This is a genomic window from Herbaspirillum sp. CAH-3 (assembly GCF_009668275.1).
Lineage (GTDB): Bacteria > Pseudomonadota > Gammaproteobacteria > Burkholderiales > Burkholderiaceae_D > Herbaspirillum > Herbaspirillum aquaticum.
In genome coordinates this window covers 169,550-371,558 of record NZ_VSWE01000003.1, presented here as the reverse complement: position 1 = coordinate 371,558, position 202,009 = coordinate 169,550, and the positions used below count along the sequence as shown (strand labels likewise).

Below are 202,009 nucleotides of genomic sequence, written 5' to 3'. Positions count from 1 at the left end.
GAGGGGGGGGGCATCGCAGCTAGTGCGACATTTGAAATGTAGCTGACAAAAATTACTCTTACTGTTCGTTACCGAACATATAGAATTTCTTAATAATTTAGATTTTATTTTTCTCTGTATGAGACCGCACAGACTGGGCAGATAGGCTGCGGCATATTCGATAAAAATGCACATCGCTGCTCGAGCGTGGAGCTGTGTCGTGACATTTAAAGCTCTTTGAGGCGCAATTCAAGAACGAATGAAATGCTAATCATTCGTAAATATTTTAGTTTCGATCATCCGGGCTAAACTCTAAGCATTCCTTCAAGACGTTGTTCGCCTTCACATCCTGTCGGAGGAAATCATGGGAATTATGTTGATCAAAGCTAAACCGGATCCTAAATCATCTGACGTCGACTTACGTTTTTACTTTGATTATCCGCCGCATCATGAAGCTGGCTTCGTTTTGCTTAAAACGGGCTCTCATATGTGCCTAGAAGTGACGAGCGGCCTCGGCAGCGCACGTTTAATAGGTGAATTTCGTATTTGCTTCGTGCCGTCAGAGGAGAATCTTAGGATTCAAATTTGCCGCCAGGCTATTGCACAATTTATACGTGACATTGCGTCAAGTCATGGTCAGCTAGTGGCGAACTTCGATGAAAAATCCGCAGTGTGGAATGGGGATCTATACCCTGTTTCAAAAAAAATGCAGCGACTCTCTGCCGGCGAAAAATAGCCTGTGACCTTGGCTTGGTCAATCTTCAGTCCACCATATCCCTCACGCCAACGAAAGTATGATTACTCCGTAACGCCGCTTGATTTTTACCAGCGGCTGCTTCGATAAGTTGGGGCCTGGATTAACTAGGGGGCTGCTGACGCCAATTTGGCGGGTTGAAATTTATTCTAGGGCACCAACGGACCTCATAATTCCGATCTCTGCTGCACAAGCATATCGATTACTGGAATAGTTGATATGACCAGCTTTATACGCCGTACTCAGAATGAATAGAATCCACCGCATTTTTTAGGCGCTCATAGGAAAGCTCGGCTTCGGTTGCTGATGCGTTCTTTGGGGCAGGATACTCAAATATAACTTCTGGCCTTAGAGATGTGGTTAATTCCGCAATCACTTGTTCAGCATCAATAACGTCACTGGTGAACTCCAAAATTGATACATAGGGTTCATGGTATAGCTTGTATTTAACAATGCATCGCATCTATTCCTTGTTTTTCTGATTAGCGATCATCCTAATATGTCGCCTGTAATTGAAAATACCCTTCGCTCAGGACTCGGGGGTAGTGAAAATTGATAACAACTAGATAGCCTATTAATGACTAGGTAGTTGTAAGTGCGGAGTAAAAGATTTTCACAAGAGAACTCTCTCGCGTGCAACTAATCCAAAAAATTCTTCTTGATCTCGATTCTTGGGGATCGATATCTGACCATAGATTTTTAAGTTACAGAAAGCCGATCGATAACATTGCATACTCCAGGCGTTCCCCAAACTGCATTAGTGACCAGGTCTCGTTCCGCCAAATTATGTACAGACCCTGTTAACACTACCTCCGATCCACTAACATCAACAGAAATAGCTTTTGCTTCTTCATGAGCACGTCGTTTTAGAGTGGCTTCTATTTCATGCTTGAGGGATGCTACCGATACCGCTTCCCTGATTCGAATGTGACTAATGACGCCTACAACTCCCATAAGATCCCGTACTGCAGAAACTGCTCCGCGCCGCTCAAAATCCCATCTAACCTCTCCAGTTAAAGTAATCCAACCGTGCTCAACCAATACCTGAAGGTTGTCATAGGGCACATAAGTAGACCACGAAAGCACATTAGACGCCGTACGTGCAATATCGGCGTCTTCACGGTGACTGGAAAGAGGTAGCTTTACGGCTATTGCAATGGCGACACCCTTAACACCTATAACCCGCTGTGCAGCGCGCTCTGCTGCTACCTTTTCAGAGTGGCTCCCAACATGACCGAAAAGAGTCACGATGCCAGTTGAAACCTCGACTCCTATATCGGTTGCGATAACAGAGGGATCCCACTTCAGTTCTTCGTATACGGCCTCCTGAATTTGCGCATCGGATTTCATAAGATCTCCTTTTGAAATATGAACATTGATTCTGGTCTCTAGCCTTAAGGATCTCTGTTCGTTATCGAACAGACTCTAGATGCGTAGGAATTTAAATTGGAACGGTGTCGATTTGTTCGCAGATTTGCCACAAACCGTCTTCACTTATTTCTCAGAGATAGGGAGGGAACGGATTCCTGCTTTAGACGAATGGGCTTGTGTACTGGCAATGAGCAGACAGCACAAAGAGCCGGTCACCTAAACAGGCAGGCGCGGCGACATCTCCATTAGCAGCATCGATGTCAGAGCTGCAGTTGATACTGTCCACAATCAATACCGGCGATGCCGCTCAAGGAAATTCAGCATCAGTCGGCTCGCGTCCGGTCCTTGTGCGTTACGGGACATCGCGTCATCGCCCCCGCTCCACGCGTGGCCAAGATCATTACCGAACGGATCATCACTTTACGCCCGATGGTATGATCGTTGATCGTGAACCTGCGCTGCATCGGCGCATTCCTCGAAGCCCGGCCGAACCTTCTTTCCTTGGTCGGCATTGCAGTTAGAGCTAATGTCCGGTTAAGACTCACGAACTGCTCCACCAATTGGCGCTGGTTAACTGACCGTACGGTCTTTTCAATGTCACCACCGATCAGAATAGCTGGCATTGTCTACATGCGCGGCAAGCGTACAAGCAGTTCATCCATGGCTCCCCCTGGATGTCCGCTTCCATGCTGCATCACCCTGTATGCACCGGCCGCGCTGTTGCAAGCGCCAAAGACGGGGCTAGAATGCAGGCCAACGGCTGCTACCAGCGAAGGATGCATCAACGCAAGGATGTGCGCCATGGCCGCCCCCGCGGAAATCCCGCAGACATAGATGCGCTGCCGATCAATGGCATGAGAAGAGACGACATCTTCGATCAATGCTGCCAGCGTCGCGACATCCCAGCCCCCTTTTTGAGTCGTCTTGTCGTACCATTTCCAGCATCGCTGCGGATGAGCGCGTAGCGGCTGCTCTGGTTAGAGAACGGCGTCCCCCCTTTTCGCCGCATGCACGTTCAGGTCCGTCCCTTGTGCGAACTCAGCAGCGTTCTGCTGACAACCGTGCAGCATCACGACCAGCGGCATAGCGGCATAGCGGCTTCTGGTCTACAAGGCAGGAATAGCCGATAGTGGATACGTTGCGTCAGGCCGGAACCATGACGGAGATGACCGCTGACCCATGCGCCGATTGGTTTGGAAGCATCGGAGGGGGGGGTGGCAGATCGCCTCTCGGCTTTGGTCGTCGTGGATGGATTGGTTCGAAACACTTTCAAGATCGTTTCGATGCGCTTGCGTTGCGCGCTTGTGGCCTTCTTCATCTCTGAGAACCACAGGCGTTTTAGTTTCTTCAACATGGCGCATTCCGTTCTTGATTTCGCCGGCCTTAACACCTGGACGGCAAGTGACTAGTAGGGCCAAAGGCAGACCTCACGCCAAGGCGTCGTGGTCCAATTCAAGCTGTTCTGCCAACGCTTCGGCCAATTGCTCCAGTAGCTCATCTACGTGGGCGGTGTCTACGGCGGCCAAGCGGAAATCGTCTTCACAGTTGAGCTGGACCTCGGGGGAGTTCCACCTTTTCGCTCACTATGTTGGCGATTCCTAGCCCGAGGACGGGCCAACAGATACGATACTGATCACGCAGGAAATCAGTAACCAGCAGATTGGCAGCCAGCGGCATCAATGCCTCCTCTCCGTCGACGATTATCACCGCATCATATAGCGTCGACGGGGCGGCCAACAGTGTTATCTCGACGTGAAACGGCGTGCTCTTCGCGCAGATCGCCACGTCCAGCTGCTGGCCGCACGGTGACTTGCTGCCGCAGGTATACGTAGATCACCGTCAGCTTCGTGCCGTCCACGCCGTGGGTGAGCACAACACGACACGTTTGGCGGCAATCCAGCTCTCGTCTTTATAAGCGCTTAGCGGGAGGGCAGAAGAGTCGGCATATTTGGTGGCGTGTCGAACAGCCGGGGGCAGCTTCTCGCACTCCGAATCCCAGCCCTTAGGCGACTTACTGCGCCAGTATCAGGTCAGGTCAACATTGTTCAGCAGCGATATTACGCGTTAGCATGAGGGCTGGAATCTGCATCCGTATGAGCCCGAAGTGGAAGGCACTGAAGATGAGGAGCTGCTCAGCCAGTGTTTTTCTCTTCCAGAACAGCTTGGATTGCCAATGGCAATCGGCGAACCGCTCCGGGTTAGCATGGGCAGCCGCCGCCCAGCAGCTTAGCTCATAGGTCGAGCGGCCCCGGTTGATAGCCTGGCGGTGCATACCATTGCGCTGATTGTTGTGTGTCTTGCGTAGAGACGAGTCAATCGGGATCTCTTAGAAGTTGGCCTCGTCCAGGCGACTGGTCTGCCTATCCAGATAGGAGTGGATGCGCCCTTGCAACAGGGAATCGTTGGTGAAGCCGAGACCAGGGATACGATGCGCAGTACAACAGGCCGCTTTTTCGGTCTCGGCGAAGAAGTTATCAGGATTTCGCTTGAGTAGATGGCGCTCTGGCGTCCTAATGTCAATCTCCGATTGATGGTCCTCTCAAGTTGTTCTTTCCGTCAGTTCGTAACGGCTTCCTAGCCCTTCCGCCCCGTTGATTTACTGGCCATTAAGGGCCTCGTATGTTCGTTAACGGACGGTGACAAATATACAAAAGGGTCATACTCCATTCATTGAAACGGCATCACGGCATTCGCCGTGCCTACTTTTTTGGCCCTATTACCTGAGAGATGAATTGGAAAATGACCAGAACCATATTATCGCGTCACTATCCCAAACCGACCGGTCACACCTGTTAAAGCAATGCACTTTGATTGACCTGCAGGCTGGTCGAATCCTATCGACGCCCCGTGCCAGTTTGATTTATTTTCCAATCAATGGCTTGATCTCCATTCTTTCGCTGGGCGATGCAACGCCGAACTTCGAAGTCAGCATGGTCGGTCGGGAAGGCATGTACGGGATTCCCTTCGCGCTGGGATTGAAGTCCACCGAGTTCCACGCCTCGGTACTCTATCCGGGCCGAGCATGGAGTATTTCCACCGCAGCTTTCCGCACTGAATTGAACCAAAATAAGGGACTACAGCTAGTGCTGAATCGATACATCAACATCGTCATAGAGCAACTCTATAGCACATGCCGCTGCATCAAATTCCATACCCTCTCCGAGCGCCTCGCAAAGTGGCTACTAATGAGTCAGGATCGCTCCAATGCCCAAGAATTTTCAATCACCCAGGAAACACTGGCATCGTTGTTGGGAGTGCGACGTGTTGGTATCACTGCCGCGGCCACCCAATTGCGGAGCAACGGTATTATCGAATACAGCCGCGGCCACGTGACCATTCTCAACCGAAAGCACCTTGAAAAGCAGGCGTGTTCTTGCTACATCGACGAAACTAAGCTCTATACAAAGACGCTATAGCAAGCTTACGCTGCGTCCGCCGTGCACTGGCGCGCTAACCGACGGTGACAAGACTCTCTGGAACTTTCCGCCCAGGCATAAACGCGTGTCAGCGCTCAAGCGGTGACAGGATTTGAGCAAGATGGCCAGATCCGACTGCGAATCCGCTCCGATGAATCCATAAAGATCCCCGTGCTGGTCGCCGATTGCAACCGCCACATCGTTCTCCTACATGGCTGAAATCTTGACGTTACGTAGTTCAAGTTACTCCATCAAGTTGCCGTCGAAATCGCTGCTGATACCGCCACCGATTAGTGCGCTTGTATTCATACTGCCTCCCGATCCAGAGCCGGCCGGCTTCAAGGAAGTACTATGCCATTACCCCCCATTCTATTGCCTTAACAGTCGGTTATCTGTTCGTTACCCAACTTAGCGGAACCCAGATCGACGATACTTCTCGACTTTGGGGAGGTCATCTGACGTCTAAGTGCCTGTAAGCTCGCCGTGCACTCCGCGCTTCTCTATTTCGGAGTGTGCGCGTACGAACGCGTACTGAAAGGCCATTGCGGAGGAGCGTGCCCGCAGGTCAACCCATTGCGCAAAAATGACATCGCCCCCAGTCGCTGAAATCCTGGCAAATCGCCGTATATTGGTAAATACGCAACAATCCTCTGCGTAACGAGTTACCGTGACCTCGATCTGAAATCCCTTGAAGAACTTGATGCGGCTGGTGTGCATGCCTGAACTCCCGCAATCGCCTCCGTGCTCAAGATGAGCGCCATCTACCGGCCATGGGCGCGCCGACAAATTTGATATTCCTCTTAAATCCGATCGTACCCATGACCTCGCGTACGGTCGGTGCGCTACGTAACCAAAGCTGCTTGACCAAGCTGCCGAGTTCCAGCCATTCGACAAGCTACGCGCGCAGGCGCTAGATCGAAGTGTTAGCCTCATCAACTTTCGAAGCGGGTAGGCGGTAACAAGCGTTGGGTTTCCTTTCTGACCACCGCGTAGCATTCGCAGCACAGCTCTTCCAGTCTGGGTCTGTTCAGCACTGTCAGCCGCCCCCTGCTGTACTCGATTACACCCTGCCGTTGCAGCTTGCCAGCTGCCTCGGTGACGCCCTCGCGCCGCACTCCAAGCATGTTGGCGATAAGCTCTTGCGTCATGGTCACCTGGTTGCCCGACAGTCGGTCCAAAGATAACAATAACCACCGGCACAACTGCTGGTCGATGGAATGGTGGCGATTGCAGACGGCGGTCTGCGCCATCTGCGTCAGCAGCGCCTGGCTGTAACGCAACATCAGATGAAGCGTACCAGTATCGCGATGGAATTCTTCCTTGAAGCGGCTGGCAGAAAGACGATAAGCGCTACCGCCACTCTGCACGATCGCTCTGCTGGGAGTACTTTCTCCTCCCATCAAAATGGCGATGCCAATAAAACCGTCGTTGCCAACTACGGAAATTTCTGCCGACGCACCGTCTTCCATGACATACAGCAGGGACACGATGGAGTCGGTCGGGAAATAGACATGCTGCAACGTATCGCCCGATTCGTAGAGCACCATCCCCAAGGGAAGAGAAATCCATTCCAGCTGGGGAAGCAGGCGATGCTGCACGTCCGGTGCCAACGCGGCCAGAAGATGATTCTTTAATGGAAGATTTGAATTAGACATGCTGCAATCCAATTGGGGCAAGGGAGATTGAGTGCCGATCGGAAAATAACGATAGACTTGGGATTCACAGATGTTCGATACCGGACACATGGAAGCGTTCAGCATAAAAAAACTGCCCGCATGGGCAGTTTCAAAGTTCTTCCGCTTTGCCTTTTATACCGGCACGAGGCCGGTCGAATTTGCCCCATGCATCTTCGATTTGCGACGATGGCGCAAGGCAGCGAAGCCGACCATGCCAAGCCCAGCCAGCATCATTGCCACAGTGGAATTCTCCGGAACCGCGGCCACGCTGATGTTGCCTCCGAAGCTTCCGCCACTAGTACCCGTGACCTTGCCGATTGCTGATAGGGTGTACAGCCCGGAGGTAAGATTGGAGGCATGCAAGGTCCATGTCTGCAAGCCTGTGCTGGAAGTCAGATGCCCAGTCGCGGTCACGCCGTTTCCGCTCAGAGTGAAGCTGCTGATGTTGAGCCCCGACATGGAGTCCAGTGCGATCGAGATCACCGCGGACGAAACGTTGAAGACGGTACCCTGTGCGAAAGTGAAATTCTCGGTGAAAGTCTTGCCGCTGGTGCCGTCTCCATATGAGGCACCAATCGACGAGCTGGGCCCGTTGAAAGTGATCGTGGAAGTGTTGTTGATGTCGGTCGATGCATGGACAGCGGCGCTGGACAGCATCAAGGAAGCGGATAGGAATACCCCTGAAATGACATTTTTCATTGAGTGACCTCTAGGTTGAATGTGGCAAAGATAGTGGAAAGCGAACTGCTACGATTTGATTCTTCTTGGAGCCTTGGGAATATCCAGGAACGACGCGCTTATCTGAATGAACAGTGCTGACGCCGTTGCAAGCCATACGCCATTCACGCTTACTGCAAGACGAAGCATCGCCTGCTCGGACATTCTTAATCTGTTCGCCACCGAACATTAAGAAAGAATTTTTATATTTTTTCCACGAGCATCTTTTTAATTCTTTGAGCTCATATATGCGAGCTAACGTATGGGCTGCCACGCTTTATCGATAGACGAAAAAAGTGCCGCGGTGACCAGGGGGCATAAAGACAGCGAGCTCCTCTGAAGAGCGACGAGCGTTTCTACGGTCGATATCCCGTCGCGATTCAACATTCACGATAATCCATAAAAAGCTTTTGGTATGTGCGCTGACAACCATAGAGGATGCAGTTCCATATCCCTTACGAACCAATGGCGTAAACGAATTTACGCATAGCCTGTATGACTACAGCGACATAAGCCTTGCACCTACATCCGCTGAATTTTAATAGGAACAGCATGTCTCATCGTCGGCGTAGCGATATTAGAAGCGCAGACGAATTGCCAACCGACACTCAAGGAGAAATGACATGTCTAGCAAAAATCAACGCAGCAAAGACACCAGCACTTATCAAAAATTGGCGGTCGCGGGAGAGAGTAGCGGCAAGACCGTCAAGTCCAGCCGCGATAACGACGGCGACCCGGTCGCAGGCGGCCAATATTCGACCATGACGAAGAAGCAAGGGCACTCGACATCTCACAAAACGGATGGCAAGAAATCGTAGATGAGGTTAAAGGGGTGAGGACAAGAGGGTCCCTTCTTTTGAACGTGGCATTCTATGGATAGCCCAATGGCCCGCCTATTCTACCGATAGCCATACCGCAAGCGAGCACATAGGTGTCCAAAGAAAAGCTCTACTCAACGCTGCAAGAAATGCGGAGCTGGATGATGCCTTTGGACGCAACTTTTCGTTTTCGAAAGGAGAAAATCGAATTGATTCTTGGGTGATTCTCATCTGGCAACCGGCCGGAATAATTCGTAAAAACATGGGGAAAAGAAACCTGGATGGCAAGGAATGAGCGGTCCAATCAAGGTAACTGCCCGTGAGAATTCCTGTATTCGCTCCAACTCAAAGCTCCAAGCGTGAAACTGCTAACAATGGCCTCGCAACTATTGATTCCGTAGGCAATGGCTAGCGCCTCTGTACGATAAACAGTCTTTGGCCCGCGCTTCAACAGTATCGATTCACCGCCTCGTTTCACCAGCATGGACTCGAGAAACCAGCCAGCATCACACTGCGAGTACTCCAATCGGTAGCAGAAGCTACCATCGCTACCAGCAGTTTCGTAAGTGAGCATATGAACTCCTTGTCGAACAGATGAAGACAGACGGGACTGGATTCGAGACTTCCGGACAAGCTCTTGCCGACTTTGACTAGAAGGGAATTGATTGAACAGATGTTCAGTAGATTAAGGTAACGATTTGGCTTGTACCGAACTGTTCGGTACCTAACATAGAAAAAACATCTCTATGAGTTTGTTCTGCATAGTTGTATGAGCAGATTGACGTATGGCTTTTCGGAGGTCTCTTAAGCCAAAACTATCCGATGTGTTGGTTTCCTCGCAGAACTGGCCCTCTCCTGGATTACCAGCCCCCTAGGCTGGACCAGGATGATTGAGGAATTCATTTACTTCAAATAGGAGTCAACTTGGACGCAACTCAAGAAACAGGCATCTTATAGAGCAGCCATCCGCATAATAGCGAGAGCAAAAACGCCAAGACCGCCAGTGCAAATATAGCCCTTAGAGCACGTCCGAAAGATGCGTCCTTTTCAATGCAAGCCGGACATCCAAGTTGATGTTGCACTCTTTCACTGTGTGCTTTCACCACCTCTGGTACCGCAACCGGACCTGCTTTGGCAGCACCAGCCGAAATCCATTCCTCTAGCGTTTCTTTCACGGTCGAATAATGCTCAATCGGGAGCTCGCGGAAATATCGAATTCCAAAGTCTTTCATAAAGACCTTATAAATTTCGACTTCCTTTTCACCGGAAATAGCAGACCATTCTTTCACCAATACGTTGATTCTTTTCCGCTGGAATTCAGTGATCCGTTGGGGATCTTCCACGTCTATTACTTCACTCGAATCCCGAGTGCCAATGGTCGTTGGGCCGCTGATATTATGCACATTCCCATTTATGAGCTGAGAAACGTTTCCCCGAATATTAATTCTTCCTACCATTACCACCCTACTCGCTAAAAATAACCCGTAACGCAGCCATCTATCACATAGAAGAGGCACTGCTCAATTTCATGACTTCTTCTTGGACGGGGCTTTGACCATTTGAGGACCAACGACCTTTTTAAAGATCTCCCCGTGAATTTGTTGACCGACGCCGCCGTGAATGGTTATGTTCGCTCGGCCTTTTGGTGCGGGCGCGGGTGGATCTGTATCGCTCGCTCCTTCGATCACGCCAAGAACTCGAGCCTTAGCGCGCAAATCAAGTTTGCGATAGCCTGCCAGTAACTCCCTCTCATCTTCCGTCAGGCTATCTGAGGACGGCGAGCCATAGAGGACGTAGTGAACATCTACCCCGATTTCAGAAATCGCCAAAAGATATTCGGCGGTAGGAGATCGCTTGTCTTGCTCATAGTTAATCTGGGTATTTTTCTCGACCTTGCCAACCAAGGCAAAGTCGGGCTGCGTCATACCCAAACGCTTTCTTTCTTCTTTTAACCGCTGGCCGAAAGTCATCAAATTTCTACACTTATGATTGCAAAGTAAAAATATTTGTACTAAAGTGCCGCCATTGCTAAGTGACGTGTACAACCAATTATCCCATATGCCTACTCTCTCCAAGCACGTATCCCGCCCCCATACCGATACTTCGGTGGCCGTTACCTTCCGCCTTGAAGCTGATGAAGAGCAAAGACTGGCTGAGCTGGCACGCCAGGATTTGCGCACGCGCTCTTCGTTTGTGCGCCTGCTGATCTTGCGCGGCATGGCCGCCTACGACAACGACGTCAAAGCCGGACGGGCTTGAGCATCGGAGACCGCCATGTACGACGATCCCCGCAAAATCCGTCACCGCCGCATCGTAGTGCGCGTCAACGACGACAATTACGACATCATGAAAGCGCTTGCGCAGTATCAGGGTGAGAACTTGGCCACGCTGGCCCATGATCTGCTGATGCATCAGGCCATCGCCCTGGCGCAATCCTATTCGATGCCGATCTTATCCGAGCAGAACGTGCAAGCCAAGGCGCTCACGAGCCACTTTTCAGTGCCTCGCAATGCCTGATATCGAATTACCGTTCACTAATCCTGCGTTAGTCGAAGCCCTGGAAGTGATCATGATGCGTGAGGGCTTCGACACGATTGAACAAGCGGCCGAGTTCGTGCTGGCCCAGTCTGTTCGAGAAGGTATCAAACGTGTTACTGGCAAGGGGCGTGCACTCTATGCCATCAAGGGAAAGAAAACAACATGCGTGTAATCAGCCTGCCGTGCCCTCATTGCCAAAGCCCAGTGCGTGCAGCCAAAAGCCGAACCATGTCTACGCTGATGAAGGAAATCACCTATCGATGCCAGAACGTCGATTGCGGCCATACCTTCGTTGCCACGCTGGAGATTTCTCGTACCGTTTCCCTGTCGGCCATGCCCAATCCCGAGGTGAGCCTTCCCATCTCGCCCCGTGCCTATCTCGCGCCTCAAGGAACAGGTACTGCCTGACTTGCTGCTGACCGCCTAGTCGGTCGCTGAACCCCAAATTGACTAAGACCTGTCGTGCGCCGTTTGGCGCACGCGGGATTCGCTCACCCTAAAGAAACCTCACATGGCTCTCGACCAGCAACAGACAACGCTTGCCCTCGCCTCGCTGCGGCTTCGCATGGGCGACGATATCAAAGAATTTCAGTGCGCCCAGCGCATGCTGCTGCGCAAAGCCGTGCTGCAGGACGAACTGCAGTGGAATGTGATCTGGCAAGGGAAATCTGCCATTGCACATCGCCTTGGCCAGCGTCTGCAGCGTCTCGGCGGCCTGATGGGGGCATGGTAATGCGTACGGTGATCGCTCATGGCATCGCTGCTCTGCTGTTGCTTGCACCATCTCTTCTGGCGGCTCTCGGGCTGGTGCGGGGGTGATGATGCGCGGTGCACGAATTAAGGACCATGCGTCATTCCGTCCGGCGTCGGACCTGCTGCGCGAGCGCGCGGCATGGGTGCCCACGCCTCCGGGCAATGAAGCCGCTAAAGCTGAGCTAGAGAAATCCATTTCGCTGCTGCGCAACCGCCAGCGTCCCAATCTCCAAACCGGGATTGCCTATTCCTGGGCGGCGATGCCCAGGCCAGTGCGTCGACACATCCTGACCCTGGCGGGATTCTCGGCGGACCGTTGGGAATGCCCTATTCACTCCTTCACTGAAGCTGAACGCCTGGCCATGCGCCATGCGGTGCTGCGTGCCATTACGACGTATGAAAGAGCTCTCAATGCAGTCTAGAACAGTCGATGCGAAGACACGGCGTCGGCATCGGGCTTTCGTCGAGTCGCGCCAGTTTGCCGGGGAACTGGCACGTATTCCGCTGAAGTGGCGCGGACGTGTTGTCAGCCAGGCACTGGAACTGATGTCGGTATGGCACTGGAACAAGATTTTTGAGCCGGTTGCGGTTCAGTTCGTCCGGGAATTCGCTGAGCAGTATGTGCCGGCCGGAGTAGATCTGTCGCAGGATGATGCTGATATTTGCACCACGGCCGAGAAAGCCGCCGAGAACGTCAAGAAGGTCTTGTGGAAGGCGATTTCTGATACCCACGCACGGGACCTTATCGAGCAGGAGTGTAGCGACTACGGCATTGATATGCCTGAAGTAGATGATGACGATCTGCGCGCCATCATTGCGCGTGTCGTGGATCCGCGCTGGTGGCGTCGGCAACTGCGCAAGGTGGTCGGCCGTGCGTTTGAGGGTGGCAATATTCGCTTGGGCTATGTGCACTATCACGGCGAGCCCTATGCCAGTAATGACGCCGTACTCTCTCGGCTGGCGCAGAACAGAAGAAATGCCGCCGCTCTGGAAGCGACCATTGTGCGCAATGAGGCTGGCCAGGAATTCAGCATTGCTGAACTGGCCGAAAAGACTACCGCAAACAAGACCATTCGTCGCGGCGAACTCATGCTGCGCATCAATGGTTTCGAGGTCATTGCAAAGGAGTGCAACGATCAAGGGCTTTTCCTCACCTGGTCGTGCCCATCGCGCTTCCATGCCACGCTGCATACGGGCAAGCCGAATCCGAAATATGACGGCTCCGACCCGCGCACCGCCAATAAGTACCTCGGCAAGATGACCGCGCTGGCTCGCTCGGCGTTGGCTCGTCGCGGCATCGGCCTGTACGGATTCCGGATCGCTGAACCGCATCACGATGGGTGCCCGCACTGGCACATGCTGGTGTTCGTGCGCGCCTTGCCGGACTACACCACGCCGCACGTCAAGGACGTGGCCAGCCGCGCCATCCGCATCATGAAGCGATACGCCTGGCGCATGGATCGCGGCGAGCCTGGCGCATTCAAGCGCCGGCTTGACGTGAAACGCATTGATTGGGCGAAAGGTAGTGCTGCTGGCTATATCGCTAAGTACGTTGCCAAGAACATCGATGGCGTGGCCGACCACAAGACCAAAGAAGGCTACCTCATCACCACCGATATGGCGGGGGATCGGGAGCTGACACCCTCAGCTCGCGTGGAAGCTTGGGCAGCCCGCTGGGGCATTCGTCAATTCCAGCAATGGGGTGGAGCTCCCGTGAGCGTTTGGCGCGAACTGCGCCGCGTGCCGGCAGACATGGTCAAACAGGCTCCCCCGGCCATGGCCGAGGCCTGGGATGCCGTACAAAAGGTCGAGGGCGAGAAGCGTGCATGCTGGGCGAGCTACCTGCGTGCGCAGGGCGGCGCGCTGGTGAAGCGCGACGATCTCATGGTCACTCTGGCGAAGGAAACTAAGACTGTGACTGGCCGCTATGAAGAGTGCGAGCGAGTGATGCCCTATGGCGTCCAGTGTCGCCAGATGGCCGGGGTGGTGTTCAAGTCCGTTCGGCATACATGGACGCCAGTTCAAGGGCACGGCGCCCGCGCATCGGCGGGTCCGGGGTTCCCTTGGACTCGTGTAAATAACTGTACGCAGCCCGCCGGGCCTGACTTTGCGGCGGATGTGTCCTTTGAGCCGAAGAACGCACCGGCGCCTGTCACGTTCCAGCCGGACCAGGCAGCACAGGTTGAGCATGCCTGGCTTGCCCTGGGCGCATGCCCCTGGCCTCGGCCGGCGGTCGATGACAGGCCGGCGTGGCCAGCGCCTGACATGACGGCCGACGAACAGCGCCGCGCGCTCGCCGACTGGGATGCTATCAAGGCATGCCCGTGGCCGCGCATGGCCCCTGTGCCGGACAGTTCCCCGCGCCATGGAACGCCGCGCCAGGTCGCAGACTGGCGCGCCGGCCGGCTCGATGTCAGCGAACTTCCGATTGATCCCAACCCAACGAAAGGGAACGCCCCATGACTGCGTTTCGCGTCGTCGTGCGCACTGCCAGCGCACGCCATTCCTACACCGCCATCGCAGCCCATAGCTGCGACGTGATCGCCGCCGCCGTCGATCGCTTTGGCGTGTGTTCTGTTACGGCCACTCTGGAGAAGAACCAATGAAAGCAACCACCACCGCTGCCGTGTCCTATGGCGCCGACCGCTACGCCGCCAAGTATTTTGCAAAGCGGCCGAAACAGCGTGATTTCGTCATGGAGCCGCCGCGCCCGCTGGACCGCATCACGTTCAACACTCCCGACGATGGCATGCTGACTGGCTATGTGTCGGTCATTCGTCAGCACCTGGGTAACGGTGAGCGATTCGCCTGGGTGGAGCTGGACAACGAGCTGGCGGGGCAATTTCGAGGAGTGCCGCTGGCGGACATCCTCACTTGCGATGATGCGGGAAGCCTGCGCCGCAATATGCCGAACCACGAAGCCAGACGTCTGTACCTGAGCGACTACAGCGAAAAATTGAAATCAGCGCCTCTGCGGGCAGCTTCTACAGATGCTGGCCGAGCGGTTACATCCTAAACACAATCTACATCCGGCATTATGAAGGCGATGATCTATACAAGCTCTAAACAACAATCCTATTTTGTTGGGCAGTTTCTTTGTGACATCAATCACGTTAGTGACGAAATGCATCGCAAACACAATGCTCTGAACGATTGCCTCAGCTGGGGAACCTATCGAATCTCCATTTCACGTCTCAACAAATTGCTTCAAAAGCTGAGGAACAGTCTGCGCAACGAAGGTGTGGTATGAAGGCACAAATGTTCTTAGTAATGAAATACGAGCGCATGACGATGACACTGGCCGAAGTCTGCGAGGAAATCAGCTTGGAGGTCGGCACCGCTCACAATAAAATCTCAGCAGGAACATTTCCTATCCCAACGCGGAAGGAGGGCAGGAACCGCGTGGCTGATGTACGTGACGTTGGCGACTACCTAGACAGGCAACGCCAGGAAGCCAAGGAAGCGTATGAAATCCGGCATTGATGCCTAACCGGCTCAAGCTGAAAGGCCTGAGCCCAATACAATACCGAACTCAGGCCTTCGCTGACTAGCTTTTAAACCGTCCAACTTTACTGGTTTAATTCAGCCGCGGGATTTTTGTGTCAAGTGAATGGCAGCTTCCGGCCAACACCGGCCGCTCAGGCGCGCCGCGAAGATGCTCGACAATAGGGGTTTCAATCGAACATTGACTCGATAACGGGTCAGTTAGCGACGCAACTCAACATAAACTAGCTCTAGTTAAATTTATCCTGCCAATCCCTCAACTCGACGTTACGGGCGAAAACCATCGGTCGCATCGGCATTTTCTCAAGAGGAGGCCACTCGCCTGTATGCTTGGTGGCAGGAGCTCCTTCCAGAACAAATTGAAGCACACTATCGGAAAACGCGGTTGTAATACCGTTCTTCACTTCGATAGGAAAGTCGTCAAACATTGGCGCTCTCTGCCAATTTTTCTGGTCACGGAAGAAGAACGGCAGTTCCAGGCAGTGGCAAGCATGCACGTGTGGTTGGGGCGAGGCTAAGTCGAATCGGTAAAGGTAGGTCGGCGAGCTATGTTGCTTGAGGGCTTGCGCCAGTGCCAGCGTGCCGAGATGGAACAACTCATCTGACATAAAATCCACCAACACCAGGTAAGGTGAGGCCTGACCGCGTCTTGCCAAATAGGCGGCATAGCGCCCCGCTGCATTCTCGACCTGCTTGTCCTGCATGATCTCGATGACCTGTTCCTGGCTGATGGTCAGCAGATCAGGACGGCTGCCTAGGAAGCTGCTCATTTCCTCGCGGGTGGTGCCGATCAGTACGGGCTTGCCGGCAAAGCGACGGGCCGCTTCTTGCGCAATATTCTCAGGGACCAGGGCGTCGATCACGGCCATGAAGGTCTGCGGTACGTCGGCCACGGCGCCTTGCGCGCGCAGCATCTTGACCTGGTTGAGCAGCAGGTCGGCCACCGGCAGGTCGCGCAGTGCATCGGCCGAGGGCAACTGTGCCAGGTGACAATACTGCTGTGCCAGTGCAAGCGCGGCGTCTTGCTGCAAGGGGGGGACGTCAGGCAGACTCATCATGAGCGCCCGCTGGATGCGTTCGGACACGCCGGGGATGGCCATCATCAATTGGGTATACCAGGCGCCGGCGGATTGCCCACCGACCGTGATGGACTGCGGATCGCCGCCGAAGCTGGCGATATTGGCAGTCACCCAGTCAAAGGCGGCCAGCAGATCCTGTACTGCCATATTGCCCGCAGCGATGCCGGGGTAGTAGAGATTGCCCAGGATACCCAGGCGGTAGTTGACCGAGACCACGACCACCTGGCCGCTGCGCGCGAGCGCTTCGCCGTCATAGCAGGGCAGGGCACCGCCGCCGCTGAGGAAGCCGCCGCCGTGTATCCAGAAAAGTACCGGCAACCGTGCGCTGGTGGAGGGCGTCCAGACGTTGAGACGGAAGGCGTTTTCGGATTGGGCCAGACCGGCTTCGCGTGGCCCCATGACGAAGTCCAGCCGGCTCGGCAATTGCGGGAAGATGGCGCCGCGCTGCTGGGCCTGGCGCACACCGCTCCAGGTCAGCGGCGGACGGGGCGGCTGGAATCGCTCGTGGGATGCCAGGTCGGCGGCATAGGGAATATCCATGAAACGGCTGACGCCTTTATGTAGCAGACCGCACAATGTGCCTTGCTGGCAATGGACCAGGATATCTTCAGGTGCGGCGGGGTGAAGCGGGAGAGTCATTGATGCATCCTCTTAACAGGTTGAGGTGGAGAGTTCGGCCTGGTCGCTTTGGCGCTGGCGCAGCAACTGACGATGCAGGGCAAGCAGCATGATCACCGAGGCCAGCAGTAGCAGCGACGAGGACGAGAAAATCTGGGGATAGGAAAAACCGGCCTGGCTGGCCGCGCCCACGATGAAGGCTCCGGCAATGGCGCCCAGGCGACCGCAGGAGACGGCTACGCCACTGCCCAGTCCGCGCAAGGCGGTCGGGTAATAGACCGTGGCCAGGGCATTGACGCAGATGATGGGGCCGCCGAGGAACAGGCCGCTCAGGAAGATGATGGCCGGGAAGTAGGCCGAGCTCTGTCCCAGCGTGAGTGCGGCAATGGCCACAACGCCCAGCACGTAGCTGGCTCCGGCCACCACTGCCCCATGATGACGGCGCGTGAGCCAGACACAGCATAGCGACCCCAGCAGGCTACCCATCTGGAACAGGCTGGCCATGCGTGCTGCCTGGGCCGGGTTGTAGTCGGCACTGGCGAGATAGCTGGGCAACCAGTTGGAGAGCTGGTAGAACACGTAATAGGCCAGCAACTGGATGGCCCAGATCAGCAGCGAGCCGATGCGGTAGCGCGGTACGACCAGCTCACGCCAGGGCTTGCCTGTACGCGGTGCTTCGCCGGCACCAAAACTGCAATCGGAAAAGTCGGCGGCAGGATAAAGACGCTGCATGACGGCCGCAATTTTCTCGCGCCCCTTGCCAGCCACTGCCATGAACATGGCGGATTCATCGGCCACCAGCACGAACAGCAGGATGACCGCCAGCGGCGCAATGCCGCCGACCAGCAGCAGGCCGCGCCAGCCGATATGGACCGATAGGGCGCCGGTAGAAAGGCCGGCGGCCATGGCGCCAAAAAGGAAGCCGCAAAACACCAAGGCCAGCATCGAGGTGCGATAACGCGCTGGACAGTGTTCGGCCACCATGTTGGCCACCGGCGGCATGGCCGCTCCGATGCCCAGGCCGGCCAACAGACGCAGGAAGATGAACAAGCCAGGCTGGTTGATCAGGGTGGAGACGATGCAGCACAGGCCGAACCAGCAGACCGCAAAGGCCAGCACCTTCTTGCGGCCCAGGCGATCTGCAAGTATGCCACCGACCGGCGCGCCTACCAGCAGGCCGATCATGCCGATGCCGATCAGCAGCGCCACGTCATCCTGCGCAATGAGACCGTCGCGCAGGATCTGCGGGGCGATGAAGCTGATGATGGCGGTGTCGAAACCTTCCAGCGCGATCAGCAGAAAGCACAGGGCGAACACAATGCGCTGCAAGCGACCCACCGGTTGATCGTCGATGTACTGGCTGACGTTGATTGATTTTGTGTAGGGATTTTGCATGGCGGTTCAGAAGCAGGGTTGGCAGGAAACAGCGATCGGGTCATGCAAAGGCAGCCGCTGCATCCGTTGTTGCAGGTTTTCCGGTGGCCAGTGACATTGGCAGCGCCAGATACGGATAGCGGGCGATCCTTCATCTGATTTAATATAACTGCGCCATCCGCGCCTGCTGTACTGAATCCGGCGCCCTGCGACTTCACCAAAATTCATACCTTCGACAGACCCATGAACAAATTACAGAGCCGGCTGCAGGTACGGCACATCTCGGTGGTGCTGGCCATCGCCCGCCTGGGTAGTATGCAAAAGGCGGCGGAGTCCTTGCACCTGAGCCAGTCGGCGGTCTCCAAGTCGCTGGCCGAAATCGAGGAGATCGCCGGTGCGCAACTGTTCGAGCGCACGCCATTCGGTACCCGGCCGACCATCTTCGGAGAGACGCTGGTGCACTATGGGCAGATGATTACGGTGGATCTGCAACGCGCCAGCGAAGAACTCGATACGCTCTTGCGTGGTGATGCCGGTCATCTGACCATCGGCATATTCTCGGCGCTGAGCTGGTGGGATCTGATCGGTGAGTGCATCCTGGATTTCCAGGCCAAGGCACCCAAGCTCACCATTTCCATCGTGGAGCAACCGATGGAGGAGTTGTTGGACGCCTTTGATGAGGGAGCGCTGGATGTGGTCATCGGGCGCCTGCCCAAGAGTCATGAGAAACCGAACTACCTCATCAATCCGTTGTGCGAGTCCAAGTCCTATTTCGTGGCCCGGGCCAGTCATCCCATCTTTGCCACGCAGGCAGGACTGGCGCAGGTGGTGGCCTATCCCTGGGTGTTGCCGCCGGCGGCCAATTATGCTCGCCGGCAACTGGAACTGGTGGTGCACCAGGCAGGCTTGAGCGTGCCGCACGACATCATCGCCTCGCAGGCATTTCCATTGAGCTTTCGCCTGGGCCAGCAGAAGGATGCACTGGTGCTCATTCCGGGTTGCATTGCACCGGCCGTAAAGGACCTCTATGGCTTGCGCCGGGTGCCGTATGACCTGCCATTGCAGTTGGGGCCGTTGGTGGGCATCAGTCGCACTGACCGCAAGAATTCGGTCTATCCCGGCATGTTCCTGACCCATCTGACATACCTGGCTACACAAGAGGAGCAACTGCTCAATCCATGAGAACCAGCTTGTGCAGGTGGTGCTCGGGTCCATCGCCGCTTGTGCCTGCCTATTGGTAATAATGATTTAGAGTATTTCGGCTCGGTCCATCTGCGTTCTTCTTTCTTCCGTTTTCCTTCCCCGCCTGCGCACTTCTTGTGCGCTCTTTGTCCCGCTTGCACAAGCATGTTGCATCGTGCACCAGTGCTGCGTGCGGTATGAATTCTGCTCAAGCGGGCCTCCGCGAGTTTCCCTATCTGCCCCGGCGGGGCCGCCGCTATAGTCGCTGCGTGTGTCCTGGTGTTCGTCCAACACGACATTGGATCTGGCACCGGAGAGGAAGGCAGCGGCTATTCGTCGACAGTGCTCCATGGCGCAGCCGGGCTATTGATAGAACAAACAAGAATGGATCGATTCATGAACACTGGCAACAAGATTTTCCTGGGGCTTCCAACTTCCTTGCTGATGGCGGCGGTGACGCTTCCCTGTGCAGCCCAGAGTAGCGTACAACTGACCGGACTGCTGGACTCGGGCGTGACCTACCTGGGCAACCAGGGCGGCAAGTCCAATACCTACGTCAACAATGGCGTGATGCGACCCAGTACGCTGGTGCTGCGTGGCAATGAAGAATTGGGCGGCGGTACGTCGGCTATCTTCTACCTGGGTACCATGTTCAGTCTCGGTACGGGCGCCCTGCTGGGTAGTCCGGGAACCTTGTTTACGCGCGAATCCTATGTGGGCCTGAGCAATGAGATCGGCACCCTCAGCGTCGGTATGCAGCGCGATTTCATGTTCGATACGCTATCCCTGAATGGCTATTCGGGCGCGTTCTATCACGGCTGGTTCGGTTCGCACCAGGGCCCCTTTGCCAGCTTTGGCGTGCCCTACAATACGCAGGGCTCGATCGATCATGACCGCATCAATGGTGAAGCGGTGTCCAATGCGATCAAGTTCAGCAGCAAGAATTTCTCGGGCCTGAGCTTTGGCGCGCTGTATGGTTTCGGCGAGACTGCCGGCAACATGTCCACCAGCAATGCGGTCAGTGCCGGGGTCAACTATGAGTTCGGCAACGCCGGCGTGGCTGCGGTCTATAGCAAGGTCAAGTATCCGGGATTTGCCAATGGCACCCAGGGCATACAGAACGCCGGCCTCGGCCTGAAATACAAGTTCGAGGATCTGACCTTGGCAAGCCTCTATACGCTATCGAACAACACCCTCAACAAGGCCCGCATCAATACCCTCGACCTGACCGCCAGCTATCGCCTGACAGCGGCCTGGAACATGGCTTCCACCTATACCTACATGAAGGGGAACAGTGTTCTCAATGGTGACAAGGCCAATCAGTTGGCGGCGACACTGAGCTACCATTTCTCCAAGAGCACCATGATCTATACCAGCATCGCGCATCAGATTGCCAGCGGGTCGAAGGCCGTGGCTCGCATCGCCTCAGCAATGGGACCGGCGAACGGCACATCGCAGACTGCGGTAACGATCAATATGCAAAAGATATTTTAAGAAAAATTCGTTCGCTGGTTGCAAGCGATCCGATACTTTTTCAAGTAACTATCGGCTTCGAGCAACTCCAAAAGGCCGCGTCGCTCGCTTGCAATCTACCGTCTTTCCCTTAGTTAGGAGTTGCGGCCTGTTGATTTACTCGCAGAATTGACCATCCCAATCTGATCCGCCTTCCCCTGCTTCCGGAGGCAGCGATTCGGCCATACGCCCTCTTATAGCCTAACTCCTTAAGGTTCAGGAATATCTGTTTCAGGGTTCGTCTTTGCTTGCGAGATCTGATTGCGTCAGCGCTCAACCAGGCGGTGAGTTGGGGCGCGAATTCGTCCATCGAACTCGATGATTTCCTGCTCGGATAGCAAGGTTCAATCGCATCCGATCGAATGTAGCGCCGAACAGTGTTTCGGGAAATGTCGAGCCTGCGGGCGATTTCCCTAATCGATATGCAGTCTCTGATGTACCAGAGTCGATTGATTCCAAGTACGGCTACTTCTACCGAACTCAGGCCTTCGCTGGCTAGCTTCTAAGCCATCCAAATTTACGGATCAGTTCAAAATTCCGAGCCGCCCGTTCAACCCAGGCCGGGATCCCGGCCTGCTAAACCTCAGATTTCATTGCCGCCGCGATCGCCCTTACCGCGATCGGATATCCCCCCGCGCCCAGGCCGCAAATCACGGCAGTAGCCGCCAACGAAATCAGCGAATGCCGGTGCGCTGCGTCGCGCTGATGGATATTACTGATATGCAGCTCGATCACGGGCATGGCAATCAGCTTGACCGCGTCGAGTACAGGAAAGGAAGCGAACGAAAAGCCGGCCGGATTGATGATCACGCCGGCGTCCCGCTCGAACGCCTCCTGCAGCCATTCCACCATCACACCTTCATGATTGGTCTGCCGGAATTCGCACTCCAGGCCCAGCGCGCCGGCTTCGGCCAGCGTGCGAGCGCGGATCTCTTCCAGCGTGGTCGTCCCGTAGATATCTGGCTCTCTTTTACCGAGCATATTCAAATTGGGACCATTCAAAACGTAGATCAGCTTGGACATGAGATTTGCAATTGGTTGATGATGATTCTTACAAGGTCGAATGGGAATGGGTTACGGGGTTGGCAAGGTCTGGCCAGCCCCAGTCTTTCCTAAGTACCGTGAAAACGTGAGAAACGAAGGCCAAGCGCCGCACAACGGTGGCGGCCTTGTATTTGGCACTCCACTCGTCCCTTATCGTTATCAGGTCGGTATTGCGGATTCGGTCAATCGGCCGCCCAGCCAAGCGGGTACGAAGCCAGGTCCTACCGATGGACTGCTCGGTGGCTAGTCCTTTCTTCGAGGGAGAGACCTCGGTGAGGTAGCGATGGATGGCGGATGTGAGTGTGGGAGCTACTTGACGGCGCAGACGCATAAAATGCCGTCAGGATACATTCATGTTTCAGATGGTGTAATTTTGTTTCTTCTGCTGTAATTCTGAGATAAATCATTTATCGCACTATTTCAGCCGAATTTATCGCGCGCCGCTTCAGAGGATGGGGGGTGGCGTAGCCCTGCGGCACACCGGCACAGGCCAGGCTGCCGTAGAGCTGGACGCCCGGCAGGCTTTGTTGCAGCAACTCGCGCATGGCCAGCAGTTGGATCAGGTCGATGCCGCTGTGATAGTGCAGGCTGTCGAGCATGAAGATCAGGTCTTCCGTGGCGATGTTGCCGGACGCCCCCGGCGCATGGGGACAGCCGCCGATGCCTCCCAGGGTGGCATCGAATTCGCGGATGCCATGCTCCAGTGCGATCAGGGTATTGGCCAGTCCCAGGCCCCGCGTATCGTGGAAGTGCGCAATGGCCAGCTTGTCCCCGGCGACCTGGCGGACCGCCCTGAGCACATCGTCTGCCTGGCCGGGTGTGGCGTGGCCGGTCGTATCGCCCAGTGCCAGCAGATCGCAACCGGCTTGCAGCACCAGCCGCGACACCTGCACGACCTCATCCACCGGCACTTGCCCCTGCAGGGTGCAGCCGAAGGCGGTCGACAGTCCTGCGATCAGGATGGGCTTGACGGGCGCCTCGTCGGTCAGCAGACGAATGCGGTGCAATTCCTCCACCATCTCCTGCGGGCTCTTGCGTACATTGGCCTGGCTATGGGCCGCGCTCACCGAGACGGGCGCGACGATGCGATGCACGCCCGCCTCCAGCGCACGCTGCGCGCCCTTCAGATTGGGCACCAGGGCCGTCACGGTGAGGTCGGGATAGCTCAGCGCATGGGTGATGACCTCATGCGCATCGGCCATCTGCGGCAACAGGCACGACGGCACGAATGAGGCTGCTTCGATGTGGCGCACGCCAGCGGCGTAGGCGGCGTCGATCCAACGTTTCTTGTCGTCGGTGGCCATGATCTGCGAGAGGCTTTGCAGCCCGTCGCGCAATCCGACTTCTTGGACGATGACCTTGTTGCCGCGGCTGTTCATGCTCTGATTTCCTTCACTTGCTTGGTTACTTGGAGAGTTCTTCCAGGCAAACGCCATTGGTCTTGGGACCGAAGAAACCGATCGAGATCATCACCGCCAGCATCGCAGCAGTGATGCCGGCAAACACGCCGGTGACACCAAAATCACGCAGGAAGAAGGCGATCAGGAACCCGGACAGCATGGCGCCGATACGGCTGGAGGAATACACGATGCCCACCGCCTGGCAGCGGATGGGGGTCGGGAAGAGCTCGGTCTGATAGGCGTGGTAGCTCACCGAGATCATCGATCCGCACAAGCTGATGAGGATGCCGAGAACGGTGAGTGGAATCGCCGAGGTCATCTGCGAGAAACTCAGGCCAAAGATGACTACCGCTCCCGCACCACTGACGATGAGCCATTTGCGCTGGATCTTGTCGGCCACGGTCATGACCAGCAAGGGACCGATGGGACTGGCAAAGGCGATGATGAAGGAATACAGCAGGCGCTTGGTCACCGTGATGCCTTGCGCGATCAGCAGGGTCGGCACCCAGTTGGCGAAACCATAGAAGGCGATGGCCTGGAAGAAGTTGAACACCAGCAGCATGAGGAAGCGGCCACGGTAAGGCGCTTGCCACAGTTCGCCAAAGGAGGCCTTCTCTTCCACCGGCTGTTGCACCACGGCTTGGGGCGCAGGCAATTCGTGGCCGTAATCGCGCTGGGCATTGGCCTCGATACGCTGCATCGCTGCCTCGGCTTCGGCAAAGCGTCCCTTCTGCGCCAGCCAGCGCGGGCTCTCCGGCACCGAACGGCGGATGAACCAGACCAGCACGGCACCTACCGAACCAATCACCACCACCCAGCGCCAGCCATCGATACCGTAAGGCGCCAGCGGCACCAGCCAGTAGGACAGGATGGCGGCGGTGGGTGCGGCCATGAACATGGCTGCCTGGTTGAGCGACATGGCGCGTCCGCGCATATGCTGCGGCACGATTTCGGTGATGTAGCTGTCGATGGTGACGATCTCGATACCGACGCCGATGCCAGTCAGGAATCGCCATAGCAGCAAGCCTTCCGAAGTGGTCTGGCAGGCCATGATGAGCGAGCCGATGGAATACCACAGGAGCGAGACGGTGAAGATGGCGCGCCGGCCGTATTTGTCAGGCAAGAAGCCGAAGAAGAAAGTGCCGACGAACAAGCCGGCGAAGGTAGCGGCGATGAAGGCACCGATGCCTTGCGAACCAAAAATGTGCGGTGGTGGTGCTGAGCAGGCCGCTCTTGACCATGCCCGGCGCGATGTAGCCAGTGAATACCAGATCATAGATTTCGAAGAACCCGCCCAGCGAAATCAGCAGCACCAGAATCCACGCACTGCGGGTCACGGGCAGCCGGTCCATGCGGGCGATGATGTCGGAAGCGGAGCCGGCCACGGTCACGGTGGCGGCATTGGCGTGGAAGGGCAACGCCGAGGAAGGTGTACTCATCATGTTCTCCTGGCCTGCACGTGCAGGCTCGATGGTGGATTCGTGGCGACGGCTTTAGTGGACCGAGGCCGTAACGGCTGCCGAAGAAGACAATGAGGGCGATAAGCTGGGATGGGTCACTGCGTGTCTCCTGTTGTGTTTCGCCGGTGCTGCCGGCGAGCTGTTTTGGGTGGCGTTCTCGATGGCCCGCTGAGCGTCGTGGATCACGGGACGAGGCCTGAACAGGATTCTAGACTTCTCCAAAATGATTTACAGCGTTATATTTGAAGCTCTGAAATTCCGAAATGGAAAGGCACATGCGAGACCTGGATCTGACGACGTTGCGATTGCTGGTGGCAGTTTGCGAGCAACAGAACATGGCACGGGTGGCCGAGCAATCGCACATTGCCGCCTCCGCGATCAGCAAGCGCATTGCGCAGCTGGAATCGAACCTGGGCGTGCGCCTGCTTGTGCGCACCCGGCGCGGCGTGCAGCCGACCCCGGCGGGTCTGGCTTTGATCGATCATGCGCGCACGATGCTCTTTGCGGCCGAGCGCATCGAGACGGACGTGACCGCATTCGCTGGCGGCATCAAGGGCAAGGTCCGCATTCTGGCCACACCATCGGCGATGGCGGAATCGCTGCTGGAGGATATTTCGTCCTTCATGCGCGAGCCGGTCAACAGCGAGATCAAGGTCGACATCGAGGAGTGCCTCACCAATGATCTGTTGCGCAACATGCGCGAAGGCAGGACCGCCATCGGGGTGTGCTGGAACCATGCCGACCTGGGGGAATTGCAGCAATCGCCGTATCGCCAGGACCGCCTGGCCCTGGCGGTGCACCGCGACCATCCATTGGCGCGGCGCAAATCGCTGCGCTATGAAGACACGCTGGACTACGAACACGTGGGCATGCGGCCGGACAGCGCGGTGGTGGTCATGTTGCAGCGGGCAGCGGCGCAGATCGGGCGGCCGGTGCGCTATCGGGTGATAGTCTCCAATTTCGATGCGGCCTTCCGGGTGGTGGCAGCTAATCTCGCGGTCGGGGTGATCCCCTTTGAGATAAGTACTCTTTATGCATCAGCATCGCAAGTAAAAATGATCCCGCTGGAGGATGCTTGGGCACAGCGAGAATTCTGCATTTGCTTCCGTGAATGGGAGAGCCTGAGCGTTCCAGCTCGGCGTCTTGTGAAGCATCTGGAGAGCCCCCCCCCCTCGGTGGCGGCTCCCGAAGCTCGCCAACCGCACTAAATGATCGTAATGGCCAGAAGCGGACTTCTGACGCTTATCCCCGCCTTGGTAACGGCCGCCCCTGTCCAGCACATTCCAGTTTGACTTTCTAATTCAACCCGACCCGTGTGCCTGCAGGCCTTCCAACTATGCAAATTCTGCGCGTCGTGGACATAAATTGGACAAAAAATACCAGCAACCCATTACTGATAGGACATCTAGACCTAATTCGCTCCAGTCCATCATGGGCGCAACCGACAAGGTACGGGGAGGCAGGGATGTCTTCATAAACTGACGAAATACTTCATTAAAGTTCCGGGCTGTATACCGGAAAACCAGGCAACAAGCGCCTGCTTGGCAGTCGAGGTGAACAAGCTTTCATTGTCCCGTTTCAGCACCGAAGATCGGCCGTCACCGCAAATAGAAAGCCCGCAAGGCTTGCGCGTTGCGGGCTGGTGTCCCCTCTATCCTCTTCGAGATAGGATTTTTCGTACAGCGGACACGATTCTGCACCACAATCCGGCAGCCGTCATTTCGCATTGCACAAAAACAGCGCAACCCACACTGTTTTGGGACAAACGTTCATCTCACACAACGTTCAACGGAAACAAAGGGACTGAATTCACTTCGCCCGACAGGCTCAACACCGCCATCATCGGGACTTCACGCCAAAAGGCAAAAAAAAAGCCCACAACCGAAGTTGCGGGCTTGAATCCAATTCTTTAGGAGGAAATTGGAGGAGACAGGTGTAACTATATGGCAGTGCATCATGGCTGTCTGCTTTTTTGTGCTGATATCAGCTATTCACAAACCTGATATCACCACCAGTCCAGCCTGCCTTTTACCGCTCCCCACTGCAGGCAGTCCCATCAAGGACCGCCCTTCCCTGCTATTGAATCAAATGGATTCTTCGCGCGACGCCTTCTTGCGCTCGTGTTCCTTCAGGTGACGCTTGCGCAGGCGGATGCTCTTCGGGGTCACTTCGACCAGTTCGTCGTCTTCGATGAATTCCACCGCGTATTCCAGCGACAGTTCGATCGGCGGCACCAGGCGCACTGCTTCGTCGGTACCGGAAGCACGCACGTTGGTCAGCTGCTTGCCCTTGATCGGGTTGACGACCAGGTCGTTGTCACGCGAGTGGATACCGATGATCATGCCTTCGTACACCGGGTCGTTGTGGCTGACGAACATGCGGCCGCGATCCTGCAGCTTCCACAGCGCGTAGGCCACGGCAGCGCCGTCGTCCTGGGAGATCAGCACGCCGTTGCGACGGCCGGCCAGTTCGCCCTTGCTGGTATCGACCGGCTTGTAGTCGTCGAAGACGTGGCTCATCAGGCCGGTGCCGCGGGTCAGGGTCATGAATTCACCCTGGAAGCCGATCAGGCCACGTGCCGGGATGTGGTATTCCAGGCGCACACGGCCCTTGCCGTCCGGTTCCATGTTCTGCAGGTCGCCACGGCGGCGGCCCAGTTCTTCCATCACGCCACCCTGGTGGGTTTCTTCGACGTCGACGGTCAGGTTTTCGTACGGTTCTTCACGCACGCCGTCGACCATGCGGAACACCACGCGCGGACGCGAGACGGCCAGCTCGAAGCCTTCACGGCGCATGTTTTCGATCAGAATGGTCAGGTGCAATTCACCACGGCCCGACACTTCGTAGGTCGAGTCATCGTTCTCGGCCTGCACCACGCGCAGGGCCATGTTGGACTTCAGTTCCTTTTCCAGGCGGTCGCGGATCTGGCGGGTGGTGACGAACTTGCCTTCGCGGCCAGCCAGCGGCGAGGTGTTGACCATGAAGTTCATGGTCAGGGTCGGCTCGTCCACCTTCAGCATCGGCAGGCCGTTGGGCGCGTCCGGGGAGCAGATGGTGGAGCCGATGCCGATTTCTTCGATACCGTTGATCAGGACGATGTCGCCAGCCAGGGCTTCATCGACCAGCACGCGCTCGAGGCCCTTGAAGGTCAGCACCTGGTTGATGCGGGCCTTGGTGGGCTTGTCTTCGGGACCATTCATCCAGACCACGTCCTGACCGCCCTTGACGCGGCCGGCCAGGATGCGGCCCACGCCGATCTTGCCGACGTAGGAGGAGTATTCCAGCGAGGTGATCTGCAGTTGCAGCGGGGCGTCCGGGTCATCCTTGCGGGCCGGGACGTACTTCAGGATGGCGTCGAACAGCGGTTCCATGTTGCCGTCGCGCGCTTCCGGATCCAGGCTGGCGTAGCCGTTCAGGCCCGACGCGTAGATCACGGGGAAGTCCAGCTGCTCTTCGGTGGCACCCAGCTTGTCGAACAGTTCGAAGGTGGCGTTGATGGCCCACTCGGCGCGTGCGCCCGGACGGTCGATCTTGTTCAGGACGACGATGGGCTTCAGGCCCAGGGCCAATGCCTTGCGGGTCACGAAGCGGGTCTGGGGCATCGGGCCTTCCTGCGCATCCACCAGCAGCAGCACCGAGTCCACCATCGACAGCACGCGCTCGACCTCACCGCCGAAGTCGGCGTGGCCCGGGGTGTCGACGATGTTGATGTGGGTGCCCTTGTATTCCACCGCGCAGTTCTTCGACAGGATGGTGATGCCGCGTTCCTTTTCGATGTCGTTGGAGTCCATCACGCGGTTGTCCACTTGCTGGTTGTCGCGGAAGGTGCCGGACTGGCGCAGCAGCTGGTCCACCAGGGTGGTCTTGCCGTGGTCAACGTGGGCGATGATGGCGATGTTGCGAATTGCGCGGATATTGTTTGACATGGTGAATGTGGTTGGGAATGCCGAATCTCGGGAGGCGCGCATTATAGCATGTTGCGACGCATGAACTTTGGAAAAACCTGTGTTATCAACGGCTTGCCGAGCCCTGCGGGCTATCCCGGAAGGCCAGGCTGCAAGCCGTTTTGACGCTATCTGTCCTCAGGCGGTGGACACCAGCCTTTCGGGGGCCAGGATGGCGTATTCCTGCAACAGTCCGGTGCCCAGCAAGGCGGCGTCCGAACTGCGATAAACACGTACGCGGCCGGCCTGCTCCGGCACGGCCACCCCTTCCTTGCCCAGCGGCAAGCGCTGGCCGTGCAGGAAGCGGCGTGCCAGCTCGTCGCTGAGCTGCACCGCGGGGAAGCTGCGCAAGAGGCCGTCCACCGGCAGCAACAGGGCCTTGCGGGCCTCCAGCTCGCCGGCGGCATCGAACGCCTCAAGCGTGACCGAACCATCGAGCGTGAGAGCGCCGACCCCAGTGCGCCTGAGGGCATTGAGGTGGGCCCCGCAGCCCAGTACTTCGCCAATATCTTCACCCAGCACGCGGATATATGTCCCTTTGCTGCAAGTGACACGGATGCGCAACAAGGGGGCCTGGTAGTCCAGCAGTTCCAGGGTGTGGATGATGACGTTGCGGGCTTCGCGCTCCAGCGTAATGCCGGCGCGGGCGTATTCGTACAAGGGCTTGCCGTCGCGCTTCAAGGCCGAGTGCATCGGCGGGACCTGGCTGATGGGGCCACGGAACTGCGCCAGCGCGGCTTCGATCTGCGCCACGCTGACCTCGACGGCGCGCTCGCTGATGACCTGGCCTTCGGTGTCGCCGGTGTCAGTGCGCACGCCCAGGTGGACCAGGGCTTCGTAGGTCTTGTCGGCTTCCAGCAAGTCCTGCGAGAACTTGGTGGCCTCGCCGAAACACAGCGGCAAAAGCCCCGTGGCAAACGGATCCAGGGTGCCGGTGTGCCCGGCCTTGGGCGCGTTGAGCATGCGCTTGGCGCGGATCAGGGCGTCGTTGCTGGACAAGCCGACCGGCTTGTCCAGCAACAGCACGCCATGCACCGGCACGCGCGGGGGACGCGCCGGGCGTGCCTGCTGGCTGCGCTTGGCACGCGGCTGCTGCGGTTCAGGGGAAGCGGAGACAGTGTCCGCCGTCGTATCGTCGGCCATGAAATGCAAGACCGGCCCACGCCCCGCTGAAGGGAAACGCAGACCGGTATGAAAAGTATGAAGAAAACTACAATGCAACGGGAAAAGAAACGCCCGTCTTCAAGCCTCGTCGTCCGAATCCTTGGCGCGGGTAGCGTTGGCTTCGTCGATCAGGCGCGACATTTCAATGCCGCGTGCGGTCGAGTTGTCATGCACGAAATGCAGTTCCGGCAGGGTGTGGATGGTCAACCGGCGGCCCAGCTGGGTACGCAGGTAACCGCCCGCCTTGCGCAGGCCGGCCAGGGTGTTCTTGATCGCGTCCGGGTTGTCCACCAGCGTGGTGAAGAAGACCTTGGCGTGCGCGTAGTCCGGGGTGACCTGCACTTCGGTAATGGTGATCATGCCCACCCGCGGATCCTTCAGCTCGAAGGCGATCAACTCCGACAGGTCGCGCTGGATCTGGTCGGCGACGCGCAAGCCGCGTCCGGGAATGGATTTGCTGTGTTTTGCCATGCTTTAAAAAAACAATCCGCCGATGGCGTGGCGGGAGGATTCCCGCGTTGCTGCGACGGATCTTGCCAGTGAAGCCGGCGCATCGCGAACGATACGCCGGCGTATTGCATTACAGGGTACGGGCGACTTCCTGGACTTCGAAGATTTCGAGCTGATCGCCCACTTCGATGTCGTTGTAGCCCTTGAGCGAAAGACCGCACTCGAAGCCCGACTTGACTTCCTTGACGTCGTCCTTGAAGCGCTTGAGCGAGTCCAGTTCGCCAGTCCACACCACCACGTTGTTGCGCAGCAGGCGCACTTGCGAGCCACGCTTGACCAGGCCTTCGAGCACGTAGCAGCCGGCGATCGAACCGACCTTGCTGACCACGAACACCTGGCGGATTTCCACCAGGCCCAGCGCCTGTTCGCGCTTTTCCGGGGACAGCATGCCCGACATCGCGGCCTTCACCTCGTCCACCGCATCATAGATGATGTTGTAGTAACGGATGTCCACGCCAGCGGCTTCTGCCAGCTTGCGCGCCGACGCGTCGGCACGGGTGTTGAAGCCGATGATGACTGCCTTCGAAGCCACAGCCAGGTTGACGTCGTTTTCGCTGATGCCGCCCACTGCGGCGTGCACCACCTGGACGCGCACTTCGGCGGTCGACAGCTTCTGCAGCGACTGCACCAGAGCTTCCTGGGAACCTTGCACGTCGGTCTTGATGATCATCGGCAGGTTCTTGACCTCGCCTTCGGTCATCTGGTCGAACATGTTTTCCAGCTTGGCGGCCTGCTGCTTGGCCAGCTTCACGTCGCGGAACTTGCCCTGGCGGAACAGGCCGATTTCGCGCGCCTTGCGCTCGTCGGTCATGACCACCACTTCTTCACCGGCGGAGGGCACTTCGGTCAGGCCCTGGATTTCCACCGGCAGGGACGGGCCTGCCTCGGCGATGTTCTTGCCGTTTTCGTCCAGCATCGCACGCACACGGCCGTAGGCCGAACCGGCCAGCACGACGTCGCCGCGCTTCAAGGTACCGGACTGCACCAGGATCGTTGCCACCGGGCCGCGGCCCTTGTCCAGCTTGGCTTCGATCACCAGGCCACGGGCCGGCACATCGACCGGTGCCTTCAGTTCCAGCACTTCGGCTTGCAGCAGGACGTTTTCCAGCAGCGAGTCGATGCCTTCGCCGGTCTTGGCGGAGACGGGGATGAACGGGGCATCGCCACCGTATTCTTCCGGCACCACTTCTTCGGCGATCAGTTCCTGCTTGACACGATCCGGGTTGGCACCCGGCTTGTCGATCTTGTTGATGGCCACCACCAGCGGTACACCGCCGGCCTTGGCGTGGGCAATCGCTTCCTTGGTCTGGGGCATGACGCCGTCGTCGGCGGCCACCACCAGGATCACGATGTCGGTTGCCTTGGCACCGCGGGCACGCATGGCGGTGAACGCCTCGTGGCCCGGGGTATCCAGGAAGGTGATCATGCCGCGCGGGGTTTCCACGTGGTAGGCACCGATGTGCTGGGTAATGCCGCCGGCTTCACCGGAGGCCACCTTGGTGCGGCGGATGTAGTCCAGCAGCGAGGTCTTGCCGTGGTCGACGTGACCCATGACGGTGACCACCGGTGCGCGCGGGGTCGCTTCGGCGTCAGCGTGTTCTTCGCCTTCGACCAGCAGGGCTTCCGGATCGTCCAGCTTGGCGGCGTGGGCGCGGTGGCCCATTTCTTCCACCACGATCATCGCGGTTTCCTGGTCCAGCACCTGGTTGATGGTGACCATCTGGCCCAGCTTCATCAGGTGCTTGATGACTTCGGAGGCCTTGACCGCCATCTTGTGGGCCACTTCGGCCACGGTGATGGTTTCGGGCACGTAGACGTCATGCACCACGGCTTCGGTCGGGACCTGGAAGTTGCTTTCACGCTGGTCATCGCCATGCGAGTGACGACGGCCCTTGGGGCCGGCACGCCAGCCGTCACGGCCGCCACCACCGGTGGCGCCACGCGACTTCATGCCGCCGGCACCACGCTTCTTGGCATCGTCCTGCCAGGTGGAGGAGACATTGGCTGACTTGATCGACTTCTTGTCTGCGGCCACGGCGGGCTTCTTGTCATCCTTCTTTTCGCCCGGCTTGGCAGCGGTAGCAGGCTTGTGCAGCGTGCCTTCCGAGGTCTTGGCCGGTGCCGGTGCGGGTTCCGGTGCCTTGATGACGCGACGCGGCGCATTCATCATGGCCTTGATCTGGGCCACTTCGTCTTCTACGGCCTTGCGCGCACGGTCAGCGGCGGCAGCACGGTCAGCGGCTTCCTTGGCGGCAGCTTCTGCCTTTTTCTTCGCTTCTTCAGCAGCAGCGCGCTTCTTTTCTTCCGCAGCCGGATCCACGGCGGGGGCCGGTGCGGCAGCCGCAGCAGGCGCCTTCGCGCTGGCCGCAGCAGCGGCCTTGGCCTTCTCGGCTTCAGCTGCCGCAGCGGCGGCTTCAGCTGCCTGGCGCTTGGCTTCGGCTTCGGCTTCTTCACGGGCACGTTGCTGTTCCAGCTCGGCGGCCTTGGCCTGGGCGGCGCGTTCGGCCTCCAGTTGCGCCAGGCGTTCTTGCTGGGCCTTCAGTTCAGCCTGACGGCGAGCCTCTTCCTGCTCACGTTCCTGCGCTTCGATGGCCGGGTCGCGCTGAGGCGCCGCAGCACGCGCTGCGGACTCGTCGGCACCGGGCTCGTCACGCTTGATGAAGGTGCGCTTCTTGCGCACTTCCACCTGGATCGTGCGCGATTTGCCGGTTGCATCGGCCTGCTTGATCTCGGTGGTTTCCTTGCGGGTCAGCGTGATCTTCTTCTTCTCGCCTTCCGGCGCGGCTCCGCGCGAACGGCGCAGGTGTTCAAGCAGGCGGTCCTTGTCTTCCTTCGACAGGGAGTCGGATGCAGAGCTCTTCTCGACACCGGCCGAACGCAGCTGGGTCAGCAGCAGGTCAGCGGGCATCTTAAGCTCGGTGGCAAATTGGGCAACGTTGTTACTCGCCATTCAGTCCTCTTTTCTATGTGGCTCGGCAGATGATGTGGAGACGCTCCGCTTCTCAGCGGCCTTCGACTGCGCTCCATGCCTTGGCCTGCAGGGCCTTGGCGCGCTCATCGTATTTGGAATCGATGAGCTTCATTTCATCGTCGGTCACATCTTCAAATGCATTTTCAATCAGTTGGCGCGCGCGCTCGGAAGGCAGGGCCAGGATCGCGCCGAATTCGTCATAAGCCAGGCCGGCGAAGGCCGGCAGCGTCTTCACGCCTGCCAGGCCCAGCTTGCCGGCCAGCACACGGTCCAGGCCTTCGAAGTTGATCAGCTCCTCTTCCATGCCTTCCAGGCCTTCTTCGGAGGCGATCGCTTCGGTCACCAGGGCGTCGCGGGCGCGGTTGCGCAGCTCATTGACGGTCTCTTCGTCGAACGATTCGATCTCCAGCATCTCGGTGATCGGCACGTAGGCGATTTCTTCCAGGGTCGAGAAACCTTCCTCGACCAGGATGTCGGCCACTTCCTGGTCAACATCGAGCTTTTCCATGAACAGCGTACGGATCAGCGCGGTCTCGGCCGCCGACTTGTCGGCCGATTCCTCGGCCGTCATGATATTGATCTGCCAGCGGGTCAGCTCGGCTGCCAGACGCACGTTCTGGCCGCCGCGGCCGATGGCGATGGCGAGGTTTTCTTCATCCACCACCACATCCATGGCGTGTTTTTCTTCATCGACGACGATGGAGGTCACGTTGGCCGGGGCCAGCGCGCCGATGACGAACTGGGCCGGGTCTTCCGACCACAGCACGATGTCCACGCGCTCGCCGCCCAGCTCACCGGTGACGGCCTGGACGCGCGAACCGCGCATGCCCACGCAGGTACCGATGGGGTCGATGCGCTTGTCGGCGGTGTAGACCGCGATCTTGGCGCGCACGCCCGGGTCACGGGCAGCCGACTTGATTTCCAGCGAGCCTTGTTCGATTTCCGGCACTTCCAGTTCGAACAGCTTCATGATGAATTCCGGCGCGGTACGCGACAGGATCACCTGCGGGCCACGGGCACCACGGTCCACGCGCAGGATGTAGGCACGCACGCGGTCGCCGATACGCAGGTTTTCCTTGGGGATCATCTGGTCGCGCGGCAGGCGGGCTTCGATCTTGCCGGACTCGATGATGGCGTCACCGCGCTCCATGCGCTTGATGGTGCCGGTCACCAGGGCATCGCCACGGGCCAGGAAGTCGGCCAGGATCTGTTCGCGCTCGGCGTCGCGGATACGCTGCAGGACGACCTGCTTGGTGTCTTGCGCGAAACGGCGGCCGAATTCGACGGATTCGATCGGATCTTCGATGTATTCGTCGACTTCGATATCGGGGAACTGATCCTTGGCTTCGAACAGCAGCACTTCCTGGTCGGGCAATTGCAGACCGGCTTCGTCGGGCACCACGTGCCAGCGGCGGAAGGATTCGAACTCGCCGCTTTCGCGATCGATCGAGACGCGAATGTCGACCTCGCCTTCATAGCGCTTCTTGGTAGCCTGCGCAAGCGCATGCTCCAATGCGCCGAAGACGACTTCCTTATCGACGTTCTTTTCGCGCGCCAGCGCATCGACCAACAACAAAATTTCGCGACTCATCCTTTGCGACTCCTAAAATCGACCTGCGGCACCAGGTGTGCCTTATCCACATCGGCCAGCGTGAAATTCAACACGGCAGCCGACCCATCGTTTGCTTCAAATTCCAATACCAGTTCCTCGCCTTCCGGTTCGCGCAGCACGCCTTCATAGGTCTTGCGGTTGGACGTACCGGGCAGCGGCACGCGCAACTTGACGACGGCTTCGCAATCCACGAAGCGCACGAAGTCAATGAACTTCTTCAGGGGGCGGTCCAGCCCGGGCGAGGAGACTTCCAGGCGTTCATACAGCACGTTTTCCACGGTGAAGACGTGCAGCAGCTGATGCGTCGCCTTCTCGCAATCCTCGACAGTGATCGAACGCGCTTCTTCTGCTTCAGGGTCGAACGGGAAATCGATGAAGACGCGCACCAGACCGCGCGGTGCCTTCTCGAACTCAACCAGTTCGTAGCCCAGGCCCGCGAGGGTGGATTCGATCAGTTCCAGCAATTGCAAGACTATTTCTCCATCAGGATGCCGCCTGGCCAGCAAGGGCAGGCGGACATCTAAAATTGATCAGCAAAAAAAAAATGGGCATCTGCCCATCTTTTGTTATCCCACGCAACGCGAGATCACACATCACGCGAACCACCGCACTTCCATCCATCGTGGCGCAGGCGGATCTATCAATGATTTATCACATATGCGATTCGCGGCAGGTTGCGTTTAACTAACACATTATAACCGATTCAGCTATTCACAGCAAATCCGGAATGATGTCAATTGTGATCGAAGCGCCAAAAACGTTCATAAAAAACGTCATCGGTGCATTTCACGCGCCACCGACCAGGCTGGGAAGACCTTGCCCGCCGCAACATTGCCGGCGAGCAAGGAAGAACATCAGCGACCGCCGCGACGGCGATTCATGCCCGGCAGGCCGCCCAGCATGAAGTTCGCTGCAGTATTGCCTCCGCGCTGCGGACGATTGCCGCGACGCTGGTTGCCGGCGTCAGGGAAGCCCAGTGCGGTCTGCAGCGGATCGGGCTGGCGGCTCTTGGGCTGACCGCCCTTGTTGCCGCCACCGTAGTTGCCACCGTTGCCGTAGTTGCCACCACCGTTACCACCCTGGCCAAAGCTGCCGCCCTGGCGACCCTTTTGCGGACCCTTGTTCTGCATGCCGTTGCCGCGCGGACCATTGCCCTGGCCACGGCCGGCCTGGCCGGCGTTGCCGCCATTGCCGGACTTGGCTTCCCCGGCCTGCTTTTCCAGACCACAGGCGGCCATCAGGTTGCGCACGGCGTTTTCTTCCAGCTCTTCCCAACGACCACGCTTCAGGGTCTGCGGGAGGGTCATGGCACCGTAGCGGGTACGGATCAGGCGCGACACGGTCAGGCCGACCGCTTCGAACATGCGGCGCACTTCACGGTTGCGGCCTTCGCCGATGGTCACGCGATACCACTTGTTCACCCCTTCACCGCCGCCATCGGCGATGCGCGAGAACTGGGCCGGGCCGTCATCGAGCTCCACGCCCGACAGCAGCTTCTGGCGCATGCCTTCCTCCAGCTCGCCCAGGGTACGCACGGCGTATTCACGCTCGATGTTGTAACGCGGGTGCATCAGGCGGTTGGCCAGGTCACCGGAGGTGGTGAACAGCAGCAAGCCTTCGGTATTGAAGTCCAGGCGGCCCACGGCCAGCCACTTGCCGGCCTTCATGGTCGGCAGGCGGTCGAACACCGAGCTGCGGCCTTCCGGGTCGGCGTGGCTGACGATCTCGCCCGAAGGCTTGTGATAGACCAGCACGCGCGGCGGGCGCTTGCTCACCTTGCGCTGGATCAGCTTGCCGTTGATGCGCACGGCGTCAGTGGGCAGGATGCGCTGGCCGATGTGGGCCGGCTCGCCATTGACGGAGACGCGACCGGCCACGATCAGCTCTTCCATATCGCGGCGCGAACCCAGGCCGGCGTCCGCCAGCACCTTGTGCAGCTTGGGCGCGTCGTCCTCGGCGGTCAGGTCGCGGCGGCCGTTCTTGCCGCGCATCTGGTGCGGCTGGCGGCCACCAGCCTTGGCACCTTCGTCGCGGTCATACGCTTCGGAGGTCACGTAGGAGAAGATGTCGTCGACCGGTTCGGCTGAGCGCAGGCCCAGTTGCGGGGCCTTGGGCTTCTTGCCGTTCTTCTCGAAATTCTTTTTGCCTTGCTGGCCAGGCTGGCCATTGTTCTTGCCGAACTGGCCACGCGGCTGGCGCTCGGTAGCAGCAACGGGAGCGGCGTCGCCCTCGTTCTTGCCATGCACCGATGCCGCATCGCCCCCACCAACGGCAGCGGCACGCTGGGCGGCGCGATTGTTGCGCAGGGCACGCGGACCACGCACGCCACGGCGGGCGGGCTTGGCGCGATTCGGATCAACCGGCGCATCCAGCAGCACCGGCGGCGCCACCACTTCTTCACCAACGGTGACGATGACCTTCGGCAATTCGGGCGCAGCCGCTGCAGGTGCAGGCGCTGCCGCTTCGGGTGCAGCAGCCTTGGGCTTGGCCGCACGCTTGGGCTTGGCCACAGCGACAGGCGCGGGCTCCATGGCCAGGCTCATCTGGGCCGGCGCCTCGGCGGCCGGGGCGTCTACCGCCACGTCAGCCTTCTTGGCGCGCGGCTTGGCAGCGCGCGGCTTCTTTTCGGCAACCGGCGCGGACTCGACGACGGCCGCAGCCGGGGCCGGTGCAGCTTCATCGGCAACAGCCTTCTTGGCACGCGGTGCGCGCTTCTTCGGCGCAGCCTCGTCAGCGGCCGCTTGCGGCGCGGCAGCGACTGCCTCGGCCGGTGCGGCGCTGGCCGCAGGCTTGCGGGTACGCTTTTTCACCGGCTTGTCGGATGCGGCGGCATCGGCCGCGGCCAGGTCGACCTGGGTCTCGTCTTTGGAACTAGTTGGCTTCATTCTTCGAATCTGGATGTGGCGGACGCGCGTCATCTTCCCGCTGATCGGCCCGCTCGGTGGTGTCGTTGTGCTCGCCTGCCGCTTCGCCGGCGGCTTCGGTGGCGTCCGTGCCAGTTACGGCAACGTCTTGCTCAAAAGGTTCTTGCGCTTCTGGGGAAGCGTCTTCACTGCCTGCAGCGCGCTCTTCCCCGGCGGCGGCTGCTTCGATATCGGTTTGCTGGAGATCCCCTGCGGCGACCTCGCCGGCCTCGGGCACTTCAGTATCGGCGGCTGTTTCATCCTGCGCCGGCACCTCTTCCCCTGCGGGTTCAGTGGCGTCAGCGGCTTCAGCAACTTCCGTTGATTCTGCAGTGGCGGCGGACTCAGACGCTTCGTTCGCGCCTGCATCCTCGCCCTCTTCCTGCTCGGCTTCTGCCAGGGCAGCCACACCGCCCTCCAACGCCTGCAATTCCAGCAGCGCGCCCTGGGCGGCCGCTTCGCCACTGACCTGCTGCAGCGGCGGCAATTCTTCCAGCGAACTCAAGCCCAGGTCATCCAGGAACTTGCGGGTCGTGGCAAACAGCGCCGGCCGGCCCGGTACGTCGCGGTGGCCGATCGATTCGATCCAGCCCCGGTCTTCCAGCATGCGAATGGTCTGGGTATTGACCGCCACGCCGCGAATCTCTTCGATGTCACCGCGCGTGACCGGCTGGCGGTAAGCGATGATGGCCAGCGTTTCCAGGGTGGCGCGGGTGTATTTCGGCGGCTTTTCCGGATTCAGGCGCTCCAGGTAGACCTTCATCTCCTTGCGGCTTTGGAAGCGCCAGCCGGTCGACAGGCTGACCACTTCCACCCCCTTGTCGGCCCATTCGGTGCGCAGTTCATCGAGCATCTGCCGGATCATCTCGGCATTGATGTCGCTGCTCTCTTCGCTCTCGGGATCGACGTACAGCTTCTTCAGATCATTGATCGACAGGGGCTCATGCGTGCAAAGCAATGCAGTTTCGAGGACTTTCTTGGCCTCAGCAATATTCATGTACCACTCTTGTGCGTCTTGTTGTTAACAAAGTTCAGCTGGCAGCTGGTCCGGCGCTACGGCTGCAGCCAGTCCGGCCTGCAGCGAAAGCTGAAACGGGCCAGGTACGGCAAGTCTTGCGCAGTGCTGTATGCGGCGGCGCTGCCTTCCGGTGTTTGGAGATTGAATGAGCTGGAATCTAAGACCCGGGCAAATCGGCGTCGCGGAGGACTCGCGCTTTCGCAAAGCCGTCATGTCGCGGGGTTGCGGACGGCCGACCTGCACCTTTTCAACTACCGGCCTTGCGTCATGGAGCCTTTGTTGGCCGCACAGGCTGCGGCGGTCGGGGCGCAAGGCATCAAAAGTACTGCGCGGAGTGTAGCACAAAGATTTGCGCCGATGCAGCCTGTTGCAGCCTGCGGACAATTATTTGCATGACCATTACCGACCCGTTCCCGCCTGCCGGGTCAGCCAGGCCGTGAAATCCTCCACCGTCATGGGCTTGCCGAAAAAGTAACCCTGCACTTCATCACAGGCATTTTCCTTCAGGAAAGCATGCTGCTCTTCATCCTCCACCCCTTCGGCAATGACGCGCAGGTTCAGGATGTGGGCCAGCGAGATGATGGCCTTGACGATGGCCGCACTGTCGGCATCTCGGACAATGTCCCGCACGAAGGACTTGTCGATCTTCAGCGCATCCACCGGGAAGCGGCGCAGGTACGAGAGGCTGGAATAGCCGGTGCCGAAATCGTCGACCGAGATCTGCAGGCCCAGGCGCTTGAGGGCATGCAGGGTTGCTACGCTCTTTTCGGCATCCTTCATGACCACGTTCTCGGTAATCTCCAGCTCCAGGCAGGAGGCGTCCAGCCCGCTCTGCCTGAGCACATCGGAGACGAACTCCGGCAGGCTCTGGTTGAGCTGGCGCGGCGACAGGTTGACCGCCACGGGAATTGTGGGCAAGCCGGCCTGCTGCCAGCGCTTGTTCTGGTGGCAGGCGGTGCGCAACACCCACTCCCCGATGGGCAGGATCAGGCCGGTCTCTTCGGCGAACGGGATGAAGCGGTCCGGCGGCACCATGCCCTGCTCCGGCGACTGCCAGCGAATCAGCGCCTCGGCGCCGATCACGCTGCCATCCTTCAAGCTCAGCTTGGGCTGGTAATAGAGCTTGAATTCTTCCTGATCCAGCGCGCGCCGCAAATTGATGAGCATTTCCAGGCGATTGCTGACCTGGGTATCCATCCATGGCGCAAAGAACTGGAAGTTGTTGCGCCCCTGCTCCTTGGCCCGGTACATGGCGGAATCGGCCTGTTTCAGCAGGGTCTCGACGTCCTTGCCGTCGACCGGATAGCGGCTCACCCCGATACTGGCGGTGACCTGGAATTCGCGGTCGCCGGCCTGCCAGGGCCGCGCCACGGTGGCCAGGATGCGCTGCATCACCTCGGCGATGCCCAGCTCGCCCCCGGTCTGGTTCTGCAGCACCAGCACGAATTCGTCGCCACCCTGGCGCGCCACCATGTCGGTGTCGCGCAGGCAGGCCTGCAGGCGCTGCGCCACGGTCTTGAGCAATTCATCGCCCACCTGGTGGCCCAGGCTGTCATTGATGAACTTGAACTGGTCCAGGTCCAAGAAGGCCACTGCCGTCAATCCGCCCTTCTGCCGCGCCACCTGGATAGCCCGCTGCAGGTGCTCGTGGAGCATGTTGCGGTTGGGCAATCCGGTGAGCGCATCATGGGTGGCGTGGTGGCGCATCTCGGCTTCATAGAGCTTGCGCTCGGTGATGGCCTCGACCGTGCCTTCGTAGCAGACCAGCTTGCCGCTGTCGTCATAGACGGCGCGGGCGTTCTCGGAAATCCAGATGATGTCGCCATCGCGCCGGTACACCCGCGACTCGAAATTGGAAACCGACCCGTGCTGTTCCATCAGGCGCATGAATTCCGTGCGCCGTTCCGCCTCCACATACAGTTGATGGCTGATGTCGCGCAAACCGACGATCAGGTCTTCCGGCGAGTGGTAACCGTAGATGCGCGCCAGCGCAGGGTTGACGGCGATGTAGGTGCCATCGGGCGTGGTCTGGAACACGCCCTCGATGGCGTTCTCGAAGATGCTGCGGTAACGGCGCTCCGCCTCCTGCAGGGCCTGGGCCGCCTCCTTGCGCTCGGTCACGTCCTGCAGGAAGCCTTCCATGGCCTCGACCTTGCCGGCCGCGTTGTACAAGCCCACGCCGCGCTCCCACACCCAGCGCACGCCGCCGTCGGCGTGCAGAATGCGATATTCGATGTCGATGCGGCGCCGCTCGCGCATGCAGGTGTCGATATGGCTGCGCACCATCGCCCGGTCTTCAGGATGCGTCAGTTGCAGGAAGGAGATGCGGCTGTTGAGCAGCAGGTCTTCGGGCGCATAGCCGGTCAAGGCGTGGCAGCCTTCGCTGACGAATTCGAGGGTCCAGTGGGCGTCATCACGGCAGCGGTAGACCATGCCGTCCAGGTTGGCCAGCAGGGTTTCCAGCAGCCGTGGCGGACGCGCCATGGCCACTACCGCCTCACTCTGTGCACCCTCGTGACGGCACAAGGCCCGCGCGGCAGGCCGCAATGAGGAGGAGGAAGAGGCAGCCGCTGCGCCTCGTGAAGCAACTGTTTTCATAACGACATCGGTCTCTCGCCTTTGTGTGCAGGCGCGCTGTGGTTGTGGAGTTCGCTCAGGCGACGGTTCCCCACGGCGCCTGGCTGGAGGAGTCTTCAAAGCAATAAGGATGCCACTGTGCAAGCAGCGGGCCTGCAGGCCAGTACCGAGGCCAGTCCACCCAAATCGGCAGGAAAAACCCTTCACTTCGTCGCGCACGACTGTTGAGCCCGGACGGTAGAATCCCAGCATTCCCGCCCACTGGCCCACCGGCCGGTGCCGGTTCCATCCTGACAACTAGCGGACTCTTCTATGTGGGCAAATCGGTATTTCGTGTTCTGGGCGGTGACGGCGCTGACCGTCGGCTTGCTGGTGCTGGCGGCCACCCATGGCCTGAGCTGGGGCTGGGCGCTCATCCCCCTGGTGCTGACCGTGATCGGTATCCATGACATGGTGCAGCGGCGCCACGCGGTCCTGCGCAACTATCCCCTGATCGGCCACTTCCGCTTCATCTTCGAATCCATCCGTCCGGAACTGCGCCAGTATTTCTTTGAAGATGAGATGGATGGCCGCCCCTTCTCCCGCAAGAAGCGCAGCATCGTCTACCAGCGCGCCAAGGCCGAGGTCGACAGCCGCCCCTTCGGTACCGAGCTGGATATGCAGCAGGCCGGCCATGAATGGATAGGCCACTCGCTTTCCCCGACCAAGATCGCCAGCCACGATTTCCGCGTCATCGTCGGCGCCGACCGGGCGCAGCCGTATTCGATGTCGGTCTTCAACGTCTCGGCGATGAGCTTCGGCTCGCTCTCGGCCAACGCCATCCGCGCGCTCAACCAGGGGGCAAAGAAAGGCAACTTCGCCCACGATACCGGCGAGGGTTCGGTCTCGGAATACCATCGCGAATTCGGTGGCGACCTGGTGTGGCAGATCGCCTCGGGCTACTTCGGCTGCCGCAATGCAGATGGCAGCTTCAATGAAGAAAAATTCACGGCCCAGGCGCAGTCGCCGCAGATCAAGATGATCGAGGTGAAGCTTTCGCAAGGCGCCAAGCCCGGCCACGGCGGCGTGCTGCCGGCGGCCAAGATCACGCCGGAAATCGCCGCCACGCGCGGCATCCCGATGGGGGTGGATTGCATCTCGCCAGCGGTGCACTCGTCCTTCTCGACGCCGGTCGGGCTGCTGGAATTCATCGAGAAACTGCGCGGCCTCTCCGGCGGCAAGCCGGTTGGCATCAAGCTCTGCGTCGGACACCCCTGGGAATTCTTCGGCATCGCCAAGGCCATGCTCAAGACCGGTATCGTGCCCGACTTCATTACCGTGGATGGCTCCGAAGGCGGCACCGGCGCAGCCCCGCTGGAATTCGTCGACCATGTGGGCATGCCCCTGCAGGAGGGGCTGGTGATGGTCCACAACACGCTGACCGGTATTGGCCTGCGCGACAAGGTCAAGATCGGCGCCAGCGGCAAGATCGTCACCGCCTTCGATGTGGCGCGCACGCTGGCGCTGGGGGCGGACTGGTGCAATTCGGCGCGCGGCTTCATGTTCGCGCTGGGCTGCATCCAGTCGCAAAGCTGCCACACCGACCGCTGCCCCACCGGGGTGGCCACCCAGAACGCCCAGCGCGCCCGTGCCCTGGTGGTGCCGGACAAGGCCGAACGCGTCTACCGCTTCCACCAGAGCACCCTGCACGCCTTGCAGGAGCTGGTGCAGGCGGCCGGCTTGCCGCATACCTCGGCGCTGCGCCCGCATCACATCGTGCGCCGCATCAATGATCACGAGATCCAGCTGATGTCCAACGTGCTGAAATACCTGCAACCCAACGATTTGCTGGAAGGCAATTATCGCTATCGGGTCTATGAAAAGTTCTGGCCGATCGCCCGGGCAGAGAGCTTCCATCCGGAGTTCTGAAGCGATCTTCACATAGCGCCGCGCCAGACGACAAAAAACCCGCAGTTCATCCGAGCTGCGGGTTTTTGGTTTTTTCAATGCTGCCAGCCTGATCTTTCCGGGATGGACAGGGGTGCTGCTTATTTGCGCTTCATGAAGAAGATGAACTCGTGTTCATCATTCTGCGATTGCTCCAGCAGATCATTGCCGGTCTGCTTGGCAAAGGCCTGGAAATCGCGCACCGAACCGGTATCGGTGGCGGTCACCCTGAGCACCTGCCCGCTGGCCATATCGGCCAGGGCTTTCTTGGTCTTGAGGATGGGCAGCGGACAGTTCAGCCCGCGCGCATCAAGTTCCCGGTGAAATTGTATGGCCATTACTTCGACTCAAAATGGATCACGACGAAAACGATTTTACTGCAAAATGCGCCGACTTGATGCGTTGCACAAGTTCTGTTGTTTTCGCCGCACTAGGCTTGTGCAAAAGCAAGAAAATCATGGTCCAAGATGGAACGCAGCGTCTTGCCTGCACACGTCTTACTTGAGGACCTGGGGCGCCTCGATGGGCGTGGTGGAACCGGCGAATTCGACGTACTGCACGGCCAGTCCACGCTGGCGCATCCAGTCAGCTACCGCATGGCCGGTCCCGGCCGGCCACGGACGCAAGTCGGCCGGTGCGCTCAGGCGGTATTCCACCAGTTCCGGGGAGAGCTTGATGGTGCCGCTCGCCTTGACGTAATAGGCGATGATCAGCTCGTTCTTGCGCATGAATTCATAGACGCCGATCAATTCGATCTCCTGGGCGTCCAGGTCGGTCTCTTCCTTCAGTTCGCGGGCGATCCCTTGTTCAGGGGTCTCGTCGCGTTCCATGAAACCGGTGATGAGCGCGAAGCGCCCTTCGGCCCAGGCGGCGTTGCGCGCGGTGAGCATCTTGCCGTCGATCTCCACCAGCGCAGCCAGCACCGGCAGGGGGTTGTCCCAATGCGTCCAGTGACCATCGGGACAGGCCAGCCGCACCTTGCTGGCCTCGCCTTCATCGGCGCGCAGCACCAGGGATGCTGCGCAGACCGGGCAAAACTTGAATTCGCTCATGTGCGCTCCGGGCCAGGGCCTGTGGGGATTACAGCTTGGCCTGGACCCAGCCCGCCACGCCTTGCAGCGCGCCCGGCAGGGCTGCCGGTTCGGTGCCGCCGGCCTGTGCCATGTCCGGGCGGCCGCCACCCTTGCCGCCCACCTGCTGGGCAACGAAGTTGACCAGCTCACCGGCCTTGACCTTGGAGGTAGCATCGGCAGTGACGCCCGCGATCAGGCTGACCTTGCCATCCTTGACGCTGCCCAGCACGATGGCGGCGGTCTTGAGCTTGTCCTTCAACTTGTCCATGGTCTCGCGCAGGGTGGCGACGTCGGCGCCTTCCAGCGTGGCCGCCAGGACCTTGATGCCGTTGATGTCGACCGCCTGGTTGACCAGTTCGTCGCCCTGGCTGGAAGCCAGCTTGGACTTCAGCGAAGCCAGTTCCTTTTCCAGCGCCTTGACCTGGTCCTGCACCTGGCCGATGCGCGGCAGCAGTTCTTCCGGCTGGGTCTTCAGGGCCGCAGCGGCTTCGGCCACGCGGGTCGACAGCGACTGCACCAGCGCCAGTGCGCCTTCGCCGGTGACGGCTTCGACACGGCGGATGCCGGCCGCGACACCGCCTTCGGAGACGATCTTGAACAGGCCGATGTCACCGGTACGGGTCACGTGGGTCCCGCCGCACAGTTCGGTGGAGGTGCCGATGGACAGCACGCGCACCTGGTCGCCGTACTTTTCGCCGAACAGCGCCATGGCGCCCGCGGCGATCGCATCGTCGTAACCCATCAGCTGGGCGCCGGTGGCGACGTTGGCCAGCACTTCACGGTTGACGATGTCTTCCACGCGGCGGATTTCGTCGGCAGTCATCGGGGCGTTGTGGCTGAAGTCGAAACGGGTCTTGTCGGCATCGACCAGCGAACCCTTCTGCGACACGTGCGAACCCAGCACTTCGCGCAGGGCCTTGTGCATCAGGTGCGTGGCCGAGTGGTTGCGCATGGTGCGGGCGCGCTGGTCGGCATCGACCTTGGCCTCGACGGCGTCGCCGATGGCCAGGCTGCCCTTGATCAGTTGACCGTGATGACCGAACACCTCGGCCTGGATCTTTTGCGTGTCGGCCACGGCAAACAGGCCATTGGCTGCTTCCAGGGCGCCGGCGTCACCCGACTGGCCGCCGGATTCGGCGTAGAACGGGGTGGTGTCCAGCACCACGATGGCATCCTGGCCGGCCTCGATCTTCTGCACCGGGCTGCCGGCCACGTACAGGGCCACCACCTTGGCCGACTGCGCCAGGGATTCGTAGCCGACGAAGCGGGTCTTGTCACCGGTGTATTCGATGGCAGCGGCCATCTTGAACTTGCCGGCGGCGCGGGCGGCGCTCTTCTGGCGTTCCATGGCGGCGGTGAAGCCGGCTTCATCCAGCTCGACATTGCGTTCGCGGCAGATGTCGGCGGTCAGGTCCAGCGGGAAACCGTAGGTGTCGTACAGGGTGAAGGCGGTTTCACCATCGAGCTTGCTGCTGTTGGCGGCCAGCGCGGCTTCCAGGATCTTCATGCCGTGTTCCAGCGTTTCGCCGAAACGTTCTTCTTCCTGCTTCAGGACCATCTCGACGCGCTCGGCGGCTTCCGGCAGTTCCGGATAGGCCGCGCCCATCTGCACCACCAGGTCCTTGACCAGCTTGTGGAAGAACGGCTTGGTCTGGCCCAGCTTGTGGCCGTGACGCAGCGCGCGGCGGATGATGCGGCGCAGGACGTAGCCACGGCCTTCATTGCCGGGGATGACGCCGTCGACGATCAGGAAGGAGGTCGCACGGATATGGTCGGCGATCACGCGCAGCGAGGCGTTGGACAGGTCGCTGATGCCGGTTTCGCGGGCAGCGGCCTTGATCAGCGCCTGGAACAGGTCGATCTCGTAGTTGCTGTGGACGTGCTGCAGGATCGCGGCCAGGCGCTCCAGGCCCATGCCGGTATCCACGCAAGGCGCCGGCAGCGGGGTCAGGGTGTATTCACCGGTGGCCGGGTCGAGCTGGCGGTCGAACTGCATGAACACGTTGTTCCAGATCTCGATGTAGCGGTCGCCGTCGGCGTCGGGGCTGCCCGGGGGGCCGCCCCAGACGTCCGGGCCGTGGTCGTAGAAGATTTCGGAACAGGGACCGCAAGGGCCGGTCTCGGCCATCTGCCAGAAGTTGTCGGAGGCGTAGGGCGCGCCCTTGTTGTCGCCGATGCGCACCACGCGCTCGGGCGGCAGGCCGATTTCCTTGGTCCAGATGTCGTAGGCTTCATCGTCGGTCTGGTAGACGGTGGCCCAGAGCTTGTCGGCTGGCAGGCCATAGACCTGGGTCAGCAGTTCCCAGGCCCACTTCAGCGATTCGCGCTTGAAGTAGTCGCCGAAGGACCAGTTGCCCAGCATTTCGAAGAAGGTGTGGTGGCGCGCGGTGTAACCGACGTTTTCCAGGTCGTTGTGCTTGCCACCGGCGCGCAGGCAGCGCTGCACGGAGGCCGCGCGCACGTAGTTGCGCTTGTCGGTACCCAGGAACACGTCCTTGAACTGAACCATGCCGGAATTGGTGAACAGCAGGGTCGGGTCATTGCCCGGCACCAGGCTGGAGGAACGGACGATGGTGTGTTCTTTGGATTCAAAGAATTTCAGAAACTTGTCGCGAATTTCGGCTGAGTTCATGTTCGAAGACGGATAAATGGGCCTGATGCCGCCGCTTGCGCGCAGATCCGGCCCGGATGGGAGTCGGTGCAAAAAACGATTGCGAACCAATGATTATACGTGATCCCGGCCCGGATACGCAGGCTTGCCCACCGCGCTCCAATGGCCTGCGGCCCTGCCTGCCCGTGCGGCGGCAGTGCGCTGCAGGCGAAAAAAAACCCGCCGGGAAAATCCCGCGCGGGTTACAGGTTCGGCTGACCCGGCATGGCGCGCTATCCTGCGCCGCCGGACCTTAACTGTGCCAGCCGAACCTTCCGGTAAAACCAAGTGCGGGCCGCGCTGTGCGGGCCGCCGCCAGAAGACCGGGGAATCAGGCGCCCTTGTTGGCCGGCACCGGATTGTTCTTCTTGGCCTTCTTGTGCTTGTGCTTCTTGGCCTTCTTCGCATGCTTCTTGTGCTTCTTGTGAGCGGGCTTGGCAGCCGGGGCTTCAGCGGCGGGTGCGCCAGCCGGAGCCGGTGCGGGCTGGGCCAGGACCGGCATGGCGAAGGCGGCGACGAGTACGGCAGCCAGCAGTTTGTTGATCTTCATCGTTTTCCTCTATCTCTCAGTGTTGTGTGCTTCCACAAGTCCACCGGCGTGCTCACGGGCGCCGGCCTTGTGCTTCCTTAACGCAAGATTTTCGCGACGCGTTGACAACAACTGTCGACTGCCCTCCAGTTATTGTTGTCCGCATGCAAATCATAGCTATCGTGTGAGGATTCAGTCCGCCGGTAAGAGCGTAATTTGCCGTTCATTTCCACGCTGCGCGACGTGAACAATGCGGGCAGCGTGGGGGAGGATGTCTTACCAGGCGTCGGCCGCGATGAGATCGATGCGATCGGTACAGAAGGCGTCCACGCCCCACTGGCGGATTTCCTCTGCGCGCGCCATGTCGTTGACGGTGTAGCAGAAGAGGCCATAGCCGGCGCCTTTCACGGCAGCCGCCAGGGCCGGGGTGAGGTGCTTGTGGTTGGTGTGCAGCGCGACGGCCTGCAACTGTTCCAGGCGCACCTGCCAGTCTTCGGGAATCACATCCACCAGGTAGCCGCGCGGCAGGGCGGGCGCCGCGTTCTTGGCCGCCAGCAATGCTTCGTAGGAGAACGAGGACAGCACCGGCAGCGCTGCCCCGCTCTTGCCGGTGAAGCGGCGCGCCACGGCCTGGGCGGTCAGCTCCCCGGTGCGGCGGGCGAACTCGGCGGCGGCGGGCTTGATCTCGACGTTCATCCAGATCCCTTCGGCCAGGCAGAAATCCAGCCCCTGTTCCAGCGTGCAGAGGCGTTCCCCGGCGAAGCGCGCATCCAGCCAGGCACCGGCCTCCAGGTCGCGCAGATCGGCCCAGTCGGTCTCGGCGATCTTGCCGGTCCCTGGCAGGGTGCGGCCGCGCTGCGGATCGTGCATCAGGATGGGGACCTCGTCGCGAGTGAGCATGACGTCGAATTCGGCGGCGCGATAGCCGTGTTCCAGGCCGCAACGAAAGCCGGCCAGGGTGTTTTCCGGTGCCAGGGTGCCGCCGCCGCGATGGGCGAGGATGCGGGGATAGGGCCACATGATGTTCTCTCCGAGGGTAGGCCTTGCAGAAGGGTCAAGGCGGTCGGCGCATAAGGTAGTGCAGATCACGCCGCGCCACAAGCCGTTGGCACCCGCCAAACCACCGCCGGTCGCAAGCGGCTCGCCGGCGGCGGCATGACGGCGCATGCTTGCGCCATCATTCAACCGACCACTGCGAGGCCATCATGCGCGACACTGCCCACTCCTCCCTTTCTGACCAGAATCTTCATATCAGCGCCGCCTCGCCCGAGGAGCTTGCCCGCGCCGAGCGGCGGGTCGCGCGCCAGGTCGGCTTTTTCCATCATGTCGGCATTTACCTGGCGGTCAACGCCGGCCTGATCCTGTTGAACCTGATGGGCCCGCACCGCCACTGGTGGAGCCTGGGGCCTCTCCTTGGCTGGGGAATCGGGGTACTATTCCACGCCTTGAGCGTATTCAGGCGTTTTCCCGCCGGCTGGAAGCAGGCGCTGATCGCCCGTGAACTGCGCCGCCGCTAGCCACCAAAGAGGGCCCGGTACGCCGGGCCGCTTGCTTGCTTCATCCCTGGAAACGCATGACCCAACACGATACCGCCCTTCCGCCCCGCCTGATCGTCCTGCTGCGCCAGCTGGCGCTGGCCTTGCTGCCCACGCTGGCCATCAACCTGCTGTGCGCGCTGGCCGTGACGTACCTGATGCGCATCGGTGGCACCTTCTACGAAAACCTGCAGGTCTCGATGTGCATCGGCCTCCTTGCCATGCTGTTGATCAACGGCACGCGGCTGGCGATCTGGGGCGATGGCGAGCCCAACAAGCTGGGTTTCCTGGTGATCATCGCCGTGATGGCCCCGCTGGCCGTGCTGCTGGGACGCATCCTGGCCAGCCTGCTGATGGACCAGCCCATCCTCAACCTGGTCCCGGAACAGAGCGACAACATCATTGCGGTGATCGTGCTGACCCTCCTGGTGTGCTTCGGCGCGACCGTCTTCTTCTGGAACCGCCAGAAGATGGCCGCCCTGCAAGCCCACGCCAGCCAGGTCGAAAAGCAGGCCGTGCAGGCGCAGCTGCAGATGCTGCAGGCCCAGATCGAACCGCACATGCTCTTCAACACGCTGGCCACACTGCAGTCGCTGATCAGCACCGACCCGCTGCAGGCCGAGCTGATGCTCAACCAGCTGGTGCAATACCTGCGCACGACCTTGTCGGCCTCGCGGGCTGACAGCACCTCGCTGCAAAAGGAATTCGACCTCATCAAGGCCTACCTGGGATTGATGTCGCTGCGCATGGGGCTGCGCCTGTCGTACACCTTGCAGCTGCCGGAACACCTGGGCAAGCTGCGCCTGGCCCCGATGCTGCTGCAGCCGCTGGTGGAGAACGCCATCAAGCACGGCCTGGAGCCCAAGGTGGCCGGCGGCAACTGCACCGTGCGGGCCGCCATCCACAATGACATGCTGGTCTTGAGCGTGCTCGATACCGGCGTGGGCCTGCCCACCAGCGTGAGCCTGAACCAGCCGCCCGCGCAGAAGGAACCGGTGATCGGCATGCACTTCGGGCTGGACAACATCCGCGAGCGCCTGGTGACGCTCTACGGGCCGCTGGCCGAACTCATCATCACCCACAACGTACCGGCCGGCGCGATGGCGCAGATCACCATCCCGCTCAAGGCCTTGAAGGCGGCGCACCGCACCAGCAAAACCAGCCGCCTGATGGATCATCACTGAGCCCCTGCCGCCTTCTCCGGAGTCCACCATGGCCGCGCCCACTGCCCTGATTGCCGAAGACGAACCGCTGCTGGCCAACGCGCTGCGCCAGGCCCTGGCGCGCTGCTGGCCGGAATTGCCCGCGCCGCATCTGGCGGCCAATGGCGATGAAGCGCTGGCGCAGGCGCTGGCCCTGCTGCCGGATGTGCTGTTCCTGGATATCAAGATGCCCGGCCGCAGCGGGCTGGAGGTGGCCGGCGACTTGGCCGAGGAATGGCCGGCGGGGCGCCCCTTCCCGCTCATCGTCTTCGTCACGGCCTACGACGATTACGCCCTGCAAGCCTTCGAGCGGGCAGCCATCGATTACCTGCTCAAACCCGTCAGCCAGGACCGGCTGGCCGTGACGGTGGCGCGCCTGCAAGGACTGCTGGCCCAGCGCGCCGGCAGCGGCCAGGACAGCCACCTGGAACGCGCATTGGCGCAACTGCGTGCGCTGTCGGCGCCCACCGTGGATGACGCGCCACCCCGGCTGGACTACATCCGCGCGGCGGTCGGCAACAAGGTGAAGATGATCCCGGTGGACGAGGTGATCTATTTCGAGGCCACCGACAAGTATGTGAATGTGGTCAGCGCCGAAGGCAGCGCGCTGATCCGTACCAGCCTGCGGGAATTGATCCCCCAGCTCGATGGCCGCCAGTTCTGGCAGATCCATCGCGGCACCGTAGTCCAGGTGCGGCAGATCCAGGCGGCCATGCGGGAGGAGAGCGGCAAGCTCTTCGTGACCCTGCGCGACCGCCCGGAGAAACTGGCGGTGAGCCGCCTGTTCGCCCATCTGTTCAGGCAGATGTAGCGGGGCGCTGCCCGGCCATCAACGGCCATAGTAATAACCGGGACCGTAATAAGGACGGTAGTAATGCGGCTGCGGCGGGCCCACCGGCACCACCACGCAGGCCGACAGCGTGGCAGCGGCCACGGCGGCAGCAACGATCAGCTTGATCCAACGGCTCATGATGCACTCCTTGTGTCTTGGCGTTTTTGTTCACTGCGCCCGGCGGGATGCCAGGCCACGCTCGCAGAGTGCCAGCCGCAATGCCTGACAGGTAATGCATGGACGTATCTTCTGTAACAAGAACCGGTAAAAAAACTTCATATCGGCTCCAGCCGCGTTGTCAGCGGGCAAAAATTCCCGCAGGAACGGCCGCAACGCCCGTGGAAGCGGGCAGCTGCGGTAAAATGCTTGCCATCTGAATAAACAGGCATTCCTCCCGATTCATCCCATGAGCAACGAACTGAAAAACGGTCACACCCCTGCCCCCTCCACCAATTTCCTGCGCGGCATCATCGAATCCGACCTGGTCTCGGGTACTTATGCCGAGCGCAGCAGCCAGGATGGCGAGGCCCTGCCCCAGGTGGTCACCCGTTTTCCGCCCGAGCCGAACGGCTACCTGCACATCGGCCACGCCAAGTCGATCTGCCTGAACTTCGGCCTGGCCGCTGACTACGCCGGCCGCTGCCACATGCGTTTCGACGATACCAATCCCGAGAAGGAAGAACAGGAATACGTCGACACCATCCTGGACTCGGTCAAGTGGCTGGGCTTCTCCTGGGAGCATGAAGGCAAGTCGCACCTGTACTACGCCAGCAACTATTTCGACGTCATGTACGCCTGTGCCCAGGCCCTGATCCGCAAGGACCTGGCCTATGTGGACGAGCAGAACGCCGAACAGATGCGCGAAAACCGCGGCACCCTGACCGAACCCGGCAAGAACTCGCCGTGGCGCGACCGCCCGGTGGAAGAATCGCTGCGCCTGTTCGAGGAAATGCGCGACGGCAAGCATCCGGATGGCTCCATGATCCTGCGCGCCAAGATCGACATGGCCAGCCCCAACATGAACCTGCGCGATCCGGCCATCTACCGCATCCGCCACGCCACCCACCACAACACCGGCGACAAGTGGCGCGTGTACCCGATGTACACCTTCGCGCACCCGATCGAAGATGCGCTGGAAAACATCTCGCACTCCATCTGCACCCTGGAATTCGAAGACCAGCGCCCGTTCTACGACTGGCTGCTGGAGCAACTGGCCGGGGAAGGTTTCTTCAAGAAGCCGCTGCCGCATCAATATGAATTCGCCCGCCTGAACCTGACCTACATCATCACCAGCAAACGCAAGCTGCGCCAGCTGGTGGATGAAAAGATCGTCTCCGGCTGGGATGACCCGCGCATGCCGACCATCGTCGGCCTGCGCCGCCGTGGCTACACGCCCGAGGCGATCCGCCTGATGTGCGACCGCACCGGCGCCTCCAAGAACAACAGCTGGATCGACTTCAGCGTGCTCGAAGGTGCGCTGCGCGAAGACCTGGATCCCAAGGCCCCGCGTGCAGTGGCCGTGCTGCGCCCCTTGAAGCTGATCATCGACAACTTCCCGGAAGGCGTGTCCATCGATTGCAGCGCCCCGGTCTATCCGCCGGCGCATCCGGAGCACGACACCGCGCACCGCCACTTCCCGATTACCAAGGAACTGTGGATCGAGCGCGAAGACTTCATGGAAGAACCGACCAAGGGCTACTTCCGTCTCTTCCCCGGCAACAAGGTGCGCCTGCGCTACGGCTACGTGGTCGAATGCACCGGCTGCGACAAGGATGAACACGGCAACGTCATCGCCGTACACTGCAACTACTTCGAAGACAGCAAGAGCGGCACCGAAGGCAGCTCCAACTACAAGGTCAAGGGCAACCTGCACTGGGTCAGCGCCGAACACGCCCTGGCCACCGAAGTGCGCCTGTACGACCGCCTGTTCTCGGACCCGCATCCGGATGCCGGCGGCAAGGACTTCCTCGCCGCCCTGAATCCGAACTCCAAGGAAGTCATCACGGCCTACCTGGAGCCGACCCTGAAGGCCGCCAAGCCCGGCGAGATCTACCAGTTCGAACGCCACGGCTACTTCGTGGCCGACCGCGTCGATTCGACCGAGGGCCAGCCGATCTTCAACCGGGCCGTGACACTCAAGGACAGCTGGGGCAAGTAAGCCCGAACAGCTAACGTCGGCCCCGGGAGGGTCCGGCCAGGGGAATACGGCCGCATGGCCACGCGGGCGGCAGTGCGCCAGCCGCCCGTGCCAACGGGATGGCGCAGCTTGATGGCCAAGGCCACAAGCGCAGCAAGGGGAACGCATGTTCGAGCAGATCAAGATCCAGCGCCTGTCGATGTCATCCATCTACAAGCTGCTGGCCGTGGGGACCACGTTTTCGCTGGTGCCGTTTTCGACGCTGATGGGCGTGCTCTCGCTGTTCGGCGCACAGACCATCACCTGGGACGGCAAGCACCTGATCGGCTATGACGGCCTGATTGCCTCGCCCTTCATCGGCCTGTTCCTGTCGGCCTTCATCACCCTCTTCCTGGGCACCATGTGCTGTATCGGCCTGTGGCTGTATTCGCTGTGGCGTCCGCTGTCGCTGAAGGTGGAGCCGGTGGACAACCTGGACATCGACAAGCTCATTCGCGAGAGCGAAGAAGCGATGGCCACGCGCGACTGAGCAGCGACGCGCAGGGCCGCCACCGCAGCCGCCCGGCTGCGGTTCGGACGGTCAGGGCATCAGAAGATCTTCATCCACTTCAGGAAGGCCACGGTCGCAACGCCCAGGCCGCCCATCAATCCCATCACGATCCAGAACGATGTCTCGTCATGCAGGCCCGGCAGACCTGCCACGTTCATCCCGAAAATCCCCGATACCAGCGTGGCCGGCATCAACAGCGCGGTCAGGATGGAGAGCGCCATCAGGTTGCGGTTCATCTGCTCCGACATCTGTGAGGCGATCTCTTCCTGCAGCAGCTTGGCGCGTTCATAGACGGCTTCCACGGTGGAATGCAGCTCGTTGAGTTCATCAAGCGCATGGGTCAGGTCTTCCAGCGCCTCGCGCGGTACCCAGGCCGGGCGCAGGCGCTGGAACTGCGCCAGGATGCGGCGTTCCGGCGCGATGAAGCGGCGCAGTTCGGCCAGTTGGCGGCGAATGCCGGAGAGCTCGGCACGGTCTTCGGCACGGCGGTCCGAAAGCACCGAGAATTCGATGTCGTCGACCTTGTCGTTGAGCTTGTCCAGACGCGCATTGAAGCCGTCGGCCAGGCAGCGCAGCAGCTCGGCAAACAGGTCCATGGGATTGTCGAAGTCGCCGCCATCGAGCACCTTCTGGCGCAGCATGTTGGTCGAGATCAGCGGCTGGGTGCGCAGGGTCAACAGGCGCGTGCGATCCAGGTAGAAGTGCAGCGCGCCCTTCTCGGTGCCGGTGTCGCCGATCTCCATCTTCATATCGGTCAGCGTGCCATAGACCCCCTCGGGGGTGGCATGCAGGCCCGGATGGGTGTCGCTGCTCAACAAAAATTCAGTGATGTACTCGGGAATGTCGCTGTGATGGGCCAGCCATTGCTGGATCTTCACATCGGCCGTCTTGACGTGCAGCCAGGTGAAATCCGGCGTACTCGGATGATAGTCGATGACTTCATTCCAGTTCATCTGGCGCGCATGGCCCTCTTCGAAGCGGAAAGCGCAGATGAATCCGGCCGGCTCATAGAGCAGGTGCAGGGCTTGCGGGGTGTCCGGCGGATTGTGCATGGGCGGGCGGGTCGGGAATGGGCCAGGGGCAATGAACGACCCCGCATTCTAACGACCGGTTTTGACAAATTTGTGACAGCGCCATGACGGGCGCCGGGTGCCGGCCGCTTCCCGCAGACTCGCCGGCTCAGTAATTGAAGTTGCGGTTGCCCCAGGCTTCGCGGGCAGCACCGCAGACCCGGATCTGCGCCTCGTTCATGCCGGACGTGCCGTTCAACTGGCACTGGTCGGAGACCGATTTGGCCTCCTCGATATTCTTGCGGAAATAGGCGTAATCCTTCTTGCCGGCCACGGCGTCACAAGCCGAGAGCAAAGGCAGGGCGATGCACAGCAGCGCTGGCAGGCGGAGGGCGGAGTTCATGCGGTGATTCCCCTGAAAGGCGGGCCAGGCCCGCGACAGGCAGCGGCTGGAATGCGCTTCCGGCCGGCCCTTCCCCGGGGCCATGGCGGCGGCGCTGCGCTGCAACGCGACAGAGTATAGACAGCCACTGAGGATTGCTCAACGGAAATCTTCACTCTCCTCACATCATGGTAGAACAAAAAAGGCCGGTCACCAGGACCGGCCTTGCCGCTGTTGCATCGGCGTCTTGTCAGGATGAAATCATCCGCGACGCTTGAGCAGGGCGTGCAGGATGATGGCACCGAAGGTGGCGGTCCCGATGCCACCCAGCGCGAAGCCGCCCATCTTCAGCGTGAAGTCGCCGGCGCCCAGCACCAATGTAACGGCGGCCACGATCAGGTTGGTATTGTTGGAGAAATCGACCTTGTTCTCGACCCAGATGCGGGCACCCGACACGGTGATGAGACCGAACACCACGATCGACACGCCGCCCAGCACCGCGCCGGGAATGGTCAGGATGACCGCGCCGAACTTGGGCGAGAAGCCCAGCAGGATGGCAATGACGGCTGCCACCACGAAGACCAGGGTGGAGTAGATCTTGGTGACGGCCATCACGCCGATGTTCTCGGCATAGGTGGTCACGCCGGTACCGCCGACACTGCCCGAGAGCATGGTGGCCAGGCCGTCGCCGATGAAAGCACGGCCGATGTAGCGATCCAGGTTCTGGCCGGTCATGGCCGAGACGGCCTTGATGTGGCCCAGGTTCTCGGCCACCAGGATGATGGCCACCGGTGCCAGCAGTGCCATGGCGCTGCCTTGGAATACGGGCGCTGCGAAGTGCGGCAGGCCGAACCAGGCGGCGTTGGCCACGGTGGAAAAGTCGATCGGCTTGCCCAGGCCCATGCCGTTGGTCAGCACGGCGTAGAGCACATAGGCCAGCAGCAGGCCGATCAGGATCAGCAGGCGCTGCAGCATGCCGCGCGTGAATACCGCCACGAAGCCCACGCACAAGATGGTCGCCAACGCCATCCAGCTGTCGAAGCTGCTGCCAGAGACGCCCTTGACCGCGATCGGTGCCAGGTTCAGGCCGATCACCGCCACCACCGCGCCGGTCACCACCGGCGGCATCAGGGACTCGATCCAGCGGGTGCCCACGCCGGAGACGATCAGGCCGATCACCGCATACACGGCGCCACAGGCGATGATGCCGCCCAGTGCCACGCCCAGGTTGGCGTTGGGCCCGGAGCCGGCATAACCGGTCACGGCGATGACCAGGCCGATGAAGGAAAAGCTCGACCCCAGGTAGCTCGGCACGCGGCCGCCCACCAGCAGGAAGAACAGCAGGGTACCGACGCCCGACATCAGGATCGCCAGGTTGGGATCGAAGCCCATGAGCAAGGGTGCCAGCACGGTCGAGCCGAACATGGCCACCACGTGCTGCACGCCCATGGCCAGCGTCTGCGGCGCAGGCAGCCGCTCATCGGCGGCGATCACGGCCCCCTGGCCGTCGTTGGTGCTTTGGCGCAGCCGCCATTGGGGGAAATACGAACCCGACATGGAGATCCCTTTCGTTGTGGATTTGTTTTGATTTGTACGTGGATGTGGAACGGGGGCTAGTGTATTGAGCGCTCGCACAAATAACAATTGCTGCGGCGCTGCACCGCCAAAAAAATCCGTAAAAGATTTCGGCCGGCCCGCGTGCTGCCGCCCGGCGGTGCAAAAACGGCGGCCATGCCCGCCCCTTGCCCCAAAACAGATCGCCCGTTTGCGCAAACGCGGGCGTGCTTTCCCGGGCATGTTTCTTGCGCCTCGGGAGCGGTTAGAATCACGCCCCCGATTGTTCCCTGCCATGTCGATGATCAACCTCACCACCCCTGCCCTGCTGTTTCCCGCGACCTCGCTGTTGCTGCTGGCCTATACCAACCGCTTCCTGGTGCTGGCCCAGCTGATCCGCAACCTGCAGAACCAGGGCCAGAACGATGAACGCGGGCTGGTGATCCGGCAGATCCTCAATCTCAGGAAGCGCATCGTGCTGACCCGCTACATGCAGGCGCTGGGGGTCTCCAGCTTCATCATGTGCGCCGTCTCGATGTACCTGATCTTCGTGGACCTCAATCGCTGGGCCGAGGTGTTCTTCGGCATCAGCCTGATGTTGCTGGTGGCCTCGCTGCTGGTATCGCTGTGGGAAATCATGATCAGCACGCGCGCCATCGAAATCACGCTGGAAGACATGGCGCAGAAGCTGGAAAAGCGCGGCATCCTGGTCGAATGAAAGTTTTTCAGGCAGGCGCCGATCCGGTTGAAAGCCCGGTTCGGGCGAACATGTGATAATCGAGCCGCCCGGCTTGCGCCGGGCACCCCTCGACTATGCACTGGAGACCTACATGATCCTGGAACTGGCGGACATCCGCATCCAACCCGGCAAGCAAGCAGAATTCGACGAAGCCATCCAGCGCGGCCTGGCGCAGACCATCAGCAAGGCCCGCGGTTATCTCGGCCACAAGGTCCAGAAAGGCATCGAATCGCCCGAGCGCTACCTGCTCATGGTCTACTGGGCCACCCTGGAAAACCATACCGTGGATTTCCGTGAATCGCCCGCCTTCACCGAATGGCGCGGCATCGTCGGCCCCTTCTTCGCCGGTGCACCGGTGGTGGAACACTTCGCACTGCTGACCGAATCGGCCTGAGACCGCAAGCGCGCCATCGGCGCCGACGCCACACCGCGCACCGGCAGCGCCACCCGGCCCGGCGCTGCGGAACGTTTGCCGCCCGCCCCTGACTAAAGGGCAGGCCCTGGGGGCAGGCTGAACCGGCCGCCCCCACACGCAGCAACCCGATGAAGCGCCGCCATGACAACAGCGCCGGTCCGCACCGCGCGCAGGAACACCAGAATGACCACACTGCCCCGTTTAGCCTCCCCCTCCGCTCGCCCCCTGCGCGCCGGCGCCTGTGCGCTGGGTCTGCTGCTGGCGCTGTCCGGCTGCAACAACTTCAGCGGCGACGAACAGCAGCAGGCCGAGGTCATCGGCAATTTCTATCGCATCCACCTCAAGAACCACGCCCCGGGCCTGCCCTCGGCTGAAGAACTCAAGCAGTTCGAACCGCTGGTCAGCCGTGCCCTGTACTCCCTGCTGACCCGCGCCGAAGCCGCCGACGTGCGCTACCACAGCTTGGCCGGTCCGCAGGCCGCACCCATCATCGAGGGCGACGTGTTCACCTCCCTGTATGAAGGGGCGACCTCCTTTGCCGTCCAATCCTGCGACAGCGAAGCCGACCGGGCCTCGTGCCAGGTCGCCTTCCGCTACCAGAAGGAAGGCGCCGACGAATCCTGGAATGACAAGATCCTGCTGGTGCGCGAAGAGCGCCAGTGGCGCATCGACGATATCGAGTTCATCGGCAACGACCAGTCCTCGCAGCGCGAATACCTGAGCGACAACCTCACCGACGCCATTGCCCAGGCCCAATGAGCCGGCGCGGCTCGCCGGCGACGGCGCGCTGCGGAATTGGCGGCTTTTTGGCGGTGTGTTCCCGCTCTACCTGCTCTGCCGTAACGCGTAAGATGCGGCTCTGTCAGGCTGGTCGTATTGCGCCCCTCGGGCCCCGCTGTGCACCGGTCGGCAGAACATATCAAAATGACAACGGCATCATGGAACAACACGCCAGCGCGCACGAGCGGCTGGTCCAGGGAGAATCGGATTGAAGCGGATCGGTAAGACACTCATCGTCGCCGCCAGCCTGCTGCTTGCAGCATGCTCGGCCAATGAAGAGGGCAAGGCCAAGGAGCTGGTGACGGAGTTCTACCAGACCCATGCCTCGAACCGTCCCTCCGGCGCCCTGACGTTGAAGGAACTGATTACCTTCCGCCGCTTCCTGTCGGTGCCGCTGTTCGACCTGTTGAAGGATGTCTCGGTGGCGCAGGAAGCCCGCGCCGCGCAGTCCGCGGCCGAACTGGCGGCCGATCCCGATGCCGATCCCTTGCCGCCGCTGGTGCAAGGTGACCTCTTCACGGGCAATCCCAATGGCGCTTCCACCTTCCGCGTGCTCCAGTGCGAAGCGCAGGAACGCGAGGCCAGTTGTTCCGTGGAACTGATCTATAGCGACGCCAAGCTGCAGTCGCCGGCCAAGTGGACCGACAAGATCCTGATGACCCGCGATGCGCGCGGCTGGATCATCGACAACATCCAGTACGCCGGCGGCAACGCCCCCATGCGCAGCGGCACGCTGCAGGACGCCATGCGCACGCTCTTGAAACGCGACGCGGCCCCCATGGTGCCGCTGGCACCGGCCGCTCCCGCTGCGCCAGCCAAATGAGGACAGGCCGGCAACGGCCCTGTCAGGCGCGGCGCAGCAGGTCGAAATAATCCGGCTTCATCACCCGGCTAGCCCCTTGGCGCGGCGGCAAGGACGGCACAAGGCTCTATAATCGCGCGATTCCCTTAGAAGCCGTCCGCGATGTCCAATCACACCTTCCTCTGGCACGACTACGAAACCTTTGGCGCCGTGCCGCGCCGCGACCGTCCCTCGCAGTTCGCTGCCGTGCGCACCGATGCCGAGCTCAACGAGATCGGCGAGCCCATCATGCTGTACTGCAAGCCGGCTCCGGACTACCTGCCCGACCCGGTATCCTGCCTGATCACCGGCATCACCCCGCAGCACTGCCTGGAGCACGGCGTCCCCGAACATGAGTTCGCCGCCCGCATCGAGCAGGCACTGGGCGAACCCGGCACCATCGGCGTGGGTTACAACACCATCCGCTTTGACGATGAAGTCACGCGCTTCATGTTCTGGCGCAACCTGATCGATCCGTATGCCCGCGAATGGGCCAACGGCTGCGGCCGCTGGGACCTGCTCGACGTGGTCCGCCTGACCTATGCGCTGCGTCCGGAAGGCATCCAGTGGCCGACCAAGGAAGACGGCAGCGTCAGTTTCAAGCTGGAGCATCTGTCCAAGGCCAATGGCCTGGTGCATGAAGCGGCGCACGATGCACTCTCCGATGTGCGCGCCACCATCGCCCTGGCACGCCTGATCCGCCAGAACAATCCGCGCCTGTTCGATTTCGCGCTGGCCTTGCACAAGAAGGACAAGGCCGCGGCCGAAATCGGCTTGCCGGCGGCCAAGCCCTTCCTGCACGTCTCCGGCATGTTCCCGGTGGCCAACGGCTGCCTGGCGCTGATGTGGCCGCTGGGCATGCATCCGACCAACAAGAATGAAGTGATCGCCTGGGATCTGGCCTACGACCCGAGTGAACTGGCAGGCATGGATGCCGCCAGCGTGCGTGAACGCATGTTCACCAAGCGCGAGGAGATGCCTGAAGGCATGGTCCGCCTGCCGGTCAAGAGCATTCACCTGAACAAGTCGCCGATGGTGGTCGGCAGCCTCAAGACACTGTCTGCCGAGCGCGCCGCGCAACTGAACATCGATGTCGACCTGGCCCTGCGCCATGCGGAAAAGGCTGCCGCCCTGCCCGACCTCGGTCCGCTGTGGCGCGAGGTCTACCAGCGCGAGCAGGAGGCGTCGCCGGACGTGGATGAAGATCTGTACGGCGGCTTCATCGGCAACGGCGACCGCCGCCAGCTGACCCAGCTGCGTGCCTTGCCGCCGCAGGCGCTGGCCGGTGCCAGCGTGGCCTTCGACGATATGCGCCTGAATGAAATCCTGTTCCGCTATCGGGCACGCAATTTCCCCGGGACCTTGAGCCCCGAGGAAGCGCAACACTGGGAAGAACACCGCGCCGCGCGCCTGTTTGAAGGCGCTGGCGGTGCGCGTACCGTCGCGCAACTGTTCGAGCAGATCGACCAGTTGCAGGAAGAGGCGGACGACGAACGCACCCAGGAGATCCTCGGTGCGTTGTATGACTATGCGGAGATGATTGCACCGGCCAACCAGTAAGGTCCGGCGCGCGCCTGTCCTATTCGGGGGCGGCTTCGCCCTGCGCTGCGGCAGCTGCCTTGCCCTGCGATTTCAGCTTCATGATGAAGTCGCGCAAGGCCGGCTGGATATCCTCGAACAGCGGATGCTTGCGATTCTTGAGCATCACCTCCGAAAACAGTTTCAGGCCCAGCGCCAGCTGCGCGCTGGTGTCGCTGTCGAACTGCCCGTTGCCACGCAGGCGGGCGACGATACTGAAGATATCGTCATGGTTGCCCGCCTCGAAACTCAGGGGCGCATGCAAAGGCTGGCCCTCCGAGGCCGTGGCCAGGTGCTCCAGGGTGATGCGGTAGCGATGTTCTTTCATGTGAAGTTCCTTTCCAGAATCCCTGATCCGCGGATCAGGTGCGTTCCACCGCCACGGCGGCGCGGTCGATGATGTCGATGATGGCATGCAGTTCTTCCTTGGCCAGCTTGCCCTTGGCCAGGCGCGTATGCAGGGCCATGCGGAAATTCTGTACGGCGCGGCGCAGTTCGGGCGAATCGGCGTCGGGACGCTCCTGGCGGCGCAGCTCGAACTTGCGCAGCACCTGCTGCAGCAACTCGGCGTTTTCCTTTTCTTCCAGATAGGCTTGGCCCTCGGCACTGAGGGTGTAGAGCTTCTTGCCGCCGTCCTCGCCCTGCACCGAGGCATGGCCCATTTCTTCCAGCAGTGTCAGGGTCGGGTAGATCACGCCGGGGCTGGGGCTGTAGCCGCCGCCGACGAGCTGCTCGATGGCCTTGATCATGTCGTAGCCGTGGCGCGGCTTTTCTTGCAGCAGATGCAGCATCACGATGCGCAATGCGCCCTGCTCGAACATGCGCGCGCCGCGTCCGCCGCCGCCTTCACGGCCGCCGGGGCCATGATGGCCGCGCGGACCGCGGGCGTCTTCGTCGTCGAAGAGGCCGCCGCCATGATGCCCACGGTCGTGGCGCTGGTGCTTGGGGCCGTGGCCGGGCTGGCCGGGGTGATTGAATAAATGCTTGAACATGGTGTTTCCTTCTTGTCAGGTGGCTGAGGCAGCGACTGACGCACGCTGCGTGTCGATCGATATAGCCAAGATATATCTTAATTCGCGGTATTTCAAGATATATCTTAATAATATTTTAGAAGGGTTTCCAAAAAGAAATCTGAAGCAAAAAGCTTCACCGTCAGTCCGGCGACATTGGCGACGGGCCGGAAGTGCTATGGTTTTGACGCTGCATCGACAATAAATGAACAAGGAGACACGCATGACCCAATCTACCGCGTCCAATGCGCCCATTGGCCGCTTCCCCATCCCCGATCTTCATGGGCTGCCGGAGGACATCCGCAGCCGCATCCTGGCCGTGCAGGAAAAGTCCGGATTCATCCCCAACGTGTTCCTGGTGCTGGCGCATCGCCCGGATGAATTCCGCGCCTTCTTCGCCTATCACGATGCGCTGATGGACAAACCCGGCGGCCTCACCAAGGCCGAGCGCGAAATGATCGTGGTGGCCACCAGCAATGCCAACCAGTGCCAGTACTGTGTGGTGGCGCATGGTGCCATCCTGCGCATCCGCGCCAAGGATCCGCTGCTGGCCGACCAGGTCGCGATCAATTACCGCAAGGCCGACATCAGCGCGCGGCAGAAGGCCATGCTGGACTTCGCCATGAAGGTGTCAGCCAGCGCCTGGGCTGTGAATGAAGAAGATTTCGCCACGCTCAAGACGCATGGCTGGGCAGAGGAAGATGCCTGGGACATGGCCGCCATCGCGGCCTTCTTCGGGATGTCGAACCGACTGGCCAATGTGACCAGCATGCGGCCCAATGAGGAGTTCTACCTGCTGGGACGCCTGCCCTAGGGCCTGTTCACATTAAATCTGCGAGTGCGAGAGGTCGCCAAGCGTTGACTGCCTAGGCGCAGCGACGCGCCGTGGTGGTGCCACGGCAAGGAGCTGCAACAACGGCAGGCGACGCTTGGCGGCCTCTCCCGGAGGGTTGCCCCCAGAAGGCGCGCTGGCCGCGTTGCACGTCGGGGCTGGTGGCACCACCACCAGCCCCGACGCGCGCCTTGCCACCACGCCTTCTGGGGGCAACGCATCTCGCAGATTTAATGTGAACAGGCCCTAGCAGTGAGGCGGAAAAGCAGCGGCGATCAGCGCTGGCCCGCGTGCCAGCGCGCCACCCGTTGCAGGCAGTCGTGCAGGCCGTCCTGCACCAGCTCGGCGGCATGCGCCAGCATGAGGTTGCGCGGCAGGCCGAAGTCCTCGATGAACATGCCGGCATGGCAGACACCCGGCTCGGCCTGGGGCACCTGTTGCAGCAAATCCTGCGCAGGCGTGTTGTAGCACCATACCTTCTTGCCGCGTCCGACGGCATAGCCGATCTCGAAGACTGTGCCCGAGTCCGGCTCATGGCCACGGAAATCGCACACATTGGCCACCACATAATCGGCCGAGTCGATCAGCGCGATGTTGATCTCGTAGATGCGGCGTGCGACCTCGGCCTTGCTGTCGCCGCTGACCTCGTCATCACCGGGACACAGGGCGACCAGCCCGAGTTCGGCGCACCACTGCTTGATCTGCTGTTTGTGCTGCGCATAGTCGCGCTGGAAGACATCGGGGCCGGCCATGTAGATGCGGGGCTGCGGGGTCATGGTTCATCCTGTGGAATACGCGGGAACCGGCAGGATAACGCAAACCTTCATATCGCTAAGAACGCAGCTGCGCCACGATCTCCGCACGGTCGAAATCTGCAGCGAAATCATCCACCTGCACGCTCTGGTCGCCATAGTGGGCGAAGGCATCGAGCGCGTCCTTCTCCTGCTGCGAGATCAGTTGGCGTTCCAGCGCCAGGGCGCTCCAGGCCGGCACTTCCAGCAGGCTCTGCGGCATCGGCGGCAGCTTGCCTTCCTTGATGTCGGACTTGAGGCGATGTTCCAGCTGCTGCACCACCGGCGCGAGCACGAAGGCTTTCTCGCCGCAGGCCAGCGGATCGCCCTCGCGCGGCAGGTAGGCATCGGCCACCAGGCGGTTGCGGCTCTCCCCCGGGGTCTGCATGGCCTGGGCCACGCGCGTGGCGAGCACATCGGAAGGCTTGCGGTAGGGAAGGCCCAGCGGGAAGATCAGCACCCGCAGCAGCACCGCGATGATCGGATTGGGGAAGTTGTGCAAGACATCGAGGATGGCGTCCTGGGCGCGATGCAAGGCATCCTGCACCGACCAGTCCACATAGGGCAGGTCCTCTTCCTGCCGACCCTCATCCTCGAAACGCTTCAGTACCGCCGAAACCAGATAGAGCTGCGAAACCACATCACCCAGCCGCGCCGAAATCCGCTCACGGAACTTGAGCGTGCCGCCCAGCACGCCCATGCTCACATCGGTGAGCAGCGCAAAGGCCGACGACAGATGCACCACCGCACGGAAATAACCGCGCGTGGCGCGTGCGGCATGGCTGGATGAAGGCAGCAGCCAGCCCCGGCTGATGCCGCCCACGAAGCTGCGTGCCGCATTGGCAGCCACGAAGGAGAGATGCCCGAAAAGCAGGCGGTCGAACTCCTGCACGGCGCGCTCGCGGTCTTCATCGGCGGCGGTGGCCAGTTCCTGCAGGACGTAGGGATGGCAGCGGATCGCCCCCTGCCCGAAGATGATGAGGCAGCGGGTCAGGATGTTGGCCCCTTCCACCGTAATGGCGATGGGCACCTGCTGGTAAGCCCGCGCCAGGAAGTTGCCCGGTCCCATGCAGATACCCTTGCCGCCGATCACGTCCATGCCGTCATTGACCACCATGCGCCCGCGCTCGGTGACGTGATACTTGGAGATGGCCGAGATGACCGAGGGCTTCTCGCCCGCATCCACTGCCAGCGCCGACAAGCGGCGCGTGGCATCCATCATGTAGAGATGCCCGCCCATGCGCGCCAGGGCTTCCTGCACGCCTTCGAACTTGCCGATCTCGATCTTGAACTGGCGCCGCATGGCGGTATAGGCACTGGTACCGCGCACGGCCAGCTTGGAAAAACCGACGCTGGAAGAAGGCAGCGAAATCGCCCGCCCGGCCGCCAGGCATTCCATGAGCATGCGCCAGCCGCGTCCGACCTGCTCGGCACCGCCGATCACCCACTCCATCGGAATGAAGACATCGCGCCCCTCGGTCGGACCGTTCTGGAAGACCGCATTGAGCGGCCAGTGACGGCGTCCGGTGATCACGCCCGGATGATCGGTCGGGATCAGGGCGCAGGTGATGCCGGGTTCGGCGTTGCTGCCCAGCAGCCCCTCCGGATCGCGTACGCGGAAGGCCAGGCCCAGCACGGTGGCAATCGGTGCCAGGGTGATGTAGCGCTTGCTCCAGGTGACGCGGAAACCCAGCGTCTCGCGACCCTCATGCTCGCCCTTGCAGACAATGCCCACATCGGGAATGGCGGCCGCATCCGAACCCGCATAGGGACTGGTCAGCGCGAAACACGGAATCTCCAGCCCCTGCGCTAGGCGCGGCAGGTAATGATTTTTCTGGGCCTCGGTGCCGTAATGCAGCAGCAATTCAGCCGGACCCAGCGAGTTGGGCACCATCACCGCGATGGCGGCCGCCGAACTGCGTGAGCCCAGCTTCATCACCACCTGCGAATGCATGTAGGCCGAGAACTGCTTGCCACCATATTGGCGCGGAATGATCATGCCCAGGAAACCCTTGTCCTTGATGAACTGCCAGGCTTCAGGCGGCAGGTCCTGGGTCTTCACGCTGGTGTCCCAGTCGCTGACCATGGCGCACAACTGCTCGACTTCGTTGTCGAGGAAAGCTTGTTCCTCCGGTGTCAGGCGCGGCGCAGGCAGGTCGAAGAGGCGCTTCCAGTCCGGCTTGCCGGAGAACAGTTCGGCGTCCCACCAGACGGTACCGGCCTCGATGGCATCGCGTTCGGTGGCGGACATGCGGGGGGCGATCTTGCGGAACAGATCCAGTGCCGGACGCGTCATCAAGGACTGCCGCACGGACTTGATGGCCACCAGCAGCGTGGGCGTGAAGAACAGGATGGCCAGCAGCACCAGCACCGGCAACTCGATATCAGCCAGGCGCGCACCCAGCCAGATCAGCACTGCTTCAGCTACCAGCCAGACCCACGCGCTGGCGCGCATCATCATGAGGGCCAGCGCGCTGGCGATGAGAAGAATGAGCCAGATGATCATGTCGCCTCCTGTACTGTTGTCATTGTGAGGATGAGCAATGCAGGCTGCCCGATACAGTGTGGCACCGATTGCCGACAGCGCCAAGCCACTCCGCCTGATCACCCTCCTGCTGCCCTACCCTACACCGTCAGCTCATCCGGCGGAATCGGACAGTGCAACCTGGCCCGGTCAGACAACGCCCGACATGCCCCGGCCGATGGCATCCATTACAATCGCGCCATTGCAGACAGCAGTACCGGAGAACAGATCATGAAATGGGAAGGCAATCGCGAAAGCGACAACGTGGAAGACCGCCGTGGCGAGGATGGCGGCGGGGGCGGCGGCTTTGGCTTCGGCGGGCGCTCCATCGGGCTGGGCACGGTTGCAGTGGCCCTGGTGGCCTCCTATTTCCTGGGCATCAATCCGCTGACCATGCTCAACCTGCTCTCGGGCGGTGGCTCGCCAGCGCCGGTGCAGCAGCAGGCGCCCTCCCACAAGCCTTCGCCCAACGACCAGATGGCGCGCTTCGTCTCCACCGTCCTGGCCGACACCGAAGATACCTGGGGCCAGATCTTCGCCAGCAATGGCAAGCAGTACGTGCGGCCCAAGCTGGTGCTGTTTTCCGGCAGCACGCCGACGGCCTGCGGTACCGGCCAGACCGCTACCGGCCCCTTCTACTGCCCCGGCGACCAGAAGGTGTATATCGACCTGTCGTTTTATGAACTGATGAAGCAGCGCTTCAAGGTGTCCGGCAATTTTGCGCAGGCTTACGTGATCGCGCATGAAGTCGGGCACCACGTGCAGCACCTCATGGGCATCTCCGACAAGGTCGACGCCGCCCGCCGCAACGCCACCGAAAAGCAGGCCAACGCCATGTCGGTGCGGCTGGAGCTGCAGGCGGACTGCTTTGCCGGGGTCTGGGCCTATCACGCCAACCAGGCGCGCCACATCCTCGAAGAAGGCGACATCGAAGATGCCTTGAATGCCGCCTCGGCCATCGGCGACGATGCCCTGCAACGCCAGGCGCGCGGCGTGGTCGTACCGGATTCATTCACCCATGGCAGCTCGGCGCAACGCGTGACCTGGTTCAAGCGCGGCATTTCCGAAGGCAAGGTCAGCGCCTGCAACACCTTCGCCGCCAAGGAACTTTGATTCACTGACCACTGACATCACAACGAGGAGACCTCCCGCATGACCCTATCCTACTGGTGCATCCTGATTGCCGGCCTGATGCCGGTCTTCACCATCGCCGTGGCCAAGTACGGCCGGCGCGACTTCGACAATGCCGAACCGCGCGCCTGGCTGGACAAGCAGACCGGCGTGCGCCGCCGTGCCGACTATGCGCACCGCAACCATTTCGAGGCCTTCCCCTTCTTTGCCGCCGCCGTGCTGGTAGCGCAGCAAGTGGGCGCTCCGCAGGGACAGATCGATGGCGCCGCGCTGGTGTTCATCGTCGCCCGCATCCTCTACACGGTGCTCTACCTGACCGACAAGCCCTCGCCCCGTTCAGCGGTGTGGCTGGTCGGCTACCTGAGCGTGATTGCGCTGTTCGTCATCGCTGCGCGCGCCTGAGCGAGGAGCCGGCCATGCCCCATCCCGCCGCCAACCAACTGCCCGCCATGCGCACTGCCCTGGAAGCCCTGCGCTCAGGCCAGGGGGACATCGCCTCCCTGTGCCGTACCTGGCGCGCCCGGGAAGATGTCTTCACTGCCCTGCCGCCGCGCTATCGCCAGGTAGCCGAAGACCTGCTGGGCCGACTCGAGGCAGGCAGTCTCTTTACCGAAGAAAGCTGCTCCTTCAGCCAGAAGGACCTCACCGACAGCCTCTCCACCTGGCTGGACAAGGCGCAGCAGACGCTGGAGTCCGCCGCCTGAACACCGGGACGGCTGGACAAAAGTGCGCGCCGGGCGTACCGTACCGTACCGCTCCCCCGACCCGCCTGTTGCGGCCGGGGTTTCCGAAAGAAAGCACATGCAAAAGATCACCTTCCCGCTGCAAGGCCATCCCTATGTCGAGCTGAACCAACTGCTCAAACTCTGCGGCCTGTGCGACAGCGGCGGCGCCGGCAAGCAGCTGGTGGCCGATGGCCAGGTCAAGGTCGACGGCAAGCTGGAGACCCGCAAGACCTGCAAGATCACCGTCGGCCAGAAAGTGACGCTGGGCGACGTGCAGATCACGGTGCTGGCCGAATGAGTCCGCACGCCAGCGCCGAAGAGGTACTGGATTTCTGGTTCGGTACCGGATGGGACCAGCTGCCCGCGCACCAGGTCGCCGAACGCCAGAAAAAGCTGTGGTGGAGCAAGAACCCGGACATCGACGCCCAATGCCGCACCCGCTTCGAACCCCTGGTGCAACAGGCGGCCGCCAACCAGCTCGACGACTGGACCGAGTCCCCGCGCAGCATGCTGGCGCTGATCCTGCTGCTGGACCAGATGCCGCGCAACATCTACCGCGATACCCCGCAAGCCTTCGCCTTCGATGAACTGGCGCGCCAGTGCAGCCACCTGGCGCTGGCCATGGGACTGGATGCGGCATTGCCGCCGCTGGCCCGGGTATTCGTCTACCTGCCGCTGGAACACGCCGAAGACCTGGACGACCAGGAGTACGTGGTGCAACTCATGCGCAGCCTGGCCAAGTCGGCCAGCGGCGAGGACAAGCCGGCCTTCGATGATTATGCCGACTATGCGCGGCGGCACCATGCCGTGATCGAACGCTTCGGGCGCTTCCCCCATCGCAACCGCATCCTGGGGCGGGAAAACACTCCGGAAGAAGCCGAATTCCTCAAGCAGCCGGGTTCCTCCTTCTGAAGTTTTCGATAGTGGCAAACTGATTCGGCGTTTTGCTGGAGCGTCATTTTCTTTTTCCCTAGACTCGCGGGCTTTCCTTTGCAGGATTTGCCATGCGTGCTCGCTCCCGTGGTTTTTCGATGATGGAGGTGCTGGTGGCCATGCTGGTCATCGGCACCGGTGCCCTGGCCATTGCCATGCTGCAGCTGCATGCCCTGCGCAGCGGCCAGGACAGCAGCCTGCAAGCGCGCGCCACCCTGATGGCCCAGGAACTGGCGGAATTGCGCGCGGCCCTGCCACCGCCGTCCGGCGCCACCGATCCGACGCTCTTTTCCCTCACTCCCGGCCGCCCGCCACAGTCCCCGGTCGATTGCGAACAGGCCGCCTGCGGCCCGCATGATTTCACCCAGGCCGTACTGGCGGACTGGAGCGGCCGGCTGGTCCGCGATTTCCCCCAAGCACGCGCCACCGTCTGCCGGGATGCACAACAAACACCACATCCGGACTGGAACTGCGATGGGCTGGCCATCAGCCCGGTCGTGCTCAAGCTGGCCTGGCGCCGCCCCGGTGCGGCCAGCGCGTCCGCAGTCGCCGCCGCACCGCTGCTGACCCTGGTCCTGGGCCATTGACCATGTGCCGCCGGTACTCGCTCTCCCGTCGCTTGCGCCTGCCTGGCCAAGGCGGGCTGACCCTGGTCGAACTGATGATCGCGCTGGCCGTGGGGCTGCTGGTGGTGCTGGTGGCCGGCACGCTGTTGCAGCAGGCACGCAGCGCCTACCAGGAAATGGACGACGCCGCCCGCGTCGAGGAAACCGGCCGGCTGGTGCTCGACCACCTGCAACTGGCGCTGCGCCAGGCCAGCCACCTGCCAGTGGAAATGCTCACCGAGCACCCTGCCCCGTTGCTCGTGCCCGGCTTGCGCGGGCTCGACGACAGCCGCCAGGCCGAATCGCTCGATCCCGCCCGCGGCGTCTTCGGCAGCAGCACCGGTGATGGCGTCAATCACAGTGACCTGCTGATGCTGGGCTTTTTCGGCGCACCACGGGGCAGCCGCGCCCAGGTCGGCAATTGCAGCGGCGCCGATGCCGCAACGGGACCACAGGAGGAAGCCGCGCGCAACTGGGTGATCTATTTCGTCGCCCCCGGTACTGGCGACGAGCCCGAACTGCGCTGCCGCTACCAGGGCAAGAACGGCAACTGGACCTCGGATGCCATCGCGCGCGGCGTGGAGGCCATGCAGCTGCGCTACGCCATCGACAGCGACGGCGATGGCCGTCCGGACCGCTGGCTGGACGCCTCGGCCATGCCGGCTGCGGCCTGGCGCGACGTGGTGCTGGTGCGCGTGGCGCTGCTGGTAAGGGGCTTGCAGCGACGTCCCGCCAGCCATGACGCCGCGCCGCGCAGCCATGACCTGTTCCTGCAGGGCCGGCGTAGCGAGGCCACCTGGCGTTTCACCGAACAGGAGCAGGAACAGCGCCGCCGGGCGGTGTTCCAGGGCACGGTGATGTTGCGCAATCTTGCAGCAGCAAGGGAGAGCCGATGAAGATCCTGCACTCCAGCCGCCATCAGCACGGCGCCACCCTCATGATCGCGCTCATGCTGCTGGCCCTGATCCTGCTGCTGGGCGCGGCCACGACTTCGCTGCTCCTGCTGGAAGAACGCGCGGCGCGCAACCATCGCGAACATGCGCAAGCCCGCCTGGCCGCCCAGGCCGCGCTGGAAGACGCCTGTGATGACATCGGCGAGCGGCGCCACATCGATGCCGGGCAGTTCAGCACGGCCCCCGGATGCCGCAGCGATGCCGCCGGTACCGGCCTGTGCCTGGGCAAGCATGAGCGCAGCGGCTGGGAGCCCGCGCAGTTGCACGGGCCACAAGCCATCTCCGCAACCTACGGCCAATTTACGGGACGCCGCTTCCGTGCCGCGCCCGGCATGGCCGCGCCCCGCTATCTGATCGAACGCCTGCCGCCCGCCGCCGGGAAAGAATCCGCCAAGCCCTCCCCTGACAAACCCTCTTCCGCCCTCTATCGCATCAGCGCCGTCGGCTACGGCCGGCATGGTGCCGTCGCCGCGCTGCAGGCGCTGGTGCAATGGCCGGCCTCACGCTCCGGCGCCATGGCGAGCTGTCCGCTGCTGGCCTGGCGTCCTCTTTATCTACCCAACCCGGAATGAACATGAACTCACTCTCCCTTCGCTCCCCGTCAAGCGGCTTCACGCTGCTGGAAATCCTGGTCAGCCTGGCCATCGTGATCCTGCTGGCCGGTCTCGGCTGGAACGGCTATCGCCATGTCGTGCAAAAGGCCCGTCGCGCCGAAGGACGCGCGGCCGTGCTGCAGGTGCTGCTGCAGCAGGAGCGGCAGCACGCCTACCAGCATCGCTACAAGGCCTTCCAGCCGGGCAGTACGGGGCATGGTTTCAAGTGGTATTCCGGGGCGACCCCGCAAGCCAGTGCCTATGCCCTCTCCGCCCGGGCCTGCGAGGACGAGGACCTCTCCAGCTGCGTACTGGTCATGGCCACGCCCGGCGGGAGCGGCGTCAACACCGCCTACGAGGATGAGCGATGCGGCGTGCTGCAGGCCGACAGCCGTGGCAACCGCCGCGCCGGCGGCCCTGATTGCTGGTGACCCCATGCAGAGCAAAGGATTTACGCTGATCGAGCTGATGGTGGTCTTGCTCATTGCCGCCCTGGTGCTGGGCGCAGGCATCCCCGCCCTGCAGAACCTTTCCAGTGAACACCAGTTGGCCGCGGCCGGCAGTGACTTCTTCCACAGCGTGCAACTGACACGCTCCGAAGCCCTGCGCGCCGGCCGCCGGGCCGAGATGCGCCCCAGCGATGGGCGCGACTGGCAAAGCGGGTGGGAGATCCGCGTCGGCCAGCAGGTCGTTTCCCGCCATCCATCGCTGGAGATGGGCATCGCGGTGGCCTATACCAACGGTGCCGACATCGTCGCCTATCAGCCGGACGGGCAACCGGTCACGCGCGGCACCTGGTATTTCAGCAGCGGCACCAATGCGCGGGCGGTGGTGATCAATTTCCTGGGGCGGGTAAGGATCTGCAACCCGATCATCGATGACCAGTGCAGCCGGGCCGTCATCGAGTGAAGTACCAGGGGCAGCCATACGGGCGTTCGTGCAAAGCCGTGTATATTGACGGGCATCCGGCCCCGCCCCTGGCGGGCCTCGCTGCCTTTACCGTCTTTGTACACCATGACTTCCACCGCAGATCCGCTCTACCAGTTCGATATCGAGAATGACCAGCAAGCCATGGCGCTGGCCTTGCTGCAGGCCGGTTTCGGCATGCTCGACACCACACCCAACCCGCGCGTGGGCTGCGTCATCGTCAAGGAGCGGCGCATCATCGGCGCCGGTTTCACCCAGCCACCCGGAGGCAACCATGCCGAGATCCAGGCCATGGCCGACGCGGCTGCGCGCGGACACGACGTACGTGGCGCCACCGTCTACGTCACGCTGGAACCCTGCAGCCATTTCGGCCGCACCCCGCCCTGTGCCGATGCGCTCATCCGCGCTGGCGTGGCGCGGGTGGTGGCGGCCATCGCCGACCCCAACCCGCTGGTGGCCGGGCAGGGTCTGTCCCGGCTGCAGGCGGCCGGCATCGAGGTCGCCTGCGGACTGCTGGAAGAAGAGGCCCGCGAGATCAACATCGGCTTCCTGCATCGCATGCGCACCGGCCGCCCCTGGGTGCGCATGAAAAGCGCCGCCAGCCTCGACGGCAAGACCGCCCTGCACAATGGCGTGAGCCAGTGGATCACCAGCCAGGCCGCGCGCGATGACGGCCACATCTGGCGCGCGCGCGCCTGCGCCATCATGGCCGGTATCGGCACCATCCAGAAGGACGACGCCCAGCTCACCGTGCGCGCCATCGAGACCCCGCGCCAGCCGCGCCGCATCGTGGTCGACAGCAAGCTGATCGTCTCGCCCGAGGCGCGCGTGATCCAGGGGGGCAATACCTGGGTCTTCACGGCCACCGACGACCGCGAAAAACGCGCCGCGCTGGAAGCCGAGGGGGCCGAAGTGATCCTGCTGGACAACGCCGAGGGCAAGGTCGACCTGCCGGGCCTGGTGCGCGAACTGGGCCAGCGCCAGATCAATGAATTGCACGTCGAAGCCGGCGCCAAGCTCAATGGCGCGCTGATCCGTGCAGGCTGCGTGGATGAACTGCTGGTCTACCTGGCCCCGGCGCTCATCGGCGATGGCCGCAACATGTTCGAGTTGCCGCCTCTGGAAGACCTGTCGGGCAAGATCGGCATCCACTTCCACGAGGTCAAGCAGGTCGGGCCGGATTTGCGTATCCTTGCCCGCTTCGACTAAGCGTTTTTTGGTTTTTTCTTTCAGATTTTCGTATCAGGACTGAATCATGTTTACAGGAATCGTTGCCGCCGTCGGCACCATCACCTCCGTCACCCCCCTGGCAGCCGGCCCTGACGCCGGCGTGCGCCTGAGTATCGATGCGGGCAGCCTGCCCATGGCCGATGTCGGCCTGGGCGATTCGATCGCCCTCAATGGCGCCTGCATGACCGTGGTCGAGAAGAGCGAGCGCGGCTTCACCGTCGATGTCTCCCGTGAAAGCCTGCGCCTGACGGCCGGCCTGGACGCCCCCGGCGAAGTCAACCTGGAAAAAGCCCTGACCCTGGCCGAGCGCCTGGGCGGCCACCTGGTCTCTGGCCACGTCGATGGCCTGGGACAGGTGCATTCCTTCGAGCCCGTGGGTGAATCGCGCGAGCTGATCGTCGATGCCCCCAAGGCCCTGGGCAAGTACCTGGCCTACAAGGGGTCGATCGTGGTCAATGGGGTGTCGCTGACGGTCAACCGCGTGGAAGACCTGGCCGACGCCTGCCGCTTCTCCATCAACCTGATCCCCCATACCGTGGAAGTGACCACGCTCAAGCACCTGAAGGCGGGCAGCAAGGTCAACCTGGAGATCGACCTCATTGCGCGCTATGTGGAGCGCATGCTGTCTTCGGCCCAGGCCTCTCCCGCCACCACCCCGGCCTGAGGCCGGCTCAGGCCGGCTTGCCGGTACGCCGGGCCACCAGCTCGGCAATATGGCGCCGGATCTTCTCGCCGGCGGCCGGACCTTCAGCGATGATGTGCGTGGCCGCCGTGATGGGCTTGCCGGTCTCGGCATCCACCATCAGCGGGATGGCCTGCTTGCCGGTCTCGATATCGGTCAGGATCACGCTCTGCCCTTCCGGCGCGAAATGGCTGTTGCCCCACTGCAGCAGGGCCAGCAGCACGGGCCGGAAATCCCGGCCGCGCGCAGTGAGGTGGTATTCGTAACGGGGCGGCCGCTCAGAATACTGCACCTTCTCCAGCAAGCCCTCTTCCACCAGCCCCGCCAGGCGGCGCGTGAGGATGTTGGGGGCGATCTCCAGGTGCTTCTGGAATTCATCAAAGCGCGTGAGTCCGTAGAAAGCATCACGCAAGATCAGGATGCTCCACCACTCGCCCACGCGATCGAGCGAGCGGGCAATCGGGCACTGCATGTCATCAAATCGCTTGCGTTGCATGTCTTGCTCTCCATTCCATGGCTCTACCATCAGCGACTGCCTGGCCGTCTGGCCGGCCCTGCAGCGCGACCCGCATTGTGCCATGCCCCGGCGCCTGCGCGCGGCTCAATGCGCATCGGCCGAGGCTGCCTTGGGCGGCGCCACCTTGCGCATGAGCGGCACCATCAGCGTAGCGATCACGAAGCAGCAGCCCACGGCGAGGAAGGCATCCGCAAAAGTCATGGTCAAGGCCTCGCGATAGGTGAGCTGCCACAGCTGGCGCAAAGCTGCTGCCCGGCCTGCCAGCACGTCGCCAAGCTGCGCCGTGAAATCGCCGCCCAGAGTCCCCTGCCATTGCAGCATGGCTTCATTGACGCCGTTGAGATGCTCGGCCAGCCGCATGAAGTGCAGGTTGGTCCGGTCATTGAGGATGGTGGCACACAGGGCGATACCGATGGCGCCCCCCAGGTTGCGCATCAGGTTGAACAGCCCCGAGGCGAACTTCAGCCGCGCAGGCGCCAGGCTGCCCAAGGTCAGCGTCACCGTCGGCGGCACCGCCAGCTGCTGGGCAACGCCGCGCAGGGCCTGCGGCAGCAGCAGCTGGTCCCAGCCCCAGTCATGCGTGATGGGAACGAACTGCCACATCGACAGCGCAAACAGCGCCAGGCCGATCATCATGATCCAGCGCAGCTCGAGAATGCGTGTCAGCCAGGCATAGAGCGGGATGGACATGATCTGGAACAGCCCGGTGGAAAACACCGCCAGCCCGATCTGCAGCGCACTGAAGCCGCGCACCCGGCCCAGGAACAGGGGCGTAAGGTAGATGGTGGCGAAGATGCCGATGCCGGTGACGAAGGAAAAGAAGCATCCCAGCGCGAAATTGCGTTCCTTCAGCGCCCGCAGGTCCACCACCGGCTCGGCCGCAGCGAGGCTGCGCCAGACGAAGAGCACGCCCGAGACTGCCGCCACCCAGGCGGTGGTCGCGATTACCGGATCGCTCATCCAGTCCCAGCGCGGACCTTCTTCCAGCGTGTATTCCAGGCAACCGAGGAAAAGCGACATGAGCAGGATGCCCGGATAGTCCGCCCGCCGGAACAGCGACCAGTCCGGCAGGTCGATGCGCACCAGGCGCGGCACGGTGAGCGTGATGAAGATGCCCGGCAGCAGGTTGATGAAGAACAGCCAGTGCCAGCTGTAGTGGTCGGTGATCCAGCCGCCCACGGTGGGGCCCAGCGTCGGTGCCAGCGAGGCGATGGCACCGATGGTGGAGGCGGCGATCACGCGCTGCTTGTTGTCGAAGAAAGCAAAGGCCGTCGTGAACACGGTAGGAATCATCGAGCCGCCCAGGAAACCCTGCAGGGCCCGGAACACGATCATGCTCTGGATATTCCACGCCAGGCCGCACAACAGGCTGGTGAGGGTGAAACCGGCCGCCGAGAACGCAAACAGCCAGCGCGTGGACATGGTGCGCGTCAACCATCCCGAGAGCGGGATGACGATGATCTCGGCGATCAGGTAGCTGGTCTGCACCCAGGTCGTCTCATCATTGCCGGCCGAGAGCCCGCCGCCGATATCGCGCAGCGACGCCGACACGATCTGGATATCCAGCAAGGCCACGAACATGCCGATGCACATCACGCCAAAGGCGAATACCTTGGAAGAGGTGCTCATCTGCGACGGCTGGATCAACTGCCCCGCCGCTGCACTGGCGGCGTTCATGAGCCCTGGCCCCGGCGGTCCACCCTGGCCACCACCGACAACCCCGGCCGCAAGGCGTCGAGCACGCCATCGGCGCTATCGAGCAGGATGCGTACCGGCACCCGCTGGACGATCTTGGTGAAGTTGCCGGTGGCGTTCTCCGGGGGCAGGACGCTGAACTGGGCACCAGTCGCCGGCGCCACGCTGGCCACATGGCCATGGAAGACCCGGCCGGGAACCGCATCGGCCTCGACCGTGGCGGCATTGCCGGGACGGATCCCGGCCAGCTGGCTTTCCTTGAAATTGGCATCGATCCACAGCCCGCGTGCCGGCACGATCACCATCAGCTGGCTGGCCGTGGCGGCATAGGCCCCGGGACGGGCGCGACGATTGCCCACCACGCCATCGATGGGCGCGCGCAATTCGGTATAGCGCAGGTTCAACTGCGCCGCTTCGCGCTCGGCCCGGGCCTGGGCCAGCCCGGCCTCGGCCTGCTGGCGCCGGGTCTGGATCACCTCCAGCTCGCGGGTTGCCACGGCCAGGCCGGCCTGCGCCTTCTGGCTGTTGGCGGCGGCCTGGCGGTAATCGGCTGCGGCTTTCTGCGCACTCTGTACCGACACGGCAGCACGGTCGACCAAGCGCTCGAAGCGGCGGTCATCGTCCTGCGCCCGTACCAGCTCGGCCTGGCTGGCATCGACGCCGGCGCGCGCCTGGGCGATCAAGGCCGTCTGCACGGCGCGGGTGGCGTCCAGGTTGGCGATCTCGGCCTGCCGTGCCGCCACCCCGCCTTCGGCACGCGCCAGGGCGGCGCGGTAGTCGCTGTCATCGAGCTTGGCCAACAACTCGCCGGCATGCACGAACTGGTTGTCGGTCACCTGTACGGCCGCGATGTAGCCCGGCACCTTGGCACTGATGACGGTGATGTCGCCGCCCACATAGGCGTCATCAGTGTCTTCCATGAAGCGCCCGTGCTGCCACCAATGCCATCCATAGAAGCCCAGCGCGATGGCCGCCGCCGCTCCCAATGCCAACCCCGCATGCAGGCGCCCCGCCATGGGCTTGCGGACCGCCTGGGGCGCGGGATCGGGTGAGGTGGGGGTCGCCATGGCAGAGCTCCTTGCAAAGATCGATGGATAAGAAAACCAACGGCGGCGCGGCCCATCAATGCGCCACGCCGACGTGCTTCGGAACCAGTTACTTTTATTTTGCAAGTTACTATACGCAACAAACTATCGTTATGCAAGTTACCAAGCCTGGCTGATCGACAATGCGACAGGAACGCGGGGCCAGCCCTGGCACAGCGGATTGGGCAGATTGGGAAGAGGCTGGGGGAGTGGGACCGGAAGACGGGGAATAGCGTTGCGAACCGGACGGCAGGAATGAAGGCAGGGAGGGTCCGCGTCAACGGGCGCTGATATCGCCTGCCCGCCAGCTTGGGGGATGATGCGGCAGCAGTTCACGGTGGATGGGCGCGGATCCCCTCCCCGCGCCTGGCCCATCCACTCAGCGGGCTGGCTGCCGCCGGCTCCTCATCCCTTCATCATCGCCAGCACGTTCATGGTCAATGGATGAGAAGCATCGTTGAATGCTTCCGGCACTTCGAAGTGGTTTTTCCCGCGCAGGACGAACTGCGCACGCAAGCGGCCCATGCCAGACAGCGCCTCGGCAAACACGTTGGCCTGGCGCTTGAATTCCGGACTCTCCTGGTCGCCATGGACCACGATCACCGGACACGCAATGCGATCAAGATGGCGCATCGGACTCAACGCCTCGACCTCCGCCGCGGAGACCTTGACGTAGCCGCTGCGCGAGGACAGCAGCACCGGGTAGAGCTCCATCATGCCGCTCATCACCACGCCGCCCTTGATCAGATCCGCTGGCGCGCCCAGGCTCTTCCAGTCGGTAGCAAGCAAGGTCGCCGCCAGATGCCCCCCCGATGAATGGCCGGAGACGAAAATCCGTTGGGGGTCGCCGCCCAAGCGCGCAATGTTGGCGCGTATCCACAGCATCGCCAGCCGGCACTGGGATGCCATGTCCGGCAGCCGCACCGCAGGAATGTTGGCGAAATTGAGCGCAACGTAAAGACAGCCATGCTCGACGAAGCTGGACACGGGTGCCGCCGAATCATCCTTGCTCAAAGCGCGCCACGCGCCGCCATGGACAAACACCATCACCGGCAAGCCACGCGCACCAGCGGGCGCAAAGATATCCAGGGTCTCGGCCTCGCTCTGGCCATAACGCTCGGTGCGCGGCGGATACTTCGCACGTGCGGCGATGCTGTCCGTGCTGTAGCGCTTGATGACTTCGCCCGCATTGGCGGCCCAGTTGCGCTGATCGTAGGCTTTGTCCAGATCATCCTGGCTGTAATCGAGGAAGACGGTATCCGCGGCAGCAACGGCCTTGAGCGGCGCAAGCAAGGCGCTGGCCAGTGCCAGCGAGAAATGGCGACGATTCATGCAATTCCTTGTGATGGCGACAGCGAAGAACTGATGCGGGTGGACGGACTCAACCGAGCATTTCCTGAATCACCGCGCGGCACACCGCACTGCCACCATCGGCCAGCGGGAACAGCACCGTGTAATGATGCGTCTGCGGCACCACGTGATGCGCCACCACCTGCGGCCAGCAGTTGGCCATCACGGCGGCCTGCAGGTGGAACTGCGCGGTCTCCAGTTCCCCGATGATGGTGTGCACGCGCGTGCCCGCGGGCCCGGCCTGCAGCACCGGCGAGAGCGCATTGGCGCGCGGCTCGTCGAGCGTGAGCGCCTTGTTGAGCGAAGTCGGAACCAGCGGCACCAGATCAAACACGCCACTGATGGCAAAGACGGCCTGCACCGGCACCGCGCCCCCTTGCGCGGCAACGAAGGCCGCCAGGTGACCGCCTGCCGAATGCCCCATCAGCGAGATGCGCTTGAGGTCGATGCCCAGTTGATCCGCCTGCTGCGCAAGGGTGGCGAGAAAGGCCTGGACCTCTTCCACCATGTCCTCGATGCGCGCCTGGGGTGCCAGCGAATAATTGATCACCGCCACGCTGATGCCCGCCTTGACGTAGGGCGCGGCAATGAAGCCGATGTCGCGCTTGTCCCCGCCCTGCCAGTAACCACCGTGGATGAACACCAGCAAAGGCCGCTGCGTCCCTGCGGCACGATAGAAATCAAAACGCTGCAGCGGCCCATCCCCATAGGCGATGTCGGACCCGGTCAGCAAGGTATCGGCAATGGCGGCCGTGGCCTGCTGCCACTGCTGCAGCACCTGCGGAAAATCCGGAAAGGCGGCCTTGAGGTTGTAGCCCGCTTCGCACTCGGCGACGGGACAAAGAACGCGGCGAGCGTCGCTCTGGACTTGATTGGGGAGCATTCAGTTTTCCTTAACGCTGTTTGCAACAGCATTAAACCTGCGTTAATGGATCAGTATCGGTGCAACAAGCGCCTTACACGCTCAGGTACTGATCCCACAATTCCGTCTGCACCGACAGCTGCGCCGAATCGCCCTGCCAGACCACCTTGCCTTTCTCGAGGATGGTGTGCTGGTCGGCAAAGCCGATCAGGCGCTTGATGTACTTGTCGATGACGATGATGGTCAGCCCGTATTCGCGCAAGGCCTTCAGGCAAGACCAGATTTCTTCCCGCACCAGCGGCGCCAGGCCTTCGGTGGCTTCATCAAGAATCAGCAGATGGGGATTGGTCATCAGCGCACGGCCGATAGCCAGCATCTGCTGCTCGCCGCCCGAGAGCTGGCCGCCGCCATTGTGGCGACGCTCCTTGAGGCGCGGGAACTGTTGATAAATCTTTTCCAGCGTCCACGGATTGTCGCGGCCATTGCGGCGCGCCGCGAAGGCGGACAGATTTTCTTCCACGCTCAGGTTCTTGAAGATCTGCCGCCCCTCCGGCACGATGGCGATGCCGCGCCGGGCAATCGCATCGGCACTGGCGCTGTGGATGGCTTCGCCACGAAAGCGCACCACGCCGCCGGTCGGACGATTCAATCCGAGGATGGTGCGCAGCGTGGTGGTCTTGCCCATGCCATTGCGGCCCAGCAGGGTCACCACTTCGCCTTCCCTGACCTGCATGTCGATCCCGAACAGGACCTGGCTCGCGCCATAGCCACCAGTCAGGCCTTCCACTTCCAGCAATGCACTCATTGCGTTTCCTCCTCGCCCAGGTAGGCCAGCTTGACCTCGGCATTGGCACGGATCTCCTCCACGCTGCCGGTGGCCAGCACCGCCCCCTGCACCAGCACCGTCATGCGGTCGGCCAGGGCGAAGACGGCCTCCATGTCATGTTCCACCAGCACCACCGTCAACTCCTCTTTGAGCGACTGGATCAGCGCGATCATGTCGCCGGATTCCTCATGGCCCATGCCCGCCATCGGCTCATCCATCAACAGCACGCGCGGACCGCAGGCGATGGCCAGGCCCACATCCAGCCTGCGCCGCGCCCCATGCGAGAGCTGCGACGAGCGCTGATGCACGAGCTTCTCCAAGCCGACGCGGCGCGCCACCGTCATGGCCGCATCACGCGCGTCGCGATCACTCGCGCTGGCATGGAAGAAGCCATAGCTGCGATGCTGCTGGCGCTGCACGGCCACCTGCAGGTTTTCCAGCACGCTCAATTCATCGAAGACGCTGGTGATCTGGAATGAGCGCACCAGCCCCGCTGCCACGCGCGCCTGTTCGGCATGGCCATGCATGGGCTGGCCGAACAGGTAGACCTCGCCCGCATCCGCGGCCAGCGCACCGGAGAGCAATGAGAGCAAGGTGGTCTTGCCCGCGCCATTGGGACCGATGATGGCGTGCACGTGGCCCGCCGCGATCTCCAGGTCGACATCGCGCGTGGCCGCCAGGCCGCCGTAGTTTTTCTTCAGGCCCTTGACCGAGAGGGCTACCGCTGCCTGTTCACGCCCCATGCTGCTCTCCCTGCTTGAGTGTCTTGCCGATGGTGGCCAGCGAGCTCACGCCGCGCGGGGCCACCATGACCACCAGCAAGAGGATCAGGCCGACATAGATCTGCCAGTATTCGAAATGGGTGGACAGCACTTCTTCAAGCAACAGGAAGGCCGCCGCGCCCAGCAGGCCACCGTAGAAATACCCGACCCCGCCCAGCGCCACCATCACCAGCAGGATGCCCGACTGCGACCAGTGCAGCAGCTTGGGGCTGGCAAAGAGATTGCTCATGCCGATGAGGCTGCCGGCCAGGCCCGCGATGACGGCCGCGATCACGAAGGCTGCCAGCTTGTAGCGCAGCGCCGGATAGCCGATGGCCTGGGCGCGCCGCTCGTTCTGCCGGATCGCATTCAGGGCCAGCCCGAAGCGCGAGGCCAGCAGCCGCTGCAGCAGCACGAAGCTGGCCACCAGCCAGGCCAGCACGACCCAGTAGAACGCGTTGTCGCCGCTCATGTCGAGACCGAAGCCCAGCAGCGGACGCGCCGTCACCTGCAGGCCATCGTCACCGCCGTAATACCGGAAGCCGACGAAAAAGTAGTAGAACAATTGCGCCAGCGCCATGGTGATCATGATGAAATACACCGCCCGCGTGCGCAGTGCGATCACGCCGATCACCAGACCGACCAGGGCCGTCACCAGTGCGGCCAGCAGCCAGATCAGCCAGGCGCTGGTGACGCCATGGAAACTGGCGATGGCCGTGACATACGCACCCAGCCCGAAGAACACCGCATGACCAAAACTGACCATGCCGCCGTAGCCAAGAATGAAATTGAGGCTGGCCGCCACCATCGCGAAGATCAGGATGCGGGTGACCACGCCGATGTAGTACTCCATCCCGCTGGCCTGTGCCAGCAGCGGCAGCAGCACCGCCAGGACGAGCAGCAGGGGAACGAACAGACGTTGCATGGGACTCCTCAGGTACGGGCAGGGAACAGACCGCTGGGGCGCCAGAACAGCACCGCGATCATCACCAGGTAGATCATCATCGAGCCCAGCGCCGGACCGACCGAGGCGGCCGCATCGGCACTGAGGAAGAGCGCGAAGAGCTGCGGCAGCAGGCCGCGCCCCAGCGTATCGACCACGCCCACGATGAGCGCGCCGATGGCCGCGCCCGGCACCGAACCAATGCCGCCGATGACCACCACCACGAAGGCCAGGATCAGCACGTCATCGCCCATGCCGGCCTGCACCGCCACCAGCGGCCCCAGCATGATGCCCGCCAGCGCTGCCAGCAGCAGGCCGAAGCTGAACACCAGCCGGAACAGCAGGCGGATGTTGATGCCCATGGCCGTGACCATCTCCAGGTTGTTGGCGCCGGCGCGCACCCACATGCCGATGCGCGTGCGGTTGATGAGGAAGTACAGCGCCACGGCCACCACTACCCCCACCGCCATGACCAGCAGGCGATAGCTGGAATACGGTAGCCCGAACAGGTTGACCGGTCCGGCAAAGGCCGCCGGCATGTTCAGCGGCAGCGGCTGCGGGCCCCAGATCATGCGCACGCCATCGTTGAAGATCAGGATGAAGGCGAAGGTGGCCAGCACGTGCACCATGTGGTCCTTCTTGTAGAGCCGCCGGAACACCAGCCACTCCAGCAGGAAGCCCAGCGCCGCCGTGGCCGGCAGGGCCACCAGCAGGCCCAGCCAGAAGGAACCGCTGGCCCCGGCCACCACCGCCGCCACGTAGGCACCGATCATGAAGAAGCTGCCGTGCGCCAGGTTCACGAAGTTCATCACGCCAAAGATCAGCGTCAATCCCGAAGCGATCAGGAACAGCATGACGCCGAACTGCAGGCTGTTGAGCACCTGCTCGAAGATCAGATTACCCAAGGTGCACCATCCTCAAGGCATCTTGCATTGACCGACGTAGGCGTCGACGTGATCGGGCAGCAGCGTCTGGGTCATGTTGTTGACGTACTTGCCGTCAGCCGCCTTGGTCACCACGCGCGCGTACTGGTTCTGGATCGGGAAATGATTGGCCGCGAACTTGAAGCCACCGCGCACCGACTTGAAGTTGGCCGCCTTGATGGCCGCAATGAGCGCCTCGCGATTCTCGACCTTGCCGCCGATGGCCTTGACGGCGCTGTCGATCAGCATGGCGGCGTCATACGCCTGGGAAGCGAACATCGACGGCTGGTGGCCGTATTCCTTGACGTAGGCCGCCACGAAGGCGCGGTTCTGTTCGTTGGGCAGGTCGGCCGACCACTGGCCGGTGTTGGCCACGCCCGCGATCAGGTCGCCGTTGGAGAGCATCTGCTGGTCCGCATCATAGGCGGGCATCACGCGCACGATCTTGGGGTCCATGCCGGCGGCCGCATATTGCTTGACGAAGTTCACGCCCATGCCGCCCGGCAGGAAGAAATACAGGGCATCGATATTGGCAGCGCGCAACTGCGCAATTTCAGTGGCGAAATCGAGCTGGCCCAGCTTGGGGAAAAGTTCGAGTGCCGGGTCCTTCTTCAGGAAGCGCTTGAAGCCGGCCGAGGCATCCTTGCCCGCCGGATAGTTGGGGGCGATGATGGCCACGCGCTGGTAGCCCTTGTCGGCCATCAGCTTGCCCGCTGCCTCGTGGGTCGCATCGTTCTGGTAGCTGGCGCTGAAGAAATAGGGATTACAGCCCGCACCGGCCAGTTGCGCCGGACCGGCATTGGCGCTGACCACCACGGTCTTGCTGGCGAAGGCGGCGGGTGCCACGGCCAGCAGGATGTTGGAATAGACGAAGCCGCTCAGGATATCGACCTTCTCGCGCTTGATGAGGCGGTCTGCGCCCTGCTTGGCGGCGTCGGGGCTGAATTGGTCATCGACCACGATGACTTCGGCGGGCACGCCGCCGAGCTTGTTGCCCAGCATCTTCATGGCCAGCATGAAGCCTTCGCGTTCGTCCACGCCGGGCGCACTGGCCGGGCCGCTCAGGGTGGTCAGGAAGCCCACCTTCACCACGTCGGCTGCCTGCGCGGACAGGCTTGCACCCGCCGCCATCGCCATCATTACCGCACCTGCCACTTTAGTGAGTCGATTCATGCCTGGATTCCCCTCTAGATTCTTTGGTTTGAATTCGGTGTGAAGCTGAAAACGCAGCGGCGCGTGAAACCGGGATTTCACTGCGCGCCCCGGCTGGAATAACTATTTCCGCAGGTCTGCTTTCGAGACGAAGGCATCCGCAAAGAAAGCCGTCCCGGGCAGGCCGCAGCTGGCCGTAAAATCGCGCCGCGCTGACTCTACCACGACCGGCGCGCCACAGGCATAGACCTGATATGACTGCATCGCCGGCACATCCTGCATCACGGCCTGGTGGACCAAGCCAGTGCGTCCGCTCCAGCCGCTGGCAGCATCGGCCTCCGAGAGTACCGGCACGTAGTCAAACCACGGCAGGCTCGCCGCCCAGTCGCGGCACAGTGCATCCAGATACAGGTCGGCGGCACGGCGGCCACCCCAGTAAAGACGCATCGCACGCGTGCTGCCGGTAGCGATGGCCTCTTCCACCAGTGCCTTGACCGGAGCAAATCCTGTGCCACTGGCCAAGAGGATCACCGGCTGGGTACCCTCGCGCATGAAGAAGCTGCCGGCAGGTCCTTCGAGCGAGAACGGCTGCCCCGGCTGCATGCCGTTGAAGAGGCGGTCCGTGAACAGTCCGCCGGGCAAGTGGCGTACGTGCAGCTCCAGCAGGTCGCTGCCGTCCCTGGCATAGGTCGCCATGGAATAGCTGCGGCGCTGGCCGTCTTCCAGCAGCAGGTCGATGTATTGGCCGGCGCGATAGGACAAGGGCGCCGCACAGCGCAGGCGCAGGATCGCCACATCCGGGGCAGCGCGCGTGATGCCTTCCAGCGTGGCCTGCACTTGCTGCAATGCCGGTGCGGCACTCGCTGCAGGGGCGGCATCACCCTCGGCACCCACGCCGATCTCGACCCGGCCTGCCACCACGCGCACCGGGAAACTGCGCACCGCCTCGGTCACCGGTGCACAGCGCGGTGCACCGCTGCGAATGTCGAACAAGCCCTGGTGCAGCGGACACTCGACGCAACCATCCTCGACATAGCCATCGGAGAGCTTGGCATTGCCATGGGTGCACAAGTCCTTGAGCGCGAAGATTTCCTCGCCCAGGCGGAATACCGCCACCGCCTGGCTGCCCGCGCGGGCTGCGGCCACTTCGCCTTCGGCGAAATCATCGGCAAGGCCGACATCGAACCACTCGCTCATGGCCGCCTCAGATCGGGGTAGCCAGGAGGGTCGCCACGCGCAGCGTGTCGTAGACCACGCGGCGGCGGGCATAGCGCCAGCCTGCCTCGGTCTTGACCACGCGGTCCTCATAACGGCCGGCTTGGTAAACGAAGGACTCGCCGTTCTGCAAGGTCTGCACCACGACGTAGCTCGATTGCGCATCCACCGACCCGTCGGCGTTCTGCGTGAACACCAGTCCCGAGGTCATGTGGCGATAGGTGTGCGCCTCGTAGATGTTGGCGTGGCGCAGCGAGAGCACGCGATCCTGCAGCATCTTCTTGCTGTCGCAATAGATGATGCCGATGGGCAGGCCGGCATCGGCGTTCTCGCGCGGCACGATTTCATACAGGCAATCGTCGGTGAAGAAATCCGGCCACTGCTCCAGGCGGTCATTGTCGAGCGCATGCACATAGCGCTCCTGCAGTTGGTGCAGCTCGAACCACAAGCTCATCTGTTCCATGTTTTGCATCTGCTTTGCCTCGCTCATGCCTTCTCGATGGACGGGAAGCCCATCAGTTTCTGGTAGCCCATCCAGAACTTGCGGATCAGGCTTTCGGTAATCAATGTGTCTTCCTGGTCAGGGTTGTCGCGCGCCATGTCGATCACCGAGCAATGGTCAGGATCGCGGGCGGTACCACGCTGTACCAGTTCGGTCGCCTCGGTGTCTTCCATCGAGATGTAGCCGGCCGGGCCCACCAGGTTGGCCTGCTTGATGCGCAGGGCGCGCAGCTCGGGGGTGTCGTCCTCGTAGCCGAAGAAGTGGAAGACCAGCTCGAAGTTGCTCGGGCCCTTGGGCAGCAACTGGCGCGCCACCAGGGTGTTATGGATCTGCTGCACCACCAGCTGCGGGAAGATGGGCTGGATGTGGTTGGTGGTCAGTTCCTCGAATTCCTTGATCTGGCCCAGCACCGACGGATCCTGCAGCGAGAAGCCCTCGTCGAAGGAGCGGATCTCCTGCTGCTTGTAGGCGTCCGCCGTCTCCACTTCATTCTTGGTGGCGGTGATGATGCTGTGCAGGCCGTGATGCTTGTCGGCCAGCGAGCGCGCCTTCATGCCCACGCGGAAGATGTTGAAGGTGGTGTGGAACAGGTGCAGCAGGCTGGCGTGATACGGATCCTTGACGTTTTCCAGGTAGAGCTTCCAGTTCGACTTGGAATACTGGCGCGTGCAACCGAGGTAGACGATGGGCTTGTGGAAGATGCGGTCGATCCACGGACGCATCTCGGCGCCGATGTAGTCCGGCAACGATTCCACGGTTTCGCTGAAGGTGGCGAAGACCAGGCCCTTGTAGCTGTCCACGCGCAACTGGCGCAGGCCGTGGCACTTGGGATCGAAATCCTTGGCCATGCCGGTGGCGCCCTTCTGGCCACGGCGGAAGGGGACGCCCAGCAGGTTGCCGCGCGAATCGAAACTCCACTGGTGATAAGCACAGCTGTGCGAACTGGCATTGCCGCGCGGGGTACGGCAGACGATGGCGCCACGGTGCGAGCACTTGTTGACCCAGGCGGCCAGGGTGCCATCTTCGGTGCGGGTGACTACCACCGGGGTATCGCCGACGAAGGTGCTTTTGTAATCGCCGTTGTTGGGGATCTCGGCCTCCAGTGCCAGGAAGCTCCAGGTCTCGCCACGGTAGATGCGTTCCTGCTCCAGGTCATAGACTTCCTTGGAGCTGAATACCTTGTAGGGCGTGCGCGCACCATCGGTGCGGGGGAATTGCACCAGCGGTGCATAGCCTTGCTGATCGAGTTGGGTGGATGTGCTCATGCGAAGTCCTCATCGTTGGATGCCAGGCGGGACCTGGACGATGAGCCATCTTAGGCAGGCTGCACAAGGACGAATATCCGCCATTTGCATAGTTGGAGGGCAGTATTGTCCGTTTTTTGCATACCCTGACGTTATACCCAAAAGGTATGCAGCATGCCCGAATCGGTCTTGGACACCCGGGCGGCTTTGTTTCTATCATCCAGTCCAAGTCAGCACTTGTCAGCTTTCGCCCTCTTTTTCTACACGGACTGCATCTTGAATTCCACCCTGCCCGCCACCTCCATCGAAACCGTCGAGGTCCTGCTGCTGGACGTTCCCACCATCCGCCCGCACCGCCTGTCCATGACCACCATGCACCGCCAGACCCTGGTGCTGGTGCGCATCACCGGCAACGATGGCGTGGCCGGCTGGGGCGAGGCCACCACCATCGGCGGCCTGGCCTATGGCGAAGAAAGCCCGGAGAGCATCAAGGTCAACATCGACACCTACATCACGCCGCTGCTGCTGGGTGCCGATGCCAACCAGGTCGCCGCGCGCATGCATCACATTGCCGAGCACGTACAAGGCAACCGCTTCGCCAAATGCGCGATCGAGACGGCGCTATCGGATGCGCTGGCGCGCCGCCTGGGCGTGCCGCTGTCCACGCTCTTCGGTGGCCGCGTGCGCGAGAGCCTGCCCATCGCCTGGACCCTGGCCAGCGGCGACACCGCGCGCGACATCGAGGAGGCCGAAAAGATGCTGGCCCAGCGCCGCCACAACATCTTCAAGCTCAAGATCGGCGCGCGCACCGTGCAGCAGGATTGCGCCCACGTGGCCGCCATCAAGCGCGCACTCGGTGATCGCGGCAGCGTGCGGGTCGATGTGAACCAGGCCTGGACCGAGACCGAGGCCATGCTGGGCATGCAGCTGCTGGCCGATGCCGGCGTGGACCTGGTGGAGCAGCCCATCGCCGCCACCAACCACGACGGCCTGTATCGCCTGCGCCAGAAGAACCGTATCGCCATCATGGCCGATGAAAGCCTGCATGGTCCGCAGGATGCCTATCAACTGGCCCGCGTGGGCGCAGCCGATGTGTTCGCCGTGAAGATCAACCAGTCCGGTGGACTGGCCGGTGCGCAGCAGGTGGCCGCCATCGCCGCTGCCGCCCAGGTCGAACTGTATGGCGGCACCATGCTCGAAGGCGCCATCGGCACCATGGCCTCGGCCCAGTTGTTTGCCACCTTCGGCACGCTGGCCTGGGGTACCGAACTGTTCGGCCCGCTGCTGCTGACCGAAGAAATCCTGGCCACGCCGCTGCGTTACCGCGACTTCGCCCTGGAACTGCCGAGCGGTCCCGGCCTGGGCATCAGCCTGGATGAAGATCGCGTCAACGCGCTGCGGCGTGACCGCAAGACCCCGCTGGTCTCCGTAGCCTGATCCATCGGCCCGGACCGACTGCACCCACCCCCACACATATCCAACCAGAGACAGGAGAGACAACGTGGACAAGAAAGCCATCGACGCCGTACTGCAAAAAATCGAAAGCACCGAACTCGCGGAGGGCAACCAGCGTGTCAAGACCATCGTCAACCGCCTCGTGCGCGACATGTTTTATACGATTGAAGACCTGGATGTGCAGCCGGAAGAATTTTGGGCTGCCGTGGATTATCTGACCTCGGCCGGCAAGTCGGGCGAGTTCGGCCTGATCGCCGCCGGCCTGGGTTTCGAGCACTTCCTCGACCTGCGCATGGATGAAGCCGAAGCCCGCCGCGGCGTGCAGGGCGGCACCCCGCGCACCATCGAAGGTCCGCTGTACGTCTCGGGCGCGCCCGAGCAGAAGGGCTTTGCGCGCATGGACAAGGATCCCCAGCCGGGCGATACCCTCTTCATGCAAGGCCAGGTCTTCGATGAACACGGCAAGCCGCTGGCCAATGCGCTGGTGGAAGTCTGGCACGCCAACCACCTGGGCCGTTATTCCTTCTTCGATCCGGAGCAGAGCCCGTTCAACCTGCGCTGCTCCATCCGCACCGATGAACAAGGCCGCTATCGCTTCCGCAGCCGCGTACCGGTCGGCTACAGCGTGCCGCCGGGTGGCGCCACCGACCGCCTGCTCAACAAGCTGGGCCGTCACGGCAGCCGTCCTGCGCACATCCACTTCTTCGTCACGGTACCGGGCTATCGCAAGCTGACCACGCAGATCAACATCGCCGGCGATCCGTACCTGTGGGATGACTTCGCCTTCGCCACCCGCGAAGGCCTGGTGCCGGAACTGAAGCACGTCACCGATCCGGCCGAGATCCGCAAGCATGAAGTCGATGCGCCCTTCTATGCCATCGAGTTCAACTTCAACCTGCTGCCGGAACAGAACGACCTGCCCAAGGCCGACATCAATCGTCCGCGCCTGGCGGCCTGATCCTGCGCTGACCTGAACGACGACGGGCCATGCGATTGCATGGCCCGTGTGCATTGCATCTCGTCCATTGAACACCTGCGATCAGGCGTACTCCTCGGCATGCATGCGTGCAATCGAGGCCGCTGTCGCCCGCAATGTTTGCAGCAGCAGCGAGCGGTCATTGGCGCGGAAATTCATGATCACCGGCGAATGCACGCCCTTGTTCGACAGCGGCCGGTACACCACATCCGAACGGTGCAGCCCCTGCACCGAACGCGGTACCAGGGTCACGCCCACGCCGGCGGCGACCAGGCCGATGGCAGTCTGCATCTCGTTGGCTTCCTTGACGATGGCCGGCCGCAGGGCGCGGCTGGAAAAAATGTCCAGCACCTGGTCCGCATAGCTGGGACGCGGCTTGGCGGGATAGAGAATGAAGCGCTCCTCGGCCAGCTGCGCCAGCGTCACCTTGCTGCGCGCCAGCAGCGCATGGCCCAGCGGGAACACCGCCACCAGCGGCTCTTCCACGATGGTCTCGCAGAGGATGTCGGGGTCGCTGATGGGCAGGCGTCCGAAGCCCACATCGATGCGTCCGGACTTGAGCGCCTCGATCTGTTCCATGGTCACGATTTCGGAAAAACCGATTTCGATTTCCGGCATGTCGGTGCGAAAACGCTTGATCATCTCGGGCAGCAAACCATACAGCGCCGAGGGGACGAAACCGATATTGAACCAGTGCTGCTGTCCACGGGCGATGACGCGCGTGCCTTCCTCGATCTGTTCCAGCCGGGACAATACCTGCAAGGTCTGTTCATAGAAAAACTTGCCTGCCATGGTGAGCGCAATCGGACGCGAGGCGCGGTCGATCAGCTCGGCCCCGAGCATGTCCTCGAGTTGGCGGATCTGCCGGCTCAGGGGCGGCTGGGCGATGTGCAGCAGTTCGGCCGCACGGCTGAAACTGAGCGTGCTGGCGACGGCATTGAAATACTTGAGATGACGCAGTTCCACTATACCTCCGAGGCATACCATGATGCTGATTTGATATTGTACGTTCATCCGCCGACCGCATAGAATCGACCCTCAGCCGGCCGCAGAGCCGTGCCCCGGAGCAACGAGGCCCGCGTCCACGGCAGCAGGGCCCGTCCAGAAGACCGTAGAGGAGACCGACATGTACCCACCCGCCCGCGCAGGCCTGCCCTGCCCCGCCCACCTTCGACGATGCCCGCTGGCGGGCATGAAACTTGCAACTTCGCGTTAGCAAATGCGGCATGCACTGGCTGAGGGAAAGCAGGCAGCGCACAGCCCGTTCGCATCGTCCATGAAGGTGCAAGGCAGACCGGCAGCGCCGCCGTCTGCATGCAGCAGCACCCCTACCCGGTCTCACCGTCCTTCCGCCACCGGCCCCGTGCGGAGGGACAGCGTTAAGAGGTTAACATGCTCAACACTGTCCATGCGCTCAGTCTGGAGCCCTTGTATCGCCGTCGCGTTTTCCAGTCCACCCGCAAGGTCGACTGCCACGCCCAGGTCGCCAACGAACTCTCGGAACATGACCTGTTCTGGAAAGGCGACGATGTCGATACCGTGCTCTTCAAGGCGGCGATCCAGCAGTTGCAGATTTTCATGCTCAAGTATGGCGCCGAGGTCGTCGTGCGTCCGCGCCTGTTCAACGGTTTCGCGCTGGTCCACATGACGCTCTCGGGCAGCGCCGAGATCGAATCCGATGGCCGCAAGGTGTGCATCCCGCAAGGCCACACCGCGCTGATCGCACCAAAACGGAATCTGCGCCTGTGGTGGCAGGCAGGTTCCGAGCAACTGATCCTGAAGGTGCCGCTGGCCCTGTTCGACGAATTGCGCGCGGTTGGCCAGCGCGGCCCGCTGGATGTGCCCTCGGTGTTCCTGCTGCCGCAGCAGGCGGCACCCTATTGGGACCTGCTGATCCAGTCGCTGCTGCGCGTACTGGCCCTGCCCGGCCAAGGTCAAGGCCAGGGGGAATGGGTGCAGCATTTCGAACGCAGCGCTGCGCAATTCCTGCTCTCGCAACTGACGACCACGGTCGATCCCGTGCATGCCTCCAGTAGCGGGCAACGTGCTGCCAGCGAATCGGCCGACAGCCTGGTCGGTGCCGGCAAGCTGCAGCGCCTGGACATGCTGGAGCGCTACATCCGCAGCCGCCTGTGCGCGCCGCTGGCGCTGGCCGACCTGGCCGGTGCGGCCGGCGTGAGCGTGCGCGCGCTCAATGCGCTGTGCCACCAGCAATATGGCGTGGCGCCCATGGACCTGCTGCGCAACATCAGGCTCGATGCCGTGCGCGAGCGCCTGCTCACGCATCCCGGCGCCAACATCACCGATACCGCTTTCGAGTTCGGGTTCGGGCATCTGGGACGTTTCTCGGCTTACTATCGCGAGCGCTTTGGCGAATTGCCCAAGCAGACGCGCAGCGTCACGCGCTGACTTTCCGGAGCGCCGGAGTTTCCACCGGCAGTCTCGACAATGGCATTGGCACGGTGCCATTTTTTTCGTCCCTGCACCACGCGGCGGCATCTTCGTTCTCCCCTGCACCAGCGCGCAGCAAGGCTCACGCCACGCGGCTGCGCTGTGAAAAAAACGGATAAGCCTGCAGCTGCATGATGCAAGCGGCGGATATTTTTCGGTCCCTTCCTTCACTAAGATCGCCGCAGCAAGCACTGGCATGCGCGTGTCCACACACGCTGCCTGTCGGGAAATTCATCCGTGCTTGTTACCACCGCACTTCAGGATCGGTGTCCCGGTCAACCCGGTGTGCGCAGCCCTGAAGACTCAATCATCAGCAAATGGGGAAGAACATGAAGAAATGGGTCGCAAGCGCCATGGCGCTCACGGCAATGGCTGGTACGCAGCAGGCCTTGGCGCAGAGCCAGGTCAGCATCTACGGCATCATCGATACCGGTGTGGTCTACACCAACCACGCCAACGCAGCCGGCAATTCGGTCCTGAAAATGCCGAGCCTGACCTCGTCGTTCCCCTCCCGGCTGGGCTTCAAGGGGACCGAAGACCTGGGCGGCGGACTGCAGGCGATGTTCGTGCTGGAGTCGGGCTTTTCGGTCGATACCGGCGCCATGGGACAGGGCAATCGTCTCTTCGGCCGCCAATCCTATGTCGGACTGAAAGATAGCTGGGGCAGCCTGATGCTGGGACGCCAGGTCAACATGACTTACCTAGGGCCTGTTCACATTCAATCTGTGAGATGCGTTGCCCCCAGAAGGCGTGCTGGCAAGGCGCGCGTCAGGGCTGGTGGTGGTGCCACCAGCCCTGACGTGCAACGCGGCCAGCGCGCCTTCTGGGGGCAACCCTCCGGGAGAGGCCGCCAAGCGTCGCCTGCCGTTGTTGCAGCTCCTTGCCGTGGCACCACCACGGCGCGTCGCTGCGCCTAGGCAGTCAACGCTTGGCGACCTCTCGCACTCACAGATTGAATGTGAACAGGCCCTAGTCACGGCCAAGTCGGATGTGATGGGACCCAACCTCTTCTCCATCAGCAGCATCGACGCCTACATCCCCAATGCGCGCAGCGACAACGCCATCGGCTACCTCGGCAGCTTCAGCGGTTTCACGCTGGGTGCCACCTACAGCTTCGGGCGCGACACCTCCACGGCCGGCGGCGCCAGCGCCACCGGCTGCCCGGGCGAAGTGGCCGGCAATGCCAAGGCCTGCCGCCAGGTGACCGCCATGCTGGCCTATGACAGCAGCCGCTATGGCGTCTCCGGTTCCTACGACATCCTGTACGGCAATACCGGCGCAGCCAGTGGCCTCACCAGCAGTGACAACCACGACCAGCGCGTCACCCTCAACGGCTACGTCATGCTCGGCAACAGCAAGATCGGCGGTGGCGTGATCGACCGCAAGACGCGCGCGGCCACCGGCAATACCGATTCCGACCTCTACTATCTCGGCTTCTCCACGCCCCTGTCGGCCGCGCTGGTATTGGACGCGCAGATGGCACGCCTGAACATCAAGGGCTCGGCCAATACCTCCACCTTGTCGGTCGCACGCCTGACCTACAACCTCTCCAAACGCACGGCGCTGCATACGTCGCTGGGCTACATGAAGAACGCGGGCCGGGCCGCCATCCCGCTGGATGTGGGTGGCACCGTCGGTGCCGGCATGAATCAGCTGGGGGTGATGACGGGAGTGCGGCACACCTTCTGAGTCGGCCGGAGGTGGCGCGGTCCCGCTGCACGAGGGCCGGACCGCGAAACCCTGTCTTGACTCAGCTGGCCGACTCCACGGCCTGCATCCATTCCCTGCAGGCCGCCAGCGCCGTGCCCTCAGCCGCCGCGATGGCGTGCTGGAGTTCGACGCTGCGCGCTGCCAGCTCATCCAGTCCCATCGCCTGCAGCCCGCCCTGCAGACGATGCAGGATGCGCAGCACGCGTTTATGTTCGCCGTTATCGATGGCCCGCTGCAGCTTGTCTTTTTCCACCGGCCAGCTCTGCCGGAAAGCCTCCCGCACTACCCGTTCAAACGGATCGACCGGCGCCGCCTGCACTGCCGGCACCGCTGGCGCAGGCGTCGTGCGGACCAGGCGCGTGAGGATCTCCTGCATCTGCAGCAGCGAGGCTGGCTTGGTCAGCAAGGCATCAAACAGCGCTTGCGGCAGTTGCGCCAGGCTGCCCGGACCTGCCGCCGTCGTGGCGATGATGCGGGCGTGCGGCTGCAGCGCGCGCACGCGCGTGGCCAACGCCACGCCATCCAGGCCGGGTATGCCGAGATCGGTGATGAGCACATCGGCCGGGTGCGCCTGCCACTGCGCCAGCGCGTCCAGACCGTCGCGGGCCAGCCGCGGGCGAGCGCAACCCAGCGCCTGCAATTGTTGCTGCATCAAGGTCAGATTCACATGGTCATCCTCCACCACCAGCACATCGAGCCCGCTGGCCACACGCAGGAGTTCCACGGCGGGCTGCAACTCTACCGCAGCAGGCTGGTTGCTTAGCGCGCACAGCCAGCCCTGCCGGTCGAAAGCGCTGACCTGCTGCCAGCCAGACGCAAGGCTGCCGCGACGGACCACGTCAGGACAGATCAGCACGGCCTGCAAGGACTGGTGTTGCGCGCAGGCGATGAAATCATCCACGCAATCCGGTGCGACCAGATGGATCGCGGCCTCGGAGGCGCTGGCGCTGGCGCCGTCGCTCTGCGCCGCGCCCCACGCGGCGAGATAATCGCAGAGCGTCGCTGTCATCTCCGCATTCTGGCAATGCACCACCACGGCCTTGCCCGCCAAGGGGCGCGAGACCGGCAGCGCAGCATCTCCCTCAAGCAACGCCAGCGTGATCTGCGCACCGAAGACGCTGCCCTGGCCCGGCTCACTGTCGAGGGTGATATCGCCTCCCATCAGCTCGGCCAGGCGACGGCACAGCGCCAAACCAAGTCCCGTGCCACCGAAGCGCTGGCTGATGCTGTCATCGGCCTGCTGCAGCGACTTGAAGATCCGTTGGCGGGCACTGGGCGAGACGCCGATGCCGGTATCACTGACTTCGAAGCGCACCACCACGCGTGCCGGCTCGCGACGCACGAGCCGCACTGCCAGCCGGATGCGCCCCTGCGCCGTGAACTTGACGGCATTGCCGACCAGGTTGTGCAGGATCTGCATCAGCCGCTGCGGATCGCCCAGCACCGGCGCTTCCAGCGCCACGGCGGGGAGGCAGGAGAAGTCCAGTCCCTTGTCCAGCGCCAGCGGTGCGAACAGCTGTGCGCACGCTTCCAGCAAGTCGTTGAGCTGCAATGTTTCCGAGGCCAGCGTGATGAATTGCGATTCGATCTTGGTGATGTCGAGGATGTCGTTGACCAGGCCCATGAGCATGTCGAAGGCACGGCGGATCAGCTCGATGCGCTGCCGCTGCGGCAACGACAGCTCTTCCCGCGCCAGCAGCTCCATATGCCCGATGGCCCCATGCAGGGGCGTGCGGATCTCGTGGCTGACCTGGGCCAGGAACATGGACTTGGCCTGGCTGGCGCGGTCGGCCATGCTTTTGGCTTCGCGCATGAGGGCTTCGTGGGCCTTCTGCATATTGAGATCGATCATGCCCAGCAGCAGCACATCCTGGCCCGAGAAGCGTGTGCGCGACCAGACCGCGCCCAGATGGCTGATGCCGCCATCACGCAGCGGCAGTTCGGCTTCGATCATGGCCTGGCGCAGATTGTCGCCGACCCGCACGGCGGTAAGAATCTGTGCATAGAATGCCGCGCTGGGCAGTGCCGAGTGCTCCAGCATGCGCGCGGCCACCGCATTGCGCAGCACCACCTCGCCCGAACCGGGCGCATAGACGGCAATGCCGACCGGCAGGGTATCGATGATGGTCTGGCTGAACTGGCGACTCTCCACCATGGCCAGCGCCTTTTTCTGCAGCGGCCCGATCACGCAGCGGTCGAAATAGAGGGTCGCAACCCACACGAAAATCAGCGCAAACAATCCCCAGACGGCACCCGTGGTGAAGTCGCCCTGCAAGCCGGCCAGCACGTCGCGCCAGGTGAAGGTGAGCACCACCACCCACTCCGGTCCCTCGATGGTCTGGGCAATGAAGAAGCTGCCGTCATCGTGGAAATGGCCGACGTGGTCGTGCGGATCGGTGGCATGCCGCACATGCTCCTGGATGTGGCGCATCAGCAGCGCATTGACGTGCGGGTCGGGAGCGCTCAGCAAACGTGTGCTGCCCTGCCCTTCAAACACCATCAGGCCGGGCATCTCTTCGTCTTTCATGAAGAACTGGCGGAACTGGCTGGCCGGCACCGAAAACACGGCCGTTGCCTGATCCCCCTTGTCCAGCGCAATGCGCACGGCCAGCCGGGTCACGGCCGAGCGCTGCAGCGGCGCGCTCAAGGCCGGACTCATCCACAGCACGCGCTGCCCGGTGCTGCCCTGGGCGCGGGCCGCCCGTTCGCGCTCGCCGGCGAAGGCAGCATCGACCGGCGCACTGATGGCGCTGATGTAGGGTGAGATGCCGAGCCGGCGTACCTCCTGCTCTTCGGCGCCGGACAGCGGCGGCGAGACCGCCAGGAAGCCGGCGTCGGCGGTATAGATGAAGCCGTCCAGCGTGACACCGGGTTCGGCCGGATTGAACATCGGCAAGGCCGAGGCCTGACGCAGCAGGAGCAGCAGCGTGGCCAGGCGCAGGCGGTCGGCGGCAGTGTCACCCCGTATCACCAGGGAAAAGGGAACCACCGTCAGACTTTCGGGACTGCGGGTGATCTCGCCAGGATCGACGCGCTCGCTGTAGGTATCGAGCACCATCAGTTCCTTCTTGTAGAGATGCTGCAGGCGGGCATACATCTCGGCGAACTGCACCACCCGCGCGGTGAGGCGATCGACCTCGGACTTGATCTGCTCGCGCTTGCTGGTGAAGCTGCCGATCTGTCGTTCGCGGAATTGCGTGAAGGCGCTGTAGCCCAGAAACATCACGGCGCAGACGATGGCCACCGACAACAGCGTGGCACAGCCATACAGGAGCCGGCGATAGTAGCGCTCCGACAGGGCAAGGATCTGGCGCGGCATCGCTGCTCTCAGTGGCCCAGGTTCTGGAAGATCCGGCTCAGTTCGACGTCATTGCTCACCCCGAGCTTCTTCATGGCCGCCACCTTCTGGTTGCTGATGGTCTTGGGACTGCGGTTGAGGCGCTCGGCGATGGCGCTGATGGACATGCCCTGGCAGATCATGCGCGCCACCACCAGCTCGCGCTCGGACAACTGGGCCAACCCGGTCTGGCGTGCGTTGACATTGAACAGGCTGCCCAGCAAGGCCGAGGATAGCGACTGCGGCAGATAGACGTGGCCGTGGTGGACGCTGCAGACGGCCTGCGGCAGGTTCACGAAATCACTGCGGTTCTTGCCGATGAAGCCGGCCGCTCCCAGCTCCAGTGCACTGGAAATGATCTGCGGCTGGGCATGGGCACTGAGGAAGATCACCTTCATCGCCGGATGCTGGCGGCGCAGACGCTTGAGCAGGTCCAGGCCGTCAGCCTGGGGGTCATCATCAAAGGCATAGTCGCACAGCAGCACGTCCACCGGATCACGCTCCAGGCAGCTCATCAGTTGCGTGATGCTCTCGGCCGAGAAGGCCAGCACCAGGTCGGGACACGTGGCCAGGATGGCTTCGATGCCCCGCAAGACGACCGGATAATCATCGGCGATCCCGACCCGTATCATTGTCCCCTTAGTCGCCATATTGGCATTCCCTTTCCTGCGCTGTTTCGGTGGTCGCCGCCTGGTCCCGGTGGCGCTGCATCTGCCGGAAGAACTCCGGCATCGCCAGTGGCCTGGCGAAATAATATCCCTGGAAGCGCCGCACCCCCATCCGGCGCAAGCGCTGCCACTGTCCCCGGGTCTCGATACCTTCGGCGGTGACGGTAGCATCGAACTCGGCGGCCAGGCCGACGATGGTTTCGATGAGGCGACTGTACAGGGAATTGTCCTGCATGGCAGCAACAAATGACCGATCAAGCTTGAGGCTGCTGATGCGTCCACAGGCCAGCTGATGCAGGCGTGCGTCGCCGATGCCGAAATCATCCAGGGCGATGGCGATATCGGCCCGCTCGCACTGGGCGAACAGGCGGCGGCAACGCTCCGGCCCGAGGTCGGCACCACGCTCGGGCATCTCGATCATCAGCTGCAACTGCGGCCATGGCAGGCGGCGCAGCAGGGCCTGGCATTGCGCCACCAGCTTCTCCCCGGCCAATTGTTCACCACAGGCATTGAAGGACAGCACGAAGGGCTGCCGCAGGCAGGCAGGTGCGCTGCGCCACGCCGTGCGCACTTGCTGCAGCATCTGGCGCGTGGTGGCGGCCAGCAGTCCCTCCTCGGACAAGCGCTCCAGGAAGACCGCCGGTGCCAGCAAACCGGCGTGCGGATGCTGCCAGCGCATCAGGATTTCGGCGCCCTGCCAGTCGCCGTCGGCACCGACGATGGGTTGCAGGAAGGGCTGGAACTGGCGTCGCCGCAAGGCCAGCAGCAAGTGCCTGCGATCCATGGACGGGACGGCGGCAGAGTGGGCGCAAAGAGCGGCGGCATGCATGGGAATTTCCTTCATGGCAGGTTGGGCGGCATCAGGGACCTTGCGTGATCGCTAAATCGCCCGTCGTCATCGATGAGCTGGAAGCTCAGGCGCGGCTGCTGCCACGGCAAGGTGGCATCGTCCACGGGCAGCACGAAAACCTGTTCGCCATAGGGCGGTGCCATCTGGTCGGGGGCCGCGCGCGGCACCAGTTCGCGGCGACCGTCGCTGACGCGCAGGTTGGCAAGGGAAGCAAAGTAAGGGCTGTCATTGCGGCAGACCAGGATCCATTGCCCGGCCTGCCATTGCAGCCGGAAGTGCAGCGCATCGCTCCACTGCGGTCCAGGATCGGCAAGGCCGGCGGGACGATGGAATACCTTGATCTGGGTATTGAGCCCGAGCAGCAGGTGCGGTGCGCTTCCCGGCGCGTCCGGCAGCAGGGGGATCTCGTAGAGATTGAGCCAGAACACCGATTCGCGGTCGGCCGGCAGCGGCTCGCCGGTGTACAGCACCCTGACCTGGCTGATGGCCTGCGGCGACAGCCGCTGTACGGCAGGCAGGACGAACAAGGCAGACTGGATCGTGTCCGGTGCCTGGCTGCCCTCGCCCTGGTCTACCCAGCTCTGCACCACCACGGCATGCGGGTTGGTATTGGCCAGGCGCAGGCTGAGTTCGCGCTCGCCCTGGCTGAAGACCAGCCGCGTGCGCTCGGGCATGAGCCCGGCCTCGGCACGGCTGCAGCAGAGCATCACGGACAGCAGCAGCCAACGTGCCAGCCGACCGATCCGGTAGCGGCTCATTGCGACGCTCCCGGCGCATGCGGTTGCGCGGCCTCTGCCGGCAGGAACTCGGCACGGCGGGGAGCGGCCGCACAGGCCGCCTCCAGCCGGATCAGCTCCTGCGCCAGATCCTGCCCGTGCAGGTCGTAGCGCGCGGCGCAGCGTTCCTGCTGGCCGTCGCCCCAGCGCACCAGCAGCTCACCCTGCACCTGGTCCGTGCGCAGATAAGCCTGGCTGCCCTGCCCGACCATGCCGATCACGCTGCCTTGTGCATCGAGCACGTCGGCTCCCATCGGCAAGGGCGAGGCCCCGTCCCGCTGCAGGCGGATCAGCAGGGCATGTCCGGTGCGGGTCCTGAAACTGAGCTTGAGCGTCGCACCGGCATAGGGAATCACGGTGCGCTGGCTCTCCAGCAGTTCGGTCTTGTGGCTCTTGCCGCTGGCCGCCAATTCGACCACGTTGCGGTGATAGGGCGAAAGCGAAGGCAACAAGGCATAACCGTGACTGTCGATCATCGCCCCCTGGCCGTTGAAGAGACGCGCACCTTCGGCCCCCTTGGCTTCGATCAATGCAAAGGTATCGCCCAGGTAGGGACCCAGCGTGATGCCACCGGCATGCACCGCGAGCGCACCGCGCACATTGCCGGCCACCTGCCAGTATTGGCGCCCGTGCGTGAGATTGAGATTGAGGTTGGCTTTGGGCAGGCGCGCGCCGAGGTTGCCGTTGATGCTGTCCTGCTGGCCACCGGGCGCATGGCTGGCCCCCACGCTGTAGCTGAGATGGCGCTCGCCGGCCAGCATGCCGGACACTTGCGTCTGATAAAGGTCCTGGTCCGCCGCCCGGACCACCGACGCACTCGCGATGGGCCGCTCGCCGCCTGCGCGCCCCAGCGGGATGGACAGCGACAGCATCAGCGAGGAGCCCGTTTGCGCCACCGCCGGCAGCCGCCCGTCCAGCTCATCGGGGCGCCGCGCCACACTGCTGACCTGCTGTCGCTGGAAAGCGAGGTTCAGACTCACGCCATTGCGCCACAGGGTCGAATACCCGAACTGCAATTGCGTAATGCGGCTGCGGTCATGGTGGAAGGTCTGGGTCAGGCCGGAGAGATACAGCGAGCCCAGGCTCCCCAGTTGCTGGCTGAGCGAGAGATCGATGCGCGAGTGCTGCTGATAGCTGGTGGAACTGGCCAGCGAAGACCACCGGCTGCGCTGCACCTGGCGCTCGCTGATCACGTCGGCCAGTTCGCGGTAGCCGGAAGTGGAATAGCGATAGCTGGCGAGGGAGAACTGCGTACCGGTGACATCGAAGGCCCGGGAATACGACAGGCCCACCATCCACCCACCGCGCGCGCTGCCACCGGTATCGGCATGCGAATAGTTGAGCGACAGGCCGAGCGAACCCAGCGCGCCGGCCAAGGTGGTGCCCAGCACCGCCGACTGGTACGCCGGAGCCACGCGCAGCCCGAGGCTGCCGGTCATGCTGTTGCTCAGTCCGCGTTGGACCAGGGCATCCACGAACGGCAAACTTCTATCGGTATCGCGGGTGCGCCCCAGCGTGACGCTGTAACGCGTGCTGCCGGGCCGCATCGACTCCGGCAGCGCCGAGTAGGGCACGCTGAAGCGCGAGCGCGTGCCATCGGCCTCGATGACGGTGACATCGAGATCGCCGTTGTAGCTGGTCGGATACAGATCGTCGATCACGAAACCGCCCGCAGCGACCGTGGTGCGGTAGATGTCGCGTCCTTTCTGGCTGACGATGACCTGCGCGTTGCTGCGCGCACTGCCGCGAATGACGGGGGCATAGCCGCGCTGTGAATCGGGCAGCATGCGCTCGTCCGAACTCAGTTCCAGTCCCTGGTAGGCCAGCCCCGACAGCAACTTGCCGGAGGTGTAGCTCTGGCCCACCGTCAGTTCGCTGGTCCAGCCGGGCAAGGCGCGGCGGGCATAGGTACGCACCGGATTCCAGCGAAGTCCGCTACGGCTGTCGTAGCCCAGGCTGCCTTGCTGGCGCAAACGCCACAGGCCGAGGTTGATTCCGCTGTTGGTAAAACCGTAGACCGAACTGCTGCTGCCCTGGGCGGTATGGGCGTAATACTGGCTGATGCTGTAGTTGAGGAAACCCATGCTGTCGCCGGCATCGTAGAGTGCGGGATCGATGTAGCCACGCGCGACATGGTTGCGTTGCGCCTGGGGCAGGCTGACGTCCAGCCGCAGGCGCGAGAGATCGAACACGGCCTGTGCGCCGGGTGCCAGTTCATCGATGCGAGCGCAATCGCGCTGGCCGAGCTGCGCGACCAGGTCCTGCCGCAGGTCGAGCAAAACGGCATCCTCGGCCTTGAAGCAGGGCACCGCCCCCATCCCTTCGACCAGGTCGAAGCGCAATGCACGGCGATGGCTGAAGCTGCCATTGACAACCACATCAACGCTGTAGATACCGGGCTCGACATTGCCCACGCGATTGAAGCGCGACAGGCTGCCCTTGTTGATGGGCGAGGCCATCTCCAGCGACTCCAGGAACCGATAGCTGGTCTCCGGCGGGCCGGCCACGGCGACCGGCCAGGCCAGCAGCCCGGCCCCCAGCGACAGGACGGACCGGGCCACGCGCCGCAGGGGCGGGGGATGCACGCTCACCGTGGCCACCTCACTGCACTGGATAGTCGCGCGGCACTTCCACACCCACATCGTTGAGCAGACGCAGCCGCATGCGCATGCCGGCGCGGTCGGCCGGCACGTGTTCCAGCGGCCAGCGCAGTTCCTGGAAAGGCTGGATCACCGTCGTCCTGGCCAGCGTCTGCGCCTGGCCGCCCAGCACCAGGTCGGCCTGTTGCACCATCAGGTGATAGCCACTGCCGTTGCGCACCACCATGCCGGGCGTGCCATCACTGCTGTCGATGGCGAAAGAGAGCGCCTCGGGAGCGCGTGCGGCATCTGTCTCGCCGGCCAGGGCGGGGGGACGATAGAAGACTTTCATTCGGCTGCGCACAGTCAGCACCAGCTGGTTGTCGTTGACCGAATCGGCCTTGAGGGCCGGCACCTGCAGGAAATTCAGGAAGAACAGCGACTCGCGGTCCTGCGGCAGCGGCGCGCCTGCGTAGGAGAGCCGCACCACCTGACCGCCACGCGGCTCGATGCGGAACACCGGCGGAATGACCAGGAAGGGCGAGGCCTGCCCATCGGGCCGGCCGGCGTGTCCATCATCCAGCCACAGCTGGACCAGGTTGGGATGATCGTCAGGATTGCTGAAACGCAGTGCCTGCTCACCGGCATCGGCCGGATAGATGACGCGCGTACCGAGCATGGTCACGCTGGCGCTGGCGTGCGCATTCAGCAGGAAGACCAGCAGCATGAGGAGACCTGCGCGCAAGCTTGTTCTGTTCATGGCAAAAACGGGGATGCGCCGCCGGGAGATATCCCGGCAGCGACAGGGGTGGGACCAGCGGGAAAACGGAAGTCCGCGCCCGGACGGGCGTATCAGAAGTAATCGAGGGCGTACTGCACCGAGCCGATCACGGAGCCGGCTTCGGCTGCGCCGCCTTCGGCGACGTAGCGCACGGCAAAGGTATGCGAAGCACTGGTGCTGCCGGCGGCAACCTCCAGCCCCTCGACCGACACGGCGCTCCCTCCCACCAGACTGATCGGATCGCCGCCCACGCTCTTGCGCAATTGCAGCGCCACGTTCTTGGCTGTGCCCAGGTTGGGAATGTTGTTGCCGCTGGTCGCCGCGCTGGTCAGGAATTGGGTCTTGATCTTCAGCTTGTCCTTCGGTTTGTCGACGGCCGACGCCGTGCAGCCACTGACGCTGACCACGAAGGGCGTTTCGCCCGCCGAAGTGCCTGCCGCCGCCAGGTCGCCCGTCGCCACCGTGGGCAGCAGCACGACCGGATTGGCCGCGCCATCGACCATCACCTGGCAGGTCTGGCTGTTGACCTGGCCGCGGAAATTGATGGTGCTGCCCGCCGCCAGCACCAGCGACGGCGAGACCAGCAACAGGATTGCGAGATGCTTTTTCATTTTTACCCCCAAGGAGAATTCGGTCGATCCACGAAGAATGCCGACGCCAACCGATACGTCCGGCACCAGGTGAATCATAGGCAGACCGGCCATCCAGCAGAATCGGCCACCCCCCAAAGCAGCGGTTGGCAATCCCTGATTCGCACATGGGCCAAATCCCAAACACGGGCACCGCAGCCCAATGGGATTTGGCCCATGCGCATTGCGGCAGCGGCCCATGTTGCGCACAGGCGTGCTGCGCGAACATGCAGGGCTTTCCCTTCCTGCCGGAGTTGTTCCTTGTCTGCTCGCCCGCCCGATCACGCCAGGCCAGGCGTGCCTGTCCCCTGGGCCCTGCCACGCCCTTTGCGCCTGCTCTTTGCGATGCTGGCGTTGTGCCTGCTGTCGCTTCCTGCGGCGGCCATCTGCAAGCGCAACAATCGCATCGACTATCCCTTCACGCCCTTGAGCGATGGCGGCTCGGCCCAGTTCTGGTTCGGCCGCATCAATCTCGCCAGCACCGCGTTGCAGCCGGCCGGCACGCTCCTGGGCAGTACGGTGGCCACGGCCGCCGAGGCCTCCGGCATCAGCGGCGATACGCTGCTGTGGACGTGTGACCTGGCCGATGCCGGGCAGGTCTCCGAAGTGTTTTCCACCAATGGCGATGACCGCGTCGGCGGCTTTGCCGAGATCGGCACCCAGGACGGATTGCCGGGTTTCTACCGCACCTGGTTTCCCGGTGTGGCGATCCGGCTCACGCATTTGCGCTCAGGGAAGGTGTTTTCGCGCTATTACCAGTCCGCCCGCCTGGAGAACTATGACGTCGATGAAGCCCGCAAGAAGATCCTGATCCGCGCCAAGCATCTCAGTCCGGTCAAGGCCGAGATCGCCCGTGTCTCCGATCTCAGTCCCGGGACCGGCACCAGCAACTGGTGCGGCGACCGCCCGGACAACCGGCTGCAGGCTGCCGTTCCCTACCGCTGCCTGCAGCCCAATGGCTACCTGATGCTGCGGGGGCCAGGCTACAACCGCGCCAGCGGCGACATGGATGATGATGGTGAAGACCACGCGACGCGCTTCCTCTTCTTCGGTGCCGCCAACGGTATCGCCTTCGGCATGCGCCAGGCGGCCAGCCTGAGCGTGCTGCCATCATGCGTGGTACAGAACGTGACACCGGAAGTGGTTTTTCCGACGATCTCGGAAGAAGAACTCAAACAGGGCGAAACACGGCAGGTGGAGTTCACGCTGGCCTTTCGCTGTGACGAGGGCGTCAATACCCGCCCGCCGTCCACCGCCGGCACTGACGACAACCAGACCGCCTTTGGCATCCAGGTATCAGCAGGCGCACTGGCGGCGGCGCGGCAGCTGGGGTATGTGAACCAGGACCAGGGCGTACGGTACCTGCTCTCGGACAATTACGGCCTTGATCCTTCGCTGGCCAAGGGCGTGGGCATCAGCCTGAGCGACAGCGACAGCCAGCAGCCGATGCAATTCCTCAGCTCGCCGCTGGCCGGCCAAGGGATGTCCAGACCGCTGCCTGCGGGTCGCAACGCTGGCTGGTATCGGCTCGACACCAGCAATGCATCACGCTGCCTGCCGCCGGCACCGGCTGCGCCCGCGTATCAGTTCACGGTGGAAAAGCGATTGACCGCCACGCTGCAGAAGCTGCCGGGAAAGACGGTGGCACCGGGACGGGTGTTCGCGACCGCCTATGTGATCGTCAAGGTGCAGTGAGGTGCGCGGCCGGTGCGAACACGGAAGCAGATTGGCTTGGCATCAATACGACCTCACCGGCATGGGGTGCATATGCTTATGAGAAATCATTTCTTGGCGCACCCTGCCCGCTCGCGCTAGCGTCTCGGATGCGACAGTGTTCCCGCATCCCATCCACGAGAAGAAGAGAGACGACATGCCAGACAATCCGCAATGGAAATTCGAAACCATCTCCGTCCACGGCGGCTATGATCCCGACCCGACCACGCGCGCTGTGGCCGTGCCGATCTACCAGACCGTGGCCTTCGCCTTCGACGATACCCAGCACGGTGCCGACCTGTTCGACCTGAAGGTCCAGGGCAACATCTATTCGCGCATCATGAACCCGACCCAGGACGTGCTGGAAAAGCGCCTGGCCGCGCTCGAAGGCGGTATCGCCGCGCTCGCCCTGGCCTCGGGGCAAGCCGCCGTGACCTACGCGATCCAGACCATTGCCGAAGCGGGCGACAACATCGTCTCTGCCTCTACCCTGTATGGCGGCACCTACAATCTCTTCGCCCACACGCTGCCGCAGTTCGGCATCCAGACCCGCTTCGCCGATCCGCGCCAGCCGGAGTCCTTTGCACCGCTGATCGATGAGCGCACCAAGGCCATCTTCATCGAGTCCATCGGCAACCCGCTGGGCAACGTCACCGACATCGCCGCCGTAGCCGAAATCGCCCATCGCCATGGCGTCCCGCTGATCGTCGACAACACCGTGGCCACGCCTTACCTGCTGCGTCCCTTCGAACACGGCGCCGACATCGTCGTGCATTCGCTGACCAAGTATCTCGGCGGCCATGGCACGACCCTGGGCGGGGCCATCGTCGATTCGGGCAAGTTCCCTTGGGCCAAGCACAAGGAACGCTTCAAGCGCCTCAACGAACCGGATGTCAGCTATCACGGCGTGGTCTATACCGAAGCGCTGGGCGAGGCTGCCTATATCGGACGCGCGCGCGTGGTCCCGCTGCGTAATACCGGCGCGGCGCTCTCCCCGTTCAATGCCTTCCAGATCCTGCAGGGCATCGAAACCCTGTCCCTGCGACTGGACCGCATCACCGCCAATGCGCTGGCCGTGGCGCAATACCTGAAGCGCCATCCGAAAGTGCGCTGGGTCAACTATGCCGGGCTGGAAGATCATCCCGACCATGCGCTGGCGCAGAAGTATTTCAAGGGCCGCGCCTCGGGCGTGCTGACTTTCGGCGTGGCCAATGGCCGCGACGGCGGTGCGCGCTTCCAGGATGCGCTGCAACTGTTCACGCGGCTGGTCAACATCGGTGACGCCAAGTCGCTGGCCACGCATCCCGCTTCCACCACGCATCGCCAGTTGTCGCCGGCCGAACTGGAGAAGGCGGGCGTGACGGAAGATACCGTGCGCCTGTCCATCGGCATCGAGCATATCGATGACCTGCTGGCCGACCTGGAACAGGCATTGCAGTCGGCGTGACCTGATCGCTTCCCCAAAAAAATGGCTCCGCATGCGGAGCCATTTTCGTATCAGGCAGTGGATAAATCAGGCGGCCTGCTTTTGTGCTGTCCGTTGCTGCAAGCGTTGCGCCACCAGCTCACGCGTGCGCGGGATCAGTTCGCGGCCATAGTCGATGGCATCTTCCAGCGGATCGAAGCCACGGATGAGGAAAGTGGTCACGCCCAGATCGTAGTAATCCAGCAGGGTCTCGGCCACCTGTTCGGGCGTACCGACTAGCGCGGTGGAGTTGTAGCGCGCACCGGTCTCCTTGGCAATGGCCGTCCACAGGCGCTTGTCGACACGGTCGCCCTTCTCGGCCGCAGCCAGCAAGCGGCGCGCGCCTTCGCTCTCCTGCGGTCCGGTGTAGGCCGGATGGCGCGTGCCATTGCCCGAGCGCAGGCGGCGCGTCTCATCGAGGATGCGTTCGGCACGCGCCCAGGCCTGCTCTTCAGTAGCTGCCAGGATGGGGCGGAAGGACACCGAGAAGCTGATTTCACGTCCATGCCGTGCTGCTTCGGCGCGCACGCGCCCGGTCAGCTCGCGCACCTGCTCCAGCGATTCACCCCAGAGTGCGTAGACATCGGCATGACGGCCGGCCACCGGAATGGCTGCCTCGGAGGCCCCGCCGAAGAAGATCGGGAGTTGCGGCTGCTGCAGCGGCTTGACTTCAGAGTACGCCTGCTCGAAACGGTAGTGCGCGCCCTGGTGATCGAAGGGCTTGTCGGCAGTCCACACCTGGCGCAGGATCTGCAGGTATTCATCGGTACGGGCATAGCGCTGGTCGTGATCGAGGTAGTCGCCATCACGGCGCTGTTCGATGTCGGAGCCGCCCGAGATGATGTGCACGCCCAGCCGGCCACCGCTGAAATGATCGAGCGTCGCCAGCTGGCGAGCCGCCAGCGTGGGCGCCACGAAGCCGGGGCGATGCGCCAGCATCAGCTGGATGCGCTGCGTGGCCGCAGCCACTTGCGCGATGGTGAGGATGGCATCCGGGCCGTTGGAGTGGTACGGCACCAGTATCCGGTCGAAGCCGGCCTCTTCGTGGGCGCGTGCAAAGCGCAGCAGGTAGTCGGTATCGATGGCCGGCCCGACCGAGGGGTGGATCTCGGAGTTCTTGTGGGTGGTGACCATGCCGATGAAATTGATGCTCATGCTTGCTCTCCTGAGGGCCTGCAAGGCAGGCGGTAAATGAGTCAGACCTTGACGATGTAATCGGAAACCTGCACCTTCTGCGGCAGGATCTTGCGCGCGGCCAGCCAGTCCGCTGCACCCTGGAAGTTGGCGATGAACTTGGCGTCGTCAGTACCGTGGAATTCCCAGCGGCGCGCCAGCTTGATGAGCGAATCGCGCACCGCATCGGAATAGCCGGCATCCTTCTGCACCAGCCCTTCAGCCTCGCGCGGATTCTTGCTGATCCACTCGCCCTCGGCACGATAGGCGGCGTTGACGGCGCGCACGATGTCGGCGTTTTCTTCGGCAAACTTGCGGTGCGTGACGTAGGAGTTGAAGTCGATCAGGAAATCCAGGTCGCGTCCCTCAAAGAACACGTCATGCGCCTTGTATTCCACCCGCGCGATGTCCACGCCGGGACTCCACATGGACCACGCATCGACCTTGCCCTGCGAGAAGGCAGGGCCGGCATCCGGTGGATTGAGGTAGACGAAATTGACCTTGTCGCGCGCGATGCCGTGCTTTTCCAGCGCGGCCACCAGCAGGAATTCCCCGAGCCCGGAACGATTGACCGCCACCGTCTTGCCCACCAGGTCGGCGACCTTGTTGATGCCCGAGCCATCCTTGGCGATGATGGCCGTGCTGCGCGGTTCGACCACGGCGAACTGCGTGAATACCAGCGGCGAACCGGCGATCATCGCGGCCAGCGCGGGAGTGGTGCTGCCACCGAAACCGAAGTCGGCGCTGCCACCGGTGACGGCCTGCAAGGAGGGCGCATGGTTGGGGAAAGGACCGATCCACTGTACCTTGATGCCATCGCGGGCCAGCGTCTTCTCGAACTCGCCGCGCGTGCGGGCGATGCCGGGCAAACCACCCTTGCCCCAGGCCAGGCGCACCGTATCGGTATTGCGCGACTTGCCGGCGGCGCGCGCCAGCAGCGGCAGGCCGCTGGCGCCGAGGGCCGCGCTACCCAGCGCGGCTTGCAAGAGTTGACGACGATGGAGATTGGCAGGCTTGGAATCGTGGGACATGAGCATTAAGCAGGATTTAATGAGAAGAAAAACAGCATTCAGGAAAACTTAATGCCACCGCTACGCCGCCTGGGCTGCCACTACGCCCAGCTCGGCCAACAACTGCGCACGCAGGGCCTGGGCAGCAGGATGGCTGCGGTCATGGGCCGCTTCGGGGGCGACGCGAACATCATTGGCAATGGCCCCCTCGCGCATGACCAGGATCCGATCGGCCAGGACGATGGCTTCATCCACATCGTGCGTCACCAGCAGCACCCCGGGGCGATGCCGCGCCAGCAGTTGGCGCACCAGGGCATGCATGCGGATGCGGGTGAGCGCATCGAGCGCAGCAAAGGGTTCATCCAGCAGCAACAGCCGCGGCTCACGCACCAGGGCGCGTGCCAGCGCCACGCGCTGGGCCTGGCCACCGGAGAGATTGCGCGGCCAGTCGTCGAGCCGGTCACCCAGGCCCACCTCTTCCAGCGCGGCTTGCGCCAGCGGCTTGCCCTGGCGGTCATCGAGGCCCAGTGAGACATTGCGCCACAGCCGATCCCACGGGATCAGGCGCGGTTCCTGGAACACCACGGCGGGCTGCGCCGGTCCGTCGATGCGGCCGCCGTCGATGGGGTCCAGCCCAGCCAGCGCGCGCAGCAAGGTGGTCTTGCCGCAACCGCTCTCGCCCAGCAGGGCCACGAATTCGCCGCGTGCAATGCGCAGGTTCAGGCCTTGGATCACGGTGCGCGATCCGTAACGTCGCTTCAATCCGGCCACGCTCACCGCCAGTTCATCGGCCGTGGCGGGGTGCGCGGTATGGCGGTCGTACAAGCTGTCGCTCATCATTTCCCCTTGGCGGCGTAGTTGGGGTGCCAGGCCAGCAGGCGGCGCTCCAGCAGGCGCGCGATGCCGTCGGAGACCACGCCGATGCCGGCATAGATGACGATGGTCAGCACGATCACGTCGGTCTGCAGGAATTCGCGCGCATCCATGGCCAGCGAGCCGATGCCGGTATTGGCCGCGATGGTCTCGGCGATCACCAGCGCCAGCCAGGCGACGGCCAGTGCATAGCGCACCCCGGCCAGGATCGAGGGCAAGGCGCCCGGCAGGACGATGCGGCGGATCAGGGTCCAGTTCGACAAGCCGGTCACACGGCCCAGCTCCAGCAGTTTGGGATCGACCTGGCGGATGCCCAGCACGGTGTTGATGTAGATGGGGAAGAGCACGCCCAGCGAAACCAGGAACACTTTGCCGCCCTCGCCCACGCCGAACCACACGATCACCAGTGGCAGCGCCGCCAGGAAAGGCACGGCGCGCACCATCTGCACGCTGCGGTCCACCAGCGCCTCGGCCAGGCGCGAGAAGCCCACCAGCGTACCGAGCACGAAGCCGATGCTGCCGCCGATGGCAAACCCGGCGGCGGCCCGCAGGAGGCTGGCCCCGAGGTCCGACAGCAGGCGGCCTTGGGCAATCAGGTTCAATGCCGTCTGCAGCACCTTGCTGGGCGCGGGCAACACCTGCGGCGAGAGCACGCCGGCACGGGCCAGCGCTTCCCAGGCCAGCAGCAGCACCAGCGGTGCGGTCCATGAAATGAAGAAGAGACTGCGTGCAGTCAGCACGCGCGGGGGGCGTGGGCCAGTGTGACTCGCAGCGCAGGCGGGGTCAGCTCCCGCCGCTGACAAGGGAAAATGATTGACCGCTTCGGGCATGGCGTTTCCTTCTCGGTGATGGCGAGGACGCACCCGGCCAAACGCCGGGTCGTGCAGAGGAGGAAATCGTAATCAGCTTCGCAGCGAGGGAATACGAATGATTTTGTGTTTGGATATCCGGTAAACGGATTAGGGCTCAGCGCAGCTCGGCAGCGGACACTCCCGGCACACCTTGCCGGATGCGCTTGCTGTAGTCCTGCTGGGGGCCGTCCTGCAAGGCGCGCCCGGTGATACGCCCGGCCGCGTGCAGCTGCGCAAAGCTGTAGCCCGGCGTCAACACGCCCTGGTCGAAGACGTAGTTGGCGAAGTAGCCCGAGAGCAGCAGCCGATAATCCAGCGGCAGCGAAGGTGAGAGGCGGCGCGCCAGCTCAAAGACGATGGTGGTGCAGTTGCTGGTGAGGGTGTTGTAGAAGCGCGGGCTGTCCCGCAATTGCGCCGCACGTTCCAGGTAGCCGAGGAAGACGCGGCGCAGCTGATCGGGGCGCAATTGCAGGCGATAGAGATAGACGTCTTCCCCGCGCGCATTGGTGCGGGTACGGATGATGTCGGTTTCATCGGCGGCGACGATGACCGTCTCGAACTGGCGGAAGAAGCCGCCCAGGGCGGAAAAGGCCTCATCGCGCTCGCGCCGGATTTCCAGCGAGAACACCAGGCGCCGCCCGTCGGCAAAGCCGAAGGACACCAGCGTGTGGGCAATGGCCGGCCCCATCCAGTAGGACAGCACCAGATCCGCAGAAACCAGTTGCGAGAGATCGTAGCGGCGCGACTCCCAGCGGATGTCGTAGTCGGTTTCGCTGCGCCAGGTGAAGTTGCGCACGTTGTCCAGTTGCACGATGTCGCCTTGCACCTGCGGCACCAGCAGGCGCGCCACGTCATCAGCCCAGTCGCGCTCGTGGCTGGGGCGGATGCTGCTCCACCACAGCGCCATGGCCATGCCGGCCAGCACGAAGGCCAGCGGGCCCCAGCGCCAGGAGAGACCCGGCAGGCCTGGCAGGCTCGGCACACCCGCCACCAGCGCCAGCGTTGCGGCCGGCGGCAGGCTCCACAGCACGATGGCGGCGATGCGCAGCCAGGCCGCCACCGGCAGCTGGAACCACAGCGCAAACCCGCCCCACACCGCCAGGCCCAGCGTCAAGAAACCCAACACGATCAACAGCGCTACTTGGAGAAAGAACATCGGTACATTTTCTGGTCGGATGAAGGGGAAAGCGAAGCGGCCGGCTCAGGCCATTGTAGCGGCGTGGACCTGCACCGGCTTGCTGGCACGCAATGCGGCGATCATGTTGCGCACCGCCGGCGCCCGTTCAAAGCGGCGATAGACGGCGGCCACTTCGGAGACGATGGGGGCGCCGGCCAGCGTGCGGTAGCTGACATTGGGCAAATTCACCACCGAGGCCAGCACGCCCGGCACCACGGCCACGCCCGCACCCACGGCCACTTCGGCCAGCACTGCCAGCAGGCCGCCGGGCCGGCTCACGCTGCGCGGGACCAGGCCGCCGCGCCGCCACACCTCGCGGCTGCCCAGTTCCTGCTCGGGCAGGATGAAGGCTTCACCGGCCAGGGCGCGCGAGCGGATCGCGCCGCCACCGGCAGCCAGCGGATGATCCGAGGGCAGCGCCAGGCAAAAGCGGTCGCGCAGCAGCACGTGTGACTGCAGCGTCTGCCCCAGCGGCACCGGCAGGCGCACGAAGGCAATATCGAGCTTGCCCTCCTCCAGGGCGGCACCCATCTGCAGCATCGGCCACTCGCACGCATGCACCAGCACCTGCGGCCAGCGCTGGCGAAACGCACTGAGCTGCTGCTGCAGGATGCCGCCGAAGACGGCCGAGCCGACATAGCCCACTTCCACCCGCCCCAGTTCGCCGCGTCCTGCGCGGCGGCCGGCATCGATGGCCTGGTCGAAACGGGCCAGTGCGGCACGCGCCTGGATCACGAAATCCTGCCCCGCCGAGGTCAGCGCCACCGAGCGCTTGCTGCGCACGAACAGCTGGCACTGCAGTTGCCGTTCCAGTTGCTGGATCTGTACGCTCAGCGTGGGCGGCGCAATGCCCAGCAGCTCGGCGGCACGGGCGAAATGCAGTTCGTCGGCCACGGTGAGGAAGTATCGCAGGTGTCGCAGATCCATCGTAACGGGCTCCTGGGGGCTGGTGGAATCGGTTGAAGATAATTAGCTTATACCTAATTAAAAGCTGGAAATCCATGATTGAAGCGAATCATCGATCTTGCTTCAATAGGGGTCCGATTTCCCTTGCCTGCCCACCATGTCCCTGCGCCTGTCCTCTCCCGCCGGCCGCATCCTGCTGACCGGATCCTTCGGCTGTGCCATGACGGTGCTCGATACCAACGTGGTGGGCATCATCCTGCCCACGGTAGCGCGCGAGCTTGGCGCCACCTTCAGCCAGATCGAATGGGTGGTCAGCAGCTACGTGCTCTGCTTTGCCGCCCTGCTGCTGCCGGCGGGCGCCATCGCCGACCGCTACGGCCGCAAGCGCGTGCTGCTGGTGGGCATCGCCCTGTTCGCGCTGACCTCGCTGGCCTGCGCCCTGGCACCCACGGCGCCAGCCCTGTATGCGGCGCGTGCCTTGCAGGGCGTGGGCGCCGCCTTCCTGCTGGCACCGGCACTGGCGGTGATCGGCCACGCCTTCCATGACGAAAGCCAGCGCGAACGCGCCTGGGCCCTGTGGGGCGGCATCATGGGACTGACCATGGTGCTGGCCCCGCTCATCGGCGGCGCAGTCAACACCCTGCTGGGCTGGCGCTGGGCGTTTGCGGTGAACCTGCCGGCCTGCCTGCTGCTGGCTGCAGCGGTCTGGCGCCATGTGCCGGAATCGCGCAATCCGCTGCCACGGCCGCTGGACCCCTTGGGCATCCTCAGTTCCTCCAGCGCGGTCTTCCTGTTGACCTGGACCCTGATCACCGGGCCGGAACACGGGTGGACCAGCGTTGCTTGCGTCACCCGCGCTGTGGGTGGCGCTCTTTTATTCACGCTCTTCATCGCCTGGGAGCGCCGCTGCGCCCATCCGATGCTGGAGCTCTCCCTGTTTCGTCATACCGGCTTCGTCGCGGCCGTCGCCGCCATGTTCGCCTATGCGGCCTCGGCCCAGGTGATGGCCTCGCTGCTGCCGCTGTTCCTGCAGAATGCGCGCGGCCTGGGCGCGGGCCAGGCGGGCCTGGCGATGCTGCCGTTTGCGCTGGCCATGCTGCTGCTGCCGCAGTTCGGACGGGTTTTGGGCCGCTGGCTGTCTTCGCCGCAACTGCTGGCGCTGGGGCTGGGCGTGACCGCCTTGGGCAACCTCTTGATGATGCTGGCGGCACACGCCGAGGCGCACGGCTGGACCGTGCTCGGCATGGCCGTGCTGGGCAGCGGCGGCGGGCTGCTTAACGGACAGACGCAGAAGGCCATCATGAGCAATGTGCCGCGCGAGCGCGCCGGCATGGCCTCGGGCATCAGCACGACGGCTCGCTTCACGGGCGTGCTGGCTGGTTTCGCGGGGCTGGGCGCGGTGCTGGCAGAGACCGCACGCCACGCCATGACGACGGCACTGGCCACCCTCGATGCCAGTGCTGCGGCACCGGCCTTCATCGACCGCGTGCTGGCAGGCGACCTGGCACAGGCTGCAGCCCTGCTGCCGCAGCATGGACCGCAGGCCATGCTGCTGGCGCGGCAGGCCTATGCCCAGGGCTTTGCGCATGCCTTTGCAGCGGCAGCCTTGCTGGCGGCGGCCACCACGCTGCTGGTGCTGTGGTCGATGCGGCGCGTGGCGAGCCGGCAGGCTGTGGCCCGGAACGCATAAGTTCATGCGAAAGCATTCGTGGCCGCCGGGGCGCCCAGGTTCCACAATCGGAGACCCGGCAGGGCCCGACAGTTGCTAGCCGAGGCAAGCGCAGGACTTGACTCAGTGCCCGTCTGCCCCCAGCAGCGCCGCCAGGCGCGGCAACACCGCTTCGGCATCCTCGCGCAGCTTGAAGGCCAGCAAGTCATCGGCGCGGGTCACGCCGCGATTGATCGCCACCACCGGCTTGCCGGCTGCGGCCACCGTGCGCGGGAAGCGAAAGCCCGACAACACCATCAGCGAAGAGCCGATCACCAGCATGCCATCACAGGCCTGGGCCTCCGCTTCAGCCTGGGCCGTGCGCGCGGGCGGCACGCCGTCGCCGAAGAACACCACATCCGGTTGCAGCATGCCGCCACAGGCCACACAGGCCGGCACGTGAAAGACGGCATCTGCCTCCGGCTCCAGGCGGGCATCACCGTCGGGCAAGGCCTCGGCCTGCAGGTGGACGAAGGAGGGATTGCAGCGCGCCAGCTCCTGCTGGATCTGCGCGCGCGGGTAGACGGTATCGCAAGCCAGGCAGCGCACCGCATGGATGCTGCCATGCAGTTCGATCACGTTGCGGCTGCCCGCCTGCTGGTGCAGGCCATCGACATTCTGGGTCAGGATGCCGCCCAGGTGGCCAGCCTGCTGCAGTTGCGCCAGCGCGCGGTGCGCCGCATTGGGTACGGCCTGCGCCAGGCGTGGCCAGCCGAGCATGCTGCGCGCCCAGTAGCGTTTGCGCGCCGCTTCGGACTGGCGGAACTCGCTGCCCTGGATCGGCAGGCGGCCACGCCGCACGCCGCTGTCGTCGCGGTAATCGGGAATGCCGGAAGCGGTACTGATGCCGGCCCCGGTCAGGACCAGCACCTGGCGGCGCGACTGGAGCAACTGCGCCAGCGCGGCCAGCAGGCCGGTCTCGGCCGCTTCTTCTGCAGGGGCAAGGGGGGCGGCATCCGCAGCAGCGGACAGGCTCTGGCTCATGGACGAACTCGCTGGAGAATCACGACAGCCGCCAGCCTACGCGAAATCGCACGCGCCTGCAGCGCTCAGGCGCGGCGCTGGACCTCGTGGGGCGGCACGGCCTGGTCCAGCTCGCCCAGGCGGCTCAACAGCGCCGGATAGCCGAACAGGTAGCCTTGGCCCTCCTGGCAGCCTTCTTCTTCAAGGATGGCACGCTGGGCTTCGGTCTCGACACCCTCGGCCAGCACCGCCACGTTCAGGCTGTGGCCCAGCGCCAGGATGGCGCGCACGAAGGCTTTGGCCTGCTGGCTGGTTTCCAGTTCATTGATGAAGCTGCGGTCCAGCTTGATCTTGTCGAAGGGAAAGCTGCGCAAGGTTTCCAGCGAGGAATAGCCACTGCCGAAATCATCCATGGCAATGGTCACGCCCATGGCCTTGAGTTGCTGCAGCAAGTGCAGCGCCCGGTCGCGGTCGGCAATGAGGGCGGTCTCGGTCACTTCCAGTTCCAGCCGGTGCGCAGGCAAGCCGGTGGCGGCCAGCACGGCGCGCACCTTTTCCACCAGGCCGGCGTTGGACAATTGCAAGGCCGACAGATTGACGGCAATGCGCGGCTGCAGGTTCCACAGCACGGCTTCGCGGCAGGCGTGCTCCAGCACCCAGTCGCCGATGGCGCTGATGGCACCGCATTCTTCGGCCACCGGGATGAAGGTTGCCGGCGGGATCAGGCCCTGGGTCGGATGCTGCCAGCGCAGCAGCACTTCGTAGCCGGTGATCTCGTCGCCGCTGACAGCCTGCTGGATCTGGAAGTTGAGGAAGAACTGCCCCTGCTCCAGCGCCACCCACAGGTCGCGCGCCATGGCCCGGCGCGCGCGCGAGGCCTCGTCCATGTTGGCTTCGTAGTAGCAGATCTTCTCGTCCAGGCTCTTCTTGGCGCGATACATGGCGAGGTCGGCATTGTTGAGCAGCTGCGCGCGGTCGATGGCGTCGCCCGGAAACAGGGCCACGCCGAGACTGGCACCGGGCACGATGTCGGTCTGCGCCAGACGCAGCATGCCAGTCAGCGCACGCTGCAGGCGGGTGATGAAGTCGTTTAACTGGCGCTGGTGGCGGATCAGCTTGAAGGCCACGAATTCATCGCCGCCGAAGCGCGCCACCATTTCGTTCTCGCCGACACTGGCCTTGAGGCGGCGGCCCAGCTCGGACAGCAGCTGGTCGCCCACGCCGTGGCCGAAGGCATCGTTGACTTCCTTGAACCCGTCGAGGTCGATGCTGACCACGGCCACTTGCTGCTGGCCCGGATGCAGGGCGGACATGACCTCATCGAGCCGCTCCAGGAAATGCACGCGGTTGGGCAGGCCGGTCATGGCATCGTGGCGCGCCATGAAGAGGATCTTCTCGCTGGTTTCCAGCTGTTCGGTACGGTCGCGGGTGATCTTGGCGAAGCCCAGCAGGCGGCCATCTTCGCGATAGATGGGATCGATCACCACGTGGCCCCAGAAGCGCGAACCATCCTTGCGTACGCGCCAGCCCTCGTCCTCGAACTTGCCCTCGCGCAGGGCGATGGCCAGGTTGGTCTCGGGCAGGCCGGCCAGGCGATCGGCGACCTCATAGAAGACCGAGTAATGCTGGCCGATGATTTCCTCGTCGGCATAACCCTTGAAGCGCCGGGCACCGGCGTTCCAGCTGGCCACCACGCCATCCGGACGCAGCAGGTAGATGGCGTAATCCTTGATGCGCTGTACCAGCAGGCGGTAAGCGTTCGCGGAACTGTATTCGGTCAGGTCATCTTGCTGGCTCATGTCGGCCTCTCCCAAGGGCGCTTGCCGGACTTGCGGTGCCCGTCCCCGCGACAGGAGACCGCAAGCAGTGTTCCGTCCAGTGGACCCGGCCATGCTGTTGAAGCCGCCATTGTACGCCGGGCGGATCGGGCCATCTTTCGGGATTTGCCTGAGCGGCGGGCAGCGCCGAACGCGGTTGGCCGATTCTCCCTATAATTCGCCTGCAACTTTCACGGCGCCACTCGGCCCGCAAGGCTGAGCCAGCGTCGATATAAAAATTCTTCCGCCAAAAGTTCGAGGAGCATCAATCATGCGGCTATTACTTCTGCTGCCTTTCATCGGCCTGCTCTGGGTCCCCTTCTACAACGCCGAATTGCCCAGCCTGTTCGGTTTCCCCTTCTTCTACTGGTACCAGTTCGCCTGGGTCCCGCTGACCTCGCTCATCATCTGGCTGGTCTATCGTGATGGCCTGAAAAAGGGAGTCGAATAATGGAGACCGCCAACATCCACTGGACCGCGCTGTGGGTCTTCCTGTTCTTCTTCGCCCTGGTCACCGTGATGGGCTTTTTGGCCTCCAAATGGATGGCCGGCCCCAGCAACAAGGGCGCCCACCTCGATGAGTGGGGTCTGGGCGGCCGCAACTTCGGCACCTGGATCACCTGGTTCCTGGTCGGCGGCGACTTCTATACCGCCTACACCGTCATCGCCGTGCCAGCGCTGGTCTATGCGGTCGGCGCCTACGGCTTCTTCGCCCTGCCCTATACCATCCTGGTCTACCCGATCGTGTTCGTGATCATGCCCAAGCTGTGGCATGCGGCCCACAAGGCCGGCCACGTCACGGCGGCCGATGTGGTGTGGGGGCGCTATCAGTCGCGTCCGCTGGAGTTCGCCATTGCCCTAACCGGCGTGGTGGCCACCATGCCCTACATCGCCCTGCAGCTCATCGGCATGGAAGTGGTCATCAAGGCCCTGGGCCTGACCGGTGAATTGCCGCTGCTGGCCGCCTTCGTGATCCTGGCCCTGTACACCTACTCGGCCGGCCTGCGGGCACCGGCCCTGATCGCCTTCGTCAAGGACATCATGATCTACATCGTGGTGCTGGTGGCGGTGGTGGTGGTGCCGGCCAAGCTGGGCGGCTATGGTGCGGTGTTCAGTTCGGCGCGTGAGGCCTTCGCGCTCAAGGGCGGTGCCACCGGCCTGACCTTGAAGCCCACGCAGTTCCTGCCCTTCGCTTCGCTGGCATTGGGTTCGGCACTGGCGGCCTTCATGTATCCGCACACCCTGACCGGGATCTTTGCGGCCAAGGATGCCAATACCATCCGCAAGAACGCGGTGTTCCTGCCGGCCTACACCGTACTGCTGGGCCTGATCGCGCTGCTGGGCTACATGGCCTACGCGGCGGGCATCAAGGTGCAGGCCAACAACGACGTCGTGCCGGCGCTGTTCAATGGCCTGTTCCCGGGCTGGTTCGCGGGCTTTGCCTTTGCCGCCATTGCCATCGGTGCACTGGTGCCGGCGGCGGTGATGTCCATCGGCGCCTCCAACCTCTTCACCCGCAACTTCTGGAAGCCTTACGTCAATCCTGGCATCAGCCATGAGGGCGAAGCCAAGGTGGCCAAGGTGGTGTCGCTGGTGGTCAAGTTCGGCGCGCTGGTGTTCATCCTGTTCCTGCCGACCAAGTTTGCGCTGGACCTGCAATTGCTGGGCGGCGTGTGGATACTGCAGACCTTCCCGGCGCTGGTGTTCGGCCTCTTCGTGGGCTGGTTCGGTGCCCGCGCGCTGCTGTGCGGCTGGGCCGTGGGCATCGTCGGCGGCAGCTGGCTGGCCTTCACGGATGGCATCAAGCCGGTGCACAGCTTCCTGATCGGCGGCGAGACCTACACGCTCTATACCGGCCTCATCGCGCTGGCCCTGAACGTGGTGGTCGCCGTCGTGGCCAACCTGCTGCTGGGCAAAGGTTCGCAGCCTGCATTGAAGCGCTGATGCAGTGATGCAAGGATGCATCGCGGTTTGAACGTGCGATGCATCTGCGCATCACCTCGCCTCAGCGATGCGCTGGCGTTAACCCGAAAGTTGCAACGCCCACGCATGAAAAAATGCTCCTCGATGAGGAGCATTTTTTTTGCCTGGCGATACGCGGTACGCACGCGCCGTTCAGCGTCCCTGCCCTGCGCCTGCGAGGATTTCCACCAGCCGTTCCAGCGGTGCCGGTTTGGTGAGGTGATGATCGAAACCGGCCGCAGCGGCCTCCTGGCGGTCGGCTTCCGAACCGCGTCCGGTGAGGGCAATGAGCTGCATGGCCGCGCCCTGTTCATGGTCGCGCAGTTGCCGCGCCAGTGCGTACCCGGACATGTCGGGCAGGCCGATGTCGATGAAGCCGGCATCGGGCTTGACCTCCTGCATCAGCCGCAAGGCCTCGGCGCCGTTGGCGGCCACATGCGTGGCGTGCCCGCGATAGTTGAGCAGCATGGCCAGCATGTCGGCATTGTCGGCGTTGTCGTCCACGATGAGGATCTCCAGTCCTCGGCCACCCTCGGCCTGGGACGGTTCACCCGTCGACTCGGTGCGCTGCGCCGCCGTCGTCTGCGGCAGGCGCACCATGAACGTGGCGCCCTGGCCCGGGCCAGGGCTGGTCACCGAGACGCTGCCTTCATGCAGGTCCACCAGGCGCTTGACCAGATGCAGGCCGATGCCCAGGCCACCCTGGGCACGGTCCACTTCCGACTGGATCTGGGTGAACATGTCGAATACCGTACCGATATCCTCGGCGGCCAGCCCCACGCCATTGTCGCTGACGCTGATGAGGACATCCTCGCCATCCATGCGTGCAGTGACGCGGATGAGCCCGCCAGCTGGCGTGTACTTGGCCGCATTGTTGAGGATGTTGCTCACCACCTGCACCACGCGATGGGTATCGGCTTGCAGGTAGAGGTCGCTTTCGGGGGCCTCCAGCTCCAGCTTGTGACGGTTCTTCTCGATCAACGGCATGCTGATTTCGACAGCGCTGGCCAGCGCCGACTTGACCGACATGTGCTGCTTCCTCAACTTGATCTTGCCCTCGGTGATGCGGGAGATGTCGAGCAGGTCTTCGATCAGGTGCGCCAGGTGGCGGATCTGGCGATCCATCATCTGGTGGATGTTGTGCTGGCGTTCGCTGCCGGCGCCGATGAGCTTCATGACTTCCAGCCCGTTGCGGATCGGCGCCAGCGGATTGCGCAGCTCGTGCGCCAGGGTCACCAGGAACTCGCGTTGGCGGCGGTTGATGGTGGTCAGGTCCTGTGCCAGCAACTCCAGGTTGCGCTTGGCTTCGCGTTCCTCATGCACGTCCACGATGGCACCGACGAAGCCGCCCGGCAGGTCGTCCCCGGTCGGCAAGGGCGTGCCCGAATCGATCACCCAGCGATAGCCGCCATCGGCATGGCGCAGTCGATAGACGACGTGAAACGCGCTGCGCGTCTGCTGGCAGCGGACGAACTCGGCCACGGCGGCCTCGCGGTCCTCGGGATGGATGCAGGCGATGTGGCCACCCTCGGGGATGGCACTGGCCGGCAGGCCCGTAAAGTCGTGCCAGTGGCGGCTGAAATAATTGGTGCGGCCGTCCGGGCCGGTAGTCCAGATGATGGCCGTGGACGCATCGACCAGCGAACGGAAATAGCGCTCGCTGGCCAGCAGCGCCTGGCGCGCTGCTTTCCGGCGGCGCGCGGCATCGACCTGGCTCTTGACGCGAATCATCAGCTCGGTGGCCGCAAAGGGCTTGACCAGGTAATCATCGGCACCGGCAGCGATGCCCTCGATGCGTGCTTCTTCACCGGCACGCGCAGAGAGCAGGATCACCGGCACCTCGCGCGTGTGCGCATCATTCTTGATCCGCGCCAGCAAGCCGAAGCCGTCGAGTACCGGCATCATCACGTCGCTCAACACCAGGTCGGGCGGTGACGCATGCACCGCCTTCCATGCAGCTTCACCGTCGGCGCAGACCTGCACTTCGGCGTAGCCGCCGAGCAGGCGCTGCAGGTATTCACGCATGTCGCGGTTGTCATCGGCGATGACGATGCGCACGGCCTGCGTCCCTTCATCCGGCAGCGGCGCGCTGGGGGCCGCGCCGGTGGGCGCATCGGCGACCGTCCCGGAGAGCAGCGCGGTGGTGGCAGCGGGCAGCCAGGCCTGCGCCTCCTCGACGAAGGCCTGGCCGGGCTGGCGGTCCTGGCTGATCGCCACCGCATCGGCCCGGATGACGTCATCGGCCTGCAAGTGGGCCGTGCCAAAGGGAATCTCGACGAAGAAAGTCGACCCCGCACCCGGCACGCTGTGCACGCCGATCTGGCCGTGATGCAGCTTGACCAGTTCCTGGATCAGCGCCAGGCCGATGCCGGTACCCTCATAGGTGCGGCCATGCGCATTGTCGATGCGATGGAAGCGCTCGAAGACGCGTGCCTGCTGGTCCAGCGCGATGCCGGAACCGGTGTCGGTCACCGACAGGCGTACGCGCCCTTCGAGCGGTTCCAGCCGCACCGTGATGCTGCCCTCGAAGGTGAATTTGAAGGCGTTGGAGAGCAGGTTGAAGATGATCTTCTCCCACATGTCCCGGTCCACATGGACCGCTTCGGGCAGCGGGAGGGCCTGGACCTCGTAGCGCAGTCCGGCCTTCTCGATGGTGGAGCGAAATACGCTGGCCAGGTCTTCGGTGAGACCGGCCAGGTCGGTGGCGACGAAGCTGGCCTTGGCACGTCCGGCCTCGATGCGCGAGAAATCCAGCAGCGCATTGACCAGCTTGAGCAGGCGCAGCGAATTGCGGTGCGTGACTTCCAGCCGCTTGCGCTGCGCCGGTCCCTGCGGCTCGGCCTGGTCGGCCAGGGCATCATCCAGCGGGCCGACCATGAGCGTGAGGGGCGTACGGAATTCGTGCGAGATGTTGGAGAAGAAGGCGGTCTTGGCGCGGTCGATCTGGGCCAGCTCCTCAGCCTTGCGCTGTTCATGCAGGTAGACCAGCACGTTGGAGACAGCGGTGCTGAGTGCTCCGCCCAGCAGGGCATAGAAATCCTGGTACTCGGCGTCCAGCGCACGGCGCGCACTCACGCCCGCCACCACGAAGCCGAAGGGCTGTTCCATCCCGGCCACGGTGACCGGCAGGATCACGGCCTGAACCGGCGCTTCTTCATACGGCCCGGCGACGAACGGGCCGAAGCGCACGGCCAGGTCATCGACCTGCACCATGCGCTGTTCGGCCAGAGCCTGGGCGAAGGGCCAGGCTTGCGCATCGTCCAGGCGCACGCTGGCCGGGGCCAGCGCACTGTCGGCAGCGATGCCGGCCATGCCACGGCGCTGCAGGACATCGCCTTCGAGCTGGTAGAAGAGCGTGAAAGGCAGGTCCAGTTCCATGGCGGCATGGCGCTGTTCCAGCCCCTGGCACAGGTCGTCAATGGACAGGCACTTGCCGAGGGCGGTGGCCAGCTCACGCAAGGCGGCGGTACGGCGCGCGCCCAGCACCTTGTCGGTGGATTCGGAGATCGGGTGGAACACGCCGCCAACCTCGCCCGACTCGACCCGGATCGGCGAGAAGGAGAAGGTCATGAAGGCCTCTTCCAGGTAGCCGTAACGATCCAGGAACATGCGCTGGTCACGGATGTAGGTGCCCTCCCCCTGGTGTGCGCGGTCGAAAGCATCGCCCACCACCGGCAAGGCGGTGGCCCAGCAGATGCGGAAATCCTGGCCCATCGATTCGGGATGCTTGGCGCCGCAGATGGGGCGGTAGGCGTCGTTGTAGATCTGGATGTCGTGCGGGCCCCAGGCAATCAGGATGGGGAAGGTGGAAGACAGGCACAGGCTGACCGCCGTGCGCAGGCTTTGTGGCCAGGTATCGAGCGGACCCAGCGGGGTGGACGACCAGTCCATCGCGCGGATCAGTTTGCCCATCTCGCCACCACCGGAGAGCCAGCTGAATTCCGACTGTTGTTCGTCCACTTCGCTGACCTTTATGTGTGTGAAACCTGCAATAGGCCGTCATGCTACTCCCCAATGCTGACAATGGCCCGGATTTCTACCGCTTTTTGACACAAAACGTCACTGTTTGAAAATAAAGAGGGCAACGGGTTCAAACCCGTTGCCCTTTTGCGCCAGGTCTCGCGCCTGAAGCTTCATCTCGCCTCAAACCCGTGCCTCATGGCCATTGCCTCAGAGCTTCTCGGTCTCCCCGCTCTTGGGCTGCCACTTCATGAGCCGTTTCTCGATCACGCCCACGGCCAGGTCCAGCACCAGGGCAAAGACGGTCAGCACGACGATGCCGGCAAAGACGGTGTTGATGTCGAAGCTGCCTTCGGCCTGCAGGATGAGGTAGCCCACGCCGCGCGCCGAGCCCAGGTATTCACCGACCACCGCACCGACGAAAGCCAGGCCGATGGACGTGTGCAGGCTGGAAAACACCCACGAAGTGGCCGAGGGCAGGTAGACCGTACGCAGCAGCTGGCGTGCATTGGCGCCCAGCATGCGGGCATTGGCCAGCACCACCGGGCTGACTTCCTTGACGCCCTGGTAGACGTTGAAGAAGACGATGAAGAACACCAGCGTCACCGCCAGCGCCACCTTGGACCAGATGCCCAGGCCGAACCACATCGCGAAGATGGGCGCCAGGATCACGCGCGGCATGGAGTTGGCCGCCTTCACATAGGGATCGAGGATGGCCGAGGCGGTGGGCGAGAGTGCCAGCCACAGGCCGATGGCCAGGCCGAAGACGGTGCCGATGATGAAGGCCAGCACGGTTTCGGTCAGCGTAACTAGCAGGTGTGAATAGATTTCTGCCGGGAAGCTGAGCGTGAAGAAGGTGGTATCGCCCACGCCCACCTCCAGCGAGCCGCTGCCGACGGTGAACCACTCCCAGATGCGCTGCGCCACCTTCAACGGTTCGCCGAAGAAGAAGGCGGTCTGCGGATTGCGCGTGGCCACATGCCAGACCAGCAGCACGACGGCCAACACCATCAATTGCCAGAAACGGATGTTCTTGTGATTCGGTTTAAATAATTTCCACATGATGCTGATTCTCTTCCCTGATCTGTTCGGTACGGCTTACGCTGCGCGCTTTTGTTGTTGATAGCCCTTGAGCACTTCATCGCGCAGCACGTCCCAGATCTGCTGGTGCAGTTCGACGAAACGCGGATGCATGCGGATCTCGGCGACATCGCGCGGGCGCGGCAGGTCGATCCTGAATTCTCCGATGGGGTGCGTGCCGGGGCCGGCCGCCAGCACGATCACGCGATCGGACATGGCGATGGCTTCGTCCAGATCATGGGTGATGAAGAGCACGGCTTTTTTCTTGGCATTCCACAGGTCCAGCACTTCGTTTTCCATCAGCTGGCGGGTCTGGATATCGAGCGCGGAAAAGGGTTCGTCCATGAGGATGATGTCCGGGTCCAGGATCAGCGTCTGCGCCAGCGCCACGCGCTTGCGCATGCCGCCCGAGAGCTGGTGCGGATAGCGGTCGCCGAAGCCTTGCAGGCCCACGCGCGCCAGCCATTGTTCGCCCAGTTCTGCTGCCGCCTTTTCATCATGGCCGCGATACTGCAGGCCGGCGATCACGTTCTGCAGCGCGCTGCGCCAGGGCATCAGTGCCTCGGCCTGGAACATGTAGCCGGCGCGGCGGTTGATGCCCTTGAGTTCCTCGCCGAATACCTTGACGCTGCCCGAGGACGGTTGCAGCAGTCCGGCCCCGACATTGAGCAAGGTGGACTTGCCGCAGCCGGTGGGGCCGACCACGGAAACGAATTCGCCCGGCGCAATCGAGAGATCGGTATTGGCCACGGCGGTGTAGCGCTGGGAGCGGTCGTCCTTGGAGACGAAGGTGCAGGTGATGTTGTCGAACTGGAGTGCTGGCGTCATGGTGGTGCGGGCTGCTGAAGCCCGGTGGAGGAAACTGAAGAAAGGGGCGTGCCCCGGCCCAAGATGCGCAAATGCCCGTTGCCGGGCATTTGCGGTCGCTTCGCACGGGCCGGGAACGCCGTGCCTGCGCTTACTTGTACTTGGCGTTGGCCTTCTGCACGAAGGAATTGGTGAAGGTCTTCGACAGGTCGATCTGCTTGTCCGCCAGCGAGGGCTCGAATGCCTTGAGCGTGCGCAACGCGGTATCGGGACCGCCCGGCGGGAAGTAGCCGTCCGGCGAGATGGCCTGGCGCACCTTCATGAAGGCATCGATGTAGAGCGAACGGTCGCCCAGCAGGTAGCTTTCCGGCACGGCCTTGATGATGTCGGAGGGACCCGCCTTCTGGATCCACTTCAGCGCGCGCACCATGGCATTGGTCAGCGCTTGCGTGGTGTTGGGATACTTCTGCACGAAGGCTGCCGGTGCATACAAGGTCGCAGCCGGCATCGGGCCGCCGAAGACATCATTGGTGTCCTTCAGGGTCCGGGTGTCGGCGATGGTCTTGATCTCGTTGTTCTGCTCCAGCATGGAGATGACCGGATCGAGGTTGGCGATCGCGTCGATCTGGCCCGAGCGGATCGCCGAGATGGCACCGGCCGCCGCACCCACGCCGATGAAGGAAACATCGGTGGGCTTCAGGCCCGCCTTGGCCAGCACGTAGCTGGCCATGATGCTGGTGGAGGAGCCCGGTGCGGTCACGCCGATCTTCTTGCCCTTGAGGTCCGCTACGGTCTTGTAGTTGGGCATGGTCTTGTTGTTGACCGCCAGCACGATCTGCGGCGCCCGGCCCTGCAGCACGAAGGCGACGATGGGCTGGTTCTTGGCCTGCATGTTGATGGTGTGTTCATAAGCGCCCGAGACCACGTCGGCGCTGCCGCCCACCATGGCCTGCAGCGCCTTGGCACCACCGGCAAAGTCGGAGATCTCGACCTGCAGGCCTTCATCCTTGAAATAGCCGAGCTGCTCGGCAATGGTCAGCGGCAGGTAGTAGAACAGGTTCTTGCCACCCACGGCGATGGAGACCTTGGGTTTTTCCAGCGCCTGCGCGCCGGCGCTGCCGTTGAATGAAAAATAGCCGGCCAGGAACAGGCCAGCGGCGATCAGCAATTGCTTCCAGCTCAATTTCATTATGTCTCCTCCGTGTGTGGATGGGGGTGCTGCTCTGTACTGCTTTATGTGCTGCTTTATGTACTGCTTTGTATGCTGTTTCATGTACAGCATTCGGTACGGCATGCACTGCACGATTCCGTGCAGAATCCGCGCTGCCCGGTATGGCTTCAGACCACGCCGTCGTCCCGCAGCTTCTTGATGTGGGCCCCATCATACCCCAGCGATTGCAGGATTTCATCGCTGTGGGCGCCCAGCTCAGGGCCCAGCCACCTGGTCTGGCCAGGCGTCTCGGACATCTTGGGCGTGATGCCTGGCAGCTTGACCGGCGTGCCATCGGCGAACTGGTGCTGCTCGAACATGTCGCGCGCCAGGAATTGCGCATCGCTCATCATGTCCTTGACCGAATAGATCTTGCCGACCGGAACATCGGCCGCCTGCAGCGTGGCCAGTGCCGACTCGATGGTCTGCGTGCTGCACCATTGCTGGATGGCGGCATCGATTTCTTCGGTACGGGGTACGCGGCCATCGTTGCGCGCCAGGCCGGGATCATTGGCCATGTCGTCGCGGCCGATGGCGCTCATGAGGCGCTTGAAGATGGCGTCGCCATTGCCGGCGATGACGATGTTCATGCCTTCACCGGTGGTGTAGGTGTTGGAAGGAACGATGCCGGGCAAAGCGCCGCCGGTACGTTCGCGCACCACGCCGGCGAAATCGAACTCGGGCACCATCGATTCCATCATGTTGAAGACCGCTTCGTACAAGGCCACATCGACCATCTGGCCCTGCCCTGCCACGCAGTCCGGGCCCTGTTTTCCGTTCCAGCGGCCACCGGTGACATCGCGATGGCGCAGCGCCATCATGGCCCCGATCACGCCATGCAGCGCGGCGATGGAGTCCCCGATGGAAATGCCGATGCGCACCGGCGGGCGGTCCGGATGGCCGGAGAGGTAGCGGATGCCGCCCATCGATTCGCCGATGGCGCCAAAACCCGGCAGGTCGCGCAGCGGGCCGGTCTGGCCGTAGCCGGACAGGCGCACCATGATGGTCGCGGGGTTCAGTTGCTTGAGGTCTTCATAGCCGAGCTTCCATTTCTCCAGCACGCCGGGACGGTAGTTCTCGATGATGACGTCGGCGTCCAGGGCGAGCTGGCGTGCGATCTCCTGGGCGCGCTCGTCCTTCATGTTCAGGGTGATGCTCTTCTTGTTGCGCGCCTGGACCGACCACCACAGCGAGGTGCCGTCCTTGAGCACGCGCCACTGGCGCAGCGGGTCGCCATTGCCGGGGGCTTCGATCTTGATGACCTCGGCCCCGAACTCGGCCAGCATGCGCGAGCAGAAGGGCCCCGCAATCAGCGTGCCCAGTTCAAGAACCTTGATGCCGGCCAGCGGGCCGGGCTTGGATGTGGCTGTGCTCATCGTGCTTGCACCGGATACCTGCAGGCGCAGCCTGCGGGCGCTCCGGTGTTCTCCTCTTGGTCGATGGTGCCGGACCTGGCTCTTGTGGGGTAACGGCCAGTGCCCTTGAATGCGATGAATTCGGGTGATGCTGCGCAGCGGGCGGTGGGATGAACGTTGCGCGGGTCGGTAGACACCTTGCAATCCCTCGCCTGACGTCGTACGTGCAAGCCGGCAGCCGACATTCTATTGCAGCACGCGTGCGATGTCGCGCATTTTGACCTTCATTGTCGACGCCATGCCTGCATGTTTTTCATCTGAAGATAATCCCGGTGCGGGATCAGGGATGCAGAATCAGGTTGCGCGGCGATCCAGCATGGCGCGGGCGATGGTGCCGGCGTCCACGTATTCCAGTTCGCCACCCACCGGCACGCCGCGCGCCAGGCGGCTGACCTTCAGGCCCCGGGCCTTGAGGGTCTCGCTGATGTAGTGGGCGGTAGCTTCGCCTTCGTTGGTGAAATTGGTGGCCAGCACCACTTCGCTGACCACGCCATCGGTGGCGCGGGTGATGAGCTTTTCGAGATGGATGTCGCGCGGGCCGATGCCGTCCAGCGGCGAGAGCCGGCCCATGAGCACGAAATACAGTCCCTTGAAGGTCAGGGTCTGCTCGATCATGACCTGGTCCGAGGGCGACTCCACCACGCACAGCTGGGTATGGTCGCGCTGGCTGTCCTGGCAGGTCTCGCAGACGACCTGCTCGGTGAAGGTATTGCACAGGGCGCAATGGCGAATGGTGTCCAGCGCCTTGGCCAGCGACTGGCTCAGGTCGGCGGCCGCGTCGCGGTCATGCTGCAGCAGGTGGAAAGCCATGCGCTGCGCGGTCTTGGGGCCGATGCCGGGCAGCCGGCGCAGCGATTCGGTCAGGAGGGTGAGACTGGAGGGCGTTTTCAATTGCGGTCTACGGAATAGCGGAAGGCTTCGAGCGCCTCGGCCGTCATGGAGGGGACGAATTCGATGATCTCGTATTCGGCCACGCCCCCGATGAAGAAGGGATCGGATTCCATGATGGCTTCGATCTCGGCGCGGTCGGCACAGTCGGCAATGATGATGCCTCCGGTGCGCGGCACCTTGCGGCCGGACATCAGGAATACGCCCTCGGCATATTGCTGGTTGAGGAATTTCTTGTGCGCGGTCAGCAAGGAGTCGATTTCGCCTGCCGGCTTGGTGTACGTGATCGAGACGATGAACATGGTGCCTCCACTAAGCAATCCTGCATTCCATCAGAATCAGACTATCCTGCGCGATGCTGCCTGCGCCCGGCGGATTGCAGCCACCGGGCCGGCGCAGCATCAGAAGGGCATCTTGAAGCCCGGGGGCAGCGGCATGCCGGCGGTCACGCCCGACATCTTTTCCTGGGCGGTGGCTTCGGCCTTGCGCACGGCGTCATTGAAGGCGGCAGCGACCAGGTCTTCCAACATGTCCTTGTCGTCAGCCAGCAGCGACGGGTCGATGGAGACGCGCTTGACGTCGTTCTTGCAGGTCATCACCACCTTCACCAGGCCGGCGCCGGACTGGCCCTCGACTTCGATGCTGGCCAGCTGTTCCTGGGCCTTCTTCATGTTGTCCTGCATGGCCTGTGCTTGCTTCATCAGACCTGCCAGTTGACCTTTCATCATGCTCATTGCTCCTTGTTTCAATGTTCGGGATTCTATCGCGTTTGCTCCGGTGGCCGGCAATCTCGCCGGCAGCGCCGTGCACGCCTCACAACGCCTGGATCGACCCGGGGACGATGGTGGCGCCAAACTCGCGCATCATGCTGACCACGAAGGGGTCGCTCTTCATCTTCTGCTCGGCCTTGCGCTGGCGCTCGGCGCGCTGGGCCTCGGCCACTGCATTGGCGGTATCGGAGACGGCACCGATCTCGGTCTCGACGCGGATTTCCTTGCCAAAACGTTCGGCCAAGGCCGCGACCAGTTTTTCGATGCTGCCGGAGGACAGCAGGGTTTCCAGCGGAATACGCAGGTGGAAGCAGACGTTGCCGCCATTGAGTGCTTCACAGCGCACCAGTTCACTTTGGAAGGCCATCTGGTGCGCCACACCGCGCAAGCTGGTGAGGCTGGCGGCCAGCGTCGGCCAGTGGCCATCCCAACCCAGTTCGGCGGCGATGCGCGCGGTTTCCTGCTGCTGCGCGGGGGTGGCGGCCGGGCGCTGCGGCGCGGGCGGTTCTGCCGGGACCAAGGCAGCCGGGGCCGCGGCGGGAGCCGCCTCCATGCCTTGCTCCGCAAGCCCGGGCATGGGAGCGGACGGCGGCATGGCGGACGCACCGGTGTCCTCTTCCCAGGGCGGGATGGAATCGAAGGGCGGCGGCTCAGGCATGTCCGGCGGCATCGCGGCGGCGACGCGGCCAGCCTTGGGCGCCGGGGCTGCTGCCGCAGCGGGAGCTGCCGCCGGCGCGCTGGCCAGCGGTGCTGGCGCGGCTGCGGGTGTCGGGGCAGGAGCAGCCGCTGCGGGCCGGGCCGCGCCCTTGCCACCCTTGCCCCCGCGCAAGGCCATCAGCGCGGCTTCGCGGGCCGAGGTCGGAGCGGCGGGTGCTGCAGGTGCGGCGGCCACTGCGGATTCGGCAGCAGGCGGCGGTACTGGCGTTGCGGGTGCTGCCGCTGCCATCGGGCTTGCGGCTGGCTTGGCCGGTGCGACCGCCGCTGGAGCGGCTGCAGCGGCCGGTTGCACACGGCTCACCGGTGCACTGGTCACGGCGGCTTGCGGTGCCAGCAGGGGCGCCGCCTGGCGCGGCGAAGCCGGACGAGCGCCAGCCGGTGCGGGTGCCGCAGGTACCGGACCGCTGGCACTGGCACTGACCGGGCGGAAGGCCAGCATGCGCAAGAGCGTCATGCTGAAACCTGCATATTCATCGGGGGCCAGGCCCAGTTCATTGCGGCCGTGGACGGCGATCTGGTAGAACAACTGCACATGTTCCGCACTGAACTGGCCGGCCAGGCGCAGGATATCTTCGCGGTTGGGCAGGTCATCGGCCAGCGCCGTCGGCACTGCCTGGGCCAGGGCGATCTGGTGCAACAGCGTGCCCAGGTCCTGCAAGGCGGCGTTGTACGACAGGCTACGGGTGGCCATGTCGTCGGCCACGCCCAGCAGGGCGGCGCCATCCTGCACCGCCAGCGCATCGAGGATGCGGATCAGGTAGGACTGGTCCAGCGCACCCAGCATGCCCTGCACGGCTTCCAGGGTGACCTTGCCGGCGGCATAGGCGATGGCCTGGTCGGTCAGCGAGAGCGCGTCGCGCATGGAACCGGATGCGCCCTGCGCCAGCAGGCGCAGCGCGGGCGGATCGAATTCGATGCCTTCCTGGTTCAGGATGTTGTCGAGGTGGCCGATGATGTGTCCGGGCGGCATCTGCTTGAGGTTGAACTGCAGGCAGCGCGAGAGCACGGTCACGGGAATCTTTTGCGGATCGGTGGTCGCCAGGATGAACTTGATGTGCTCCGGCGGCTCTTCCAGCGTCTTCAGCATGGCGTTGAAGGCGTGGTTGGTGAGCATGTGCACTTCATCGATCATGTAGACCTTGAAGCGCGCGTTCGACGGCGCATAAATGGCCTGCTCCAGCAGTTGCGCCATCTCGTCCACGCCACGGTTGGAGGCCGCATCCATCTCGATGTAGTCGACGAAGCGGCCGGCATCAATGGCCACGCAGGCTTCGCATACGCCGCAGGGCGCGGCGGTGATGCCGCCGTTGCCATCGGGGCCGACGCAATTGAGCGACTTGGCGAGGATGCGCGAGAGCGTGGTCTTGCCCACGCCGCGCGTTCCGGTGAAGAGATAAGCGTGATGCAGCCGCTGCTGTTCGAGCGCGTGCGTCAGCGCGCGCACGACGTGTTCCTGGCCGACCAGGGTGTCGAAGCTGCGGGGACGGTATTTACGGGCGAGAACTTGATAAGACATGGAGTGGCTGCTGTGGGCTTTTTGGCTCAGGGGGGCATTTTAAGCTATTTCGCCGCCGCCAACGCCTTTGCCTGCATGCCGCTGTCCTGCGCCGCGTTCAGGCCGTGGTGCTGCGCGCCTTCTTGCGCGCATACATGGCCTCGTCGGCACTGCGCATGAGCGCCGCCAGATCAGGATGGCTGCCCGCATCATACTGGGCCACGCCCACGCAATAGTCGAGCTGGTACTGGCGGCCAGCGCTCTGGTTGAAGGCCTGCACGGCCTCCTGCAGATGCGCCAGCACCACGGGAACATCCGGCTCGGCGGTATTGGTCAGGAATACCGCGAATTCATCCCCGCCCAGGCGGCCGACGACATCGGACTCGCGCAAATTGGTCAGCAGCAGCCCGGCGAAATCGGCAAGCGCCAGGTCACCGGCGGCATGCCCGAAGTCGTCATTGATGCGCTTGAAATGATTGAGGTCGAATCCCAGCATGCAGGCCGGCCGGCCGGTACGCTTGCTGGTGGCCATGGCATGCCGCGCCAGGGACTCGAAGCCGCGCCGGTTGGAAATCCCGGTCAGGTCATCGATGGTGGCCAGCTTCACCGCCGCCAGTTCCTGTTCGACCATGGCCGCCAGGTCCTTGAGCAAGGCCTGCTCGTCGGCATCAAAACCGCGCGGGACGATATCGACCAGGCACAGGGTGCCCAGGGTGAACCCGCTTTCGCTCTTGATGGGGCACCCGGCATAGAAGCGGATGTAAGGGTCGCCGGTGACCTGCGGATTGCCGGAGAAGCGCGGATCCAGCCGGGCATCGGGCACGATGGTCAGGCCTTCATGCAAAATGGCATGCGAGCAGAAGGAAATATCGCGCGTCGTTTCCGTGGCGTCGCCCAGGCCCACGCAGGACTTGAACCACTGGCGATGTACGTCGATCATCGTCACCACCGCCATGGGAACGTCAAACAGGCGTCGCGCCAGGCGTGTCAGGCGGTCGAATCGCTCTTCGCGGGGGGTATCGAGGATGCGCAGCGAATGCAGGGCGTCGATACGGGCGGCTTCATTGGCGGGTAGCTCGGCGATTCTCATGATCATCAGCGCAGAATGGACGTTGTTGCCGACGTTAACGACAGGCTGCAGATGACTTTAACCCCAAATTTTTGGAGAAACAAGAATTAGTTGTTCACAATTTCGCATTGGAATGTGAAGCGCAATCCAAGCCTATCCCGGTCTTTCCGGCCTTGCAAAAGGCAGGCTCCCCTGCTCCCTGGCCTGCCTTCAACTCACTTGCCTGCTGCCGGCTTGTCTGCCATCTTGTCCTCCGCCTTGGCGGGCTTGGGTTCAGCATCCTTGGCCTTGTTCTCAGCGCGCGGGGCTTTGGCGGCCTTGCCCTCCTTGGCCGCCGGCGCTGCCGCGCCCGCCTTGGCCTGGCCGTTAACGGTCAGGCCGTTGCCGGAAAGCTTCACGGCAGCCTTGTCCTTGATGCCCTTGACGCGCTTTTCCAGATCGTCCCAGTCCTTGAAGGCGCCGCCCTTCTGGCGCTCTTCCAGGATGCGTTTGGACATCGCGGGTCCGATGCCGCGCACCCCATCCAGCGCGGCCTGGTCGGCCTTGTTGACATCCACCTCGGCCCAGGCCAGGGCGGTAGCGGCGAAGAAGCTGAGGACGAACAGCAGGGTTTTCTTCAACATGATGCTTCCTTTCGACTTTCAACGTGCGGTTGGAGGAAAAACAAAGGGCAGTCCACCCGAAAGTGGACTGCCCTTGCTCAACGACGGCCGAACCAGACTGTTGACCGAAATCCTGCTAGAAATGGCCGTCAAATCAGTCAGCCAGCAACTCCTCCCGGGTGACGGTGGCGGTGCCCAGCTTGCCGACCACGATGCCACCGGCACGATTGGCCATGGTCACCGCATCGACCAGCGACGCACCTGCACCCAGCATCACGGCCAGCGTGCCGATGACGGTGTCCCCGGCGCCGGAGACGTCAAAGACTTCACGCGCCATGGTGGGGAAGTGCGTGACCTCGCCGTCGCGGTAGAGGCTCATGCCCTCTTCCGAACGGGTCAGCAGCAGGGCTTCCAGGTTGAGCTCGGCACGCAGCTTCTGGGCGCGGGCGGTGAGGTCTTCCTCGTTCTTCCACTGGCCGACGATGCGCACCAGTTCGGACTTGTTGGGCGTGAGCACGGAAGCCCCTGCATAGCGGGCGAAATCATCGCCCTTGGGATCGACCAGGATGCGCTTGCCGAGCTTCCTGGCCGTGGCGATCATCTCGGCCACATTGACCAGGCCGCCCTTGGCGTAGTCGGAAAAGATGATCACATCGTAATCGGCCACCAGTGAATTGAATTGCGTGAGCTTGTCGCGCAGGACCGTATCCGTCGGGGCTTCCTCGAAATCGATGCGCACCAGCTGCTGCTGGCGCCCGATCACGCGTAGCTTGACGATGGTAGAGATGCTGGGATCGCGGTTGAGATGGCTGCGAATGCCCATCTCGCCCAGCATGCTGTCCATCACGCGCGCAGGCTCATCGTCGCCGGTCACGCCCAGCAGCGCCGTCTGCGCACCCAGGCTGGCGGTGTTGCGCGCCACGTTGGCGGCGCCGCCCAGGCGCTCTTCCTTGCGCTCCACACGCACCACCGGCACCGGGGCTTCCGGCGAGATGCGATTGACTTCGCCAAACCAGTAGCGGTCCAGCATGACGTCGCCGACGATGAGGATGCGCGCCGCATCCCAGGCTGCCACGATGTTCTTGTCCACGATCTTGTCCGTCTTCATGTTCAGGGACGCGGCAGCTTACTGCGCGCGGGCTTGCAGGGAACGGCCGATGCCGTAGTACTCGATGCCGCTGTCGGCCATGAGCTGCGGATCGAACAGGTTGCGGCCATCGAAGATGACCGGATGATTCAGGGCCGCCTTGACGCGTTCGAAATCGGGGCTGCGGAAGGCCTTCCATTCAGTCACGATGGCCAGCGCATCGGCACCCTGCAGGGCATCCATGGGGGAGGCGGCAAAGCGGATCTGCTGCAGGCGGGCGGTGTCGTCGGCGAAGTCCAGTTCCAGCACGCGTGCGGCTTCCTTCATGGCAACCGGATCATAGACCGCCACACTGGCGCCACGGCGTACCAGTTCACCAATGAGTACGCGCGAGGAGGCTTCGCGCATGTCGTCGGTATTGGGCTTGAAGGCCAGGCCCCAGATGGCGAAATGCTTGCCGGAGAGGTCTTCACCGAAGCGGGCGACGAGCTTCTTGCCAAGAACATGCTTCTGCAGGTCGTTGACCTGCTCCACCGCACGCAGGATCAGCAGCGATTGGTCATATTCACGCGCGGTACGCTCCAGGGCCTGCACATCCTTGGGGAAGCAGGAGCCGCCGTAGCCGCAGCCGGCGTACAGGAAGCTGTGGCCGATGCGCGGATCAGAGCCGATGCCGTGCCGCACGGATTCGATATCGGCACCGACGCGATCGGCCAGGTTCGCCAGTTCGTTCATGAAGGAAATGCGCGTAGCCAGCATGGCATTGGCCGCGTACTTGGTGAACTCGGCCGAACGCACGTCCATCCAGTAGGTGCGTTCGTGATTGCGGTTGAAGGGCGCGTAGAGCTTCTTCATGAGGGTCTGTGCGCGCAGGCCATCGGCGCTCTGGTCATGGCCGATGACGATGCGGTCCGGGCGCATGAAGTCTTCGACGGCCGCACCTTCCTTCAGGAATTCCGGATTGGAGACGACCGAGAAACTGAGCTCGGTCTTGCCCCGCTGGCCCAGCTCTTCCCTGATCGCTGCAGTGACGCGATCGGCGGTCCCGACCGGCACGGTGGACTTGTCGACCACCACCTTGAAGCCTTCCATGTAGCGGCCGATGTTGCGCGCCGCCGCCAGCACGTATTGCAGGTCTGCCGAGCCATCTTCATCGGGCGGCGTACCCACGGCGATGAACTGGATATCGCCATGGGCCACGCTGGCGGCCACATCGGTGGAGAACTGCAGGCGGCCGGCGGCACGGTTGCGGGCCACCACTTCTTCCAGGCCCGGTTCGTGGATGGGGATGCCGCCGTTGTTGAGGATGTCGACCTTGCGCTGGTCGACATCGAGACAGAACACGTCGTTACCCAGTTCGGCCAGGCAGGCGCCGGTCACCAGGCCTACGTAGCCAGTGCCGATGATGGTGATTTTCATGGTAGATCCAGAGTTCGAGTACGGCCCGTGCGGGCCTCAATTCATGACATTCAATTCTTCGGTACGACGCGGCGGGTAGGTCTCCCACTGGCTGCAGCCCGGGCATTGCCAGTAGAACTGGCGGGCCTTGAAGCCGCAATGGCTGCATTGGTAGCGAGCCAGCTTCTGGGTGTAGCCATGCACCAGGGTCTTGACCACCGCCAGTTCGGGACGCACCGTTTGTGGCGCACTCATCATGCGCGCCTCCAGGAACTTGTCCAGTCCGAGCAGCGTCGGCGTGCGGCGCAGTTCATCGCTCACCAGCACGTTGGCCGCATCGATTCCGTCGGACTCCAGCACCGCCTTGAAGACCACTTCCAGCAGGTCGATCGAGGGCGCTTCGGCCAGGTAGGCGCGCAGCAGGTTGATCCCCTCCTGCGGTCGGCCTGCGGTGATGTAGCCATCCATGAGGCGCTGCGCCACCAGGGCGGTGTGCGGCACGCTCTGGTGCTCCACGCGGCGCCAGGTCTCCAGCGCGCCTTCGATGTCGCCGCGTGCGCGCAAGGCATCGCCCATGAGCATGGTGGCGCGCACGCTCTTGCGGTCGGCGGCCAGGGCCTTGTCCAGCAGGGCCATGGCGGCATCGGTGTTGGTGCGGACCAGTTCATCGGCGGCCAGCTCGCAGTAGAACTGGGCGATCTCGCGCTGACGGCCACCGGCGCCGGTGGCTTGCAGGATTTCGGCGGCTGAGATGGCGCGTTCCCACTCCTTCTCGCGCTGGTAGATTTCCAGCAGGGCGCGGCCGGCCTGGGCGCTGTAGGGGGTGTCGATGAGCTTGTTGAAGGTCTCTTCGGCGCGGTCCAGCAGACCTGCCTTCAGGTAATCCTGGCCCAGTTCGTAAAGCGCATGGCCCTGGTGCTCGGCCGGCAGGTCGGGACGCGCCAGCAGGTTCTGGTGCACGCGAATGGCACGCTCGGTCTCGCCGCGGCGGCGGAACAGGTTGCCCAGGGCGAAGTGCAGCTCCACCGTCTCGGGGTCCAGCTTGACGATTTCGATGAAGGCATCGATGGCCTTGTCAGGCTGCTCGTTGAGCAGGAAATTGAGCCCCTTGAAGTAGCCGCGCGGCAGGGTGCGCGACTCGGACAGCAACTGGTTGATATCCACGCGCGCGGCAATCCACCCCAAGCCAAAGAAGACCGGGATGCCGAGCAACCACCAAAATTCAAATTCCATAAACAGTGAGGGGCAATTAGAGGATGTGCTGTGCGGTGATCACGCTGTCAGGCTGCGGCGGCTGGGCCTGCACCTGGGCGATCTCTTCCTGCTGCTTCTGGACTTGCGACAGCGCCTTCTTGTAGCGCGAGGCTTCGCGGCGGTGGCGCAGCACCAGCGGCGCCATCGCCAGCACGCCCAGCACGGCGCCGATCACGAAGAAGGCCAGCAGCACCAGCACCAGCGGGTCGGTGCGTTCATAGCCGAGGAAGAAGTGCATGGTCACTTCCTGGGTATTGCGCAGGGCGAAGAAAAAGAAGAACACGAACAGGATGGCCGCAATCAATCGGGACAGTATTTTCATGGCGTAATCCTTTCTGGCGGGTCGTGGTTAGCCCGGAGGCCCGGAGGCCAAGCTGCCCGGCCGGCGATGCACAGCATCCGAAACAGCAAAGGCGATGCGCGAGGGCGGCGCCGGTCCGCAGCATTATTGCGCTGGCCGGAAAAATCGCGCCGATTTCGCGCGCATTCCCGGTCAATCCAGGGTAAATCGGGATTGTACGTGAAAAAAAACGGCATCCAAAGATGCCGTTCATTTTGTTGATCTGCCTTTACACCCGTTCACCTCGCAGTGTGCGAGTGTGCAGCTTTCAACCGTTGTTACTGCTCGCGGGCGCAGAAAACTTCACCTGCGCACCGCAAGAACTGCCTGGTCACAGGCCCAGCCGGGTCAATCCTCGCGGATTGGCTGGCCGACCATCGCATCGACGCGTTCGCGCAATTCCTTGCCCGGTTTGAAGTGCGGGACCCGTTTTTCAGGGACCATCACCTTGTCGCCGGACTTGGGATTGCGGCCGATACGCGGCGGACGGCGGTTGAGCGCGAAGCTGCCAAAGCCACGGATCTCGATGCGCTGGCCGGTCGCGAGGGCGTCGACCATGGCATCGAGGATGGTTTTGACCGCGTAATCCGCATCCTTGGCAACAAGTTGCGGATAACGCTCAGCCAGACGGGCGATCAGCTCCGACTTTGTCATCGTGACCGGAAGATCAGTTCTTGTTGTCGAGCTTGGCCTTCAGCAGCGCGCCCAGGCTGGTGGTGCCCGAAGCAGCGTTGGAGTCAGCCGACATCTTCTGCATGGCTTCCTGGGTCTCGGCGTTGTCCTTGGCCTTGATCGACAGCTGGATGCTGCGTGCCTTGCGGTCGATGTTGATGACCAGGGCTTCGACGGAATCGCCAACCTTCAGGTGGGTACCGGCATCTTCCACGCGGTCGCGGGAGATTTCGGAAGCGCGCAGGTAGCCTTCGACTTCGTCGGTCAGCTGGATCACGGCGCCCTTGGGCTCAACCGACTTGACGGTACCGGTCACGATCGCACCCTTGTCGTTCAGGGCGGCGAAGTTGTTGAACGGGTCGCCTTCCAGTTGCTTCACGCCCAGGGAGACGCGCTCGCGTTCCACGTCGATGGCCAGCACAACGGCTTCCAGCTCGTCGCCCTTCTTGAACTTGCGCACGGCTTCTTCGCCAGCTTCGGTCCAGGACAGGTCGGACAGGTGCACCAGGCCGTCGATGTTGCCCGGCAGGCCGATGAACACGCCGAAGTCGGTGATCGACTTGATCGAACCCTTGACCTTGTCGCCCTTCTTGTGGCTCATGGCGAAGTCGTCCCACGGGTTCGGCTTGCACTGCTTCATGCCCAGGGAGATACGACGACGCTCTTCGTCGATTTCCAGAACCATGACTTCGACTTCGTCGCCCAGCTGGACAACCTTGTTCGGGGCCACGTTCTTGTTGGTCCAGTCCATTTCGGAGACGTGCACCAGGCCTTCGATGCCTTGTTCGACTTCCACGAATGCACCGTAGTCGGTCAGGTTGGTGACCTTGCCGAACAGGCGGGTGCCTTGCGGGTAGCGACGCGACAGGCCGGTCCACGGATCGTCGCCCAGTTGCTTCACGCCCAGGGAGACGCGGTTCTTCTCTTGATCGTACTTGAGGACCTTGGCGGTGATCTCTTGGCCAACCGACAGCACTTCCGACGGGTGACGCACACGACGCCATGCCAGGTCGGTGATGTGCAGCAGGCCGTCGATGCCACCCAGGTCAACGAACGCACCGTAGTCGGTGATGTTCTTGACGATACCGGTGACGACGGTGCCTTCCTTCAGGGTTTCCATCAGCTTGGCGCGCTCTTCGCCCATCGAGGCTTCGATCACGGCACGGCGCGACAGAACGACGTTGTTGCGCTTGCGGTCCAGCTTGATGACCTTGAATTCCAGGGTCTTGCCTTCGAACGGGGTGGTGTCCTTGACCGGACGGGTGTCGACCAGCGAACCCGGCAGGAAGGCACGGATGCCGTTGGTCAGGACGGTCAGGCCGCCCTTGACCTTGCCATTGACGGTACCGGTGACGATCTCGCCGGACTCCATCGCCTTTTCCAGCGAGAGCCACGATGCCAGACGCTTGGCCTTGTCGCGCGACAGGATGGTGTCGCCGAAACCGTTTTCCAGGGATTCGATCGCAACGGAGATGAAGTCGCCGACGTTGACTTCGACTTCGCCGTTGTCGTTCTTGAATTCTTCAACAGGGATGAACGCTTCGGACTTCAGGCCGGCGTTGACGATCACGAAGTTGTGATCCAGGCGCACGACTTCTGCCGAGATGACTTCACCCGAACGCATGTCCTGACGCGACAGCGATTCTTCGAACAGAGCAGCAAATTCGCTGGAGGTATCAACACCTGCAGCGATAACGGTAGTGGTAGACATAAAAGAAAGTAAGAAAGATTGGCCGGTATCCGTGTGATGCAATCAGGCTGACTTGCACTGCCGTCTTCGTTGCCGCCGACGACATGGGTACTGGGTTAGGTTTATCAACACCCGTCAGACTTTGCATCTGCCGGGCACCAATGGCACTACGGGTACAACAAGGACTTGCCCATGATGGGTCCTGAACGTTCCGTTTCAAGCGGATTGCAACGGATTTCAGTGCCCCAGGGCAGCGTACCAGCTGAGTACCTGCTGCACCGCTTCGTCAGCGGTCATGTCGGATGTATCCAGGTGATATGCGCCCTCCGCGGCTTTCAAGGGGGCCGACGAGCGGTTCATGTCGCGTTCGTCGCGCTCCTTCAAATCTCTGGAGAGGTCTTCGATATTAGCAGAAAAACCCTTGTCAATCAATTGCTTATAGCGCCTTGTGGCGCGTGCTTCTACACTGGCGGTCAAAAACACCTTCAATCGGGCGCCGGGGAAGATGACGGTGCCCATATCCCGGCCATCCGCCACCAGGCCGGGAGGTTTCCTGAATGACAACTGCAGTCCGTACAAGGCCTGGCGCACGGTGATCAGGGCGGCGATCTTGGAGGCGGTATTGCCGACCTCTTCGGCGCGGATGGCCTGGGACACGTCTTCATTGGCCAGGAAGATATGGCCGCCGTCGAAATGGCAGTGCAGGTGCTCGGCGGCCTTGGCCAGGGCATGTTCGTCATCCAGGGCTACGCCGCGGCGCAGCACGGACAGCGCCGTCAAGCGGTACAGCGCGCCCGAATCCAGGTAATGGAAGCCCAGTTCCCGGGCCACCTTCTGCGCCACGGTGCCCTTGCCGGAGGCGGTCGGGCCATCGATGGTGATGACCGGTATCTTTGCTTTTTCCATGGCCTGATCCCTTTATCTGTGAATAATTTAGCGTAATTGCATCAAATACAGGGTTTATCAGATCAAGGTTTGTTCGGCAATCTTTTTGAAGACGTCGAAATAGTCGGGGAAGGTCTTGGCCACGCACTTGGGGTCGTTGATGCGGATACGGTTGCCTCGCCGCAATGCACCATCAAGCGCCGCCAGCGAGAAGCACATGGCCATGCGGTGATCGTCATAGGTGTCGATGGCGGCCGTACCGATTTCGGCCGGGGGCGTCACCGTCAGGTAGTCGGCACCCTCCTCCACCTGCGCGCCCAGCTTGCGCAATTCGGTCGCCATGGCCGCGAGGCGGTCGGTTTCCTTGACGCGCCAGCTGGCAATGTTGCGCAGGGTGCTGGGGCCGTCGGCGTAGAGCGCCGCCACGGCGATGGTCATGGCGGCATCCGGGATATGGTTGAAGTCGGCATCGATGGCCTTGAGCGGACCATTGGAGGAGGCCTCGATCCAGTTTTCGCCCATGGTGATGGTGGCGCCCATCTGCTCCAGCGCTTCGACGAAGCGCACGTCACCCTGGATGCTGTCGCGGCCCACGCCCTCGACCCGGATCGGGCCGCCCGTGATGGCACCGGCGGCGAGGAAGTAGGAGGCCGAGGACGCATCGCCCTCGACGTGGATGCTGCCGGGGCTGCGGTAATGCTGGCCCGGCTTGACGGTGAACTGTTGCCAGCCGTCACGTTCCACCTCGACGCCGAAGCGGCGCATCAGGTTCAGGGTGATCTCGATGTAGGGCTTGGAGATGAGTTCACCGACCACCTCGATCTGCATGGCCTCCTCGCGCGCCATCAGGGGAGCGGCCATCAGCAAGGCCGTCAGGAACTGGCTGGAGACATTGCCGCGCACCTTCATGCGCGCCGAGGTCAGCTGGCCACGGCGGATATGCAGCGGCGGGTAGCCGGGATTGCCGGTGTACTCGATGCGCATGCCCACGGCATTCAAGGCATCCACCAGGTCGCCGATCGGACGCTCGTGCATGCGCGGCACGCCATGCAGCGTGTAGTCGCCCCCCAGCACGGCCAGGGCTGCGGTGAGCGGACGGATAGCGGTGCCGGCATTGCCCATGAAGAGGTCAGCCTGGTGCACCGGCAGCACGCCGTTGACGCCATGGACGATGTAATCCTGGGTGCCTTCGATCTGCTCCCACTTCACGCCCAGGGTCTGCAGGGCCATGAGCATGACCAGGGTATCGTCGGAAGCCAGCAGGTCAAAGATGCGGGTGGTACCGCCCGAGAGCGCCGCCAGCAGCAGGATGCGGTTGGAGATGCTCTTGGAGCCCGGCAGCTTGACGGTGCCTTGCACGTGCGGGACCGGGTTCAGGTCGATATGGCGGGGGTAGGAAGGCTGTTTCATCTGGCTTGCTTTTCTGTGGATGATTCGGTGGTGAGTTCGGGCCGCCCAGGCGGCTTGACGATATGACCGGGAAAGAATGTTCAGTTGGCCTTGCGCTCGGCCGCTTCGATGGCTGCCGCCCATTGCTGGCGGGCATGCTGGGCGCTGGCGTAGATCTTTTCGAGGCCCGCGCCGTCGCTGTCGGCGATCATCGCGCGAATGCCCTGCAACTGCACCAGATAGGCATCGACCTCGGTGAGCAAGGCATCACGGTTGGCCAGCGTGATGTCACGCCACATCTCGGGCGAGGAGGCGGCGATACGGGTGAAATCGCGGAAGCCGCTGGCGGCATACTGGAACAAGGTCTCGGCATGCGGCTTGGCGGCAATGTCGTCCACCAGCGCAAAGGCCAGCACGTGCGGCAGGTGGCTTACCGAAGCAAAGACCGCATCATGTTCCTGCGGCGAGAGGCGATGGATGATCGCGCCGCAGGCCCGCCAGGCAGCGGCCACGGTCTCGACATCGGTCTCGCTGTTCTCGGGCAAGGCGGTGATGACCACCTTCTTGCCTTCATACAGTTCGGCCAGCGCAGCTTCCGGACCATGTTTTTCACGGCCCGCAATCGGATGCGCCGGAACGAACTGCGCAATGCGCTCCCCCAGTGCCTTGCGGGCGGCCGCCACCACATCGCTCTTGGTACTGCCGGCGTCGGTGACGATGGCGCGGGCCTCCAGGTGCGGCTTGATGGAAGCGAGGATGGCTTCGGTCTGCGCCACCGGCGCGGCCACCAGGATCAGGTCGGCGCCGGCGACGGCGGCAGCCGCATCGGTGGCGATGGCATCGATGATGCCCAGCGCGCGCGCACGCTCCAGGCTGGCCAGCGAGCGGCCCACGCCGACGATGTGCGCGGCCTGGCCGGCGCGGCGCAGCGCCAGGGCGAACGAGCCGCCGATCAGGCCCACACCGAAGATGACGACTTTCTTGAACACGTTGAACTCAGCCTTGAAGAATGGCGGGACGGCAGGCGCTCACAGGCCCAGCGGATAGGAGCCCAGCAGCTTGAAGAAGGCGGCGTTCTGGCGCAGCTCTTCGAGCGCCTTGGCCACCCTCTCATCCTGCTCGTGGCCTTCGAGGTCGACGTAGAAATAATATTCCCACGCGCCCATGCGGGCCGGGCGCGATTCGAAGCGCGTCATCGACACGCCATGCCGCGCCAGCGGCGCCAGCAGGTTGTAGACCGCACCGGCCTTGTTGGGCACAGACAGCACGATGGAAGTCTGGTCGCGCCCCGATGGTGCCGTGCGCAGCCGGCCGATCACGGCAAAGCGGGTACGGTTGTGCGGATCGTCCTGGATGTGGGCGTTGACCGTCTGCAGGTTGTACTTCTGGCCCGCGATTTCACCGGCAATGGCGGCAACGCCATTATCTTCACCTGCCATGCGCGCGGCCTCGGCGTTGGAGGCCACCGCCTGGCGTTCGATGGAAGGATAGTTCTGGTTGAGCCACGCATTGCACTGGGCGAGGGCCTGCGAATGCGCGCAGATGCGGGTGATGCCTTCCATCTTGCCGCTGGCGGTCATCAGGCTGTGATGCACGGGGATCGCCACTTCGCCGCTGATGGTCAGCGTGGTCTGCAGCAGCAGGTCGAGGGTGCGGTTGATCACGCCTTCGGAGGAATTCTCGATGGGTACCACGCCGAAATCGGCAGTGCCGGCTTCGGCATCGCGGAACACTTCATCGATGGACACGCAGGGCAAGCCTTCGATGGCATGGCCGAACTGCTGGTACACGGCCTGTTCGCTGAAGGTACCTTCCGGGCCGAGGTAGGCCACCACCACACGCTTTTCCAGCGCGCGGCAGGCCGACATCACTTCGCGGAAGATGGTCTGGATATCAGTGCCCAGCAAGGGGCCGGGATTGCGATCGGCGGCGCGGCGCAGGACCTGCGCTTCGCGCTCGGGACGAAACACCGGGGCATTGGTCTCGGCCTTGACGTGGCCCACTTCCTGCGCGACGCGGGCGCGCTGGTTCAGCAGGTCGAGGATCTGCGCATCGATGGCATCGATCTTCTGGCGCAGGGGCAGCAACTTGTCGTCACTCATCTTGCTCTTTCAGGTGTTGCACGGCGCGCGGGCGCTACGAGCGGCCGGCGGCGCACCGGGCATGGCGTTGGCTTGGCGCACGGCCACGGCCTGCACTGCGCGGGCGCTGCGCCCGGCCAGATGCGGCCTCAGCCGTGCTGCTGTTCGAAGTCTTTCAGGTAATCGACGAGAGCCTGTACGCCCTCGATCGGCATCGCGTTGTAGATCGATGCACGCATGCCGCCGACCGACTTGTGGCCTTTCAGCTGCAGCAGGCCGCGCTCTTTGGCGCCGGCCAGGAAAGTATCATTGAGCGCATCGTCACGCAGGAAGAACGGCACGTTCATGCGGGAACGGCAGTCCGCTGCGATCCGGTTGCTGTAGAAATCGGTGCTGTCCAGGTAGCCGTAAAGCAATTCGGCCTTGGCGATGTTGCGCGCTTCCAGCGCGGCCACGCCACCCTGGCGCTTGAGCCACTGGAACACCAGGCCGGCGATGTAGATCGCGTATGTCGGCGGGGTGTTGTACATGGAATCGTTGTCGGCCACGATCTTCCAGTCGAAAGCCGAGGGACAGAACGGCAGCGCGTGACCCAGCAGGTCTTCACGCACGATGACGATGGTCACGCCCGCCGGGCCGATGTTCTTCTGGGCACCACCATAGATGACGCCATATTTCGAGACATCCACCTCGCGCGAAAGGATATGCGAGGACATGTCGGCCACCAGCGGTGCGCCGTCGGTGTCAGCCGCAACTTCCGGCGTGTACTGGTATTCGACGCCGTCGATGGTCTCGTTGCTGCAGATGTGCACGTAGGCGGCATCGCGCGAGAGCTTCCAGTCGGCACGTGCCGGGATGCTGGAGAACTTGCGGTCGGCCGACGAGGCCGCCACGTTCACGGTGCAGTAGCGCCCTGCTTCCTTGATCGACTTGGTCGACCAGGAACCGGTGTTGATGTAGTCGGCCACACCGGCCTCATGCTTGCCCGCCGGCGAACGCAGCGCCGCCAGGTTCATCGGGATGATGGCGTTCTCGGCGATGGCCCCGCCCTGCAGGAACAGCACCTTGTAGTTGGAAGGAATGTTCATCAGCGCGCGCACATCTGCCAGCGCGGCTTCGATGATGGACATGTACTCCTTGCCGCGATGGCTCATCTCCATGACCGACATGCCACTGCCATGCCAGTCCAGCATCTCGTCGGCTGCCTGTTGCAGCACTTCCTTGGGCAATACCGCCGGACCGGCGGAAAAGTTATAAACCATGTCTGCGTTCGCCATCAAAAAAGGCGGCAGGCACGCGGCCCGCCGCCCTGGACTTGCTTTACTCGCCTGCGGCGGGTGTTTCGCCGCCGGCAGCCTCTGGGCCTTCGCCTTCGATCACATCTTCCACATCGGACTCGACCACACGCTGCAGGCCCGACAGCTTGGTGCCGTCTTCCACTGCAATCAGGGTCACGCCCTGGGTCGCGCGGCCCATCTCGCGGATCTCCGAGACGCGGGTGCGGATCAGCACGCCGCCGGTGGTGATGAGCATGATCTCATCGCTGGAATCGACCAGCGTGGCGGCCACGACCTTGCCGTTGCGCTCGCTGGTCTGGATGGCGATCATGCCCTTGGTGCCACGGCCGTGACGGGTGTACTCGGTGATCGGGGTACGCTTGCCGAAGCCGTTTTCGGTGGCGGTGAGCACGGACTGCTGTTCGTTCTCGGCCACCAGCAGGGCGATGACTTGCTGGGTCTCTTCCAGGTTCATGCCGCGCACGCCACGGGCGGTACGGCCCATCGGACGGACGTCGTTTTCATCGAAGCGCACGGCCTTGCCGCCGTCGGAGAACAACATCACGTCATGCGCGCCATCGGTCAGGGCGGCACCGATCAGGAAGTCGCCTTCATCCAGGTCGACGGCAATGATGCCGGCCTTGCGCGGATTGGAGAAGTCAGACAGCGGGGTCTTCTTGACCGTGCCCAGGCTGGTGGCCATGAAGACGTAGCGGTCATCCGGGAAGCTGCGGTTGGCACCCGACACCGGCAGGATCACCGTGATCTTCTCGCCATCCTGCAGCGGGAACATGTTGACGATGGGCTTGCCGCGCGAATTGCGCGAACCCTGCGGGACTTCCCAGACCTTCAGCCAGTACAGGCGGCCACGGTTGGAGAAGCACAGGATGTAGTCGTGCGTATTGGCGATGAAGAGCTGGTCGATCCAGTCGTCATCCTTGGTGGCCATGGCCTGCTTGCCTCGACCGCCGCGCTTTTGCGCGCGGTATTCAGAAACCGGCTGCGACTTCATGTAGCCGGTGTGCGACAGCGTCACCACCATGTCCTGCGGAGTGATCAGGTCTTCGGTAGCCAGGTCGGTGGCGTTGTGCTCGATGGTGGAGCGGCGCTCGTCCTTGGCGCCGATGCCGTAGTCGTTGCGGGCGGCGTTGAGTTCGTCGGTGATGATGGCGGTCACGCGGGCCGGCTTGGAGAGGATATCCAGCAGGTCGGCGATCTGCGCCATCACGTCCTTGTATTCATTGACGATCTTGTCCTGCTCCAGGCCGGTCAGGCGTTGCAGACGCATCTGCAGGATTTCCTGGGCCTGTTCGTCGGAGAGCTTGTACAGGCCATCGGACTGGATGCCGTAATGCGCTGGCAGGCTTTCCGGACGGAAGGCTTCGATGCCGCCTTCGTTGGCTTCGCCGGCGCGGGCCAGCATCTCGCGCACCATGGACGAATCCCAGGCGCGGTTCATCAGCTCGGCCTTGGCGATCGGCGGGGTCGGTGCGGCGCGGATGATGGCGATGAAGTCATCGATGTTGGCCAGTGCCACGGCCAGGCCTTCGAGCACGTGGCCGCGTTCGCGCGCCTTGCGCAGTTCGAACACGGTGCGGCGGGTGACCACTTCGCGACGGTGCGACAGGAAGCATTCCAGCAACTGCTTCAGGTTCAACAGGCGCGGCTGGCCGTCGACCAGCGCCACCATGTTCATGCCGAAGGTGTCTTGCAGCTGGGTCTGCTTGTAGAGGTTGTTGAGCACCACTTCGGGCACTTCGCCGCGCTTCAATTCGATGACCACGCGCATGCCCGACTTGTCGGACTCGTCGCGCAGGTCGGAGATGCCTTCGAGCTTCTTGTCGCGTACCAGCTCGGCGATGCGTTCGAGCAGCGCTTTCTTGTTGACCTGGTAGGGCAGCTCATCGACGATGATGGCGATGCGGCCTTCGCGGCCATACTCTTCGAAGTGGGTCTTGGCGCGCATGACCACGCGGCCACGGCCGGTGCGGTAACCATCGCGCACGCCCGAGACGCCATAGATGATGCCGCCGGTCGGGAAGTCCGGGGCCGGCACCAGCTCGATGAGTTCATCGATGGTGCAATGTTCGTTGGCCAGCAGGTGCAGCGCGCCGTTGATCACTTCGGTGATGTTGTGCGGCGGGATGTTGGTGGCCATGCCCACGGCGATGCCGGAAGAGCCGTTGACCAGCAGGTTGGGGATACGCGTCGGCAGGACCGAGGGTTCCTTTTCCTTGCCGTCGTAGTTGGGCACGAAATCGACGGTTTCCTTTTCGATGTCGGCCAGCAATTCGTTGGAAATCTTGTCCAGGCGGCACTCGGTGTAACGCATCGCGGCCGCACCGTCGCCGTCGATGGAACCGAAGTTGCCCTGGCCGTCGACCAGGGTGTAGCGCAGCGAGAAGTCCTGGGCCATGCGCACCAGGGTGTCATAAATGGAGGCGTCGCCGTGGGGGTGGTATTTACCCATGACTTCACCGACCACGCGCGCGCACTTCACGAACGGGCGGTTCCAGACGTTGTTCATCTCGTGCATCGCATACAGCACGCGGCGGTGCACCGGCTTCAAGCCATCGCGCACATCCGGCAGTGCCCGACCCACGATCACGCTCATGGCGTAATCGAGGTAACTCTTGCGCATCTCTTCTTCGAGGGAAATGGGGATGGTTTCTTTAGCGAATTGATCCATTGGAGAGTCGAAAGATGTTTCCCGGCCAGAAAATCGTGCCGGGCGGGCGTGGCCCTTGGACTGATCAGAACAGTGCATTCTAGCACGCCAGGAGGGTCAAAAGCCCGTCAAAGGCCCTCATCGCCCCGGCAACGGCATGCTTCGCGATGACACCCGGTCCGGCGGGCAGCATCACCGCATGCGCCGCAAAGCTCCTCCCAGCGCCTGAGAGCGACCAAACGGGGGGACCTGCTAGCTATATATATTAGAGCGCTCGAATTCTGCGGCCAGCATTGCCACCCGGCATCGAATGTTTTTCCACGGCGGTTGTGCTGTCAAATGGCCAATTTGGGGAAAATTTTCCGAAACTCACTTTCCCGGTGCACGCCATCGGGAGAAACCCCACGTGCCGGGAGGCACGATGCCAGGGAGAAAATGGCAACTACTTGCCCGAGTGAAAATGCGCGAACTGTATGAAAAATAAGGATTTTCTTTAAAAAATCCGGCTTTTTTCAGCCTTAAAGGAACAAAAACGGGCCAAAAATATCGCGTTGCGAAGAAACAACACAGTCCCAAAAACGTTGTCTGGACCAATTGGCAAGCATCGCTGAAGGTCAATCCGTGTGGCAGAATGGCGGCTAAGTTCATTACTAGCCCCATGGAACAAGGGCCTGTGACGACCTGAACACATGATATTATTCATTTTTTTGATGTCGTAATCTTGTAGCGCAGTTTATCTGCGGATATCTCACCCGAGAGGAGAAACATGAACAAATTAGCAAAACTCGTCTTCGCTGCTGCGTCCGCAGCCATCGCACTGTCTGCCACCGCTCAGGAAACCAAGGACATCAAGGTTCGTCCGGGCAGCCTGTACCTGCAAGATGGCCGTGACGTCGTGACCCGCAGCGGTTACGGTCTGTGCTGGCAAACCGCTTACGTGAACGGTCCGTGCGAAGAACCGCCCGCACCGGCTCCGGTTGCCGCTGCTGCTCCTGCTCCGAAGCCCGCTCCGGCTGCTGCTCCGACCTCGGAAAAAGTCACCTACGCTGCTGACGCCTTCTTCGATTTCGACAAGGCAACCCTGAAGCCGGCTGGCAAGGCCAAGCTGGATGAACTGGTTGGCAACCTGAAGGCGATCAACCTGGAAGTCATCATCGCCGTCGGCCACACCGACTCGATCGGCTCCGTCGCCTACAACCAGAAGCTGTCGGTTCGCCGTGCTGAGTCCGTCAAGGCCTACCTGGTCTCGAAGGGCGTTGAAGCCAACCGCGTCTACACCGAAGGCAAGGGCAAGTCGCAACCGGTCGCCGACAACAAGACCGCTGCTGGCCGCGCCAAGAACCGTCGCGTGGAAATCGAAGTTGTGGGTACCCGCAAGTAATCGATTGCCGCTACAAGGCTCTAATGAAAACCCCGCTTCGGCGGGGTTTTTTTATTCCTGTTTCATTTGCTGGTCATGCACGCTTTGGCAGGCACTTGCCCCGTCATTGCGGCGCATCTTGACCTGGCGCAGGCTACCCGCCGCGTCGGATTGGGCTATCATTAGGCCCATGAATACGACCAATGCGACCATGAACGCCGATCCCCAAGAGATCCAGAAATTCAGTGAACTGGCCCATCGCTGGTGGGACCCGGGTTCCGAATTCCGTCCCCTGCATGAAATCAACCCGCTGCGCCTGGAGTGGATCAACGCCCGCGCCCCGCTGGCCGGCAAGAAAGTGATCGACATCGGCTGCGGTGGCGGCATCCTGGCCGAGTCGATGGCCAAGAAAGGTGCCGACGTCACCGGCATCGACCTCTCCGACAAGGCCCTCAAGGTGGCCGACCTGCACAGCATGGAATCCGGCGTGCAGGTGCGCTATGAAAAGATCGCCGCCGAAGACATGGCCGCACGCGAGGCCGGCCAGTACGACGTGGTGACCTGCATGGAGATGCTGGAACACGTCCCCGATCCGGCCGCCATCGTGCGCGCTGCAGCCAACCTGGCCAAGCCGGGCGGCAAGCTGTTCTTCTCGACGCTGAACCGCAACATGAAGTCTTACGTCATGGCCATCATCGGTGCCGAATACGTACTGCGCCTGCTGCCCAAGGGCACGCATGACTACGCCAAGTTCATCACCCCGGCCGAGCTGGCGCACTACACGCGCGAAGCCGGCCTGCAGATCGACGGCTTCAAGGGCATGGGCTACAACCCGCTGACCAAGATCTATTCGCTCAACGACGACACCAGCGTGAACTACCTGGTCGCCTGCACCAAGCTGGGTTGAGCCGACTCGCCCACCGCTCGCCTGTATGATCCCCTCGCCGCAGCCCTGCGCTGCGGCGCTTTTCTTCCTGCCATCCTCACGCCCATGCCACTCCGCCCTCCCCGCGCGATCCTGTTCGACCTTGACGGCACGCTCGCCGATACTGCTCCCGACCTGGCTGCCGCCGCCAACTATCTGCGCCAGCAACGGGGACTGGAAAATGCCCCCTATGAAAGTTTGCGTCCGGTCGCCTCGGCCGGTGCCCGCGGGCTCATCGGTGCGGCGCTGGGCATCCATCCGGGCGATGCGGAATATGAAGACTTGCGCGTACTTTTCCTGGACCGCTACCAGGCCAACATGACCACCCACAGCAGCCTCTTCGACGGCATCCCGGCACTGCTGGCGCAGCTGGAAGCGCGCGGCATCGCCTGGGGCATCGTCACCAACAAGGCGGCACGCTTCACCGACGTGCTGGCCCCGCAGATCGGCCTGGGCCATGCCGGCTGCATCGTCTCCGGCGACACCACCCCGCATCCCAAGCCGCATCCCGCGCCGCTGCTGGAAGCTGCCAAGCGCCTGGGACTGCCACCCGAGGATTGCTGGTACGTCGGCGACGACCTGCGCGACATCCAGGCCGGCCGCGCCGCCAACATGCCGACCATTGCCGCCGCCTGGGGCTATTGCGGCCACACCGAACCAGCTGCGTGGCAGGCCGATGCGTTGCTGCATGCCCCGCTGGACATCCTGAACCTGCTGGACTGATCCGCTTCCCCGGCTTTGCTGGCGCGTTCAAGGAAACTTGGACGCGCCATTTCCCTCCTAGCAGTGCCATGTCGCCTCGCATTAGAATGGCGACAACCCGGCGCACGCCGCAGCACCACACACCATCACAACCAGAACCGGCCACCTGGGCAGGCATCGCGCCAGGACGGACCGGCACCGACAAGGGAAACCCTCATGAGCAAGCCGGACCGAGCCTCTCTCACCCAGCACATCGCCTGGCAACGGATGAGACGCCCGCTGCGCTGGGCCGGCTGGACGCTGGCCGTCCTGCTGGTCCTGGCGGCGTTGAGCTGGGCCGCCCTGCCCGCGCTGGTGCGCAAGATCGCCGTCGACCAGACCCAGGCCCAGACCGGCCGCAAGCTGGAGATCGGCGAGATCGCCTTCAACCCTTTCAAGCTGGCCCTGCGCGCCGCCGACATCACGCTCTATGAAGCCGATGGCACGCGGCCCTTCTTCAGCGCCAAGGGCTTGCTGGCTGACCTCTCGGCCGCTTCGCTGGTGCGCCTGGCGCCGGTACTGGACGAGGTCAAGCTGAGCACGCCGCAACTGCACGTGGTGCGGGTGGATGCCGAGGGCAGCGGCCATTACAACTTCTCCGACATCCTGGAGCGCTTGGCCGCGCAGCCCAAGAGCGAAGGCCAGGCGCGCTTCTCGCTGGCCAACGTGCAACTGCAGGATGGCCAGATCCGCTTCGAGGACAAGGTCAGCGGCAAGAACATCGACATCGCCGCGCTGCAAGTGGGCCTGCCCTTCATCTCCAACCTGCCCGGCAACATCGACAGCTTCGTGCAGCCGCAGCTGTCGGCCACCATCAACGGCACACCCTTGCACCTCAAGGGCCGCAGCAAGCCGTTCGCCTCCACACAGGAATCGGCCTTCGCCATCGATATCGACCAGCTCGACCTGGTCGGCTACCTGCCCTTCATCCCTGCCGAATTGCCGGTGCTGGTCCAGGGTGCCAAGCTGAGCACCAAACTGGACCTGGGTTTCACGCGCAAGGACGACAAGCCCACCGTCACCCTGGCAGGCGATGTGCGCCTGGATGACCTCGCCCTGCAGGACAAGGCCCGCGCACCGCTGCTCAAGGCCAAGTCGGTGGCGCTGCAGGTGAAGCAATTCGACGTACTGGCCGCCAGCGGCGAACTGACCCAGCTCACGCTGGAGCAGCCGCAAGTCTGGGCCAGCATGAATGCACGCGGCGAGATCAACTGGCAGCGCGCCCTGGCCGGTGGCAGTTCTGCGGCAGACAAGACCAGCGCCCGTAACGCAAAGAAGGAAGCAGCGGCTCCTGCCGCCAGTGCTCCCCAGCCGGCCAGCTCCATCGTGCTGCAACAACTGACCGTGCGCGGCGGCGAAGTGAACTGGCGCGACGAAGCCATTGCGACGCCTGCCCAGGCCATCAAGCTGAGCAAGATCGACATCAACGCCACCCAGCTCTCTACCGCCGCGGACGCCAAACCCGCACACCTGACCCTCTCCGCGCTGGAAAACGGCCACGGCAAGCTGACCTTCGATGGCCAGCTCCAGCCGCTCAAAACCGGCGTGGCGGGCAAGATCACGCTGGAGAACATTGACCTGGCCGGCTACCAGAATTACCTGTCACGCGCCCCCATCAGCGGCGTGGCCGGCAAGCTCTCCGGCCAGACCACGCTGCAACTGCGCGACGGCCATCTCAAGCTCGACGACAGCAAGGTACAACTGGCCGACCTGCGCTTGACGCCCCCGGGCAAGGGTGCACAGCCGCTGGCGCTGGAATCGCTCTCGCTGCAGGCCCCCACGCTCACCGATACGCTGGACCAGGCCATCCCCTTCAAGCTGCAAGCGCGCTTCGACAAGAATGGCAGCGCCGATCTGGCTGGGCAGGCTGCAGCGCATTTCAGGAGCGTGGCGTTGGATCTGGATGTGAAGGATTTGCCCATCACGCCCTTCCAGCACTATTTCACCGATGTGCTCAATGTCACCATCAGCAGCGGCCTGGCCAGCGCCAAGGGCAAGCTGGAGCTGACACCCCCGCTGGACGATCGCAAGCTGGCGCTGGACTACAAGGGCAACGCCGCCATCACCAACCTGCGCATGCAGGACAAGCAGACCGCCACCGATTTCCTGCGCTGGCGCACGCTGGACCTGGCCGGCATCCAGGCCAAGCTGGGCGGACGTCCGCAGGTGGCGCTGGAGAAGGTGACGCTGTCCAACTTCTACGCCCGCGCCATCCTTTCCGACAAGGGCCGCCTGAACCTGCAGGACATCGTGGTGAGCGATGCACAAGAACAGGGTTCGATCACCGATGACGGCAAGAAGGACGCCAAGCCTGCCAGCACGGGAAGCTCCCGCAAGACCGTCTCCGCCGCCCCGGTCACGCCCGCTGCCGCCCCCGCCGATGCGCCCATCGTGCGCGTCGGCCAGGTAGTGCTGGAAGGCGGCAACATCAACTACACCGACAACTTCGTCAAACCCAACTACACGGCCAACATGACGGGACTGTCCGGCAGCATCGGCCAGATCTCCTCGGAGAAGCCGCAACCGGCGCCGGTCAACATCAGCGGCAAGATCGACAACGACGCGCCGCTGCAGATCTCGGGCTCGCTCAACCCGCTCTTCAAGCCCATGTACCTGGATCTCAAGGCCAGCGCCAACGGTGTGCAGCTGCCGCGCCTGACGCCCTACTCCGCCAAGTACGCCGGTTATCCGATCACCAAGGGCAAACTGTCGATGGATGTGCAATACAAGATCGAGAACGACAAGCTGGTGGCCCAGAACGATCTGCGCATCGAACAGCTGAGCTTCGGCGAACGCGTGGACAGCCCCGATGCCACCAACCTGCCGGTGATGCTGGCGGTGTCGCTGCTGAAGGACCGCGATGGCAACATCAACCTGAACCTGCCGATTTCGGGCTCGCTGTCGGATCCGGAGTTTTCGGTCGGCGGCATCATCGTGCGGGTGTTCGTGAACCTGATCGTCAAGGCCGTCACCTCGCCCTTCGCGCTGATCGGGTCGATGTTCCGGCCGGACGAGCACATTGGCGAGCTGCGCTACATCGAGTTCTCGCCGGGTTCATCGGAAGTCACCGATGAGGTCCGCAAGAAGCTCGATGCGCTGGGTTACGCGCTGCATGAGCGCCCGGGCATCAAGCTCGACATCACCGGCCGCGTCGATCCCCAGGTTGACGACCAGGGCCTGCGCCGCGAAGCGCTGGAGCGCGCCATGCGCAGCCTCAAGCGTGCCGACCTGATCGCCAAGGAAGGCCAGCCGGCCGGCCCGGTCCGTGTGAGCGCGGCCGAAAGGAGCAAGTACCTGGAGCGCGTCTACAAGGACGCCAAGTTCGACAAACCGCGCAACATGATCGGCTTGACCAAGAGCATGCCCGAAGCCGAGATGGAAAAGATGATCCTGGAGCACACCGAGGTGACCAAGGATGACTTGCGCAACCTGGCCCAGCGCCGGGCCGACCAGGTGCGAAATTATTTGCAGGAACAGAGCGTGATCGATCCGGCGCGCATCTTCCTCATCGCCCCCAAGCTGGACGGCGCGGGCATTCCCGAGAAGGAACCCAAGGCGCGGGTGGAACTGACCATCCAGTGAGAGGCCATGCGCCAGGGGGCAGTGCGGGGCTTGAAAAGCCGTGCGCTGCCCATACAGTAGGGAGTAGGTTATAATTCACCTCCCGCCGAACAAGCGGGCGCCTCTGGAAGAGACTCGGAAAGAGGCAAGCGTAATACGCAAGTTCACGCGCCCAGCGGGATTTGCGAAGCTTCAACACCACGGGGCCGACTTGGTTTCGACAGGGGTTGCAAAGCGGAACAGGGCATGCCGAGGACTGGTTACCTCGTTAATCCATCCGGAACTGCTTAAATGCAAACGACGAATCTTACGCTCTCGCAGCGTAAATCGCACCTAGAAACCTAAGAAACTTCTAGCTCTACAGCACTTCTTCCCTGGGGTGTGCTGGCAACAGCGGTAGAGTCATTTACAGGGAATCGTGGCGTATGGGGTTACTTCATACGTCATTAAATCCAAGGTAACTCGTCCTGTCGAAGCGTGTGCGTCCGCGTCGCCAGGATTAAAACCAATTGACTGCACTACGCATGTAGAACTGTCTGTAGAGTGCTTCTGGACGCGGGTTCAATTCCCGCCGGCTCCACCAAACATCAGTCCAGCTAGTGCCAGTGGAGTCTAAAATCCCCAAGAATTCAAACGCTTGGGGATTTTTTTCGTCTATCGGCATCCATTGAGGTCAAGGCACATGCCGCTGCGCTTGTATGCAACGGCATGCAGCAGGTCTTTGCAACCCGAGCAAAAGCCTTTTCTGCCCTGACGAGGTTCTCTCTTCAGCACATCTGCGGCATATTGAGGTCAGCAAAATAATGGCGACTCATCATGGCCCACCACTCTCCTGTCAACCCGGAATCCTCGGGACACCAACCTCGAGCCATCATCATTGGCGGCTCGCTAAGCGGACTATTCGTCGGCACACTGTTGCGTCAGATAGGCTGGAAAGTTGATATATATGAGCGTTCTACAGGTGATTTCGACAGCCGCGGCGGTGGTATCGTCCTGCAGCCTGAGGTACTGGAGGTCTTCAGGCGCATCGGGATCAACAAGCATCGAAAGACCTGGGGTGTCCCTTCGATGGACCGCGTGGTGCTCGATAGGGGCGGGAACATCCGATCAAGACGATATGCACCGCAAATCCAGACCTCCTGGCCCCTGATATACGGTGCTCTCAAGTCGGCTTTCGACATGAAGCATTACCACCAGGATAAAACCCTCACCCACGTGGAACAGGACGATGGACTGCGCCATGTGACGGCCTACTTTGAGGACGGCAGTGAAGCCAGTGGCGACCTGTTAGTCGGCGCAGACGGCGGAAACTCACAGGTCCGTTCGCAAATCTGGCCATCGCAGCTACCCGGTTATGCCGGCTATTTGGCTTGGCGCGGCCTCCTGCCAGAATCAGCAATGACAAATTCGATGCGCTCCGAATTACACGGCAATTTCGGATTCGCGAACAATGTGGGATCACACATCCTGGGTTATCTGGTACCTGGGGCCGGCAACAGCATATGGCCCGAAGAACGTCTCTACAACTGGGTCTGGTACCGAGTCGCCAGTGCCACCCTGCTTGAACAGGTGATGCTGGACCGTGACGGACGACAGCGCGCTTATTCGGTTCCGGAAGGTCGACTTGCCGCGCGCTGGCGAGACTACTTGCATAAAGAAGCAGGGTCGCTCTTGCCGCCCCAATTTCAAGAGATTGTCCGCGCAACTGATGCACCATTTGTACAGGCCGTGCGCGATTTGGCTGTCGACAAGATGGTGAACGGACGAGTGTTGATCCTTGGCGATGCCGCTTCGATTCCACGCCCGCATACAGCGGCAAGCACCTTGAAAGCCGCCGCCAATGCCTTAAGCCTGGCTGATGCCTTGCAGGCCAACACAACCGATATTGATGCCGCGCTGGCAAGTTGGGAGCCGCGCCAGGTTTCGTTCGGAAAACAATTGCTAATGCAGGGAATGAGGACCGGGAAGTTGCTGATGTTCCACCAGGCCTAGACAAAACAAACGGTATCTTCGTCGCCTTATTTGCTACGGTCCTGACCATATCGGGACGTTGACGCAACGCTCCCAACCTGCACAGCCAGAACACACTACGCGTCTGGCCAGAAAGTACATCAACCGCACACCGCATGCTGCTGCCGCTGCCGGAGCAAGTCTTTTCCTTTCACATTACACCGGTACAATGCCTTCCAGCGGACGGGGTGCCTCCTGCTGGAGGAGCGTCTGCCCCTCACTGATCATTGATGCTGGTTTCAAAGGATATGACGCGGCATGGACAGGTTTTCTGAGCTCAAGGCATTTTCAGTTGTTGCCAGTACTGGCGGCTTTTCCGCAGCCGCCCGCAATCTCGGCATCGCGCCCTCATCAGTGGTACGTCTTGTCGATGCGTTGGAAAGACGTGTCGGCGTCAGACTGCTCAATCGATCCACCCGTACCGTGACACTGACTGACAGCGGACGTTTTTATTACGACAGCGTACTGCTCATTCTGGAACAGATCGAAGAGGCGGAGAATTTCGCCTCACAAGAAGGCGTACCGCAGGGACGACTGACGATCTCTGCACCGGTAACCTTCAGCACCATTTATCTGGGCCCGGCCCTTTGTGAATTGCAGCAGACGTATCCCAAGCTCAAAGTACATCTCGACCTCAATGACGGAATCAGCGACCTGGCAGAAGACTCGGTGGACGTTGCCATTCGGATCGGCAAGCCCGTCCCGCACCCCGGCCTGACTACACGCTGGCTTGCCAGGCACGAGAGGATCATCTGCGGCAGCCCCGACTACTTCGATGAATTTGGCACACCCTTGGCACCAGCCGATCTTGCCAGGCATGATTGCCTCATCTTTTCCTATGGCGGCCAAGCGCACCAATGGCGATTCCGTCCCTTGGGCAACCCGGATGGATCTGTTCAGGCTGTTGACGTACGTGGCTCATTGACGGTCAACAATTCCGAGATGCTACGCCAGGCCTGTCTGGGTGGTTATGGCGTAGCACTATTACCCGTCTGGCTAGTCATGGAAGATGTCCTTGCAGGCCGGCTGATGAGGATCCTTCCAGACTACGAAGCCAATCCCGGCCCCATGGACGTTGGTTTGTATGCGGTATATCCCCCCAATCGCGAAGCTGCTCTCAAAGTACAAGCCTTCATTGCTGTGTTGGAACAGCATCTTTCCAGAACGCTTCCGGTACTTTCGTAGCCCCGCCTTCTATGCGCGCACCAGCTTCAGATGTCGCGGTGGAACAAATACGGGGGGAGTCCCGTTTGATGGAGAGGATGCTTCTACCGGCCGTAGCGATATTGTGGGATCAACGAGATCCCTCGCACCGAGCTGAAATTGGCTGACCAGTTGGGACAATACCGCAGCCAGATCTCGCAGACTGGCGGCAGAGGCTGCAGCCTCTTCCACCAGCGCAGCATTCTGCTGGGTAACGCTATCCATCTCCGAGATCGCTACGTTGATGTGACCAATACCAGTGCGCTGTTCAGTCGAAGAAGCGGAAATGGCCGCAATCATCGAAACCACTTCGCTCACGCTGTGCACGACATCGCTGATTGTGCCGTCGGCTTCCTTCACGATACTGGCTCCCATAGCGATGCTGGCTGAAGAGGCGTCGATGAGCCCCTTGATTTCCTTGGCAGCTGCGGCGCTTCGTTGCGCCAACACACGCACTTCCGATGCAACCACCGCGAAGCCCCGGCCTTGTTCGCCGGCACGGGCTGCCTCTACCGCAGCATTTAGCGCAAGGATATTTGTCTGGAACGCGATACCATCGATGGAAGAAATGATGGCTTCAATCCGTCCGGCGCTAGCGCTGATCATTTCCATCGTCTGGCTCACCTTCTGCATGGCCATCCCGCCTCGTCGTGCGAGATCTGAAGTCGATAATGCCAACTGGTTGGCGTCAAGCGCATGCTGGGTGTTGGAAGCTACCGTCTGGGTCAGCTGCTCCATGGAAGCAGCTGTTTCCTCAAGGGAACCTGCCTGACTTTCAGTGCGGGCCGACAAATCCAGGTTCCCGCTGGCAATCTGCGTTGAGGCGGCCGCAATGGCCTCGGCACTGCCTCGGATAGAGGCAATCATCCGCGCCAGCCGGTCCTGCATCACGGCCATCGATGCGATCAGGCTGCTGCTGTCCCCCTTGCGCAACTTTACTGGCTGACTCAGATCTTGCTCAGCAATTCGCATCGCGACCGACACGGCATATTCGGGACTGCCGCCCAAGGTGCGGATCAGACTGCGATTGACCAGCGCGACAATCATCGAGAGCAACAGACTCACAAGCGCAAGCCCCCCTGCACTCCTCGCCAGCGAAGCGTAGAAAGCCTCCTCGATGTCATCCACGTATACTCCCGCCACCAGCGCCCAACCCCAAGGCTTGTAGCTGACGATGCGCGCCAGTTTGGCCGAGGGCAAATCTGTCCCGGGACGCAGCCAAAGATACCGCATGAACCCTTCTCCTTCAGGAGAAGCGGCTAACCGGGCAATTTCCAAGAACACGGGGAAGCCCGCTGGGTCCTTGAAACCGCTCATGTCCTTGCCATCGTTCTCGGGCCGGCCTGGATTTTGGATCGCTGTCGCATTCATTCCGAGAATTGCGATGTAACCGTCTTTTCCATAGCGAATATTCTTGAGTACGGCCTTGGCCTGCCGCTGCGCCTCTTCAGTACTGAGATTGCCTTTTGCGGCTTCATCAGCAAAGCCCTCAACGATCTTCAAGGCGGCTCTATCCAGATTGGTCAAATCTGTTTGCCGCTCTTCGTAACGCTGCTGCCGCGCCTCCATGATGTGAAGCAAAGACACGGCACACAGGCAGCAAAGGCTGGCAAGCAAAGGAAGCCAGAGTTTTTTCTGAAAGCTTAGCCTGACCATACGATTTCCTTTTTTTGAGATGAGATGATAGTTCCCGCCTGTCACGCAGCACGGATAGCGGGGAAAAGCAGCTGCTGACGAGATAGGACTGCTGCTGCCTCTTCATGAACGATGCCTTGGCCAAAATAGAAACCCTGCGCCTGGTCGCATCCGTGATGACGGAGAAAATCAAGCTGCACGCTATCCTCAACGCCTTCAGCAACAATGTTGCGATTCATTGCATGCGCCAACGCGATGACTGCCTTGACGATCTCTGCATCGTTGCCATCGATCGAGATATCACGAATGAAGCTTCGATCGATTTTCAGCGTATGTATCGGAAAGCGTTTCAGGTAACTCAGGCTTGAATAGCCAGTGCCAAAGTCATCTATTGCCAGCTGGAGGCCGAACGAACTCAGTGCATTGAGAATCTCTACAGTTGACTCTGGCGAATCCATGATCACACTCTCGGTGATCTCCAAAACCAGGCAACGTGCTGGGCACTTGCTTGCAGAAAGCACCCGGCGCACCGTATCCACCATATCGGCCTGGCGAAACTGGGTGGCAGAGAGATTGACCGACATCTTTATGTCGTCCGGACAAAGGCCAGCGCGTTGCCATGCCACCAGTTGATGGCATGCGGTCTGAAGCACCCATTCTCCGATCTGGACGATCAATCCGGTCTCTTCGGCCAAACCGATGAATTGGTCCGGCGGAATCACCGCCTCGCCCGGAGGTTGCCAGCGCAACAGGGCCTCAAAACCGATAATGCGGCCGTCAGCAATACTCACTTGTGGCTGATACACCAGGTGAAACTCTTTACGCTCCATCGCGCGTCGCAACGCGGCATCCATACGCAGGAACTGAAGGGCGTCCTTGCTCATTTCGTTGACGTAGAAGGTATAGCGCCCTTTCCCGCTTTGCTTCGCCTGGTACATCGCGGTGTCGGCATTCTTGAGCAAGGTGGCGCTATCGGTACCATCCCGGTCATACAGGCTGATACCGATACTTCCACCGAGGAACAGTTCGTGGCCGTTGAGCAGCATGGGGGCGCAGATGGCCTTGAGTATGCGGTCGGCAACGAGAGCAATATGGTGCTGCTGACCAGCATTGACCAGAACCACGACGAACTCATCGCCACCGAGACGCGCCACGGTATCACCAGGACGAACACATGCCAGCAAGCGTCGTCCGATTTCGATGATCACCTGGTCACCCACATCGTGGCCGAGACTGTCGTTGATGTTCTTGAAGCGATCCAGGTCGACAAACAGGACCGCCAACGTTTGCCTGGATGGGTACGCCTGCCGCGACTGCTCAATCGCCATGGCCAGCCGGTCCATCATGAGGCTGCGATTGGGCAGCCCGGTCAGGTGGTCATGACTGGCCAGATGACGCATGCGGTATTCCGTCGCCTTGCGTTCGGTTATATCCTCGATAGCTGCGATGAAATGAATCTCACCGCTACTCTCGCGCATTGATGAGACCGTCACCTGTCCCCAGATCGACTCGCCATCCTTGCGGACATAGCGTTTCTCGCTCACGTAGTCCTGGATCTCTCCGTTGAGGATACGTTGCGTCATCTGGTCGTAATCACACTCTTCCTCCGGGTCGGCCAAATCGCATAAATACAAGGCCTGCATCTCGGCTGCGTCGTAACCCAGTACTTGTTGAAGTTTTCGGTTACTGCGCAAAATGCGCCCGCTGGCGTCAAAATGCACCAGTCCGACCGCAGCCTGATGAAAAGAGAGCCTGAAACGCTCTTCGCTGTCTGACAGCGCAGCTTTAGCTTCCAGTACACGCGCAATATCATGCGCCACCAGCAGCAGTAGCGACTCGTCACGATCATTGAAGCGCGAAAGGCCGAGCTGGTATTGCTCACAATATCTGCGCCCGTCCTCATCCATCATATTGATCCCCTGGTGCGGTACGCCGCTGGCAAGCACCTCCTTGGCAGCGGCATGCAGAGCAGGTACCTTCAATAGCGTCGATAACGCCAAACCGTCCACAGATTCATCCGGAGACAGGTCGAGAATCCGACGCATCACAGGATTGATAGTCCGGATGCGGAACTGGTCATCCATGACCAGCAATCCATTGGGGGTGTAATTGAAAATGTGCTCCGCATAATTCCGGTAGCGGTCCAACAACTTCCATTCAGCGGAGAGACTCGCCTCGATAAGAGTGCCTGCGTCGTGCAGTGCCTGGGCAAGAATCATGTTGAGGGATTCGATGCTCTGGCTGGTATCTCGAAGCTCCACTTTTTGCAGTGTCGGGATCAGAGCTCGCAGGTAGTCCCGACAATCCTCTACATGGGCCAGAGCCAGATGGGGTATTCCCTGCCCCGCGTTGTCCAGAGCGCGCTGCAGACATGCCAACGTCTCACTGCGTCCGTCATGCATCGCATCGGGAGGATTGACAGGCCCGCGCTGCATCAGCAACGATCGCCCGATACGCATATTGCGCGCTTCCTTCTTGAGCAAGCGCCGCATTCGCAAAGTGCGGGGTAAGGAGCTGAACTGTCCTCGCTGATCAAACTGAGTGCCATGGACTTGACGAGGGGTGATAGACAAGTTGGGTAGGCGCAATCTGGGGTTGCGATTCATAAGGCCACGCTCCGGCAAGAGTTGAGAAGACGATGCGGGATGCCTGCGCAGGAATGCCACTCGTGATGGCCCTGCGTACAGTCAGCTCAGGCTGGGGTAATCGGTGTAGCCGACATGGTCCCCGCCATAGAACGTAGATGGATCGGGTTCGTTGAACGGACCTCCCTGCGCAACACGCATCACAAGATCCGGATTGGCGATGTACTGGCGACCGAAAGCCACGACGTCTGCTCTTCCCGAAGCAATCAATTTTTCGGCGTCTTCGAAAGTCAAGCCGCCATTTGCAACGAGCATGCCGTGGAAATTCGGACGCACAATGTCCAGAATCTGCGGCATGTCCTTGATTCCGCCCCATGCATTGGTATCTGCAGCATGCACATAGCCGACCCCATATTCATTGAGCATCTGCGCCACATAGGTGTACGTGCGATGCGTGTCACCATCAATGGCATTGTTATACAGGGCGAAGGGAGAGAGGCGCACACCAATCTGCTGTGCTGATAATTCTTCCAGTACAGCTTCGATGACCAACCGGAGGAAGCGTGCCCGGTTCTCCAGGCTGCCGCCGAATTCATCTCCCCTCCGATTGACATGGGAAGAGAGGAACTGCTGTGGAAGATATCCATTTGCCGCATGGATCTCCACACCGTCGATCCCGGCCAATACCGCGTTGCGTGCGGCGGTACGAAATTCTTCTATCGCCTGGTAGATCTCCTGGACGTCCATGGCGCGTGATGGGGAAGCTGCGATACGCGTGTAGTAACCATTGCGCAGAGCGCCATAGACCTGCAAAAGACCGAGGTCTTCGTTGATCCCGGAGGGTGAGAGAGGTGCAGCTCCGTCAAGCAGGGAGTAGGAGCTCACACGACCGCTATGCCACAACTGAACAAAGAGCTTTCCTCCCGCCTCATGGACAGCGCTGGCGACCTCACGCCAGCCGGCCGCCTGGTCTGAATGGTAGAGACCTGGCGCATTCTCAAAGGCGGACGACATCGGGGACACATTGGTCGCTTCGGTGATGATGAGTCCGGCCGAAGCACGCTGCCGGTAGTATTGCGCGGTCAGCGCCGTAGGCACGCCATCGGAACCGACACGGGCGCGTGTGACTGGTGCCATGGCGATTCGGTTGGACAGGCAAAGTGAGCCAATGTTGACTGGCCGGAGTAATGCGTTCATGGTGAGCCCCCTTTGGGTGTAATGAGCGCACACTCTAACTTTCCAGCTCGGCGCTGATAATATCTGGAAATTGACGAAGGCTCTTGCGTAGAACGCAAAGGTGCTCATGAACAAATTTTCCGAAATGCAAGCATTCGTGGCAGTGGCCGACACCGCGGGTTTTTCCGCTGCCGCCCGCCAGATGGACCTCGCTCCCTCTTCCGTGTTGAGGCTGGTGGATGCATTGGAAGAAAGGCTCGGTGTAAAGCTGCTCCACCGAAGCACACGCAGCGTTACGCTCACCGAAGGTGGCCGCGAATTCTATGAACGGGTGGTCGCTGTTCTGCAGCAGCTGGAGAGCGCTGATGCGCAAGCTGCCAATCTGGAGCAGGAGCCACATGGCGTTTTGAAAGTCACGGCTCCGGTGACCTTCAGTACGCTCTATCTGGCACCCATCTGCCGCGAGCTACATCGTCGCTATCCTCATCTGCAACTTGATTTACAGTTGAGCGACGGGATGAGCAACATGATTGACGAGTCTATCGATGTAGCGGTACGAATCGGCGTGCTGGGCGACCAGCCCAATATGATCGCTCGCAGGCTGGCCGCGCATGCCCGGGTCATCTGTGCCAGTCCCGATTATCTGCGCACGCACAGCCCGGCAGAGCGGCCCTCTGACCTGCTGGCGCACAGCTGCTTGCAGTTCAGTTACGATGGGCCGCGCAGGGGATGGCGCTTCCGCCACCACGAGGATGACAGTGCAGATATAGAAGAGGTTGACGTCCAAGGAAATTTTTTCGCAAACAACGCGGAGATGATCCGTCAGGCGGCCATCTCCGGAAGAGGCGTGGCTATGCTGGCTCGATGGCTGGTTGGAGAAGATTTGCGTGCCGGACGACTGGTTTCCATGTTGGACAATTACGAAGCAAATCCTGGCCCGATGGACGTAGGGATCTACGTCATCTATCCAGCTAACCGGCGTGGCTCGGTAAAGGTCAAGGCCTTCATCGAATTGCTGACAGAACAGCTATCCTCGCATCCCGGCGTGATGGAAAAATAATCCTCATCACCTCATCCCCATGCTGCGGTGGTGAGTTGCAATATCTTTGCCAGCGCGACCAGAATGCCCCAGGTTCAGACTTCCGGGATTGCATCGGTTCCTGATGCTCATTGGAATAAAAAAATCCGCACACGGGATAGCCCCATGTGCGGTGAACGCCAGAGGGAAGTGCTGGCGGGAGACATACTTCGGATAACACACAGGAGACATGGGTGCCGATGGCACATGATGCTGCCGCCCTTCGCCTGGCCGCTGACAATGCGTCATGCATCATTTGAACGCTGGCGAAATTTACGGAATCATTGCATCCAACAACTTTAAAAAAATGAGATGAAATGGTTCATGCCGTTTCCTGAATATCGCTGGCCAGTTGAGTCGTACCAAGCATAGGGCTTGCAGCAGCATTCGCGTCAGGGAGAGAGTGTCTCAGAGCCGTCCAGCGATCGTCTAGTTATACCTAAGGATGAGCCCGCACTCTCCGCTCTTTTATTTTGATGGAATCCCGATTCACTGCGGGGCAAGAGAGGCCAGAGACATGTCTGGCGCATGCTATTTTCTTCCCCTGTGCAATTTGCGGGAGAAGAAATCGAGCAGCGGATCCTTGCAGGGAAGCAGGCTTAACGTTCTGGTCCACTTGCCCGCAATACAAATTTCGATGTAGAGCCGCCGTCCGTCAAGGAACTCGGCGCTTCCGTTGAAATGATTCTCATCGAAAAAAAAAGAACGTGCGACGAAAGAGGCGCAATCGTTATGCGGTGCGCCCCCGATTCGGCTCGGTCAATCTCTTTAACGTCGCGCTGGTGTCGCAGACCCGATGCCATGTAGATCCTCCAATGCGTAATGATGATCGGACGATCAGTCACATTGTGCAGATACACTTTGTTTCCCAGCTTTGATGTCGAGGACAAGGCCACGCTAGCATCGATCTGGCGTAGCGCTCGCCACCGCTCCACGATCTTGATCAGCACCAACGTTGCCGACGTCGTTGCAGCCCATCTTGCCAATGCGTGCGAATCCATTACCCCTCCAAGCGAACGCGTGACTTCTCAATCCAGTGACCGCCCCGATTGCTGAGTGCGCATTCATTGACGGCATACGCATTAAAAGCACAGTCGAGATGTTGATGCACTTCAAGCGCCAGATTATCACCGACAGACTTGGACTTTTCTGTAACACCAAGGTATGAACCAAGCAGGGCTTTGGTTTGAATGGTTCCTGTTTTTCAGGATTTCCCATCGTGGCAACAGCAGTTGCTTTGGGCGCGCGCATGCAATCACTTGCGCGGTTTGATCAGGACAATTGCGCGTTGCCGATTGCAATCCGGCATGTCACAAAAAAAGAGGTCTGATACCAACGTATGATTTTTCACAACAGGCCCACTTGCTAATCTTCATCGCATGGTCGCAGTTCCATGCGACCCCACCGCGAGACTCGCAAGAAAGGACGGCATATGGCCACCGCAGACCTCCACTTCCTGATCGTTGATGATTTCGCTCCGATGCGTCGCATTGTCAGCGCACTGCTCAAAGACATTGGCTATTCTCGCCAAACGGAGGCAGATGACGGCAGCACGGCGTGGAAGATCCTGGAATCTGGGGCCAGTTCCATCAACTTCGTTTTGACCGATTGGAACATGCCGCTCCTGGATGGGATCGGGCTGCTCAAGAAGATCCGCAGCAACCCTGACCTGGCGCATCTCCCGGTGATCATGGTTACTGCTGAGACCCATAAGGACAACATCCTCCATGCTGCAGAGTGTGGAGCGGACGGCTATATCGTCAAGCCCTTCAACGCAGATACGCTGGAGCGCAAGATTCGCAAGATCACGGCACGCAGGGAGCAGATGCTGGCGATTGCCTGAACCGATGTACGAAGGCGTGCCTCTCGTCCGGCGTACGATCTGTCAGGCCTCGTCTTGATCACCGCACCACACAAACGAAACTCCCCGCCTCATTGACCGACCCGCTCCCGCGATACTGCGGCCAAGCCGGATACCGGCACAACGGCCGGCTGCGGCCCGGTACCACGGTGGTATCCACCACGATCTGATCCACCGGTGCCTTCCCCTGCTCCACCCATTGCTCCAGCGCCGTCAGGGAATCCCAGGACGCATTGAAAGCCGTACCGAACACATGCCCATAGCCGGGGATTTCGTAGTAGCGCACGAAGCCTTCAAGCTGCTCTTGTCCCATCGCTTTCTGCAAGCGCCCCAGATACTGCCGCGTAGCCTGCGTGCTGACCAGCGCATCGGCCGTACCATGCGCGATCAGGATCTTGCCGCCCTTGTTGCGGAAGGCCGAGAGATCCGTCTGGTTCACATCCTGCAAGCCGTTCAATGCCACCACCCGCGCCTGGTATTGACCGGGCCGCAGCGGATCCAGCGCCAGCGGATTGAAGTTCACATCGCGCGTAACGAAGTAGCGCACCCACTGGTCCCAGAAGGTGCTGTGATACGGCGGACTGCCCTTGGTGCTCACGCCCGGCATCGGATTGGCGGGCTGCTCGGTGCCCAGTCCCAATGTCTGGATGATGGCCTGGAAAGGGCTGCCCGTACCCGTGCCCCAATCCGTGCCCCAGGTGTTGAAACCCGGATAGCGCGTCTCGCCGCTGGCCAGTGGATAAGGCAACTCCAGCGGCGTGCTGAAGACCTTGAAGGTGGCAATCTGCGCGTCCGACAAGCAGCCGTCACCGCCTTCTGCTCCGCCCTCGCAACGCAAGGGCTTGCCGTTCACCGACGCCGTGGCCGGATCGAAACGCGCGTTGCAGGCATCGACGTTGCTGATAACGCCATCGGCCACGCCGTCGAGGCGGTCGCACGCCGCCATGGCGGCATCGAACAGGAGCTTGCGCTTGGCCGCATCGGGATAGGCTCCCGGCTGCGCCATGGCCTGCGTCATGCGGCCGAACTGCAGGTTCAGCGCGACGGCATTCCAGGCCGGATACAGGGCAATCACGCCATCCACATCAGAGGGCCACCGGCTGGCCATGGCCAGGGCTTCGCGTCCGCCCGTGGAGCCGCCGGCGAAATACACGCGCGCCGGGCGCTTCCCATAATGCGCGGTGACAATCGCCAGCCCCGCATCGCGCGTCTTCTTCAAGGCATCGCCCGCGAAATTGCGCAAGGCTTCGTCATTGCTGCCAAACGAACCATCGCGCGACGTGGTGGCATTGGCCTGGTGGCCGGAATCGCTGGCGAAGGTGGCATAGCCGCGCCCCAGAGGACCGGGCTGCGTGGCCGCACCGGCAGGGACGTTGGCGGCGACATCCGGAATGGTGCCGTCATAGCCGCCACCACCGAACATCAACGCCTTGCCATTCCATTGCGCCGGCAGGTCCACCTGGAAACGGATCGCCGGTGCAGCGGGATCGACCGGGCTGATCTCGCCGTTCACCTTGCAGTAAGCACCGATGGCCTTGGCCCCCTCGCCGCTGGCGGCCACCGTGTCGGTCGCAGTCACGCGCGCGCCGCCTGTGGGCAAGCCGATGGCCGCAGCCGGGAGCGTCATCTCGCGCAACTGGCTGCAGCTTTGTGGCGTGCCCGCCGGCTGGTCATTGGCAGGCTTATCGGGTGCGCTGCTGCAAGCGGCCAGCAATGCGATGAGGAAAGGACTCAACAAGGCCGGATGCAGCATCGGCCTGCGGGTGGTTCGTGGCATGGCGGTCTCCTGATGGTTTGAACGTCGTCTACGTAACGCTTGCACCGCCACACTATACGTCACCCGGGCGCACGCCCCTGCCAGGCGTTCTCCAGCAAGGCCCGCAGCGCCGTCCGCTCCAGCGGGCGCGGATTGGCATAGGCATTCTGCAGGGCGATGTCGGTGCAGCGATCCAGCTCGTCATAAGGCATGCCCAGCTCGCGCAAGGACAGCGGGGCCTGCAGCCCGGCAGCCAATGCATGCACGCCCTGCGCGGCATCGTCGGCCCCTAAAGCCCGCGCGATGCGCTGCATGGCGTCAGGTGCAGCTGGCGCGTTGTAGGCCAGCGCGTGCGGCAGGATCACGGTATGTGTTTCGGCATGCGGCAGGTTGTAGCTGCCGCCCAGGGTGTGGCACAGCTTGTGATGCAGCGACATGCCGACATTGCCCAGCACCGTGCCGCACAGCCAGGCGCCATACAGGCATTGGCTGCGGGCAGCGATGTCCTCGCTGCGCACGACCAGCAGCGGCAACCCCGCGGCCAACGCACGCAATCCCTCTTCTGCCAGCAGCGACATGATGGGATTGGCGTCCGGTGCATAGAGGCCTTCGGCCGCATGGGCCATGGCATTGATGCCGCTGGTCACCGACAGCTTCAACGGCAAGCCCACGCTCAGCTCGGGATCGTAGATCACCGTGCGCGGCAGCACGCGGGCTGCGCGTCCGGTCTTCTTGAGGCCGGCTTCGGTGATGCCGTAGATGGGCGTCATCTCGCTGCCGGCATAGGTGGTCGGGATGGCCAGGATGGGCAGCTCGGACTCCAGCGCGATGGCCTTGCCCAATCCCATGGTGGAGCCGCCACCGATGGCGATGGCGCAATCCGCACCGAGTTCGCGTGCAACTTCGCGGGCATGGCGCGCGGTCTCGATGGGCACGTGCATGACAGCCTGGTCAAACACGCCGGCACAACGATCCCCGATCAGGGCCGCAACGCGCTCGGCCTCGGCGCGCTGGCCGGGTGTGCATAGCACGAGGGCGCGGCGCGCGCCCAGCAGCTCGGTTTCGCGCACGAGGTGCTGCAAGCTGCCGGCCCCGAAGATCACACGGGCGGCAGCGCTGGTATAGGTGAAGCGATGCGTGGGCAAGGTCATGGCAGGGTCAGGTGCGCTGGGGATTGAGGATGAAATCATAGTCCAATGTGTAGAACGGCTGGTCGCACAGGCTGCCATCGGGCGCCGGTCCGGCCTCGTGGCGCGGCCAGTCGGCAATGAGCGTGGAGCGTACGCCGAAGACGGCATCGGACTCCAGGTATTCGTCGCCCCGGCGGAAGACATGGGTGATCAGCGTTTCATGGCCCTCGGCCTGGATGCGGAAATGCAGGTGCGCCGGCCGCCACGGATGACGGCCCAGGATCTCCAGCATCTTGCCCACCGGCCCGTCATGCGGGATCGGATAGGAATTGGCAAGGATGCTGCGGAAGTGGTAACGCCCCTGCGCATCGGTGTGCAGCGTGCCGCGCGCCTGCAGCTGGTCCAGGTCAGGATACTGGACGTCGTAGAACCCATCCTCATCGGCTTGCCACACTTCCATTTTGGCATGGGCGATGGGCTGGCCATCCAGCCCGCGCACGGTGCCGCTGACGAAGCACGGCTGACCCTTGGCGCCGTTGGAAATATCCGCGCCCAGGGGATAGACCGGCGAGTTCTCCACATGAAAGGGACCGAACACGGTGGCTTCGGTGCAGCCGGCCGGCTTGTGGTTCTGCTGCGCCATCACCAGGGTCGACAGACCCAGGGTGTCGGAGAGGAGGATGAATTCCTGGCGCTTGTCCGAGCAGAGCTGGCCGGTCTCGGTCAGGAAGCGGATCCCCTCGAACCACTCCTCCTCGGTCAGTTTCACCTCGCGGGCGAAGGCGTGCAGGTGCTGCACCAGGCTGGTCATGATCTGGCGCAGTCGTTCGTCGGGCATGCCGGCATGGCGCGCCAGCACGGCTTGGGTGATGGTGTCTTCATTGAGATTGAGCATGGTCTCCTCGTCGCTGTTGTGATTGGACTGATTTTTCCGCTGAGCGGTAATATAGGTCTTATCTTTTCGCAGATATATGACGAAAGTGGAAAACTGTTTTCCACTTCAGACCGTCCACCTCGCCAGGAAGCCCGCCCCATGGACCGCTGGAATCAATTCGAACTCTTCGTGCAGGTCGCCGAGCTGGGCAGCCTCTCGCGCGCGGCCGAGGTGCTGGGCATGTCCAACGCCGCCGCCAGCCGCAGCCTGGCCGCGCTGGAAGAACGCCTGGGCGCGCGCCTGGTGGAACGCAGTACGCGCCGCCTGGGGCTGAGCCAGACCGGCGAGGCCTTCTATCGCCAGTGCAAGGCGGCCTTGACGCAGATGAAGGAGGCCGAAGCCCTGGTCAATGCCAACAGCGTCGCCCCCGGCGGGCTGCTCCGGGTGACGTCCTCGCTGTCTTTCTGCATGAAGCACATCAGCCCGCTGCTGCCGCGCTTTCATCGCCTCTATCCGGACATCACGCTGGACGTGGTCTCGGCCAATCGCTACGTCGACCTGCTCGACAGCGGCATCGACGTGGCCATCCGTACCCGCGAGTTCGAGCCCGATTCCAACATCGCCGTACGCCGGCTGGCCGCCACCCGCCGCATCCTGGCGGCCTCGCCCGGCTACCTGGCCGCGCGCGGCGTGCCGCGTTCGCTGGAAGAACTGGCCACCCATGACCTGCTGGTCTACAGCCATTCCAACAATCCCAACCAGTTGCGCTTCACCCATCGCGATGGCCGCGAGCAACAGCTCGACATCGCCGCCCTGATGCAATCCAACGATGGCCAGATCATCCGCGCCGCTGCGCTGGAGGGCCTGGGCATCCTGATCCAGCCCAACTACATCATCTATGACGACGTGGTGGCAGGCCGCCTGGTACCGGTGCTGGATGAATGGGACTTGCCGCGCCTGACCATCAACATCGCCTACCAGGGCCGCAAGCACCTGCCCGCCAAGGTGCGGGTCTTCGTCGATTTCCTGGTACAGCATTTTGCGGAGATGGACTACGAGCGCAAATGGACGCGCTGAGAAGCGCCGGCGATGCAGTTCCGCCCATGCATACCAACCAGTAAATATAAAATACCAATTGGTAGCTTTTATCTTATACTGGTAGTCATCTTGTTGCCCATGAGGAGACATCCGATGTCCAACGCCACCGTCCGTGCCCTTGACTGCCAGCCGCTGCGCCTGGCGTGCTGCGCCTTCCTGCTGGCCCTGTTCGCGCTCTGGCCGGGCCGCGCCGCACAGGCCGCCCAGCCTTGGCGCGAGGCCCTGCCGGCGCAGTTGCAGACGGTGGGCAGCGGCACCATGACCTGGCTGGGTTTCCGCATTTACCAGGCCACCCTGTGGGCGCCGCAGAAACCGTTGGATGAAAGCCAGCCGTTTGCCTTGCAGCTGGACTACAAGGTCAAGATCAGCCGCGACAAGCTGGCCTCCACCTCCATCGAAGAGATCCAGCGCATGAGCCCGGCCCCCATCGCCGGCACCACCCTGGCGCGCTGGAAGAGCGAATTGAACCGCGCCTTCGTCGACGTGGCCGATGGTGACGAGCTGGTCGGCGTCTACCTGCCACAGCGCGGCATGCGCCTGTATGACCGCGACAAGATGCTGGCCGAGATTGCCGATCCGGAACTGGCTCGCTCCTTCTTCAACATCTGGCTGGGCCAGCCCAGCCGCGATGAAAACCTGCGCCGACGCCTGCTCGGGGAGGCGCCTTGAGCGCAGTGCCGCAAGCCTCGCCTGCGCCCGCCTCCGGCTGGAGCAACGCCGCCTATGGCATGCTGGGCGCGCCCCTGGCCATGGCGGCGCTGCCGCTGTTCGTGCAGATCCCGGCGTATTACGCCAGCCATGTGGGCCTGGCCCTGGCGCCGCTGGGCTGGGTGCTGTTCGCCGCGCGCCTCTTGGACATGCTGCAGGATCCCCTGTTTGGTCACTTGCTGGATCGCTCGGCGCAACGGCAGAAGCGCTGGATGGCGGCCGCAGGCGTGGTGCTTGCAGCAGCCTTCATTTGCCTCTGGAAACCGCCGTCCTCGCCGCAGGCCGCCATGGTATGGCTGGTGGCGATGCTGGTGCTGGCCTATGGCGCGCACAGCATGCTGAGCATTGCCTACCTCTCGTGGGGTTCGCGCCTGCCGGAGCAAGGCCTGCGCGCCGTCCCCTGGCGTGAAGGCGCGGGCCTGGCCGGGGTGATCCTGGCCAGCGTGGTGCCGGTCGGCATCCTGGCCGCCGATCCGGCATTGATCGACCAGCGCATCACCTGGTACTGCCTGTTCTTTGGCGCGGTGCTGGCTTTGTCGTTGCTGTTGCTGCTGCGCCAGCCGGCCCCGCCAATGATGGCGCAGGGCGAGCGCTGGGGCGCTTCGCTGCGCGCACTGTGGGCCAACCGGGCGTTTCGTTCGCTGCTGCCCCCCTATCTGCTCAATGCGCTGTCGGCCGCCATTCCGGCCACGCTGGCGCTGTTCTTCATCGAGGATCAACTCCAGGAACGCGCGCTGGCCGGCGGCTTCCTGGCGGCTTACTTCGGCGCGGCCGCGCTGGGGCTGCCGCTGTGGAGCGCCCTGGCGCGCCGCGTCGGCACCATCGCCTGCTGGCGCCAGGCCATGATGCTCTCCATTGCCGGCTTCGTCGGGGCGGTCCTGCTGGGGCCGGGGGACCGCTGGGCTTTCCTGCTCGTCTGCCTGGCCACCGGCGCCGCGCTGGGTGCCGACCTGCTGCTGCCCCCCGTCCTGCTGGCACGCGTGGTCACGCAGCGCGCTTCGGTGGGGGCGGCCTTCGGCATCCTGACCATGCTGGGCAAGCTGGCGCTGGCACTGGCGGGCATTGCCCTGCCCTTGCTGTCGGCGCTGGATTACCAGCCCGGGCAAGGGCCCAGCAGCAGCCTGCCGCTGGTCTACGCGGCCCTGCCCTGTGTGCTGAAACTGGCGGCCTTCGTGGCACTGGGGCGCTATGGGCGCCAGCACGCTGCCTGAGCAATTTTCCGTTCGCAGATCATGAAGAAAAAGACCGACGCGCAAGCCACTCCCGCTTCCACCCTGCGCCTGATCCTGGGCGACCAGTTGAACGCACAGCATTCCTGGTTCGACCAGCCCGATCCCGGGGTGGTCTACGTGCTCATGGAAGTGCGTTCCGAAACTGATTACGTGCTGCACCATGCGCAGAAGATCCTGGCCATCTTCGCGGCCATGCGTGCCTTCGGCGAGCACTTGCGCGAGTCGGGCCACCGGGTACGCTACATCCGGCTGGACGACCCCAGCAACCGGCAGTCGCTGGTAGACAATCTCGATGCCCTGGCCGCGCACTACCAGGCTGGCTGCATCCAATGGCAGTCGCCCGATGAATGGCGCGTCGACCAGGCCCTGCGGCAGTGGGGCGAGGCCTGGGCGCACGCCCACCAGGGCGCGACCGCCGTGGTCGACAGTGAACACTTCCTCACCGCCCGCAACGAACTGCCGCGCCTCTTCGAAGGCCGCAAGCAGTGGCTGATGGAACATTTCTACCGGCAGATGCGGCGCCGCTTCGAGCTGCTGCTCGATGCCGATGGCAAGCCTGAAGGCGGCCAATGGAATTTCGACCATGACAATCGCAAACGCTGGCCCGGGAATCCCCCCGAGCCCCGGGATTGGCGACAGCCCCACGACCATGGCGCCCTGTGGGAGATGCTGCAGGCACAAGGCGTACGCAGCTTCGGCGACCCCCAGGCCACGCAGCTGCGCTGGCCGCTGGACCGCAGCGAAGCCCTGCAGCATCTCGATCATTTCATCACGACTGTCCTGCCGCATTTCGGCGACTATGAAGACGCCATGAGCAGCAAGGCCCAGCGCCTGTTTCACTCGCTGCTGTCTTTCGCGCTCAATGTGAAGATGCTGCATCCGCTGGAAGTGGTGCGCCGCGCGGAGGAGGCCTATCGGGAAGGCCGCGCGCCGCTGGCGGCGGTGGAAGGTTTCATTCGCCAGATCATCGGATGGCGTGAATATGTGCGCGGCATCTACTGGTCGCAGATGCCCGGCTACGAGGAACGCAACGCCCTGGCGCACCGCCTGCCGCTGCCGGCCTGGTTCTGGACTGGCCAGACCCGCATGAACTGCCTGCGCCACGCCATCGGCCAGTCACTGGAGACGGCGCATGCACATCACATCCAGCGCCTCATGGTGATCGGCAATTTCGCGCTCCTGGCCGGACTCGATCCCAAGGAACTGCATCACTGGTACCTGGGCATCTACATCGATGCCTTCGAGTGGGTGGAACTGCCCAATACCCTGGGCATGAGCCAATGGGCCGATGGCGGCATCATCGCCACCAAACCCTACGTCAGCAGCGCCGCCTATATCGGCCGCATGAGCGACTATTGCCAGGGTTGCGCCTACGATCCCAAGCAAAAGACCAGCAGCGATGCCTGCCCCTTCAACGCCCTGTACTGGGACTTCTTCCTGCGCCACCAGTCCACCTTCGGCAACAACCCGCGCATGGGCATGGCCTATCAGCAGATCAGGAAAATGCAGGCGGGGGATGTCCAGGCCCTGCAACAACGCGCCGCCGACCTGCGCAGCCAGCTGGATACCCTGTGACGCTCCCGGGCGCCGCTCCCATGGCGCGATAAAGCTGCCGGATCCGGTAAAAGCAGGCAAAATACACAAAATCTGACGAAGTCACGAAATTCTCTGCATAATGGGCCGCGAAAGTCTTGCCTGAAGGCAGCACTGTTGCTTTTCGTCGAAAACCGATTATACCGAATTCAAATTCTAAATAATGAATTTGATTTATTTGGGTAAAATACCGATAATGAATTTATGAAAACCGCAAAGACAACCAGCTCCGAGGTGTGCACCACGCAGGAAGCGGCGCACATCCTGGGTATCTCGGTGTCCTCCGTCCAGCAACTGGTGGAGGCCGGCATCATCGAGGCCTGGAAGACCAAGGGTGGACATCGCCGCATTCCGCTGGCGGCCGTGCATGCCTACAAGTCCACGCCCGGCTCGTCGTCGGCGGGCGAGGCCGCAGAACATGGCCGCAGCAGTGCGGCGCCACGCCCTGGCAACGGCCGCACGGCAGTCCTGGTGATCGAAGACAACCGGCTGCAGCGCGAGCTTTATGCCGGTGCAATGGGTTCCTGGGGCTTGCCGCTGGACCTGGTGTATTGCGACAACGGTTACAAGGCGCTGCTGGAGATCGCGCGCAGCAAACCCGATGTGGTGCTGGCCGATATCGTGATGGAAGGCATGGATGGCTACGAAGTGGTCAAGACCATCCTCCACGATCCGGAGCTGCAGGATGTGAGCATTGCCATCGTCAGCAGCCTGGACGAGGAAGAGATGACCATGCGCGGTGGTATCCCGGCCGGGGTGGTGTTTTTCCCCAAACCGGTCAATTTTGATGAATTGCGCGGTTACATGCGGGCCTGCTGTGCCCGCAGGGAGCGCGAGACCCGCTAAGGGCCCACACAGGAAAGGCCAGCAGTGCCATGGATGACCGGAAACACCCCCCTCTCTCCCTCCGGTTCGTGCGCATCGACCTGCGCCTGGCCCTGGGCCTGTTTTCGCTGTTGCTGATCTGCGGCCTGTGGCTGGGCGCGTTCAAGGAACTCAACGCCAGCCGCGAGAACCACCTGCAGGATGCCCGCCGCGATGCCCAGTCGCTGTCGCGGCTGTTCCTCGAACACGCCTACCGCACTGTCGAGGCTGCCGACCAGGCCGCACTCTACCTGCGCTATCGCTATGCCGAGCGCGGCCAGTCACTGGACCTGGCCACCGAAATCTCCAACGGCCTGGTGGCGCGCAATGTCTACAACCTCTTCACCATCGTCGACGCCAAGGGTGACGTGGTGCTCTCCAGCAAACCCTTTACCCCGATGAACCTGGCCGACCGCGAACACGTGCAGGTGCACATGCAAGGCGGCGAGGACAAGCTCTTCATCAGCAAGCCGGTGCTGGGGCGCGTGTCCAAGAAATGGTCGCTGCAGCTCACGCGCCGCATCAACCGTCCTGACGGCAGCTTTGGCGGCGTGATCGTGGTGTCCATCGATCCGCAGTATTTCACCAGCCTGTACCACCAGATCGATGTGGGCCACCACGGCGTGATCACCTTGCTCGGTGGCGACGGCGTGGCCCGCGTACGGCGCACCGGCGACATGGACTCCATGGGCGAGCAAGTCAACGGCAGCAAAGTCCTCGCAGCCATGCTGGCACAAGGCAATGGCGTGATCGAGGCAGCCAGCCGCATCGATGGCCGCGAGCGCATCTACGCCTTCCACAAGCTGCGCGACTATCCGCTCTACGCCTCGGTGGGCATCGACATCGAAGAGCGCCTGGGCCCCTACTACCGCGAACGCAACCGGACGCTGACGCTGGCCTCGCTGATCACCCTGGCCGTGCTGCTCTTCAATGCCGCACTGATCTGGATGGCCGGCTCGCTGGTCAAGAGCCGCCAGGAAGCCATGCAGGCCAGCCAGGCCAAGTCGCGCTTCCTGTCCAACATGTCGCACGAATTCCGAACTCCGCTCAACGGCGTGCTGGGCTATTCGGATGCGCTGCGCGAAGAGCTGGGCGAGTCGCCCCTGGCGCAATACGCCACCGCCATCCATGACAGCGGCAACCGCCTCTTGGGACTGGTCGAGTCCATCCTCGAAGTGACCGCCCTGGAAGACCGCCGCGTGGCCGTGCACAGCGAACCCGAGAACATCCGCGAACTGGTCAGCCAGGCCATCGCCCGCCATTACCAGGGCGCCCAAGCCAAGGGCCTGCAGCTGGAATGCCGCATCAGCGACGATGTTCCGCAGATCATCGTATGCGACCAGCGCAAGGTACTGCGCGTGCTGGAAAACCTGATCGGCAACGCCGTGCGCTACACCGACACCGGGCGCGTACTGGTGGAAGTCGACCGCAGCAGCGACCAGCTGGCCATCCGCATCAAGGACACCGGCATCGGCATTGCCGCCGGACAAGTCGATACCATCTTCGAGAAGTTCACCCAGGCTGATGACAGCGAACAGCGCGCCAGGGACGGCGCGGGCCTGGGACTGACCATTGCGCAGCGCCTCGTGACGCTCATGGGCGGCCAACTCATGTTACAGTCGAAACAACATCAAGGATCGACGTTCAGCTTCACATTGCCGCTGCAAGAGCCGAAGTAATCGGCCGCAAAGAAGAGAGGGGAATACCGTGCAACCGGGCCAGCCACTGACCGACTATCACCATATCGACCCGAGCCAGCTGCTCGATGCCGTGGGCGGGGACGCCGGCACCGTGGCGTCGCTGGCGCGCACTTTCCTGGAGAGCGCGCCGCCCATCTTCGCCCGCCTGCAAGAAGCGGCCCTGGCCGGCAACGCCGAGCGCATCCGGCATGAGAGCCATGCCTTGAAAGGCATGAGTGCCATGTTCCAGGCGCAGCCGCTGACGGCGCTGCTGCAGCAGACCGAACAGGCCGCCCGTCAAGGACAGTCACCGCGTCCGGAGGACCTGGTGCAGCTGCAGGCCAGCTTTGCACCGGTGCTGGATGAGATCGGGCGCTGCGCGCGCTCGCAGCCCCAGTCCTGACCTGCGGGGGCACTTCCTGCCCTGCCTGCCCGTCCATGACACCCTCCACGCCCGCCTCCGGCCCGCTTCCCGCCCCGCCGCGCATCCGCAAGTCCGCCGTTACCCTGGGCGCCTTGCTGCTGGCGCTGCTGGCGGCCACTGTCATCATTTCCGGCAGCCTGCTGTACCGTGCCAGCCTCAACGACTGGCGCAACGACCTCGCCACGCTTTCCACGGTGCTCGCCGAGAGCACCGCCCAGACTATTTCCTCGGCCCGGCTGGTGCTGGACAGCATCCAGTCCGACATCGAAGCCGCCAACGTCAACGACGACACCCAGCTGCGCGAACACGTCAGCACGCCCGAGTATTCCCGCACCATGCGCGAAAAGATCCGCGGCCTGCCCTTCATCTCGGGCATCGGCATCAGCAATGCCCAGGGCCGCATCGTCAGCCTGTCGCGGGTATTCCCGGCGCCGCCGCTGGACCTGACCGACCGCGACTATTTTTTCCATCACAGCCAGAATGCCTCGACCGAGGATTTCCTGAGCGAAACCGTCAATTCGCGCGCGGCCGGCGTGCCGACCTTCTACCTCACCCGCCGCATCAATGACCGCCAGGGCCGCATGCTGGCCATCGTGGTGGTGGCCCTGCCCAACTCGTTCTTTGAAGAGTTCTTCAGTGCCGTGACCAAGGACAAGCCCTTTTCCATCCTGCTGGCGCGGGAAGACGAGAAGCCCCTCATCACCACATCCCTGGTGCACGACACCACGGTGCGGCGCGACATCAAGCCGCTGGCTGACCTGCACCTGCCGCGCCCGGCCGGCACCAGCGCCAAGCAACCCTACTACTTCATGCAGGCGCACTGGCTGGGTATCCACCGGCCGGTGCGCAATGCGCCGATGTACCTGGAGATCGGGGTCACCGACAAGGTCTATTTCACCGAATGGCTGGAGTCGATGTATCCCTTGATGCTGGTGGCCGCCATCAGCCTGGTGGGCCTTATCGGCGGTTTTGGCATGGCCCTGCGCCAGGTCCAGCGACGCGAGCAGGATGCGCAACTGGCCTTGCATCTCAAGGAAGAAGCAGACCAGGCCAACCAGGCCAAGTCGCGCTTCCTGGCGATGGTCAGCCATGAAGTGCGCACGCCCATGAATGGCATCCTGGGCTTGTCCGAACTGCTGATGGAGTCAGGCCTGTCGAGCAAGCAGCAGCACTATGCCGACAGCATCCACAGCGCCACCGGCGGACTGGTGCGCATCATCAACGACATCCTTGATTTTTCCAAGATCGAATCCGGCAAGCTCGATCTGGAGGGCGTGGCCTTCCATCCGGCGCGGCTGGTGCGCGAAGTTGCCGAGCTGTACCGGCCCTCGATCCACAACAAGGAGGTGCAGCTGGATGTGCGCATCGATTGCGACGACGCGCTCTGCCTGGTGGGCGACCCGTCGCGGCTCAAGCAGGTGCTGGGCAACCTGCTGAGCAATGCCATCAAGTTCACCCAGGCCGGCTACGTGCGGCTGAGCATGTCGGCACAGCGGGAAGAATCCACGCCTGCGCGCTGGCGGGTCTTCTTTACCGTGGCCGACAGCGGCATCGGCATTTCCCCGGAAGCCCTGGCCCAGCTGTTCCAGCCCTTCACCCAGGCCGACACCTCGATTTCGCGCCGCTTTGGCGGGACCGGACTGGGCCTGGCCATCAGCAAGAACCTGGTGGAACTGATGGGCGGCAAGATCGCCTGCCAGAGCGTGCCCGGACAATCCACCAAATTCAGTTTCGACATCCTTTGCCCGGAAGGCGTGGCCACCGATCGCCCCGAGGCGCCGCCGCAGGCGGCCATGAAGAATGATGCTTCACCTGCCCCGCAACCCGCCGCCAGCCCTGCCCCCGCTGCACCGGTATCGCCGGCCCAGGTGAACCCGCTCGCCCCACTGACGCCGACCACCACGGCCGCCCCCTCTGCCCTGACCGGCGCCCGCATCCTGGTGGCCGAGGATACCGAGATCAACCGCCAGTTGCTGCGCATCCTGCTGGCGCGGCGCGGCTGCATCCTGCAGGAGGTGGAGAACGGCCAGCTGGCGCTGGAGGCCATCCGCAACGGCAACTATGACCTGGTGCTCATGGATTGCATGATGCCCATCATGGACGGCTACCAGGCCACCAGCGAGATCCGCAGCTTCGAGCAAGCCCATGGCCGCCCGCGCACGCCCATCATCGCCCTGACCGCCAGCGCCATCGAAGGCGACCGCCAGCGCTGCCTCGATGCCGGCATGGACGACTACCTCAGCAAGCCCTTCACCCAGGTCGGCCTGATGAATGCCGTGGAAAAGTGGCTGCAAAAAGCCTGAGATCGATAAACCTGAGTTGAATTCAGGAAAATCCTTACGAAAATAAAACAACTGATTAAATCGTTTTATTTGATTTATTTGTTTAGCCGTCTTATGATGGTTCCTGAGCGCACATGAATATTCCAACACGGCGCATTTATCAGGAGTGTCATCATGAAATGGTTCTACGATCTGAAGATCGCCCACAAACTCAATGCCGGCTTCCTCGTCGTGCTGATGTTCATCGTGGCGCTGGGCGGTTTCTCCATTGCGCAATTGGCGCAGGTCAACCAGAGTTCCACCGACATCGCGCGCAACTGGCTGCCCAGCATCGACACCCTGTCCAAGATCAGCCTGGCACTGGCGCGCTCGCGCAGTTTCGACATGCAGCAAGTGCTGACTGAAGACAAGAAGGAAGAGCAGGCTGCACGTGAGCGTGGCAACAAGCAGATGGCCGTGCTGGAAAAGGAAGTGGCGCATTACGGCAGCCTGATCTCGGAGCCGCGCGAAAAGGAGCTTTACCCGGAAATCCAGCGCAACATCGCCGCCTACAAGGCCGCCCATGACCGCATGGAGAAACTGTTCATCGATGGCCAGAAGCAGGCTGCCTACGCCGTCCTGATGACCGACTCCACCCCCGTCTACCGCAAGCTGCAGGACCAGATCAATGAACTGAGCGAGGTCAACAGCAAAGGCGCGGCCGTCTCGGAACAGCAGGCCAGCACCGTCTACGAACAGGCCCGTATGGCCATCTTTGCCCTGATCGCCACCTGCGTCGTGCTGGCCATGACCCTGTCCTGGTGGATTGCCCGCCTGGTGGCCCGTCCGCTGACCCAGGCCGTCTCGATTGCCCGCCAGGTGGCCGAAGGCGACCTGACCGCCCGCATTCCCGAAAACACGGGCCGCGACGAAACCGCCCAACTGATGGGCGCCTTGAAGCAGATGAACGACAACCTGCTCACCATCGTGCAGGAAGTGCGCATCGGTACCGACACCATCAGCACCGCCTCGGCCGAAATCGCCACCGGCAACATGGACTTGTCTTCCCGTACCGAACAACAGGCCGGTGCCCTGGAAGAAACCGCCTCGGCCATGGAGGAACTGACCTCCACCGTACGCCAGAACTCCGACAATGCCCGCCAGGCCAACCAGTTGGCGGTGACCGCGTCCGAGGTGGCCCAGGCCGGCGGCCAGGTAGTGGGCAAGGTTGTTCACACCATGGATGCCATCAATGAATCTTCGCGCAAAATCGCCGACATCATCGGCGTCATCGACGGGATCGCTTTCCAGACCAACATCCTGGCCCTGAACGCCGCAGTGGAAGCGGCCCGAGCCGGGGAGCAGGGACGCGGTTTCGCGGTGGTCGCCTCGGAAGTGCGTTCGCTGGCCCAGCGCAGTGCCTCCGCAGCGCATGAAATCAAGGCCCTGATCGACGACTCGGTGAGCAAGGTGGATACCGGCACCAAGCTGGTCGGCGAAGCCGGACAGACCATGGACGAGGTGGTGGCCAGCGTCAAGCGCGTCTCCGACATCGTGGCCGAAATCACCGCCGCCGGTGCCGAGCAGAGCCAGGGCATCGAGCAGATCAACAATGCGGTCGTGCACATGGATGAAAACACCCAGCAGAATGCCGCCCTGGTCGAACAGGCTGCCGCTGCCGCCAAGGCCCTGCAGGAACAGGCAGCGCGCCTGAGCCAGACGGTGGGCGTGTTCCGCCTCGATGCCAGCGACGTGCCGGCAACGGTGAGCGCCAAGCCGACCATGATGTCCGCTGCCCCGCGCAACATCACCCCGGCACGCCCGGCAGTGAGCGCAGCGCGCCCCAAGGCCATCGCCCCGTCAGCCCCGGCAGCACGCCCGTCGGCACCGGCCAAGAGCCAGCACGACAGCGCCGACAACGGTGACTGGGAACAATTCTGAAGACCTGAGGACACCATGGACGCCTTCCAAAAAGAAATCGACGAACGGACCAACCTGACCTCCAGCAACAAGTTCGAGCTGCTGCTGTTCCGCCTCGGCAACCCCGAAGGGACCACCGACAAGCCCGGCGAACTGTATGGCATCAACGTCTTCAAGATCCGCGAGATCGTCCCGATGATGGACATCACCGCCGCCGCCGGCATGCGCTCCCCGATGCTGGGCATGGTCAACATCCGCGGCCAGGTGATGTCGGTGGTGGACCTGCCGGCGGTGGCTGGCTGCAAGCCGGGCCACGGCTTGAACATCCTGCTCATCACCGAGTTCGCCCGGCATACCCAAGCCTTCGCGGTCGAGTCGGTGGAAGAAATCGTGCGCCTGGACTGGAGCCAGGTCCTGCCGGCCGACTCCAATGCCTCCGGCAACGTGGTCACCAGCATCGCCCGTCTCGATTCGGCCCAGGACGGTGGCCGGCTAGTGCAGGTGCTGGACGTGGAGCAGATCCTCAACATGGTCTCGCCGGTCAAGGAACAGATGCAGCCGCCCGCGCCGGGCAACAACGAACTCAAGATCAAGCCGGGCTCGGTGGTACTGGCGGCCGACGACTCGCGCATGGCGCGTGCCCTCATCGAGCAATGCCTGAACGATCTCAAGCTGCCCTATGTGATGGCCACCGATGGCTTGCAAGCCTGGAAGAAATTGCAGGAACTGGCCCGCGAAGCGGAACAGGAACACAAGCCCCTCACCGACAAGGTCGCCATGGTGCTGACCGACCTGGAAATGCCGGAGATGGATGGCTTCACCCTGACCCGCAAGATCAAGGCCTCGGACCTCTACAAACAATTGCCGGTGGTGATCCACTCTTCACTCACCGGCGCGGCCAACGAAGACCATGTGCGCTCGGTAGGCGCCAATGGTTACGTCGCCAAGTTTTCACCGCCTGAACTGGCAGCAATGCTGCGCAAGGTGCTGCCCCCCTGACGGCACCTACTGCAGAGCCAGGAACGGCGCTTTTTACAAGCGCACGGCCGACACCCTGTCGGCCGGCAGGACAAGCCCCACGCCACCCTCCCGGTGCCGTGGGGCTTTTTGCCAGCCTGGCTGGCTCCAGCGCCTGACCAATCCCGACTGGCTTGAGCTACCTCAAATTATTTCGAGACCAGGCTCCTAGAATCAGGACTGAACATCCCTCCGGCACGCCTGGGCCGGCGATGCGGATGTCTCCGCCCCGACCCGCGTGCGGTCGTCCTGTCCCAGGAGGCTGGCCATGGTTCCCACTTCTGAACGTGTCGTTTCCCTCGTCCCTTGCGCCGGCAGCAAGGGACCGGCCCAAGGCATCCCGGCCCTGCTGGCTGCGATGGATGCCGAGCATCGTGAAGTCCTGGAGAGCGTGGCCGCGCTGGCGGTGGTGCCGCCGACGCGGTTTGCCAGCGCCTATGCGGCCCTGGTAGCGCAGATCGAAGCAGGATTCCGGGAAGAAGAAGAGATGATGGACCAGATCGGCTACGGCGAGATCCGTGCCCATCGCCGCGACCATGCCGAGCTGCTGGCCCTGCTGCATCGCCTGCGGCCCTATCTGGATGATGGCAATGCGCCCCTGGCCGACATCGTCATGGGCATGATCCCGGCCATGCTGGTGCGGCACATGGCGGGGATGGACCAGGCGCTGGCGCTGGCCTTGCGCATGCAGGGCACAGGCTCGGGCCAACGCTGATCCGCGGTGGGCGGATCAGGCCATCAAGAATGGCGGGGAAGCCAGGTCAGGCCAGGCCGGGCTCGGGGACACGGATGATCTCCGGCCCGGTGCCGTAATCGGCCAGCGTGGACCGATAGAAATCAATGAACTCATCTGCCGGCAAGGGCTTGGCGAACAGCCAGCCCTGGGCGAAATTGACCCCGTGCTCGCTCAGGTAGGCGGCCTGCTCCAGGGTTTCCACGCCTTCGGCGACGATGAACAGGTTCAGGCTCTTGGCCATGGCGATGATGTGATCGATCACGGCACTGGTGGCCGCGCCCGTACCGATGGTGCTGACGAAGGACTTGTCGATCTTGAGCGCATCCATGGGCAGCCCCTGCAGGTACTGCAGGTTGGAATAACCGGTCCCGAAGTCATCGAGCGCCATCGAATGTCCCAGTTCGCGCGCCCGCGCCAGCGTCACGCGGGCCGAGGCGATGTCCATGCAGCCGCGCTCGGTGGCTTCCATCCAGAGCTGTTCGGTACGGATGTCGGTACCGGCCAGCGTCTGGCTGACCACGTCGATGATGCGCCCGGTCTTGATATCCTGGGCCGCCACGTTCACGGCCACATGCAGTGCACGGTCAGCGCGCAAGGTGTCGCCCAGTTCATCCACCACGGCGGCGATCACGAGGTCGGTCATGGGCAGGATCAGGCCGCTCTCCTCGGCCAGCGGCACGAACAGGTCCGGCCGCACGATGCTGCCGTCCGGCCTGCGCCAGCGGATGAGCGCCTCGGCACCGATGCAACGTCCGGTGGCCAGTTCGATGATGGGCTGGTAGAAGACGACGAATTCCTTCTTGCGCACCGCCAGCTGCAAATCGGCCAGCGGCGACAGGCGTGCCTGCGACACCCGCAGCACCAGCAGGACCAGGCCCAGGCCCAGCAGCACGCCCACCGGCAGGAACCAGCGTTGTTCGCTGGTCATGGTCTCCACCACCTGCTGGCCATCGATGATGGCGGCGGCGGTCCAGCCATCGCGGCTGACAGTCGAGACGAAGAAACCATCGAAATCCTGGGTGCCCAGCCCGCGCAGCGCGCGGCCGGCCATGCCGGCCGACACCGGCATGCCGTATTGCGCGACCAGCCCGAAACCATTGCGTGCCAGCACCACGTGCACACCATCTTCCAGCACCACGTCGATGAATCGTTGCCGCTGGACCAGCGCCACGTGAGCACCGTACTGGAGCGCCATCATGCTGGGCCCGTCGGTGACGAAGGAGTTTTCGGCCAGCGCCACACCGATGCCGTCCTCGGTGGTAAAGGCCAGTTCCGGCGGTGGTCGGCGCAGCGCCTGGGCACGGCGGTCCCAGGAAGTGCATTTCAGCTGCCCGGACTCGTAATAGCCCATTTCCTCGATGGCACCGGAATTGACCGCGATCAGCCGCATCTGTGCGATGTGCTCATCCGAGCAGGGCAAGAGCAGCAAGGGCGACAGCGACCGCAGCGCGCGCTGGCTGTTCTGGAAGGTGGCCTCGGCGCGGTCCACCACGCTTTCCGCATAGCGAGCCAGGCGTTCATGTTCGGACTGGATCACTGCCTGGCGCGACAGCCACAGCATGCCGATCACCGGCACCGTGGCCGCCACGATGGTGGCGATGATGGTCAGGACCACCACCTTGCTTTTGTTGTTCACATCTTCCCCCTTGTACCGCCGCTTGCGTCGCGACCAGTTCACCCCGGAATTCCCTTCTGATGCTCATCATTAGAGCGCGAATAAACAATTAAATCAATTTAATCATTTTAAGAATCAAGGAACGGTCTTTCCAATGCTTGGGAAAGGCGCCTCAACAAGGCCGCGCCAATTAGCATTTATCCTTAAAAATCAATGACAAAGGATGTCAACACGACGATCTGCAACAGACTTTTCGCCTTGACAACACAGTGGGGTCGGAGCAACGAATTTATCGTTTATTCCCATAAAGAATCATTTTTTTAGCGATTTCAATGATTTTGTGCTTTAATGATTCCATCAAACAATTTTTCGGGGAATGAACATGCGCCTGAACCTGCCGGTCACTCAACAAGAGCGCGAAATCGATGCTCATTGCTCCATCGTGTCCAAGACCGACACCAAGGGGCGCATCACCTACGTCAACCCGACCTTCATCCACATCAGCGGCTTCACGGAAGAAGAGCTCATCGGTGCGCCGCAGAACATCGTGCGCCATCCCGACATGCCTGAACTGGCCTTCGCCGACCTGTGGAGCACCCTCAAGGCTGGCCTGCCCTGGACCGGACTGGTCAAGAACCGCTGCAAGAATGGCGACTTCTACTGGGTCAAGGCCAACGTCACGCCCATCTGGGAACGCGGCAAATGCACCGGCTACATGTCGGTCCGCACCAAGCCCGCACGCGCCGAGATCGCCGCCGCCGAGCAGGCCTACCAGGAACTGAAGAAGGAAGGCGCCCGCATCGCCGTACATCGCGGAGAAGTGGTGCCGACCGGCCTGCGCGGCAAGTTGCGCCAGGTTTCGCAGGTCTCGCTGAAGACACGCCTGGATCTGGGACTGGGCACGGCTGCGGCCGGCATCTGTGCGCTGGCCTTCCTTAACGGGCAGTGCGCCGATCACGCCAGCAGCCTGCCAACCCTGGTCGCCACGGGCGCCGCCCTGGGCAGCCTGGCGCTGCTGCGCATGACCCTGGCCAAGCGCATCTTCACTCCCTTGCGGCGTGCCGTGGGGCAGGCGCGCCGGGTCGCGGGTGGCGACCTGTCCGCGGCCGACCTGCAGGCCCGCCGCGATGAAATGGGCGCCCTGCTGCAGGCCATGGAACAGATGCGGGTCAACCTGGTGGCATCGGTGGGCGACGTGCGCCGCAGCGGCTTGCACATTGCCCAGGCCACCGGCGAGATCGCACGCGGCAACATGGACCTGTCCTCCCGCACCGAATCGCAAGCCAGCAGCCTCGAAGAAACCGCTGCCAGCATGGAAGAGCTGGCCTCCACCGTGACCCAGAACAGCGAGAACGCGCGCCAGGCCAACCGCCTGGTGGAAGAAGCGCTGGCCACCACGCGCGATGGCGAAGCCTCCATCCATCACATCAACGACACCATGGATGCGATCCACAAAAGCGCCGAGCAGATCAAGCAGATCACCGGGCTGATCGACGGGATCGCCTTCCAGACCAATATCCTGGCCTTGAATGCGGCCGTGGAAGCGGCACGCGCCGGTGAGCAGGGACGCGGCTTTGCAGTGGTGGCCGGTGAGGTGCGCAACCTGGCACAGCGCTCGGCCCAGGCCACCAAGGAAATCAAGCTGCTCATCGACGAATCCTCGCAGCGGGTCAGCACCGGCGTGAAGCTGGCCGGCGACATGCGCGACACCATGGGCGGCATCATGCGCTCGGTGACGCAGGCCGCTACCGCCGTGGCCGAGATCACCGCCGCGTCGGGCGAACAGCAGACCGGCATCCAGCAAGTCAACGAAGCCGTGGTCCTGATGGATGAAGTGACCCAGCGCAACGCAGCGCTGGTGGAGGAGGCTGCGGCCGCCGCCGGCAGCCTGGAAGAGTCGACGCAGCAGATGATCCAGGCCATCAGCGTATTCAACCTGGATGGCATGGCCGCGACGGTCGTGGCCATGCCCACGCAAGAAGACAAGCGCATGGCCCTGCCCCGCGCCGCATGACCTGGAGGGCGCGGCTCCAGCCCCTGATCCGGAGCCATCGCTGAGGAGGCGAACATGGGACACAGCGAAGCATTGATGGCCAACGAGTGCGCCAGCCAACGCACCCATGCCGATGACGCGCCCGACACCCGGGCGCTGGTCAAGGCCAACGCACGGTATCGCCACATCATCGGCAATACCCCTGCCATCATCTACAGCAGCGTGCCCTCGGGCGATTTCCAGCTCACCTTCGTGAGCGAAAACGCCTCCCGCGTGCTGGGTTACGAGCCCTGGGAAATGCTGGACGATCCCAACTTCTGGTTCAACCACATCCACCCCGACGACACGGCAGCGATCTTCTCCAGCCTGGCCATGCTGTTCGTGGAGGACCAGAAGATCTACGAATACCGTTTCCGCACCCACGACGGCAGCTACCTGTGGATGCACGACACCCTGCGCCTGATTCGCGATGCCGAGGGGACACCGCTGGAAGTGATCGGTCTCATGACCGACATCACCGGCCGCAAGCAGATGGAAGACACCCTGCAGCGCCAGGCCGAGGAGCAGAGCGCTTTGATCGAACAGCTCAAGATGGCCCAGGCCCAGCTGATGCAGTCCGAGAAGCTGGCCTCCATCGGGCAGCTGGCCGCCGGGGTCGCGCATGAGATCAACAATCCGATCGGCTTCGTCAACGCCAACCTCAACACCTTGGGCAACTACGTGGCCACGCTGCTGGAAGGCATCAAGCTGTACCAGTGCGTCACCAACGGCAGCCTGCCTTCCAGCGTGGCGCAGTCGGAGATGCAGGCCTTCGAGGAACGGGCCGACCTGCAGTTCCTGAGCGAAGACGTCACCGAACTGCTGGCTGAATCCAACGAGGGCTTGCAACGCGTCAAGAACATCGTGCAGTCCCTGAAGGATTTCTCCCGTACCGGCGAAAGCAACTGGCAGATGGCCGACCTGCATCGCGGCCTGGACAGTACCCTCAACATCGCCAACAACGAACTGAAGTACAAGGTCACCATCATCAAGCAATACGGCGAGCTGCCCATGATCAAGTGCCTGGCGTCGGAACTGAACCAGGTCTTCATGAACCTGCTGGTCAATGCTGCCCAGGCCATCCAGGAACGCGGCAGCGTGACCATCCGCACCGAACGCTGCGGCCAGCGCGTGGCCGTCTCCATCAGCGATACCGGACACGGCATCGCGCCGGAACACATCAACCGCATCTTCGAACCTTTCTTCACCACCAAGCCGGTCGGCAGCGGGACCGGGCTTGGATTGTCGCTGTCCTACGGCATCATCAAGAAGCATGGCGGCGATATTCATGTCAGCAGTGAAATGGGCAAAGGCACCACCTTCCGGATCGAACTGCCCATCGATCCCGCCAGCGCCCAGCCACCGAGCACAGCATCGGACGAACCAGGAGACGCATCATGACCGCCATCCAGAGCCAGGAACTCCAGACCCTGCAACAAGCCGACCCGTTCGCCCTGCCGCCGCCCTGCGTGCTGCTGGTCGATGACGAACAGAGCATCCTGTCGGCCTTGAAACGCACCTTCCGGCCCCAGGGCTACCGCCTGCTCACGGCCACCAGCGCCGAAGCCGGGCTCGATATCCTGGCCAGCGCGGAGGTCGACCTGGTGATCTCCGACATGCGCATGCCCGGCATGAACGGCGCCCAGTTCCTGGCCCAGGTCAAGCAGCAATGGCCGGCCACCATGCGCATCCTGCTGACCGGCTACTCCGAGATCGGCAGCACCATCTCGGCCATCAACGATGGCGGCATCCACCATTACCTCTCCAAACCCTGGGAAGACCGCGAGCTGCTCATGATCGTGGCCCACGCGCTGGAGGAACAGCAGCTGCGCAAGCAGAAGATGTCACTGGAACGCAAGGTACGCGAACAGAACCTGCAACTGGCCGATTTCAACCGGCAGCTGGAACGCCAGGTGCAAGCCCGCACGGAAGAGCTGCGGCAGACGGTCCTGTTCCTGGAAAACGCCCAGGAAGAGGAACAGAAGGCCTTCCTCTCGATGCTGCACGTGTTCTCCGACATCAGTGAACTGCGCGCCGGCCTGGCCAATGGCCAGTCAGCCCGCATTGCGCGCTGGTGCGAACAGCTGGCGCTGCGCATGGGCATGAACAGCCACCACGCCAAGGACACCATGATGGCCGGCATGCTGCACGGCATCGGCAAGCTGGATCTCTCCGATGAACTGGTCAGGAAACCCATCGAAAAGATGAGCAGCGAGGAACTGCAGCGTTTCCTGTGGCACCCGGTGAAGGGCCAGATGCTGCTCACGCCCATCCCGACCCTGGCCGAGACCGGCGAGATCATCCGCCACCAGCACGAGCGCTATGACGGCCGTGGCGTGCCTGAAAGCCTCTCGGGCGACGCCATCCCGATGGGCTCGCGCATCCTGGCCGTGGTGCGCGACTTCGAGGGCCTGTGCAATGGCGGCATCACCAGCCACAACGTGAGTCCCGAAAAAGCCCTGTCCATGCTGCGCACGCACGCCGGCCATCGCTATGACCCGGTGATAGTCAACACCTTCATCGCCATGATGGAAGAACAACGGCTGGCACTGGAACAGCAGACCCGCCTGCTGGCGCCGCAAGACCTGCGCGTGGGCATGAAGCTGGCCGAGGATCTGCGCACCCGGTCCGGCGTGTTGCTGCTGAACAAGGAACACGTGCTGGACGAAGCCATCCTGGCGCGGTTGCGGCGCTTTGAAGAGATCGATGAAATGCCGCTGAAGGCCAGGATCCTGTTGCATTGACGCATCAGCATTCGTACAGCAACACCCAGGCGTCGAAGCAAGCCTGCCAGCTGGCGGGTGCACCCGGGAATTTCCCGATTGCCGACGCGCCGTGAGGCTGGTGCAATCAGCAAGACGTTCAGGCGCATGGCGCCTGTTCGCGTTGGGGGACGCGATGCAGTTTCACAAGAAAAATGGAAAACCATGACCAGAATCACCAGAAATACCGGACTTTTCCTGCTGATCGCCTTGAGTCTGCTGCTGGCCGGCGTCGCCGGCCTGTCCCAGCTGAACCAGAGGGAGGTGCACGACAGCCTGTCGCGGGACAGCCGCTGGATTCGCGACGATATCGAATCCCTGCTGCGCCGCTATGAACATGGACTGCGTGGCACCCGAGGTGCCATCCTGGCCATCGGGGCCAACGACCTGAACCGGGAAAAGCTGCTGCGCTACGTGGACAGCCGCGACCTGACCCAGGAGTTCCCCTGGGCCGGTGGCTTCGGCTTCATCCGCTATGTCTCCCAGGCCGAACGCGCGGCCTATGAAAAGAAGATGCGGGAGGATCACTTCCTCTTCTCCAACATTACCGAGATGACCAGCAATCCCGGCGAGCGCTACGTCATCGAATACATCGAGCCCATCGGGCCCAACCGCCAGGCGCTGGGACTGGACATCGCCTCCTCGCCGCAGCGCCGCTCGGCGGCCGACCACGCCATGCTCACCGGCCGCGCCGAACTGACCACGCCGATCAGGCTGGTGCAAAGGCAAGGCAATACCGCCAACGGCTACCTGTTCCTGCTGCCCATCTATGCCGGCTCGTTCACCCCGCCGACCATGGAACAGCGCCAGGACAAGATCATCGGCTGGGCCTATGCCCCCTTGTCGGTGCATGACATCCTCTCCGAACTGAACCGGCGCTGGAGCATGCATTCGCTGGAGATCCGGGTGGAGGACGTGGCCACTGGCGAACCCGCCGTCGAACTGTTCCGCAGCGACGGCTTTGACCAGCTCAATGACGCCGTCAGCCTGGACACCGCGCTGCCCCTCTACGGACGAGCCTGGAAACTGGTCGTGCGGGCGGCGCCCGAATACACCTATGCGCACCAGTTCGTCAGCGACCGCGCCATGCTGCTCTCGTGCGCGACGCTGGTCATGCTCATCGTAGCCATCGCCCTGGCCTACCATAGTTTCTCCACCCGCGAAGGCAAGCTGCAGGAAGCACGTGCGCTGCTGGCCGCCGTAGTGGACAGCTCACCGGATGCCATCGTGACCACCGACGCCCAGGGCCGTATCACTTCCTGGAACAAGGGCGCTACCGACACCTTGCGGGTACCCGAATCCATGGCGCTGGGCACGCCCCTGTCCACGCACGCGGCATTGCACGATCTGGACCAGCGCCGCAGCGGGCTGCAACCGCAACCCGGCCTGGGCGCCGCCGCTGACCGGCACGAGTCGCCACACGTGATCAGCCTGCCGGGCGAAGCCGTGGGCTATGCCTCGGCACTGCTGTTCCCCTTACGCGACAGGAGCGGAAAACAGATCGGCAAAGCCTTCATGCTGCGCGATGTGACCCGCGAAAAACGCATCGAACGTGAACTGCACCGCATCAACGAGGAACTGGAGCTGACCGTGCAACAGCGCACCGATGCGCTGCACCAGGCCAAGACCATGCTGCAGACCGTGCTCAACGTGATGCCCTCGCTGGTCGGCTACTGGGACAAGCATCTCATCAACCGCTTCGCCAATGCCTCCTACGAACGCGTCTTCGGGCGCGGCCCCGGCGAGATCACGGGCATGTACATGCCCGACCTGGTCGGCTACGAGCTGTTCGAATCGGCCTTGCCGCATATCGATGCCGTGCTGGCCGGCGAGAAGCAGACCTTCGAGCGGACGTTCACCGATGCCGTCAACGGTTACAAGCACGTCCTGACCACCTACATCCCCGACATCACCGAGGAAGGCGAGGTGATCGGCTTCTATGTGGTGGCCCACGACGTCACCGAAATCACCCACAACCGCAACCAGCTCAGCGATGCACTGGCACAGAACCAGTCGCTGCTGGACCAGGTGCAGCAAGCCAATGCCCTGCTCAACAACGTGCTCAGTTCGGCCACCGGCGTGGCCATCATCGCCACCGCACCGGATGGCATGATCACGCTGTTCAATCGCGGTGCCGAACGGATGCTGGGCTATCGCGCCGAGGAAGTGATCGGGCAGATGAAGGAAGAGGCCTTCTCGGGCCGCCTCAACAATCCCGCCATCCGCGCCCAGGCGGCGCTGGAAGAGAAGGCCGTGAGCGACCTGCGCTACCGCCGCAAGGATGGCGTGACGCTGCCGGTCACCCGTCAGCAGACGTCCATGCTGGATCACCGCCAGCGCCACCTGGGCGACCTCTACATTGCCGTGGACATGAGCCTGCAGCGCCAGCAGGAAGCCGAGCTGGCGGCGGCTCGCGACCAGCTCATGCTGGCCGCCGAAGTGGCCAAGCTGGGCGTGTGGGTCTGGGATCGTGCCGGCGACACGTTCGAATTCAACCGCCAGATCGCCGAGATCTACGGCATCGGCGATGGCAGCAGCGGCCAGGTCACCACCTATGAAGGCTGGCGCAGGCGCGTGCATCCGGACGATGTCGGCTATGTGGAATCGGCCCTGCAGGCTGCGCTGGCCGGCACCGGGGAGTTCGAACCGGTGTTTCGCGTGGTGCGCGCCGACGGCAGCATCCGCTTCGTGCAGGCACGCGCCCACGTCGACCGCAACGGCATGGGTGTGCCGGTGCGTGTGATCGGTATCAACCTGGACATCACCCAGCGCATCGAATTTGAAAACAACCTGGTCGAAGCGCGCCTCAAGGCCGAACAGGCCAACTCCGCCAAGAGCATGTTTCTGGCCAGCGTCAGCCACGAGATCCGCACCCCGATGAATGGCGTGCTGGGCATGATCCAGCTGCTGCAGAGAACGCAACCGCAGCCGGCCCAGCGAGACTACCTGAACAAGGCCGAGATATCGGCCAAGTCCCTGCTCAACCTGCTCAATGACCTGCTGGATTTCTCCAAGATGGATGCCCGGCAGGTGCACCTGGATCTGCAGCCGTTCTCGCTGGAGCATTTCCGCAGCGACCTGGCGGCGATCCTGGCCGGCAACCCGCCGCAGGAGGGCGTGAGCCTGGATATCGTGCTGGATGGCGACCTGCCGCAACGCGTGGTGGGCGATGTCTATCGCCTCCAGCAAGTGCTGGTGAACCTGATCAGCAACGCCCTCAAGTTCACGCACCTGGGGCGCGTCGACGTGGCCCTGCGGCGCCTGGCGGGGGACAATGCCCGGCAGGTGATGCTGCGAATAGAAGTCAGCGACACCGGCATCGGCATTGCTCCGGAACGCCTGCAGGACATCTTCGATGCCTTTACCCAGGCCGAAGCCTCCACCACCCGCCGCTACGGCGGCACCGGACTGGGACTGGCCATCAGCCGCCATCTGGTAGAGCTCATGGGCGGACAGCTGCAGGTGAGCAGCGAACCGGGACGCGGCAGCCGCTTCTGGTTCGACCTGTCCATGGAGATCGATGACCCCACGCCGCTCTCGCAGGCGCGCGCGGCGGACCAGCCCACGCCGGCCGACCATCCGCCCGCCGGCGAGACTGCACGCGAACTGGAGGGCGTGCGCATCCTGCTGGTGGAAGACAATGCCGTCAATCGCCAGGTCGCCACCGGCCTGCTCGCGCTGTACGGCGCGCAGGTCAGCTGCGCCGAGAACGGCAGTGCGGGCGTGGCCATGGCCAGCGATCCCGAACGCTGCTTCGACCTGATCCTGATGGACCTGCAGATGCCGGGGATCGACGGCATTGAAGCCACCCGCCGCATCCGCCGCCAGCCGGACCTGCGCCACATCCCCATCCTGGCCATGACCGCCAACGCCTCGCCGGAAGACCGTCGCCGTTGTATCGATGCCGGCATGGCCGGCCACATCGCCAAGCCCATCGACGTGAGCACGCTGGTGCCGACACTGCTGTCGCACCTCCAGCATGACCGCAGCACACCTGTGCTGGAGAGGGAGCCGGATGAGACCACGCCCGTTGAAGAGCAGCCCGCCGATCGCCAGCAGGTCGACACCCATGCCGAACTGATGCGCCGCTTCCGCCAGGCCAGTGACGTGTATCGCACCACGCTGGACGCTGCCGGGCCGGAACTGCAGCGCCTCTTCGCGGACTACGAGGCAGCGCTGGCGCAGTCCTCGCAAGGCGGCATCGAACAGGTCGCGCACGCGCTCAAGGGCTTGTGTGCCACCATCGGAGCCAGTGGCCTGGCCGGGTATTTCGCCGGGATCGAGCGCGTGTGCCGGGCTGGCCAAAGTACAAGCTCCAATGTCATTCCCACGGCCTGGAAAGAGGAGTTGGGCGCGGTACGGCGCGATGCGGGTGTGGTCTTGCAGCAACTGGCGGTGCAGGCGCTGCAGGGGATATCCACTGCCCCTGGCACGGCGACGCCGCCGGTTGGCGCGGAGCCGGCCGATGCCACTGCAGAGGCTTCCGATTTTCCTGATAGGCAAGCACTGCGGGCCTTGTTATTGTCGAGCAATCTCGAAGCACTGGACCTGGCTGAAGCGCTGGGCAAGCGCCATGGACTGCTGCAACAGCCCAGCTACCAGCAGTTGTGGGCGCTGATCGAACGACTCGATTTTCCGGCAGCCTTGGCGCATCTCGATCAACATTTCGGAGAACCCCGTTGAAACGCATCCTGGAAGAACTCTCTTCGCTGCGTGGCAGCCGCCCGCGCGTGCTGTTGTGTGACGATCAGCCCATCAACATCCGCCTGGCCAATGCCCTGCTCAAAGGGGACTACGAGATCTTCATGGCCACCAGCGGCATGCAGGCCATGGAGCTGTGCGAAAAGGTGGTGCCGGACCTGATCCTGATGGATGTGAACATGCCCGGCCTGAACGGCTATGAGACCTGCGAACGGCTCAAGCAGAACACCGCCACGCTGGGCATTCCGGTGATCTTCCTGACGGGGCTGCAAAGCGAAGAAGACGAGGTCAAGGGCTTCGATGCGGGCGGGGTGGACTTCATCAGCAAGCCCATCAACGGCACGGTCCTCAAGGCGCGGGTGCTGACCCACCTGACGCTGAAGCTGCAATCCGATTTCTATCGCAATATCGCCGTCACCGATTCGCTCACGGGTCTGTTCAACCGCCGCAAGTTCGACAGCGAGCTGGCCGAGAAGTGGGAGCTGTGCAAGCGTTCCGGCCAGGCCATGTCGCTCTTGATGATCGATATCGATTACTTCAAGAAATACAACGACCACTATGGCCACCAGGCCGGCGACCGCTGCCTGGCCGACGTGGCGCACGCCATCCGCAGCAATTTCCACCGCAGCTACGATTGCGTGGCGCGCTATGGCGGTGAGGAGTTTGCCTGCATCCTGCCCATGGCCGGCCCTGAGCAGGCCGTGATGCTGGCCAAGGCCGTCTGCGAATCCGTGGCCCGCTTGCATCTGCCGCATGCCCGCTCGGAGGCCAGCGAATTCGTCACCCTCAGCATCGGCGTGGCCTCGGTGCAGGCCCCCGGCCACAGCAGCACGCCGGCCGCGCTGGTGGCCCTGGCCGACAAGAACCTGTACCAGGCCAAAGCCCTGGGACGCGCCCAGGTCGTTGGCGGGATCCAGGTTGATACCGCCGCCCCGGCCCCGCTGCCCTGACCAGGCAATACGCCCGGCCGGCCACTGCACCTGCTGACACTACCGCCCCACCCAACGCCGCAATGCCGGCGCCGCACCGCCTCGGCCACTTGGCCCCAGGCGCAATGTCCGCTTGTTCCGTTCCGCGTTGAGGGGCTTATGGGGGCATGCCGCGACCGTATCGCACATTGCACTGCGACACACTCTCGAAATATCACGAGGTAATTTCCGAATAAATTTGAACTCACCGGCCTGAATTTCGAGCTTCGTCGACTATTTTCGACATCCCGGTAAAACTGCGTTTTTCTTCCCGCATGTCCTCGCCAACTACAACAGTCTCATCCGGCGAGGGAGCGGTGAAGCCCATTAGACCCGTTCGATGCGTTCCTATCGGTCAAGGAAGAAAAACATGACAACTGCACATCTCGCTCATATCGTCGGTGGTGAAGATTCCCACGGTGGACCGCTGGTCCGCCTGCTGGAAGCCGCCGGATTCCACGTCGCCCACCACCGCTCGGCCGACCAGTTCCTGCAACAGACCAACGGCAACGCCCCTGGCGGCCTGGTGCTGGAAGTTCACATGCAGAACCTGGATGCCCCGCGCTTGCGCTCGCTGCTCGATGAACGTGAACTGGGCCGCCCCCTGATCGTCATCACCGGTGCGGCGGCCGCCAATGCCCCGGAAGCGCCCCGCTACGGTGGCCTCCAGGAAGAAGGACAACACATCCCGCTGGCATCCACCGCAGAGCACGGCCCCCAACCGATGCTGCGCCAGCAGCTGGTGGAGGCCTTCCGTGGCGCGCTCATGCCCTTCGACGAATCCGGCCCGCAGATGCAGCAGCGGCAGGAGCACTACCAGCGGCTCAAGACCCTGACCCGGCGGGAACGCGAAGTGCTGGAAAGATTGGTGAAGGGACGGCTCAACAAGCAGATCGCCGCCGAACTGGGCACCTCCGAACGCACCGTGAAAGCCCATCGCCAGCAGGTCATGCGCAAGATGCATGCTGGCTCGCTGGCCGCGCTGGTGGCAGCGATGACCCGTTACTGAGAAAGCCGGCCGGGCAGGAACCCGCCCCGGGCTTGCCTGCCCGCGCTACCCTGCATCCATGACGGCCACCGGCGCTCAGCCGGTGACCGACTCCTCCGATTCCACCCGATTGCGTCCGCTGCGCTTGGCCTGGTACAAGGCCTGGTCCGCACGCGCATAGGCTTCTTCGAAATCCGTGCCCGCTGCCGCCCAGGCCACGCCGAAGCTGGAAGTGACCGGACGAGCCGGCAGGCACTGGAAGCGTTCGCCAGCGATGGCCTGGCGGATCTTGCCGGCCAGGACCACCGCCTGCTCCAGCGCCACGCCGGCCAGCAGGATGGTGAATTCTTCGCCACCTACGCGGCCGATGACGCCCTGGCCGGCAAGCCCGGTGCGCAGGCGCGCGACCAGTTCACGGATCACCGCATCGCCGGCCGGATGGCCGAATTCATCGTTGATGCGCTTGAAGAAATCGATGTCCAGCACGATCAGCGACATCGCCGAATTTTCCAGGATCCGGTGTGCCTGCTCGAACACGGCGCCGCGATTGAGGGCGCCCGTAAGATTGTCGTGGCGCGCCTTGTAATCGAGCTCATCGCTCAATTGCGTCAGGCGTGCATTGAGCAGGTTCAGCTCGCGCTCGGTGCGGTCGCTGCGCGAAATCAGGCGGCGACTCTGGCGCATCAGCTGGCCATAGTGCTGCACCAGTTCTTCCAGGGCCGCACGATGGCTGGCGGGCTCGCTGGCAGGATCGGCCAGCACCGCTGTGGCGCGATGCAGGGCTTCGGCTTCGGCCGCAAAAAGGTCGCCGCCGTCCATCAGCTCTGGACCGCGTGATCGTGGAAGACCAGCGCGGAGAAATCTTCCTGAAGCTCCTGGCCGAATTCGAAGATGGTGTCGTCTTCCTCGTCGTGGTACCAGTTCAGGACCACTTCGGTGCCGCTTTCGGCCTTTTCGTTCAGGGCGTCGAAAAGCGAGAACAGCATCTTGGTGCTGGAGCTGTTGAAGTAGGCCAGCGCCACGTTGACGGTGATGGTGCTGCCCTGCTCATCGTCGGCCAGGAAGCGGCGCAAGGTGGTGATGATCTCGCCCCAGAACTGGGCGGCGTTCTCGGGATAGGATTCGCCCTTCAGCGAAAGCGTGCGCTGGTCGAAGCGGAAGTCCACTTCGGGAGAGCTGGCGCTGGCGGCGATGAATAGATTGTCCATGATGTCGTGTGTCAGAGGCAGCGGGCCCTCAGATGGTGGCCCGGAGATAGAAGGTCTGCGCGCCATCGTCGGCGGGCCGGGAGAATTCGAAGTCCAGCGGCGCACTGGCATCGCGCGCCACCGTCAGGAAACCCAGGCCCGCACCCTTGCTGTCGGCCGGTGTTTCGGCACGCAGCATTTCCTTGTAGGCGGCCTTGATTTCGTCGTTGGTCAGCGAGCGCAGGTGTTCCAGTTTTTCGCGCAGCTTGTCGGCCATCTCGGCGTCGACCGGATTGGCGCAATGCAGGAAGTAGCGGCCATCGGTCTGGGTGATGTAGACCGCACCGTGACGCATCGGCGGCTCTGTGACTTTTCCTTCCTTCTCGTGCAGGTCTGCCGAGTAGTGCACGATGTTCTGCGCCATCTCGATGAAGGAAGAGAACAACTTGCGCCGGGTCTGCGCCAGCGCGCCGGTGTGCTCGGCGCGCAGCTTCACGGCCTCGGCCATGGCGGCGATGATGGTTTGGGAAAAATAGCCGACGTAGTAGAAGACGATATCGCGCCGTGCGACATAGCTGTGGAACTCCGCCCACTCCTGCTGGATGCTGTTCATGCCTGTGTTCCGTGTTGAGAATCTTGATGGGTGGCCTCCAGCTGGACGCCGAAGAAGCAGATGTCGTCACGCCGCCGCTGCGTGCCCTGGTAATGCGCATGGATGTCCATGACCACGCGGCCCAGCTCAGGCATGGCCAGCTTGCCGTGCTCCAGCAGGGTGCGGCGCAGGCGCTGCTTGCCGAAGGCGATGTGCTTGGGGCCGCCGATCTGGTCGATCACGCCATCGGTACAGACGAAGATCATGGCCCCCGGTGCCAGGTGCTGGCTGTGGTTGTCCCACTGCATGTCGTCGGGCGTATCGACGTAGCCCAGGCCGACGCGCTTGCCTTCGATGGTCAGTACCTCGGTGCCATCGGCCACCAGCAGGAACAGCGGCATCTTGGCGCTGCTGCTGGTGAGGGTACGGGTGGCGCGGTCGAACCAGAAGAAGCAGGCATCCATGCCATCGTCCGATTCGGAGGGCTTGCCGGACTGGCCGTGCTGCCCCAGCACGCGCTTCATGCTGCGGTTGACGTCGCGCATGAGGCGCGCCGGATCGTGCGGGCCGTGCAGTTCCAGCGCCTGCTTCAACGCCGAGGAAGCAATCAGGGTCAGGAACGCGCCCGGCACGCCATGGCCGGTGCAGTCTGCAACCGCAGCAAACCAGCCACCGGGATGCGCTTCGAAATGATAGAAGTCGCCGCCGACCACGTCGCGCGGTTCCCAGACCAGGCAGGCATCGTCCAGCGCCTCGGTCATGGCCGCGCGCGAGGCGCTCAACATGGCGCGCTGGATCACGCTGGCGTAGTCGATGCTTTGCATGACCTGGCGGTTCTTCTCTTCCTGCATCGCCACCAGTTCACGCATCAAGGCCAGTCCCGCACCGAGCCCGGCCAGCTGGCCCTGATCGACGATGATGAAACCATCGGCCAGGGTCTTGTCGCCCGAGGCCACGGCCAGCGCACCCAGGGTTTCGATGGGGGTATCGGCTTCGACGATGAGGGGGTCCTTGTCCATGAACGCGATGCAGCTCTTGCGCTCGTAGAGCTCGCGGTGATACGGCTTGGACATCTGGGACATGAAGATATGGCGGCTGATGAGCCCGATGGGCCGCTGCCGCTCCACCACGGGCAGGCTCACCAGCTCCTTGTGCTGGCCGAAGATCTCCAGGACGGTAGCATTGTTCTCATCGAACTGGACCACCGGCACCTGGACCGCCAGCGCTCCCGCTGTCGGTTGGAACAACTTGCTCCCTGTCGCCGGAGTCAGACTGAAATGACTTTCCACCGTGCTCGCCCGCGTCGTGATTTTTGGATAGACCGCGGATCATATTTCATTCCTGTGACAGCAATGTGACGCTGTTAAGCGACAGTCAACCAATTGCACGACACGGGTCGTCTTGTCAAATCACGAAGAACCCATGCGTCCCATCCCGCCCCAGCTGTTCCACCAATCCGAATTCCCAATCGAGATAAGCCTGCATCGCGCTGGCCGGATTGTCGGTACCTTCATAGGGACGGCGATAACGGTCGATACGCGGCGAGAGCAGATGGGCCTCGCCTTTCTCCAGCGGCAGGCCGGCCTGTGACCAGGCTGCGTTGCCGCCTTCGAGCAAGAACACCGGCTGGCTCACCAGCGCCTGCAAATCCGGCACGGCGAACTGCGCCAGCAAGGCGCTGCCGCAAGTGATCACGAAGCGCGTGGCCGAGGGGAAGCGGCGCGCTGCCGCCGCAATCTCCGAGCGCAGCACGAACCAGGCCCCCGGAACATGTCCGGCCACATAACGCGCGCTCAGGGCCACATCCAGCACCACCGTACCGTCATCGGCCTCCAGCCAGCGCTGCAGCTGCTGCGCGCTGATGCGCTGTTCAGGCCTCAGTGCCACCTCCGGCAAGTCGCGCGGGGCGTCGCCGCTGACCGTGAAATCGGCCGCCGTCACGCCATCGACCACATGGACTTCCCACGCCATCTGCGCCAGCCATGAGGCCGTCATGTCAGCGCGCACGCCATCGTCATCGACCAGCACGATGCGCGCACCGCGCACGGGGGCATTCATCTCGGTTTCCTGCACCAGCTGCCCGCCGGGCGCGGACAGGAAATCCGGCAGATGTCCGGATCGGTATTGCTCGGGCGTCCGTACATCGAAGCGATAGACGGTGCGGTCCGGTTGCGCCAGGTCGCCCAAGCGTGCCAGCGCAATGCGCTTGACGCCCGCCCGGTCAGCGACGCTGCGCGCCTGCCGACGCGCCTGTTCGCGCTGGCTGGCCTCGACCGTTTCCGGGAAGCGGCGCGCCTGTCCGTGTTCCAGCGCCTGCCCTGCCAGGGTCCAGCCGATGGTGCCATTGCGCAATGCATGGACCGGATTGGGCAGCCCTGCATTGACCAGCGACTGCGTACCGATGATGCTGCGCGTGCGGCCTGCACAGTTCACGATGACGCGCGTTTTCGGATCGGGGGCGATGGCAGGCAGGCGCAGCACCAGTTCCGCGCCGGGCACGCTGATGGAACCGGGAATGTTCATGTTCTGGTATTCGTCGAAGCGGCGTGCATCGACCACCACCACATCCTCGCCGCTGTCGAGCAGGGCCTGGACCTCTTCGGCCGCCAGCGAGGGGGTATGCCGCTTCGATTCGACCAGTTCGCCAAAGGCCTTGCTGGGTACGTTCACATCCTGGAACAGTTCGCCTCCTGCTTCCCGCCAGCCCCGCACGCCGCCGGGCAGCACGCCGACACGGCTATAACCGAGCGCACGCAGGCGCAGCGCCGCGCGCACGGCCAGGCCTTCGCCGTCGTCGAGCGTGACGATGCGCACATCGCGGCGCGGCAGGCGTGCAAAGGCATTCAACTCCAGATGCGAGAACGGAAAATTGGCTGCGAACAGCGGATGGGATTGCGCATGCGGCGCTTCCTCGCGCACGTCGAGCAGGGCGATTTCCTCGCGCGCCAGCAAGGCGGCGCGCACTTCGGCATAACTCACGACGGGCAGGACGGCAGTAGCGTGTTCTTGACTCATGGGGTGGCAGTTTCGATGGACAGGTCCCAGATGTTGGGCAAGGTGGAATTGGAATATCCCGAGATGAACGGCACCCGCCGACCATCGGGATGGTAGACCGAACGCCGCACCGCGCCGATGTTGGCGCCATAGACGTGGATGCTGATGGACACCTGGTCGGCATGCGCATTGCTGACCTGGTGCACATCGTGCAGGGAGGGCAGGTCCGGCGACACCGCCTCCACCTGCCCCGCCTGCAGGAGCGTGCGTTCGCCTGCGGGCTGCAGTTGCTGGTGTTCCCAGGCAAAGGATTGCGCATGCTCGGCACCGTGCAGCACGCCGATCAAGCCCCAGACCGTGTGGTCATGTATGGGTGTGCGCTGTCCAGGTCCCCATACAAAGCTCACCACCGAGAAGCGCTGCGCCGAATCGGCATGCAGCAGGAATTGCTGGTAACGCTCGGGATGCGGCTGGGCATAGGCATCAGGCAGCCAGTCATCATGGGCGACCAGTTGGCGCAG

At 62.6% G+C, this 202,009-nt stretch carries 175 protein-coding genes, 1 other RNA gene and 4 pseudogenes (1 of these 180 only partly in view); 76 read left to right on the top strand and 104 right to left on the bottom strand.

Annotation, left to right across the window (positions count from 1 at the left end; all coding sequences use genetic code 11):
- Positions 1 to 343: 343 nt before the first annotated feature.
- A complete protein-coding gene (locus tag FYB76_RS06055; RefSeq protein WP_154132987.1) occupies positions 344 to 715 on the top strand; it encodes a hypothetical protein in 372 nt (123 codons plus the stop codon).
- A gap of 717 nt (positions 716 to 1,432) precedes the next feature.
- Here the strand turns inward: FYB76_RS06055 and FYB76_RS06050 are convergent.
- From FYB76_RS06050 to FYB76_RS27080, 5 genes and pseudogenes are all read right to left on the bottom strand, one after another.
- The gene (locus FYB76_RS06050) at positions 1,433 to 2,083 is read right to left on the bottom strand and encodes a BON domain-containing protein (RefSeq protein WP_154132986.1); all 651 of its coding nucleotides are present in this window, start codon (positions 2,081 to 2,083) and stop codon (positions 1,433 to 1,435) included.
- 647 nt (positions 2,084 to 2,730) lie between these two features.
- A pseudogene (locus FYB76_RS26770) lies at positions 2,731 to 3,174 on the bottom strand (PHB depolymerase family esterase).
- Positions 3,174 to 3,458 (bottom strand): hypothetical protein, encoded by a 285-nt coding sequence (locus FYB76_RS06040; RefSeq protein ID WP_154132985.1) that lies wholly within the window; start codon positions 3,456 to 3,458, stop codon positions 3,174 to 3,176. The pseudogene FYB76_RS26770 and the gene FYB76_RS06040 overlap by 1 nt, the downstream one beginning before the upstream one ends.
- 185 nt (positions 3,459 to 3,643) lie before the next feature.
- A complete protein-coding gene (locus tag FYB76_RS26575) occupies positions 3,644 to 3,889 on the bottom strand; it encodes a hypothetical protein (RefSeq protein WP_044530755.1) in 246 nt (81 codons plus the stop codon).
- A 541-nt stretch (positions 3,890 to 4,430) separates the two neighbouring features.
- Entirely contained in the window at positions 4,431 to 4,619 is a 189-nt protein-coding gene (locus FYB76_RS27080) for a catalase (protein WP_370516311.1), read from the bottom strand.
- A 292-nt stretch (positions 4,620 to 4,911) separates the two neighbouring features.
- Here FYB76_RS27080 and FYB76_RS06030 point away from each other — a divergent pair, with 292 nt between their 5' ends.
- Positions 4,912 to 5,520: a Crp/Fnr family transcriptional regulator gene (locus tag FYB76_RS06030; RefSeq protein WP_006465449.1), complete on the top strand. Its 609-nt coding sequence runs from the start codon at positions 4,912 to 4,914 to the stop codon at positions 5,518 to 5,520.
- Positions 5,521 to 6,452: 932 nt separating this feature from the next.
- Here the strand turns inward: FYB76_RS06030 and FYB76_RS06025 are convergent.
- Positions 6,453 to 7,175 (bottom strand): Crp/Fnr family transcriptional regulator, encoded by a 723-nt coding sequence (locus FYB76_RS06025; RefSeq protein ID WP_121043310.1) that lies wholly within the window; start codon positions 7,173 to 7,175, stop codon positions 6,453 to 6,455.
- Between the two features lie 153 nt (positions 7,176 to 7,328).
- The gene (locus tag FYB76_RS06020) at positions 7,329 to 7,853 is read right to left on the bottom strand and encodes an FxDxF family PEP-CTERM protein (RefSeq protein WP_306302680.1); all 525 of its coding nucleotides are present in this window, start codon (positions 7,851 to 7,853) and stop codon (positions 7,329 to 7,331) included.
- Positions 7,854 to 8,536: 683 nt separating this feature from the next.
- Between FYB76_RS06020 and FYB76_RS06015 the strand changes: the two genes are divergently transcribed.
- The gene (locus FYB76_RS06015) at positions 8,537 to 8,731 is read left to right on the top strand and encodes a hypothetical protein (protein WP_006465445.1); all 195 of its coding nucleotides are present in this window, start codon (positions 8,537 to 8,539) and stop codon (positions 8,729 to 8,731) included.
- A 304-nt stretch (positions 8,732 to 9,035) separates the two neighbouring features.
- On the opposite strand, the gene FYB76_RS26570 is transcribed toward FYB76_RS06015, so the two are convergent.
- The 3 genes from FYB76_RS26570 to FYB76_RS06005 form a co-directional block, all read right to left on the bottom strand.
- Complete coding sequence (locus FYB76_RS26570; RefSeq protein WP_044530752.1) at positions 9,036 to 9,305, bottom strand: hypothetical protein; 270 nt, start codon at positions 9,303 to 9,305, stop codon at positions 9,036 to 9,038.
- 361 nt (positions 9,306 to 9,666) lie between these two features.
- Positions 9,667 to 10,074, bottom strand: coding sequence for a hypothetical protein (locus tag FYB76_RS06010; RefSeq protein ID WP_154132984.1), 408 nt, complete (start codon positions 10,072 to 10,074; stop codon positions 9,667 to 9,669).
- A gap of 183 nt (positions 10,075 to 10,257) precedes the next feature.
- The gene (locus FYB76_RS06005; protein ID WP_154132983.1) at positions 10,258 to 10,701 is read right to left on the bottom strand and encodes a helix-turn-helix domain-containing protein; all 444 of its coding nucleotides are present in this window, start codon (positions 10,699 to 10,701) and stop codon (positions 10,258 to 10,260) included.
- Between the two features lie 88 nt (positions 10,702 to 10,789).
- Here FYB76_RS06005 and FYB76_RS06000 point away from each other — a divergent pair, with 88 nt between their 5' ends.
- From FYB76_RS06000 to FYB76_RS05960, 10 genes are all read left to right on the top strand, one after another.
- A complete protein-coding gene (locus FYB76_RS06000; RefSeq protein WP_154132982.1) occupies positions 10,790 to 10,990 on the top strand; it encodes a hypothetical protein in 201 nt (66 codons plus the stop codon).
- 15 nt (positions 10,991 to 11,005) lie between these two features.
- On the top strand, positions 11,006 to 11,248 hold the full coding sequence (locus tag FYB76_RS05995) for a hypothetical protein (protein WP_006461600.1): 243 nt from the start codon (positions 11,006 to 11,008) through the stop codon (positions 11,246 to 11,248).
- Positions 11,241 to 11,441, top strand: coding sequence for a hypothetical protein (locus FYB76_RS05990; RefSeq protein ID WP_154132981.1), 201 nt, complete (start codon positions 11,241 to 11,243; stop codon positions 11,439 to 11,441). Before FYB76_RS05995 ends, FYB76_RS05990 begins: the two co-directional genes overlap by 8 nt.
- Positions 11,432 to 11,677 (top strand): ogr/Delta-like zinc finger family protein, encoded by a 246-nt coding sequence (locus FYB76_RS05985; protein WP_006465440.1) that lies wholly within the window; start codon positions 11,432 to 11,434, stop codon positions 11,675 to 11,677. Before FYB76_RS05990 ends, FYB76_RS05985 begins: the two co-directional genes overlap by 10 nt.
- 103 nt (positions 11,678 to 11,780) lie before the next feature.
- Complete coding sequence (locus tag FYB76_RS05980; protein WP_075259306.1) at positions 11,781 to 12,002, top strand: hypothetical protein; 222 nt, start codon at positions 11,781 to 11,783, stop codon at positions 12,000 to 12,002.
- Between the two features lie 85 nt (positions 12,003 to 12,087).
- Positions 12,088 to 12,444: a hypothetical protein gene (locus FYB76_RS05975; RefSeq protein ID WP_229296891.1), complete on the top strand. Its 357-nt coding sequence runs from the start codon at positions 12,088 to 12,090 to the stop codon at positions 12,442 to 12,444.
- Positions 12,434 to 14,485, top strand: a complete 2,052-nt coding sequence (locus FYB76_RS05970; RefSeq protein WP_154132980.1) for a replication endonuclease — start codon at positions 12,434 to 12,436, stop codon at positions 14,483 to 14,485. The genes FYB76_RS05975 and FYB76_RS05970 overlap by 11 nt, the downstream gene beginning before the upstream one ends.
- Positions 14,482 to 14,628, top strand: coding sequence for a hypothetical protein (locus FYB76_RS26565; protein ID WP_195724576.1), 147 nt, complete (start codon positions 14,482 to 14,484; stop codon positions 14,626 to 14,628). The genes FYB76_RS05970 and FYB76_RS26565 overlap by 4 nt, the downstream gene beginning before the upstream one ends.
- On the top strand, positions 14,625 to 15,038 hold the full coding sequence (locus FYB76_RS05965) for a hypothetical protein (RefSeq protein WP_154132979.1): 414 nt from the start codon (positions 14,625 to 14,627) through the stop codon (positions 15,036 to 15,038). Before FYB76_RS26565 ends, FYB76_RS05965 begins: the two co-directional genes overlap by 4 nt.
- Before the next feature lie 230 nt (positions 15,039 to 15,268).
- Positions 15,269 to 15,505: a hypothetical protein gene (locus FYB76_RS05960; protein ID WP_006465534.1), complete on the top strand. Its 237-nt coding sequence runs from the start codon at positions 15,269 to 15,271 to the stop codon at positions 15,503 to 15,505.
- A gap of 251 nt (positions 15,506 to 15,756) precedes the next feature.
- On the opposite strand, the gene FYB76_RS05955 is transcribed toward FYB76_RS05960, so the two are convergent.
- The gene (locus FYB76_RS05955; protein ID WP_229296890.1) at positions 15,757 to 17,244 is read right to left on the bottom strand and encodes a carboxylesterase family protein; all 1,488 of its coding nucleotides are present in this window, start codon (positions 17,242 to 17,244) and stop codon (positions 15,757 to 15,759) included.
- Between the two features lie 12 nt (positions 17,245 to 17,256).
- Positions 17,257 to 18,618 carry an MFS transporter gene (locus FYB76_RS05950; protein ID WP_154132978.1) on the bottom strand — a complete coding sequence of 454 codons (1,362 nt, stop codon included), beginning with the start codon at positions 18,616 to 18,618 and terminating at the stop codon, positions 17,257 to 17,259.
- A gap of 222 nt (positions 18,619 to 18,840) precedes the next feature.
- On the opposite strand from FYB76_RS05950, the gene FYB76_RS05945 reads away from it, so the two are divergent.
- Together FYB76_RS05945 and FYB76_RS05940 are read left to right on the top strand one after the other, a co-directional pair.
- Positions 18,841 to 19,779 (top strand): LysR family transcriptional regulator, encoded by a 939-nt coding sequence (locus FYB76_RS05945; RefSeq protein ID WP_154132977.1) that lies wholly within the window; start codon positions 18,841 to 18,843, stop codon positions 19,777 to 19,779.
- Positions 19,780 to 20,175: 396 nt separating this feature from the next.
- Positions 20,176 to 21,273 (top strand): porin, encoded by a 1,098-nt coding sequence (locus FYB76_RS05940; protein WP_229296889.1) that lies wholly within the window; start codon positions 20,176 to 20,178, stop codon positions 21,271 to 21,273.
- A 109-nt stretch (positions 21,274 to 21,382) separates the two neighbouring features.
- Here the strand turns inward: FYB76_RS05940 and FYB76_RS27075 are convergent, their stop codons facing one another.
- From FYB76_RS27075 to FYB76_RS05920, 4 genes and pseudogenes are all read right to left on the bottom strand, one after another.
- Complete coding sequence (locus FYB76_RS27075; protein ID WP_370516310.1) at positions 21,383 to 21,709, bottom strand: hypothetical protein; 327 nt, start codon at positions 21,707 to 21,709, stop codon at positions 21,383 to 21,385.
- A 158-nt stretch (positions 21,710 to 21,867) separates the two neighbouring features.
- Entirely contained in the window at positions 21,868 to 22,314 is a 447-nt protein-coding gene (locus FYB76_RS05930) for a type II 3-dehydroquinate dehydratase (protein WP_154132975.1), read from the bottom strand.
- Between the two features lie 428 nt (positions 22,315 to 22,742).
- On the bottom strand, positions 22,743 to 23,714 hold the full coding sequence (locus FYB76_RS05925; RefSeq protein WP_154132974.1) for a hydroxymethylglutaryl-CoA lyase: 972 nt from the start codon (positions 23,712 to 23,714) through the stop codon (positions 22,743 to 22,745).
- Positions 23,715 to 23,739: 25 nt separating this feature from the next.
- Positions 23,740 to 25,174: pseudogene (locus FYB76_RS05920) on the bottom strand (MFS transporter).
- A gap of 296 nt (positions 25,175 to 25,470) precedes the next feature.
- On the opposite strand from FYB76_RS05920, the gene FYB76_RS05915 reads away from it, so the two are divergent.
- Positions 25,471 to 26,403 (top strand): LysR family transcriptional regulator, encoded by a 933-nt coding sequence (locus FYB76_RS05915; protein WP_154132973.1) that lies wholly within the window; start codon positions 25,471 to 25,473, stop codon positions 26,401 to 26,403.
- Positions 26,404 to 27,279: 876 nt separating this feature from the next.
- Here FYB76_RS05915 and typA read toward each other — a convergent pair.
- From typA to FYB76_RS05870, 9 genes are all read right to left on the bottom strand, one after another.
- Positions 27,280 to 29,121: a translational GTPase TypA gene (typA, locus tag FYB76_RS05910; protein WP_088756288.1), complete on the bottom strand. Its 1,842-nt coding sequence runs from the start codon at positions 29,119 to 29,121 to the stop codon at positions 27,280 to 27,282.
- Between the two features lie 156 nt (positions 29,122 to 29,277).
- Positions 29,278 to 30,282, bottom strand: coding sequence for a tRNA pseudouridine(55) synthase TruB (gene truB, locus FYB76_RS05905; RefSeq protein ID WP_154132972.1), 1,005 nt, complete (start codon positions 30,280 to 30,282; stop codon positions 29,278 to 29,280).
- 99 nt (positions 30,283 to 30,381) lie between these two features.
- On the bottom strand, positions 30,382 to 30,774 hold the full coding sequence (gene rbfA, locus FYB76_RS05900; RefSeq protein ID WP_006464329.1) for a 30S ribosome-binding factor RbfA: 393 nt from the start codon (positions 30,772 to 30,774) through the stop codon (positions 30,382 to 30,384).
- 109 nt (positions 30,775 to 30,883) lie between these two features.
- A complete protein-coding gene (gene infB / locus FYB76_RS05895) occupies positions 30,884 to 33,763 on the bottom strand; it encodes a translation initiation factor IF-2 (protein ID WP_088756290.1) in 2,880 nt (959 codons plus the stop codon).
- A 52-nt stretch (positions 33,764 to 33,815) separates the two neighbouring features.
- Positions 33,816 to 35,375, bottom strand: coding sequence for a transcription termination factor NusA (gene nusA / locus FYB76_RS05890; protein ID WP_088756291.1), 1,560 nt, complete (start codon positions 35,373 to 35,375; stop codon positions 33,816 to 33,818).
- On the bottom strand, positions 35,372 to 35,866 hold the full coding sequence (gene rimP / locus FYB76_RS05885) for a ribosome maturation factor RimP (RefSeq protein WP_075259416.1): 495 nt from the start codon (positions 35,864 to 35,866) through the stop codon (positions 35,372 to 35,374). The genes nusA and rimP overlap by 4 nt, the downstream gene beginning before the upstream one ends.
- 384 nt (positions 35,867 to 36,250) lie before the next feature.
- Positions 36,251 to 38,281: a 23S rRNA pseudouridine(2605) synthase RluB gene (gene rluB, locus FYB76_RS05880; protein WP_154132971.1), complete on the bottom strand. Its 2,031-nt coding sequence runs from the start codon at positions 38,279 to 38,281 to the stop codon at positions 36,251 to 36,253.
- Positions 38,268 to 39,296 carry an SMC-Scp complex subunit ScpB gene (scpB, locus tag FYB76_RS05875; RefSeq protein ID WP_154132970.1) on the bottom strand — a complete coding sequence of 343 codons (1,029 nt, stop codon included), beginning with the start codon at positions 39,294 to 39,296 and terminating at the stop codon, positions 38,268 to 38,270. The genes rluB and scpB overlap by 14 nt, the downstream gene beginning before the upstream one ends.
- Before the next feature lie 420 nt (positions 39,297 to 39,716).
- Positions 39,717 to 41,801: a bifunctional diguanylate cyclase/phosphodiesterase gene (locus FYB76_RS05870; RefSeq protein ID WP_187697704.1), complete on the bottom strand. Its 2,085-nt coding sequence runs from the start codon at positions 41,799 to 41,801 to the stop codon at positions 39,717 to 39,719.
- Positions 41,802 to 42,206: 405 nt separating this feature from the next.
- On the opposite strand from FYB76_RS05870, the gene FYB76_RS05865 reads away from it, so the two are divergent.
- The gene (locus FYB76_RS05865; protein ID WP_154132969.1) at positions 42,207 to 43,802 is read left to right on the top strand and encodes an FMN-binding glutamate synthase family protein; all 1,596 of its coding nucleotides are present in this window, start codon (positions 42,207 to 42,209) and stop codon (positions 43,800 to 43,802) included.
- A gap of 119 nt (positions 43,803 to 43,921) precedes the next feature.
- Here the strand turns inward: FYB76_RS05865 and FYB76_RS05860 are convergent, their stop codons facing one another.
- The 5 genes from FYB76_RS05860 to ugpQ form a co-directional block, all read right to left on the bottom strand.
- Complete coding sequence (locus FYB76_RS05860) at positions 43,922 to 44,158, bottom strand: sulfurtransferase TusA family protein (protein ID WP_013235553.1); 237 nt, start codon at positions 44,156 to 44,158, stop codon at positions 43,922 to 43,924.
- A gap of 159 nt (positions 44,159 to 44,317) precedes the next feature.
- The gene (locus FYB76_RS05855) at positions 44,318 to 44,872 is read right to left on the bottom strand and encodes an NUDIX domain-containing protein (RefSeq protein ID WP_154132968.1); all 555 of its coding nucleotides are present in this window, start codon (positions 44,870 to 44,872) and stop codon (positions 44,318 to 44,320) included.
- Positions 44,873 to 44,900: 28 nt separating this feature from the next.
- The gene (gene alaS / locus FYB76_RS05850; protein WP_088756297.1) at positions 44,901 to 47,525 is read right to left on the bottom strand and encodes an alanine--tRNA ligase; all 2,625 of its coding nucleotides are present in this window, start codon (positions 47,523 to 47,525) and stop codon (positions 44,901 to 44,903) included.
- A gap of 349 nt (positions 47,526 to 47,874) precedes the next feature.
- Positions 47,875 to 48,093: a hypothetical protein gene (locus tag FYB76_RS05845; protein ID WP_039784299.1), complete on the bottom strand. Its 219-nt coding sequence runs from the start codon at positions 48,091 to 48,093 to the stop codon at positions 47,875 to 47,877.
- Between the two features lie 255 nt (positions 48,094 to 48,348).
- On the bottom strand, positions 48,349 to 49,092 hold the full coding sequence (gene ugpQ, locus FYB76_RS05840) for a glycerophosphodiester phosphodiesterase (protein WP_154132967.1): 744 nt from the start codon (positions 49,090 to 49,092) through the stop codon (positions 48,349 to 48,351).
- Positions 49,093 to 49,277: 185 nt separating this feature from the next.
- On the opposite strand from ugpQ, the gene FYB76_RS05835 reads away from it, so the two are divergent.
- From FYB76_RS05835 to FYB76_RS05825, 3 genes are read left to right on the top strand one after another with little or no spacing between them, the layout of a single operon-like run.
- Positions 49,278 to 49,589 carry a 2TM domain-containing protein gene (locus FYB76_RS05835; RefSeq protein WP_154132966.1) on the top strand — a complete coding sequence of 104 codons (312 nt, stop codon included), beginning with the start codon at positions 49,278 to 49,280 and terminating at the stop codon, positions 49,587 to 49,589.
- 56 nt (positions 49,590 to 49,645) lie between these two features.
- On the top strand, positions 49,646 to 50,791 hold the full coding sequence (locus FYB76_RS05830; RefSeq protein ID WP_154132965.1) for a sensor histidine kinase: 1,146 nt from the start codon (positions 49,646 to 49,648) through the stop codon (positions 50,789 to 50,791).
- A gap of 28 nt (positions 50,792 to 50,819) precedes the next feature.
- Positions 50,820 to 51,620, top strand: coding sequence for a LytTR family DNA-binding domain-containing protein (locus FYB76_RS05825; protein WP_154132964.1), 801 nt, complete (start codon positions 50,820 to 50,822; stop codon positions 51,618 to 51,620).
- A gap of 18 nt (positions 51,621 to 51,638) precedes the next feature.
- Here the strand turns inward: FYB76_RS05825 and FYB76_RS26560 are convergent, their stop codons facing one another.
- Positions 51,639 to 51,779 carry a hypothetical protein gene (locus FYB76_RS26560; RefSeq protein ID WP_008331432.1) on the bottom strand — a complete coding sequence of 47 codons (141 nt, stop codon included), beginning with the start codon at positions 51,777 to 51,779 and terminating at the stop codon, positions 51,639 to 51,641.
- Between the two features lie 268 nt (positions 51,780 to 52,047).
- Between FYB76_RS26560 and FYB76_RS05820 the strand changes: the two genes are divergently transcribed.
- Both FYB76_RS05820 and FYB76_RS05815 read left to right on the top strand, forming a co-directional pair.
- A complete protein-coding gene (locus tag FYB76_RS05820) occupies positions 52,048 to 53,799 on the top strand; it encodes a glutamine--tRNA ligase/YqeY domain fusion protein (RefSeq protein WP_088756302.1) in 1,752 nt (583 codons plus the stop codon).
- Positions 53,800 to 53,944: 145 nt separating this feature from the next.
- The gene (locus FYB76_RS05815; protein WP_034334469.1) at positions 53,945 to 54,307 is read left to right on the top strand and encodes a hypothetical protein; all 363 of its coding nucleotides are present in this window, start codon (positions 53,945 to 53,947) and stop codon (positions 54,305 to 54,307) included.
- Between the two features lie 59 nt (positions 54,308 to 54,366).
- Here FYB76_RS05815 and FYB76_RS05810 read toward each other — a convergent pair whose 3' ends face one another.
- The 3 genes from FYB76_RS05810 to FYB76_RS05800 all read right to left on the bottom strand — a co-directional run bounded on the left by FYB76_RS05810 (position 54,367) and on the right by FYB76_RS05800 (position 57,277).
- Positions 54,367 to 55,380: a transporter gene (locus tag FYB76_RS05810; RefSeq protein WP_154132963.1), complete on the bottom strand. Its 1,014-nt coding sequence runs from the start codon at positions 55,378 to 55,380 to the stop codon at positions 54,367 to 54,369.
- A 127-nt stretch (positions 55,381 to 55,507) separates the two neighbouring features.
- Entirely contained in the window at positions 55,508 to 55,741 is a 234-nt protein-coding gene (locus tag FYB76_RS05805) for a hypothetical protein (protein WP_088756391.1), read from the bottom strand.
- A gap of 240 nt (positions 55,742 to 55,981) precedes the next feature.
- Positions 55,982 to 57,277, bottom strand: a complete 1,296-nt coding sequence (locus FYB76_RS05800; RefSeq protein ID WP_088756304.1) for a solute carrier family 23 protein — start codon at positions 57,275 to 57,277, stop codon at positions 55,982 to 55,984.
- A 298-nt stretch (positions 57,278 to 57,575) separates the two neighbouring features.
- Here FYB76_RS05800 and FYB76_RS05795 point away from each other — a divergent pair, with 298 nt between their 5' ends.
- The 5 genes from FYB76_RS05795 (at position 57,576) to sbcB (ending at position 61,609) form a co-directional block, all read left to right on the top strand.
- Positions 57,576 to 57,992, top strand: coding sequence for a DUF2721 domain-containing protein (locus FYB76_RS05795; RefSeq protein ID WP_370516309.1), 417 nt, complete (start codon positions 57,576 to 57,578; stop codon positions 57,990 to 57,992).
- 112 nt (positions 57,993 to 58,104) lie between these two features.
- Positions 58,105 to 58,407, top strand: a complete 303-nt coding sequence (locus FYB76_RS05790) for an antibiotic biosynthesis monooxygenase (protein ID WP_034335716.1) — start codon at positions 58,105 to 58,107, stop codon at positions 58,405 to 58,407.
- A gap of 204 nt (positions 58,408 to 58,611) precedes the next feature.
- Positions 58,612 to 59,187, top strand: a complete 576-nt coding sequence (locus FYB76_RS05785) for a DUF3828 domain-containing protein (RefSeq protein ID WP_154132962.1) — start codon at positions 58,612 to 58,614, stop codon at positions 59,185 to 59,187.
- Between the two features lie 229 nt (positions 59,188 to 59,416).
- On the top strand, positions 59,417 to 60,031 hold the full coding sequence (locus FYB76_RS05780) for a hypothetical protein (protein ID WP_154132961.1): 615 nt from the start codon (positions 59,417 to 59,419) through the stop codon (positions 60,029 to 60,031).
- Positions 60,032 to 60,172: 141 nt separating this feature from the next.
- Entirely contained in the window at positions 60,173 to 61,609 is a 1,437-nt protein-coding gene (gene sbcB, locus FYB76_RS05775; RefSeq protein ID WP_154132960.1) for an exodeoxyribonuclease I, read from the top strand.
- A 19-nt stretch (positions 61,610 to 61,628) separates the two neighbouring features.
- On the opposite strand, the gene FYB76_RS05770 is transcribed toward sbcB, so the two are convergent.
- Together FYB76_RS05770 and FYB76_RS05765 are read right to left on the bottom strand one after the other, a co-directional pair.
- A complete protein-coding gene (locus FYB76_RS05770) occupies positions 61,629 to 61,955 on the bottom strand; it encodes a DUF3861 domain-containing protein (protein WP_088756310.1) in 327 nt (108 codons plus the stop codon).
- 34 nt (positions 61,956 to 61,989) lie between these two features.
- Positions 61,990 to 62,619, bottom strand: a complete 630-nt coding sequence (locus FYB76_RS05765; protein ID WP_154132959.1) for a PadR family transcriptional regulator — start codon at positions 62,617 to 62,619, stop codon at positions 61,990 to 61,992.
- A 241-nt stretch (positions 62,620 to 62,860) separates the two neighbouring features.
- Between FYB76_RS05765 and FYB76_RS05760 the strand changes: the two genes are divergently transcribed.
- The gene (locus FYB76_RS05760) at positions 62,861 to 63,451 is read left to right on the top strand and encodes a peroxidase-related enzyme (protein WP_154132958.1); all 591 of its coding nucleotides are present in this window, start codon (positions 62,861 to 62,863) and stop codon (positions 63,449 to 63,451) included.
- Between the two features lie 293 nt (positions 63,452 to 63,744).
- Here FYB76_RS05760 and FYB76_RS05755 read toward each other — a convergent pair whose 3' ends face one another.
- Positions 63,745 to 64,245 (bottom strand): nucleoside 2-deoxyribosyltransferase, encoded by a 501-nt coding sequence (locus FYB76_RS05755; protein WP_154132957.1) that lies wholly within the window; start codon positions 64,243 to 64,245, stop codon positions 63,745 to 63,747.
- 55 nt (positions 64,246 to 64,300) lie between these two features.
- The gene (locus FYB76_RS05750; RefSeq protein ID WP_154132956.1) at positions 64,301 to 66,766 is read right to left on the bottom strand and encodes an acyl-CoA dehydrogenase; all 2,466 of its coding nucleotides are present in this window, start codon (positions 66,764 to 66,766) and stop codon (positions 64,301 to 64,303) included.
- Positions 66,767 to 67,015: 249 nt separating this feature from the next.
- Here FYB76_RS05750 and FYB76_RS05745 point away from each other — a divergent pair, with 249 nt between their 5' ends.
- The 12 genes from FYB76_RS05745 (at position 67,016) to FYB76_RS05690 (ending at position 74,545) form a co-directional block, all read left to right on the top strand.
- Positions 67,016 to 67,897, top strand: a complete 882-nt coding sequence (locus FYB76_RS05745; RefSeq protein ID WP_088756315.1) for a neutral zinc metallopeptidase — start codon at positions 67,016 to 67,018, stop codon at positions 67,895 to 67,897.
- A 39-nt stretch (positions 67,898 to 67,936) separates the two neighbouring features.
- Positions 67,937 to 68,317, top strand: a complete 381-nt coding sequence (locus FYB76_RS05740; protein WP_088756316.1) for an MAPEG family protein — start codon at positions 67,937 to 67,939, stop codon at positions 68,315 to 68,317.
- Between the two features lie 14 nt (positions 68,318 to 68,331).
- Entirely contained in the window at positions 68,332 to 68,619 is a 288-nt protein-coding gene (locus FYB76_RS05735; RefSeq protein ID WP_088756317.1) for a hypothetical protein, read from the top strand.
- Positions 68,620 to 68,716: 97 nt separating this feature from the next.
- Positions 68,717 to 68,938: an RNA-binding S4 domain-containing protein gene (locus tag FYB76_RS05730; RefSeq protein WP_034335781.1), complete on the top strand. Its 222-nt coding sequence runs from the start codon at positions 68,717 to 68,719 to the stop codon at positions 68,936 to 68,938.
- Positions 68,935 to 69,552 carry a DUF924 family protein gene (locus FYB76_RS05725; RefSeq protein WP_154132955.1) on the top strand — a complete coding sequence of 206 codons (618 nt, stop codon included), beginning with the start codon at positions 68,935 to 68,937 and terminating at the stop codon, positions 69,550 to 69,552. The genes FYB76_RS05730 and FYB76_RS05725 overlap by 4 nt, the downstream gene beginning before the upstream one ends.
- 92 nt (positions 69,553 to 69,644) lie before the next feature.
- A complete protein-coding gene (gene pilV, locus FYB76_RS05720) occupies positions 69,645 to 70,160 on the top strand; it encodes a type IV pilus modification protein PilV (RefSeq protein WP_088756319.1) in 516 nt (171 codons plus the stop codon).
- A gap of 2 nt (positions 70,161 to 70,162) precedes the next feature.
- Positions 70,163 to 71,074 carry a PilW family protein gene (locus FYB76_RS05715; protein WP_154132954.1) on the top strand — a complete coding sequence of 304 codons (912 nt, stop codon included), beginning with the start codon at positions 70,163 to 70,165 and terminating at the stop codon, positions 71,072 to 71,074.
- A complete protein-coding gene (locus FYB76_RS05710; RefSeq protein WP_154132953.1) occupies positions 71,071 to 71,703 on the top strand; it encodes a pilus assembly protein in 633 nt (210 codons plus the stop codon). The genes FYB76_RS05715 and FYB76_RS05710 overlap by 4 nt, the downstream gene beginning before the upstream one ends.
- 2 nt (positions 71,704 to 71,705) lie before the next feature.
- On the top strand, positions 71,706 to 72,155 hold the full coding sequence (locus FYB76_RS05705) for a type IV pilin protein (RefSeq protein WP_154132952.1): 450 nt from the start codon (positions 71,706 to 71,708) through the stop codon (positions 72,153 to 72,155).
- A 4-nt stretch (positions 72,156 to 72,159) separates the two neighbouring features.
- On the top strand, positions 72,160 to 72,633 hold the full coding sequence (locus FYB76_RS05700) for a GspH/FimT family pseudopilin (protein WP_088756323.1): 474 nt from the start codon (positions 72,160 to 72,162) through the stop codon (positions 72,631 to 72,633).
- A 105-nt stretch (positions 72,634 to 72,738) separates the two neighbouring features.
- Complete coding sequence (gene ribD, locus FYB76_RS05695; protein WP_088756324.1) at positions 72,739 to 73,860, top strand: bifunctional diaminohydroxyphosphoribosylaminopyrimidine deaminase/5-amino-6-(5-phosphoribosylamino)uracil reductase RibD; 1,122 nt, start codon at positions 72,739 to 72,741, stop codon at positions 73,858 to 73,860.
- 46 nt (positions 73,861 to 73,906) lie between these two features.
- Positions 73,907 to 74,545: a riboflavin synthase gene (locus tag FYB76_RS05690; protein ID WP_154132951.1), complete on the top strand. Its 639-nt coding sequence runs from the start codon at positions 73,907 to 73,909 to the stop codon at positions 74,543 to 74,545.
- 7 nt (positions 74,546 to 74,552) lie between these two features.
- Here the strand turns inward: FYB76_RS05690 and FYB76_RS05685 are convergent, their stop codons facing one another.
- The 13 genes from FYB76_RS05685 to andAc all read right to left on the bottom strand — a co-directional run bounded on the left by FYB76_RS05685 (position 74,553) and on the right by andAc (position 87,659).
- Positions 74,553 to 75,059 carry a helix-turn-helix domain-containing protein gene (locus FYB76_RS05685; RefSeq protein ID WP_088756326.1) on the bottom strand — a complete coding sequence of 169 codons (507 nt, stop codon included), beginning with the start codon at positions 75,057 to 75,059 and terminating at the stop codon, positions 74,553 to 74,555.
- A gap of 105 nt (positions 75,060 to 75,164) precedes the next feature.
- Complete coding sequence (locus tag FYB76_RS05680) at positions 75,165 to 76,757, bottom strand: DHA2 family efflux MFS transporter permease subunit (RefSeq protein WP_154132950.1); 1,593 nt, start codon at positions 76,755 to 76,757, stop codon at positions 75,165 to 75,167.
- On the bottom strand, positions 76,754 to 77,842 hold the full coding sequence (locus FYB76_RS05675; protein WP_154132949.1) for an HlyD family secretion protein: 1,089 nt from the start codon (positions 77,840 to 77,842) through the stop codon (positions 76,754 to 76,756). Before FYB76_RS05675 ends, FYB76_RS05680 begins: the two co-directional genes overlap by 4 nt.
- 423 nt (positions 77,843 to 78,265) lie before the next feature.
- Positions 78,266 to 79,192, bottom strand: a complete 927-nt coding sequence (locus FYB76_RS05670) for an alpha/beta hydrolase (protein WP_154132948.1) — start codon at positions 79,190 to 79,192, stop codon at positions 78,266 to 78,268.
- A 49-nt stretch (positions 79,193 to 79,241) separates the two neighbouring features.
- Complete coding sequence (locus FYB76_RS05665; RefSeq protein WP_154132947.1) at positions 79,242 to 80,093, bottom strand: alpha/beta hydrolase; 852 nt, start codon at positions 80,091 to 80,093, stop codon at positions 79,242 to 79,244.
- A gap of 73 nt (positions 80,094 to 80,166) precedes the next feature.
- On the bottom strand, positions 80,167 to 80,877 hold the full coding sequence (locus FYB76_RS05660) for an ABC transporter ATP-binding protein (protein ID WP_145604666.1): 711 nt from the start codon (positions 80,875 to 80,877) through the stop codon (positions 80,167 to 80,169).
- Entirely contained in the window at positions 80,874 to 81,641 is a 768-nt protein-coding gene (locus FYB76_RS05655; protein WP_154132946.1) for an ABC transporter ATP-binding protein, read from the bottom strand. The genes FYB76_RS05660 and FYB76_RS05655 overlap by 4 nt, the downstream gene beginning before the upstream one ends.
- A complete protein-coding gene (locus tag FYB76_RS05650; RefSeq protein WP_154132945.1) occupies positions 81,631 to 82,584 on the bottom strand; it encodes a branched-chain amino acid ABC transporter permease in 954 nt (317 codons plus the stop codon). The genes FYB76_RS05655 and FYB76_RS05650 overlap by 11 nt, the downstream gene beginning before the upstream one ends.
- 8 nt (positions 82,585 to 82,592) lie before the next feature.
- Entirely contained in the window at positions 82,593 to 83,507 is a 915-nt protein-coding gene (locus FYB76_RS05645; protein WP_088756334.1) for a branched-chain amino acid ABC transporter permease, read from the bottom strand.
- A gap of 12 nt (positions 83,508 to 83,519) precedes the next feature.
- Positions 83,520 to 84,698, bottom strand: a complete 1,179-nt coding sequence (locus FYB76_RS05640) for an ABC transporter substrate-binding protein (protein WP_154132944.1) — start codon at positions 84,696 to 84,698, stop codon at positions 83,520 to 83,522.
- Between the two features lie 102 nt (positions 84,699 to 84,800).
- A complete protein-coding gene (gene andAb, locus FYB76_RS05635) occupies positions 84,801 to 85,874 on the bottom strand; it encodes an anthranilate 1,2-dioxygenase ferredoxin subunit AndAb (protein WP_154132943.1) in 1,074 nt (357 codons plus the stop codon).
- Positions 85,875 to 85,881: 7 nt separating this feature from the next.
- Positions 85,882 to 86,382, bottom strand: coding sequence for an anthranilate 1,2-dioxygenase small subunit AndAd (gene andAd / locus FYB76_RS05630; RefSeq protein WP_088756337.1), 501 nt, complete (start codon positions 86,380 to 86,382; stop codon positions 85,882 to 85,884).
- On the bottom strand, positions 86,379 to 87,659 hold the full coding sequence (andAc, locus tag FYB76_RS05625) for an anthranilate 1,2-dioxygenase large subunit AndAc (protein ID WP_154132942.1): 1,281 nt from the start codon (positions 87,657 to 87,659) through the stop codon (positions 86,379 to 86,381). Before andAc ends, andAd begins: the two co-directional genes overlap by 4 nt.
- A 255-nt stretch (positions 87,660 to 87,914) precedes the next feature.
- Here andAc and FYB76_RS05620 point away from each other — a divergent pair, with 255 nt between their 5' ends.
- Entirely contained in the window at positions 87,915 to 89,075 is a 1,161-nt protein-coding gene (locus FYB76_RS05620; RefSeq protein WP_154132941.1) for a muconate/chloromuconate family cycloisomerase, read from the top strand.
- Positions 89,076 to 89,139: 64 nt separating this feature from the next.
- Positions 89,140 to 90,051 carry a catechol 1,2-dioxygenase gene (gene catA / locus FYB76_RS05615; RefSeq protein WP_008331502.1) on the top strand — a complete coding sequence of 304 codons (912 nt, stop codon included), beginning with the start codon at positions 89,140 to 89,142 and terminating at the stop codon, positions 90,049 to 90,051.
- An 81-nt stretch (positions 90,052 to 90,132) separates the two neighbouring features.
- Here the strand turns inward: catA and FYB76_RS05610 are convergent, their stop codons facing one another.
- Positions 90,133 to 91,035: a LysR family transcriptional regulator gene (locus tag FYB76_RS05610; protein ID WP_088756341.1), complete on the bottom strand. Its 903-nt coding sequence runs from the start codon at positions 91,033 to 91,035 to the stop codon at positions 90,133 to 90,135.
- Positions 91,036 to 91,461: 426 nt separating this feature from the next.
- On the opposite strand from FYB76_RS05610, the gene FYB76_RS05605 reads away from it, so the two are divergent.
- From FYB76_RS05605 to FYB76_RS05595, 3 genes and pseudogenes are all read left to right on the top strand, one after another.
- On the top strand, positions 91,462 to 92,478 hold the full coding sequence (locus tag FYB76_RS05605; RefSeq protein WP_154132939.1) for an AraC family transcriptional regulator: 1,017 nt from the start codon (positions 91,462 to 91,464) through the stop codon (positions 92,476 to 92,478).
- Positions 92,479 to 92,849: 371 nt separating this feature from the next.
- Positions 92,850 to 93,224: pseudogene (locus tag FYB76_RS05600) on the top strand (porin); the annotation flags it as partial.
- Positions 93,225 to 93,501: 277 nt separating this feature from the next.
- A pseudogene (locus FYB76_RS05595) lies at positions 93,502 to 94,209 on the top strand (porin); the annotation flags it as partial.
- Between the two features lie 61 nt (positions 94,210 to 94,270).
- On the opposite strand, the gene FYB76_RS05590 reads toward FYB76_RS05595, so the two are convergent.
- The 7 genes from FYB76_RS05590 to FYB76_RS05560 form a co-directional block, all read right to left on the bottom strand.
- Positions 94,271 to 97,549: an ATP-binding protein gene (locus FYB76_RS05590; protein WP_154132938.1), complete on the bottom strand. Its 3,279-nt coding sequence runs from the start codon at positions 97,547 to 97,549 to the stop codon at positions 94,271 to 94,273.
- 8 nt (positions 97,550 to 97,557) lie between these two features.
- Positions 97,558 to 98,199: a response regulator transcription factor gene (locus tag FYB76_RS05585; protein WP_088756344.1), complete on the bottom strand. Its 642-nt coding sequence runs from the start codon at positions 98,197 to 98,199 to the stop codon at positions 97,558 to 97,560.
- Between the two features lie 7 nt (positions 98,200 to 98,206).
- Complete coding sequence (locus FYB76_RS05580) at positions 98,207 to 99,064, bottom strand: EAL domain-containing protein (protein WP_229296888.1); 858 nt, start codon at positions 99,062 to 99,064, stop codon at positions 98,207 to 98,209.
- Between the two features lie 11 nt (positions 99,065 to 99,075).
- Positions 99,076 to 99,843 carry a molecular chaperone gene (locus FYB76_RS05575; protein WP_154132936.1) on the bottom strand — a complete coding sequence of 256 codons (768 nt, stop codon included), beginning with the start codon at positions 99,841 to 99,843 and terminating at the stop codon, positions 99,076 to 99,078.
- Entirely contained in the window at positions 99,840 to 102,452 is a 2,613-nt protein-coding gene (locus FYB76_RS05570) for a fimbria/pilus outer membrane usher protein (protein ID WP_370516307.1), read from the bottom strand. Before FYB76_RS05570 ends, FYB76_RS05575 begins: the two co-directional genes overlap by 4 nt.
- Positions 102,453 to 102,462: 10 nt before the next feature.
- The gene (locus FYB76_RS05565) at positions 102,463 to 103,185 is read right to left on the bottom strand and encodes a molecular chaperone (protein ID WP_229296887.1); all 723 of its coding nucleotides are present in this window, start codon (positions 103,183 to 103,185) and stop codon (positions 102,463 to 102,465) included.
- 107 nt (positions 103,186 to 103,292) lie between these two features.
- Positions 103,293 to 103,832 (bottom strand): fimbrial protein, encoded by a 540-nt coding sequence (locus tag FYB76_RS05560; protein ID WP_195724575.1) that lies wholly within the window; start codon positions 103,830 to 103,832, stop codon positions 103,293 to 103,295.
- Between the two features lie 279 nt (positions 103,833 to 104,111).
- Here FYB76_RS05560 and FYB76_RS05555 point away from each other — a divergent pair, with 279 nt between their 5' ends.
- A complete protein-coding gene (locus FYB76_RS05555; protein ID WP_229296886.1) occupies positions 104,112 to 105,545 on the top strand; it encodes a fimbrial protein in 1,434 nt (477 codons plus the stop codon).
- Between the two features lie 175 nt (positions 105,546 to 105,720).
- Positions 105,721 to 107,010: an O-acetylhomoserine aminocarboxypropyltransferase/cysteine synthase family protein gene (locus FYB76_RS05550; RefSeq protein WP_088756350.1), complete on the top strand. Its 1,290-nt coding sequence runs from the start codon at positions 105,721 to 105,723 to the stop codon at positions 107,008 to 107,010.
- 66 nt (positions 107,011 to 107,076) lie between these two features.
- On the opposite strand, the gene FYB76_RS05545 is transcribed toward FYB76_RS05550, so the two are convergent.
- From FYB76_RS05545 to FYB76_RS05520, 6 genes are all read right to left on the bottom strand, one after another.
- Positions 107,077 to 108,183, bottom strand: coding sequence for an LLM class flavin-dependent oxidoreductase (locus FYB76_RS05545; RefSeq protein ID WP_154132934.1), 1,107 nt, complete (start codon positions 108,181 to 108,183; stop codon positions 107,077 to 107,079).
- A gap of 41 nt (positions 108,184 to 108,224) precedes the next feature.
- Positions 108,225 to 109,232 carry an NrtA/SsuA/CpmA family ABC transporter substrate-binding protein gene (locus FYB76_RS05540; RefSeq protein ID WP_154132933.1) on the bottom strand — a complete coding sequence of 336 codons (1,008 nt, stop codon included), beginning with the start codon at positions 109,230 to 109,232 and terminating at the stop codon, positions 108,225 to 108,227.
- A 60-nt stretch (positions 109,233 to 109,292) separates the two neighbouring features.
- Positions 109,293 to 110,051, bottom strand: a complete 759-nt coding sequence (locus FYB76_RS05535; RefSeq protein WP_370516306.1) for an ABC transporter ATP-binding protein — start codon at positions 110,049 to 110,051, stop codon at positions 109,293 to 109,295.
- Positions 110,048 to 110,914 (bottom strand): ABC transporter permease subunit, encoded by an 867-nt coding sequence (locus tag FYB76_RS05530; RefSeq protein ID WP_154132931.1) that lies wholly within the window; start codon positions 110,912 to 110,914, stop codon positions 110,048 to 110,050. The genes FYB76_RS05535 and FYB76_RS05530 overlap by 4 nt, the downstream gene beginning before the upstream one ends.
- Before the next feature lie 136 nt (positions 110,915 to 111,050).
- Positions 111,051 to 112,091 carry a DUF4105 domain-containing protein gene (locus tag FYB76_RS05525; RefSeq protein ID WP_088756354.1) on the bottom strand — a complete coding sequence of 347 codons (1,041 nt, stop codon included), beginning with the start codon at positions 112,089 to 112,091 and terminating at the stop codon, positions 111,051 to 111,053.
- Positions 112,092 to 112,136: 45 nt separating this feature from the next.
- Complete coding sequence (locus FYB76_RS05520) at positions 112,137 to 113,039, bottom strand: LysR family transcriptional regulator (RefSeq protein ID WP_154132930.1); 903 nt, start codon at positions 113,037 to 113,039, stop codon at positions 112,137 to 112,139.
- A 136-nt stretch (positions 113,040 to 113,175) separates the two neighbouring features.
- Here FYB76_RS05520 and FYB76_RS05515 point away from each other — a divergent pair, with 136 nt between their 5' ends.
- On the top strand, positions 113,176 to 114,708 hold the full coding sequence (locus FYB76_RS05515; RefSeq protein WP_154132929.1) for an MFS transporter: 1,533 nt from the start codon (positions 113,176 to 113,178) through the stop codon (positions 114,706 to 114,708).
- A gap of 102 nt (positions 114,709 to 114,810) precedes the next feature.
- Here FYB76_RS05515 and FYB76_RS05510 read toward each other — a convergent pair whose 3' ends face one another.
- Positions 114,811 to 115,710 (bottom strand): NAD-dependent protein deacetylase, encoded by a 900-nt coding sequence (locus FYB76_RS05510; protein WP_154132928.1) that lies wholly within the window; start codon positions 115,708 to 115,710, stop codon positions 114,811 to 114,813.
- A 65-nt stretch (positions 115,711 to 115,775) separates the two neighbouring features.
- Positions 115,776 to 117,488 (bottom strand): bifunctional diguanylate cyclase/phosphodiesterase, encoded by a 1,713-nt coding sequence (locus FYB76_RS05505; RefSeq protein ID WP_154132927.1) that lies wholly within the window; start codon positions 117,486 to 117,488, stop codon positions 115,776 to 115,778.
- A 289-nt stretch (positions 117,489 to 117,777) separates the two neighbouring features.
- Here FYB76_RS05505 and FYB76_RS05500 point away from each other — a divergent pair, with 289 nt between their 5' ends.
- Entirely contained in the window at positions 117,778 to 117,957 is a 180-nt protein-coding gene (locus FYB76_RS05500; protein ID WP_034332747.1) for a DUF3311 domain-containing protein, read from the top strand.
- The gene (gene mctP / locus FYB76_RS05495; RefSeq protein WP_088756359.1) at positions 117,957 to 119,450 is read left to right on the top strand and encodes a monocarboxylate uptake permease MctP; all 1,494 of its coding nucleotides are present in this window, start codon (positions 117,957 to 117,959) and stop codon (positions 119,448 to 119,450) included. Before FYB76_RS05500 ends, mctP begins: the two co-directional genes overlap by 1 nt.
- A gap of 171 nt (positions 119,451 to 119,621) precedes the next feature.
- Here the strand turns inward: mctP and FYB76_RS05490 are convergent, their stop codons facing one another.
- From FYB76_RS05490 to gyrA, 23 genes are all read right to left on the bottom strand, one after another.
- Positions 119,622 to 123,428, bottom strand: a complete 3,807-nt coding sequence (locus FYB76_RS05490; protein WP_370516305.1) for an ATP-binding protein — start codon at positions 123,426 to 123,428, stop codon at positions 119,622 to 119,624.
- A gap of 210 nt (positions 123,429 to 123,638) precedes the next feature.
- Positions 123,639 to 124,490, bottom strand: a complete 852-nt coding sequence (locus FYB76_RS05485; protein WP_088756361.1) for an ABC transporter permease — start codon at positions 124,488 to 124,490, stop codon at positions 123,639 to 123,641.
- Between the two features lie 36 nt (positions 124,491 to 124,526).
- Entirely contained in the window at positions 124,527 to 125,336 is an 810-nt protein-coding gene (locus FYB76_RS05480) for an ABC transporter ATP-binding protein (RefSeq protein WP_088756362.1), read from the bottom strand.
- A gap of 130 nt (positions 125,337 to 125,466) precedes the next feature.
- The gene (locus tag FYB76_RS05475) at positions 125,467 to 126,504 is read right to left on the bottom strand and encodes an ABC transporter substrate-binding protein (RefSeq protein WP_088756363.1); all 1,038 of its coding nucleotides are present in this window, start codon (positions 126,502 to 126,504) and stop codon (positions 125,467 to 125,469) included.
- 149 nt (positions 126,505 to 126,653) lie between these two features.
- On the bottom strand, positions 126,654 to 127,901 hold the full coding sequence (locus tag FYB76_RS05470) for a CaiB/BaiF CoA-transferase family protein (RefSeq protein WP_154132926.1): 1,248 nt from the start codon (positions 127,899 to 127,901) through the stop codon (positions 126,654 to 126,656).
- 333 nt (positions 127,902 to 128,234) lie between these two features.
- A complete protein-coding gene (gene recR, locus FYB76_RS05465) occupies positions 128,235 to 128,831 on the bottom strand; it encodes a recombination mediator RecR (RefSeq protein ID WP_154132925.1) in 597 nt (198 codons plus the stop codon).
- A complete protein-coding gene (locus tag FYB76_RS05460; protein WP_088756366.1) occupies positions 128,828 to 129,130 on the bottom strand; it encodes a YciI family protein in 303 nt (100 codons plus the stop codon). The genes recR and FYB76_RS05460 overlap by 4 nt, the downstream gene beginning before the upstream one ends.
- 99 nt (positions 129,131 to 129,229) lie before the next feature.
- Positions 129,230 to 129,556, bottom strand: coding sequence for a YbaB/EbfC family nucleoid-associated protein (locus tag FYB76_RS05455; protein WP_008331542.1), 327 nt, complete (start codon positions 129,554 to 129,556; stop codon positions 129,230 to 129,232).
- Positions 129,557 to 129,641: 85 nt separating this feature from the next.
- Complete coding sequence (locus tag FYB76_RS05450; protein WP_154132924.1) at positions 129,642 to 131,831, bottom strand: DNA polymerase III subunit gamma/tau; 2,190 nt, start codon at positions 131,829 to 131,831, stop codon at positions 129,642 to 129,644.
- Positions 131,832 to 131,928: 97 nt separating this feature from the next.
- On the bottom strand, positions 131,929 to 132,900 hold the full coding sequence (locus FYB76_RS05445; protein WP_088756394.1) for a diguanylate cyclase: 972 nt from the start codon (positions 132,898 to 132,900) through the stop codon (positions 131,929 to 131,931).
- 194 nt (positions 132,901 to 133,094) lie between these two features.
- The gene (locus FYB76_RS05440; RefSeq protein WP_154132923.1) at positions 133,095 to 133,502 is read right to left on the bottom strand and encodes a helix-hairpin-helix domain-containing protein; all 408 of its coding nucleotides are present in this window, start codon (positions 133,500 to 133,502) and stop codon (positions 133,095 to 133,097) included.
- Between the two features lie 133 nt (positions 133,503 to 133,635).
- Positions 133,636 to 134,589: a D-glycero-beta-D-manno-heptose-7-phosphate kinase gene (rfaE1, locus tag FYB76_RS05435; protein ID WP_154132922.1), complete on the bottom strand. Its 954-nt coding sequence runs from the start codon at positions 134,587 to 134,589 to the stop codon at positions 133,636 to 133,638.
- Positions 134,590 to 134,607: 18 nt separating this feature from the next.
- Positions 134,608 to 135,987, bottom strand: a complete 1,380-nt coding sequence (locus tag FYB76_RS05430; RefSeq protein WP_154132921.1) for a UDP-glucose/GDP-mannose dehydrogenase family protein — start codon at positions 135,985 to 135,987, stop codon at positions 134,608 to 134,610.
- A 36-nt stretch (positions 135,988 to 136,023) separates the two neighbouring features.
- Entirely contained in the window at positions 136,024 to 137,199 is a 1,176-nt protein-coding gene (gene lapB, locus FYB76_RS05425) for a lipopolysaccharide assembly protein LapB (protein WP_088756370.1), read from the bottom strand.
- Positions 137,200 to 137,215: 16 nt separating this feature from the next.
- Complete coding sequence (locus tag FYB76_RS05420) at positions 137,216 to 137,542, bottom strand: lipopolysaccharide assembly LapA domain-containing protein (protein WP_088756371.1); 327 nt, start codon at positions 137,540 to 137,542, stop codon at positions 137,216 to 137,218.
- A 366-nt stretch (positions 137,543 to 137,908) separates the two neighbouring features.
- Positions 137,909 to 138,214 (bottom strand): integration host factor subunit beta, encoded by a 306-nt coding sequence (locus FYB76_RS05415; protein ID WP_006462119.1) that lies wholly within the window; start codon positions 138,212 to 138,214, stop codon positions 137,909 to 137,911.
- Between the two features lie 13 nt (positions 138,215 to 138,227).
- Entirely contained in the window at positions 138,228 to 139,943 is a 1,716-nt protein-coding gene (rpsA, locus tag FYB76_RS05410; protein ID WP_081441923.1) for a 30S ribosomal protein S1, read from the bottom strand.
- A gap of 216 nt (positions 139,944 to 140,159) precedes the next feature.
- A complete protein-coding gene (gene cmk / locus FYB76_RS05405) occupies positions 140,160 to 140,828 on the bottom strand; it encodes a (d)CMP kinase (RefSeq protein WP_088756372.1) in 669 nt (222 codons plus the stop codon).
- 57 nt (positions 140,829 to 140,885) lie between these two features.
- Positions 140,886 to 142,217 carry a 3-phosphoshikimate 1-carboxyvinyltransferase gene (gene aroA / locus FYB76_RS05400; protein ID WP_088756373.1) on the bottom strand — a complete coding sequence of 444 codons (1,332 nt, stop codon included), beginning with the start codon at positions 142,215 to 142,217 and terminating at the stop codon, positions 140,886 to 140,888.
- 80 nt (positions 142,218 to 142,297) lie between these two features.
- Positions 142,298 to 143,185, bottom strand: coding sequence for a prephenate dehydrogenase (locus tag FYB76_RS05395; protein ID WP_370516304.1), 888 nt, complete (start codon positions 143,183 to 143,185; stop codon positions 142,298 to 142,300).
- Positions 143,186 to 143,224: 39 nt separating this feature from the next.
- Positions 143,225 to 144,298 carry a prephenate dehydratase gene (gene pheA / locus FYB76_RS05390; RefSeq protein WP_154132920.1) on the bottom strand — a complete coding sequence of 358 codons (1,074 nt, stop codon included), beginning with the start codon at positions 144,296 to 144,298 and terminating at the stop codon, positions 143,225 to 143,227.
- A 128-nt stretch (positions 144,299 to 144,426) separates the two neighbouring features.
- On the bottom strand, positions 144,427 to 145,539 hold the full coding sequence (serC, locus tag FYB76_RS05385; RefSeq protein ID WP_154132919.1) for a 3-phosphoserine/phosphohydroxythreonine transaminase: 1,113 nt from the start codon (positions 145,537 to 145,539) through the stop codon (positions 144,427 to 144,429).
- 58 nt (positions 145,540 to 145,597) lie between these two features.
- On the bottom strand, positions 145,598 to 148,243 hold the full coding sequence (gyrA, locus tag FYB76_RS05380; RefSeq protein ID WP_154132918.1) for a DNA gyrase subunit A: 2,646 nt from the start codon (positions 148,241 to 148,243) through the stop codon (positions 145,598 to 145,600).
- Between the two features lie 745 nt (positions 148,244 to 148,988).
- Here gyrA and ompA point away from each other — a divergent pair.
- The 7 genes from ompA to FYB76_RS05345 all read left to right on the top strand — a co-directional run bounded on the left by ompA (position 148,989) and on the right by FYB76_RS05345 (position 158,004).
- Positions 148,989 to 149,603 carry an outer membrane protein OmpA gene (gene ompA / locus FYB76_RS05375; RefSeq protein ID WP_088756378.1) on the top strand — a complete coding sequence of 205 codons (615 nt, stop codon included), beginning with the start codon at positions 148,989 to 148,991 and terminating at the stop codon, positions 149,601 to 149,603.
- Positions 149,604 to 149,772: 169 nt separating this feature from the next.
- On the top strand, positions 149,773 to 150,489 hold the full coding sequence (gene ubiG / locus FYB76_RS05370; protein ID WP_039787305.1) for a bifunctional 2-polyprenyl-6-hydroxyphenol methylase/3-demethylubiquinol 3-O-methyltransferase UbiG: 717 nt from the start codon (positions 149,773 to 149,775) through the stop codon (positions 150,487 to 150,489).
- 84 nt (positions 150,490 to 150,573) lie between these two features.
- Complete coding sequence (locus FYB76_RS05365) at positions 150,574 to 151,230, top strand: HAD family hydrolase (protein WP_088756379.1); 657 nt, start codon at positions 150,574 to 150,576, stop codon at positions 151,228 to 151,230.
- 195 nt (positions 151,231 to 151,425) lie between these two features.
- A complete protein-coding gene (locus FYB76_RS05360; protein WP_154132917.1) occupies positions 151,426 to 154,830 on the top strand; it encodes a DUF748 domain-containing protein in 3,405 nt (1,134 codons plus the stop codon).
- Positions 154,831 to 155,011: 181 nt separating this feature from the next.
- Positions 155,012 to 155,392: a transfer-messenger RNA gene (gene ssrA / locus FYB76_RS05355) on the top strand.
- Between the two features lie 233 nt (positions 155,393 to 155,625).
- Positions 155,626 to 156,801 carry an FAD binding domain-containing protein gene (locus FYB76_RS05350; RefSeq protein ID WP_154132916.1) on the top strand — a complete coding sequence of 392 codons (1,176 nt, stop codon included), beginning with the start codon at positions 155,626 to 155,628 and terminating at the stop codon, positions 156,799 to 156,801.
- Between the two features lie 276 nt (positions 156,802 to 157,077).
- A complete protein-coding gene (locus tag FYB76_RS05345; RefSeq protein WP_154132915.1) occupies positions 157,078 to 158,004 on the top strand; it encodes a LysR family transcriptional regulator in 927 nt (308 codons plus the stop codon).
- A gap of 9 nt (positions 158,005 to 158,013) precedes the next feature.
- Here the strand turns inward: FYB76_RS05345 and FYB76_RS05340 are convergent, their stop codons facing one another.
- The 3 genes from FYB76_RS05340 to FYB76_RS05330 all read right to left on the bottom strand — a co-directional run bounded on the left by FYB76_RS05340 (position 158,014) and on the right by FYB76_RS05330 (position 163,439).
- The gene (locus tag FYB76_RS05340) at positions 158,014 to 159,678 is read right to left on the bottom strand and encodes a methyl-accepting chemotaxis protein (protein WP_154132914.1); all 1,665 of its coding nucleotides are present in this window, start codon (positions 159,676 to 159,678) and stop codon (positions 158,014 to 158,016) included.
- Positions 159,679 to 159,719: 41 nt separating this feature from the next.
- A complete protein-coding gene (locus tag FYB76_RS05335) occupies positions 159,720 to 162,140 on the bottom strand; it encodes a bifunctional diguanylate cyclase/phosphodiesterase (RefSeq protein ID WP_195724574.1) in 2,421 nt (806 codons plus the stop codon).
- Between the two features lie 204 nt (positions 162,141 to 162,344).
- Entirely contained in the window at positions 162,345 to 163,439 is a 1,095-nt protein-coding gene (locus FYB76_RS05330; protein ID WP_154132912.1) for an alkene reductase, read from the bottom strand.
- Positions 163,440 to 163,545: 106 nt separating this feature from the next.
- Here FYB76_RS05330 and FYB76_RS05325 point away from each other — a divergent pair, with 106 nt between their 5' ends.
- Positions 163,546 to 164,478 carry a LysR family transcriptional regulator gene (locus FYB76_RS05325; protein ID WP_088755598.1) on the top strand — a complete coding sequence of 311 codons (933 nt, stop codon included), beginning with the start codon at positions 163,546 to 163,548 and terminating at the stop codon, positions 164,476 to 164,478.
- Between the two features lie 617 nt (positions 164,479 to 165,095).
- On the opposite strand, the gene FYB76_RS05320 is transcribed toward FYB76_RS05325, so the two are convergent.
- Positions 165,096 to 165,497: a hypothetical protein gene (locus FYB76_RS05320; RefSeq protein WP_154132911.1), complete on the bottom strand. Its 402-nt coding sequence runs from the start codon at positions 165,495 to 165,497 to the stop codon at positions 165,096 to 165,098.
- Positions 165,498 to 165,928: 431 nt separating this feature from the next.
- On the opposite strand from FYB76_RS05320, the gene FYB76_RS05315 reads away from it, so the two are divergent.
- Positions 165,929 to 166,339, top strand: a complete 411-nt coding sequence (locus FYB76_RS05315; RefSeq protein ID WP_088755600.1) for a response regulator — start codon at positions 165,929 to 165,931, stop codon at positions 166,337 to 166,339.
- 58 nt (positions 166,340 to 166,397) lie between these two features.
- Here FYB76_RS05315 and FYB76_RS05310 read toward each other — a convergent pair whose 3' ends face one another.
- Genes FYB76_RS05310 through FYB76_RS05300 form a run of 3 tightly spaced genes read right to left on the bottom strand, consistent with a single transcriptional unit; the run spans position 166,398 to position 170,138 of the window.
- The gene (locus tag FYB76_RS05310; protein WP_229296885.1) at positions 166,398 to 168,134 is read right to left on the bottom strand and encodes a tannase/feruloyl esterase family alpha/beta hydrolase; all 1,737 of its coding nucleotides are present in this window, start codon (positions 168,132 to 168,134) and stop codon (positions 166,398 to 166,400) included.
- Positions 168,135 to 168,193: 59 nt separating this feature from the next.
- Positions 168,194 to 169,264 (bottom strand): maleylacetate reductase, encoded by a 1,071-nt coding sequence (locus tag FYB76_RS05305; protein WP_154132910.1) that lies wholly within the window; start codon positions 169,262 to 169,264, stop codon positions 168,194 to 168,196.
- Between the two features lie 7 nt (positions 169,265 to 169,271).
- Positions 169,272 to 170,138: an intradiol ring-cleavage dioxygenase gene (locus tag FYB76_RS05300; protein WP_154132909.1), complete on the bottom strand. Its 867-nt coding sequence runs from the start codon at positions 170,136 to 170,138 to the stop codon at positions 169,272 to 169,274.
- A 138-nt stretch (positions 170,139 to 170,276) separates the two neighbouring features.
- On the opposite strand from FYB76_RS05300, the gene FYB76_RS05295 reads away from it, so the two are divergent.
- From FYB76_RS05295 to FYB76_RS05245, 11 genes are all read left to right on the top strand, one after another.
- Positions 170,277 to 171,194, top strand: coding sequence for a LysR family transcriptional regulator (locus FYB76_RS05295; RefSeq protein WP_088755604.1), 918 nt, complete (start codon positions 170,277 to 170,279; stop codon positions 171,192 to 171,194).
- A gap of 114 nt (positions 171,195 to 171,308) precedes the next feature.
- Positions 171,309 to 171,884 carry a chalcone isomerase family protein gene (locus FYB76_RS05290; RefSeq protein WP_088755605.1) on the top strand — a complete coding sequence of 192 codons (576 nt, stop codon included), beginning with the start codon at positions 171,309 to 171,311 and terminating at the stop codon, positions 171,882 to 171,884.
- On the top strand, positions 171,881 to 173,134 hold the full coding sequence (locus FYB76_RS05285) for an MFS transporter (protein WP_154132908.1): 1,254 nt from the start codon (positions 171,881 to 171,883) through the stop codon (positions 173,132 to 173,134). The genes FYB76_RS05290 and FYB76_RS05285 overlap by 4 nt, the downstream gene beginning before the upstream one ends.
- Before the next feature lie 21 nt (positions 173,135 to 173,155).
- Positions 173,156 to 174,730, top strand: a complete 1,575-nt coding sequence (locus FYB76_RS05280) for a cryptochrome/photolyase family protein (RefSeq protein ID WP_154132907.1) — start codon at positions 173,156 to 173,158, stop codon at positions 174,728 to 174,730.
- Positions 174,731 to 174,952: 222 nt separating this feature from the next.
- Positions 174,953 to 175,594, top strand: coding sequence for a response regulator (locus FYB76_RS05275; protein WP_154132906.1), 642 nt, complete (start codon positions 174,953 to 174,955; stop codon positions 175,592 to 175,594).
- 29 nt (positions 175,595 to 175,623) lie between these two features.
- Entirely contained in the window at positions 175,624 to 177,291 is a 1,668-nt protein-coding gene (locus FYB76_RS05270) for an ATP-binding protein (RefSeq protein WP_195724573.1), read from the top strand.
- Positions 177,292 to 177,319: 28 nt separating this feature from the next.
- Complete coding sequence (locus FYB76_RS05265) at positions 177,320 to 177,694, top strand: Hpt domain-containing protein (RefSeq protein WP_088755609.1); 375 nt, start codon at positions 177,320 to 177,322, stop codon at positions 177,692 to 177,694.
- Between the two features lie 35 nt (positions 177,695 to 177,729).
- On the top strand, positions 177,730 to 180,018 hold the full coding sequence (locus FYB76_RS05260; protein WP_154132905.1) for an ATP-binding protein: 2,289 nt from the start codon (positions 177,730 to 177,732) through the stop codon (positions 180,016 to 180,018).
- 153 nt (positions 180,019 to 180,171) lie between these two features.
- Positions 180,172 to 181,917, top strand: coding sequence for a methyl-accepting chemotaxis protein (locus FYB76_RS05255; protein WP_154132904.1), 1,746 nt, complete (start codon positions 180,172 to 180,174; stop codon positions 181,915 to 181,917).
- 15 nt (positions 181,918 to 181,932) lie between these two features.
- Positions 181,933 to 182,895, top strand: coding sequence for a chemotaxis protein (locus FYB76_RS05250; protein WP_154132903.1), 963 nt, complete (start codon positions 181,933 to 181,935; stop codon positions 182,893 to 182,895).
- A 286-nt stretch (positions 182,896 to 183,181) separates the two neighbouring features.
- A complete protein-coding gene (locus FYB76_RS05245) occupies positions 183,182 to 183,628 on the top strand; it encodes a bacteriohemerythrin (protein ID WP_154132902.1) in 447 nt (148 codons plus the stop codon).
- A gap of 46 nt (positions 183,629 to 183,674) precedes the next feature.
- Here the strand turns inward: FYB76_RS05245 and FYB76_RS05240 are convergent, their stop codons facing one another.
- Complete coding sequence (locus FYB76_RS05240; protein WP_370516303.1) at positions 183,675 to 185,285, bottom strand: EAL domain-containing protein; 1,611 nt, start codon at positions 185,283 to 185,285, stop codon at positions 183,675 to 183,677.
- Between the two features lie 361 nt (positions 185,286 to 185,646).
- Here FYB76_RS05240 and FYB76_RS05235 point away from each other — a divergent pair, with 361 nt between their 5' ends.
- The 6 genes from FYB76_RS05235 (at position 185,647) to FYB76_RS05210 (ending at position 196,736) form a co-directional block, all read left to right on the top strand.
- Positions 185,647 to 187,278, top strand: coding sequence for a PAS domain-containing methyl-accepting chemotaxis protein (locus FYB76_RS05235; protein WP_154132901.1), 1,632 nt, complete (start codon positions 185,647 to 185,649; stop codon positions 187,276 to 187,278).
- 54 nt (positions 187,279 to 187,332) lie between these two features.
- Positions 187,333 to 188,697: an ATP-binding protein gene (locus tag FYB76_RS05230; protein WP_187697678.1), complete on the top strand. Its 1,365-nt coding sequence runs from the start codon at positions 187,333 to 187,335 to the stop codon at positions 188,695 to 188,697.
- Positions 188,694 to 190,040 carry an HD domain-containing phosphohydrolase gene (locus FYB76_RS05225; protein ID WP_088755615.1) on the top strand — a complete coding sequence of 449 codons (1,347 nt, stop codon included), beginning with the start codon at positions 188,694 to 188,696 and terminating at the stop codon, positions 190,038 to 190,040. Before FYB76_RS05230 ends, FYB76_RS05225 begins: the two co-directional genes overlap by 4 nt.
- A 183-nt stretch (positions 190,041 to 190,223) precedes the next feature.
- Complete coding sequence (locus FYB76_RS05220; protein WP_154132900.1) at positions 190,224 to 194,741, top strand: CHASE domain-containing protein; 4,518 nt, start codon at positions 190,224 to 190,226, stop codon at positions 194,739 to 194,741.
- Positions 194,738 to 195,709, top strand: coding sequence for a diguanylate cyclase (locus tag FYB76_RS05215; protein ID WP_154132899.1), 972 nt, complete (start codon positions 194,738 to 194,740; stop codon positions 195,707 to 195,709). The genes FYB76_RS05220 and FYB76_RS05215 overlap by 4 nt, the downstream gene beginning before the upstream one ends.
- 388 nt (positions 195,710 to 196,097) lie before the next feature.
- Positions 196,098 to 196,736, top strand: coding sequence for a response regulator transcription factor (locus FYB76_RS05210; RefSeq protein ID WP_088755618.1), 639 nt, complete (start codon positions 196,098 to 196,100; stop codon positions 196,734 to 196,736).
- Between the two features lie 75 nt (positions 196,737 to 196,811).
- On the opposite strand, the gene FYB76_RS05205 is transcribed toward FYB76_RS05210, so the two are convergent.
- The 6 genes from FYB76_RS05205 to FYB76_RS05180 form a co-directional block, all read right to left on the bottom strand.
- Positions 196,812 to 197,534 carry a GGDEF domain-containing protein gene (locus tag FYB76_RS05205; RefSeq protein ID WP_088755619.1) on the bottom strand — a complete coding sequence of 241 codons (723 nt, stop codon included), beginning with the start codon at positions 197,532 to 197,534 and terminating at the stop codon, positions 196,812 to 196,814.
- Positions 197,534 to 197,923, bottom strand: coding sequence for a DUF1987 domain-containing protein (locus FYB76_RS05200; RefSeq protein ID WP_088755620.1), 390 nt, complete (start codon positions 197,921 to 197,923; stop codon positions 197,534 to 197,536). Before FYB76_RS05200 ends, FYB76_RS05205 begins: the two co-directional genes overlap by 1 nt.
- A gap of 28 nt (positions 197,924 to 197,951) precedes the next feature.
- On the bottom strand, positions 197,952 to 198,515 hold the full coding sequence (locus FYB76_RS05195) for a SiaB family protein kinase (RefSeq protein WP_154132898.1): 564 nt from the start codon (positions 198,513 to 198,515) through the stop codon (positions 197,952 to 197,954).
- The gene (locus tag FYB76_RS05190) at positions 198,512 to 199,783 is read right to left on the bottom strand and encodes a PP2C family protein-serine/threonine phosphatase (protein ID WP_370516302.1); all 1,272 of its coding nucleotides are present in this window, start codon (positions 199,781 to 199,783) and stop codon (positions 198,512 to 198,514) included. Before FYB76_RS05190 ends, FYB76_RS05195 begins: the two co-directional genes overlap by 4 nt.
- 115 nt (positions 199,784 to 199,898) lie before the next feature.
- Complete coding sequence (locus tag FYB76_RS05185; RefSeq protein ID WP_154132897.1) at positions 199,899 to 201,509, bottom strand: rhodanese homology domain-containing protein; 1,611 nt, start codon at positions 201,507 to 201,509, stop codon at positions 199,899 to 199,901.
- Positions 201,506 to 202,009, bottom strand: the 3' portion of a protein-coding gene (locus FYB76_RS05180) for a cysteine dioxygenase (protein WP_154132896.1). It continues 123 nt past the right edge of the window; the window shows 504 of its 627 coding nt (coding positions 124–627); its start codon lies off the right edge, out of view; it ends in the stop codon at positions 201,506 to 201,508. The genes FYB76_RS05185 and FYB76_RS05180 overlap by 4 nt, the downstream gene beginning before the upstream one ends.

Coding starts and splice junctions, on each gene's coding strand:
- FYB76_RS06055 (WP_154132987.1), top strand. CDS start 344: ATGGGAATTATGTTGATCAAAGCTAAACCGGATCCTAAATCATCTGAC.
- FYB76_RS06050 (WP_154132986.1), bottom strand. CDS start 2,083: ATGAAATCCGATGCGCAAATTCAGGAGGCCGTATACGAAGAACTGAAG.
- FYB76_RS06040 (WP_154132985.1), bottom strand. CDS start 3,458: ATGTTGAAGAAACTAAAACGCCTGTGGTTCTCAGAGATGAAGAAGGCC.
- FYB76_RS06025 (WP_121043310.1), bottom strand. CDS start 7,175: ATGTCTAATTCAAATCTTCCATTAAAGAATCATCTTCTGGCCGCGTTG.
- FYB76_RS06020 (WP_306302680.1), bottom strand. CDS start 7,853: ATGCTGTCCAGCGCCGCTGTCCATGCATCGACCGACATCAACAACACT.
- FYB76_RS06015 (WP_006465445.1), top strand. CDS start 8,537: ATGTCTAGCAAAAATCAACGCAGCAAAGACACCAGCACTTATCAAAAA.
- FYB76_RS26570 (WP_044530752.1), bottom strand. CDS start 9,305: ATGCTCACTTACGAAACTGCTGGTAGCGATGGTAGCTTCTGCTACCGA.
- FYB76_RS06005 (WP_154132983.1), bottom strand. CDS start 10,701: ATGACTTTCGGCCAGCGGTTAAAAGAAGAAAGAAAGCGTTTGGGTATG.
- FYB76_RS06000 (WP_154132982.1), top strand. CDS start 10,790: ATGCCTACTCTCTCCAAGCACGTATCCCGCCCCCATACCGATACTTCG.
- FYB76_RS05995 (WP_006461600.1), top strand. CDS start 11,006: ATGTACGACGATCCCCGCAAAATCCGTCACCGCCGCATCGTAGTGCGC.
- FYB76_RS05990 (WP_154132981.1), top strand. CDS start 11,241: ATGCCTGATATCGAATTACCGTTCACTAATCCTGCGTTAGTCGAAGCC.
- FYB76_RS05985 (WP_006465440.1), top strand. CDS start 11,432: ATGCGTGTAATCAGCCTGCCGTGCCCTCATTGCCAAAGCCCAGTGCGT.
- FYB76_RS05980 (WP_075259306.1), top strand. CDS start 11,781: ATGGCTCTCGACCAGCAACAGACAACGCTTGCCCTCGCCTCGCTGCGG.
- FYB76_RS05975 (WP_229296891.1), top strand. CDS start 12,088: ATGATGCGCGGTGCACGAATTAAGGACCATGCGTCATTCCGTCCGGCG.
- FYB76_RS05970 (WP_154132980.1), top strand. CDS start 12,434: ATGCAGTCTAGAACAGTCGATGCGAAGACACGGCGTCGGCATCGGGCT.
- FYB76_RS26565 (WP_195724576.1), top strand. CDS start 14,482: ATGACTGCGTTTCGCGTCGTCGTGCGCACTGCCAGCGCACGCCATTCC.
- FYB76_RS05965 (WP_154132979.1), top strand. CDS start 14,625: ATGAAAGCAACCACCACCGCTGCCGTGTCCTATGGCGCCGACCGCTAC.
- FYB76_RS05960 (WP_006465534.1), top strand. CDS start 15,269: ATGAAGGCACAAATGTTCTTAGTAATGAAATACGAGCGCATGACGATG.
- FYB76_RS05955 (WP_229296890.1), bottom strand. CDS start 17,244: ATGACTCTCCCGCTTCACCCCGCCGCACCTGAAGATATCCTGGTCCAT.
- FYB76_RS05950 (WP_154132978.1), bottom strand. CDS start 18,618: ATGCAAAATCCCTACACAAAATCAATCAACGTCAGCCAGTACATCGAC.
- FYB76_RS05945 (WP_154132977.1), top strand. CDS start 18,841: ATGAACAAATTACAGAGCCGGCTGCAGGTACGGCACATCTCGGTGGTG.
- FYB76_RS05940 (WP_229296889.1), top strand. CDS start 20,176: ATGAACACTGGCAACAAGATTTTCCTGGGGCTTCCAACTTCCTTGCTG.
- FYB76_RS05930 (WP_154132975.1), bottom strand. CDS start 22,314: ATGTCCAAGCTGATCTACGTTTTGAATGGTCCCAATTTGAATATGCTC.
- FYB76_RS05925 (WP_154132974.1), bottom strand. CDS start 23,714: ATGAACAGCCGCGGCAACAAGGTCATCGTCCAAGAAGTCGGATTGCGC.
- FYB76_RS05915 (WP_154132973.1), top strand. CDS start 25,471: ATGCGAGACCTGGATCTGACGACGTTGCGATTGCTGGTGGCAGTTTGC.
- typA (WP_088756288.1), bottom strand. CDS start 29,121: ATGTCAAACAATATCCGCGCAATTCGCAACATCGCCATCATCGCCCAC.
- truB (WP_154132972.1), bottom strand. CDS start 30,282: ATGGCCGACGATACGACGGCGGACACTGTCTCCGCTTCCCCTGAACCG.
- rbfA (WP_006464329.1), bottom strand. CDS start 30,774: ATGGCAAAACACAGCAAATCCATTCCCGGACGCGGCTTGCGCGTCGCC.
- infB (WP_088756290.1), bottom strand. CDS start 33,763: ATGGCGAGTAACAACGTTGCCCAATTTGCCACCGAGCTTAAGATGCCC.
- nusA (WP_088756291.1), bottom strand. CDS start 35,375: ATGAGTCGCGAAATTTTGTTGTTGGTCGATGCGCTGGCGCGCGAAAAG.
- rluB (WP_154132971.1), bottom strand. CDS start 38,281: ATGAAGCCAACTAGTTCCAAAGACGAGACCCAGGTCGACCTGGCCGCG.
- scpB (WP_154132970.1), bottom strand. CDS start 39,296: ATGAATATTGCTGAGGCCAAGAAAGTCCTCGAAACTGCATTGCTTTGC.
- FYB76_RS05870 (WP_187697704.1), bottom strand. CDS start 41,801: ATGGCGCGTCCGCCACGGCTGCTGGAAACCCTGCTGGCCAACCTGGAC.
- FYB76_RS05865 (WP_154132969.1), top strand. CDS start 42,207: ATGTGGGCAAATCGGTATTTCGTGTTCTGGGCGGTGACGGCGCTGACC.
- FYB76_RS05860 (WP_013235553.1), bottom strand. CDS start 44,158: ATGGCCATACAATTTCACCGGGAACTTGATGCGCGCGGGCTGAACTGT.
- FYB76_RS05855 (WP_154132968.1), bottom strand. CDS start 44,872: ATGAGCGAATTCAAGTTTTGCCCGGTCTGCGCAGCATCCCTGGTGCTG.
- alaS (WP_088756297.1), bottom strand. CDS start 47,525: ATGAACTCAGCCGAAATTCGCGACAAGTTTCTGAAATTCTTTGAATCC.
- FYB76_RS05845 (WP_039784299.1), bottom strand. CDS start 48,093: ATGAAGATCAACAAACTGCTGGCTGCCGTACTCGTCGCCGCCTTCGCC.
- ugpQ (WP_154132967.1), bottom strand. CDS start 49,092: ATGTGGCCCTATCCCCGCATCCTCGCCCATCGCGGCGGCGGCACCCTG.
- FYB76_RS05835 (WP_154132966.1), top strand. CDS start 49,278: ATGCGCGACACTGCCCACTCCTCCCTTTCTGACCAGAATCTTCATATC.
- FYB76_RS05830 (WP_154132965.1), top strand. CDS start 49,646: ATGACCCAACACGATACCGCCCTTCCGCCCCGCCTGATCGTCCTGCTG.
- FYB76_RS05825 (WP_154132964.1), top strand. CDS start 50,820: ATGGCCGCGCCCACTGCCCTGATTGCCGAAGACGAACCGCTGCTGGCC.
- FYB76_RS26560 (WP_008331432.1), bottom strand. CDS start 51,779: ATGAGCCGTTGGATCAAGCTGATCGTTGCTGCCGCCGTGGCCGCTGCC.
- FYB76_RS05820 (WP_088756302.1), top strand. CDS start 52,048: ATGAGCAACGAACTGAAAAACGGTCACACCCCTGCCCCCTCCACCAAT.
- FYB76_RS05815 (WP_034334469.1), top strand. CDS start 53,945: ATGTTCGAGCAGATCAAGATCCAGCGCCTGTCGATGTCATCCATCTAC.
- FYB76_RS05810 (WP_154132963.1), bottom strand. CDS start 55,380: ATGCACAATCCGCCGGACACCCCGCAAGCCCTGCACCTGCTCTATGAG.
- FYB76_RS05805 (WP_088756391.1), bottom strand. CDS start 55,741: ATGAACTCCGCCCTCCGCCTGCCAGCGCTGCTGTGCATCGCCCTGCCT.
- FYB76_RS05800 (WP_088756304.1), bottom strand. CDS start 57,277: ATGTCGGGTTCGTATTTCCCCCAATGGCGGCTGCGCCAAAGCACCAAC.
- FYB76_RS05795 (WP_370516309.1), top strand. CDS start 57,576: ATGATCAACCTCACCACCCCTGCCCTGCTGTTTCCCGCGACCTCGCTG.
- FYB76_RS05790 (WP_034335716.1), top strand. CDS start 58,105: ATGATCCTGGAACTGGCGGACATCCGCATCCAACCCGGCAAGCAAGCA.
- FYB76_RS05785 (WP_154132962.1), top strand. CDS start 58,612: ATGACCACACTGCCCCGTTTAGCCTCCCCCTCCGCTCGCCCCCTGCGC.
- sbcB (WP_154132960.1), top strand. CDS start 60,173: ATGTCCAATCACACCTTCCTCTGGCACGACTACGAAACCTTTGGCGCC.
- FYB76_RS05770 (WP_088756310.1), bottom strand. CDS start 61,955: ATGAAAGAACATCGCTACCGCATCACCCTGGAGCACCTGGCCACGGCC.
- FYB76_RS05765 (WP_154132959.1), bottom strand. CDS start 62,619: ATGTTCAAGCATTTATTCAATCACCCCGGCCAGCCCGGCCACGGCCCC.
- FYB76_RS05760 (WP_154132958.1), top strand. CDS start 62,861: ATGACCCAATCTACCGCGTCCAATGCGCCCATTGGCCGCTTCCCCATC.
- FYB76_RS05755 (WP_154132957.1), bottom strand. CDS start 64,245: ATGACCCCGCAGCCCCGCATCTACATGGCCGGCCCCGATGTCTTCCAG.
- FYB76_RS05750 (WP_154132956.1), bottom strand. CDS start 66,766: ATGATCATCTGGCTCATTCTTCTCATCGCCAGCGCGCTGGCCCTCATG.
- FYB76_RS05745 (WP_088756315.1), top strand. CDS start 67,016: ATGAAATGGGAAGGCAATCGCGAAAGCGACAACGTGGAAGACCGCCGT.
- FYB76_RS05740 (WP_088756316.1), top strand. CDS start 67,937: ATGACCCTATCCTACTGGTGCATCCTGATTGCCGGCCTGATGCCGGTC.
- FYB76_RS05735 (WP_088756317.1), top strand. CDS start 68,332: ATGCCCCATCCCGCCGCCAACCAACTGCCCGCCATGCGCACTGCCCTG.
- FYB76_RS05730 (WP_034335781.1), top strand. CDS start 68,717: ATGCAAAAGATCACCTTCCCGCTGCAAGGCCATCCCTATGTCGAGCTG.
- FYB76_RS05725 (WP_154132955.1), top strand. CDS start 68,935: ATGAGTCCGCACGCCAGCGCCGAAGAGGTACTGGATTTCTGGTTCGGT.
- pilV (WP_088756319.1), top strand. CDS start 69,645: ATGCGTGCTCGCTCCCGTGGTTTTTCGATGATGGAGGTGCTGGTGGCC.
- FYB76_RS05715 (WP_154132954.1), top strand. CDS start 70,163: ATGTGCCGCCGGTACTCGCTCTCCCGTCGCTTGCGCCTGCCTGGCCAA.
- FYB76_RS05710 (WP_154132953.1), top strand. CDS start 71,071: ATGAAGATCCTGCACTCCAGCCGCCATCAGCACGGCGCCACCCTCATG.
- FYB76_RS05705 (WP_154132952.1), top strand. CDS start 71,706: ATGAACTCACTCTCCCTTCGCTCCCCGTCAAGCGGCTTCACGCTGCTG.
- FYB76_RS05700 (WP_088756323.1), top strand. CDS start 72,160: ATGCAGAGCAAAGGATTTACGCTGATCGAGCTGATGGTGGTCTTGCTC.
- ribD (WP_088756324.1), top strand. CDS start 72,739: ATGACTTCCACCGCAGATCCGCTCTACCAGTTCGATATCGAGAATGAC.
- FYB76_RS05690 (WP_154132951.1), top strand. CDS start 73,907: ATGTTTACAGGAATCGTTGCCGCCGTCGGCACCATCACCTCCGTCACC.
- FYB76_RS05685 (WP_088756326.1), bottom strand. CDS start 75,059: ATGCAACGCAAGCGATTTGATGACATGCAGTGCCCGATTGCCCGCTCG.
- FYB76_RS05680 (WP_154132950.1), bottom strand. CDS start 76,757: ATGAACGCCGCCAGTGCAGCGGCGGGGCAGTTGATCCAGCCGTCGCAG.
- FYB76_RS05675 (WP_154132949.1), bottom strand. CDS start 77,842: ATGGCGACCCCCACCTCACCCGATCCCGCGCCCCAGGCGGTCCGCAAG.
- FYB76_RS05670 (WP_154132948.1), bottom strand. CDS start 79,192: ATGAATCGTCGCCATTTCTCGCTGGCACTGGCCAGCGCCTTGCTTGCG.
- FYB76_RS05665 (WP_154132947.1), bottom strand. CDS start 80,093: ATGCTCCCCAATCAAGTCCAGAGCGACGCTCGCCGCGTTCTTTGTCCC.
- FYB76_RS05660 (WP_145604666.1), bottom strand. CDS start 80,877: ATGAGTGCATTGCTGGAAGTGGAAGGCCTGACTGGTGGCTATGGCGCG.
- FYB76_RS05655 (WP_154132946.1), bottom strand. CDS start 81,641: ATGGGGCGTGAACAGGCAGCGGTAGCCCTCTCGGTCAAGGGCCTGAAG.
- FYB76_RS05650 (WP_154132945.1), bottom strand. CDS start 82,584: ATGCAACGTCTGTTCGTTCCCCTGCTGCTCGTCCTGGCGGTGCTGCTG.
- FYB76_RS05640 (WP_154132944.1), bottom strand. CDS start 84,698: ATGAATCGACTCACTAAAGTGGCAGGTGCGGTAATGATGGCGATGGCG.
- andAb (WP_154132943.1), bottom strand. CDS start 85,874: ATGAGCGAGTGGTTCGATGTCGGCCTTGCCGATGATTTCGCCGAAGGC.
- andAd (WP_088756337.1), bottom strand. CDS start 86,382: ATGAGCGAGGCAAAGCAGATGCAAAACATGGAACAGATGAGCTTGTGG.
- andAc (WP_154132942.1), bottom strand. CDS start 87,659: ATGAGCACATCCACCCAACTCGATCAGCAAGGCTATGCACCGCTGGTG.
- FYB76_RS05605 (WP_154132939.1), top strand. CDS start 91,462: ATGCTCAACACTGTCCATGCGCTCAGTCTGGAGCCCTTGTATCGCCGT.
- FYB76_RS05590 (WP_154132938.1), bottom strand. CDS start 97,549: ATGCCGCGCCAGATCCTTGCCCTGTCGGAGCGCTACTATCGCCGGCTC.
- FYB76_RS05585 (WP_088756344.1), bottom strand. CDS start 98,199: ATGATACGGGTCGGGATCGCCGATGATTATCCGGTCGTCTTGCGGGGC.
- FYB76_RS05580 (WP_229296888.1), bottom strand. CDS start 99,064: ATGCATGCCGCCGCTCTTTGCGCCCACTCTGCCGCCGTCCCGTCCATG.
- FYB76_RS05575 (WP_154132936.1), bottom strand. CDS start 99,843: ATGAGCCGCTACCGGATCGGTCGGCTGGCACGTTGGCTGCTGCTGTCC.
- FYB76_RS05560 (WP_195724575.1), bottom strand. CDS start 103,832: ATGAAAAAGCATCTCGCAATCCTGTTGCTGGTCTCGCCGTCGCTGGTG.
- FYB76_RS05550 (WP_088756350.1), top strand. CDS start 105,721: ATGCCAGACAATCCGCAATGGAAATTCGAAACCATCTCCGTCCACGGC.
- FYB76_RS05545 (WP_154132934.1), bottom strand. CDS start 108,183: ATGAGCATCAATTTCATCGGCATGGTCACCACCCACAAGAACTCCGAG.
- FYB76_RS05540 (WP_154132933.1), bottom strand. CDS start 109,232: ATGTCCCACGATTCCAAGCCTGCCAATCTCCATCGTCGTCAACTCTTG.
- FYB76_RS05535 (WP_370516306.1), bottom strand. CDS start 110,051: ATGATGAGCGACAGCTTGTACGACCGCCATACCGCGCACCCCGCCACG.
- FYB76_RS05530 (WP_154132931.1), bottom strand. CDS start 110,914: ATGCCCGAAGCGGTCAATCATTTTCCCTTGTCAGCGGCGGGAGCTGAC.
- FYB76_RS05525 (WP_088756354.1), bottom strand. CDS start 112,091: ATGTTCTTTCTCCAAGTAGCGCTGTTGATCGTGTTGGGTTTCTTGACG.
- FYB76_RS05520 (WP_154132930.1), bottom strand. CDS start 113,039: ATGGATCTGCGACACCTGCGATACTTCCTCACCGTGGCCGACGAACTG.
- FYB76_RS05515 (WP_154132929.1), top strand. CDS start 113,176: ATGTCCCTGCGCCTGTCCTCTCCCGCCGGCCGCATCCTGCTGACCGGA.
- FYB76_RS05510 (WP_154132928.1), bottom strand. CDS start 115,710: ATGAGCCAGAGCCTGTCCGCTGCTGCGGATGCCGCCCCCCTTGCCCCT.
- FYB76_RS05505 (WP_154132927.1), bottom strand. CDS start 117,488: ATGAGCCAGCAAGATGACCTGACCGAATACAGTTCCGCGAACGCTTAC.
- FYB76_RS05500 (WP_034332747.1), top strand. CDS start 117,778: ATGCGGCTATTACTTCTGCTGCCTTTCATCGGCCTGCTCTGGGTCCCC.
- mctP (WP_088756359.1), top strand. CDS start 117,957: ATGGAGACCGCCAACATCCACTGGACCGCGCTGTGGGTCTTCCTGTTC.
- FYB76_RS05485 (WP_088756361.1), bottom strand. CDS start 124,490: ATGTGGAAATTATTTAAACCGAATCACAAGAACATCCGTTTCTGGCAA.
- FYB76_RS05480 (WP_088756362.1), bottom strand. CDS start 125,336: ATGACGCCAGCACTCCAGTTCGACAACATCACCTGCACCTTCGTCTCC.
- FYB76_RS05475 (WP_088756363.1), bottom strand. CDS start 126,504: ATGAAATTGAGCTGGAAGCAATTGCTGATCGCCGCTGGCCTGTTCCTG.
- FYB76_RS05470 (WP_154132926.1), bottom strand. CDS start 127,901: ATGAGCACAGCCACATCCAAGCCCGGCCCGCTGGCCGGCATCAAGGTT.
- FYB76_RS05460 (WP_088756366.1), bottom strand. CDS start 129,130: ATGTTCATCGTCTCGATCACGTACACCAAGCCGGCAGGCGAAATCGAC.
- FYB76_RS05455 (WP_008331542.1), bottom strand. CDS start 129,556: ATGATGAAAGGTCAACTGGCAGGTCTGATGAAGCAAGCACAGGCCATG.
- FYB76_RS05450 (WP_154132924.1), bottom strand. CDS start 131,831: ATGTCTTATCAAGTTCTCGCCCGTAAATACCGTCCCCGCAGCTTCGAC.
- FYB76_RS05445 (WP_088756394.1), bottom strand. CDS start 132,900: ATGAGAATCGCCGAGCTACCCGCCAATGAAGCCGCCCGTATCGACGCC.
- FYB76_RS05440 (WP_154132923.1), bottom strand. CDS start 133,502: ATGTTGAAGAAAACCCTGCTGTTCGTCCTCAGCTTCTTCGCCGCTACC.
- rfaE1 (WP_154132922.1), bottom strand. CDS start 134,589: ATGAAGACGGACAAGATCGTGGACAAGAACATCGTGGCAGCCTGGGAT.
- FYB76_RS05430 (WP_154132921.1), bottom strand. CDS start 135,987: ATGAAAATCACCATCATCGGCACTGGCTACGTAGGCCTGGTGACCGGC.
- lapB (WP_088756370.1), bottom strand. CDS start 137,199: ATGGAATTTGAATTTTGGTGGTTGCTCGGCATCCCGGTCTTCTTTGGC.
- FYB76_RS05420 (WP_088756371.1), bottom strand. CDS start 137,542: ATGAAAATACTGTCCCGATTGATTGCGGCCATCCTGTTCGTGTTCTTC.
- FYB76_RS05415 (WP_006462119.1), bottom strand. CDS start 138,214: ATGACAAAGTCGGAGCTGATCGCCCGTCTGGCTGAGCGTTATCCGCAA.
- rpsA (WP_081441923.1), bottom strand. CDS start 139,943: ATGTCTACCACTACCGTTATCGCTGCAGGTGTTGATACCTCCAGCGAA.
- cmk (WP_088756372.1), bottom strand. CDS start 140,828: ATGGAAAAAGCAAAGATACCGGTCATCACCATCGATGGCCCGACCGCC.
- aroA (WP_088756373.1), bottom strand. CDS start 142,217: ATGAAACAGCCTTCCTACCCCCGCCATATCGACCTGAACCCGGTCCCG.
- pheA (WP_154132920.1), bottom strand. CDS start 144,298: ATGAGTGACGACAAGTTGCTGCCCCTGCGCCAGAAGATCGATGCCATC.
- serC (WP_154132919.1), bottom strand. CDS start 145,539: ATGGTTTATAACTTTTCCGCCGGTCCGGCGGTATTGCCCAAGGAAGTG.
- gyrA (WP_154132918.1), bottom strand. CDS start 148,243: ATGGATCAATTCGCTAAAGAAACCATCCCCATTTCCCTCGAAGAAGAG.
- ompA (WP_088756378.1), top strand. CDS start 148,989: ATGAACAAATTAGCAAAACTCGTCTTCGCTGCTGCGTCCGCAGCCATC.
- ubiG (WP_039787305.1), top strand. CDS start 149,773: ATGAATACGACCAATGCGACCATGAACGCCGATCCCCAAGAGATCCAG.
- FYB76_RS05365 (WP_088756379.1), top strand. CDS start 150,574: ATGCCACTCCGCCCTCCCCGCGCGATCCTGTTCGACCTTGACGGCACG.
- FYB76_RS05360 (WP_154132917.1), top strand. CDS start 151,426: ATGAGCAAGCCGGACCGAGCCTCTCTCACCCAGCACATCGCCTGGCAA.
- FYB76_RS05350 (WP_154132916.1), top strand. CDS start 155,626: ATGGCCCACCACTCTCCTGTCAACCCGGAATCCTCGGGACACCAACCT.
- FYB76_RS05345 (WP_154132915.1), top strand. CDS start 157,078: ATGGACAGGTTTTCTGAGCTCAAGGCATTTTCAGTTGTTGCCAGTACT.
- FYB76_RS05340 (WP_154132914.1), bottom strand. CDS start 159,678: ATGGTCAGGCTAAGCTTTCAGAAAAAACTCTGGCTTCCTTTGCTTGCC.
- FYB76_RS05330 (WP_154132912.1), bottom strand. CDS start 163,439: ATGAACGCATTACTCCGGCCAGTCAACATTGGCTCACTTTGCCTGTCC.
- FYB76_RS05325 (WP_088755598.1), top strand. CDS start 163,546: ATGAACAAATTTTCCGAAATGCAAGCATTCGTGGCAGTGGCCGACACC.
- FYB76_RS05320 (WP_154132911.1), bottom strand. CDS start 165,497: ATGGATTCGCACGCATTGGCAAGATGGGCTGCAACGACGTCGGCAACG.
- FYB76_RS05315 (WP_088755600.1), top strand. CDS start 165,929: ATGGCCACCGCAGACCTCCACTTCCTGATCGTTGATGATTTCGCTCCG.
- FYB76_RS05310 (WP_229296885.1), bottom strand. CDS start 168,134: ATGCCACGAACCACCCGCAGGCCGATGCTGCATCCGGCCTTGTTGAGT.
- FYB76_RS05305 (WP_154132910.1), bottom strand. CDS start 169,264: ATGACCTTGCCCACGCATCGCTTCACCTATACCAGCGCTGCCGCCCGT.
- FYB76_RS05300 (WP_154132909.1), bottom strand. CDS start 170,138: ATGCTCAATCTCAATGAAGACACCATCACCCAAGCCGTGCTGGCGCGC.
- FYB76_RS05295 (WP_088755604.1), top strand. CDS start 170,277: ATGGACCGCTGGAATCAATTCGAACTCTTCGTGCAGGTCGCCGAGCTG.
- FYB76_RS05290 (WP_088755605.1), top strand. CDS start 171,309: ATGTCCAACGCCACCGTCCGTGCCCTTGACTGCCAGCCGCTGCGCCTG.
- FYB76_RS05280 (WP_154132907.1), top strand. CDS start 173,156: ATGAAGAAAAAGACCGACGCGCAAGCCACTCCCGCTTCCACCCTGCGC.
- FYB76_RS05275 (WP_154132906.1), top strand. CDS start 174,953: ATGAAAACCGCAAAGACAACCAGCTCCGAGGTGTGCACCACGCAGGAA.
- FYB76_RS05270 (WP_195724573.1), top strand. CDS start 175,624: ATGGATGACCGGAAACACCCCCCTCTCTCCCTCCGGTTCGTGCGCATC.
- FYB76_RS05260 (WP_154132905.1), top strand. CDS start 177,730: ATGACACCCTCCACGCCCGCCTCCGGCCCGCTTCCCGCCCCGCCGCGC.
- FYB76_RS05255 (WP_154132904.1), top strand. CDS start 180,172: ATGAAATGGTTCTACGATCTGAAGATCGCCCACAAACTCAATGCCGGC.
- FYB76_RS05250 (WP_154132903.1), top strand. CDS start 181,933: ATGGACGCCTTCCAAAAAGAAATCGACGAACGGACCAACCTGACCTCC.
- FYB76_RS05245 (WP_154132902.1), top strand. CDS start 183,182: ATGGTTCCCACTTCTGAACGTGTCGTTTCCCTCGTCCCTTGCGCCGGC.
- FYB76_RS05235 (WP_154132901.1), top strand. CDS start 185,647: ATGCGCCTGAACCTGCCGGTCACTCAACAAGAGCGCGAAATCGATGCT.
- FYB76_RS05230 (WP_187697678.1), top strand. CDS start 187,333: ATGGGACACAGCGAAGCATTGATGGCCAACGAGTGCGCCAGCCAACGC.
- FYB76_RS05225 (WP_088755615.1), top strand. CDS start 188,694: ATGACCGCCATCCAGAGCCAGGAACTCCAGACCCTGCAACAAGCCGAC.
- FYB76_RS05220 (WP_154132900.1), top strand. CDS start 190,224: ATGACCAGAATCACCAGAAATACCGGACTTTTCCTGCTGATCGCCTTG.
- FYB76_RS05210 (WP_088755618.1), top strand. CDS start 196,098: ATGACAACTGCACATCTCGCTCATATCGTCGGTGGTGAAGATTCCCAC.
- FYB76_RS05205 (WP_088755619.1), bottom strand. CDS start 197,534: ATGGACGGCGGCGACCTTTTTGCGGCCGAAGCCGAAGCCCTGCATCGC.
- FYB76_RS05200 (WP_088755620.1), bottom strand. CDS start 197,923: ATGGACAATCTATTCATCGCCGCCAGCGCCAGCTCTCCCGAAGTGGAC.
- FYB76_RS05195 (WP_154132898.1), bottom strand. CDS start 198,515: ATGAACAGCATCCAGCAGGAGTGGGCGGAGTTCCACAGCTATGTCGCA.
- FYB76_RS05185 (WP_154132897.1), bottom strand. CDS start 201,509: ATGAGTCAAGAACACGCTACTGCCGTCCTGCCCGTCGTGAGTTATGCC.